General features: G+C 62.3%; 158 protein-coding genes, 1 tRNA gene and 1 pseudogene (1 of these 160 cut by a window edge). 74 read left to right on the forward strand and 86 right to left on the reverse strand.

All coding sequences use genetic code 11. The annotated features are described in order from the left end of the window. The 3 genes from rsmI to ATY78_RS22175 all read left to right on the forward strand — a co-directional run. A protein-coding gene (rsmI, locus tag ATY78_RS22165; protein WP_088684449.1) for a 16S rRNA (cytidine(1402)-2'-O)-methyltransferase crosses the window boundary here: on the forward strand, window positions 1-258 show its 3' portion. 660 nt of this gene lie to the left of the window's left edge; 258 of the gene's 918 nt are visible here — the last part of the coding sequence; its start codon lies off the left edge, out of view; it ends in the stop codon at window positions 256-258. Continuing rightward, complete coding sequence (locus tag ATY78_RS22170) at window positions 248-616, forward strand: YraN family protein (RefSeq protein ID WP_088684450.1); 369 nt, start codon at window positions 248-250, stop codon at window positions 614-616. Before rsmI ends, ATY78_RS22170 begins: the two co-directional genes overlap by 11 nt. 117 nt (window positions 617-733) lie before the next feature. Then, the gene (locus ATY78_RS22175; RefSeq protein WP_245313617.1) at window positions 734-1,237 is read left to right on the forward strand and encodes a cupin domain-containing protein; all 504 of its coding nucleotides are present in this window, start codon (window positions 734-736) and stop codon (window positions 1,235-1,237) included. A 28-nt stretch (window positions 1,238-1,265) separates the two neighbouring features. Here the strand turns inward: ATY78_RS22175 and ATY78_RS22180 are convergent, their stop codons facing one another. Next, window positions 1,266-2,276, reverse strand: coding sequence for a LacI family DNA-binding transcriptional regulator (locus ATY78_RS22180; RefSeq protein WP_088684451.1), 1,011 nt, complete (start codon window positions 2,274-2,276; stop codon window positions 1,266-1,268). 297 nt (window positions 2,277-2,573) lie between these two features. Here ATY78_RS22180 and ATY78_RS22185 point away from each other — a divergent pair, with 297 nt between their 5' ends. The 6 genes from ATY78_RS22185 to ATY78_RS28300 all read left to right on the forward strand — a co-directional run bounded on the left by ATY78_RS22185 (window position 2,574) and on the right by ATY78_RS28300 (window position 10,017). Further along, entirely contained in the window at window positions 2,574-3,560 is a 987-nt protein-coding gene (locus ATY78_RS22185) for a sugar ABC transporter substrate-binding protein (RefSeq protein ID WP_088684452.1), read from the forward strand. Between the two features lie 147 nt (window positions 3,561-3,707). Beyond that, window positions 3,708-5,243, forward strand: coding sequence for a sugar ABC transporter ATP-binding protein (locus ATY78_RS22190; protein ID WP_088684453.1), 1,536 nt, complete (start codon window positions 3,708-3,710; stop codon window positions 5,241-5,243). Further along, a complete protein-coding gene (locus ATY78_RS22195; protein ID WP_088684454.1) occupies window positions 5,227-6,249 on the forward strand; it encodes an ABC transporter permease in 1,023 nt (340 codons plus the stop codon). Before ATY78_RS22190 ends, ATY78_RS22195 begins: the two co-directional genes overlap by 17 nt. Before the next feature lie 105 nt (window positions 6,250-6,354). Further along, window positions 6,355-7,302, forward strand: a complete 948-nt coding sequence (gene gshB, locus ATY78_RS22200) for a glutathione synthase (RefSeq protein WP_088684455.1) — start codon at window positions 6,355-6,357, stop codon at window positions 7,300-7,302. 181 nt (window positions 7,303-7,483) lie between these two features. Continuing rightward, window positions 7,484-9,016: a YifB family Mg chelatase-like AAA ATPase gene (locus ATY78_RS22205; protein ID WP_088684456.1), complete on the forward strand. Its 1,533-nt coding sequence runs from the start codon at window positions 7,484-7,486 to the stop codon at window positions 9,014-9,016. A gap of 191 nt (window positions 9,017-9,207) precedes the next feature. Continuing rightward, entirely contained in the window at window positions 9,208-10,017 is an 810-nt protein-coding gene (locus ATY78_RS28300; protein WP_141105665.1) for a hypothetical protein, read from the forward strand. Window positions 10,018-10,226: 209 nt separating this feature from the next. Here the strand turns inward: ATY78_RS28300 and cysK are convergent, their stop codons facing one another. The 3 genes from cysK to ATY78_RS22225 all read right to left on the reverse strand — a co-directional run bounded on the left by cysK (window position 10,227) and on the right by ATY78_RS22225 (window position 12,985). Next, on the reverse strand, window positions 10,227-11,189 hold the full coding sequence (gene cysK, locus ATY78_RS22215) for a cysteine synthase A (protein ID WP_088684458.1): 963 nt from the start codon (window positions 11,187-11,189) through the stop codon (window positions 10,227-10,229). 142 nt (window positions 11,190-11,331) lie between these two features. Next, window positions 11,332-11,949, reverse strand: coding sequence for a LysE family translocator (locus tag ATY78_RS22220; protein ID WP_088684605.1), 618 nt, complete (start codon window positions 11,947-11,949; stop codon window positions 11,332-11,334). Between the two features lie 133 nt (window positions 11,950-12,082). After that, window positions 12,083-12,985 (reverse strand): DMT family transporter, encoded by a 903-nt coding sequence (locus tag ATY78_RS22225; protein ID WP_088684459.1) that lies wholly within the window; start codon window positions 12,983-12,985, stop codon window positions 12,083-12,085. Between the two features lie 112 nt (window positions 12,986-13,097). Between ATY78_RS22225 and ATY78_RS22230 the strand changes: the two genes are divergently transcribed. After that, window positions 13,098-13,562 carry an Lrp/AsnC family transcriptional regulator gene (locus tag ATY78_RS22230; RefSeq protein WP_088684460.1) on the forward strand — a complete coding sequence of 155 codons (465 nt, stop codon included), beginning with the start codon at window positions 13,098-13,100 and terminating at the stop codon, window positions 13,560-13,562. Between the two features lie 19 nt (window positions 13,563-13,581). On the opposite strand, the gene ATY78_RS22235 is transcribed toward ATY78_RS22230, so the two are convergent. Continuing rightward, window positions 13,582-14,481 (reverse strand): GNAT family N-acetyltransferase, encoded by a 900-nt coding sequence (locus ATY78_RS22235; RefSeq protein ID WP_088684461.1) that lies wholly within the window; start codon window positions 14,479-14,481, stop codon window positions 13,582-13,584. Then, window positions 14,481-14,951: a dUTP diphosphatase gene (gene dut, locus ATY78_RS22240; protein WP_088684462.1), complete on the reverse strand. Its 471-nt coding sequence runs from the start codon at window positions 14,949-14,951 to the stop codon at window positions 14,481-14,483. The genes ATY78_RS22235 and dut overlap by 1 nt, the downstream gene beginning before the upstream one ends. A 90-nt stretch (window positions 14,952-15,041) precedes the next feature. Between dut and ATY78_RS22245 the strand changes: the two genes are divergently transcribed. Next, window positions 15,042-16,625: a peptide chain release factor 3 gene (locus ATY78_RS22245; protein ID WP_088684463.1), complete on the forward strand. Its 1,584-nt coding sequence runs from the start codon at window positions 15,042-15,044 to the stop codon at window positions 16,623-16,625. 114 nt (window positions 16,626-16,739) lie between these two features. Here the strand turns inward: ATY78_RS22245 and ATY78_RS22250 are convergent, their stop codons facing one another. The 4 genes from ATY78_RS22250 to ATY78_RS22265 form a co-directional block, all read right to left on the reverse strand. Next, window positions 16,740-17,141 (reverse strand): GFA family protein, encoded by a 402-nt coding sequence (locus ATY78_RS22250; protein WP_088684606.1) that lies wholly within the window; start codon window positions 17,139-17,141, stop codon window positions 16,740-16,742. A gap of 10 nt (window positions 17,142-17,151) precedes the next feature. After that, on the reverse strand, window positions 17,152-18,684 hold the full coding sequence (locus ATY78_RS22255) for a carboxypeptidase (protein ID WP_088684607.1): 1,533 nt from the start codon (window positions 18,682-18,684) through the stop codon (window positions 17,152-17,154). Between the two features lie 102 nt (window positions 18,685-18,786). Further along, window positions 18,787-20,076, reverse strand: a complete 1,290-nt coding sequence (locus ATY78_RS22260; protein WP_088684464.1) for an MFS transporter — start codon at window positions 20,074-20,076, stop codon at window positions 18,787-18,789. Continuing rightward, window positions 20,073-20,750, reverse strand: a complete 678-nt coding sequence (locus ATY78_RS22265) for a FadR/GntR family transcriptional regulator (RefSeq protein ID WP_088684465.1) — start codon at window positions 20,748-20,750, stop codon at window positions 20,073-20,075. The genes ATY78_RS22260 and ATY78_RS22265 overlap by 4 nt, the downstream gene beginning before the upstream one ends. 504 nt (window positions 20,751-21,254) lie before the next feature. Here ATY78_RS22265 and ATY78_RS22270 point away from each other — a divergent pair. Further along, window positions 21,255-22,067, forward strand: coding sequence for a class II glutamine amidotransferase (locus tag ATY78_RS22270; RefSeq protein WP_088684466.1), 813 nt, complete (start codon window positions 21,255-21,257; stop codon window positions 22,065-22,067). Here the strand turns inward: ATY78_RS22270 and coaBC are convergent. Then, window positions 22,054-23,268, reverse strand: coding sequence for a bifunctional phosphopantothenoylcysteine decarboxylase/phosphopantothenate--cysteine ligase CoaBC (gene coaBC / locus ATY78_RS22275; protein ID WP_088684467.1), 1,215 nt, complete (start codon window positions 23,266-23,268; stop codon window positions 22,054-22,056). The two genes, ATY78_RS22270 and coaBC, sit on opposite strands and share 14 nt — an antisense overlap. Before the next feature lie 96 nt (window positions 23,269-23,364). Continuing rightward, the gene (locus ATY78_RS22280; RefSeq protein WP_088684468.1) at window positions 23,365-24,246 is read right to left on the reverse strand and encodes a LysR family transcriptional regulator; all 882 of its coding nucleotides are present in this window, start codon (window positions 24,244-24,246) and stop codon (window positions 23,365-23,367) included. Window positions 24,247-24,336: 90 nt separating this feature from the next. Here ATY78_RS22280 and ATY78_RS22285 point away from each other — a divergent pair, with 90 nt between their 5' ends. Beyond that, window positions 24,337-25,587: an MFS transporter gene (locus tag ATY78_RS22285; protein WP_088684469.1), complete on the forward strand. Its 1,251-nt coding sequence runs from the start codon at window positions 24,337-24,339 to the stop codon at window positions 25,585-25,587. Window positions 25,588-25,636: 49 nt separating this feature from the next. Here ATY78_RS22285 and vapB read toward each other — a convergent pair whose 3' ends face one another. The 9 genes from vapB to ubiE all read right to left on the reverse strand — a co-directional run bounded on the left by vapB (window position 25,637) and on the right by ubiE (window position 35,796). Continuing rightward, complete coding sequence (gene vapB / locus ATY78_RS22290) at window positions 25,637-25,852, reverse strand: type II toxin-antitoxin system VapB family antitoxin (protein ID WP_088684470.1); 216 nt, start codon at window positions 25,850-25,852, stop codon at window positions 25,637-25,639. 52 nt (window positions 25,853-25,904) lie between these two features. After that, window positions 25,905-27,566, reverse strand: coding sequence for a urocanate hydratase (locus tag ATY78_RS22295; protein ID WP_088684471.1), 1,662 nt, complete (start codon window positions 27,564-27,566; stop codon window positions 25,905-25,907). Between the two features lie 67 nt (window positions 27,567-27,633). Then, complete coding sequence (locus tag ATY78_RS22300) at window positions 27,634-27,963, reverse strand: TfoX/Sxy family protein (protein ID WP_088684472.1); 330 nt, start codon at window positions 27,961-27,963, stop codon at window positions 27,634-27,636. A 3-nt stretch (window positions 27,964-27,966) separates the two neighbouring features. Further along, window positions 27,967-29,064 carry a DUF917 domain-containing protein gene (locus tag ATY78_RS22305; protein ID WP_088684473.1) on the reverse strand — a complete coding sequence of 366 codons (1,098 nt, stop codon included), beginning with the start codon at window positions 29,062-29,064 and terminating at the stop codon, window positions 27,967-27,969. After that, window positions 29,045-30,325 (reverse strand): Zn-dependent hydrolase, encoded by a 1,281-nt coding sequence (locus ATY78_RS22310; protein WP_088684474.1) that lies wholly within the window; start codon window positions 30,323-30,325, stop codon window positions 29,045-29,047. The genes ATY78_RS22305 and ATY78_RS22310 overlap by 20 nt, the downstream gene beginning before the upstream one ends. Next, window positions 30,322-31,701, reverse strand: a complete 1,380-nt coding sequence (locus ATY78_RS22315; RefSeq protein ID WP_088684475.1) for an amidohydrolase family protein — start codon at window positions 31,699-31,701, stop codon at window positions 30,322-30,324. Before ATY78_RS22315 ends, ATY78_RS22310 begins: the two co-directional genes overlap by 4 nt. 19 nt (window positions 31,702-31,720) lie before the next feature. Beyond that, window positions 31,721-33,307, reverse strand: a complete 1,587-nt coding sequence (locus tag ATY78_RS22320) for an aromatic amino acid lyase (RefSeq protein ID WP_088684476.1) — start codon at window positions 33,305-33,307, stop codon at window positions 31,721-31,723. A gap of 89 nt (window positions 33,308-33,396) precedes the next feature. Further along, window positions 33,397-34,971, reverse strand: coding sequence for a 2-polyprenylphenol 6-hydroxylase (gene ubiB, locus ATY78_RS22325; RefSeq protein WP_088684477.1), 1,575 nt, complete (start codon window positions 34,969-34,971; stop codon window positions 33,397-33,399). Window positions 34,972-35,019: 48 nt separating this feature from the next. Continuing rightward, a complete protein-coding gene (gene ubiE / locus ATY78_RS22330; RefSeq protein ID WP_088684608.1) occupies window positions 35,020-35,796 on the reverse strand; it encodes a bifunctional demethylmenaquinone methyltransferase/2-methoxy-6-polyprenyl-1,4-benzoquinol methylase UbiE in 777 nt (258 codons plus the stop codon). A gap of 148 nt (window positions 35,797-35,944) precedes the next feature. Between ubiE and mutM the strand changes: the two genes are divergently transcribed. The 5 genes from mutM (at window position 35,945) to ATY78_RS22355 (ending at window position 41,760) form a co-directional block, all read left to right on the forward strand. Continuing rightward, window positions 35,945-36,835 carry a bifunctional DNA-formamidopyrimidine glycosylase/DNA-(apurinic or apyrimidinic site) lyase gene (gene mutM, locus ATY78_RS22335; RefSeq protein WP_088684478.1) on the forward strand — a complete coding sequence of 297 codons (891 nt, stop codon included), beginning with the start codon at window positions 35,945-35,947 and terminating at the stop codon, window positions 36,833-36,835. A gap of 23 nt (window positions 36,836-36,858) precedes the next feature. Beyond that, complete coding sequence (locus ATY78_RS22340; RefSeq protein WP_088684479.1) at window positions 36,859-37,632, forward strand: enoyl-CoA hydratase; 774 nt, start codon at window positions 36,859-36,861, stop codon at window positions 37,630-37,632. 191 nt (window positions 37,633-37,823) lie between these two features. After that, window positions 37,824-38,102 carry a 30S ribosomal protein S20 gene (gene rpsT / locus ATY78_RS22345; protein WP_064693542.1) on the forward strand — a complete coding sequence of 93 codons (279 nt, stop codon included), beginning with the start codon at window positions 37,824-37,826 and terminating at the stop codon, window positions 38,100-38,102. Window positions 38,103-38,953: 851 nt separating this feature from the next. Beyond that, complete coding sequence (dnaA, locus tag ATY78_RS22350) at window positions 38,954-40,504, forward strand: chromosomal replication initiator protein DnaA (RefSeq protein WP_088684480.1); 1,551 nt, start codon at window positions 38,954-38,956, stop codon at window positions 40,502-40,504. Between the two features lie 173 nt (window positions 40,505-40,677). Beyond that, window positions 40,678-41,760, forward strand: a complete 1,083-nt coding sequence (locus ATY78_RS22355; protein ID WP_088684481.1) for a saccharopine dehydrogenase C-terminal domain-containing protein — start codon at window positions 40,678-40,680, stop codon at window positions 41,758-41,760. 61 nt (window positions 41,761-41,821) lie between these two features. Here the strand turns inward: ATY78_RS22355 and hemW are convergent, their stop codons facing one another. From hemW to rph, 4 genes are read right to left on the reverse strand one after another with little or no spacing between them, the layout of a single operon-like run. Continuing rightward, a complete protein-coding gene (hemW, locus tag ATY78_RS22360; protein WP_088684482.1) occupies window positions 41,822-43,024 on the reverse strand; it encodes a radical SAM family heme chaperone HemW in 1,203 nt (400 codons plus the stop codon). 9 nt (window positions 43,025-43,033) lie between these two features. Continuing rightward, complete coding sequence (rdgB, locus tag ATY78_RS22365; RefSeq protein WP_088684483.1) at window positions 43,034-43,678, reverse strand: RdgB/HAM1 family non-canonical purine NTP pyrophosphatase; 645 nt, start codon at window positions 43,676-43,678, stop codon at window positions 43,034-43,036. Beyond that, the gene (locus ATY78_RS22370; RefSeq protein ID WP_088684484.1) at window positions 43,679-44,104 is read right to left on the reverse strand and encodes a VOC family protein; all 426 of its coding nucleotides are present in this window, start codon (window positions 44,102-44,104) and stop codon (window positions 43,679-43,681) included. Beyond that, the gene (gene rph / locus ATY78_RS22375; protein WP_088684485.1) at window positions 44,101-44,820 is read right to left on the reverse strand and encodes a ribonuclease PH; all 720 of its coding nucleotides are present in this window, start codon (window positions 44,818-44,820) and stop codon (window positions 44,101-44,103) included. Before rph ends, ATY78_RS22370 begins: the two co-directional genes overlap by 4 nt. 125 nt (window positions 44,821-44,945) lie before the next feature. Here rph and hrcA point away from each other — a divergent pair, with 125 nt between their 5' ends. Both hrcA and grpE read left to right on the forward strand, forming a co-directional pair. Continuing rightward, a complete protein-coding gene (gene hrcA / locus ATY78_RS22380; protein WP_088684486.1) occupies window positions 44,946-46,034 on the forward strand; it encodes a heat-inducible transcriptional repressor HrcA in 1,089 nt (362 codons plus the stop codon). A 110-nt stretch (window positions 46,035-46,144) separates the two neighbouring features. Next, complete coding sequence (grpE, locus tag ATY78_RS22385; RefSeq protein WP_088684487.1) at window positions 46,145-46,780, forward strand: nucleotide exchange factor GrpE; 636 nt, start codon at window positions 46,145-46,147, stop codon at window positions 46,778-46,780. Between the two features lie 42 nt (window positions 46,781-46,822). On the opposite strand, the gene ATY78_RS22390 is transcribed toward grpE, so the two are convergent. Then, entirely contained in the window at window positions 46,823-47,767 is a 945-nt protein-coding gene (locus tag ATY78_RS22390; RefSeq protein WP_088684609.1) for a nucleoside hydrolase, read from the reverse strand. Between the two features lie 278 nt (window positions 47,768-48,045). Between ATY78_RS22390 and ATY78_RS22395 the strand changes: the two genes are divergently transcribed. The 3 genes from ATY78_RS22395 to ATY78_RS22410 all read left to right on the forward strand — a co-directional run bounded on the left by ATY78_RS22395 (window position 48,046) and on the right by ATY78_RS22410 (window position 50,670). Continuing rightward, on the forward strand, window positions 48,046-48,471 hold the full coding sequence (locus ATY78_RS22395) for an Hsp20 family protein (protein ID WP_088684488.1): 426 nt from the start codon (window positions 48,046-48,048) through the stop codon (window positions 48,469-48,471). 47 nt (window positions 48,472-48,518) lie between these two features. Continuing rightward, complete coding sequence (locus ATY78_RS22400) at window positions 48,519-48,776, forward strand: DUF1150 family protein (RefSeq protein WP_088684489.1); 258 nt, start codon at window positions 48,519-48,521, stop codon at window positions 48,774-48,776. A gap of 559 nt (window positions 48,777-49,335) precedes the next feature. Beyond that, window positions 49,336-50,670, forward strand: a complete 1,335-nt coding sequence (locus ATY78_RS22410; RefSeq protein WP_088684491.1) for a DUF2254 domain-containing protein — start codon at window positions 49,336-49,338, stop codon at window positions 50,668-50,670. Between the two features lie 48 nt (window positions 50,671-50,718). Here ATY78_RS22410 and ATY78_RS22415 read toward each other — a convergent pair whose 3' ends face one another. The 16 genes from ATY78_RS22415 to ATY78_RS22490 all read right to left on the reverse strand — a co-directional run bounded on the left by ATY78_RS22415 (window position 50,719) and on the right by ATY78_RS22490 (window position 64,865). Next, complete coding sequence (locus ATY78_RS22415) at window positions 50,719-51,420, reverse strand: tRNA (guanosine(46)-N(7))-methyltransferase TrmB (RefSeq protein WP_088684492.1); 702 nt, start codon at window positions 51,418-51,420, stop codon at window positions 50,719-50,721. Beyond that, window positions 51,417-52,670, reverse strand: a complete 1,254-nt coding sequence (gene metK / locus ATY78_RS22420) for a methionine adenosyltransferase (protein WP_088684493.1) — start codon at window positions 52,668-52,670, stop codon at window positions 51,417-51,419. Before metK ends, ATY78_RS22415 begins: the two co-directional genes overlap by 4 nt. Window positions 52,671-52,848: 178 nt before the next feature. Beyond that, window positions 52,849-53,268, reverse strand: coding sequence for a helix-turn-helix domain-containing protein (locus tag ATY78_RS22425; RefSeq protein WP_088684494.1), 420 nt, complete (start codon window positions 53,266-53,268; stop codon window positions 52,849-52,851). Between the two features lie 151 nt (window positions 53,269-53,419). Then, the gene (gene lnt / locus ATY78_RS22430) at window positions 53,420-55,024 is read right to left on the reverse strand and encodes an apolipoprotein N-acyltransferase (protein WP_088684495.1); all 1,605 of its coding nucleotides are present in this window, start codon (window positions 55,022-55,024) and stop codon (window positions 53,420-53,422) included. Between the two features lie 169 nt (window positions 55,025-55,193). Further along, entirely contained in the window at window positions 55,194-56,336 is a 1,143-nt protein-coding gene (locus ATY78_RS22435; RefSeq protein ID WP_088684496.1) for a hemolysin family protein, read from the reverse strand. Further along, window positions 56,333-56,848, reverse strand: coding sequence for an rRNA maturation RNase YbeY (gene ybeY, locus ATY78_RS22440; RefSeq protein WP_088684497.1), 516 nt, complete (start codon window positions 56,846-56,848; stop codon window positions 56,333-56,335). Before ybeY ends, ATY78_RS22435 begins: the two co-directional genes overlap by 4 nt. Next, on the reverse strand, window positions 56,848-57,900 hold the full coding sequence (locus tag ATY78_RS22445) for a PhoH family protein (RefSeq protein ID WP_088684498.1): 1,053 nt from the start codon (window positions 57,898-57,900) through the stop codon (window positions 56,848-56,850). The genes ybeY and ATY78_RS22445 overlap by 1 nt, the downstream gene beginning before the upstream one ends. An 18-nt stretch (window positions 57,901-57,918) precedes the next feature. Next, window positions 57,919-59,328, reverse strand: a complete 1,410-nt coding sequence (miaB, locus tag ATY78_RS22450; RefSeq protein WP_088684499.1) for a tRNA (N6-isopentenyl adenosine(37)-C2)-methylthiotransferase MiaB — start codon at window positions 59,326-59,328, stop codon at window positions 57,919-57,921. Window positions 59,329-59,376: 48 nt separating this feature from the next. Then, entirely contained in the window at window positions 59,377-60,174 is a 798-nt protein-coding gene (locus ATY78_RS22455) for a 1-acyl-sn-glycerol-3-phosphate acyltransferase (RefSeq protein ID WP_088684500.1), read from the reverse strand. Between the two features lie 27 nt (window positions 60,175-60,201). Further along, complete coding sequence (locus ATY78_RS22460) at window positions 60,202-60,630, reverse strand: Fur family transcriptional regulator (RefSeq protein WP_088684501.1); 429 nt, start codon at window positions 60,628-60,630, stop codon at window positions 60,202-60,204. Between the two features lie 82 nt (window positions 60,631-60,712). Further along, complete coding sequence (locus tag ATY78_RS22465) at window positions 60,713-61,213, reverse strand: N-acetyltransferase (protein WP_190237507.1); 501 nt, start codon at window positions 61,211-61,213, stop codon at window positions 60,713-60,715. Next, window positions 61,210-61,872: a tRNA (adenosine(37)-N6)-threonylcarbamoyltransferase complex dimerization subunit type 1 TsaB gene (tsaB, locus tag ATY78_RS22470; RefSeq protein ID WP_088684503.1), complete on the reverse strand. Its 663-nt coding sequence runs from the start codon at window positions 61,870-61,872 to the stop codon at window positions 61,210-61,212. Before tsaB ends, ATY78_RS22465 begins: the two co-directional genes overlap by 4 nt. A gap of 89 nt (window positions 61,873-61,961) precedes the next feature. Continuing rightward, on the reverse strand, window positions 61,962-62,528 hold the full coding sequence (locus ATY78_RS22475) for a NifU family protein (protein ID WP_088684504.1): 567 nt from the start codon (window positions 62,526-62,528) through the stop codon (window positions 61,962-61,964). A 109-nt stretch (window positions 62,529-62,637) separates the two neighbouring features. Next, on the reverse strand, window positions 62,638-63,129 hold the full coding sequence (locus ATY78_RS22480) for a universal stress protein (RefSeq protein ID WP_088684505.1): 492 nt from the start codon (window positions 63,127-63,129) through the stop codon (window positions 62,638-62,640). A gap of 117 nt (window positions 63,130-63,246) precedes the next feature. After that, window positions 63,247-64,311: a tryptophan--tRNA ligase gene (trpS, locus tag ATY78_RS22485; protein WP_088684506.1), complete on the reverse strand. Its 1,065-nt coding sequence runs from the start codon at window positions 64,309-64,311 to the stop codon at window positions 63,247-63,249. A gap of 155 nt (window positions 64,312-64,466) precedes the next feature. Beyond that, window positions 64,467-64,865 carry a VOC family protein gene (locus tag ATY78_RS22490; RefSeq protein WP_088684507.1) on the reverse strand — a complete coding sequence of 133 codons (399 nt, stop codon included), beginning with the start codon at window positions 64,863-64,865 and terminating at the stop codon, window positions 64,467-64,469. Window positions 64,866-65,050: 185 nt separating this feature from the next. On the opposite strand from ATY78_RS22490, the gene ATY78_RS22495 reads away from it, so the two are divergent. Further along, window positions 65,051-65,479 carry a DUF882 domain-containing protein gene (locus ATY78_RS22495; RefSeq protein ID WP_088684508.1) on the forward strand — a complete coding sequence of 143 codons (429 nt, stop codon included), beginning with the start codon at window positions 65,051-65,053 and terminating at the stop codon, window positions 65,477-65,479. Window positions 65,480-65,482: 3 nt separating this feature from the next. On the opposite strand, the gene murJ is transcribed toward ATY78_RS22495, so the two are convergent. The 4 genes from murJ to mutS all read right to left on the reverse strand — a co-directional run bounded on the left by murJ (window position 65,483) and on the right by mutS (window position 73,143). After that, window positions 65,483-67,063 carry a murein biosynthesis integral membrane protein MurJ gene (gene murJ, locus ATY78_RS22500; RefSeq protein ID WP_088684509.1) on the reverse strand — a complete coding sequence of 527 codons (1,581 nt, stop codon included), beginning with the start codon at window positions 67,061-67,063 and terminating at the stop codon, window positions 65,483-65,485. 10 nt (window positions 67,064-67,073) lie between these two features. After that, window positions 67,074-69,980, reverse strand: coding sequence for a [protein-PII] uridylyltransferase (locus ATY78_RS22505; RefSeq protein WP_088684510.1), 2,907 nt, complete (start codon window positions 69,978-69,980; stop codon window positions 67,074-67,076). A 149-nt stretch (window positions 69,981-70,129) separates the two neighbouring features. Continuing rightward, entirely contained in the window at window positions 70,130-70,405 is a 276-nt protein-coding gene (locus tag ATY78_RS22510; protein WP_088684511.1) for a hypothetical protein, read from the reverse strand. Window positions 70,406-70,416: 11 nt separating this feature from the next. After that, window positions 70,417-73,143: a DNA mismatch repair protein MutS gene (gene mutS / locus ATY78_RS22515; RefSeq protein WP_088684512.1), complete on the reverse strand. Its 2,727-nt coding sequence runs from the start codon at window positions 73,141-73,143 to the stop codon at window positions 70,417-70,419. 113 nt (window positions 73,144-73,256) lie between these two features. On the opposite strand from mutS, the gene ATY78_RS22520 reads away from it, so the two are divergent. Beyond that, window positions 73,257-75,539: an NADP-dependent malic enzyme gene (locus ATY78_RS22520; protein WP_088684513.1), complete on the forward strand. Its 2,283-nt coding sequence runs from the start codon at window positions 73,257-73,259 to the stop codon at window positions 75,537-75,539. A gap of 258 nt (window positions 75,540-75,797) precedes the next feature. Further along, window positions 75,798-76,799 carry an AraC family transcriptional regulator gene (locus ATY78_RS22525; protein ID WP_088684514.1) on the forward strand — a complete coding sequence of 334 codons (1,002 nt, stop codon included), beginning with the start codon at window positions 75,798-75,800 and terminating at the stop codon, window positions 76,797-76,799. A 6-nt stretch (window positions 76,800-76,805) separates the two neighbouring features. Here the strand turns inward: ATY78_RS22525 and ATY78_RS22530 are convergent, their stop codons facing one another. The 6 genes from ATY78_RS22530 to ATY78_RS22555 form a co-directional block, all read right to left on the reverse strand. After that, window positions 76,806-77,684: a GNAT family N-acetyltransferase gene (locus ATY78_RS22530; protein WP_088684515.1), complete on the reverse strand. Its 879-nt coding sequence runs from the start codon at window positions 77,682-77,684 to the stop codon at window positions 76,806-76,808. A gap of 108 nt (window positions 77,685-77,792) precedes the next feature. Then, window positions 77,793-80,075 carry an ATP-binding protein gene (locus ATY78_RS22535; protein ID WP_088684516.1) on the reverse strand — a complete coding sequence of 761 codons (2,283 nt, stop codon included), beginning with the start codon at window positions 80,073-80,075 and terminating at the stop codon, window positions 77,793-77,795. Window positions 80,076-80,130: 55 nt separating this feature from the next. Beyond that, entirely contained in the window at window positions 80,131-80,634 is a 504-nt protein-coding gene (gene lspA / locus ATY78_RS22540; RefSeq protein ID WP_088684517.1) for a signal peptidase II, read from the reverse strand. Further along, entirely contained in the window at window positions 80,631-81,491 is an 861-nt protein-coding gene (locus ATY78_RS22545; RefSeq protein WP_088684518.1) for an RNA methyltransferase, read from the reverse strand. Before ATY78_RS22545 ends, lspA begins: the two co-directional genes overlap by 4 nt. After that, on the reverse strand, window positions 81,488-82,585 hold the full coding sequence (locus ATY78_RS22550) for a class I SAM-dependent methyltransferase (RefSeq protein WP_088684519.1): 1,098 nt from the start codon (window positions 82,583-82,585) through the stop codon (window positions 81,488-81,490). Before ATY78_RS22550 ends, ATY78_RS22545 begins: the two co-directional genes overlap by 4 nt. A 107-nt stretch (window positions 82,586-82,692) precedes the next feature. Next, window positions 82,693-83,283, reverse strand: coding sequence for an NUDIX hydrolase (locus ATY78_RS22555; RefSeq protein WP_088684520.1), 591 nt, complete (start codon window positions 83,281-83,283; stop codon window positions 82,693-82,695). 107 nt (window positions 83,284-83,390) lie between these two features. Here ATY78_RS22555 and ATY78_RS22560 point away from each other — a divergent pair, with 107 nt between their 5' ends. Together ATY78_RS22560 and ATY78_RS22565 are read left to right on the forward strand one after the other, a co-directional pair. Continuing rightward, entirely contained in the window at window positions 83,391-83,846 is a 456-nt protein-coding gene (locus ATY78_RS22560; protein WP_088684521.1) for a carbon monoxide dehydrogenase subunit G, read from the forward strand. A gap of 60 nt (window positions 83,847-83,906) precedes the next feature. Continuing rightward, window positions 83,907-84,341 (forward strand): GNAT family N-acetyltransferase, encoded by a 435-nt coding sequence (locus ATY78_RS22565; protein WP_088684522.1) that lies wholly within the window; start codon window positions 83,907-83,909, stop codon window positions 84,339-84,341. A 29-nt stretch (window positions 84,342-84,370) separates the two neighbouring features. Here ATY78_RS22565 and ATY78_RS22570 read toward each other — a convergent pair whose 3' ends face one another. From ATY78_RS22570 to sppA, 3 genes are all read right to left on the reverse strand, one after another. After that, entirely contained in the window at window positions 84,371-84,703 is a 333-nt protein-coding gene (locus tag ATY78_RS22570) for a LapA family protein (protein WP_088684523.1), read from the reverse strand. Window positions 84,704-84,811: 108 nt separating this feature from the next. After that, a complete protein-coding gene (locus ATY78_RS22575; protein ID WP_003544934.1) occupies window positions 84,812-85,111 on the reverse strand; it encodes an integration host factor subunit beta in 300 nt (99 codons plus the stop codon). 29 nt (window positions 85,112-85,140) lie between these two features. Continuing rightward, window positions 85,141-86,091, reverse strand: coding sequence for a signal peptide peptidase SppA (gene sppA / locus ATY78_RS22580; protein ID WP_088684524.1), 951 nt, complete (start codon window positions 86,089-86,091; stop codon window positions 85,141-85,143). Between the two features lie 226 nt (window positions 86,092-86,317). Between sppA and lptC the strand changes: the two genes are divergently transcribed. From lptC to ptsN, 6 genes are all read left to right on the forward strand, one after another. Next, a complete protein-coding gene (gene lptC, locus ATY78_RS22585) occupies window positions 86,318-86,983 on the forward strand; it encodes an LPS export ABC transporter periplasmic protein LptC (RefSeq protein ID WP_088684525.1) in 666 nt (221 codons plus the stop codon). A gap of 14 nt (window positions 86,984-86,997) precedes the next feature. Next, the gene (locus tag ATY78_RS22590) at window positions 86,998-87,633 is read left to right on the forward strand and encodes an LptA/OstA family protein (RefSeq protein WP_088684526.1); all 636 of its coding nucleotides are present in this window, start codon (window positions 86,998-87,000) and stop codon (window positions 87,631-87,633) included. 38 nt (window positions 87,634-87,671) lie between these two features. After that, the gene (lptB, locus tag ATY78_RS22595; protein ID WP_088684527.1) at window positions 87,672-88,448 is read left to right on the forward strand and encodes an LPS export ABC transporter ATP-binding protein; all 777 of its coding nucleotides are present in this window, start codon (window positions 87,672-87,674) and stop codon (window positions 88,446-88,448) included. A 152-nt stretch (window positions 88,449-88,600) separates the two neighbouring features. Beyond that, window positions 88,601-90,160, forward strand: a complete 1,560-nt coding sequence (gene rpoN / locus ATY78_RS22605) for an RNA polymerase factor sigma-54 (RefSeq protein ID WP_088684528.1) — start codon at window positions 88,601-88,603, stop codon at window positions 90,158-90,160. Between the two features lie 335 nt (window positions 90,161-90,495). Next, complete coding sequence (raiA, locus tag ATY78_RS22610; protein WP_004674094.1) at window positions 90,496-91,071, forward strand: ribosome-associated translation inhibitor RaiA; 576 nt, start codon at window positions 90,496-90,498, stop codon at window positions 91,069-91,071. A gap of 69 nt (window positions 91,072-91,140) precedes the next feature. Beyond that, a complete protein-coding gene (gene ptsN / locus ATY78_RS22615; RefSeq protein WP_065281989.1) occupies window positions 91,141-91,605 on the forward strand; it encodes a PTS IIA-like nitrogen regulatory protein PtsN in 465 nt (154 codons plus the stop codon). A gap of 74 nt (window positions 91,606-91,679) precedes the next feature. Here ptsN and ATY78_RS22620 read toward each other — a convergent pair whose 3' ends face one another. The 3 genes from ATY78_RS22620 to ATY78_RS22630 all read right to left on the reverse strand — a co-directional run bounded on the left by ATY78_RS22620 (window position 91,680) and on the right by ATY78_RS22630 (window position 96,468). Then, window positions 91,680-94,022, reverse strand: coding sequence for a methyl-accepting chemotaxis protein (locus ATY78_RS22620; protein ID WP_088684529.1), 2,343 nt, complete (start codon window positions 94,020-94,022; stop codon window positions 91,680-91,682). A gap of 242 nt (window positions 94,023-94,264) precedes the next feature. Next, window positions 94,265-95,164, reverse strand: a complete 900-nt coding sequence (locus ATY78_RS22625) for a ribokinase (protein WP_088684610.1) — start codon at window positions 95,162-95,164, stop codon at window positions 94,265-94,267. Window positions 95,165-95,244: 80 nt separating this feature from the next. Then, a complete protein-coding gene (locus ATY78_RS22630) occupies window positions 95,245-96,468 on the reverse strand; it encodes a DNA recombination protein RmuC (protein WP_088684530.1) in 1,224 nt (407 codons plus the stop codon). 298 nt (window positions 96,469-96,766) lie between these two features. On the opposite strand from ATY78_RS22630, the gene def reads away from it, so the two are divergent. The 5 genes from def to truA all read left to right on the forward strand — a co-directional run bounded on the left by def (window position 96,767) and on the right by truA (window position 99,806). Then, complete coding sequence (gene def, locus ATY78_RS22635) at window positions 96,767-97,282, forward strand: peptide deformylase (RefSeq protein ID WP_088684611.1); 516 nt, start codon at window positions 96,767-96,769, stop codon at window positions 97,280-97,282. A 64-nt stretch (window positions 97,283-97,346) separates the two neighbouring features. Next, a complete protein-coding gene (locus ATY78_RS22640) occupies window positions 97,347-97,631 on the forward strand; it encodes a plasmid stabilization protein (protein WP_088684531.1) in 285 nt (94 codons plus the stop codon). Next, the gene (locus ATY78_RS22645; protein ID WP_088684532.1) at window positions 97,628-98,050 is read left to right on the forward strand and encodes a type II toxin-antitoxin system VapC family toxin; all 423 of its coding nucleotides are present in this window, start codon (window positions 97,628-97,630) and stop codon (window positions 98,048-98,050) included. Before ATY78_RS22640 ends, ATY78_RS22645 begins: the two co-directional genes overlap by 4 nt. Window positions 98,051-98,070: 20 nt before the next feature. After that, window positions 98,071-99,006, forward strand: a complete 936-nt coding sequence (gene fmt / locus ATY78_RS22650) for a methionyl-tRNA formyltransferase (RefSeq protein WP_088684533.1) — start codon at window positions 98,071-98,073, stop codon at window positions 99,004-99,006. Beyond that, window positions 99,006-99,806: a tRNA pseudouridine(38-40) synthase TruA gene (truA, locus tag ATY78_RS22655; RefSeq protein WP_088684534.1), complete on the forward strand. Its 801-nt coding sequence runs from the start codon at window positions 99,006-99,008 to the stop codon at window positions 99,804-99,806. Before fmt ends, truA begins: the two co-directional genes overlap by 1 nt. Window positions 99,807-99,827: 21 nt before the next feature. On the opposite strand, the gene ATY78_RS22660 is transcribed toward truA, so the two are convergent. The 3 genes from ATY78_RS22660 to dapD all read right to left on the reverse strand — a co-directional run bounded on the left by ATY78_RS22660 (window position 99,828) and on the right by dapD (window position 102,566). Further along, window positions 99,828-100,424: a hypothetical protein gene (locus ATY78_RS22660; protein ID WP_088684535.1), complete on the reverse strand. Its 597-nt coding sequence runs from the start codon at window positions 100,422-100,424 to the stop codon at window positions 99,828-99,830. Beyond that, window positions 100,411-101,604 (reverse strand): succinyl-diaminopimelate desuccinylase, encoded by a 1,194-nt coding sequence (dapE, locus tag ATY78_RS22665; protein WP_088684536.1) that lies wholly within the window; start codon window positions 101,602-101,604, stop codon window positions 100,411-100,413. The genes ATY78_RS22660 and dapE overlap by 14 nt, the downstream gene beginning before the upstream one ends. Window positions 101,605-101,705: 101 nt before the next feature. Beyond that, window positions 101,706-102,566: a 2,3,4,5-tetrahydropyridine-2,6-dicarboxylate N-succinyltransferase gene (gene dapD / locus ATY78_RS22670; RefSeq protein ID WP_088684537.1), complete on the reverse strand. Its 861-nt coding sequence runs from the start codon at window positions 102,564-102,566 to the stop codon at window positions 101,706-101,708. Between the two features lie 192 nt (window positions 102,567-102,758). On the opposite strand from dapD, the gene ATY78_RS22675 reads away from it, so the two are divergent. Continuing rightward, entirely contained in the window at window positions 102,759-103,625 is an 867-nt protein-coding gene (locus ATY78_RS22675) for an LOG family protein (RefSeq protein ID WP_088684538.1), read from the forward strand. 89 nt (window positions 103,626-103,714) lie between these two features. On the opposite strand, the gene ATY78_RS22680 is transcribed toward ATY78_RS22675, so the two are convergent. Both ATY78_RS22680 and ATY78_RS22685 read right to left on the reverse strand, forming a co-directional pair. Then, on the reverse strand, window positions 103,715-104,341 hold the full coding sequence (locus ATY78_RS22680; RefSeq protein WP_088684539.1) for an EF-hand domain-containing protein: 627 nt from the start codon (window positions 104,339-104,341) through the stop codon (window positions 103,715-103,717). Window positions 104,342-104,450: 109 nt separating this feature from the next. Further along, complete coding sequence (locus ATY78_RS22685; RefSeq protein WP_088684540.1) at window positions 104,451-105,158, reverse strand: pyrimidine 5'-nucleotidase; 708 nt, start codon at window positions 105,156-105,158, stop codon at window positions 104,451-104,453. A 102-nt stretch (window positions 105,159-105,260) separates the two neighbouring features. On the opposite strand from ATY78_RS22685, the gene ATY78_RS22690 reads away from it, so the two are divergent. Together ATY78_RS22690 and ATY78_RS22695 are read left to right on the forward strand one after the other, a co-directional pair. Further along, window positions 105,261-106,334: a trifunctional transcriptional activator/DNA repair protein Ada/methylated-DNA--[protein]-cysteine S-methyltransferase gene (locus tag ATY78_RS22690; RefSeq protein WP_088684541.1), complete on the forward strand. Its 1,074-nt coding sequence runs from the start codon at window positions 105,261-105,263 to the stop codon at window positions 106,332-106,334. Continuing rightward, window positions 106,331-107,101, forward strand: a complete 771-nt coding sequence (locus tag ATY78_RS22695; protein ID WP_088684542.1) for an isocitrate lyase/phosphoenolpyruvate mutase family protein — start codon at window positions 106,331-106,333, stop codon at window positions 107,099-107,101. Before ATY78_RS22690 ends, ATY78_RS22695 begins: the two co-directional genes overlap by 4 nt. A 56-nt stretch (window positions 107,102-107,157) precedes the next feature. Here the strand turns inward: ATY78_RS22695 and argB are convergent, their stop codons facing one another. Next, window positions 107,158-108,045: an acetylglutamate kinase gene (argB, locus tag ATY78_RS22700; RefSeq protein WP_088684543.1), complete on the reverse strand. Its 888-nt coding sequence runs from the start codon at window positions 108,043-108,045 to the stop codon at window positions 107,158-107,160. A 144-nt stretch (window positions 108,046-108,189) separates the two neighbouring features. Here argB and ATY78_RS22705 point away from each other — a divergent pair, with 144 nt between their 5' ends. From ATY78_RS22705 to ATY78_RS22715, 3 genes are all read left to right on the forward strand, one after another. Further along, on the forward strand, window positions 108,190-108,729 hold the full coding sequence (locus ATY78_RS22705) for a sigma-70 family RNA polymerase sigma factor (RefSeq protein WP_088684544.1): 540 nt from the start codon (window positions 108,190-108,192) through the stop codon (window positions 108,727-108,729). Next, on the forward strand, window positions 108,726-109,445 hold the full coding sequence (locus tag ATY78_RS22710) for an anti-sigma factor (protein ID WP_088684545.1): 720 nt from the start codon (window positions 108,726-108,728) through the stop codon (window positions 109,443-109,445). The genes ATY78_RS22705 and ATY78_RS22710 overlap by 4 nt, the downstream gene beginning before the upstream one ends. A gap of 207 nt (window positions 109,446-109,652) precedes the next feature. Then, complete coding sequence (locus tag ATY78_RS22715; RefSeq protein WP_088684546.1) at window positions 109,653-110,207, forward strand: fasciclin domain-containing protein; 555 nt, start codon at window positions 109,653-109,655, stop codon at window positions 110,205-110,207. 46 nt (window positions 110,208-110,253) lie between these two features. On the opposite strand, the gene yihA is transcribed toward ATY78_RS22715, so the two are convergent. From yihA to rpmH, 4 genes are all read right to left on the reverse strand, one after another. Beyond that, the gene (yihA, locus tag ATY78_RS22720) at window positions 110,254-110,907 is read right to left on the reverse strand and encodes a ribosome biogenesis GTP-binding protein YihA/YsxC (protein ID WP_088684547.1); all 654 of its coding nucleotides are present in this window, start codon (window positions 110,905-110,907) and stop codon (window positions 110,254-110,256) included. 131 nt (window positions 110,908-111,038) lie between these two features. Beyond that, the gene (gene yidC / locus ATY78_RS22725; RefSeq protein WP_088684548.1) at window positions 111,039-112,847 is read right to left on the reverse strand and encodes a membrane protein insertase YidC; all 1,809 of its coding nucleotides are present in this window, start codon (window positions 112,845-112,847) and stop codon (window positions 111,039-111,041) included. Beyond that, a complete protein-coding gene (gene rnpA, locus ATY78_RS22730) occupies window positions 112,847-113,248 on the reverse strand; it encodes a ribonuclease P protein component (RefSeq protein WP_088684549.1) in 402 nt (133 codons plus the stop codon). The genes yidC and rnpA overlap by 1 nt, the downstream gene beginning before the upstream one ends. 21 nt (window positions 113,249-113,269) lie before the next feature. Continuing rightward, complete coding sequence (rpmH, locus tag ATY78_RS22735; RefSeq protein WP_008524438.1) at window positions 113,270-113,404, reverse strand: 50S ribosomal protein L34; 135 nt, start codon at window positions 113,402-113,404, stop codon at window positions 113,270-113,272. A gap of 431 nt (window positions 113,405-113,835) precedes the next feature. Here rpmH and ATY78_RS22740 point away from each other — a divergent pair, with 431 nt between their 5' ends. The 3 genes from ATY78_RS22740 to ATY78_RS22750 all read left to right on the forward strand — a co-directional run bounded on the left by ATY78_RS22740 (window position 113,836) and on the right by ATY78_RS22750 (window position 117,707). After that, entirely contained in the window at window positions 113,836-115,830 is a 1,995-nt protein-coding gene (locus ATY78_RS22740) for a methyl-accepting chemotaxis protein (RefSeq protein WP_088684550.1), read from the forward strand. A gap of 154 nt (window positions 115,831-115,984) precedes the next feature. After that, window positions 115,985-117,505, forward strand: coding sequence for a HAMP domain-containing sensor histidine kinase (locus tag ATY78_RS22745; protein WP_088684551.1), 1,521 nt, complete (start codon window positions 115,985-115,987; stop codon window positions 117,503-117,505). 125 nt (window positions 117,506-117,630) lie between these two features. Then, window positions 117,631-117,707: transfer RNA gene (locus ATY78_RS22750), tRNA-Arg, on the forward strand. Between the two features lie 103 nt (window positions 117,708-117,810). On the opposite strand, the pseudogene ATY78_RS28925 reads toward ATY78_RS22750, so the two are convergent. From ATY78_RS28925 to ATY78_RS22765, 3 genes and pseudogenes are all read right to left on the reverse strand, one after another. Further along, window positions 117,811-117,931 (reverse strand): annotated as a pseudogene (locus tag ATY78_RS28925) (DNA-3-methyladenine glycosylase I); the annotation flags it as partial. 6 nt (window positions 117,932-117,937) lie between these two features. Beyond that, the gene (locus ATY78_RS22760) at window positions 117,938-118,225 is read right to left on the reverse strand and encodes a hypothetical protein (RefSeq protein ID WP_088684552.1); all 288 of its coding nucleotides are present in this window, start codon (window positions 118,223-118,225) and stop codon (window positions 117,938-117,940) included. Window positions 118,226-118,344: 119 nt separating this feature from the next. Continuing rightward, window positions 118,345-118,944, reverse strand: a complete 600-nt coding sequence (locus tag ATY78_RS22765; protein ID WP_088684553.1) for a TetR/AcrR family transcriptional regulator — start codon at window positions 118,942-118,944, stop codon at window positions 118,345-118,347. Between the two features lie 220 nt (window positions 118,945-119,164). On the opposite strand from ATY78_RS22765, the gene ATY78_RS22770 reads away from it, so the two are divergent. The 4 genes from ATY78_RS22770 (at window position 119,165) to ATY78_RS22785 (ending at window position 121,056) form a co-directional block, all read left to right on the forward strand. Then, a complete protein-coding gene (locus ATY78_RS22770; protein WP_088684554.1) occupies window positions 119,165-119,635 on the forward strand; it encodes a hypothetical protein in 471 nt (156 codons plus the stop codon). Between the two features lie 67 nt (window positions 119,636-119,702). After that, window positions 119,703-120,023 carry a hypothetical protein gene (locus ATY78_RS22775; protein ID WP_088684555.1) on the forward strand — a complete coding sequence of 107 codons (321 nt, stop codon included), beginning with the start codon at window positions 119,703-119,705 and terminating at the stop codon, window positions 120,021-120,023. A 201-nt stretch (window positions 120,024-120,224) separates the two neighbouring features. After that, window positions 120,225-120,596 carry a cell surface protein gene (locus ATY78_RS22780; protein ID WP_088684556.1) on the forward strand — a complete coding sequence of 124 codons (372 nt, stop codon included), beginning with the start codon at window positions 120,225-120,227 and terminating at the stop codon, window positions 120,594-120,596. Between the two features lie 154 nt (window positions 120,597-120,750). Next, window positions 120,751-121,056, forward strand: a complete 306-nt coding sequence (locus tag ATY78_RS22785) for a hypothetical protein (protein ID WP_088684557.1) — start codon at window positions 120,751-120,753, stop codon at window positions 121,054-121,056. A gap of 30 nt (window positions 121,057-121,086) precedes the next feature. Here the strand turns inward: ATY78_RS22785 and ATY78_RS22790 are convergent, their stop codons facing one another. Then, window positions 121,087-122,058, reverse strand: coding sequence for an SDR family oxidoreductase (locus ATY78_RS22790; RefSeq protein WP_088684558.1), 972 nt, complete (start codon window positions 122,056-122,058; stop codon window positions 121,087-121,089). Between the two features lie 237 nt (window positions 122,059-122,295). Between ATY78_RS22790 and ATY78_RS22795 the strand changes: the two genes are divergently transcribed. The 6 genes from ATY78_RS22795 to ATY78_RS22820 all read left to right on the forward strand — a co-directional run bounded on the left by ATY78_RS22795 (window position 122,296) and on the right by ATY78_RS22820 (window position 129,095). Beyond that, window positions 122,296-122,967 carry a methyltransferase domain-containing protein gene (locus tag ATY78_RS22795; protein WP_088684559.1) on the forward strand — a complete coding sequence of 224 codons (672 nt, stop codon included), beginning with the start codon at window positions 122,296-122,298 and terminating at the stop codon, window positions 122,965-122,967. 20 nt (window positions 122,968-122,987) lie between these two features. Next, complete coding sequence (locus tag ATY78_RS22800) at window positions 122,988-123,623, forward strand: TetR family transcriptional regulator (protein ID WP_088684560.1); 636 nt, start codon at window positions 122,988-122,990, stop codon at window positions 123,621-123,623. A 286-nt stretch (window positions 123,624-123,909) separates the two neighbouring features. Beyond that, the gene (locus ATY78_RS22805; RefSeq protein WP_088684561.1) at window positions 123,910-124,791 is read left to right on the forward strand and encodes an aldo/keto reductase; all 882 of its coding nucleotides are present in this window, start codon (window positions 123,910-123,912) and stop codon (window positions 124,789-124,791) included. Window positions 124,792-125,399: 608 nt separating this feature from the next. Continuing rightward, a complete protein-coding gene (locus ATY78_RS22810; RefSeq protein ID WP_088684562.1) occupies window positions 125,400-126,677 on the forward strand; it encodes an alpha/beta hydrolase in 1,278 nt (425 codons plus the stop codon). 79 nt (window positions 126,678-126,756) lie between these two features. Then, window positions 126,757-128,007 carry an FAD-dependent oxidoreductase gene (locus ATY78_RS22815; RefSeq protein WP_088684563.1) on the forward strand — a complete coding sequence of 417 codons (1,251 nt, stop codon included), beginning with the start codon at window positions 126,757-126,759 and terminating at the stop codon, window positions 128,005-128,007. Window positions 128,008-128,057: 50 nt separating this feature from the next. Further along, on the forward strand, window positions 128,058-129,095 hold the full coding sequence (locus ATY78_RS22820) for a 4-hydroxyproline epimerase (RefSeq protein WP_088684564.1): 1,038 nt from the start codon (window positions 128,058-128,060) through the stop codon (window positions 129,093-129,095). A gap of 64 nt (window positions 129,096-129,159) precedes the next feature. On the opposite strand, the gene ATY78_RS22825 is transcribed toward ATY78_RS22820, so the two are convergent. Beyond that, window positions 129,160-130,707 (reverse strand): EAL domain-containing protein, encoded by a 1,548-nt coding sequence (locus ATY78_RS22825; protein ID WP_088684565.1) that lies wholly within the window; start codon window positions 130,705-130,707, stop codon window positions 129,160-129,162. 347 nt (window positions 130,708-131,054) lie between these two features. Next, the gene (locus tag ATY78_RS22830; RefSeq protein ID WP_088684566.1) at window positions 131,055-132,587 is read right to left on the reverse strand and encodes a winged helix-turn-helix domain-containing protein; all 1,533 of its coding nucleotides are present in this window, start codon (window positions 132,585-132,587) and stop codon (window positions 131,055-131,057) included. A gap of 119 nt (window positions 132,588-132,706) precedes the next feature. On the opposite strand from ATY78_RS22830, the gene ATY78_RS22835 reads away from it, so the two are divergent. Both ATY78_RS22835 and ATY78_RS22840 read left to right on the forward strand, forming a co-directional pair. Further along, complete coding sequence (locus tag ATY78_RS22835; RefSeq protein ID WP_088684567.1) at window positions 132,707-133,138, forward strand: cupin domain-containing protein; 432 nt, start codon at window positions 132,707-132,709, stop codon at window positions 133,136-133,138. Between the two features lie 91 nt (window positions 133,139-133,229). Next, window positions 133,230-133,715, forward strand: a complete 486-nt coding sequence (locus ATY78_RS22840) for a RidA family protein (protein WP_088684568.1) — start codon at window positions 133,230-133,232, stop codon at window positions 133,713-133,715. Between the two features lie 13 nt (window positions 133,716-133,728). On the opposite strand, the gene ATY78_RS22845 is transcribed toward ATY78_RS22840, so the two are convergent. Together ATY78_RS22845 and ATY78_RS22850 are read right to left on the reverse strand one after the other, a co-directional pair. Next, the gene (locus tag ATY78_RS22845; protein WP_088684569.1) at window positions 133,729-134,202 is read right to left on the reverse strand and encodes an RbsD/FucU domain-containing protein; all 474 of its coding nucleotides are present in this window, start codon (window positions 134,200-134,202) and stop codon (window positions 133,729-133,731) included. Next, window positions 134,186-135,433, reverse strand: a complete 1,248-nt coding sequence (locus ATY78_RS22850; protein WP_088684570.1) for an ROK family transcriptional regulator — start codon at window positions 135,431-135,433, stop codon at window positions 134,186-134,188. Before ATY78_RS22850 ends, ATY78_RS22845 begins: the two co-directional genes overlap by 17 nt. A 213-nt stretch (window positions 135,434-135,646) precedes the next feature. Between ATY78_RS22850 and ATY78_RS22855 the strand changes: the two genes are divergently transcribed. From ATY78_RS22855 to ATY78_RS22885, 7 genes are all read left to right on the forward strand, one after another. Further along, complete coding sequence (locus ATY78_RS22855) at window positions 135,647-136,666, forward strand: sugar ABC transporter substrate-binding protein (RefSeq protein WP_088676967.1); 1,020 nt, start codon at window positions 135,647-135,649, stop codon at window positions 136,664-136,666. Window positions 136,667-136,818: 152 nt separating this feature from the next. After that, complete coding sequence (locus ATY78_RS22860; protein ID WP_088684571.1) at window positions 136,819-137,883, forward strand: ABC transporter permease; 1,065 nt, start codon at window positions 136,819-136,821, stop codon at window positions 137,881-137,883. 2 nt (window positions 137,884-137,885) lie between these two features. Further along, window positions 137,886-138,668, forward strand: a complete 783-nt coding sequence (locus ATY78_RS22865; RefSeq protein ID WP_088684572.1) for an ATP-binding cassette domain-containing protein — start codon at window positions 137,886-137,888, stop codon at window positions 138,666-138,668. Further along, window positions 138,665-139,297: a nucleoside triphosphate hydrolase gene (locus ATY78_RS22870; protein ID WP_088684573.1), complete on the forward strand. Its 633-nt coding sequence runs from the start codon at window positions 138,665-138,667 to the stop codon at window positions 139,295-139,297. Before ATY78_RS22865 ends, ATY78_RS22870 begins: the two co-directional genes overlap by 4 nt. A gap of 72 nt (window positions 139,298-139,369) precedes the next feature. Continuing rightward, entirely contained in the window at window positions 139,370-140,410 is a 1,041-nt protein-coding gene (gene pyrC / locus ATY78_RS22875) for a dihydroorotase (protein ID WP_088684574.1), read from the forward strand. A gap of 184 nt (window positions 140,411-140,594) precedes the next feature. Further along, window positions 140,595-141,773 carry a GGDEF domain-containing protein gene (locus tag ATY78_RS22880; RefSeq protein WP_088684575.1) on the forward strand — a complete coding sequence of 393 codons (1,179 nt, stop codon included), beginning with the start codon at window positions 140,595-140,597 and terminating at the stop codon, window positions 141,771-141,773. A gap of 189 nt (window positions 141,774-141,962) precedes the next feature. Beyond that, the gene (locus ATY78_RS22885) at window positions 141,963-142,499 is read left to right on the forward strand and encodes a glyoxalase superfamily protein (protein ID WP_088684576.1); all 537 of its coding nucleotides are present in this window, start codon (window positions 141,963-141,965) and stop codon (window positions 142,497-142,499) included. 33 nt (window positions 142,500-142,532) lie between these two features. Here the strand turns inward: ATY78_RS22885 and ATY78_RS22890 are convergent, their stop codons facing one another. Next, window positions 142,533-143,015 (reverse strand): anthrone oxygenase family protein, encoded by a 483-nt coding sequence (locus tag ATY78_RS22890; RefSeq protein ID WP_088684577.1) that lies wholly within the window; start codon window positions 143,013-143,015, stop codon window positions 142,533-142,535. Window positions 143,016-143,113: 98 nt separating this feature from the next. Between ATY78_RS22890 and ATY78_RS22895 the strand changes: the two genes are divergently transcribed. From ATY78_RS22895 to ATY78_RS22910, 4 genes are all read left to right on the forward strand, one after another. After that, window positions 143,114-143,767: a TetR/AcrR family transcriptional regulator gene (locus ATY78_RS22895; RefSeq protein WP_088684578.1), complete on the forward strand. Its 654-nt coding sequence runs from the start codon at window positions 143,114-143,116 to the stop codon at window positions 143,765-143,767. Window positions 143,768-143,842: 75 nt separating this feature from the next. Beyond that, window positions 143,843-144,538, forward strand: coding sequence for an orotate phosphoribosyltransferase (locus ATY78_RS22900; protein ID WP_088684579.1), 696 nt, complete (start codon window positions 143,843-143,845; stop codon window positions 144,536-144,538). A 62-nt stretch (window positions 144,539-144,600) separates the two neighbouring features. Then, window positions 144,601-145,527 carry a carbohydrate kinase gene (locus ATY78_RS22905; RefSeq protein ID WP_088684580.1) on the forward strand — a complete coding sequence of 309 codons (927 nt, stop codon included), beginning with the start codon at window positions 144,601-144,603 and terminating at the stop codon, window positions 145,525-145,527. Between the two features lie 17 nt (window positions 145,528-145,544). Beyond that, window positions 145,545-145,898 carry a hypothetical protein gene (locus ATY78_RS22910; protein ID WP_088684581.1) on the forward strand — a complete coding sequence of 118 codons (354 nt, stop codon included), beginning with the start codon at window positions 145,545-145,547 and terminating at the stop codon, window positions 145,896-145,898. 320 nt (window positions 145,899-146,218) lie between these two features. On the opposite strand, the gene otsA is transcribed toward ATY78_RS22910, so the two are convergent. From otsA to ATY78_RS22925, 3 genes are all read right to left on the reverse strand, one after another. Further along, complete coding sequence (gene otsA, locus ATY78_RS22915) at window positions 146,219-147,610, reverse strand: alpha,alpha-trehalose-phosphate synthase (UDP-forming) (protein WP_088684582.1); 1,392 nt, start codon at window positions 147,608-147,610, stop codon at window positions 146,219-146,221. 513 nt (window positions 147,611-148,123) lie between these two features. After that, a complete protein-coding gene (gene pgi, locus ATY78_RS22920) occupies window positions 148,124-149,749 on the reverse strand; it encodes a glucose-6-phosphate isomerase (RefSeq protein WP_088684583.1) in 1,626 nt (541 codons plus the stop codon). 139 nt (window positions 149,750-149,888) lie between these two features. Then, complete coding sequence (locus ATY78_RS22925) at window positions 149,889-151,589, reverse strand: long-chain fatty acid--CoA ligase (RefSeq protein WP_088684584.1); 1,701 nt, start codon at window positions 151,587-151,589, stop codon at window positions 149,889-149,891. A gap of 249 nt (window positions 151,590-151,838) precedes the next feature. Here ATY78_RS22925 and ATY78_RS22930 point away from each other — a divergent pair, with 249 nt between their 5' ends. Then, window positions 151,839-152,231 (forward strand): PRC-barrel domain-containing protein, encoded by a 393-nt coding sequence (locus tag ATY78_RS22930; protein WP_088684585.1) that lies wholly within the window; start codon window positions 151,839-151,841, stop codon window positions 152,229-152,231. Window positions 152,232-152,508: 277 nt separating this feature from the next. On the opposite strand, the gene ATY78_RS22935 is transcribed toward ATY78_RS22930, so the two are convergent. From ATY78_RS22935 to ATY78_RS22960, 6 genes are all read right to left on the reverse strand, one after another. Next, window positions 152,509-154,962: a glycoside hydrolase family 2 protein gene (locus ATY78_RS22935; RefSeq protein ID WP_088684586.1), complete on the reverse strand. Its 2,454-nt coding sequence runs from the start codon at window positions 154,960-154,962 to the stop codon at window positions 152,509-152,511. Between the two features lie 9 nt (window positions 154,963-154,971). Further along, on the reverse strand, window positions 154,972-155,367 hold the full coding sequence (locus tag ATY78_RS22940; RefSeq protein WP_088684587.1) for a VOC family protein: 396 nt from the start codon (window positions 155,365-155,367) through the stop codon (window positions 154,972-154,974). 47 nt (window positions 155,368-155,414) lie between these two features. Continuing rightward, window positions 155,415-156,164 (reverse strand): ABC transporter permease, encoded by a 750-nt coding sequence (locus tag ATY78_RS22945; protein ID WP_088684588.1) that lies wholly within the window; start codon window positions 156,162-156,164, stop codon window positions 155,415-155,417. Further along, entirely contained in the window at window positions 156,161-157,105 is a 945-nt protein-coding gene (locus ATY78_RS22950) for an ABC transporter ATP-binding protein (protein ID WP_088684589.1), read from the reverse strand. Before ATY78_RS22950 ends, ATY78_RS22945 begins: the two co-directional genes overlap by 4 nt. After that, window positions 157,102-158,268: an ABC transporter permease gene (locus ATY78_RS22955; RefSeq protein ID WP_088684590.1), complete on the reverse strand. Its 1,167-nt coding sequence runs from the start codon at window positions 158,266-158,268 to the stop codon at window positions 157,102-157,104. The genes ATY78_RS22950 and ATY78_RS22955 overlap by 4 nt, the downstream gene beginning before the upstream one ends. Before the next feature lie 68 nt (window positions 158,269-158,336). Then, the gene (locus ATY78_RS22960; RefSeq protein ID WP_088684591.1) at window positions 158,337-159,245 is read right to left on the reverse strand and encodes an ABC transporter substrate-binding protein; all 909 of its coding nucleotides are present in this window, start codon (window positions 159,243-159,245) and stop codon (window positions 158,337-158,339) included. A 420-nt stretch (window positions 159,246-159,665) separates the two neighbouring features. Here ATY78_RS22960 and ATY78_RS22965 point away from each other — a divergent pair, with 420 nt between their 5' ends. Together ATY78_RS22965 and ATY78_RS22970 are read left to right on the forward strand one after the other, a co-directional pair. Next, the gene (locus ATY78_RS22965) at window positions 159,666-160,898 is read left to right on the forward strand and encodes a LysR family transcriptional regulator (protein ID WP_088684592.1); all 1,233 of its coding nucleotides are present in this window, start codon (window positions 159,666-159,668) and stop codon (window positions 160,896-160,898) included. Then, window positions 160,895-161,620 carry a copper homeostasis protein CutC gene (locus tag ATY78_RS22970; RefSeq protein WP_088684593.1) on the forward strand — a complete coding sequence of 242 codons (726 nt, stop codon included), beginning with the start codon at window positions 160,895-160,897 and terminating at the stop codon, window positions 161,618-161,620. The genes ATY78_RS22965 and ATY78_RS22970 overlap by 4 nt, the downstream gene beginning before the upstream one ends. Window positions 161,621-161,833: the final 213 nt, after the last annotated feature.

Here is a 161,833-nt window from a genome sequence, read left to right on the forward strand (position 1 = left end):
GAGTTTCGCCGTGGCACGCTGGCCGAGCTTGCCGCGCATTATCAGCAGGTGGAAAACGTCAAGGGCGAGATCGTCCTCGTCGTCGGCCCGCCGCAGCCGGCCGAAACGCCTGAAGCCGATGTCGAAGCCATGCTCGCCGATCTCTCGAAAACGATGCCGACGGCAAAGGCTGCGACCGAGGCGGCCCGGCTCACCGGCCTGCCGCGCAAGGCGCTCTACCAGCGCCTGCTGGAGATGAAGGGCGCCGATGGGCGATAAGGATCTCACCGCCATCAGAAGGAAGGCGCTGCGGCGCGGCCGCATGTCGGAATATGTCGCGGCTGTCTTCCTGATGCTGAAGGGCTATCGCATCCTGGCGCTTCGCCACCGCACCAGGCTCGGCGAGATCGATATCGTTGCCCGTAAGGGCGATCTCGCCGTGTTCGTCGAGGTCAAGGCCCGCCATGGCGAGGCGGCGGCCGTCGACGCCGTCTCCATCGCCTCGCAGAAGCGCATACGCGCGGCAAGCGATCTTTGGCTTGCCCGGCAGACCGATCACGCTCGTCTTTCCCAACGCTACGATATCGTGGCGATCATGCCCGGCCGGCTGCCGCGGCACTTTCCCGATGCATTCTGACCTCTTTCGACCCACCGGCTTTCCCGATCCTTAAAATTTTAATGCCGGCGTGAACGGGCTCCTTACGACTCTCTGCTATCCCCGGCCTTGGTAGGGATAATAATCGGGGGTTGTTACGTGGCCTGGAAGATGATGCTTGCAAGCGCGGCCGCCATGGCTGCGCGCTCCGTGCCTTATGTTGCGCTGAAGCCGGCCGGAAAATCTTTCATCGCGCATGCAAGCGACATGCTGCCGCTGAAGCCGACGCCGATCAATCCGGACTGGATCGTCAGCGGCAACCCTGAGGCCCGCACGGCCGAACATTCGCGCGGCCATGACGAGGCGTCTCTGACGGCGATCTGGGACTGCACGGCGGGCGAATTCCGCTGGTATTTCGGTTGGGACGAGACCGTGATGATCCTCGAAGGCGAGGTCCACATCACCGCCGAGGACGGCACGGAGCGAACCCTTGCCGTCGGCGACGTCGCCTTTTTCGCAGGCGGAACCTGGGCGAGCTGGCGGGTCGACAACTATGTCCGCAAGGTCGCCTTCCTGCGCAAGCCTTTCCCGAAGCCCTTGGCGATCGCCTATCGTCTCCGCAACATGCTGCGCAACGGCGGCAACCAGGGCATCGCCGCCTGAATTCGCTGCCGGTGTCGTTCATTCCCAGCTAATCGGGCTGCGGCGGGGCGGTCGTTTCGCCGTTTAGAAACTCGCAGTCGAACAGGATCGGTTTGTCGAGCTCGGGTGCCGTCCGCTTGTTTAAGAGGACGGCCACCGCCGCCGCGGCCACCTCCTGAATCGGCTGCTTCACCGTCGTCAGCCGCGGCGTCGTCATGCTTGCGAGCGGGATGCCGTCGAAGCCGACGACGGAAAGGGCGGCAGGGATCGGGATTCCCAAATCATGCGCCGCCCGCATGCAGCCGATCGCCTGCTGGTCCGAGCTTGCAAAGATTGCCGTCGGCCGCTCGTTGCGCGCGCGCGCCAGAAGATAATTGCCCGCCGAACGGCCGCTCTCATAGTCGAACGCCGCCTCGGCAATCAGCGGCGATGCCCCCAATTCCGTGCCGCCGCCCGTCTGTTCCATCGCATCGAGATAGCCCCTGAGGCGATCGTTGGCGGGAACGGAGTGTTTGGGCCCCGAAATGAAGCCGATACGGCGATGCCCGAGCTTCAGAAGATGTTCGACGCCGAGGCGAACGCCGTTGCGGTGATCGGCGGCAATGCCGGAATATCCCGGCATGAGACGGTCGACGACGACGATCGGCAATCCTTTCGGCAGTTTGAGCGTATGGAAATCGTTGCTGGGAACGAGAATGATGCCGTCCACCTTCCGGCTCGTCAGCTGTCTGATACGGTCGGCCTCCTTGGCCGCATGATCAAACGACGTCATGACGATGATGTTGTAGCCGTGATTTGCCGCCGCTTGTTCCGCGGATTGGACGAGTTCGGAGAAGAACGGATTGGTCAGATCCGGAATGACGATGCCGATGAGGCGGCTGACCTTGCTGCGCATGCTTCTGGCGGAGGGATCGGGCATATAGCCGAGCTCTTTGATGATGCCGTCGACGCGCGCCCGCAATTCCTTCGTGACCGAGGGATGATCGTTCAAAACCCTCGAGACCGTCCCGGTGGAAACGCCCGCAAGCTTGGCAACGTCTCTAATCCCGACTTTCGACATAACGGAAACATTTGCCCTTCAATAGCGCCTTCGGAAGACGCCCGGGGCGCCTGATCGGCTTCCAGCTAATCGTTCTCGCGGCTCCGGTCAAAGTCCGCATTCATTCGACCTCTCGATGGAACCGGTTCATTGCAATATTTGTAAAATACCTCGAACATGTCAATTCCGGGCAAAGTTTGGCCTCCTATCGGCGACTTGACAATTTTCGAGGGCGTGCTACCCAGATGGCGTTGGAAACGGTTCATTGCCGAGGGCAACTCAGATGGAGCTGAGCCCAGAGCCGTTCGGGAGGAAAAAATGTCCAAATCTATGAAGCGTGAATCCGTCTTGGCCAGTGCGCCGCGCCGTGCCGCATTGAAGCTCGGCCTCGCCGGTACCCTGGTGCTTGCGCTGTCCTGCGGCGTATCGCCCGCCTTTGCGGCCGAAAAGCCGAAGGTCGGCCTGATCATGAAGTCTCTGTCCAATGAGTTCTTCAAGCAGATGAAGGCCGGCGCCGACAAATATGCGGCCGAGAACAAGGACAAGTTCGATTTCAAGGCCGTCGGCATGAAGGACGAGCGTGATTTCGCCGCGCAGGTCGATGCCGTCGAAAACTTCGTCACCCAGAAATACGACATCATCGTCGTGGCGCCCGCCGATTCCAAGGCGATGGCGACCCCGCTGGCAAAAGCTGTGAAGGCCGGCGTCAAGGTCATCAACATCGACGTGCCGCTCGATGCCGATGCCAAGAAGAAGGCCGGGATCGATCTCGCTTTCTTCGGGCCTGACAACAAGGAAGGCGCAAAGCTCGCGGGCGATGCGCTGGCCAAGGATCTTGGCCCCGGCGCCAAGGTCGTCATCCTCGAGGGCAACCCCGAGGCCGACAATGCCAAGGAGCGCAAGGAAGGCTTCATGGATTCCGTCAAGACGGGCAAGCTAGAGCTTCTCGACAGCAAGACCGCCCATTGGGAGACGGAAGAAGCCAACACCGTCATGACGAATTTCCTGACGAAGTATAAGGATATTCAAGGTGTCATGGCCGCCAACGACTCCATGGCGCTGGGCGTCGTCAAGGCTCTCGATGCCGCCGGCCAGGCCGGCAAGATCAAGGTCGTCGGCTTCGACAACATTCCGCCGGTGCAGCCGCTGATCAAGGATGGCAAGATGCTTGCCACCGTCGAGCAGTATGGCGCGCAGATGGCCGTCATGGGCATCGACTATGGTATGCGTGAACTTGCCGGCGAGAAATTCACCGGCTGGGTCAAGACCGACGTCAAGCTCGTCACGTCAGCCGATCTCAAATAATCGGGATTGCCGACTGCAAGGTAAAGGAGGCGCCGGCCGATGGCTGGCGCCAACCGTCCCCGACGAGGCCTGCTTTCGGCCTCGGGACGTGCGCCGCGTGTCCCTTTACGCATAAACGGCGCTGCAACATTCCGAATTGAACAGACCATGCATGAGGCCGACGTGTCAGACGCACCAGATGACGACATCCTGAAGCTGGAAGGAATCGGCAAGCGCTTCCCCGGCGTCGTGGCGCTCAAGGATGTTTCCATGCGGATCGGCCGCGGCAAGGGGCACGTTCTTCTCGGTGAAAACGGCGCGGGAAAATCGACCCTGATCAATTTGCTCGGCGGCGTCTTCCGGCCGGATGACGGCCACATCCTGTTTGATGGCCAGCAATATCATCCGTCCTCGCCCCTGGAGGCGTTCAGGGCCGGCATCCGCGTCATTCACCAGGAATTGCATCCGCTTTCCAACCTGACGGTCGCGGAAAACCTGCTCTTCGAGCATCTGCCGCGCCGATATGGATTGGTGAACTACAAGGCGATGAACAAGAGGGCCTCCGAACTCCTGGAAGAGGTCGGCCTCGACGTCGCCCCGACGACGCTGGCGAGCCGCCTCAGCGTCGCGCAGCTTCAGCTCGTCGAGATCGCCAAGGCGCTTTGCTACGAAAGCAAGCTTCTCGTTCTCGACGAACCGACGGCAACCCTGACCTCCAAGGAGGTCGACCGCCTCTTCGAAATTCTCAAGCGCCTGAAGAACCGAGGCGTCACCACGCTCTACATCTCCCACCGGCTGGAGGAGATCTTCGAAGTCGGCGACGATGTGACGGTGCTGCGCGACGGCCAGCACGTGATCACCCGCCCGCTGTCCGGGCTTGCCATTCCTGACATCGTCGAGCTCATGGTCGGCCGTAAGCTTTCCGATCACGGCGTCTTCCGCAGCGACAGCGCCGTATCCGGCGAGGCGCTCGGCGTTTCCCGCCTGAAGGTGACGCGCAACAGCCCGGAACTGTCCTTCTCCGTGGCAAAGGGAGAAATCGTCGGCATTGCCGGCCTCGTCGGCAGCGGCCGGACGGAGGCGGTTCGCGCCATATTCGGCGCGGACGCCAAGGCAGCCGGCGAAATCCGCCTGAACGGCGAACCGGTCGAGATCAATTCGCCCAAGGACGCCGTTGCGGCCGGGCTGTGTCTCGCGACCGAAGACCGCAAGATGCAGGGCCTGATGCTCGACATGAGCTGCGCCGAAAACGCCACCATCACCGATCTCGCCAAGATCTCCCGCAATGGCCTGATCAGCGGCAAGGCGGAGGATGGTCACGCCGAGCGCCTGGTACGCGAGCTCAGGATCAAGACCCCGTCCATCCGCCAGGCCGTCAGGACGTTTTCCGGCGGCAACCAGCAGAAGGTCGTCATCGCCAAATGGCTGTTTCGCGGTCCCAAGGTCCTGATTTTCGATGAACCCACCCGCGGCATCGACGTCGGCGCCAAGGCCGAGATCTATGAGCTTCTGTGGAAGTTCGCGGCCGAGGGCAAGGGTGTCCTCGTCGTGTCTTCCGATCTGCCGGAGCTCATCGGCATCTGCCATCGCATCATCGTCTTCTCCGACGGCAAGATATCAGGTGAAATAGTCCGGGAAGATTTCGACGAGAGCAGGATCCTTTCGCTCGCCTACAAGGAGTACAGCCGTGTCCGCCAGCATTGAAAAACAGACCGAGGCGAAAGAGATGGGCTTCTGGGACAAGCTCATCCGGATCTCGATGAAGGAAGCGGGCGTCGCCATTGCCCTCATCCTGATCCTGGCGTTTTTCTCGGCGACGGCGCCCTATTTCGCCACACCGGAGAACTTTCTGAAGATTTTCGTGCAGATCGCCATCAACACCGTGCTTGCCGCCGGCATGACCTTCGTCATCCTCGTCGGCGGCATCGATCTTTCGGTCGGCTCGCTGCTTGCCCTTTGCACGGTGATCGGCGCGACGATCATGATCAATCCGGCGTTTTCGCCATGGCAGGCAATCGTTCTCGCCTGCCTCGCGTCGATGGGCACGGGTGCCGCCCTTGGCGCCATCAACGGCTGGATCTGCGAGAAGTGGAAGCTGCCGTCCTTCATCGTCACTCTCGGCATGCTGAACGTCGCGAGCGGCCTGGCGCGCGTGGTCAGCGATAACTCCACGATCACCGGCCTGCCGCAGCCTTTCGTCGATTTCGGCAACCTGATCTTCTGGGGCATCTTCCCCTCGATCTTCCTGATTGCCATCGTCGTCGTCCTCATCGGCTGGTTCGTGCTGCGCTATACCGTCTTCGGCCGTTTCGTCTTCGCGATCGGCACCAATGAAGAGGCCGTGCGGCTGTCAGGCCATGCGCCGAAAAAATACAAGATCGCGGTCTTCACGATCTCCGGCTTGACCGCCGGCATCGCAGCCATGGTCTATCTGCTCCGCCTCAATGTCGGCAGCCCGGTCGCCGGCATCGGCTACGAGCTGAATGCCATCGCCGCCGTCATCATCGGCGGCACCAGCCTCTCCGGCGGCAAGGGCTCGATCATCGGCACGCTGGTGGGTGCCTGCATTCTGCAGGTGCTGTCGACGGGATTGCAGCTGCTCGGTGCCGACGACAACATCAAGCCGATCGTCATAGGTGCGGTCATCGTGCTCGCCGTCATTCTCGACAGCTATCGCGGCCGGCTGATGCGCATCCTCGAAACGCGTTGATCCGCAGATGCGAGCATGGATAACGGCCGATCGGAAGCCCCGATTGGCCGTTGCGTTTGATATCTCGCCGACCTACATCTGTCCGGCATTCAGCGAGGGACGGAAATGGCCAAGATCACCAATGTAGCGGTCCAGATGGACCATGTCGCCGGCATCAATATCGCAGGCGATTCCACCTTCGCCATGAGCCTGGAAGCCCAGGCGCGCGGCTACAGGCTGTTCCACTATACGCCCGAGCGGCTGAGCTTCCGTGACGGCAAGCTCTTTGCCACCGTCGAGCCGATGGTGCTGCGCGACGTCAAGGGCGATCACTTCGAGCTTGGCGCGCCGGAGCGCGTCGATCTCTCGACCATGGACGTCGTGCTGCTGCGCCAGGATCCGCCCTTCGATATGGCCTATATCACCTCGACGCATCTGCTCGAGCGCATCCATCCGAAGACGCTCGTCGTCAACGATCCGGCCTGGGTGCGCAATTCACCGGAGAAGATCTTCGTCACCGAATTTTCCGACCTGATGCCGAAGACACTGATCACCAAGGACCCGGCCGAAATCCGCCGCTTCCGCGACGAGATGGGCGATATCATCCTGAAGCCGCTTTACGGCAATGGCGGCGCCGGCGTCTTCCATTCGACCCGCGACGACCGCAACCTTTCCTCGCTGCTCGAAATGTTCGGCCAGCTCTTCCGCGAGCCCTTCATCGCCCAGCAATATCTGCCCGACGTGCGCAAGGGCGACAAGCGCATCATCCTGGTCGACGGCGAATTCGCCGGCGCGATCAACCGCGTACCGGCCGAGCACGACAGCCGCTCCAACATGCATGTCGGCGGCCGCGCCGAGGCGACCGAGCTGACGCCGCGCGAAAAGGAGATCTGCGCCCGCATCGGCCCGGCGTTGCGCGAGCGCGGCTTCCTGCTCGTCGGCATCGATGTGATCGGCGATTACATGACCGAGATCAACGTCACTTCGCCGACGGGTATCCGCGAGGTCAGGAAGTTCGGCGGCGCCGATATCGCAGCCTTGCTTTGGGATGCGATCGAGCGCAAGCGCGGCTGAGATCGCGGCCTTTACCCGCCCGCTTCGCTGCCGTGGCCGGATACAACCGCGTCACGGCGACTGCTCCGAATATGTTCTTTTATCGTTCTTGTTTTATTCCATTTTCCATGCAAGATTGCAACCGCTGGCCTTAAGGCCGCAGGGCGGTAAGTAAAAGTTTGCAGGGGCAAGGGGTAGGCGGATGGTCGCGCGCGTCAGTACGGTCGCATTTCAGGGTATCGAAGGCGTGCCGGTCGAGGTCCAGGTCATGATCGCGCCCGGCAAGGTGGGAATGCAGATCGTTGGCCTGCCCGACAAGGCGGTGGCCGAAAGCCGCGAGCGCGTGCAGGCCGCCCTTCACGCCTCCGGCCTGGCGCTGCCGGCCAAGCGGGTGACCGTCAATCTGGCGCCCGCCGATTTGCCGAAAGAGGGCTCGCATTTCGATCTCCCGATCGCACTCGCGCTGATGGCGGCCCTCGGCGCCATACCCGCCGATGCGCTGTCGGATTTTGTCGTCGTCGGCGAGCTCAATCTCGATGGAACGATCGCCGCCATTGCTGGCGCGCTGCCGGCCGCCATCGGCGCCAATGCGCTCGGCAAGGGGCTGATCTGCCCGGCCGAAAGCGGCGCGGAAGCCGCCTGGGCGGGTGCCGATGTCGATATTCTCGCGCCCCGCAGCCTGATCGCCCTTGCCAATCATTTCCGCGGCACGCAGGTACTGTCTAGGCCGGAGCCGTCGATCCGCGCCAATGCCGCCAACCTGCCTGACCTCGCCGAGATCAAGGGCCAGGAAAGCGCCAAGCGCGCCCTCGAAGTCGCGGCCGCCGGCGGTCATAATCTGTTGATGGTCGGTCCTCCCGGTTCCGGCAAGTCGATGCTGGCGGCAAGGCTGCCGTCGATCCTGCCGCCGCTTTCGCCCGCCGAGCTGCTGGAAGTTTCGATGGTCCATTCCATTGCCGGCCAGCTCACCGGCGGCAAGCTTTCCGACCGCCGTCCCTTCCGCACCCCGCATCATTCCGCCACCATGGCCGCTCTCGTCGGCGGCGGTATCCGCGCCCGGCCGGGCGAGGCCTCGCTTGCCCATCACGGTGTACTTTTCCTCGATGAGTTTCCCGAATTCACGCCGCAGGCCCTCGATGCGTTGCGCCAGCCGCTCGAAGGCGGCGAATGCGTCATCGCGCGGGCCAATCACCGGGTCTCCTATCCCGCCAAATTCCAGCTGATCGCGGCGATGAACCCCTGCCGCTGCGGCATGGCGGGCGAGCCCGGCCATACCTGCGCCCGCGGCCCGCGCTGCATGAGCGATTACCAGGCCCGTATCTCCGGCCCGCTGATGGACCGTATCGATATCCGCATCGACGTGCCCGCCGTCTCTGCCGCCGATCTCATCCGCCCGATGGCGGCCGAAGCCAGCGCCGACGTCGCCCGCCGCGTCGCCCGCGCCCGCGAAATCCAGCAGGAGCGCTTCGAAAGCGCCGGCGCAAAGGGCATCGGCACCAACGCCCGCTGCTCCACATCGATGATCGAGAAACTCGCCGAACCCGACGCCGGCGGCCTGCAGCTTCTGCGCGACGCCGCCGAGAAAATGAAATTCTCCGCCCGCGGCTACCACCGCGTCCTCAAGGTCGCCCGCACGCTTGCCGATCTTGATGATAAGCCGACGGTTGGCCGTATGCATTTGGCTGAGGCGATCTCCTATCGTATTGCAGGAGAGAGATTGACGGCTGCGGCGTGAGAGAAAGCGGCGCTGAAGCGCCTACCCGCCAAGGCCTGAAGTTTTCAGCGCTGCCGAGAGAGTGCCCGTTGCTGGCGCCGCCAGCAATGCGAGTGATTGTCAATCTTACGCGTCGATCAGTCGGAGCAGGGTTCGCATGATTAAGCGGTGGCGGCATTGCTAGGCGCCAATAAATATTAGGTTGTCAACTTTTGGCTCAGAGACGAAATAAACCTGTCAAAGTCGTGGCTGCCTGCCACCTGTGTGGTGAAGTAAAGAAGCTTTGCGACGCTCATTTGTTTCCAAACGGCTTGCGCAAGTTCGTTACCGATGACCCGAGAAATCCTGCATTTCACTTTCTCGATGTGAACCATCGAGAAAACGATAGAGAGCGCAATACTCTCTTCTTCGATCCCGGTATATTGTGCTCGGATTGCGACAGAGCACTGGGGCCATATGACGCGGCATTAATCAAGTTTGTGGAGGCGTGGATTGGGTGCCATTACCGACAGCTGCAAGAGCCGCCCTCCGAAAAATACCGAGGAATTTGGTTGCCCTTTGATGCAGCAAAGCTGCGGCTGGCTATCCTGATCTGCATATACCGGTTCGTTATCTCTCCGCGACACCCAAAAATTGCTCTCGATCCATATCGTCATGCCCTGCTTGAAGCGAGCATTCATGCACTGGGGAGGTTCGGTCGTGATCCTACTGGTGTAATGATCCTCGGGTATTATCGGCACTGGATGACTGACGGCTCATTGAGCATTGATGTTACGGAGATAGGTAGACCTCATCCGGCGGGGCACGACGATGGCTTCGTTATCGAATTGTTTGGGCTCTCGATCTTCGTAGATATGACAGGTGCTCGTAGCTTTCCTCGCCAGTTTTACCTTGGCGAAGATCGAAGCGAGGGCGACAAGGTGCACATGCATATAACGTCCGTCGAGAACGGCACTGCGACCTTCAAGCACTTCCTTGATGTGCTGAAGTTTGGTGGCTTTCAGCGACTCCTTGGTAAATAGCCCGAGTGACCGGTAGAGGGGCTTTCAATCCACGACGCCAATGCGAAGCAGTAGCCAAGAGGAGCAGATCGCACAAGAAAACAAGTTACGATAGGTGATTTCGTATGCGATGAGCGCCTGACCGCCGCGGCCCAACAAGACGGGGCGCCGAAGCGCCCCGATATCTGGAAAGATGAATGACCGGGACCATTCCCAGCCAGCATCCCGCCTCAGTTCCCCAGCCCCTCAAACAGCGCGGTCGACAAATACCGCTCCGCAAAGGACGGGATGATGATGACGATATTCTTCCCTGCATTCTCCGGCCGGCTGCCGACCTTGATCGCAGCCGTTAGCGCCGCACCCGAGGAAATCCCCACCGGCACGCCTTCGAGCCGTGCGATGAGGCGCGCCTGCTGAAAGGCTTCGTCATTGGTCACGGTGACGACTTCGTCATAGATGCCGGTGTCGAGGATCTTCGGCGCGAAGCCGGCGCCGATACCCTGGATCTTGTGCGGGCCGGGGTTGCCGCCGGAGAGGATGGGTGAATCGGCAGGCTCGACGGCGATGATCTGGATCTCGGGTTTGCGGCTTTTCAGCACCTGGCCGACGCCGGTGATCGTGCCGCCGGTGCCGATGCCGGAGACGACGATATCGACGGTGCCGTCCGTATCGTTCCAGATTTCCTCGGCCGTCGTCTGGCGGTGGATCTCGGGGTTCGCGGGATTTTCGAACTGCTGCGGGATGATCGCGTCGGGAAGGGAGGCGGCCAGCTCTTCGGCCTTGGCGATGGCGCCCTTCATGCCCTTCGGGCCTTCGGTCAGCACCAGTTCGGCGCCGAGCAGCACCAGCATCTTACGGCGCTCGACCGACATCGTCTCCGGCATGGTGAGGATCAGTCGGTAGCCCTTGGCGGCGGCTGCGAAGGCGAGTGCGATGCCCGTATTGCCCGACGTCGGCTCGATCAGCACCGTTTTGCCAGGCGTGATCTTGCCCTGTGCTTCGAGGCTTTCTATCATCGCCACGCCGATGCGGTCTTTCACGGAAGCGATCGGGTTGAAGAATTCGAGCTTGCCGATCAGGTTTGCCACGACGCCCTTTTCCCGCGCCAGCTTGTCGAAGCGCACGAGCGGCGTGTTGCCGATGGTTTCGGTGATCGAGGAATAGATGCGGCCGCGGCCGGGCTTGTGCGACATGGTGCTCTCCCTTTGCAATACGGTTCTGAAATCGGGAGGAGAATAGGGTCAAAAGCCGAATGAGGCCAGACCGCGTTCACGTCAGGGGCGCGGGGCGCGGAGAAAAAAACCTTTGAAAACCGTTTCTTGCCGAATGTTTATTTCAGGCCGCCCGCGTGGCGATGAAGGCGGCCGTGCCGGCGAGGATGCCGGCCGCCACCCGGTTCAGCGCCTGCAAGGCGCGCGGCTTCTTGAGCATCGTGCGGGCGCGTGAGGCAAGCAGCATATAGGGCACCAGCACGACGATCAGCACCACGAAGGTCGCGGCAAGCAGCATCGCGTAATCGCTAAGCCCGATATTGCCGATATCGATCAGCGTCGGCGCCAGGGCGACGTAAAAGAGCATCGTCTTCGGATTGCCGAGTGTCACCAGCAGGCCGGAAAGGAAGGACATGCCGATATTGGTGGATTTTCCTGCCGCAATGTCATGCGGCAGCAGTCCCGCCGTCCAGAGTTTCCAGGCGATATAGCCGAGATAGAGGGCGCCGGCGATCTTGATGGCGATGAACACCTCGACGAAGGTCTGCGCCACGAAGGCAAGGCCGAGAATGACCGCCGTGAGGTAGATCATGTCGCCGAGTACCAGGCCGAGGCCCATGAAGAAGGTCTCGCGAAAATTCGAGCCAAGCGCGCGGGCGACGATCGCCGTGATCCCCGGTCCGGGAATGGCTGCGGCGATGAACAGCGCTCCGGCATAGGCAAGCAAGGCGGTCAGGCTCATCTTCATATCCACGAGGTTCGCGTGGATTTCTCTATAAGCAGGCGTCGTGGCATTCATCAATGCCGTGGCGCTGATCGGTCCATAACCATCAGGAATGGGTTGGCGGAACCAAATTCGATGCGACATGCCTGGCTCAGTTCTGAAGCGCCCGGGGCCGCAGCCAGCGTGGCGTCCAGCCGAGATTCATGCCGGCGGCGGCAAGCAGGATGGTGGCGGCGCCTAATATCTGGATCGGCTGCAGCGTGTGGCCGAAAGCCAGCCGGTCGACGAGGATCGCGGCGATCGGATAGAGGAAGGAGAGGGCGCCTGTCAGATGCGTCGGCAGCCTCTGGATCGCGCCATAGAGCAGCACATACATCAGCCCGGTATGGACGACGCCGATGGTGACCAGTATCGCCCATCCTCCCGCATCGGCAGGCGGATGGGAAAAATCGGTCATCGGCGCCAGCATCAGCATGCCGGTCGCAACCTGGATGAGCGCGATCAGATGCGGCGGCGTGCCTTTCAGCCATTTCGCCGCCAGCGCCGCGAGCGCGTAGAAGAAGGCCGCACCAAGCGCCATCAGGATGCCGAGGCCGTAGCCGTCGAATGCATCGCTGCCCGCGCCGGGCTTCGCCTGCACGATCGCCGTCATCCCGGCGAAGGCGAGCGCCAGCCAGAACAGCTTGGCGGCGGTGATCTTCTCGCCGAGAAAGAGCGCGCCGAGCACGAGCAGCATGAAGGGCTGGGTATTGTAGACGGTCGTCGCGACCGAGATCGTCGCATGCGAATAGGAGGCGAAGAGCAGCAGCCAGTTGACCACGATGGCGACGCCGCCGAAGACGGCGATGCCGAAGGTGCGCAGCGTGATGATGCCGGGCCGCAGCAGCCCGAGAACCCCGCAGATCACAAGCAGAGTGAGCGCGCCGAACAGGCAGCGCCAGAAGACCACGCCGCTGACCGGCTGGCCGGACATGACGACGAACCAGCCGATCGTCCCCGAGATCAGCATCGCCGCCGTCATTTCCGCTGAGCCTCTTTTGATGTCGTTGCCCATGATCGCCTCCGTTTTCGACGATAGGAGAATATTGCGGAGGAAGTCGTTTTTATATAATGATGAAAAGGGAGATTTGCTTTAATGCCTAATAATAATATGAAAAGTGATCAGAATGACTAATGATGCGCAATCACTCGATGAGGTCGATCAGGCCATTCTGGAGGCGCTGGCCGGCAATGCGCGGATCTCGCTGAAGGAATTGGCGCAGGAGGCAGGCCTCTCCTCGCCGAGTGCCGCCGAGCGCCTGCGGCGGCTGGAGGAGCGCGGCGTCATCAAGGCCTTCACCATCGATCTCGATCCCGCCGCCGTCGGTTATCCCCTGCAGGCGATCGTGCGGGTGCGCCCGCTGCCGGGACAGCTGCATATCGTCGAGCGCATCATCCAGGACATTCCCGAAATCGTCGAATGCGACAAGGTGACGGGCGAGGATTGCTTCATCGCCCGCTTGGTCGTCCGTTCCATGGGTGAACTGGACGGCATTCTGGACAGGGTCGCGGAAAAGGCGGAGACCAACACCTCGATGATCAAGTCGTCGCCCGTCAAACGCCGCCTGCCGCCGCTTTCACGGAAAATGTAGGAGCTGGCTGAGCCGGGCCTTAAAAATCCGCCATCGGCGAGAGCATTGCCGGAAAATCCACGCTGGTGTCGCCAAGGCCGCGCACCATCAGCACGGTCCCGCTCTCGAAGGGGTGCGGAACACCGTCCCAATCGAGCCTGTCCGGGCGGAAAAACACGTCGATGGAGGTCGGGGCGACCTCCAATCCTCCGAGGATCATCGCAAGCGGCGGTATCTCCGTTGCAACGACATCGATGAGGCCGAAGCGTCCCGACTCGTCCGTCTTCCAGGCAATTGCCGTCTGCTGATCTTGCAGAAAACTGATCCGCACATCGGGATCAAGGCGGGTATTGATCAGGAACATCGCCGCATTGTTCGACACAGCCAGCGAATTCGAAACCGGGCTCCGTCCTTTCAGCAGCGATTGCAGAAGAGCAAGATCGTCAGGATCGGTCGGTGTAAGCAGTCGCGCAGGCCGCAGCGCGGAAGAGGCCGCTGGTGCTATGCCCTCGTATCGATGCAATGGTATCGAGCGAAAACCATAAGGTTCGTAAAGCGACGGCTTGTCGGTATAGAGGATGACGGCTTCGAAACCTTGCCGGTCGCACCAGTCGAGCGCTTTTACCGTCAGGTCGCGGTAGAGCCCGCGGCCGCGCCATGGCGGACGCACCGCGCCGGATTGCAGCCCGGCGGCATGGACGTTCCGGCCGTTGATGACGAAGGGCAGCGCGAAGGCCGAGATATTGGCGGCAAGCTCGCCTTTGGCATCGAACCAGCCGAAGGGCATGCTGGTGGGATCGGGGCCGCCAAGCTGTTTCAGCGGCCCGATATCGATGCCGAAAATATCCTGAAGCAGGCGAACCAGCGCCGACCAGCCGGCGGGATCGGCGAAATAATCCTGACGAAAGCTCAGGCCCGCGCTGTCGAGGCGCTGTGCCATCACACGCCAGTGGAGCCGAAGCCGCCTGCGCCGCGCGCGGTTTCGCTGGCCTCTGTGATCTCGGCCACCCGCGCCTGGGTCACTGGCGCGATCACCATCTGGGCGATGCGCATGCCGCGCTCGATGATGAAGGCTTCCTCGCCGAGATTGGCGAGCAGCACCTTCACCTCGCCGCGATAGTCGCTGTCGATGGTGCCCGGCGAATTCAGGCAGGTGATGCCGTGCTTGAAGGCAAGGCCGGAGCGGGGCCGCACCTGTCCTTCGAACCCTTCGGGAATCTCGAAGATGAAGCCGGTCGGCACCAGCGCCCGTTTGCCGGGCAGCAGCGTCAGCGGTTCGCGGTCGGCAACGGCGGCGCGCAGGTCCATGCCGGCCGCTCCCTTGCTTTCATAGGCAGGCAGGTCGAGGCCTTCGCCGTTGGCCAGGCGGATGAGGTTCAGCGTCGGGCTGAGATCGTGATGAATGGTCATGGCCCATTACTTTGCGCGTGCGGGGGCAAGGTCAATTGCAAAGCCGGGCGTTAGTCGCTAGTTAAGCGGCAATTCCACAGGATTCACATCATGGCCGAAAGCCTCGCCGAGGCGGTCTCCCGCCGCCGCACATTCGCTATTATCGCCCACCCGGACGCGGGCAAGACGACGCTCACCGAAAAGCTGCTGCTGTTCGGCGGCGCCATTCAGCTTGCCGGCGAAGTCAAGGCGAAGAAGGATCGCATGCAGACGCGCTCCGACTGGATGAAGATCGAGCGCGAGCGTGGTATCTCCGTCGTCACCTCGGTGATGACCTTCGAATATAACGACAATGTCTTCAACATCCTCGATACTCCAGGCCACGAGGATTTCGCCGACGACACCTACCGCACGCTGACGGCCGTCGATGCCGCCGTCATGGTCATCGATGCCGCCAAGGGCATCGAGCCGCGCACGCTTAAGCTCTTCGAAGTCTGCCGCATGCGCGACATCCCGATCATCACCTTCATCAACAAGATGGATAGGGAAAGCCGCGATCCCTTCGAAATCCTCGATGAGGTGGAAGAGAAGCTGGCGCTGGATACGGCGCCGATCACCTGGCCGATCGGCCGCTCGAAGACCTTCTGCGGCTCCTATCACCTGGCGAACAGCACCGCCCGCGGTTCCGACACCGAAGTGGAGACGACCCCGGTCAACGGCCCGCGGGCGATCGCCGACAGGCTGCCGGAAAACGAGCGCCAGGCCTTCGTCGACGAGACGGAATTGGCGATCGAAGCCTGCCGTCCCTTCGACCGGCAGTCCTTCCTGGAAGGTCATATGACGCCTGTTTTCTTCGGCTCGGCGCTGCGCAATTACGGCGTTCGCGACCTCATCAACGCGCTCGGCGATTTCGCGCCGCCGCCGCGCGACCAGGTCGCCGATACCAGGACCGTACACGCGACCGACGACAAGATGACGGCCTTCGTCTTCAAGATCCAGGCGAACATGGACCCGAACCATCGCGACCGTATCGCCTTTGCCCGCATCTGCTCCGGCAAGCTCGAGCGCGGCATGAAGGCGAGGCTCGCCCGCACCGGCAAGCAGCTCGGCCTGACGGCGCCGCAATTCTTCTTCGCTTCGCAGCGCCAGCTCGCCGACACCGCCTATGCCGGCGATGTCGTCGGCATTCCCAATCACGGGACGCTCAGGATCGGCGATACGCTGACCGAAGGTGAATCGCTGGTCTTCCAGGGCGTGCCGAACTTCTCGCCGGAAATCCTGCGCCGCGTGCGCCTCGAAGATGCGATGAAGGCGAAGAAGCTCAAGGAAGCCCTGCAGCAGATGGCCGAGGAAGGCGTCGTCCAGCTGTTCTCGCCGGAAGACGGCTCGCCGGCGATCGTCGGCGTCGTCGGCGCCCTGCAGCTCGACGTGCTGAAGGAACGGCTGATGGCCGAATACGGCCTGCCTGTTTCCTTCGAAATGTCGCGCTTCTCCGTCTGCCGCTGGATCTCGTCCGATCAGCCGGCCGATCTCGACAAATTCCTCACCGTCAAACGCGGTGATATCGCCCGCGATCTCGACGGCGACCCGGTCTTCCTCGCCCAGGACGCATTCTCGCTGCGTTACGAGGCGGAGCGTTATCCGGCGATCAAGATGGTCGCGATCAAGGAATATCACGCCGCCAAGGCGGCGTGAGCCCAGGGCAATTATCCGCGCGCCCTCTCTCCAGCCTCAGCCTGAGGTGCTGATCGTTGTGCTGCCTGAAATAAGCCTAGCGGCCTGCCGCAGCGCCCAAGCGCCCTCGTCCCGCTAATCCTCTCCGTCAAACCGCGGCAGTGGCTCGATATTCTCGACCCAGGGCAGGGCCGATCGGCACCATATTTGTTTTCTGGGCGTCAGCTCCCGACGCTGATCGATGCCGCCGAGGCGGATGCCGATCGCACCGCCTTCCGCGTCCGTGCGGTAGAGCGGCGATCCGCAGTTCGGGCAGAAGAATTGCCGGCTGAGACCGCCGCTGTCGCCGTATTTCGTATAGCTTTTCGGCTCACCGGCGATGAGACCGAAACTTCCCGGCCGCGCCGGCGCGGTGACGCGATAGGTGGACCCCGTCAGCCGCTGGCAATCGGTGCAGTGGCAGATCGATATCCGCTCCGGTTCGATCTCCGCCTGATAGCGGATCGCCCCGCAATGGCATCCTCCCGTTATGTGCATCGGCAATTCCTCAGTCCGCCGGTTGCGCGGCCGGGCGCGCGGCATAGAAGGCCTTGGCGTTCGCGGTGAAGGCGGCCCGCTGATCGGCTTTCGTGTAGAACATATGCCCGCCGCGATAGAGTTCCAGACTGACGCGGCCGGCGGCAAGCGACGGCGGCAGATGGTCGATCACGTAGCGGCTGACGCTGTAAGGCGTCACCAGGTCGCTGTAGCCATGGGCGATCAGGAGATGGAATGCCGAATTCGAGGCGAGCAGCTGCCTGACGTCGTCGGTGGCGCTCGCCTGGAAGCGCGATCCGCCGCCATGGCCGCCGCCCCATTCCCAGCGCCGGCTGATATCGCTGTCGAGCAGCGTATAGGTCATTTCGGTTTTGAAGCCGAGTTCGTTGCGGGCATAGTCGGCGAAGGCGCCGCCATAGGCGCGGGTGAAGCCGTCGAGAATGGCATCGTCGCCGCGGTCGTAATCCGATTCCGGATAGGGATCGGGTGCTGCAAAGGAGGCGTCGTATGAGCTCATCACCTCGCCGCTCCCCGCATCCGAATGCTTGACGAAGGAATTGCCAAGGAAGCCGCGGTTGCGGGCGACGATATCCTGAGGAATGCCGGTCAGCCGGGAGATCCTGCCGTAGAAGGCGTCGGCATCGGCGCCCTCCGGCGGCGGACCCGCGAGCGTCGTCAGATAGTCGCCGAGCGCAAAGGTCTCGGCTTCGCGCTGCTTCCCTTCGTCAAAGGCCTTCTCCCGGTCGAGCCTGGCTGCGGCCAGCGACGGCAGTTCGAGTGCAGCCCCGAGCGCGAACTGATCGGCATTGAACATCAACTGCCCCTCGAGCAGGGGCGAAAGCATGATGGCGCCGGCGACGACGATGCCCTGGCTTTCCTGCAATACCGAGGCGACCTTGGCTGCGCGAAAGCCGCCATAACTTTCGCCGAGCAGATATTTCGGCGAGTTGGATCGGTTGTTGTGGGCGATATAAAGCGCGATTGCCTTGGCGATGCTCTGGGCATCGGCATTGACGCTGTAATAGTTGGAGGCATCGTCCGCCTTGACCGTCCGGCTCCAGCCGGTGCCGATCGGATCGATCAGCACGAGATCGGTGAAATCGAGCCAGCTTTGCGGGTTATCGACGAGTTGCGCATGGGCGCCGTCGCGCCCCTCCGCCCCGAAATCCAGCACTTTCGGCCCGACCAGCCCGAGATGCAGGAAGGCGGAAGCCGCGCCCGGCCCGCCGTTGAAGGCAAAGGTCAGCGGCCGGTCGGGTCCGCCGTCCTTTTGAACATAGGCGGTATAGAAGATCGCGCCGGTCTGCGCGCCGTCCTGGCCGAAAAGATCGAGCGTGCCGGCGGTGGCGGTATAGGCGATCTTCCGGGCGCCGACCGTCAGCTCGTGCTCAGTGACGGAATCGGCCGGCAGCAGCTTCAGCACGCCGTCGCGTGCGCTGCGCTCGACATTCGCCTGGCGTTCGCCGCCTTCCTGCGCCAGGGAAAGGGCAGGGGCGAGAGACGCCGCTAGTGCGGCCAGCAGAAAGAGGGGTCGTATGCGCAAGATATGGCCTCCGGCGTGCGAATGCAGGCGGAGATAGCGTAACATCGGCCGGAGACCACGGGCATCAAGAGATGGTGATGGGCCGGTGAGCGCGAGGGCGGCTCAGACTTTCTCGACGGCGCGCACATTCACCTCCAGCGCCCGGCCGGCTTTCCAGCCGTTGATCGCGGCCCCGAGCCCAAGTGCGATGAAGAGAACCGCGCACCAGGAAAAGCTTCCGGTCCAGCCGCGAATGAGGCCGACGACGAGCGGGCCGATGGCCGCAAGGAGATAACCGACGCATTGCGCCATGCCGGAGAGATGGGCGGCGACATCGGGATCGCGCGAGCGCAGCACGATCGTCGTCATGGCCGCCGCGATCAGTCCACCCTGGCCGATGCCTTGCAGCGCCGCCCACAGCCAGACGGTCGAAAGCGGTGCGAAAAGCAGCCCGAGCAGGGCGGTGACGGCGACGCCGCAGAGGCTGGCATTGATCAGCCGCTGGTCCCGGCCGCGCACGGCGATATGCGGCACGACGAGGCAGGAGGCCGCCTGTACCATCACCGAGAGCGAAACGATCGCCCCGGCGGTGACGCCGTCGAGCCCGCGTTCGCGCAAGATGGGAACGAGCCAGCCGAAGACGCAGTAGGCCAGCGCCGATTGCAGCCCCATGAACAGCGTGACCTGCCAGGCCAGGCGGTCCCGCCAGAGGCCTTCGATGCGAAAGCCGTTTCGCCTTGCCTGGGCGCCGCTGCGAAGGACCTGCGGCAGCCAGATGAGACCGACGATCAGAGCCGGTAACGCCCAGGCGGCGAGCGCGCCCGCGAGGGAGCCGCCGAGCATATGTTCGATCGGCAGCGTCAGCCCGGCCGCACTCGCCGCACCTGCACAGAGCGCCATCGTGTAGAAGCCGGTCATCAGCGCGGCGCGGGTGGGGAAGTCCCGTTTCACCAGCCCCGGCAGCAGCACGTTGCCGACGGCGATGCCGGCGCCCGCAAGCGCGGTGCCGAGGAAGAGCAGCGGCACGGAGGACAGCCCGCGCAAACCGGTGCCGAGCGCAAGCAGAAGAACAACGCCGAGCAACGTGCGTTCGGTCCCGATGCGCTGGGCAAGACGAGGCGCAAGCGGCGAGAAGGCGCCCAGGCAGACGACCGGAAGCGTCGTCAGCAGGCTGGCGCCTAGTGCACTCAGCCCGAGTTCGGAGCGGATCTCCGGCAAGAGCGCCGAGGCGCTGGAGAAGACCGGGCGCAGATTGAAAGCGATCAGCACGAGGCTCGCGCCGAGCAGGAACCGATCCGCGCCACTCTGCACCGGCGTTGCATGTGGCGAGGGAAGGCTGCCGGCCTCGGCGTCGATCAGCAATTCGTCGGCCGCCTCCAGCGTGATGGCGGCATCGTTGGAAGGTGTGTTCATGACAGGATCATCCGGTCGAGCGCGGCAAGAACGGGCGCCATGAAGCGGCGCACAGCCGCATCCGCCTTGTTCGGATCGCCGGTTTCGATCGCGTCGACGATATCGGCATGCGCCTGCATGTCGGGTTCGGGGATGTCCTTGCCGAGCGTCGCCGCGATGGTGTCGGCGATCGAGGCAGAGAAGAAATCGTAGATCTCGATCATCGCCCGGTTGCCGGAAGCGGCGATGACCGCCTTGTGGAAGGCGAGGTCCCGTTCGATGAAGGCGGCTTCATCGCCGCCGGCGTAACTGCCGCGTTCGTTCAGCAGCCTGCGGAGATCGGCAATCACCTCCGGCGTCTTGCGCATCGCCGTCAGCCGGGCAGCTTCGACATCGAGCGCGCAGCGCGCTTCGAACTGATCGCGCAGGCTTGCGCGCCGCGCCATCGTCAGCGGCCGGCCGGCATCGCTCGTCGAGCGCACATAGGTTCCCGAGCCTTGTCGGGTTTCGAGATAACCCTGGGAGACGAGCACCCGCACCGCCTCGCGCACCGTGCCGCGGCTGACGGAAAGCATGGCCGACAGCGAGGCCTCGTTCGGCAGCTTGTCGCCGACCGCCCAGCGTTTGCCGAGAATGTCGCTGCGGATCGCCTCGATGGCCTCGTCGGCGAGATTGGTCTTGCTGAGCGCCTGCATCTTCTACTCATAAAGTCATCTGATGACTTTATGAGTAGAAGAATTTGGATTCGCCGTCAACGCTCGAAATTCAGGCAATAAAAAAGGGCCGCCTCAGCGACCCTTTCCATGAGTTTGGCCTCGAACTGGCCTGGACTGTCGATGCAGCCCCAGGAAGGCGGGTCTTAGAGCGAGGGCTGCCTCGCTTTCATCACCTCTTCCATGCCCGTTACGAGGTCCGAAATCTCATTAGACATTGGATCACCTTCCTTTCGTTCTGTTGCCGATGGATTGAAGGTAGAGCGATTCTTCCGAGATGCAAGCAGAAATGCTTCCAACCGCTCGCCGCGGTCACGGCGTCCCGTTCACAAAAGAACACAGCGTTTTGCCGAATTTGAAGCTGTTATCGGTCACGAATCCGTCATGATCCGTTTGCAAACCGGCCAGGCGTTAAGCTCTTGTTAGCCGCAGCGTTCGACAATTTCAGTATTCCCGCCGAGCGGCGGGTTCGGGAGCAAGCAAGCCATGTGTCGCTGGGCAGCCTATCGCGGAGATCCCCTCTATCTCGAGGAGCTGGTATCCTCGCCCGCCCATTCGCTGATCGAGCAGTCCCATTGCGCCACCCGCGCCAAGACGGCGACGAACGGCGATGGCTTCGGCATTGCCTGGTATGGCGACAGGCCCGAACCCGGCCGCTACCGCGACATCCTGCCGGCATGGTCGGATTGCAACCTGAAGAGCCTGGCGCGGCAGATCCGTTCGCCGCTCTTCCTCGCCCATGTCCGCGCCGCGACCGGCGGCGGCACACGGCGCGACAACTGCCATCCCTTCACCCATGAAAACTGGTCTTTCATGCACAACGGCCAGGTCTCGGGCTTCGAACGGCTGCGCCGGCCGATGGAGGCGATGCTCGACGACGAGCTGTTCAACGCCCGCGGCGGCACGACCGATTCCGAGCTGATGTTCCTGCTGGCACTGCAGTTCGGCCTGCGCGAGACGCCGATCGCCGCGATGGCTGAGATGGTCGGCTTCGTCGAGGATCTGGCCGAAAGCACTCTCGGCTCCATCCTGCTGCGTTTCACCGCCGCTTTCTCCGACGGCAATTCGCTTTATGCGATCCGTTATGCCACGGACCGCAAGGCGCCGACGCTCTATGCCTCTCCTGTCGGCGCCGGTCATTGCCTCGTCTCCGAGCCGTTGAACGACGATGTCGATGCCTGGGCCGAAATTCCGGATGGCAGCGCCGTTACCATCGGCAGGAACGGCATCGAGGTTACCGATTTCCGGCCGGGAAAACGCAACACGGCAAAGCCGCAGCGCGTGACTATATCAGCCTGAGCTTCTCGGCGATCAGCGCCGCCAATCGTTCAGCAACCTCTTCCTTGGCGAGATCAGGCCATTGCTCGACGCCGTCGTGGCGGATGAGTTTGACGCTGTTGCGGCTGCCGCCCATGATGCCGGTCGCGGGAGAGACGTCATTGGCGACGATCATATCGGCACCCTTCCTCTCGAGCTTCGCCTTTGCATTGCTTTCGACGTCCTGGGTCTCGGCGGCAAAGCCGATGACCAGCTTCGGCCGCATCGTGTGATGGCCGACAGTCTTCAGGATGTCCGGGTTCTCGGTCAGCGCCAGCGTCGGAATGGATTCGCCCGGATGTTTTTTCAGCTTCTGGTCGGCGGCCGAGGCCACGCGCCAGTCCGCCACCGCCGCCACCATCACGGCGATGTCGGCCGGCAGCGCCGCAAGCACGGCGTCGCGCATCTCCTCCGCCCGCTCGACATGCACGACGTTGACGCCGATCGGATCGGGGATCGTTACCGGCCCGGATACGAGCGTCACATCGGCTCCGAGCTTGGCAAGGGCTGCGGCGATCGCATGTCCCTGCCGGCCGGAGGAACGATTGGCGATGTAGCGCACCGGATCGATCGGCTCATGCGTCGGTCCCGACGTGACGATCGCCTTTCGCCCGGCAAGCGGCTTGTGCCGGCCGCCCTCGAAGACAGCTTCGGTGGCAGCCACGATCTCCAGCGGTTCCGCCATCCGGCCGAGCCCGGCTTCCCCGCCTTCGGCCATTTCGCCGGCCATCGGCCCGACGAAATGGACGCCGTCCGCCCTGAGCGTCGCCGCGTTGCGTCGTGTCGCCGGATGCGCCCACATTCTAGGATTCATCGCCGGGGCGGCAAGCACCGGCTTGTCCGTCGCCAGAAGCAGGGTCGAGGCGAGGTCGTCGGCAAGCCCGTTCGCCATCTTCGCCATCAGATCGGCGGTGGCAGGAGCAATCAGCACCAGGTCGCAGTCGCGCGCCAGCCTGATATGGCCGATATCCTGTTCGTCCTGGCGCGAAAACAGATCGACAAAGACATGATCCGCCGCCAGCGCGCCGACCGCAAGCGGCGTGACGAACTCCTGCGCGCCCTTGGTCATGACGGGACGAACGCTCGCGCCGCGCTCGCGCAGCCGGCGGATGAGATCGAGGCTCTTATAAGCCGCGATGCCGCCCGAGATGATGAGGAGGATGCGTTTACCGCTGAGAGCCATGGCTTTCTACCCGTCGGTTTTTACCGGTCCCAGACCCTAAGCCTTTGGCGGAGAACATGCAATCGCGTATGGCGTTCCTATTCGAAGCCTGCGAAGTCATTCATGGATGAGCAGGCTCATCAGGTTCTCCGTGACCGGCGCGGGATGCGTCTTCAGCATCGCCAGCGCCAGCCGCGCGACCGCCGGCGGTCCTTCGATCGGCCGGTAGGTGACGCCTTCGAGCCGGATCTGCGAAATCGAGGCCGGCACGATCGACACGCCGAGATCGGCCGCCACCAGATTGACCACGGATGAAATCTGCGGCGCCTCCTGCGCCACGGTCAGTTCGAATCCCGCCCTGCGGCAGGCAAGCACGACGTCGTCGTAAAGGCTCAAGCCCACGAGGCGGGGAAAGAGGATGAAGGGTTCGTTCGCGAGCGCCGAAAGCGGCAGGGCCGAATGCCGGGCCAGCGGGTGGCTGGCGGGCAGGGCGATCACCATCGGCTCATCAGCCAGCCGCCGCAGCCTGATGCCGGCGGGGTCGTCGAGGCCGGGGCGCATGAAGGTCGCGTCCAGCTCACCGCCTTCCAGCTTCTGCATCAGCGCCAGCGTATTCATTTCGGTCAGCGCCAGCCGCACCTCCGGCCAGCGCGCCCGGAAACGGCGGATCGTCGTGCTGACGATCGGATTGAAGGCGGAGGAGGCGGTGAAACCGAGCGACAGGCGCCCGGTCTCGCCGCGATTGGCTCTTTGGGCGGCAAGCTTCGCCTTTTCCGCTGCCGCCACCGCGGCTTTCGCCTCGCCGAGGAATGCAGTCCCCGCCGCCGTCAACTCGGCGCCATGCGGTACGCGATGAAACAGTGCAGCGCCAACTTCCGTCTCCAGGTCGCGGATCTGCTGGCTGAGCGGCGGCTGCCCGATGCCGAGCTTGCCGGCGGCCCGGGTAAAATTGCCTTCTTCCGCCACTGCCAGGAAATATCTGAGGTGCCGCAACTCCATCGTCATCTCCAAAACCTATCGAGATCGCCAGTTTGATATATTGGACAAATGGGGCGGCGTTGACTAGATCGGAAGCGGAAGGATGACGATATGCCGATGTCAGCGCATGCAGTGAAGACCTCCGAGACGGCCGCAGTGCCAGGGCAGAAACTCTACCTCACGCGCGGCACCGGCGCCTATCGCCGCGCCAGCCTGGCGCTCTTCCTCTCCGGCTTTTCCACCTTTTCGCTGCTCTATTGCGTCCAGCCGCTGCTGCCGATCTTCTCACAGGAATTCTCCGTCAGCCCAGCCGAAAGCTCGCTGTCGCTGTCGCTTTCCACCGGCTTCCTGGCGCTCGCCATCGTCTGCGCCGCCGCCGTTTCGGAGGGGCTTGGCCGCCGCAGCCTGATGTCGATTTCACTGGTTGGCGCAGCCCTGCTGACGATCGCCACGGCCTTTGCGCCGGACTGGCACTTGCTGCTCGTCATCCGCGCCCTGCAGGGCCTTGTTCTCGGCGGCGTGCCCGCCGTCGCCATGGCCTACCTTGCCGAGGAGATCGATCCGCGCGGCCTCGGCGCCACCATGGGCCTTTATGTCGGCGGCACGGCCTTCGGCGGCATGTCCGGCCGTGTGCTGACAGGCATCTTTGCCGAATATCTCACCTGGCGCCCGGCGCTCTTCCTGATCGGCGCCATCGGCCTTGCCGCTGCGATCGGCTTCATCGCCCTCCTGCCGCCATCAAGGAATTTCGTCCGCCGGCCGGGCTTCGACCTGCGTTTTCATGTGAGAGCCTGGCTCGGTCATCTCAGAAATCCGGCGCTGCCCTTCATCTTCGCAATCGCCTTCCTGGCGATGGGCTCTTTCGTGACGATTTACAATTATGCCGGTTTCCGCCTCGTGGCCCCTCCTTATGGTCTCAATCAGACGGAGCTCGGCCTGATCTTCACCGTTTATCTTTTCGGCATCGGCGCCGCCTCGATCGGCGGCCTGCTAGGCGACCGGATCGGCCACTTTCCGGTACTTCTCTTCGGCCTCGCGCTGACGGCGACCGGCAGCGCATTGACGCTCTTCGCCTCGCTGCCGTCGATCATTCTCGGTATCATCGTGCTGACCACAGGCTTCTTCATGAGCCATTCCATCGCCAGCGGCCTTGTCGGCAAGCTTGCCCTTGGCAACAAGGGGCACGCTTCATCCATCTACATGCTGGCCTATTACGTCGGCTCCAGCCTCATGGGTTCGGCCGGCGGCTGGTTCTGGGCAATCGAAGGCTGGGCAGCCGTCGTCTTCTTCACTCTTGCCATGCTGGCGCTGGCCTTTATGTCAGCCTGTGTCGCGCAACACTTCGCCAGGAGAAAGGCATGAGGCGACATTCGCGTTGAGCAGGTATTTCATTGGAAGAAATCGATTCGATTCACTCCCGCTGAGGCTGTTGCTCGGCCGCTGCCGCAAAGTCGGGATCAACAGGCCCGGTCACGTCAGCAAGCCATTCCCAATCTTCAGAAATCGGCTCGAGAATGATCGCACGCCCCTGGCGCCGGATGGCGACGGTATCGCCATCGAAGCGGAATTCCTTCGGCAAGCGGACGGCCTGAAAGCGCCCGGACCAGAAGATCTTTGCCGTTTCCATGCCATGGCTCCCGATGAGATATGACAATTATTGCAGCAATTCTTGATTCAGTTCAACCGAGCCTGAGATAGGGCACGTCCTTCTTCGCCACCTCATCCAGCGCGTCCTCGTAACCCGCATCGGCGTAACGCATGACGCCAAGCGCCGTGTCGTTGGTCAGCGCATGATCGAGCCGTTCGTCGGCGGCATCGGTGCCGTCGGCGACGACGGTGACGCCGCAGCTCGTCATGTAGCCGGCATAGCCGCCGCCGCCGGAATGGACGACGACGAGATCGGCCATCGAGGAGCAGAGCATCATTGCATCGATCAGCGGCCAGTCGGCAATCGCATCGGAGCCGTCCTTCATCCGCTCGGTCATAATATTGGGATGCGCCATGGCGCCGGCATCGAGATGGTCGCGGGAAAAGGCGATGGGACCTTTGAGTTCGCCGCTCGCCACCAGCGTATTGACGCGCCGGGCGAGCGCGGTGCGTTCGCCATGGCCGAGCCAGGCGATACGCGCCGGCAATCCTTCGAAGGGGACGTGCTCGCGCGCCAGCCGGATCCAGTTGGTGATGATCTTGTTGTCGGGGAACATTTCGAGCAACAGGTCGTCGATGTGGGCGATATCGCTCTCTTCGCCTGACAGCGCCATCCAGCGGAACGGCCCGATCGCCCGGGCAAAGAGCGGCCTCAGATAGGCTTCGGTGAAGATGGGGATGTCGAAGGCGTTAGTGACGCCGCCCTCTTTCGCTTGCGTGCGGATGAGGTTGCCGTTGTCGAAGACCTCCGAGCCGCGTTTCTGGAACTCCAGCATGGCCGTCACATGCTCGACGATCGAGGCGCGGCTGGCTGCCATCAATTGCCCCTGCCCATCGTCACGCAGGCCCTTGACCTGATCGAGGCTCATGCCCTTCGGCACATAGCCGTAGACGAGGTCGTGCGCCGAGGTCTGATCGGTGACGATATCTGGCACGATGCCGCGCCGGACGATTTCGGGATAGATCTCCGCCGCATTGCCGATGAGCCCGACGGACAGCGCGCGCTTTTCCTTCACCGCCGCATCGATCATTTCAAGGGCGGTATCGAGATCCGGCGCGATTTCCTGGAGATAGCCGATCTGCTGGCGCTTGCGAGCGCGCTCCGGATCGATGTCGACGCAGAGGATTGCCGCGCCCGCCATGCGGCCGGCAAGCGGCTGCGCCCCGCCCATGCCGCCGAGACCGGCCGTCAGCACGAACCGGCCGTGGAGATCGCCGCCGAAGCGACGCTCGGCGATGCGCATGAAAATCTCGTAGGTGCCCTGGATGACGCCCTGGCTGCCGATATATTGCCAGGCGCCGGCCGTCAGCCCGCCCCAGCAGATCAGTCCCTTGCGCTGCAACTCGTAGAACACTTCGGCCTTTGCCCATTGCCCGACGAGATTGCAGTTCGCCATGATGACCAGCGGCGCCTTGGCATGCGTGCGCACCAATCCGATCGGCTTGCCGGACTGGATGAGCAGCGTCTGGTCCTCTTCCATCTCGGTAAGCGCCTTGACGATGCCCCTGTGCGCCGCCCAATTGCGGGCCGCCTTCCCCAGCGCGGCATAGACCACGAGATTGTCGGGATCTTCGCCGACCGAGAGCACGTTTTCCAGAAGCCGCAGCAGCGCCTCCTGTCGCCAGCCCTTGGCACGCAGCTCCGGTCCGCCGGGAATGGGAAATTTCGGATGGCGTGGATTGGCCTTCGGCATCGTGCTTCCTCGCTTGGTTCTCTGTTTCCCTTCTTCCCAGCGGGGAGAAGGGAAAATGGCTACTTGGTCACTTGCCCGGCAGCGATTCCACATAGCCGATCGCGGCATCGAGCAGACGCCGTCTCAGCGCATCGTCGCCGTAAACCTCGGCATTGGCCCGCACCCAGCCATGCATCACCCGCTCGCCCATCCGCATCTGGATCACGCCGGGCAGTGCGAGCGCCCAGCCGTCATTGCCCTTGCCGAGGCGGACCAGCATGCCATCGCTGCGCGCACCGCAGAGAAGGTTGCCATTCAGCAGGAAGGCCCAGCCGCCGAACATGGATTTTTCGGCAAGGCCCGACCGGTCGCCGAGTTCCTCGCGCAGCAGTTCTTCGAGGCCGGGATCGCGCGCCATGGCTCAAGCCCTCGCCGCCAGCGCATAACGCGCGATCTCTATCCCCATCGCTTTTTCGACGGCGGGATAGACGGTCGGGTCGAGCACGCTTGAAGACAGCGGAATGATATCCATCGGCACATGCAGGATGAAGACATGCATGCCTTCCCGAAGCTGGCCGACGCTGAGCGGCTCGCCTTCGTCGGAAAGCGTGGTGATCACGGCGGGGAAGGTCGCAAGCCGCGCGCCATCCGCATCGTCCACGGCCATGTATTCGTTCATCACATGCAGCGTCACCGACTTCCCGCCCGAGCCGACGGTGACGGTGCCGATGTCGAAGGCTTCCTTGGTATAGACGACGTCTTTGCGGGTAATGACGCCTTCACTGAGGATATGCCCTCCCGTCGTCTTGCAGATCGCGTCGATGATGGCTGCTCCGCCGCGTTTCTCCGCCGCGATGATCGCTTCGCCGAGGGAAAGCGCCATCGAGATGCCGCCGAGTGCGGCATGGCTGCGCACATAGGAGGCCCTGAGCGGATTGCGGCAGCTGGCGATGAAACCGCCGGACTGATCGGCAGCGGCGCGCAGCACCGGCGAGATCTTCGCGGTCGCGCCCTTGACCACCAGCTCGATATAGCGGTTCTCGGCCCTGTTGCCGCCGACCGCGGTCTGGATCATCTGCTCGGGTGAAGCAGCCATGCCGATCGAACCCATGTCGCCCGTCGGATGCGCACGGATATCGCCGACGGCGTCGACCACCTTGGTGCCGAGGATCGCGGACGGCAGCCAGCCGTTCAGCGTCGAGGACTTGCCATTCTGGCCGATGATCAGACCGGAGAGTTTTTCGCCGAGCGCCTCCTGCAGGAGCTGGACGGCCTTCACATAGTCGATGCCCTGCATTTCCCAGGGCGTCGTGGAGGCCGGCGCGCCGATTGCGGCAGCCGTGGCGATCCAATCCTCGTCCTTCAGTTCCTCGATCGAGACCAGTTCCGGCTTGCCGACATTGACGGCTGCGTAACCGAGCATGCGCCCATGATCGGCCCAGCCGCCGCCGCCGGCGGCATAGACGGAGCCGCCTTTGACGGCGGCTTCCACGTCCTTCTCAACCAGTATGCGTCCCATCGGCGGCCTCCTGTTTCGAGTTTTTGTCCATCTCGCGCACCGCTTGGAAAAGAACGGCGGCGCCGAGCGCGATGTCGTCATTGTCAACCCATTCGTCGGCGCAATGGCTGCGGCCGTCCCGGCAGGGCACGAAGATCATCGCTGCCGGCGCCACCTTGGCAATCCAGGCCGTATCGTGCCCGGCACCGGAGGCCATGCGCCGGTATTTTGTGCCGACGCGTTCACAGGCGGTCTCCAGCGTCGAAAGCAGGCCGGCATCGCCCGGTGTCGGCTGATTGTCGGAAACCCGGTTCGGTGTCCCGATGGTCACGCCGTAGGCTGTTGCCAATTTTTCGACATGGCCGTCGAGCCAGCGGCAGAAGGCATCCATGTCGGCGCGGATTTCCGCACGGCCGTCGATCAGGAGCACGGCTTTCGAGGGAACGACATTGGCCGCATTCGGTTCGATCCTGAATTCGCCGACCGTCGCGGCAAAATGTCCCGGCGTCCTGGCAAGCTCGGCGGCGGCGTTGCGGATGTCGAGCACCAGCTGCGATGCCGCCACAAGGGCATCCGCCCGCCGGTCCATCGGTGTCGTACCGGCGTGGTCGGCGCAGCCTTCGACAGTGATCTCGATCCGGGTGATGCCCGAGATCGCGGTGACGATGCCGATATCCTCCCCTTCGGCTTCGAGCACCGGTCCCTGCTCGATATGAAGCTCGAGAAAGCCCGCTATATCGGGCCTCTTCTGCTGCATCAGCACGTCGGGCTCGCCGCCTACCTGGGCGATGCCCCCGGCAAGGTCGAGGTCGCCGCTGACGCGTGAAAGCCAGGCTTCCGGCAATTGCCCGGTCATGCCGCGACTGCCGATGCAGGAGACGCCGAAGATGCTGACTTCCTCGGCGAGGAAATCGACGATCTCGAGATCGTGGTCGAGTTCGATAGCCTGATCGCCAAGCGCACGCGCCACTTCCAGGGCCGAGATGACGCCGGCAATGCCGTCGAAGCGGCCGCCGTCCGGCACCGTGTCGGAATGTGAACCGAGCATGATCGTGCCGAGCCATGGTTTGCGGCCCGTGCGCCGGCCGATCAGGTTGCCGGCGGCATCGATCCGTGTTTCCAGTCCCGCCGCCTTCATCTGCGCTTCGATATAGGCCCGGCCTTCGAGGAAGAGCGGCGAGAAGGCGCGCCGCGTCCAGGGATGCCCGGGTTCGGTAAGCCCGGCCAGTGCCTCTATGTCCTCAGCGATCCGGCCGGCATTGACGGGCAGATTGCGGCTCATGTGGCAGCTCCCGCGATCACCTGGCGCGGCAGTGGCCGCACGAACCGCCCGGCGCCGGGCTTGGCCAGCACCTTCCCGCCCTCGGCGATCTTTTCGCCGCGCAGATAGGTGGCGGACACGGTCCAGGGCAGGCGAATGCCGTTGTAAGGGCTCCAGCCGACGACATTGTTGCCGCTTTCGGACGCGTCATAGACGCTTTCGTGCGGCTCCAGCACGGTGATATCGGCGTCCTTGCCTGGTGTCAGCGCGCCCTTGATATGATCGAGCCGGAAATGCTTCGCCGGATTTTCCGCCATCAGCCGGGCCGCCCATGTCAGCGGAATGCCGCGTTCGAGGGCGCCTTTCACGAAAAGCGGGACCATCACCTCAAGGCCGGGAACGCCGGAGGCGTTGGCGAGCATGTCGGGATTGGTCTTGCGGTTTTCCGACCAGCTGACGTGGTCGGTCGAGACCAGCCAGACGTCGCCTTCGGCCACCTTCCGCCAGAGCTTCTCCACCTCGGCGCGCGGCCGCAGGGGCGGATTGATCTTCGCCTTGCCGCCGAGGCGCTTCACGTCGTTTTCCTCGTCGAGTGTGAGGTAGTGAATGCAGCATTCGACCGTCGCGGCAAAACCGTCGCGGCGATAGGAACGCGCGATATCGTAGCCGCGCCCGAGCGAGCAGTGCACCACATGCGAGGGGCAGCCTGTATTGGCGCCGGTCTCGAAGATCGTATGCATCGCCAGAAGCTCGGTAATCGCAGGCCGCGACAGGCCGTGCGCCCGCCAGTCGGTGGTGCCGCTCGCCTTCACCTGCTCCATGTAGCTACGCACCGCCTCGTCGTCCTCATTATGCACGCCCGCCGTCAGCCCCGTCGGCGCGATTGCCGCAAAGCAGGCATCGAGCAGGGCAGGGGGAATGCGCGGAAAACGCTTGGGATCGGTGCCGAAGGTCGAGAATTTGAACGCGGCAACGCCGGCTTCGACCATTTCGCGGATACGCGCCGGGCCTTCTTCCGGGTCGATGGTGCCGTAAAGGGCGAAGTCGACGCGCGCCTGCGGGCCCGCGTGATCGATCTTCTGCTTCACCGCCGCCGCAGAGCAGACGAGATTGCCCTCGTCATAGGGCATGTCGACGATCGTGGTAACGCCGCCGGCCGCCGCCGAGCGCGTCGACCAGATGAAATCCTCTTGGTCCTTCTGGGAGAGCGAATGCACCTGCGCGTCGATCGCGCCCGGAAGGATCAGAGCCTTTCCGAGCAGATGCCGTTCGTGGGCCGAGGGCGGCACGCCGAGGCCGAGTTCGGCGATTTTGCCATCGCGCACGGCGACATAGCCCTCGTCGAGAATGCGGTCCGGCAGCACCACCGTGCCCTGCAGAACGAGATCGAAGTCCATGCCGGTTCCTCCTCTGAAATCAGATCGCCACCGGTTCCTGGCGTGTCAGCCGCTCCTCGATCCGTTCCAGCGAGCTGAGCGCGAAGAAATCGTCGAAGGAAGCGATCGGAACCTGCTCCGTCAGCTTCGAGAGGAAGGCGTCCGAGCCGAGTTCCTCTTCGATGGCCTCCACCTCCGCCGAAAGCGGCCGGTCGACCGTATAGAAATCAGCATGTTTGCGCACGACCTCATAGAGCATGGCCGCGACACCCCTGGGCTCGTCGCCCAGAATGTCGATCGCCTGGGCCGAGAGCAAAGCCTCGAGCGCCGCAAGGCGCTTCAATGCTCGCATCTGCCGATCGAAGCGCTCGATGACGAGCGGCAGAAAGGCGGCTTCGTCCTCCAGCCCGGCCGCGACGACGAGCGACTGGGCGGAAACCGGATTGGACATCGACAGCACGCGCGAAAAGATCTCGCCGGCGAGCTTGATGATCGGCCCGAAACCGGTGGCGATCCGTCCCGGCGGCACCAGGTTGACCGGCAGGTCGCGCCGCTGGCCGTTGCCGAGAATGACGCAGCGGTTGAAGGCGTTGCGCGCCGCATGCGCCATGCAGAGTGCTGCCGATTCGAGCAGGATCGTCACGTCGAGCGGAAGAGAACCGCCCGATGTCATCACCCGGCCCTCGACGACGACCGGATTATCGTCCGAGCGCCCGGTGGCGGCAAGGATCTTGTGGCCTGTTGAAAGCAGGTTCTCGATCACTGCGCCGAACACCTGGGCGATCATGCGCAGGCTGAGCGGATCCTGCACATGCGTTGCGACAGGCCAGTTCCAGTCGTCGGAGGCATTGCAGAGCCAGGCGCCGATCAGCGCCTCGCGCGCCGTGCCGACATGGCGAACCGCCTTCCAGGGATCGCGCGACGCGCCGAGCGCGCCTGATGCCATCATGCCGGTCGAAAGCAGAACGCGGATCGAGGCGGCGGCGCTGCGTGTCGTCTCTGCCGCTGCGGCAAAGCTCACCGCATTGACGCTGAGCGAGGCGAGGCTGTCGCGCGGCGCCATCCGCACCGGTTCCAGCCCCGCCGCCCGGAAGGCGTCGGCTGCCTGCATCCGGTTGCCGCGATAGATCGCTTCGCCGACGCCGGTCAGCACCGCGCCGATCTGCCCCATGAGGCCGATATCGGCGCAGCCGATCGAGCCCGTGCGGCGCACGACCGGAACGAGGTCGGCTTCGAGCATTCTCATATAGGCCTGCACCAGTTCCGGCGTGCAGCCGACCTGGCCGGTCAGCGCCGTATTGACGCGGATCGCCATGGCGTTGCGCACGACATTGCAGGAAAAGGGCGTGCCGGTGCCGAAATGATGGGCGCGCACGAGGCCGAGATTGAAGGTGTCGAGTTCGTCTGCCGACCACTCCACATCCTTCATCGCGCCGACGCCCGTCGTCGAGCCGTAGACAGGCATGCCGGACGCGATCGCATCCTCGACGACTTCGCGGGCGATGGCGATGCGGGCCATGCCGGTCGGCGAAGCCGAAATGACCGCCTTGCCCGCACCGATCGTCACCATCTCGGCAAAACCGAGCGGTCGTCCGGAAAGTTCGATGCCGGGGCGTTCGTGCTGCATGTGCCTATCTCCTTGAAAATGAGACTAAGCGAGCCCTCCGTCACATGGGATATCCCAAATGCCGAACACAGCATGTTTTTGCGAACGGATCAGCTCAGCATCCAGGCAATATAGAGAAGCGTCAATGCTATGACCCAGAGCGCAAACCTGGCGGAGCGGTTGTGCCGCGCCTCGGCCTTGCCGATCGCATCCGCCGTCTGCTCGTCGAAACGTAAGCCGTGTTCGCTCATATGCAGAAGCTGATGGTGGAATTTTTCGGTCTTCGCCGCGATTTCAGGCACGGCTTCGGCAAGCTTCACCGCCGCCTTCAGCCCGTCCTTGAGATCGGTGGCGATCCGCTTCGGCCCGAGATTGTTGCGAATCCAGTCACCGACGACGGGCTCGGAGGCCTTCCACATGTTGAAGCGCGGGTTGAGCATGCGCGACACGCCCTCGACCACGACCATCGTTTTCTGCAGCATCACCAGTTCCGGCCGGGTGGCCATATCGAAGAGTTCGGTCACTTCGAAGAGCAGCGTCAGCAGCTTGCCCATCGAGATCGTCTCGGCCGGCTGTCCGTGGATCGGCTCGCCGATCGCCCGGATCGCCTGGGCGAAGCTCTCGACATTGTGGTGGCCGGGCACATAGCCCGCCTCGAAATGCACTTCTGCCACGCGGATATAATCGCGGGTGATGAAGCCGTAGAGGATTTCGGCGAGGAACCGCCGCTCCTTCTTGCCCAGCCGCCCGACGATGCCCATGTCGACGGCGACGATCATGCCGCCCGCATCGACGAAGAGATTGCCCGGATGCATGTCGGCATGGAAGAAGCCGTCGCGCAGCGTATGGCGGAGGAACGACTGGATCAGCGTATCGGCGAGCAGGTTGAGATCGTGGCCGGCCGCGCGCAGGCCCTCGACGTCGGACATTCTCGTGCCCTCGATCCACTCCATGGTGATGACGTCGCGCCCGGTGCGCTCCCAATCGACCTTCGGCACACGGAAGCCCGGGTCCTTCTCGGTATTCTCGGCGATCTCGGAAAGAGCGGCGGCTTCCAGGCGAAGATCCATCTCCACCTTCGTCGTCTGCTCCAGCGTCTTCGTCACCTCGACGGGGCGCAGCCGCCGGCTGAAAGGCAGGAAACGCTCCTGCATATGGGCGACGAGATACATCGCCTCGATGTCATGGGCGAAGCGCTGGCGCACGCCGGGCCGGACGATCTTGACGGCGACCTTCTTCCGGCCTTCGGTCGTTTCGACTTCCGCCGGATGCACCTGCGCGATCGAGGCGGCAGCGATCGGATCGCCGAAGCTCGCATAGAGTTCGCCGATCGGCCGCCCGAGCGAGCCTTCGATATTGGCCTTGGCGGCGGCCACCGGAAAGAAGGCCATCCTGTCCTGAAGCTGCGACAGGTCGTTGGCGAATTCGACGCCGACGACGTCGGGCCGCGTCGCCAGGAACTGGCCGATCTTCACATAGGAGGGACCGAGCCGTTCGACGGCCTGCGCCAATCGGTCGCTGCGCTTCTGATGCCGCGCCTTGCCCCGCTCGAAAATCGTGGCGAAGGATTTGGCGAGCGCGATCGGCGGCGGTAAGCCTTCGGAAGGAAGAGCTGACACGACGCCCTCGCGCACGAGCACCCAGCCGACGCGCCAAAGGCGGAAATAGGCTCCGAAAGTGCTCATGCTGAAGTGCCCCACTGAGGGAGGTTCGTCTTTTTTTCCTTCATTCCCTCAGAGCTTCCAGCCGGAATGGAGCGCGGCGATGCCGCCGGTATAATTGGTGTAGGTGACGCGCGAGAAGCCGGCCTGGCGGATCATCGCCGCGAAATTCTCCTGGTTCGGGAATTTGCGGATCGATTCCACCAGATACTGGTAGGGTTCGGCATCGCCGGTGATCGCCTTGCCGAATTGCGGGATAGCACTGAACGACCAGGCGTCGTAGATCTTGTCGAGAAGCGGCATTTCGACTTCGGAAAATTCCAAGACCAGTAGGCGTCCGCCGCGCTTCAGCACGCGATAGGCCTCCGACAGCGCCACATCGATCCGGGGCACGTTGCGGATGCCGAAGGCAATCGTATAGGCATCGAAACTGCCGGCTTCGAAGGGCAGTTCCTCGGCATTCGCCTCGACGAAGGTGAGATTGCTGGAAAGCTTCTTCTTTTCCGCCCGCTCGGCGCCGACGCCGAGCATCGAGCCGTTGATGTCGAGCACGGTCGCATGCGCCTGCTTACCCGAGGCCTCGACGATGCGGAAGGCGATGTCGCCGGTGCCGCCGGCAACGTCGAGCACCTTGTAGCCCGGCTCCTTGCGCGGATTGAGCGCCGAGATCATCGCATCCTTCCAGGCGCGGTGCATGCCCATGGACATGACGTCGTTCATGATGTCGTAGCGCTTGGCGACCTTGTGGAACACCTCGTTGACGAGGCCCTGTTTCTCGCCGCCCGCCACCTCGCGGAAGCCGTAGGAGGTCTCCATGCCGCCATCGGCGGAAGTGCGGCTTTCTGACATCAGGCTGCTCCGTTCCTTGCAGATCGGCACGGCGGCCATAGCGAAAGACCGCGCGCGACGTTATCACTGGACCGCACTCTCCGCGGCACACTGGCGCTATAGCGCACATCGTCCTCGGTTGAAACACGTTAGATATAGATGGGTTAAGATGCCGGAATTGCCAGAAGTCGAAACGGTCAAACGGGGCCTTACGCCGGCGATGGAGGGCGCTCGCGTCGCAAGGCTGGAGCTGCGCCGTGGGGATCTGCGCTTTCCTTTTCCTGACGCTTTGGCGGAGAAAGTTTCTGGCCGCACCATCGTCGGTCTTGGCCGCCGTGCCAAATATCTGCTGGTCGATCTCGATGACGGCAACACGCTGATTTCCCATCTCGGCATGTCCGGCTCTTTCCGTATTGAGGAGGGCGCCGGCTCCGATACACCGGGGCAATTTCACCATGCCCGCTCGAAGGATGAGAAGCACGATCACGTCGTCTTCCATCTGGAAAGCTCCGGCGGCTCAAGGCGCGTGATCTATAACGACCCGCGCCGTTTCGGCTTCATGGATATGGCAAGACGTGCCGATCTCGCCGCCCATCCCTTCTTCCGCGATCTCGGGCCGGAGCCGACGGGGAACGAACTGGGGGCGGCCTACCTCGCCGAACGTTTCCGCGACAAGGCGCAGCCGCTGAAGAGCGCGCTCCTCGACCAGAAGAACATTGCCGGCCTCGGCAATATATATGTGTGCGAAGCGCTGTGGCGCTCGCATCTTTCGCCCATCCGCGCCGCCGGCACGCTGGTCACGGCAGGCGGAAAGCCGAAGGAGACGCTGAACCTGCTCGTCGCCTCGATCCGCGAGGTCATCGCCGATGCGATCGCCGCCGGCGGGTCGTCGCTGCGCGACCATATCCAGACCGACGGGTCGCTCGGCTATTTCCAGCATTCCTTCTCCGTCTATGATCATGAAGGCCAGGCTTGCGGCACGCCGGGCTGCGGCGGTACGGTCGCCCGCATCGTGCAGGCCGGCCGCTCGACCTTCTATTGCGCCGCCTGCCAGAAGTAACAGTGAGAACCCGGGAGAACAGCATGGCCTATGAGACCCTGATCGTCGAAACCCGAGGCAATGTCGGCCTCATCACGCTGAACCGCCCGCAGGCGCTGAATGCGCTGAACTCCACCGTGCTGAGGGAACTGAAGGAGGCCTATACCGCTTTTCACGCCGATGAGGCGATCGGCGCCATCGTCCTCACCGGTTCCGAGCGCGCCTTCGCTGCCGGGGCCGACATCAAGGAGATGCAGTCGCTCGAGTTTGCCGATATGTATAAGAGTGACTTCATCAGCGGCTGGGACGACATCGCCAGGGCGCGCAAGCCGGTGATCGCAGCCGTCAGCGGTTTTGCGCTCGGCGGTGGCTGCGAGCTCGCCATGATGTGCGATTTCATCATCGCCTCGGAGACAGCGAAATTCGGCCAGCCGGAAATCACCCTCGGCGTCATTCCAGGCATGGGCGGCTCGCAGCGGCTGACGCGCGCCGTCGGCAAGGCGAAGGCGATGGATCTCGTGCTGACCGGCCGCATGATGGATGCCGCCGAGGCGGAGCGATCGGGACTCGTTTCGCGTGTGGTGGCGCCCGAGCGTCTGATCGAAGAAGCGCTGGCGGCGGCCGAAAAGATCGCGTCGCTTTCCCGGCCCTCGGTCCTGATGGCCAAGGAGGCGGTCAACCGCGCCTTCGAAGTGACCCTGGAGGAGGGGCTGCGGTTCGAACGCCGTCTGTTCCACAGTCTCTTTGCCATGGAGGATCAGAAAGAAGGCATGGCGGCCTTCGTCGAGAAGCGCAAACCCGCTTTTAAGCACCGTTGAGCGCTTTTAGGCGCTTCCGGTTGGAAAGCTTGAAAATCCGCGTTGACGTGGGCCGGCTTTAGAGTTATATGCCCGCCCACGGTTCGGAAAGCCGGTCTGGTTTTCCGCGATTGCTCCCGCATTGCTGGATTTGGTGGCCGCAGGGCCCGCGGTAATGGCGGAGTTTGTTCGAATTCTTGAGAGAGGCATCCATGGCCAATACAACTTCGGCGAAAAAAGCGACCCGCAAGATCGCCCGCCGTACCGACGTCAATAAGGCTCGTCGCTCGCGCGTTCGTACTTTCGTTCGCCAGGTCGAAGAGGCTATCGCATCCGGTGACGCCGACAAGGCGAAGGCCGCTTTCCTGGCCGCTCAGCCGGAACTGGCCCGCGCCGCCAGCAAGGGCGTTCTTCACTCCAACACGGCATCGCGTAAGGTCTCGCGCTTGGCCGCTCGTGTGAAGGCTCTGTCGGTCACGGCGACCGCGTAATATCCTCTGTAATATTTCGTTAACGACCTCCTCGTTATGATTAGCCCGGTAATTTTACCGGGCTTTTTCGATTCCGCTTGCAACCCCTTGGATGGTTAATTACGCGACTGTTTCGTGTCAGCACCATGACAGGAAAAGTTGTTTAAAAACAATAGCTTGCGCAAGGATGCTTTTGCACTGCGCGACTCTGCCCCGAGCTTCCGGGACCATCGGCGAGTCAAGAAGATTTTTATTTTTTTTCTTTCCATGCGTGTCAAAATAGCCCGAAAGGGGAATCTCCTTGATTCAAAAGCGATTCTTTTTTGACGCTGGTGTGACGCCCGAAAACGCCGGGCGGAGTCAATGCCTGCATCTTAATTTTGCGTAAAATTCATCGTTGATATTGCCTTTTGATCCTGCCTAAATGGCTTCCAACAAAGGGCGCGGACATCACCTGCAGAGGCTCGGTCTTAACTGCCACGTCGGCAGGGCGATAAGTTTGTGTCATTTGTTACGGAGCCTCAGGCTTCCGTTTTTTCAAGCACTTGACGGATTTGGGCCGTAACGTGGCTGTTACGGAACGGGGATGTTTTGTGTCTTCAGCGGCCACACGTTTAAGGCGAGGCTGCCGGAGAGGGTTAAAGTAATATTGCGTTCGGGCTGGTCGGCCGAAAACGAGGATTGACCGCCAGCCTGGCACGGAAGCCGATGAAGGTTGCCGCATGAACGCGGTACCTGCAACGGTGTTCTATGCCGTGTTTGAGTGAACCGGCAGGCGAGTGGCTTCATGAGGATGCCGCCAGCCCGCCAAAGCGGGGAATGATCGGGCGGCTGTTAGCGGATGCCGCCCGGTGGAATTGAAAGGCGGCATTATGCAGATGAATACGATGACGACGGGCGGGCTCGACAATGGGGATGCGGCACCGCAGGCGTTCGGCTCCATTCGCCTGGAAGTGGGAGAAGCGAAGGCGGAAGTGAAGCAGAGCATCTTGTTTGAGCGCGTCAGTGCGCGCTTGAAGGCACAGGTCGGTCCTGACGTTTATGCCAGCTGGTTTGCAAGGCTGAAGCTGCATTCGGTATCGAAGAGCGTGGTTCGCCTTTCGGTTCCCACGACTTTCCTGAAGTCGTGGATCAACAATCGTTATCTCGATCTCATCACCGGCCTGTTTCAGGCCGAAGACCCGGAAATTCTCAAGATCGAAATTCTGGTGCGCACGGCAACGCGCAGCGGCATGAAGGCCGCCGACGAGGTGGCCCAGCCCGAGCCCGCCGCTCCCGCTCAGATGCGCCGTCCGGTCAGCGCCCAGCCGGCCGGTCAGGCCGTGCAGCAGGCTGTCTCGGCCGTCGCTGCGGCAAGGCCCGCAAGCCTCGGTTCGCCGCTTTTCGGCTCGCCGCTCGATAGCCGCTTCACTTTCGAGACCTTCGTCGAAGGCAGTTCGAACCGGGTTGCCCTTGCGGCGGCAAAGACGATCGCGGAGGCTGGTTCCGGCGCGGTGCGCTTCAATCCGCTCTTCATCCATTCGACGGTCGGTCTCGGCAAGACCCATTTGCTGCAGGCGATCGCCAATGCGGCGGTCCAGAACCCGCGGGCTCTGCGCGTCGTCTATCTGACGGCCGAATATTTCATGTGGCGCTTCGCCACCGCGATCCGCGACAATGATGCGCTGACGCTGAAGGATTCGCTGCGCAACATCGACCTCTTGATCATCGACGACATGCAGTTCCTGCAGGGCAAGATGATCCAGCATGAATTCTGCCATCTGCTCAACATGCTGCTCGACAGCGCCAAGCAGGTCGTCGTCGCCGCTGACCGTGCGCCGTGGGAGCTGGAGTCGCTCGATCCCCGCGTCCGCTCGCGCCTGCAGGGCGGTGTGGCGATCGAACTCGACGCGCCTGACTATGAGATGCGTCTCGAAATCCTCAAGCGTCGCCTTGCCGCGGCCCGCCTCGAAGATCCGTCGCTCGAAATCCCGGCCGATCTGATGCAGCATGTCGCCCGGAACGTCACGGCCAGCGGCCGCGAGCTGGAAGGCGCTTTCAACCAGCTGATCTTCCGTCGCTCCTTCGAGCCGAATCTGTCGATCGAGCGCGTGGACGAACTGCTTGCCCATCTCGTCGGCTCCGGCGAGCCGCGCCGTGTGCGCATCGAGGATATCCAGCGCATCGTCGCAAGGCATTACAACGTCTCGCGCCAGGAACTGGTCTCGAACCGCCGCACCCGCGTCATCGTCAAGCCGCGCCAGATCGCCATGTATCTGTCGAAGACGCTGACGCCGCGCTCCTTTCCTGAGATCGGCCGCCGTTTCGGCGGGCGCGATCACACGACCGTGCTGCATGCCGTGCGCAAGATCGAGGAGCTGATTTCCGGAGACACCAAGCTTTCGCACGAAATCGAGCTTCTGAAGCGGTTGATCAACGAATAATCGGTGGACCTATCGGGAAATTCGGCGGCTGGAAGCGATTCCAGCCGTTTTCTTTTATAAGCTTTTTATTTTATACCTCCGGTGCATCAGACGCATGTCAACGCCGAGCGATCTCGGCCGGCATGCGGCCGATGAAGACGGAAGCGCCGAAGAGAGCGCGTGGGAGGTAATGAATGAGTTTTGAAAAGATCGCCGTTCTCGGCCTGGGCAAGGTCGGACGGCTGGCGGCAACGCTTTTGCATGAAGGCGGCTTCGAAGTGATCGGGGTCGATGCGCAATTGCCCCCGGGCGAGCTTCCCTTCAAATGCCGCACCGGCGATATTTCCGATCCCGTAGTGATCGGTGAGCTGCTCTCGAATGTCGAGGCGGTGCTGTCCTGCCTGCCCTATCACCTGAACATCGAACTGGCGCGGGCCGCCCATCTTGCCGGCATCCATTATTTCGACCTGACGGAAGATGTTCCCACCACCAATTTCATCATCGAACTGTCGAAGACGGCTCGGGGCCTGATGGCGCCGCAATGCGGCCTGGCGCCCGGCTTCGTCGGCATCGTCGGGGCGAGCCTGGCCGACGGCTTCGACCGCTGCCGCTCCATCCGCATGCGCGTCGGCGCCCTGCCGCAGCATCCTACGGGCCTTCTCGGCTATGCCTTCAACTGGTCGCCGGAAGGGGTCGTCAACGAATATCTGAACGATTGCGAGGTCATTGAAGGCGGGGTGCGCAAGCTCGTCTCGCCGATGGAGTGGCACGAGACCATCTATGTCGGCGGCGTCAAACTCGAAGCCTTCACGACTTCGGGCGGCCTCGGTACCATGTGCGACACCATGCTCGATAAGGTCGAAAATCTCGACTACAAGACCATGCGTTATCCCGGCCATATGGAGCTGATGAACTTCTTCTTCCATGAGCTCCTGATGCGCGACAAGCGCAAGCTGGCCGGCGAGATCCTCACCAACGCCAAGCCGCCTGTCGAAGACGATGTCGTCTACGTCCATGTCGCCGCCGAAGGCACCGAGAATGGCAGCCTGCGCCGCAAGGAGTTCGTGCGCGCCTATTACCCGATCGAGATCGCCGGCGCGCGCCGCACGGCGATTGCCTGGACGACGTCGGCCTCCGTCGTCGCCGTCATCGAGATGGTCCGCGACGGCCTGCTGCCGGCGACCGGCTTCCTGCACCAGGAGCACATTCCGCTGGAGATGTTCCTGAAGACGCCGACCGGCAGCCTGTTCAAGGCGGGTGCGACCAGCCACGGCTGAGAAATGCCTTCCGGCGCGGACGGCGATGTCGCTGCCGCGCCGGGATCAGCCTCGTTGGATGTCAGCAGGCGAGGTCGGCGACGACGGAATCGAGGATCAGCATGCCTGATGGTGTGCAGCGCAGGCGTGAATTGCCGATCCGCTCGATGAACTTGTGTTCGAGCAGGAATTCTTCGCGTTTCGGGTCGAGATCGCGGCCCGAAAGCTGCTGCCAGCGGGCGAGGTCGACGCCTTCCCTGAGCCGCAGTCCCATCAGCAGCAGCTCGTCGGACTGCTCCTCGTAGCCGAGCCGCTCCTCGTCGAGAATGCCGTGGCCGTCGCGCTCGACCATGTCGAGCCAGGCTTCCGGCCTGCGTTCGGTGGCGGTCGCGATCTTCTCCGGGCCACGCGTCAGCCGGCCATGCGCGCCCGGGCCGATGCCGGCATAATCGCCGTAACGCCAATAGGTCAGATTGTGCCGGCTTTCGGCGCCCGGCCGGGCATGGTTGGAGACCTCGTAGGCGGGCATGCCCTCGCGCGCCGTGATCTCCTGCGTCGCTTCGTAGAGCACGGCCGATTGCTCGCCATCCGGCACGATCAGCTTGCCTGCCTTGTGCAGGCCGTAGAAGGGGGTGCCTTCCTCGATAGTCAGCTGGTAGAGCGAAAGATGATCGACCGCATAGGAGATCGCCTCTTTCAGTTCCTTTTCCCATTCCTCGACCGTCTGGTCCGGGCGGGCATAGATGAGGTCGAAGGACATGCGCGGGAAGATGTCGCGCGCCAGCCGGATCGCCTTCAGCGCGTCGGCCACGTCATGCAGCCGGCCGAGGAATTTCAGATCGCGGTCGTTCAGCGCCTGCACGCCGAGCGAGACGCGGTTGACGCCGGCGGCCCGATAGCCGCGGAACCGTTCGGCTTCGACGCTCGAAGGGTTCGCTTCCATGGTAATTTCGATACCGGCGGGCACATGCCAGTGCCGGGCGATGCCGTCGAGAATGGCATCGACCGTTTCCGGCTTCATCAGCGAGGGCGTGCCGCCGCCGAGGAAGATGCTCGTCACGGTCTTCGGCCCGCTCATTGCCCGGACCGCAGCCGTCTCCTTCAGGAAGGCGGCCGTAAAGCGTTCCTGATCCACCGGCTGGTGCCGCACATGGCTGTTGAAGTCGCAATAGGGGCACTTCGCCGCGCAGAAGGGCCAATGCACGTAGACGCCGAAGCCGGGCTCGCCGGTATCGGGCAAAAGCGCCGCATCGCGCGAGAGGCTTGGCGTACCGAAATTGCCCACGAACAGACCCTATGCCTCCAGGCAGGTTTCGACGAAGAGCTTGAAGGCACGCGCCCGGTGCGACAGCGCCTGCGGCTTGCCGACGTTCCAGCCGTGTTTTTCCTCGCCGCTCATCTCGCCGAAGGTGACGCCGTAGCCCTCGGGCTGGAAGACCGGGTCATAGCCGAAGCCCTGCGTGCCGCGCGGCGGCCAGACGACATTGCCTTCCACTTCGCCGCGGAAGAGTTCGGTATGCCCGTCCGGCCAGGCAAGGCAGAGCACGCTGACGAAACGCGCCCCGCGCTGCTCCGGCGTCGTCGCGCCCGCATCCTGCAGCGCCTTTTCCACCTTGGCCATCGCCATGTCGAAATCGCGCGTGCCGTCGGCTTTCTCCGCCCAATTGGCGGTATAGACGCCGGGATCGCCGCCGAGCGCATCGACCACCAGCCCGGAATCGTCAGACAGCGCCGGCATGCCGGCGGCATTGGCGGAAGCCACCGCCTTGATCGTCGCATTCTCCTCGAAGCTCGTGCCGGTCTCGTCGGGTTCGACGAAATTCAGTTCGGCCGCCGATTTGGCGGTGAAGCCGAGCGGCCCGATCAACTCCTGGATCTCGCGGATCTTGCCGGCATTGTGGCTGGCGACGACGATGGTCTTCGTTTCGAGCTTGCGCATTCAGATATCCTGTTCGATGCCCCAGATTTTAGCCTCCGCGCATTCCAGGCTGTTGCCGGCTGGATCGCGGAAATAGATCGAGCGGCCGCCATTCGGCCAATGCACTTCGGATTCGATCGCAACGCCCGCCGATTTCAGCCGTCCGGCCATGGCATCGATATTGCGGCCCGATACCCTGAAGCAGGCATGGCCTTGCCCGCTCGTGCCGTGCGGCGGCACCTGTAGCGCGCCGGCCGCCGGCGGCTTCACCGTTTCCTCGGGGTTGAAGATCAGGAGAACGCCGGGTCCACAGCGGAAGAAGACATGCCGGTTGTCGGCACGGGTGATCTTTTCAAGCCCGAGAACATTCTCGTAGAACGCCTCGGCCTGGTCGAGATCCCGCGCATAGAGCGCCGTTTCCAACATGCCTTCCAGCATGGTGTTCATCCCGCGATGGCCTCTTTCTGCAAGGCGACGAGCTCGCCGATGCCGTTCTTGGCAAGATGCAGCAGCGACGTGAATTCCTCTTCGCTGAAAGGCGTGCCTTCGGCCGTGCCCTGGATCTCGACGATCCCGCCGGCGCCGGTCATGACGAAGTTCGCATCGGTCTCGGCCGAGGAATCCTCGAGGTAATCGAGATCGACCACCGGCTGGTTGGCGAAAATACCGCAGGAAATGGCGGCGACATGATCCTTCAGGACCCGATCGACCTTGATCATGTTGCGGCTTTCCATCCATTTCAGGCAGTCGTAAAGCGCGATCCAGCCGCCGGTGATGGAAGCCGTCCGTGTGCCGCCATCGGCCTGGATGACGTCGCAATCCAGCGTGATCTGCTTTTCGCCGAGCGCCTGCAGATCGACGACGGCGCGCAGCGAGCGGCCGATCAGCCGCTGGATTTCCTGCGTGCGGCCGCCCTGCTTGCCGGCCGCGGCCTCGCGCTTCATCCGCTCGCCGGTCGCCCGCGGCAGCATGCCGTATTCGGCCGTGACCCAGCCCTTGCCGGTATTGCGCAGCCATGGCGGCGTCTTGTCTTCGAGGCTTGCCGTGCAGAGCACATGCGTATCGCCGAATTTCACCAGGCAGGAGCCTTCCGCATGCTTGGAAAAATTGCGCTCGAACGAGACCTTGCGCATCTGGTCGGTTTTTCTGCCTGAAGGCCGCATTATTATCTCCTGGAGTTGCTGACCGCTTCTACGATTGGCCGCGCCCATTTGCAAATTCCCTTTTGCCACGGGGGCGAGTTTGACTATATTTTCGGAAGTATCATCAGCGTGGGTTCGAGAGGTTCATGGGCATCAGGTCGACTTCGGTTTCGGATGCCGTTGCTGCGCTGGACGAGCGTTCCAGGGAAATTTTCCGCCGCATCGTAGAAGGCTATCTGGAAAGCGGCGAGCCGCTCGGCTCGCGCAATCTGTCGCGTCTGCTGCCGATGTCGCTCTCGCCGGCCTCGGTGCGCAACGTCATGAGCGATCTCGAAGAGCTCGGCCTGATCTATTCACCGCATATCAGCGCCGGCCGGCTGCCGACCCAGATCGGCCTTCGCTTCTTCGTCGACGCCTTCATGCAGGTGGGCGATCTCTCCGCCGAGGATCGGGCCAGTATCGACCGCCAGGTGCGGGTCGAAAGCGGCGGCAATCCGCTTGAATCGATGATGAACGAAGCAAGCCGCATGCTGTCGGGCATTTCGCGCGGCGCGGGTCTCGTCATCACCTCGAAAAGCGACCCGGTGCTGAAACATGTCGAGTTCATCCGGCTGGAGCCTACGAAGGCGCTTGCCGTGCTCGTCGGCGATCACGATCAGGTGGAAAACCGTATCATCGAGCTGCCGGCGGGCGTCACCTCCTCACAGCTGACGGAAGCGGCGAATTTCCTCAATGCCCATATGTCCGGCCAGACCTTGCCGGAGCTGCGCAAGCAATTGAGCCGGTTGAAGGATGATGTCCGTCACGAACTCGATGCCTTGTCGCGCGATCTCGTCGAGCGCGGCATCGCCGTCTGGGCCGGCAGCCCGGACGAGGGAAAGCCCGCCCAGCTCATCCTCCGCGGCCGCGCAAACCTGCTCGAAGGCCTTGCCGGTGCCGAGGATCTCGACCGGCTGCGCCTGCTGTTCGACGATCTCGAAAAGAAGGACAGCCTGATCGAAATCCTCAATCTGGCTGAGAGCGGTTCGGGTGTGCGCATCTTCATCGGCTCGGAAAACAAGCTCTTCTCTCTGTCCGGCTCGTCGCTCATCGTTGCGCCCTATCGTGACGAGGACGATCGCATCGTCGGCGCCGTCGGTGTCATCGGCCCGACGCGGCTCAATTATTCCCGCATCGTGCCGATGGTGGATTACACCGCCCAGCTCGTCTCCCGCCTGTCGCGCAATCCGCTGTGACGCTCTCTTGTTGAAGACGCGGAATTTTCGCTTCTTTGTCACGCAGACTTGATTTTTTTCGGTCAAACCTCGATATCGGGCGCATCTGAAGACACCAACCGGAGACCGTCATGACCGATGACACGACGAAACACGGACCTGACGCAACTGCGGCCGATGCCGCAGCCGACGCCGCCGCCAACGTCGAGACTGATACCGTGCAGCAGCCGGAGGCCAGCCAGCCGGACCCGCTGGAGCTCCTGAAAGCCGAGAATACCGAGCTGCGCGACCGCTATCTGCGCCTTGCCGCCGAGATGGACAATCTTCGACGCCGCACCGAGCGCGAGGTCAAGGATGCCAAATCCTATTCCGTCGCCGGTTTTGCGCGCGACATGCTCGCCGTTTCCGACAATCTGCGCCGGGCGCTGGATGCCATCTCTCCTGAAGCCAAGGCAACGGCCGATGCCGGCCTCACCACGCTGATCGAAGGTGTGGAGATGACCGAGCGCGCCATGCTCTCGGCTCTCGAGCGCCATGGCGTTCGCAAGCTGGAGCCGGTCGGCCAGAAGTTCGATCCGAATTTCCATCAGGCGATGTTCGAAGTGCCGAATCCCGAGGTGCCGAACAACACGGTCGTCCAGGTCGTGCAGGCAGGCTTCACCATCGGCGAACGCGTGCTGCGTCCCGCCATGGTCGGCGTCGCCAAGGGCGGCCCGAAGCCGGTCGACGCCGAAGCCAATTCCGTCTTCGACGAAAAAGACGCCTGAAATTGCTTTCCTTCTGCCTGAAGGCGAAGGAAAGCAAAGAAATCAGATGCGGGCGAAGCGTTCGATCAGCAGGTCGAAGAAGCCGTCCGCATCGACGAAGCGCATCACCTTCGCATTGCGCTTGCGCTCGGTCACATGCCACCAGTCGACGACGGTCATGCCGACGGTGAGTTCGGACTGGATTTCGATCTCGACATTGCAGTCCCGGCCCTGGAACAGCTCCGGCTTCAGCAGATAGGCGATAACGGTCGGGTCGTGCAGCGGCCCGCCGTCGGAGCCGTATTTCTCGATATCGAAGCGCTCGAAGAATTCCAGCATCTCGACCATGGCCTTAGCAGGCGCCGTGCCGATCTCGGCCATGCGCTTCACCCGGTCTTTTCGGGTCAGCAGCTGGTGCGTCACGTCAAGCGGCATCATCACGATCGGAACGCCAGAGCGGAAGACGATATCGGCCGCCTCCGGATCGACATAGATGTTGAATTCGGCAGCAGGCGTGATGTTGCCGCCCTCGAAGAAGCCGCCGCCCATCATCACCAGCTCACGGATGCGGGGGATGATGTCGGGCGCTTTCTCAAAGGCCATGCCGATATTGGTGAGCGGCCCGAGCGTGCAGAGCGTCACCGCACCCTCCGGCTCGCGGCGCAGCGTCTCGATGATGAAATCGACGGAATGGCCGGGCTGCAGCGCCATCGTCGGCTCGTCGAGAACAGGACCGTCAAGGCCGGTCTTGCCGTGCACATGTTCGGCTGTCACCAGCTTGCGGGCGATCGGCTTGTCGGCGCCGGCGAAAACCTTCGTTTCCGGCCGGCCGCAGAGCTCGCAGACGATGCGCGCATTGCGGCTGGTGAACGAGAGCGGCACATTGCCAGCGACCGTCGTGATCCCCAGCACATCGAGCTCATCCGGGCTGCCGAAGGCGAGCATGATGGCGGCCGCGTCGTCCTGGCCCGGATCCGTGTCGATGATGATCTTTCTTGCGCTTGCCATTCCGCTCGTTCCATCCTCGTGGGTGCGCGTCTCTGCATGCACCAATTTCTTCATTTCCCGTCACAGATCGGCACATCTTGTTCCGGCATGTTTTGATGCGAGGCAGCCGCCGCTTTGTCAAGCAAGGAGAAGGCTGCCGACCCAGCTTAAAATCGACGAGGCGACGCCGGCGGGTCGCCTGCGCCTTGCAGGGCCGGGGTCCTGTCCCCATATTGGCACCATCCGGATGCTGCCTATGAGGTCCGGGATGGTCGCTTGCATCAAGGACTTGAAAAGAGATGAGCCGTATTACCCCTTTCGCCAGCCCGCTGCTTCTGGGCTTCGATGCCATGGAAAAGACGCTGGAGCGCATTTCCAAGGCGAGCGACGGATACCCGCCCTATAATATCGAACGCATCGCCGCCGATAGCGGCGTGCCGGAGCGCCTGCGCATCACGCTCGCCGTGGCAGGCTTCAGCGAGGAGGAGCTCGACGTTTCCACGGAGGAAAACCAGCTTGTCATCCGCGGCCGCCAGGCGGAGCAGGGCGAGCGCGACTATCTTTATCGCGGCATCGCCTCCCGCCAGTTTCAGCGGACCTTCGTTCTTGCCGACGGTATGCAGGTGCTCGGCGCCGGCCTGAAGAACGGTCTGCTCTCCGTCGATCTAATTCGTCCGGAACCCGCCCGCATGGTCAAGAAAATTAACATTTCGGTCTCACAGTAGCACAACGGTTTATCGAACCGTTGGTCCCTTCTCCCGGAGGAACAGGAATGTTGATGAAAGAAGCCACGTCTCGTCTGACCAAGTCCGAGCTTGCCCATATCGGCAACGGCGAGGTCGCCTATATCAGAAAAATGCGCACCGAAGAGGTCGCCAAGTGCTTCCCCGAGGCGCCGGATATCGATCCGAACGTCGATCTCTGGGCACTTTTCGGCGCCGACGGCACGCCGATCCTCTTGACGGACAACCGCTCCAGCACCTTCTTTAAGGCTGCCGAGGATGAACTGAAGACGGTCAGCCTGCACTGACCGTCAAATAGCGTCTGTCGCGTTCCACCGTTGTTTCGGTGTGAGATGTCTTTACTCGATTTCGCTGCGGTCGGGGCTGATGTTGCGGAATGCGGGCGCGCCTGTTTTCGACGTCTTTCTGTGCGATGAGGTCGAAATTTCAGGATTCGGCATCAGTTTGCCGAGGGCCTTTGAGAGCTATGGCAACTATTCGCCGGAAGCGATCGCCAAGATAAGCACAAATATCAAGTCAACTGATCGAACTGAGACGCAACTCGGCTCTTCGTCGGGAGGCGCAGTATGCGATCCGAAGAATTGAGGCGATTCAAGATAGGATGATCGCTTGTTTACGAGCGCGTCAGTCCCGCAAGTGCCGCGAGGCGATGTGTCATACAGTAATATACGCCCGCTCCGCTCCTGTTTGATGCATACTCCTTCGATCCTGATCGGTGTCGGTCGGGATGCAGGGAGGGGGAAATTGCCGAAACGAGATCTTTGATCGCCCTCGTAGCCGGATGCGAGACGGCGCGGCATCTTCCCGGCGGCTGGAGTGCGCCGATCGTATATCGAGGGAACCGAAATGGGGTGGAATCGGCTCTATAGCCTGAGGAGCTACGTCAAGTCGTCGCTGTGGCTCGTGCCGTTCATAGCCTTGCTCCTCTACATTCTAATAATTCGAATCGTCTATTTATTTGAACGGTGGCTGATCTGGATCGAGCCTTGGCCGTGGGGCGTGGCCGGTTCCCAAAGGCTGCTCGAGACGATCATTACCATGACGCTGACATTCGTCGTCTTTACCTTCGGCTCTCTGCTGGTTGCAATCCAGATCGCAGGCGGTCAGCTGACGCCTCGTATCATCGCGACGACGTTGCTGCGCGATAACGCCATCCGTTTCACCGTAGGGCTTTTCATATTCACCCTGTTGTTTGCGACGGGCGCTTTGGCAAGGCTCGAAACCGATGTTCACCATGCCGTCGTCGGGATCGCGGGTCTCCTGGGTTTCCTGTCCATCGCTGCTTTCCTCTACTTGATCGACTATGCCGCCCGATTGCTACGGCCTGTGAGCATCATCCTGCGTGTCAGCGAGGAGGGTCGCGCCGTCATCGAGGACGTCTACCCCGCAATGGCGACAGACGAAACCGATGCCGCCCCCTCCAACCTTCGACCGGGCAACGAGCCGGACAAAGTCATCGTCTACAAGGGGCGACCTGCCATCATCGTGGCTGTCAATAAAAACGCCCTGCTGATGCAGGCCGAGAAAACACAGTCCGTCGTCGAACTGGTTCCGCGGATCGGTGATTTCGTCGCTCCTGGCGAGCCGCTTTTTCGGTTGTATGGCACTCTGCTGCCGGAAGAAGACGTGCTGAAAAAGATGATCGCTTTCGGGCCTGAACGCACCCTCGAACAAGACGCGACCTTCGCCTTCAGGATCATTGTGGATATCGCGATCAAGGCGCTTTCCAAGGCGATAAACGATCCGACGACTGCGGTGCTTGCGATTGACCAACTGCAACGTTTGTTGTGTTTTGTCGGGAAGCGCAGCCTGCGTGGAGAGGCGATCTTCAACCCGTCCGGAGAATTGCGGGTCATTTGCAGAACGCCGAACTGGGACGATTTCGTCAAATTGACTTTCAGCGAAATCAGACTTTACGGCACTGAAAACTTTCAAATCGCCCGCCGCCTCCGAGCCGTGCTGGAATACGGGCTGCAGGTATTGCCCGAGTTCCGGCGACCTGCTCTTGAAATGGAGATGGCTCTGCTGGATCGGCGGCTCGCCGAGATCTACGACTTTCCGGAGGATCTGGAGCTCGCCAAAATGGCCGATACTCAAGGTCTGGGCGGGTCAAAATCCTCCATGCTCAATTCGCAACAGCGACCGGCAAAAGCGGAATGGGAGCCGCTGCAACGAGGTTAAAACAATCTCGCTTCAGTCGCAGCGGTGTCTGACAGCTTGCCCCGAGGCTCAGATCTTCCTGAACGTCAGATAGGCCGAAGACCGGCCCTCGCGCCGCGCCTTCGCCTCGTATCGCGTGCTCGGCCAGCCCTCATAGGGCGTCAGCCAGTCAGCCGCATTTTCGGCCAGCCAGTCGAAGCCGCCATGGCCGCGGCATTTGAGCAGCGTCCAGTTCACATAGGTGTCGATGTCGGAGGCGAAGCAGAAGAGACCGCCGGGCTTCAGCACGCGATGAAAGCGGTCGAGATTGGTCTTCGAGACGAAGCGCCGCTTCCAGTGCTTCCGCTTCGGCCAGGGATCGGGATAGAGCAGATCGATCTGGTCGAGAGAGGCGTCCGGAAGCCAGTCGAGCAGTTGCGTCGCGTCGTCATTATAGACGCGGATGTTGCGCGCGCCCGTCTCGCCGACACGCGACAGCAGTTTCTGCATGGAATTGACGAAGGGTTCGACGCCGATGAAGCCGGTCGAAGGTCTCTCGAGCGCGCGGTGGATCAGGTGTTCGCCGCCGCCGAAACCGATTTCCAGCCGCAATGTTTCGACCGGAACCGGAAAAAGCGATGTCAGCGGCTCGCAAGGAGCCGCCGAGAGATCGACGAGGAATGCCGGCAGCAGGCTGTTGAGAGTTTCGGCCTGCTGTTCACGCAGGGCCTTTCCCTTGCGGCGACCGAAAAAGGCTTCGGTCGCCCGGCCCCGGCGTTCCATATCCGTCATGCAGCAGCCTTGGTCTTGACGGCTTCCTTGAGTGCCTTGACGAGGTCCGTGCGCTCCCAGGAGAACGAGCCGTCGCGGCCGGCCTTGCGGCCGAAATGGCCGTAGGCCGAGGTCTTGGCATAGATCGGCTTGTTGAGGTCGAGGTGACGGCGGATGCCCGACGGCGACAGGTCCATGTTCTCACGGATCGCGGCTTCGATCTGGTCTTCCGAAACGCCCTTGCCGGTACCGTGCAGGTCGACATAGATCGACAGCGGCTGAGCGACGCCGATCGCGTAGGAGAGCTGGATCGTGCAACGGTCGGCGAGGCCGGCGGCGACGACGTTCTTGGCGAGGTAGCGGGCGGCATAGGCGGCCGAACGGTCGACCTTGGTCGTGTCCTTGCCGGAGAATGCACCGCCGCCATGCGGAGCCGCACCGCCGTAGGTGTCGACGATGATCTTGCGGCCGGTGAGGCCTGCGTCGCCGTCCGGTCCGCCGATGACGAACTTGCCGGTCGGGTTGATGTACCACTTGCAGTCTTCAGCGATCTTCAGTTCGCCGAGCGCTTCGCGGATATAGGGCTCGACGACCGCGCGGACCTTCTTGGAATCCCAGCTGTCGTCGAGATGCTGGGTCGAGAGCACGATCGAGGTCGCTTCCGACGGCTTGCCGTCGACGTAACGCACGGTCACCTGGCTCTTGGCGTCGGGGCCGAGCTTGGCGACTTCGCCGTCGCCCTTCTTGCGGGCGGCTGCGAGCAGCTGCAGGATCTTGTGGGAATAATAGATCGGAGCCGGCATCAGGTCCGGCGTTTCCTTGCAGGCGTAACCGAACATGATGCCCTGGTCGCCGGCGCCTTCGTCACCCTGCTGGTCGGCGGCGCTGTCGACGCCCTGCGCGATGTCGGCAGACTGCGAATGCAGGAGCACGTCGATCTTGGCCTTCTTCCAGTGGAAGCCGTCCTGCTCGTAGCCGATATCCTTGATGGCGCGGCGGGCGGCAGCCTTGAACTTCGACGGATTGATGACGTCCTTGCCGTCCTTGTCCTTCTTCATCAGGCTCGGCGGCAGGCGGACTTCGCCGGCGATGACGACGCGGTTGGTCGTTGCCAGAGTTTCGCAGGCAATGCGCACACCCCAGGGATTGACGCCGGTCTTGGCCGCTTCGCGGTAGACCAGATCGACGATCTCGTCGGAGATGCGGTCACACACCTTGTCCGGATGACCTTCGGCAACAGATTCGCTGGTAAAGAGATAATTCGCGCGCATTCCGGGATTCCCCTCAAAGAACAAAAGCTAGCTAGTAGGTACTCAGTTCAGGCGCTGATGACAAGCGCAGAAGGACATAAATATATCTTTATATCTGCGGCAAAGTGACAAATTTTGCCCCAAAACAGCAAAAAAGCGGCCTTTCGACCGCCTTTCCGAATTTGTGAATGGCGCTGGCTCAGTCGGAGTCGGCTTCGGCGGCCAGCGCCTTTACCAGCTCCACGACCTTGCGGCGAACCTTCGGATCGGAAATCTTGACGAAGGCGCGGTTGAGCTGCAGGCCCTCCGAGGAGGAGAGGAAATCGACGACGTAATTCGAACTGGAGGCTTCGGCCATGCCGCTGATGCTGCCGGAATGTTCACCCGGGGCATCTTCGAAGAAGAAGGACACCGGAACGTTCAGGATGCTCGAAATGTTCTGCAGGCGGCTGGCGCCGACGCGGTTCGTGCCTTTTTCGTATTTCTGAATCTGCTGGAAGGTGATGCCCAGGCTCTCGCCAAGCTTTTCCTGGCTCATGCCCAGCATCGTGCGGCGAAGGCGAATACGGCTGCCGACATGGATGTCGATCGGATTCGGCTTCTTCTTGTTCTCAATCATGGTCGTGCCCTAGCTACGAATTTCAACCTGTTTCTAACCGGCATGCCCCTGATCCATCCCAAAACGCCACGTTGTAAGCGGCGGGAACCCACCGATTAACATACGTTAAGAACGCCGATTGACACCACTATGCAATTTTAGGGGTTTTTGGTCAATTCAACCCCGAAATAAAACCTGCGCGTGAAATTAGCGCAATCAAAATCAACAGGGCCTCAGTCAACCAGAAGTATGTTTGGCGGGGGAATGTTGTCCCGAACCCATTACCGAGCCCATCAACAGTTGCATCAATAAAGCCTGTCTCACCGAGATCCAGGCCCGCGATAATTTCCCCATGGGCGTTCACCAGCGCTGAAATGCCGTTATTGGCATCGCGAATCAGCGGCAGGCCGGTCTCGATTGCCCGAACGCGGGCCTGCTGGAAATGCTGATAGGGGCCGGGCGTGATACCGAACCAGGCATCGTTGGTGATATTGAGCAGTGCGTTGGCGTCTTTTATGTCGCCGGTCATCTCGCCGGGGAAAATGATCTCGTAGCAGATCAGCGGGTAGAGATTGAGGCCGCCGGGCAGCGCCAGCAGATGCCGGGTGGCGGCGGCCGAAAATCCTCCGGGTATTTCGACGACGTTCTGGATGCCGAATTCGGTGAGCAGGTCCTCGAAAGGTAGATATTCGCCGAAGGGCACCAGATGCACCTTGTCGGAGGCGGCGATGATCTGGCCGCGCCCGTCGATCACGTAGATGGAATTGTAGTAGCGCACCGGCGTGCCCGGCCCCATCTCCTCGGCGCGCACCGCGCCGGCGATCAGGATCTGGTTGTCGTCGAGCGTGTCGGCAATGCGCGTCAGCGCATCCTGGTTGTCGGTCAGGATGAAGGGGATGGAGGTTTCCGGCCAGACGATGATATCAGGCTTGCGCCCGCCATTCCTGGGCGCTTCGGCCGAAAGCTTCAGATGCGTTTCGAAAATCGCATTGCGATCGGCGTCATTGTCCATCTTCGCGGCTTGGTCGATGGCCGGCTGCACCAGCCGCACCACCGGCCGCTTGTCCTCGGGCAGGGCTTCCGGCCGCGGCGCCAGATAGAGAGCATAGGCGCCGTAACCGAGATGGCTGGCAAACAGCAGGACGCCAAGTGCGAGTCCGGCCTTCGCGCCCTGCCGCGTGCCGATGAGGGCAGGCGCTGAAAAGACGAAGACGGCAAGCGCCGTTACCCCCATCGCGCCGACCACATGCGCCGACTGCATCATCAGCGGAACGGGCATCATGCCGTAGCCGATGGCATTCCAGGGAAAGCCGGTGAGAACAGTGCTGCGAAGCCATTCGACGAAGCCGAAGGCCGCCGCAAGTGCGGCGATCCGCCCCAGGCCGTCCGACCAGAAGATGCGGGCAAACGCGGTCGCCAGCCCATAGAAGATCGCAAGACAGGCAGGCAGCCCGAGGGTGGCGAGGGGCAGCGCCCAGGCGAATCCTTCCTCATCGACCAGCAGCGCATGGCCGAGCCACCAGAGGCCGGCGACGAAATAGCCGAAGCCGAACAGCCAGCCGACGGTGAATGCCGGCCAGAGCCTGCCGATCAGGCCGCTTTCAGGCGTAGCCGCCGCCCCGTCGATCAGCCAGACGAGCAGCGTGAAGGAAACGAACATCGCCGCGAAAAAGCCGAAGGGCGGCAGCGCCAGCACGGCGAAGGCCCCGGCGGCAACGGCCAGCAATGACCGTTTGAACCCCCAGACGAGGATAACCCTGTCCGCAAGCCGCTCCATGCGCACTCCCATCAAGCTGCGAATCAACCCGTTCGCAGTCTTTCAAAAAAGCGGCTCTTTGTCGTGTGAATGCATGTCACCCGGAAACGTGCAGCGGTTCCGGGATGACGACATGCACAAAATAAGAGGCTAAGGCGCATCGCATGAATCGAATTCGATGCGATGCGCTTTAGTTGGCGGTGGATTCGGCCGGGCGGTCGTCGCCGGCCTCCGAGCCGGGAGCGATATCGCCGTCCGCCTTAGCGCGGCGGCGGATGGCGTGGCGCTTGCGGGTGATGCGCAGCCGTTTGATGCGGCGCGGATCGGCATCGAGAATGTGGAATTCGAAATTCGGAAGCGCCTGGACGACTTCGCCGCGCACCGGGATGCGGCCGAGCGCGGAGAAGATCAGGCCGCCCAGCGTATCGACCTCGTCGACCTGCTCGCTGATGTCGAAATCGGGCCCGATCGCTTCGGCGATCTCTTCCAGTTCGACGCGGGCGTCGGCGACGAAGACGTCTTCGGCGACGCGCTTGAACATCACCTCTTCGTCGTCGTGTTCGTCGTCGATGTCGCCGACCACCATTTCGACGATGTCCTCATGCGAGGCGAGCCCGTCGGTGCCGCCATATTCGTCGATGACGAGCGCCATCTGCGTGCGGTTCACCTGCATGCGGCGCAACAGGTCGGACGCCAGCATCGACGGCGGCACGAACAGGATCTTGCGGATGATGCCGGCCTCGGCCAGCGTCTTCTGCAGATCGACGCGGGCGAGGTCGAAATTCGGCTTGGCTGAACGCGTCGGCTTCTGGATGTTCTCCGGCGCGACCTCGATGGCCGGCGCGGCGGCAGATTTGGCCGGTCCGCGGCGCTTGTTGCGCGCCTGCTTGGCGACGTAGGAGAGCAGGTCGCGGATATGCACCATGCCGCGCGGATCGTCGAGCGTATCGGCATAGACGGGCATGCGCGAGCGGCCGGATTCCTCGAAGAGGATCATCAGTTCGCCGATGGTGATGTTCTGGTCCACCGCCTCGATGTCGGCGCGCGGCACCATCACGTCGGCGACGCGTACCTCGCGAAAACGCAGGATGTTGTGCAGCATCGCCCGCTCGTCGGGCGAAAAGGCGTCGTCATCAGCCGCATCGATCATCAGCGCGTCGGCGAGATCCTCGCGCAGCCGCGAGCCCTGCTGGGGGCGGAGAATGCGCGCGGCGCGCGACCAGAAGGATTGGGATCGGCCGGATGGCCGACTACTACTGCCTGCCTCGTCCGAAGAAGAGGATGGCTCGGAGTCCTTGGCGTCTGCCGCCGGCTTCGTCGTAAAGTCGCTCATGGTTCCATTTTAAGGTCTTGACCCTCGTAGGGATCAGATAGGCCGAGCTGCGCCAAAATGCGAGTCTCCAGCCCCTCCATAATTTCGGCTTCGTCACTATTCATATGATCGTAGCCGAGCAGATGCAAGAAACCATGGACGAGAAGATGCGTCAGATGGTCGTCGAAACTCTTTTCGAGCTCCTTCGCTTCCCGCTCCACCGTTTCCCTGGCAATGATGATGTCGCCGAGCATCGGACCGGGCATCTTGCCGGGCTTGACGGGAAAGGCCGGAAAGGAGAGCACGTTGGTCGCCTTGTCCTTGCCGCGCCATTCGGCATTGATGTCCTGGATCGAGGCGTCGTCGGTAAAGACCAGCGAAACCTCGGGCGGCATCGTCGGAAAGGGCTGCTTCTCGCTGTCGCTGAGATAGACCGCGGCGGCGCCGAGCACGCGCTGGCAAAAGGACAGCAGCGCCTCCTCGGTGGGCCAGCCGATATCCTCGATGTTGATCTGGATGTCGAGTTCGGGCATCAGTCCTGCCGGCTGGCTTCTTCGGTTTCGACGGCATAGGTGGAATCATAAGCCCTGACGATGCGCCCGACCAGCGGATGGCGCACGACGTCGGTATCCTTGAAGCGCACGATCGAGATGCCCTCGACGCCGTTCAGAAGCTGCAGGGCCTCGACGAGGCCGGACTTGACGCCGCGCGGCAGGTCGATCTGGCTCGGGTCGCCGGTGACGATCATGCGCGCATTTTCGCCGAGGCGGGTCAGGAACATCTTCATCTGCATCGACGTCGTGTTCTGCGCTTCGTCGAGGATGATCGCGGCATTGGCGAGCGTGCGGCCGCGCATGAAGGCGAGCGGCGCGATTTCGATGACGCCGGCGGTGATCGCCCGGTCGACCTTGTCGGCGGGGATCATGTCGTAGAGCGCGTCATAGAGCGGGCGCAGATAGGGATCGACCTTTTCCTTCATATCGCCGGGCAGGAAGCCGAGACGCTCGCCGGCTTCGACGGCTGGACGCGACAGGATGATCTTTTCGACCGCGCCGCGCTCCAGGAGCTGGGCGGCATGCGCAACCGCGAGATAGGTCTTGCCGGTGCCGGCCGGGCCGACGCCGAAGACCAGCTCGGCACGCTCCAGCGCCCGCATATAGGCGTCCTGCGTCGGCGTGCGGGCGATGATGGTTTTCTTGCGCGTAGAAATCTGCGCCATGGTCAGCTTGGCCTTGCGCTCCATCGTGGGAAGGCTGAGCTGATCGTCGGCGGCGACCGCCATGCGAATTGCGCCCTCAACGTCGGATCGTTCCACGCTGCCGCCTTTCTGGAGCTTTTCATAGAGATAGTCGAGCGTGCGCCGCGCCTGGTTGGTGGTCACGACATCGCCCGATATGACGACGGAATTGCCGCGCGCCCGCGCATCGATATTGAGCCGTTCCTCGAGCAGCTTGAGGTTCTGGTCGAATTGACCGAAGAGCTCGCTGGCGAACCGGTTGTTCTCGAACGTCAGGACGAAGTGATTGGTATCGCTCGGCGTGCGGGGGTGGCGCGGTGAAGAAGAAACCAATTCTTGTCCGTTCAAGCGGTCGGGCTCCTTGGGTTAGACCGCAGCCTCTGCGCGTTCGGCAAACAGGCTGTTGGTTCCGGTTCCGGTGATTCGCACTTTGATAATGTCACCGATTTGCGATGCTTTTGCATCAACATTCACTGATTGAAGCCAGGGAGAACGTCCGATTAGCTGGCCGGGCATGCGGCCGGGCTTTTCGAGCAGCAGATCGATCTCCTTGCCGATGCAGGATTCGGCAAATTCCTGCTGCTGCTTCAGGAGAAGCGCTTGCAGGCGTTCCAGCCGTTCTGCCTTGATTTCTTCCGGCACCTGGTCCTTCAGTTCCGCGCCGGGTGTGCCCGGCCGAGTCGAGTATTTGAACGAGAAGGCCTGCGCATAGCGCACCTCCTCCACAAGCCTGAGTGTATCCTCAAAATCCGCGTCTGTCTCCCCCGGAAAGCCGGTAATGAAATCGCCTGACAGCGCGATGTCGGGCCGCACCGTGCGGATGCGCTCGATCAGGCTGAGATATTCGGCTGCCGTATGGCGCCGGTTCATCGCTTTCAGGATGCGGTCCGAACCCGATTGCACCGGCAGGTGCAGGTAGGGCATCAGCGCCCGGAGGTCGCGATGGGCCTCGATCAGCCGGTCGTCCATGTCGCGCGGATGGCTTGTGGTATAGCGCAGCCGCGCAAGCCCGGGGATCTCGGCAAGGCGGTAGAGCAGGTCGCCGAGGCTCCATGCCTCGCCGCGGGGGCCTGCGCCGTGCCAGGCATTGACGTTCTGCCCGAGCAGGGTGATTTCGCGCACGCCGCCCTCGACGAGCTTTTCGGCTTCCTCGACGATCTGGGAGACCGGACGCGACACTTCCGAGCCGCGCGTATAGGGCACGACGCAGAAGGTGCAGAACTTGTCGCAGCCCTCCTGCACCGTCAGGAAGGCGGTGACGCCGCGTGCGCGGATCTTGCGGCTCTCGGCGATCGGCAGATGCTCGAACTTGTCCTCGATCGCATATTCCGTATCGACGACGCGGCGGCCCTCTTTGGCCTGGCGCAATGCCTCCGGCAGGCGGTGATAGGTCTGCGGGCCGATGACGACGTCGACGGCCGGCGCGCGGCGCAAAATCTCCTCGCCTTCGGCCTGGGCGACGCAGCCGGCAACGCCGATCATCATCTCCCGGCCGTCCGCCGCCCGCTTCTTTTTCATCTCGCGCAGCCGCCCCAGCGCCGAATAGACCTTCTCGGCCGCCTTTTCCCTTATATGGCAGGTGTTGAGGAGAACGAGGTCCGCCTCTTCCATATCTTCCGTCGGCTCGTAACCGTCACGGGCGAGCGCATCGCTCATGCGCGTGGAATCGTAGACGTTCATCTGGCAGCCATAGGTCTTGATGAAGACCTTGCGGCTGTTGCTGCCATCGCGGAGAGAAATCTCCGGGGCCTGAAGAGTAGCGCTGTCCTGTGTCATGGCGCGCTATTTAGTGGTTTTTGCCGCTTGAGAAAAGGGACTCTCGTCTCAGCCCACATCGCGGCCGCGCAGGCTGGTGTTGAGAAGGCTGCGGATACGGGCGGCGATCGTCGCGCTGACGTCCTTGCGGTTGGTCTTGTCGCTGTATTCGATCGCCTCTCCGAAGGAGACTTCGGCATCGATCGCGCCGCATTTCACGATATCGATGAGATGCGGCAGAAGCTCGATATCGCCGGGCCAGGCGGCGAGCGGACGGTGATAGCGGCCCATGGCGATACCATGAACCCTGGTATAGGCGATCGAAACCGGCTGGACCATGACCATGCCGGTCGGCGAATAGGGCACGGCCATCGCGGCCGCGCCGAAGAGGGAGGACTTGACCTCCAGCAGACGATTGCCGTCAGAGGTCGTGCCCTCGGGAAACAGCACCACGATTTCGCCGTCGGCCATGCGGCCGGCGATCTCGCTTGCCTGGTCGCCGGTGCGGCGCTTTTCCTCGCGCACCACGAAGACGCTCTTTTGCAGCTTGGCGAGCGTGCCGAAGATCGGCCAGTCACGCACCTCTATCTTGGCGATGAAGGCAACGTCGGCAACGGCCGACATCACCATGATATCCATCCAGGAGGAATGGTTGGAGCAGAGCATCAGCGGCCGGCGGTTTTCCAGTCCGCCGGTCACGCGAATGCGGATGCCGAGACAAGAGCAGATGATGCGATGCCAGACGCGCGGAAGCCAGCGGCGCAGACGCCAGTCGAAACGCAGGGCAAGTACCTGCAGCGGCATGAGCACGATGCTGACGAAGAGAATGACGACCGCGGCGAGGGCGATGCGCAGCCAGGCGATCAAATGCGATTCTCCGGGGCTGCCATGGCTTCAGTGATCTTCGTTCTTCAGCGGAATGCCGTAGAGCTCCAGGCGGTGGTCGACGAGCCGGAAGCCGTGCTCGCGGGCAATCCGCTCCTGCAGCGCCTCGATCTCCGGCGAACGGAATTCGATGACGGTGCCGTTCTTCAGGTCGATGAGGTGGTCGTGATGCTCTTCCGGCACCGTTTCATAGCGCGAGCGTCCGTCGCGGAAGTCGTGGCGGGCGATGATGCCGGCATCTTCGAACAGCTTGACGGTGCGGTAGACGGTCGAAATCGAAATCTTCGCATCGACTTTCACCGAGCGGCGGTAAAGTTCTTCGACGTCAGGATGGTCCTGCGAGTCTTCGAGGATGCGCGCGATCACGCGGCGCTGCTCGGTCATGCGCATGCCGCGTTCGGTGCAAAGCTCCTCAAGGGTCTTGGCTACATCGGTCATGGCCCGCCTTTAGAGATATTCGTCTTTCGACAATGCCGCACGGCGTTTGCGCCGGCCTGCATATTGTCTCGCTGCAAGGGAACTACCGAAGAACGCGCTTCATGACAAGCGCCGTGGAAAGGGCGCCGTTCTCCTGCTTGTAGTAACCCTGACGCTCGCCGACCTTTTCGAAACCGAGCTTGCGATAGAGGCCGAGCGCTGCCGTATTGCCGTTGTCGACTTCGAGAAACATGTTCTCGCCGCCGCGCGCCCGCGCTTCCCGCATGGCCGCCTGCATCAGCCGCCAGCCGAGGCCGGAGCGGGCGGCCTTCGCCTGCACGGCGATCGTCAGGATCTCCGCCTCGCCGGCGACCTCACGCGCGAGGATGAAGCCCGGGAGCGGCTTCCGCAGGATGGCATTGGTCTGGCGGGCGACGAAACCGAACACGGTCTCCTGCGAAAGCAGGCTGTGGAATTCGCCGTCCCCCCAGGGGCGGGCGAAGCGTTCGCCGTGCAGGGCGGCGACATCGCGGCAATCCTCGCGCTCCATGGCGATGATTTCGAATTCGGGCTTCAGCGTCAGATAGGCTTCCAGCATCGTCATACTCGTCGCGCAATCGCATACCCGGCCTGCGGTTTGGCATCGGGTCCGCGCAGATAAAGGGGCTTCGGCTTTCCGGCATCGGGGGAGGCGGCAGCGCCGAGGCGCGCCACAAGGGAGATCGGGAATTTATTGGCGTGGTCGCCGTCGGCATCGGGCCGGAGAAGCGGCGTCGCCGAACCGGTGATTTCGCCTTCGAAGCCGGCGGCGAAAGCCTGTGCTTGCTCCACACTCAACGCCCGCGGTTCGTCGAGCGGAGAGCCGTCGGCTGCAAAGGGCTGAAGGTAGATTTCGTCCCGTTTGGCGTCCATCGCCGCAAGCACGGCGCGGTGAGGCGTCTTCTCGCGTTGGGCGGATGCCATGACTTCGAGCGTGGTGATGCCAACGGCAGGCACATCGAGGGAGAGCGCAAAACCGCGGGCTGCGGCAACGCCGACGCGGATACCGGTAAAGGAGCCGGGGCCGATGGTGACGACAAGGCGGTCGATGTCCGAAAGCGTCAATCCCGCCTGATCCAGCGCGCGGTCGACGATTCCTATCAGATGTTCAGCATGCCCCTTGCCGATCATGTCCGATGCCTCCCCCAGCATCGTATTCCTGCCGCTGTCATAGACAGCGGCAGCGCAATCCACACCTGCCGTGTCGAGCGCCAGAACGATCATGCCATCAATTTCCGAATAAACTATTGTCGCCTATTCATAAATCCGCTCGGCCGAACTCTAGATGAACGGCCGGAGCAAATTCGGGCTTTTTAAGCGGCAATCACTTCCTGCACTTCCGGAACGAAATGGCGCAGCAGGTTCTGGACGCCGTGCTTCAGCGTTGCCGTCGAAGACGGGCAGCCGGAGCAGGAACCCTTCATGTTCAGATAGACCTTGCCGTCCTTGAAGCCCCGGAAGGTGATATCGCCGCCGTCCTGGGCAACGGCCGGGCGCACGCGGGTCTCCAGAAGCTCCTTGATGGTCAGCACGATCGACTCATCGCCCTCGTCGAAGAATTCCTCACCCGCATCGGCATCTTCGGAGAGGATGGAAGCATCGCCCATCACGGGCTTGCCGGACATGAAATGCTCCATGATCGAGCCAAGGATAGCCGGCTTAAGATGCTGCCATTCGGCATTGTCCTTGGAGACGGAAATGAAGTCGTAGCCGAAATAGACGCCGGTCACACCGGGAATGTCGAACAGGCGCGCGGCAAGCGGCGAGGCCTCCGCCTCTTCGGCGCTGCGGAATTCGGCCGTGCCGTTTTCCATCACAACCTTGCCCGGCAGGAATTTCTGCGTGGCGGGATTGGGCGTGGCTTCGGTCTGAATAAACATCTGGTTCTCCATGCGGCGGGCTCGTGACCTCGGCCGTCTTTAGAATTCTTCAAAAGAAGATAAGCCCAATAGGGGCTCTAATCAAGAGACTTGTACTCAAGAAATACTCTCAGCAGAGAGCGTCGATTTCCTCGTTGGTCAGCGTATCCGGCAGCACGGTGACCGGGATCGGGAAGGCTGCCGCACGGCCGGCGACCGACGAAACCAATGGGCCGGGACCTTCCTTCGCCGAGCCGGCGGCGAGAACCAGGATCGCCACATCGCGGTCTTCCTCGATCACGGCGTTGATCTGCTCGGCCGCACTGCCTTCACGAATGACGACCTCAGGCTCGATGCCGATCGTTTCGCGCACGATCTGGGCGATCTTGGCGACAACAGCCTCGGCTTCCTCGCGCGCTTCGGCCCGCATGATCTCCTCGACGCCGAGCCATTGCTGGAAATCGCCCTCGGGGATCACGTAAAGCAGCACGAGGCCGCCATTGGAATTCTTCGCGCGCCGGCCGGCATAATGAACGGCGCGCTGGCATTCGGGTGTACCGTCGATGACCGCCATGAATTTGCGGCGATGACCTTCGAGCCGTGAGAGTCGCTTCGATACCATGGCGCGGACTCTGACACCCGAAGCGGAAAATTTGCAAGCCCCAGTTTTTGCTCCCCGCTCAGGGAGAGTTCCCCGAGCGAGAAGAGCAGGCTGCCTAGTACGAGAAGGGAAGGCTGCCTAGTAAAGGAAGCCGATGACGTCGCGCACTTGGCTCATCGTCACCTCGGCGCGTGCTCTCGCACGCTCGCCGCCCTTGCGCAGGATGGCGTCGATATGGCTGGTATCGTCCATCAGCCGGCGCATCTCGCCGGTGATCGGCGCGAGCACGTGGATCGCCAGGTCGACCAGGGCCGGCTTGAAGACGGAGAATTGCTGGCCGCCGAATTCGGCAAGCACGTCCGCCTTCGACTTGTCGGCGAGCGCGGCATAGATCGCCACCAGATTGTCGGCCTCGGGACGGCCCTGCAGCCCGTCGATTTCGCTCGGCAAACCGTCCGGATCGGTCTTGGCCTTGCGGATCTTCTTCGAGATTGCCTCCTCGTCATCCATCAGATTGATGCGCGAGAGGTCGGAGGGGTCCGATTTCGACATTTTCTTGGTGCCGTCGCGCAGCGACATGACGCGCGGCGCCGGTCCGCCGATCAGCGGTTCGACCATCGGGAAATAGGCATGCACCGGCTCGTCGCCGACGGTGATGTCGACGCCGTAGCCGCTCTTGCGGATATGTTCGGCGTAGTCGAGGTTGAACTTCATCGCGATGTCGCGGGCAAGCTCCAGATGCTGCTTCTGGTCTTCGCCGACAGGCACGTGGGTGGCGCGATAGACGAGAATGTCGGCGGCCATCAGGCTCGGATAGGCGTAGAGGCCGAGCGAGGCCTGCTCACGGTCCTTGCCGGCCTTGTCCTTGAACTGCGTCATGCGGTTCATCCAGCCGATGCGGGCGACGCAGTTGAAGATCCAGGCGAGTTCCGCATGCTGCGGCACGGCCGACTGATTGAAGACGATATGTTTTTCCGGATCGATGCCGGCGGCGATGAAGGCGGCGGCGATCGAGCGCGTCTGGCTCGGCATGTCCTCGTGCACCAGCTGGGCGGTGAGCGCATGCATGTCGACGACGCAGTAGATGCAGTCATTGCCTTCCTGCAGCGCCACGAAACGGCGGATCGCGCCGAGATAGTTGCCGAGATGCAGATTGCCGGTCGGCTGCACGCCGGAGAATACGAGTTTCTTGAATTCGCTCATGTCGTCCTCAATAGGCTGGTGGAGGGCCTACAGCGCCGCGCGTCTTTTCAGACGCGCAAAGGACGCTGTAACACTTCAATTATGCAGCGGGCTTTTTTCGCCTGTGTTGCTAACGCCGCGGCTTATGCACGGGCAACCCGTCGCAATCAAGGGGTTCAGGCTGTGGCATGCTGGATCAGATCGAAGGTGTTGCCATAGGGATCCGCAAAGACCGCGACCGTGCCATAAACCTCATGTCGCGGCTCTTCCAGAAAGCGTACGCCGGCGCCGAGCATTTCGGCATGATCGCGCGCGAAATCGTCGGTCTTTAGGAAGAAGCCCACACGGCCGCCGGTCTGATTGCCGATCGCCGCCCGCTGCGCATCGTTTGCCGCCTGCGCCAGCAGAAAGGCGGCGCCATTCCCGCCCTTGGGCTTGACGACTACCCAGCGCTTGCCCTCCGGCTGCCGCTCGTCCTGCAGGCAACTAAAACCGAGAGCGTCGCAATAGAAGGCCTTGGCGCGGTCGTAATCGTCGACGACAAGGGTGATGAGGAAGAGAGACTGAATTGCCATGTTGACCTCCTGTTTGGACGTTTATTCCATTTCAGAACAGCTTTGTGCTGGATTTTAAGCCAAATTGATCAGGTTGCTTAGTTATAATTGAGTATAAAATTTCACAGAAAAGCTTTTTTTGAACTGAGAATCCTCACTCGCGTTGCCGGCCCGACGGGTCGATGGGGCAAACGATCGGAGGGACCATGCGGAACGCCAGTTTGCTCGCCATGGCAGGCCTTTTCGCCTTACAATCAGCAACCGGTGCGGCCGGTCAAGACACCAAGCGGCCGGCCATTCATCTTGCAAAGCATGAGGCGCGCCTCGCCTATACCGTCCAGACCGTCAGCGTCCGCGCCGGTTGTTTCCCCGAACGCTTGAGAGCGGTCCTGTCGCATATCGCCGCGAAAACAGGACGCCGCCCGATGATAACGTCCGGTCACAGGCCGCGTCCCCGCCGTCACGGTTCCTTGCATGGAAAATGCCTGGCGGCTGATATCAGGATACCGGGCCTGTCGGAACGCACCATCATCGCCGCGGCGAAAAGCGCCCCCGGCATCGGCGGCATCGGCAGCTATTGCAACGGCATCGTTCATGTCGACGTCGGGCCGCAGAGGCGATGGGTTGATTGTTAGAGTTTACGCGTCCTTTGCCGGAACCGGCTTGCGGTTCAGATTGCGCCGGATCATGCCGAGATCGGCCCCGCCGATCAGGAAGGCGGCGGCGAAATAGACCAGCATGGAAATCGCAATCAGCAGCCCGAGGGTGCCGATCTTGGTCAGAAGCGGCGCGCCTGATGCAAGCCAGGGGGCAAAGTACTGCTTGAGGAAGACGATGGCCGCACCCATCACCGCGGCGGCGACGACCAGCAGCGCGGTGCGCTTTGCCAGCGCCCATTCCCATGTCAGATGGCCGCGGCGCAGGAGCGTGGTGAACAGCAGCACGGTGCTGATCCAGCCGGCGGTGGCTTCGGCAACGGCGATGCCGGGCGCGCCCATATAGGGGAAGAGGGTCAGCGCGGTGGCGCAGTTGGTGGCAACCGCGATCGCCGAAAAGCGCATCGGCGTCTTGGTGTCCTCGCGGGCATAGAAGCCGGGCTGCAACGCCTTGATGAGCACGAAGGCAGGCAGGCCGATGCCGTAAATGGCAAGGATCGAGCCGACGACGAGGGTGTTTTCCTGATGGAAGGCGCCGCGCTCATAGAGCACGCGGATGATTTCGTCGGAGAGAATCCACAGCGCGAAGGCGGCCGGGATGGTCAGAAACAGCACGAATTCGATCGAGCGGTTCTGCAGGTTTCCGGCTTCGCGCAGGTTGCCGCCCTTCAGCGCCCGGGCAAGCTCCGGCAGAAGCACCACGCCGACGGCCACACCGACGACGCCGAGCGGCAGTTGGTAGATGCGGTCGGCATATTGCAGCGCTGCGATCGCGCCGTCGCGGGAGGAGGCGATCGCCTGGCCGATCAGCTGGTTGATCTGGGTGATGCCGCCGGTCACGGCGGCCGGCACCGCAAGGATCAGCAGCCGCTTGACATTCGGCGTCATCTTCGGGAAGCGGAAGCCGATGCTCATGCCGGCCGCAAGCACGCCGACATAGACGACGGCGAGCTGCAGGATACCGGCGGCAAGAACGCCCCAGGAGAGATACCAGGCGGTCGCCAGCGGATCGGCGCCGGTATAGAGCGAATAAAACAGCGCTCCGATCATCACCACGTTGAGGAAGACGGGGGCGATGGCGGCGGCGAAGAAATGATGCAGCGAATTCAGCATGCCGCTCATCATCGCCGTCAGCGACATGCACATGAGATAGGGAAACATCACGGCCGCCATGCGGATCGTGATCGAGAATTTCTCGGGATCGTCGGCGAAACCCGGCGCAATGACGAAGCGCACCAGGAGCGGCATGGAGAGCTCCATCACGATGGTGATGAGGAGCAGCACCGAAAACAAAACGCCGAAGACTTCTTCCGAAAAGCGCTTGGCCCCATCCGTGCCGTTCGCCTCTATCTCCTTGGCGAAGAGCGGCACGAAGGCGGCGTTGAAGGCGCCTTCGGCAAACAGCCGGCGGAAGAGGTTGGGAAAACGGAAGGCGGCGTAGAACACGTCGGCCATCGGCCCGGTGCCGAGCGCCGCCGCCATCAGCGTTTCACGGGCGAAGCCGAAGATGCGGCTGCCGAGGGTTGCGCCGCCGACGGTCGCGAATTTCTTGACGAGGCTCATGCGTATAGGCTCATGCGGGAGAACCGGCTTTCTTGTCGGTGGAGGTCGATGTCCGGGCGGTGGCGGCGGGCGCGATGATGCCGGAGGGCATGCGCTCGCGCAGCTCGTCCTCCTCTTCGGCCATGACGGCCTTCATCCGGGCGGTGATGTTGGCGCGCTTGCTGTCGCCTGAAATCTTCTGTCCCACAAGATCGGTGACGTAGAAGGTGTCGATCACCTTTTCGCCGAAGGTGGTGATGCGGGCCGACTGGATGTCGAGCGACAGATCCGAGAGCACGGCTGTTATCTCCGACAAGAGGCCCGGCCGGTCGAGGCATTCCACCTCGATGACGGTGAACTTGTTCGACAGGCTGTTGGTGATGTTGACCGACGGCGGAATGACGAAGGCCTTGCTTTTCTTGCGATTGCGCGCGCGCGTGGCGATCACCTCGGGCAGGCGCTTGCGGCCGGACAGCACGTCCTCGATCATCCGTCCGATCGTGGCGGCGCGGCGCAATTCATCGGCATCGTCGGCAAATTCGCGGCTGACATGGATCGTGTCGAGCGCTCGCCCGTCCGATGTCGTGAAGATCTGCGCATCGACGATGTTGGCGCCGGCTGCCGCACAGGCCCCGGCGATGACGGCTAGCAGTCTGGGATGGTCGGGCGACAGCACGGTGATTTCGGTAATCGCGTGGAAACTGTCGGTGCGCACCGTCGTGGCGAGCGCCTGGCCCGCCTTATCGGCCTGGCGGATGAAATGGGCGTGGCGGACCTGGTCTTCGAGCGGCACGGAAAGCAGGTAGGGCTGGTAGTGCAGCTTGGTATAAGTGTTGCGGTCTTTCTGGCTCCAGTCGGCGAGGGCGGCATGCAGCGCCTCGGCGGCGGCATTGGCCCGCTCCTTGCGGGAAACCTCCGAAAAGCCGCCGGCGAGCAGCAGCTCGGTTTCGTAATAGAGCGTGCGCAGAAGCTGGCCCTTCCAGCCGTTCCAAACGCCGGGGCCGACGGCGCGGATATCGCAGATCGTCAGGATCAGGAGCATCTTCAGCCGGTCGAGCGACTGCACGCGGTCGGCGAAATCGGTGATCGTCTTGCGGTCGGTCAGGTCGCGGGTCTGCGCCACCATCGACATGGTCAGATGTTCCTCGATCAGCCAGACGACGATCTCGGTCTGCTTCTGCGACAGGCCGAAGCGGGCGCAGAGTTTGCGGGCGACGCGGGCGCCGGCGATCGAGTGATCCTCCAGCCGGCCCTTGGCGATGTCGTGGAGGAGAACGGCGACGTAAAGCGCCTCGCGATCCTCGATATTGGATATCAGTTTGTTGGCGAGCGGATGCAGATCTTCGGAGCGCGACTTGTCGATCTCGGAGAGAACGTCGACCGTGCGGATCAGATGTTCGTCGACCGTATAGTGGTGATACATGTTGAACTGCATCATCGCGACGATCTTGCCGAATTCGGGGATGAAGCGGCCGAGCACGCCGGCCTCGTTCATACGGCGCAGGATCAGCGCCGGATCGCGCTTCGAGGTCAGGATCGACATGAAGAGGCGGTTCGCCTCGTCGTTTTCCCGTAAGCTGTTGTCGATCAGCGCAAGTGAGCGGGTGACGCGCTTCAGCGCATCCGGATGGAATTCCAGCCCGTTGATGTCGGCGACGTGAAAGAGCCTGAGGATGCTGACCGGATCGCGCTTGAAGACGTCGGCGTCGGCGAGCGCAATACGGCCGCGGTCTTCGACGAATTCGACGCTGCCTGCGATCTTGCGGTTGCGGTGGGTGAAGCGGCTGATGACGCCGGTGAGACCGGGGATCGACTTCGCCTGCTGGTCTTCGAGCGCGGCGCACAGGATGCGCGTGAGATCGCCGACATCCTTGGCGACGAGGAAATAGTGCTTCATGAAACGCTCGACGGCCGAAAGGCCGGGGCGGGTATGATAGCCGAAGGCTTCGGCGATCTCACGCTGGATATCGAAGGACAGCCGCTCTTCGGCCTTACCGGTCAGGAAGTGCATATGGCAGCGCACCGCCCAGAGAAAATCGTCGGCTTTCTCGAGCAGCCGGTACTCGTGCTTCGACAGCACCCCGAGCTTGACCAGCTCCGCCTGGTCGCGCACGTGATAATAATATTTCGAGATCCAGAACAGCGTGTGCAGGTCGCGAAGCCCGCCCTTGCCTTCCTTGACGTTCGGTTCGACGAGATAACGCGTGTCGCCCGCCTTGCGGTGGCGTTCATCACGCTCGGCAAGCTTGGCGGCGATGAATTCCGGGCCGGTGCCGGTGACGATTTCCTTGTCGAAGCGCGCCTCGAGCTCGGTCTCCAGCCGTTGCAGGCCGCAGATGTAGCGCATCTCCAGGATGGCGGTGCGGATCGTCATGTCGGACTTGGAAAGCGCGATGCATTCGTCCACCGTGCGGGTGGCATGGCCGACCTTGAAGCCCATGTCCCAGAGCACGTAGAGCATGAATTCGACCGCCTTGTGCGTCTCTTCCGCCGGCTTCGGCAGAAAGAGGAAGAGCAGGTCGATATCGGAGCCCGGCGCCAGCGTGTCCCGGCCGTAGCCGCCGACGGCGGTGACCGCGAACTTGTCCTTCTGCTGCGGAAAGATATGGGTGGTGGCGAAATCGTAGAGGACGGTGATGATCTGATCCTGCAGCCAGGAAATCCGGTAGGCGCAATTGAGCCCGCCGCCGTCGGCCATCAGCGCCGCGCGCGCCTTCTGCCGGCCTTCCACACTCGCCTTCTTCAGCACCGCGAGAAGATCGGCGCGCATGACATCGGGCCGGTTGCGATTGGCTTCGGCGACGGCGTGGCACTGCTTCTGCAGCAGTTCGGCGTCGAGGATCTGGGAGAAATCGAGGTCGCGCATCGCTGCCACAGGGGCGGTTTCCTGTTCATGCCGGGCTGCCGGTTCAGGGCTTTCCGCTTGTTTCATCTGCATGCGCTATAGCCTCTTTGCCCGTGGATGACACGGGCCTGAATACTGCAAGAACCTTTAAATTTGGCGAAATGGTGTTGCCATGCTGCAATGCGGGACGCTTTGACGCAAGACGCTGGGTTGGGAAAGCCCACCGGCTTTCCCGAAAAGCCTCAAGCGGCGGTCTGCGCATGCAGCGAGTACAGCACTTGCCGGGTCTCGCCCAGGATCTCCTCCAGCGTTTGCCTGTCGCATTCGCGATAACCCGCCTTGGCGATCGAGGTCGCGAGTTCGCAGATCATAGCGCAAGAGCGTGTGATTTTCAGCAATCCGATCGGCGAGGTCCAGCCGCGCGCATTGCGGTCCTCGTCGGCGCGCCGCATCGTGTCGAGCATGGAGCAGATGAGCGAGAGGCGCTCAGTTTCACGAACGAGCTTCTCCATGAACATGGGCAGCGCTCCTATTTCAGCTTCTTCTTGAGGTCGTAAAGCGCGTCCATCGCCTCGCGCGGCGTCATGTCGTCGAGGCTCATCGCCCTCAACGCCTCCTCGACCTTGGACGGGCCGCGGGCGGTATCCTCGCGGCGCACCGCCACCTGGAAAAGCGGCAGGTCGTCGATCAGCTGGCTCGCCGGGTTCTTGCGGTCGGCATCTTCCAGGCGGGTGAGCACGTCGCGCGCGCGCGCCACGACCGAGGCCGGAAGCCCGGCAAGGCGGGCGACCTGGATGCCGTAGGAGCGGTCCGCCGCACCCGGCCCGACCTCGTGCAGGAAGATGACGTCGCCGTCCCATTCCTTGACGCGCATCGTGGCGTTCGATAGCCGGCCAAGCTTTTCCGAAAGCACGGTCAGTTCGTGGAAATGCGTGGCGAAGAGGCCGCGGCAGCGATTGGCCTCATGCAGGTGCTCGACGGCTGCCCAGGCGATCGACAGGCCGTCGAAGGTCGCGGTGCCGCGGCCGATTTCGTCGAGGATGACGAGCGAACGATCGCTCGCCTGGTTGAGGATCGCCGCCGTTTCCACCATCTCCACCATGAAGGTGGAGCGCCCGCGCGCCAGATCGTCCGATGCGCCGACGCGCGAGAAGAGCCGGTCGACGATACCGATATGAGCCGAGGTCGCCGGCACGAAGGAGCCCATCTGCGCCATGATCGATATCAGTGCGTTCTGGCGCAGGAAGGTCGACTTACCGCCCATATTAGGGCCGGTCAGCAGCCAGATCGCGCCGTCCTTGTCGCCCGTTTTCGGCGAGAGGTCGCAATTATTGGCAACGAAGGGGCCGCCCGCCTGGCGCCGCAGCGCCTGCTCCACGACGGGGTGGCGCCCGCCTTCGATCGCGAACATCTTCGAGCCGTCGACCTGTGGGCGGCAATAGGCCTGTTCCTCGGCGAGCAGCGCCAGACCCGCGGCGACGTCGATGACGGCAAGCGCCCTCGCGCCTGCCTTGATCGCCTCGGCTTCAGCCACGACGGCCGCCGTCATCCTGTCGAAGGCTTCGAGTTCGATCGCAAGCGCCCGGTCGGCGGCGTTGGCGATGCGGCTTTCGAGATCGGCAAGCTCGGTCGTGGTGAAGCGCATGGCGCTCGCCATCGTCTGGCGGTGGATGAAGCGGGCCTTCGCTTCGGTCGTGTCCGTCATCGGCCCGGCATTGCCGGCGGTCACTTCGATGAAATAGCCGAGAATGTTGTTGTGCTTGATCTTCAGCGACCGGATGCCGGTTTCCTCGGCATATTGCAGTTGCAGGCCTGCGATGACGCGGCGGGACTGGTCGCGCAGCGCTCGGACTTCGTCGAGCTCGGCATTGGCACCGTCGCGCAGGAAGCCGCCGTCGCGTTTCAGCAGCGGCAATTCCTCGGCGAGCGTCTCGGCTAGCAGGTTTTCCAGGCTTGCGGGCAGGGCTTTCAGGCCGGACAGCGCCTCGCCGAGTTCTTCCGGCAGCATCGCCTTTCCGAGCAAATCCGCAAGGCCGTTCGCGGCTTGCAGGCCCTGGCGGATTGCCGAGAGGTCGCGCGGTCCGCCGCGGTCGAGCGCAAGGCGGGAGAGTGCGCGGGGCATGTCGGGCACGTGTTTGAAGGTGTCGCGCAGATTGCCGCAGAGCAAAGGTTCGTCGATCAGGAAGCCGATCGAATCGAGCCGCGCATTGATGCGGGCGGGATCGGTGAGAGGCGACATCAGCCGCTCGGCAAGAAGACGCGCCCCGCCGCCGGTGACGGTGCGGTCGATCGCTTTGAGCAGCGAACCGTTGCGATCGCCCGACAGCGTGCGGGCAAGTTCCAGATTGGCGCGGGTAGCCGGGTCGATGAAGAGCGTCGAGGCCGCACTTTCCCGCTCCGGTTTTCCGAGCGGCGGCCGCTCGGCGATCTGCGTCTTCTCGACATAGGCGACGGCCGCTGCCGCCGCTGCGAGTTCGGCGCGCGAGAAGGTGCCGAAGCCGTCGAGTGTCGCGACGCCGAAATACCGCGCGATCCGGCCTTCGGCGCTGGCGCTGTCGAAGAGCACGGCCGGCTGCGGCACGGCGGTGCGGCCGAGCACGTCGAAGACGGGCTTGAGTTCGGGATCGTGGAAGATCGTATCGGGAAGAATGAGTTCGCGCGGATCGATGCGCAGGATATCGGCAAGCAGGCGCGAGGCTTCGGTCTCGGCCAGCCGGAAGACGCCCGTGGAAATATCGATCCAGGCGAGCGCCAGCAAGGGCTCGGCCGCACCACGAATGCGGGTCAGCGCCATCAGATAGTTGGATTCCGAGGGCGAAAGCAGCTTCTCTTCGGTGATCGTGCCGGGCGTGACCAAGCGGACGACGTCGCGCTTGACGACGGATTTGCCGCCGCGCTTCTTGGCTTCGGCCGGATCCTCGATCTGCTCGCAGACGGCGACACGGAAGCCGAGCGCAATCAGCTTCTGCAGATAGTCGTCGGCCGCATGCACGGGAACGCCGCACATCGGGATATCCTGGCCCATGTGCTGGCCGCGTTTCGTCAGCGTGATGCCGAGCGCGCGGGCGGCTTCGAGCGCATCCTCGAAGAACAGCTCGTAGAAATCGCCCATGCGATAGAACAGAAGCGAATCCGGATTGTTCGCCTTGATCTCGATATATTGCTCCATCATCGGCGTCGCCGAGGCACGGCTTTCCGCCGTGGCGAGCTCGGCAGCCGAAAAGGCTTCATTCCCGGTATCTATTCGTGCGTTCACGGAGGTGCAGTTTTTCCCAAAAAAACAGGTGCCAACCCTATCCGCGCGCCGCTATAGATGACAACTGCATTTGAGGAAGAGCGAAGCGTCGCCCACAGGACGTTGGAGGATTTATGCCCGATATCGATAAGAAAGACCGGCCGGTGACCTCTGTGACCGACCAGGAGGCGCTCGAATTTCACGCCATGGGCCGCCCCGGCAAGCTGGAGATCAACCCGACCAAACCGATGGCGACTCAGCGGGACCTCTCGCTCGCCTATTCGCCGGGTGTCGCCGTTCCGGTCAAGGCGATCGCCGCCGATCCGCAGACGGCCTATGATTATACCGCGCGCGGCAACATGGTCGCCGTCATATCGAACGGCACTGCCATTCTCGGCCTCGGCAATCTCGGCGCGCTCGCCTCCAAGCCGGTCATGGAAGGCAAGTCGGTGCTGTTCAAGCGCTTCGCCGACGTCGATTCCATCGACCTCGAGATCGATACGGAAAATGTCGACGAGTTCATCAACTGCGTGCGCTTCCTTGGCCCTTCTTTCGGCGGCATCAATCTCGAGGATATCAAGGCGCCGGATTGTTTCGTCATCGAAAGCCGGCTGCGCGAGCTGATGGACATCCCGGTCTTCCACGACGACCAGCACGGAACGGCGATCATCGCCGCTGCCGGCCTGATCAACGCGCTGGAGCTGACCGGCCGCGACCTGAAGACGACGAAGCTCGTCTGCAACGGGGCCGGCGCTGCGGCGATCGCCTGCGTCGAGCTCATCAAGGCGATGGGTTTTGCGCCTGAGAATGTCATCCTCTGCGACACCAAGGGCGTCATCTATCAGGGCCGCACCGAGGGCATGAACCAGTGGAAATCGGCGCATGCGGCCAAGACCGACACGCGCACGCTGGCAGAAGCAATGAAGGGCGCCGACGTCATTTTCGGCCTGTCGCAGAAGGGCGCCTTCTCGGCCGAGATGATCCGCTCGATGGCGGACCGGCCGATCATTTTCGCCATGGCCAATCCCGATCCCGAAATCACGCCGGAGGAGGTGGCCCGCATCCGCGATGACGCCATCATGGCGACCGGCCGTTCGGACTACCCGAACCAGGTCAACAACGTCCTCGGCTTTCCCTATATTTTCCGCGGCGCTCTCGATGTCCGCGCTTCCACCATCAACGACGCGATGAAGATCGCGGCCGTCAAGGCGCTGGCAAACCTTGCCCGCGAGGACGTGCCGGATGACGTGGTCGCCGCTTATCAGGGCAACCGGCCGCGTTTCGGCGCGCAATACATCATTCCCGTTCCTTTCGATCCGCGCCTGATCTCTGCGATCCCTGTGGCGGTCGCGGAAGCCGCGATCGAGAGCGGCGTCGCCCGCAAGGTCATCACCGACATGGCGGGTTACGCCCGCGAGCTTTCGGCGCGCCGCGATCCGATCGCCTCGACGCTCGCCAGCCTCTACGAGCGCGTTCGCCGCCGCCCGAAGCGGATCGTCTTTGCCGAAGCCGAGGAAGAACAGGTTCTGCGCGCGGCGCTCTCCTACGCCAACCAGCAGCTCGGCACCGCCATACTGCTCGGTCGCGAGGACCTGATCCGCGCGACGGCCGAACGCGCCGGCATCGATCTCAACCGGTCGGGCCTGGAAATCGTCAATGCCCGCATCTCGACCCGCGTCGAGGCCTATATCGACTATCTCTATGCCAGGCTGCAGCGCAAAGGTTATCTCCACCGCGATGCCCAGCGCCTGATCCACAACGACCGCAACCACTTCGCCGCCACCATGGTGGCGCTCGGCGATGCCGACGGCATGGTGACGGGCATCACCCGCAACTATTCCACGGCGCTCGAGGATGTGCGCCGCTGCATCGACGAGAAGCCCGGCCATCGCGTCATCGGCGTGTCGCTGGCGCTTTGCCGTGGCCGCACGGTCTTCGTTGCCGATACGGCGGTGCACGACATGCCGACGGCCGAGGAGCTTGCCGATATCGCCGAGGAGGCCGCCGGCCTCGCGCGCCGTATGGGCTACCAGCCGCGTGTCGCCCTGCTTGCCTATTCCACCTTCGGCCATCCCTCGGGCGAACGTTCCGAGCGGGTGCGCGAGGCGGTGAAGATCCTCGATCGACGCCGCGTCGATTTCGAATATGACGGCGAGATGGCGGCCGATGTCGCGCTGAACCGCAAGGTGATGGAGCAATATCCCTTCTGCCGTCTTTCCGGCCCGGCCAACGTGCTCGTCATGCCGGCCTTCCACTCGGCCTCGATCTCGACCAAGATGCTGCAGGAACTCGGCGGCTCCACCGTGATCGGCCCGATCCTCGTCGGTCTGGACAAACCGGTGCAGATCACCTCGATGGGCGCCAAGGACAGCGATATCGTCAACATGGCGGCGATCGCCGCCTATGGCGGTTCGTAGATATTATCCTCTCCACGTAGGAGTGGCATTCTGTGCCCGGCCGACAGCGCATCGGCCGGGCACAGGTTTTTTCTGGATGACTCCACAGGTTTCGGCTCGCCCGCCTCAGGAGTTCAGGGCACTATCGATAAGTCATACTTTTGATACGATAGACTTTTATGCGCGGCATGAATTGCCCGCCCGGACTTTGGAAAAGCGATGGGCAATTGACGGTTTCGCTGCTCAATTGTTTAATATTTCATCAGCGGGTTGGTTTCCATGACAGAAGACGCATCCCTCGATTTCACCGCCCGATTTCAGGGGGCAACTTTCGACGATATGGTCGAGGCCCTGACCAAGGGGTTTGGGTCGCTCGACGCATGGCGCACTGGCCGGGAGAAACCGCTCGACTGGAAGGTCGGGTTTTGGGGTGATGAACGGTTGTCGCTGGTCAGCAACCAGGATTCCGGCGACTGGGGTGCAAGAACGGGGCATGGAACGCCGGAAACTCTGGCAATCGTCGTTCCGCGCATGGGTGCCCTCAATGTAGGGTTTGGTCGCACGGTGGTCGAAGCGACGCCCGGGCGGCTGCTGTTGATGAACAATCTCGAGTCGGAATGGGTTTCCATCCAGGCAGCGCCTCACCGGTCGGACACGCTCAGCCTGAACTGGACAGTCCTAACCCAGGCCTTTGCCGCCATACTGGAGAGACCCCCAATCGGGCCAATGGAGCTGGCGCCCATCCTCGATTTTTCCACGGCAACGGGACAGTTGGTCGCCAATCTCGTACAGACGATCGTCATCGGCATGCGCAACAACGGGCCGCTCGTTCACTCGCCCATCGCCATGGCGAATCTCAGCCAGGCGCTTGCCGATCTCGTGGTGCGCCTGGTTCCTCATAAGCTCTCGCATCTGCTCGACAAGAAAATCCATCTGATAGCGCCGCAGCATGTCCGTCGAGCCATTGAATTCATGCATGCGAACATCGCCCAGCCGTTCACGATGCTGAGTGTCGCGGAGGCGGCAAACGTTTCCATCCGCGCTCTTGAAGTCGGTTTTCGCGACTTCAAGGGAACGACACCGGCAGCCTATCTCAGGACGATCCGCTTGCAGGCCGCCCGAGAGGATCTACGCGATCCTTCGAACCGACAGCCGTTGCGGGACATCTGCTTGAAGTGGGGGTTCTTTCACTTTGGCCGTTTTTCGGCAATCTATCGGGCGGCGTATGGAGAGAACCCGTCGGACACGAGAAGGCGATCTGGACGGCCCCTCCCGGGGTAGTATGTATCAGCTCGCGAAGCGGCCGGCGTCGGCGCCGTAATAATTCAGGTAGCGGTCGGAAATGCTGGAGATCGGCAGCACGATCAGCACATCGGTCGTGTTGAAGGCATGATCGACGACCGCGCTGGAGCCGACCATTGCGCCAAGGCGCAGATAACCCTTGATGAGCGGCGGCAGCGCCATCAGTGCCCGCTTGGGATTGACGGCCTCGACCGGCATCAGGTCCATGTTGCGGGCGAGATGCGGCAGGGCGCCGACGGCCCACTCGTTCTTAGCCAGCACAGTATGGTAGAGGAAGGACAGCGCCAGCGCATGGCTTTCGAGATAGACGCCGGGGAAGGAGGCGCAGCCGAACATGGCGCTCATGCCATGCTTCAGCGCATAGGCCCAGTTGCCCTGCCACAGAAGCTCGACGGTGCGCTTGGTGCGGTATTCCGGCAGCACGCAGGACCGCCCGAGTTCCATGAAGCGCTTGTCCGGATGCTTGGCGAGCAGGCTCTCGATTTCGAATTCGGAAGCCGAATAAAAACCGCCATTGGCAAGGGCGACATCCTGGCGCAGCAGCCGGTAGGTGCCGACGATCTGGTCTTCGGAATCGCCCTCGAGCGAGCGGTCGAGAACGAGAAGATGGTCGCAGAAAGCATCGTAGGCATCGAAATCACGTTCGCGGCGCATGGCTTCCGGCGGCAGCTGCGCTTTCATTTCGTCGACGAAGACGCGGTAGCGCACGGCCTGCGCCGCATCGATCTCGCGCGCCGTGCGGGCGAGACGGGTTTCGAGGTTGCCGATGCGGCCGAGGATATCGCCTTCCGTCGGCGCAGCAGCCGTCGAGGGCCGAGCAGCCTCCGCGGTGGTGTCACGATTCAGGATGTCGATGGAGGACATGGCGATTCTCCCGTTGCCGGCTTATCGACGCCATAAAACACTTCTCTACGACAGGAAAGTGACATATTGCATTTCCCGGCGCAAGAAGCGTCCCGGTCCCGCGGCGCCTTACCGCGCCTCTGCCCGACGGGCGGAAAGTGCTGCGACCGCCTGGACTTCCGTCAGCAGCCGCACCGGGTCGACCGGCTTCACCATGACGCGGTTGGCGCCGTTGAGCAGAACCTGGCGGCGTGATTCGTCGCTCTTGTCGGCGGTCAGCACGATCACCGGCACCGGGGCAAGGTCGAGCCTCCGTTCATGGCCGCGCAGGCGCCCCAGCATGTCGATGCCGTTGCCGCCAGGCATCGAGAGATCGCTGATGATGATGTCGGGCCGGTCGCTTGCGTCGCAGAGCGCGCAATCGAGCAGCGTCTCGAAATCCTCGACATGGTGCACCTTATGCCCACCCTTTTCGAGCATGACGCGGACCAGCATGGCATTGATCGGATCGTCCTCGCCGAGCAGGATGCTGAGCCCGTTGCGCGCAACCATCGTCTCCGCCAGCGAAAGGCCGAAGCCCGGCTGGTTGTCGTTCAGCGCGTCGCGCTTCTCCATCCCTCGCATGCGCCCGCGCAGCACGTCGATCAGCGACTGTTCGCGCAGCGGCCGGATCAGCCAGGCATCGAAGAGGTCGAGCGGATGGGCGCTGCGCTCCTCCGGATTGACGAGCAGGACCTTGCGCAGGCCAAGTGCGGCGATTTCGGCGCGGTCGGCCAGGTGAGCGGAAAATTCCGCCGACATGCGATGGTCGACGATGATATCGGTCGGTCCCCGGCTGCCATTGGCCATGCCGAGCAGTGTCGCACGCGCCGTCTCGCCGTCGCTGACGAGATGGCAGAGGCCGCCGAGCGCGGTAATCGTTTCGGCAATCGCAGCGCGCGCGGCCCCGGCAGGCGCCAGCAGCACGACGCTGTTGCCGGCAAGCAGTGTGTTGCGCCGGTCGGGCCGCTCGCTGCCGATGTCGACGGGGAAGCGGATGGTGAATTCGCTGCCCCTGCCTTTTTCGCTGGCGACCGTCAGCGCGCCGCCGAATTCGCGCATGATGCGGGCCGAGATGGCAAGGCCGAGCCCGGTGCCGCTGCTCTTCTCCGCAACGGTCCCGCCTTGCTCGAACTCGCCGAAGACGCGCGCCAGCTCCTCCGCCGTCATGCCCGGACCGGTATCGGCCACGGTGATCAGCAGATTGCCGGCGTCGAGCGAGACGCGGATGAAGACGCCGCCGGCCTGGGTGAACTTCACCGCATTGCCGATGACGTTGAAGAGCACCTGGCGCAGGCGCGCCGGGTCGAAGCTCATATTTTCGGGCACGTCGGACGATACCGTGGCGCCGATCTCGATGCCCTTTTCATGCGCCCGGTGGGCGAGCATTTCGACGACGCTTTCCAGGAGCTTGCGCACGGATTCCGAGCGCAGATGCAGCTCGAAGCGGCCGACCTCGATGGTGGAGAAATCGAGCAGGTCCTCGACGAGCTGCGTCAGCGCGTGACCGGACTGGCGGATGTTCGCGAGATAGTTCTGTTGCTCCTGCGTCAGCCGGGTTTCGGCGATCAGATGCGTCATGCCGAGAATGCCCGAAAGCGGCGTGCGTACCTCGTGGCTGACGGTGGCAAGCAGCCTGGATTTGGCGGCGCTGTTATATTCGGCCTTCTGCCGGGCTTCCTCGCGCGCCTGCGCGACGAGGCGCTCCTCGGTCACATCCCGGGCGACGCTTTGCAGCAGCAGCCGGCCGTTTGCCGGATCACGGGTGACGACGTCGCGCCAGAGGAAGATGCGTTGACCTTCCGGTGTCGAGATCTCGACATCGTAGCAGTGCGGAACCGGGCCGGGGCGGAAGGCAATCCCCATCTCCTCGCAGGTCCGTCCTTCCGGACGCGGCCGCCCGGTCAGGCGGCGAAACGTATCGTTGGCGGAAATGATGCGCCGGTCCATGGTGCGGCTGACCGTGATGTCGCCGAGTACATCGTGCACGTCGGCGAAGAGTTTTGCGCCATCGTTCCAGTCGGGCAGGGGTTTGATCCTACGTTGCCCGGCCCGGCGGCGCCGGACCATCAGGACGGCATAACTGGCGATGACGGCAAGACCGAGAACGACAAGGCCGCCCGAAAGGAGCAGCGGGTCGCCGGCATGGCCGAGCAGCATCAGGATCGTCGCGGCAAGAAGGCCGGCCCCGCCCAGCCAATAGAACAGCAGAACCCTTGCAGGAGTGGGCCCCTTCTCCTCGTCGCCGGCTTGCGGAGATTGCGATGCGCGCGACAGTGAAGGAAGGCCCTCCAGCCGCGTTTCATGCGGCTTGGCGGCGGCCCCGCCGAACGCGGCGGACAATCTTTCCTGCAACTGTCCCAGACTCTGCATGGTACCGGGATAACATGAGGCCTCTTCCGAATGCCTTCAGGAATTCGATAAGATTTTAGCGGCTCGCCTTTTTCGGCAGCAGCAGTTCGTCGAGAATGACGCAGCCCGCGCCGATGGTGATGAAGCTGTCGGCGAGGTTGAAGACCGCGAAAGACCAGCTTTCGGTGTGGAAAAGGATGTAATCGATCACGTGGCCATAAGCGAAACGGTCGACGAGATTGCCGATCGCGCCTGCGATGATCAGTGCATAACCGAGATGTGCGAGCCAGCGGTCTTTGTCGGTGCGGTACCAAAGCCAGATGACGAAAGCAACGATGATGAGCCGCATGCCGACGATGAACCAGCCATCCATGCCCGACAGCATCGAAAAGGCGACGCCGAGATTGTAGGTGCGGTAGAGCGCCAGCATCGGAATGATGGGAACGGCTTCCTGCAGCGGCAGGTAGTGATCGACGGCGATCTTGACGACCTGGTCGATGAGAACGGCGACGACGATGAAGAAGAGGATCGGCGCCGGCCTTGAAAAGAGCGCGGGACGTGCATGCGTCTGTTCGGTCATTTGACCTCGGCGAGTGAGAGGAGATGGCGGCGCGCCTCGAAAAGCATGACGGCGGTGGCGATGGCGAGGTTCAGGGAATCGGCGCGGCCCTGCTGCGGAATGCGCGCAAGCGCATCGGCTTCTTTGGCCAATTGGTCCGGCAGGCCGGACTGCTCATTGCCCATCAGCAGCACGACCGGCTTTTTCCTGTAATCGATCGTGCGGTAGTCGACCGCACCGGCAAGATGCGTCGCGACGATGGAAACGCCGGCCGATTTCCGCCAGGCGATGAATTCCTCCGGCGTCGCCCGCGCGACCGGAACGGCGAACACCGATCCCATGGTGGCGCGCACCGTTTCGAGCGAGAAGGGATCGGTTGCTTCTCCGACCAGGATGACGCCGGAAGCGCCGGCTGCATCGGCGGTGCGGATGATGGTGCCGAGATTGCCGGGGTCGCGCACGCGGTCGAGCGCCACCCATGTCTCGCCGTCTTTCGGCCGGATATCCTTCAGCGGCTTCCAGCGTTGATCGAAGATGCCGACGACCATTTGCGGATTGTCGCGGCGGGTGATCGAGGCGATCACCTTCTCGCTGACTTCGAGCACGAGCCCGCCGGCGGCGACCGTCCTTGCCGCCATCTGCTCGACCAGCGGCTTGCCCTTGGCGGCCTTGGCATAGACGAGCGTGCGGATCGTCCAGCCGAGTTCGATCGCGTCGATGACGAGCTTCAGTCCTTCGGCCAGGAAAGTGCCGCTCTCCTCCCGCGACTTCTTGTTCGTCAGCGCCTTGATGTCCTTGATGATCGGATTGGCGAGCGAGGTGACTTCCTTCACCTGGCCGACCCTGCGCGGTCCCTGATCGTGGAAGTCTTTGCTCATTTCGGCACCCAGCGGGAAAAGAGGGAGGTGGAAAGCGCGCGGCCCTGCGTTCTGCCGTCGGTACCCGCCTCGCGGATGACAAGCTCGCCGGATTCGACCACGCCGCCGGCGCCGCGCATCGTCTCGCGCATCAGCTCGTGGATCGAATAGAAGCTGGCGCGGATCGAATAGGCCGTCAGCACCAGGCCGGCCGCCTTCGGCGACAGGATCTCGCGGCAGATGTCGAGCATCAGCGGCAGATGCTCGAAGAGATGCCAGACTTCGCCGTTCGGGCCGCGGCCGAATTTCGGCGGATCGGTGAGGATGATGTCGTACTGGCTGCCGCGGCGCTCCTCGCGCAGGATGAATTTCATCGCATCCTCGCAGATCCAGCGGATCGGTAGCTTTTCCATGCGCCCGAGCGCCTGGTTCTCGCGCGCCCAGCCGATCGCCTTCTTCGAGGCGTCGACATGGGTGACTTCGGCGCCGGCTGCCGCGGCAACCAGCGAGGCGACGCCCGTATAGCCGAAGAGGTTCAGCACCTTCAGCGGCCTGCCTGCCTTTTCGACCTGCTCTTTCATCCAGTTCCAGTGCACGATCTGCTCGGGAAAGACACCGACGTGACGGAAGGAGGTGAAGCGGCCGAGGAAATCGACGCCGAGCAGGTTGAGCGGCCAGGTCTCGCCGAGCGCCTCCTTCGGGAAGCGCCAGCGGCCGGTGCCTTCCTCGTCGGTATCGCCGGTGAAGACGGCATCGACCTTTTCCCAGATGTGGGAGGGCAGCGAGGGCTGCCACAGCGCCTGACCCTCCGGGCGGATGATGCGATAGGGGCCGTATTGCTCCAGCTTCTGGCCGTTGCCGCTGTCGATCAGGTGGAAGTCGCCGGCCCCGAGCGATTCGAGGATGACGGGCACGCGTTCGGCCGGACGCTCGCCGCTGCGCGTCATCAGAGGGCGCGAGACCGCGGCCGGCGCTGCGGTCTCGCGAACCGTTTCGCGGGCGGCCACGGGCCGCTGGACGGGCTTCGGCGACCGGCCGGCCCGATCGTCCCTGCGGCTTTCACCAGCGGGACCCGATGTCTTCTTCTGGCCCGGCCGGCGTTCTCTTTGTTTCAACGTGCTCTTCCGCATCTCTGTCGGGGTTTTTCGTCCTCTAGCCTAGAAGACCGCGCCGGATCAACTGCGCGCCGACCAAGCCCGAACAGGTTCTCCCGGAGCGGCGTTCATTTCAAGCCCTCGGATGCGTGCATGCGAAGCCAGCTTTCCGCCGCATAAAGGGCCGCGACATGCATCGACTGCATGATGACGGCGCCGGACCGCAGGTCGGCAAGGATATCGCCAAGATCGGCAAACAGCATGTCGACTTTCTCACCGGGGTCGAACCGGGGTTCGCCTGTTCTGTTCACGCCAAGCGCCAGCCAGCTCGTGACGATGTTGCTGTGGTTGGCGGCATTCGGATAAGAGGTGAGCAGCTTGAGGAAGCTAGAGGCTTCATGGCCGGTCTCTTCCCGCAGTTCACGCCGCGCTGCCGCCATCGCCGCATCGCCGGCCTCGATGTCAGCGGGTTCGACGCCACCGGCGACGAGACCGAGTATGATCTCACCGCAGCCATGCCGGTATTCCCGCGTCAGCAGAATGCGTCCATCGGGCATCAATGGGATGACGTTGATCCAGTCGGGATAATCGAGCACATGAAATGGGGCGACGACGGTCCCTTCGGCGGTAACGCAATCATCGCTGCGAAGCCGGATCCAGCGATCCTCATAGGTGATGCGGCTTGCCGTCACGCTCCATGGCTTCAATTCATGACTCATCGTAGTCCCTTGCTCCGGATGGAGGCTGCCAGATAACATTCCTCTTCGCCGTGGCAAAGCGTCTTGCCGCTGGGATAAGATAGGCGAATCGGAGATGGGGCTATCGAATGGATTTCACCGGCGAAGAACGCATCGCTGCGCCCCGGGACGCCGTCTGGGCTGCGCTCAACGACCCTGAGATCATGCGCGGCTGCATTCCCGGTTGCCAAAACATCGAGCGGCTGTCGCCCGATACCTTCGAAGCGACGATCAAGGTCAAGTTCAGCCTGCTCTCCGCCACCTTCCACGGCCTGCTGATGCTCTCTAACGTCGATGCGCCGAGACGTTATACGCTGTCGGCCGAAGGCAAGGGCGGTCTTGCCGGCTTCGCCAGGGGCAGCGCCGACGTCATGCTTGAGGACGCAGGCGCAGAGACGGTCCTGCATTACCGCGCCAGGGCCGAACTCGGCGGCAAGCTCGCTCAGCTCGGAGGGCGCCTGCTCGATTCGACCTCGCAGAGGCTGGCCGAGGGTTTCTTTTCGGATTTCAATGCCGCCGTCGTCGCGAAAATGGCGGCTGATTGAACCGCCGAACGCGCATGCCATGGGCTTGGCGTGGGCAGGGGCTTGGTTTAAGCCGGAATCATGACATGGACCATCAGGCCGCCGCAGGCGGAAGACCAGGAAGCGCTCGCGGAGATCTATCTGTCCGTGCGCCGGGAAACATTCGTCTGGGTCGATCCCGGCAAGTTCCACCGCGAGGATTTCGCCGCCCATACCAATGGCGAGACGATCTTCGTCTGCGAGCATGAGGGTGGCAGCGTAGCAGGCTTCCTCTCGCTCTGGCCGGCGGATGATTTCATTCACATGCTGTATATCCGCCCGGAATATCAGGGCGGCGGTGCCGGCACGGCGCTGCTGCGGGCGCTGCCGGAATGGCCGCGCCATAAATACCGGCTGAAATGCCTGGTGAAGAACCGGCGGGCGAAGGCCTTCTACCTCTCCCATGGTTTCCAGGTTACCGGCAATGGTGCCTCGCCGGAAGGCGATTATGAGGAACTGAGCTTCTTGCCGGCCTGACAGACCGTCAAATCTGGCGGCCGAAATGCTTACCGCGACGGCAGCTGCCCGGCAATTTCTTCAGCGCGGCTCTTGTGGCGGTCGGCTTCGCTCTGCCAGCGGATCGCTTCCTTCGCCTCGGTGCGGGCGCGCTTGCGATGTTTGCCCTGGCCGAACCAGGTGGCGGCCGAGCCGATCAGCATGCCTGCTATCAGCGCGATGAACAGGAAGACGAAGAAGGGCGCGGAAACTGCAAGCACCGGATCTTCGGGCCTGAACGGATTGAAGGCGAGCGTGACGCTCTGCCGGTTGGCGACGCAGAAGACGATGAGGATGACGCCGAGCGGCAGCAGAATCAAAAGGTTGACGATTTTCTTGGCCATTTGAAATCTCCACATGCCGGATTGCACCGGTCTTTTCGGGCCGGTGCTAGCAGAATAGGAAAACGGCCTTCAAGTTCAAGTGCGGTTTCGCCGCAGGCGGCTCGCCGCTCAATCCTCTTCGTCGGCCTGGCCCGGGTTGAGCCGCTCGCGCAGCTCCTTGCCTGTTTTAAAGAAGGGAACCCACTTCTCCTCGACGAAGACCGTATCGCCCGTCCGCGGATTGCGGCCGGAGCGGGAAGGGCGGTTCTTGACGGAAAACGCGCCGAAGCCGCGCAATTCGACGCGGTTGCCCGCAGCCAGTGCATCGGTGATCTCGTCGAGAACCGCGTTGACGATATTCTCGACGTCGCGATGATAGAGATGCGGGTTGCGTGCCGCAACAATCTGCACCAATTCGGACTTGATCACAGTCGCCCCCTTAAATTATTGATTTCTTATCAATCGCGGCCAACCTGCCAAACTGAAAGCAGCCCGTCAAGAAGCAACTTTGGGGGCAGGATTCCATTCAGATCCTGGGATTTCGCGAGATCATCATAACCGAAGATCGCAATCAACCGTGAAACAGCCCCAGCGAGCAGAAAGGGCGTATTGCTCTTCTTGTCCCAGTCCACCATCGGCAGATCGGCGTCGATGCCGCGCGACGTCAGGTAGGCCCGGATTTCCGCTTCGCCGCCGATCGTATCGACGAGTTTCACCTTCAGCGCCTGCCGGCCGGTATAGATCGTGCCGTCGGCCAGTTTCAGCACCTCGTCCCGCGGCAGCTTGCGCCGGTCGGCGACCAGATCGACGAACCAGTTGTAGCTGTCGACCACCATGTTGCGGATCATCGCCTTTGCCTCCTCGCTCGCCTCGTGGAAGGGAGAGGGCTCGGCCTTCAGCGGCGAGGATTTGATCTCCTGCAGCGATACGCCGATCTTGTCGAGCAGCGGCTGGATCTGCGGATATTGGAAGATGACGCCGATCGAGCCGGTGATCGAGCTGTCGCCGGCAATGATCGTATCGCCGGCGGTGGCGATCATGTAGCCGGCGGAGGCAGCAAGCGTGCGCACGTCGGAGACAACAGGCTTCTTGGCCGCAATCGCCCGGATCGCCTTGAAGATTTTTTCGCCGCCATAGGTCGTGCCGCCCGGCGAGGAAATGGAAATCACCACCGCCTTCACCTGATTGTCGGTCTCGATCTTCTTCAAACGCTCCAGAAGCTCGTCGTCGTCGACGATCAGTCCCGATATCGTCACATGGGCGACATGCGGACGCACCGTCCCGGCATCGCCGAGAGCGAAACGGTAGAAAGCGAAGCCAAGCGCCACGATCAGGGCCACCGCAATGAGGCGCCAGAAGCCGAGCTTGCGGCGCAGCCGCCGGCGATCGGCAATGATCGAACTGTCCATGAAAACCTCCAGCGCTGGGCTCCGGCCTTCGGCATGCCGCCGATGGACCGGTGAAATAGGGTGGCAGCGGCACGTACGAATGCCACTTTTTGATGTTTTTCCGTTTTGTTGCTTGTTGCAGAAAAAATTCCATATTGGCAAGCCAATGTAATAATGCGAAACGAACTGTGATTGGCGGCCGGCTTTGTTACGAAGGCGCGGCGATCACCGCACATGGACGAGGCATATGCTCGATACCCTGAAGAACAACGGAAGCGCCGCTTTTGCGGGGTCCGGCAAGACCCCCTATGGCGATGCGTTGTTCCATTCCGCCCGCGTGCGGCGGCTGAAGGTCCTGCTGCCGGCGGCAGCCCTCATCGTGTCTTTGGCTTTCATCGCGGTGTCGGTGATCCGCACCTATCTGCCCGAGAACATCAAGATCGAAGGCGCCAAGATCGAAAACGGCAAGGTCGTGATGGAAAAGCCGGCGATATCCGGGCGCAATTCCGACGGCATCAATTATTCCATGCTTGCCGAGAGGGCGCTGCAGGATATCCGCGATCCCGATCTCATCACGCTCGAAACCATCAAGGCCGCCGTGCCGATGAATGACGGCCTGATCGCCCGTGTCGTCGCCTCGACCGCCGACTACAATCGCGCCACGGACAACCTGCACATGACCGCTCCCTTCACCCTGGTGCTGAGCAGCGGCCTCAACGCGAAATTCCAGTCCGCCCATCTCGACATCAAGGGCGGAAACATGCGGAGTGACGACCCCGTCACCATCACCAAGGACAATGCCTCCATTGTTGCGAAGACGCTTCAGATAACCGATAAGGGGCGCGTGATCACATTCGAGGGGAATGTTCGCATGAATGTCGATCCAACCACCATCCATAAACAGGGCACTTAACCAGCCGGGTCACCATGACAAAAGATTGTCGCATCTCCACTTGCAAGACTGGCATTGCACTCATTGCCGGCGCATTTGCCCTTATTCTGACGGCTTCGGGCGCGGGTGCGCAGTCGACGACGATGTCGGGCATGAAGCTTTCCAACGACCAGCCGATCCAGATCGAAAGCGACAAGCTCGAGATCCACGATCAGGAGCACACGGCTCTGTTCACCGGCAACGTCAAGGTCGTGCAGGGGACGACGACGATGCAGTCGGGCAAGATGACCGTCTACTACAAGGACAAGGCGGCAAAGCCGGGCGCCGCTCCGGCTCAGCCCGAGACAAAGGCGCAGCAGTCTGGCTCGCTTGCATCGGGAAGTGCCGACATCGACAAGATCCTGGTGACGGACAAGGTCTACCTGGTTTCGGGTACGCAGACGGCGACTGCCGATGACGGCAATTTCGACATGGCCTCGCAGACATTCATCCTGACGGCGGATGAGGGAAACAAGGTCATCCTGTCGGATGGGCCGAACGTCTTTACCGGCTGCAAGCTGACCGTTCACATGCAAACCGGTCAGGCGGAGCTTGAAAGCTGCGGCGGGCGTGTCCAAATTCAGCTCGATCCGAAATCGCAGCAGAATCCGCAGCAGCAGAAGCAGAACTGAAACCGGCCTCCCACGTGAAATTATCATCGCTATCCACCATGTTCGGCAAGCCCGAGCCGCAAGCTGCGGGCGCCGCCGACAAGAGTCGCTATCAGGGAACGCTGATCGCACGTGGTCTGACGAAGACCTATGCGACGCGCCGCGTCGTCAACGGCGTCTCGCTGGTGGTGCGCCGTGGCGAGGCCGTCGGCCTGCTCGGTCCGAACGGCGCCGGCAAGACCACCTGTTTTTACATGATCACCGGCCTCGTGCCGGTGGATGAAGGCACGATCGAGATCGACGGAAACGAAGTCACGACCATGCCGATGTACCGCCGCTCGCGCCTCGGCGTCGGTTATCTGCCGCAGGAAGCCTCGATCTTCCGCGGCCTGACGGTGGAGGAAAACATCCGCGCCGTCCTCGAAGTGCATGTGAAGGACAAGGCCGAGCGCGAGCATAAGCTGAACGAGCTTCTGGAGGAGTTCCATATCCAGAAGCTGCGCAAGAGTGCCGCCGTCGCCCTGTCGGGCGGCGAGCGCCGCCGCCTCGAAATCGCTCGCGCCCTTGCCACCGATCCGACCTTCATGCTGCTCGACGAGCCCTTCGCCGGCGTCGACCCGATCTCCGTCGCCGACATCCAGAACCTCGTCCACCATCTGACGGCCCGCGGCATCGGCGTTCTCATCACCGACCATAATGTGCGCGAAACGCTCGGCCTCATCGACCGCGCCTATATCATCCATGCCGGCGAGGTGCTGACCCATGGCCGGGCGAACGACATCGTCAACAATCCGGAAGTGCGCCGGCTCTATCTCGGCGACAATTTCAGCCTCTGACGGCGGAACGCGCAGAAATTCACCATGCCGGCACAGTTCCGCTTGACCAAATCCAATAAAAAAGCAATTTTTGGGCCAAGTTGGATTTCCGTGGCCTGAAGCGTTGACCGGACGCGGTTTCCCAAGGAATCGTGGGGAGTTTCGCGTCCGTCATGGCACTGTCCGCCAATCTTTTCCTGCGCCAGAACCAGTCATTGGTGATGACACCGCAATTGATGCAATCCATCCAGTTGCTGCAGATGACGCATTTTGAACTCACTCAGTTCATCGCCCAGGAAGTGGAAAAGAACCCCCTGCTCGAATTCCCGTCAAATGACGGCGAGGCGGGCAGCGAACGCGGCGAAGCCGAGGATGGGGACTATGGCCATCAGCCGGAAGACGCCGCGTCGGACGACGGTTACGACAATCGTGCCGAGGCGCTTTCCAGCGACTGGTACGACAATGGCGGCAGCGCCAGCACGAGCCGGCTGACCGAAGAGCTCGACGCCAACTATACCAATGTCTTTCCCGATGACGGTGCGCCGCAGCGCCTCGATGCGCCGGAACTCGTCAGCCAGTGGAAATCGATGCCGGGCAGCGGAGAGGCCGCCGATTACGACCTCGATGATTTCGTCGCCGGCCAGGTATCGCTGCGCGATCACCTCGCCCAGCAGATCCCCTTCGTCCTGCCCGACATGGCCGATCGGCTGATCGCGCAGAACTTCATCGATCAGCTCGATGAGGCCGGTTATCTGCAGGCCGACATGGCCGAGGCGGGCGAGAGGTTGGGCACGAGCCTCGCGCAGGCCGAGCGCGTGCTCACCGCCCTGCAGACGCTCGATCCGCCGGGTGTTTTCGCCCGCAGCCTCTCGGAATGCCTGGCGATCCAGCTCAGGCAGAAGGACCGGTACGACCCCGCCATGCAGGCGCTGGTCGAAAACCTCGAACTTCTGGCCCGGCGTGATTTCGCCACGCTGAAGCGGCTCTGCGGCGTCGACGAGGAAGACCTTCTCGACATGCTTGCCGAGATCCGCCAACTCAATCCGAAGCCCGGCAGCGGTTTCGAGGCGGGTGTTTCCGAAGCGATCATGCCCGACGTCGTCGTCAGGCCCTCTTCGGACGCCGGCTGGCTGGTCGAGCTCAATCCGGATACGCTGCCGCGCGTGCTGGTCAACCAGTCCTATTTTTCCCGCGTGACCAAAAATGGAGAGGATCACGCCTTCCTCTCCGAATGCCTGCAGAGCGCCAACTGGCTGACACGCAGCCTCGATCAGCGGGCAAAGACCATCATGAAGGTGGCAAGCGAGATCGTGCGCCAGCAGGACGCCTTTCTGCTGCACGGCGTCGACCATCTGCGCCCGCTGAACCTGAAGACGGTCGCCGAGGCGATCAAGATGCATGAATCCACCGTCAGCCGCGTCACGTCGAACAAATACATGCTGACGCCGCGCGGCCTCTTCGAGCTCAAATATTTCTTCACGGTTTCGATCAGCGCCGTCGAGGGCGGCGACGGCCATTCGGCCGAAGCCGTGCGTCACAAGATCCGCGCGTTGATCATGCAGGAGAGCCCGGACGCGGTGCTCTCCGACGACGACATCGTCGACATGCTGAAGAAGGGCGGCATCGATCTTGCCCGCCGAACGGTTGCCAAATACAGGGAGGCGATGAACATTGCCTCCTCGGTGCAGCGGCGCCGCGAAAAGCGGGCGCTCGCCAAGGTCTCAGGCTTCTGAGGCGATCATGCTTCGGCCTTGATCGAGGTATCCTGCGGCAGGCCCCGCTATCTCCCCCAAATCCCAACCGACATCATATCGGGTGCCGCCGCTCTGTGTTTGCCTTGAGTCGCTGAGGCGGGCTTTTGGTCCTATTGACTTTTCCACGGCCTCCGTCTAGAAGCCCGCCGCAATCGATGCCCGTGAACGGCATTTGGAGTTATCCCCATCATCCAAAGGGTACCAAGGACACGCAGGCTTGCGCCGATCTTGCTTGAGATTGCGCGAAGTGCTTGGATGAACCTGAGGCTTGGCGTAAACTGATACCCGCAAACGACCATAAGAAGGGAAACTCCATGAGTGTGCGTGTATCCGGGAAACATATGGAAATTGGTGAATCGTTCCGTCAAAAGATCGAGGACCAAATTGGTATGGCCATCACGAAATACTTCGACGGGGGGTATTCCGGCCAAGTGACCGTGGTGAAGGCAAGTTCCCGTTTCTCCGCAGACTGCAAGCTCCATCTCGACAGTGGCGTGGTGTTGCATGCGGCCGGCGAAGCGACCGATCCCCAGCTTGCTTTCGACGCCGCTTCCGAGCGCATCGAAAAGCGTTTGCGCCGCTACAAACGCAAGCTGAAGGACCATCATGCCGGAAACCATCTGAATGGTTTTGCAGAAGTCTCCTACACGGTCATGGATTCCGTTCCTGATCACGAAGATGAAATTCCCGACGATTTCGCCCCGGCGATCGTCGCTGAAAGCACGAAGCAGCTGAAGACCATGTCGGTCGCCACCGCCGTGATGGCGCTCGACATGACCGACGAGCCGCTTCTCCTGTTCCGCAGCCCCGGCAAGGAACATCTGAACATCGTTTACCGTCGGCACGACGGAAATATTGGCTGGATCGATTCGGCCAATATCAAAGGCTGAGATCAGGGCGGTGAGCGGCGGTACTGCCGCCGCTCCTTCATCTGATCCCGGCGACAGAAGGAAAAAGAAATGGCATTGGCAGATTTGCTCCATCAGGATGCGATCATTCCCGCCCTCAGAGTAAATTCCAAGAAACAATTGCTTCAGGAGTTGGCAGCAAGAGCCTCCAGGATCACCGGGCTTTCCGAGCGGGAGATCTTCGACGTCATCCTGCAGCGCGAGCGCCTGGGTTCGACGGGCGTCGGCAACGGCATCGCCATTCCCCACGGCAAGCTGGTGAACATCCATTCGATCGTCGGCATCTTCGCCCGTCTGGAGCAGCCGGTCGATTTCGAGGCGCTGGATGACCAGCCGGTCGATCTCGTATTCCTGCTGCTTGCCCCGGAGGGCGCCGGCGCCGATCATCTCAAAGCGCTGTCGCGCATCGCCCGCGTCCTGCGTGACCACGATCTGGTCGCAAAACTGCGCGCAACCGATTCCGCCTCGGCGATTTACGCTTTCCTCAACGAAGAGCAGACGTCGAACGCCGCCTGAGCGGCATCGATCCCTGAATGAAAAAAAGGCGCCTGATTTCTCGGGCGCCTTTTTCGTTCATGAAGGACTGACGGTCAGAATTCTTCCCAATTGTCCTGCGCCACGGCAGCCGAGCCATGCGATACGGTCGCGGGGCGGCGGGTCGCCGGGGTGGCAGCGTGACGGATCTGCGGGGAGGGCGCAGCCGGCGCACGCATCTGCCGCGCCACGGAGGCGAGGGCCGCGGTGTTGCCGGAACCCGAGACCCTGAAGCGGGTGGCGAGCGCCTTCAGCGTCTGCGCCTCGTCGTTGAGCGCCACGCTTGCCGCGGTCGCTTCTTCCACCATCGCCGCATTCTGCTGCGTCACCTGGTCCATCTGGTTCATGGCCTGGTTGATTTCCTTCAGGCCGACCGCCTGTTCGCTGGCTGACGCCGAAATCTGCCGGATGAGGCTGTTGATGCCCATGACCTGCTCGGCGATCTTATGAAGCGTGCCGCCGGCGCGGCCGACGAGATCGACGCCCTCCTTGACCTGGACGGCCGAGGTGTTGATCAGCGTCTTGATCTCCTTGGCGGCATTGGCCGAACGTTGCGCGAGCTCGCGCACCTCCTGGGCGACGACGGCAAAGCCTTTACCGGCTTCGCCGGCGCGGGCAGCCTCGACGCCGGCATTGAGTGCCAGCAGGTTCGTCTGGAAGGCGATCTCGTCGATGACGCCGATGATCCGCGAAACCTCCGTTGACGATTGTTCGATCCCGTGCATCGAGGCGATCGCCTTCTGCACCACTTCGCCCGATTTCTCGGCATCCTCACAGGCGAGATTGACGTTCTCGGCGGCCGTGCGCGCATTCTCGGCGCTGGAATCGACCTGTGCGGTGAGCTCGTTCAGCGCTGCCGCCGTCTCTTCCAGGCTTGCCGCCTGCTGTTCGGTGCGCTTGGCGAGGTCGGAAGCGCTGTTGCTGATCTCGCCGGTGCCGGAGCCAATATTGGCGACGCTGAAGGTCAGCGTGTTGATGGTCTCTTCGAGGCTCGCAAGAGCGGCGTTGAAATCCTGTTTCAGCTTGCCGTATTCGCCGGGAAATTCTTCGGTGATGCGGTAACCCAGATTGCCGTGAGACAATTCGGAGAGGCCGGCGCCGACGATCGAGACGATATGACGCTGCAGCGATACCGATTGCTGACGTTCCGATTCCGAACGGCTGCGTTCCGTCTCGGCGGCCTGCCTCTGGTCGGCGGCCTCGTTTTCGAGGCGCTTGGAGTCGGCGAGCTTGAAGCGGAAGCCTTCGAGCGCCTTGGCGACCGAACCGACCTCGTCGCTGCGGTCCTGGGCGGCGACGGGCTTGGCATATTCGCCGTCGCTGAGCACCTTGACGCTGGCGACAAGGCTGCCGAGAGGCCGCTGCACGAACGAGCGGACGGCAAAATAGAGCGCGAGCATCACCGCGCCGAGCACGATCAGGCCGGTGGCGACCATCATGTAGGTCTGGTCCTGTACCGGCGCGTTGATCACCGTATGCGGGACGTCGACGAGCACGACCCAGGTGGCGTTGACGCCGGGAACCTCGAACGGATAGACGACGCGGTCGAAGGGATCGAGGCCGTCATAGGTGAGGTTCCTGACAAGGCCGGCTTGTTTGTTCGACAGCGCCGCCTTGACGACGTCGGCGCCCTCACCGTCATATTGCCTGGTCATCAGGTCGGGGATCGGCGCGACGATCCAGTTGCCGGCCTGCGACAGCAGCGTGACGCGGCCGGAGCCGAAAGGATGCAGCGCCTGCAGCTTGTCGGTCAGCGATTTCAGCGAAATGTCGACGCCGCCGACGCCGATCATCTTGCCGCCTGACATGACGGGATAAGCAATTGATGTCAGCAGCGTGGGTACGTCGGTCCCTTCGGCGAGGTAGGGCGTCGTGATCGCGCCCTTGCCGCTGTCGGCGGCAAGTTTCCACCATTCGGCGGTATAATCATTGTCGAAAGTCGAATACTGGACGCCGCCATCCTTGGTCTTCGACCAGTAGGGCGTGAAGGCGCCGTTCTTATTGGTGCCTTCGTCGTTATTGTTGGCGATTTCGGTGGTCTTGCCGTCGAGCGCGCCGAGCTGCTCGCAGAACCAGCTGCCGAAGGCGAAGGCGTTCTGTTCGAGATTGGCTTTCAGCACGTTGATCATGCCCTTGCGATCCAGCGACTTGCCTTCATGGGCACGGCCGATGACGCCTGACATGCTGCGTGCGGCGCTGGCGAGTTCGCCGACATTGGCGGCGATTTCGTTGGCGATCGATTTTGCCTCGAGGTTGGCCTGGTCCATCGTCAGCGTCTGGACGCGATCCCGGGTCTGGCCGATGAGGAAAAAGTTCGAAACGGCGAGAACAAGCGCGATGGCGATGCCGGTGATGACGATGAGCTTCGCCGCAAGCGATTTCATGCGAAAAATGAACATGGGGTTCCTCGGGCAAGGATGCGCCGAACGGGCATTCTTCGGCACAGGAGCGAAGGCTTGCTCCGTCATGGAGCAGCCATGTGGGCGGTCAAACCAAAGGCAACAGATACCGGCGACCGCCAGCAACATCGCCAGAGATCTCTTAAATTTGAATGAAACTTTAGTGGCTTACTTAAGCAAAACCGCAAGAATCCCCCCTGAATTTAAAGGGCATTGCTGGCGGTTTCGCAAAGAGGCGCGGTTTATATCCTGTCTGCGACTTCTTCGCTGAACGGGATCGAAGGCTGCGCCCCTGATTTGAGGCATGCCAGCGAACCGGCGACCGCCGCGCGGCGCAAAGCCGAGGCAAAATCGAGGCCTTCGTCGAGGCTCGCAGCGAAATAGCCGCAGAAGGTATCTCCCGCGCCGACCGTATCGACGGGTTCGATCACCAGCCCCTGCGCCCTTGAGATCGCGCCGTCGCGGATGGCGATGACCCCGTCGCCGCCGAGCGTCACGATCAGGGTCTGGCCGGTCTCCTGATGCAGGCGGGTGAGCGCCGCCTCACGCGCGCCGGCATCCAGGCCGTTCTGCCCGGCGAGCCGCTCGAACTCGGTCTCGTTGGCAATGACGATATCGGCCAGGCGGCCGAGACGCGGCGCATCGGGGATCAGCGGCGCGAGGTTGAGAATGCTGGTGATGCCTTTGGCGCGGGCTGCCGACAAGGCGCGCTCCACGGCCGGGACCGGCACTTCGAGCTGCAGCATCAGGATATCGCCTTCGCTCATGCGGGCGACCGCCGCTTCGGCATCGGCTGGTGTGACGAGCCCGTTGGCGCCCGGAACGACGGCGATCATGTTTTCACCGTCGCCGCCGACGAGGATCAGCGCCGTGCCGGTGGGACCATCGACATGCCTGATGAGAGAAAGATCGGTTCCCGCATCATCGAGCAGGGCAAGCGCGTCCGCGGCGAAGGCATCCTTGCCGACGGCGCCGGCCATATGCACGTAGCGGCCGGCGCGGCGTGCTGCCAGCGCCTGGTTTGCGCCCTTGCCGCCGGCGGCCGTGGCAAAGCCGTTGCCGGCCACCGTCTCGCCGGGCTTCGGCAGGCGCTCGGTCGTGGCGATGAGGTCCATGTTGATGGACCCGAAAACTGTGATCATCAGGCTGTCCCGTCTTTTGGAGCATGCGGACGACATCATGCTCCTGCTATTTCATGAGGGGCAGACACTGCCTGAAGCGGTCACTCCTCGTCAACCACCCGGAGCTTCAGAAGACCGGTGCGGCTTTCCACCGATTTGGTCGCGGGTTCGCTGTCGCGGGCGGGCTTGCCGTCGCCGCCCGCCTCGAATTCCAGCGCTTCGATCTTGGCGCCGCGCTTGGTCAGCTTGTCGGCTGACGTGACCACCATGTCGATATCCTTCTGCGCCATGGCGAAATGGCCCTGCAGCTTGCGCACCCGCTCGTCGAGGCGGCCGAGATCGTCCATCAGGATCGCCACTTCGCCCTGGATCAGATGCGCTTGCGCCCGCATGCGCTGATCCTTGAGCACGGCCTGGATGACCTGGATCGACAGCATCAGCAGCGACGGCGAGACGATGACGATGCGTGAGCGATGCGCCTTCTGCACCACCGGCTCGAAGTTTTCGTGGATCTCGGCGAAGATCGATTCGGACGGCACGAAGAGAAAGGCCGTCTCCTGGGTCTCCCCCTGGATCAGATATTTCTCGGAAATGTCCCGGATATGGACGTCCATATCGCGGCGAAACTGCTGGCTTGCGATCTTGCCGGCCTCGGGGCTGGCCGCGTCGCGGATCGCGTTCCAGGCTTCGAGCGGAAATTTCGCGTCGATGACCAATGCCGGCGCGTCGTTCGGCATGCGGATCGTGCAGTCCGGCCGCGAGCCGTTGGAGAGCGTGGGCTGGAAGGTATAGGCGCCCATCGGCAGGCCGTCGGCGATGATCGTTTCCATGCGCGACTGGCCGAAGGCGCCGCGTGTCTGCTTGTTGGAAAGAATGGCCTGCAGCCCGACGACATCCTTGGCGAGCGTCTGGATATTGTTCTGCGCGGCATCGATGACCGCCAGCCGCTCCTGCAGGCGCTGCAGGTTCTCATGCGTCGATTTCGTCTGCTCGGTAATCGTCGAGCTGACGCGCTGCGACATGCCGTCGAGACGCTGGTTGATCGCCTGGTTGAGCTCGCTCTGCCGCGCGCCGAAAACTTCGGCCATTGCCGTGATGCGGCCCTGCATCTCCGCCTGGATCTTCAGAAGTTCGGCCATGCGCGCCTCGCCTTCCGCCGCACGGAAGTTCGCCTCCTCCGCCTGCTCGCGGCGAAGACCGGCGCTGCGCAGAAGAAGGACGACCACCAGCAGGGCAAGGACTGCGAAAACCCCGCCGGCAAGCGCCAGCATGGCCGGGCTGATCGAGGCAAGGGAAAGGGCGAGCGATTCGGAATGACTGATCATGCCGCAACCATAACAGAAGAAACGGCTAGATATAGATCAAAGCGTGAACGGAATGGGCGGTCCCCAATATCTTCGCAAGCCGCTGTTCTTCCTCGTTCGTAAAAAGAAATCGCGGGCTAATTTAACGAATGCTCTATTCGCCAAGATTGTCGCGCGCGGCCCGAGGGCCATTCCGTCGTCGCTACCCGCCGGGCGGCGTGACGCGAATATGGCGAAATTCCGGGCGGGGAAGCAAAAAAGCGCGCTCCCCGCTTGCCGGATAATTCCATAGTCGGAAAAGATGGGTTATGGGAACGTCATGACCATTAAGCCACTCATCATTCTTCCCGACCCCGTCCTCCGCCAGATATCCAAGCCGATCGAGCGGGTGGATACCGACCTGCAGCGCCTTGCCGACGATATGCTGGAAACCATGTACGACGCGCCGGGCATCGGCCTTGCCGCAATCCAGATCGGCGTACCGCGCCGCATGCTCGTCATCGACGTATCGCGTGAGGGCGAAGAAAAGCAGCCGCAGGTCTTCATCAATCCCGAGATCATCAAATCCTCCGACGAGCGTTCCGTCTACGAGGAGGGGTGCCTGTCGATTCCGGATTATTATGCCGAGGTCGAGCGTCCGGCCGTCGTTTCAGTGAAATATCTCGACCGGAACGGAAAGGAGCAGACGGTGGAAGCCGACGGCTTGCTCGCCACCTGCCTGCAGCACGAAATCGACCACTTGAACGGCGTGCTCTTCATCGATTATATCTCGCGGCTGAAGCGGGAGATGGTGATCAAGAAATTCACCAAGGCGGCGAAGTCCAAGGCGCTCTGACGGCGCATTGAAAATACGCTGGCAAGGTATTATGATATCACTGATATCATAATGGAGGCGTCGCATGGGCGATCTGCTGATCAGAAATATTTCCGACGCAATGAAGCGAGATATTGCGGAAGCGGCGCAGCGCAGCGGAAACAGCCTTTCCGATGAGGCCAAGGAGCTTTTACGGGAAGCGCTTCAACGAAAAACTGAAGCGAAACCCGAGACTGTGTCGGCGTATGAAGCGATACGCGCCGCATTCGTAAGCGAAGGCGCAGTGGATGACGAATTTGCTGCAATCATGGAAGAAATAGAGGCGGCGCGGAAAAAAGACTTCGGGCGACCATTCGAGGATTTCGAATGATCGTTCTCGATACGAATGTGGTGTCGGAGTTCGCCAGGCCATTGCCGAATGAAAATGTGAAAGCCTGGATATTGCGGCAGGATGGCTCGCGAATCTGGCTTTGCACGGTCGGGTTGATGGAGCAGATTTACGGAGCCGAGAGGGTTCTCTTGAAGACAGGATCGGACCGCTTCTTTCGTGCTGTCGAGAATTTGGTGAAAGGCCAATTCCGTGATCGTGTTGTTGGCTGGGATTTGGAAACGGCTATGGCGACCGGTCGCTTGCGAGCGAAACGCGAAAGCATAGGGCGGCCGATTTCGGTCCAGGACGCCATGATTGCCGCCATCTGCCTTTCGAACGGCGCGACGCTCGCCACCCGCAACACCAGAGATTTCGAGGGGCTTGATCTCAAGCTCGTAAACCCGTTTGAAGACGGTTGATCCTCAATTGGCGAGATAGAATGTCTCTTCGCATCATCTTCATGGGAACGCCCGAGTTCTCGGTTCCGACCCTGCGCCTGCTTGTCGAGGCGGGCCACAGGATTGTTGCCGTCTATACGCAGCCGCCGCGGCCGGGCGGCCGGCGCGGGCTCGATCTGCAGAAATCGCCCGTGCATCAGGCGGCCGAATTGCTCGGTCTCCCGGTCTTCACGCCGGCCAATTTCAAAGACCCGGAGGAGCGCGAGAGGTTTGACGCCTTCAATGCCGACGTCGGCGTCGTCGTCGCTTACGGGTTGCTGTTGCCGGAGGCGATTTTGAACGGCACCCGGGATGGCTGCTACAACGGCCATGCCTCGCTGCTGCCGCGCTGGCGAGGTGCCGCGCCCATTCAGCGGGCGATCATGGCCGGTGACGAGAAGACCGGCATGATGGTGATGAAGATGGACAAGGGGCTGGATACCGGCGCCGTCGCGCTGACCCGCGAAGTCGAAATCGGCTCGAACATGACGGCGGGCGAATTGCACGACCGGCTGATGCTCGTGGGTGCCAAGGCGATGGCGGAAGCCATGGTGAAGCTGGAGATGAACGACCTGCCGCTGACGCCGCAACGGCAAGAGGGCGTGCTTTACGCCGCCAAGATCGACAAGGCCGAGACGCGCATCGATTTTGCCGGAAATGCGCGGGACGTGCACAATCATATCCGTGGCCTCGCGCCGTTTCCCGGCGCATGGTTCGAGCTTGAGATCGGCGGCAAGCCGGAACGGGTGAAGGTGCTGGGCTCGGAACTGGCGCAAGGGCACGGCGCGGCCGGAGAGCTGCTGACGGATGATCTCGTGGTCGCCTGCGGCTCGGGCGCGGTGAGGCTGACGCGGCTGCAGAAGGCGGGCGGCAAGCCGCTCGCGGCGGCCGATTTTCTCAGGGGCACGCCGCTTGCGGCGGGCACGAGGCTCTCCTGATGCCGCGTTACCGCATGACCGTCGAATATGACGGCGGCCCCTATGTCGGCTGGCAGCGGCAGGAGAACGGCCCCTCCGTACAGGGGGCGATCGAAGCCGCTGTGCTGTCGCTGAGCGGCGAGACCGTGTCGGTCCGCGGCGCCGGACGCACCGATTCCGGCGTCCACGCCATGGGGCAGGTCATTCACGTCGATCTTTCTAAGGACTGGTCGCCCTATAAGCTGCAGAATGCCTTGAACGCGCATCTGAGGCTCGCTGGCGAGCGCGTCTCCATTCTCGATGTCGAGACGGTTCTCGAATTCTTCGATGCGCGTTTTTCCGCGCTCAGGCGCCATTACCTCTACCGCATCGTCAGCCGGCGGGCGCCGCTGGCGCTCGAAGCCGGCAAGGCGTGGTGGGTGCCGAAGACGCTCGACCATGAGGTCATGCATGCCGCCGCCCAGAGGCTTGTCGGCAGGCACGATTTCTCCACCTTCCGTTCCGCCCATTGCCAGGCGAACAGCCCGGTGCGCACGCTCGACCGGCTGGATGTGACGCGCAACGGCGAACTGATCGAGATCCGCGCCACGGCCCAGAGTTTCCTCCATAATCAGATCCGCTCCTTCGCCGGCACGCTGAAGCTCGCCGGCGAAGGCAAATGGACACCCGACGATGTCCAGGCCGCGCTCGAGGCGCAGGACCGCAAGGCGTGTGGCCCGGTGGCCCCGCCCGAAGGGCTCTATTTCATGCAGGTGGATTATCCCGAGGTGATCACCGACCGGCGAAGGCCGATCGACGAAAACGACGACGATCTGTCGTAATGCCTCCGCCGCGGAGGCGGATCAGGCGGGATAGATGCCGAGGAAGTGCTGGAGATATTCCGAGAGGATCATCGGTGGCACGAGCAGCACCAGTGTCAGTGCGCCGACCATCAGCGCGTGGCCGTAACAGATCATCCGCAGAATGCGCGCCAGCACGAAGACCTGCGCCAGCATGCAGGCGAGCAGCAGCAGCGACACCAGGCCGACGGTTCCAGGCAGGAAGAAGACCAGCGCCAGCAGCAGCCCGTTGATATAGGAAAGCGGCACGCCGAGCCAGTTGACGCTGACGACGAGGGGCGCGAAGCGCTCGCCCATGCGGAAGGCAAGCAGAAGCAGCCCGGCAAAGACCAGCGGCACGAACCAGTTGGCGATTTCGACGAGGCTGAGCCTGATATAGAAGGCGAAGTCGACATCGGTTTCCGGCGGCATCGTCCGCAGGAAGACCTGCCGCCACCAGAGCCAGGAAATGCCCATCGGCGGCAGGCACCAGGCCATTGCCCAGAACGAGCGGTTGACGCCGCGATCCGACAGGTCGAGGAAGCGGAAGCCGCGCGGATCCAGCCGGATCAGCAGCCAGAGGCCCGCCAGATAATATTGGACTTCCCTAAGACCCGGCATTGGCGAACCAGCGTGCGATGAAGGTCTCGTAGATCGCCGTCAGCGTTTCCAGATCCGCGACGGCGACACGCTCGTCGACCATGTGCATCGTCTGGCCGACGAGGCCGAATTCGACGACCGGGCAGTAATCCTTGATGAAGCGCGCATCCGACGTGCCGCCGGTGGTCGAAAGCTTGGGCGACCGGCCGGTCACGTTCTCGACGGCAGAAGACAGCGAGGCAATCAGCGCATTGTTGCGCGTGAGGAAGACATGGCTCGGCCGGTCGGCCCAGGCGATGTCGTACTTCACGGGCTCCCGGCCCGCCCGCAATGCGCCGTCGCGCGCGGCGGCGTCGAGGCGGCGCAGGATCTCGGCGCGCAGCGTTTCAACGGTCCAGCTGTCGTTGAAGCGGATGTTGAAGCTTGCCGATGCCTTCGCCGGAATGACGTTGGTCGCGGGATTGCCGACATCGATGGTGGTCACCTCGAGGTTCGACGGCTGGAAATCGTCGGTGCCGCCGTCAAAGGGCGGGTCCATCAGCGCTTGCGTCAGCTGCAGGATGCCGCGCACCGGATTGTCGGCGAGATGCGGATAGGCCGCGTGGCCCTGCACGCCATGCACGGTAATCTTGCCCGACAGCGAGCCGCGCCGGCCGATCTTGATCATGTCGCCGAGACTGTCCGGATTGGTCGGCTCGCCGACGAGGCAGGCATCCCAGCGCTCACCGCGCTCGGCCGCCCATTGCAGGAGCTTGATCGTGCCGTTGATCGCCGGGCCTTCCTCGTCGCCGGTGATGAGGAAGGAAACCGAGCCTGCGGGCGGCCCGTTCTTTTCGATATGGCGGGCGACGGCGGCGACGAAACAGGCGATGCCGCCCTTCATGTCGACGGCGCCGCGGCCGAAGAGCTCGCCCTTTGCAATCTCGGCGGCGAAAGGCGGATGCGTCCAGGCGGCCTCGTCGCCGACGGGCACGACATCGGTATGGCCGGCAAACATCAGGTGGGGGCCGTCGCCGCCGAGGCGGGCATAGAGGTTCTCGATATCGGGCGTTCCCGCTTCGCTCGCTTTCACTTTGTCGGTTTTGAAGCCGAGCGGCGCAAGCATCGCCTCCAGCGCCGTCAGCGCGCCGCCTTCGGCGGGCGTCACGGAGGGGCAGCGAATCAGTGTCTGGAGATTGGCGACGGGATCGGTAGCGGTCATGGCGGTCGAACTATCCGGCGGGAATGGCAAAGACATGGCAAGGCGGGGCCGCCTCACGTAAAAAGACGCCGCCTGTTTACCGGATCAATGTCCAGCTGTCATCAATCCCGGAGCAGCTCGTTGATACCGGTCTTGGAACGGGTCTGCTCATCGACGCGCTTGACGATGACGGCGCAATAGAGATGCGGGGCCGGCTTGCCGTTGCCCATGGTCGCATTGCCCGACGGGATCGAGCCCGCGACGACGACGGAGTAGGGCGGCACTTCGCCATAGGTCACTTCGCCCGTGGCGCGGTCGACGATCTTGGTCGACTTGCCGATATAGACGCCCATGCCGAGCACGGAGCCCTCACGGATGATGCAGCCCTCGACCACTTCGGAGCGGGCGCCGATGAAGCAATTGTCCTCGATGATCGTCGGGCCGGCCTGCATCGGTTCCAGCACGCCGCCGATGCCGACGCCGCCGGACAGATGCACATGCTTGCCGATCTGCGCGCAGGAGCCGACCGTTGCCCAGGTGTCGACCATCGTGCCCTCGCCGACATAGGCGCCGAGGTTGACGAAGGACGGCATAAGGATCGCATTCGGCGCGATATAGGCCGAGCGGCGCACGACGCAGTTCGGCACGGCGCGGAAGCCCGCGGCGCGGAACTGGTTCTCGCCCCAATTCTCGAATTTCGAAGGCACCTTGTCCCACCAGGTTGAATTGCCCGAGCCGCCCTTGACCACCTCCATGTCGTTGAGGCGGAAGGACAGCAGCACGGCCTTCTTCAGCCACTGGTTGACCGTCCAGGCGCCATCGGCGCCGCGCGTCGCCACACGGACCTTGCCGGCGTCGAGCAGGTCGAGCGCCGCCTCGACCGCATCGCGGACCTCGCCCTTCGTCGACGTGTTCACATTGTCGCGATTGTCGAAGGCGGCTTCGATGGTCTTTTCGAGGGATGCGAGGTCGGTGGCGCTCATGAGAATTCCTTAAACTTCGATCTTTATCGTGGAGACGGCAAGGTCTCCGGAATTGCGATTGGCGGGATTGGGTCCTGCTCTACAGCATGCGTCCGTAGAATGGAATGATTTTTCGGGCAAGTTCACCTGGATTCAAGGCGTTATAGCGACATATCCGGTCTCACGGCCGGCAATACTGAAAGGCATTTCGATATGGCGAAGGGACGAAACGGCGGTTCTAGGCGCAAGGATGGCGTATGGGATCCGCTGAAGAGCAGCTCGACCGACAGACAGCGCGCCGAAGCCGTGCCGAAGACGCCGCAGACGATGTCTCCGGCTTATCGCCTTGCCTATGTCGACGAGGATTTCCTCTGCCGCGAGGAGCTGCGGCCGATCCGCCTGCAGCTGGAACTGCTGAAGACGGAGATGATGCTGACCGAACGCGGCATCAGGTCGACCGTCGTCATGTTCGGCGGCGCCCGCATTCCCGCCCCTGGCCAGAGCGCCTGGGCGGCGCGCAACGATATCCAGCGCGCCAATCTGGAGGCTGCGTCCGTCTATTATGACGAGGCGCGCAAATTCGCCCGGCTCTGCTCGAAATATGCGGCGACTTTCGGTTTCCAGGAATATGTCATCGTCACCGGCGGCGGCCCCGGCGTGATGGAGGCCGGCAATCGCGGTGCGACCGACGAGGGGGCTCCGTCCATCGGCCTCAACATCGTGCTGCCGCACGAGCAGGCGCCGAACGCCTACGTGACGCCGGAACTCAGCTTCAACTTTCACTATTTCGCCATCCGCAAGATGCATTTCATGGTGCGCGCCAAGGCGATCGCGGTCTTTCCCGGCGGCTTCGGAACGCTCGACGAATTCTTCGAATGCCTGACGCTGATCCAGACCGGGCGTATGGAGCGCTTGCCGCTGATCCTCTTCGGCGAAGCGTTCTGGAAGAGCATCATCAATTTCGATGCATTGGCCGAATTCGGCACGATCGCGCCCGACGACGTCAAGCTGATCAGTTTCGTGGAGACGGCCGAAGCGGCGTGGAAGATCGTGCAGGATTTCTACGAACGCCGCGAGTAAGGCCTGGGTGCAGCATTTCGGCGTGTGAGGCTTGAGGATCTCGTTCCCCGCCGGAGCGGGGAAGAGCGGAGGCAATGGTTCGTCCGGCCTTACAGGAACGGCCGGTCCGGCATGTCGTCGATCGAGATGACGCCGTCCTTGTTGCGGTCCATCCGTGCAAACAGCTTGTCCATGGCGGTTTCGGCTTCCTGTTTGGAAATCTGGCCGTTCTCATCGGTGTCGATCCGGTGCAACATGATCGAGGCATTCATGATGTTGCCGCCATGGCGCATCCAGTGATGCCCGCCGCGACCATCATGATCATCGCGGGGCGACCGCCCCTGATCGCTGTTGTCAGATGTCTCGGGCGCTGCATTCAGATCGCTGTTTTCGCCGGCATTCTGCTTGCGCTGGTCGCGCATCGCCTTCATCTCAGCCTGCCGATACTGACGGATTTCGCCTGGCGTGAGCGACCCGTCATTGTTGGTGTCGATCGCGGCGAAGATCTTGTCGACTCCCTCCGTCGCCTCGTCCTTGGAAACCTTGCCGTCCTTGTTCGTGTCGAACTGCTTCAGCATGCGGACATAGGTGATGTCGAGGAAGGCGTCGCGGCCCGGACCGCCCTTGCCGGCATGGTGGCGCGGCCCGTCTCCGGGGGCGGCGAAGCTTGCTCCGGCCGCAGCGCCGAAAACGAGGGCGGAGGAAAGTGCTGCCAGTATCAGCTTATTGCGGTACATCGTATTTCCCTTTCGTAAGGTGTCCCCTCACGAAAGAAGATATGAAAGCGGTGCCGGAAGACCCAGTTAAACATCTGTAAGCTGGGTGAAACTTTCGTAAGGTGAGCCGTCAGCGGCCAACCTTGCCGAGGAAGGCGGCGAGATCGTCTGTGACGAAGTCGATGTGATCTTCCTCACCGCTGGTTTTTTCCCACCATTCGACGACCGTTTCTTCCAGATTGCGCGGCACGAGCAGTACGGTCTGCATGCCGAGCGCTTTCGGCACGGTCAGATTGCGCGGCAGATCCTCGAACATCGCCGCCTTGCTCGTTTCGACGCGTTTCAGCGCCGTAAACTTGTCATAGGTCGCCTGCGCCGGTTTCGGCACGTAGTCGGCGGCGACGATATCGAAGATGTCGTCGAAATGCTCGAGGATGCCGAGCGCGCCTGCCGTCATCTCGGCATGCTTGACGCTGCCGTTGGTAAAGATGAACTTGCGCCCCGGCAGCGCCTTGATCGCCTCGCCGAGTTCCGGCTGCGGCGTCAGCGCCGAATAGTCGATCGCATGCGCCTTTTCGAGGAAGTCGTTCGGATCGATGCCATGATGGATCATCAGGCCCTGCAGCGTCGTGCCGTGGTCGAGATAATACTGCTTCTGCAGCTTGCGCGCTTCCTCCCGCTCCATCTGCAAGAGCGCCGCGACATAGGCGGTCATGTTCTTGTCGATCTGCGCGAAGAGATTGACGTGATGGGGATAGAGCGTGTTGTCGAGGTCGAACACCCAATCGGTGACGTGTTCGAAATCGGCTCTTTCAGGCGTACGGTCGATCTTTGTCATGGCGCCCTTATGGCACAGGCACGACCGTAGGGAAATCGACAAGAAAAAATAGACGCCCGATTTTCGGCGGACGCGGCAGGCGCGCGGTGCTAGAAAGTCGGCATGCTTTTCGAACGCCCCGATGATGATACGCTCTATGATGCCCTGATCGCGCGCAGCGCCGATTACGAGGGCCAGGCCTATGTCTGCGTGAAGACGACAGGCATCTTCTGCCGTCTGACCTGCCCGGCGCGCAAGCCGAAGCGGGAAAACACGATCTTTTTTGATACGGTCGCCGCCTGCATGCATTCCGGCTTTCGCCCGTGCCGGCGCTGCAGGCCGCTTGAGCAGCCGGGCAGGGAACCCGTCGTAGACGAGTTGCTGGCGCGGCTCGACAGCGAGCCTGATATCCGCTGGACCGAGGAGGAACTCGTCCGCAGAGGTCATGATCCCTCGACCGTGCGGCGAGCCTTCAAGCGGGCACTCGGCATGACCTTCCATGACATCGTCCGTTACCGGCGTCTCGGTGAGGCTGCCCGGCAGCTGGCGGATGGCGCGCGCGTCATCGATGCGCAGATCGAGGCCGGCTACGAATCTCCGAGCGGTTTTCGGGCTGCTTTTCAGCGGCTCGTCGGCAAGGCGCCGGCGCTGTCGCAGAACCGCGAACTGCTCTTTGCCGACTGGTTCGACACGCCGCTCGGCCCGATGGTCGCGGTCGCCGACCGGGCACATCTGCATCTTCTCGAATTTCATGACCGTAAGGCGCTGCCGACCGAGCTCGAAGCGCTGCAGAAGCGTGTCCGTTCCTCGGTCGCGATCGGCCGCACGCCTGTCATCGACCAGATCGAGACGGAGATCCGGGATTATTTCGAAGGCCGGCTCACCGTCTTCAAAACGCCGCTGGCGCTTGGCGGCACGCCTTTCGAGAAGCATGTCTGGGCAAAGCTCATGGATATTCCCGCCGGTCAGACGCGCGCCTATGGCGATCTGGCAAGGGAGATGGAGAGGCCGGAGGTCGTGCGTGCCGTCGGCCGCGCCAACGGCGCAAACCAGCTCGCCATCATCGTGCCTTGCCATCGCATCCTTGGAGCCGATGGCTCTTTGACCGGCTATGGCGGCGGGCTCTGGCGCAAGCAATGGCTGCTGCGGCATGAAGAGAAGATCAACGCGCAGGCAAAGATGGAGGAGAGTGCATGAACCAGAATGAAAAAGCCAAGGCATTCCACGCATTGCACCGGAAGGGCGATCCGATCGTCCTCTATAATATCTGGGATGCGGGCACGGCGAAGGCCGTTGCCGATGCCGGGGCCAAGGCGCTTGCGACGGGGAGCTGGTCGGTTGCGGCAGCCCAGGGTTATGCCGATGGCGAGAAGCTGCCGATGCCGGCGCTGGTCGAGACGGTGAAATCCATCACCAATGTCATCGATCTCCCGCTTTCGGTCGATTTCGAAGGGGCTTATTCGGCGGAGCCCGCAGGTGCCGCGGCCAATGTTGCCAAGCTGGTGGAGGTCGGCGCGATCGGCATCAATTTCGAGGATCGGGTCGTCGACGGCAGCGGGCTCCATCCGGTCGAACGGCAGGCGGCCCGCATCCGCGCCATTCGCGAGATGGCGGAAGGAAAGGACATTCCATTCTTCATCAACGCCCGCACCGACCTCTTCCTTGCCGAGAGCGATCTCTCCAAACATGCCGGCCTGGTGGACGAAGCGATCGAGCGGGGCCGGGCCTATGCGGAGGCCGGCGGCAGCGGCTTCTTCGTTCCGGGCTTGATCGATCCCGCATTGATCGAAAAGATCTGCGCGGCATCGCCGCTGCCCGTCAATATCATGATGAGGTCGGGCGCCCCCGATGTGAAAACGCTGGAAAAGCTTGGCGTCGGCCGCGTCAGCTATGGTCCGGGGCCGTACCGGTCGATGATGGAAAAGCTGAAGCAGGAGGCTGCGGCGGTCTATAGCCAGCTTTGAGGCCGCGCCCGCAAAGTAGATGCGCCCTTCCTATCGGTGAAGGGCGCAGCCTTTGATCAGGGAACGATCAGTGTGCCGATGCCGTGCTCGGTGAAGATTTCGAGCAGGACGGAATGGGCGGTCTTGCCGTTCAGGATGACGACGCCCTGGACGCCGGCCCTGATCGCATCGATGCAGGTTTCGACCTTGGGAATCATGCCGCCCGAGATGGTGCCGTCGGCGATCAGCGCATGCGCTTCGGCGACCGAGAGTTCCTTGATGAGCTGGCCGTTCTTATCGAGAACGCCGGGCACATCCGTCAGGAACAGCAGACGCGTGGCGTTCAGCGCACCGGCAATGGCGCCGGCAAAGGTATCGGCGTTGATATTGTAGGTCGCGCCGTCGCGGCCCGGCGCCACCGGCGCGATGACCGGAATCATCTCCGATCGGGCGAGAAGGTCGAGCAGCGTGCGGTCGACTTCGACCACTTCGCCGACGAAGCCGAGATCGAGCACGCGCTCGATGTTCGAATCCGGATCCTTCACGGTCTTGCGCGCCTTTTCGGCGAAGACCATGTTGCCGTCCTTGCCGCAAAGGCCGATCGCCCATTCGCCGGTCTGGTTGATGAGCGCGACGATCTCCTTGTTGATCGAGCCCGCGAGCACCATCTCGACGATCTCGACCGTCTTCTGATCGGTGACGCGAAGCCCGCCCTCGAATTTCGATTCGATGCCCATCTTGTTCAGCATGGCGCCGATCTGCGGCCCGCCGCCATGAACGACGATCGGGTTGACGCCCGACTGCTTCAGCAGCGCGATGTCGCTGGCAAAAGCCTTGCCGAGCTCGGGATTGCCCATGGCGTGGCCGCCATATTTCACGACGATCGTCTTGTTTTCATAGCGCTGCATGAAGGGCAGCGCCTGTGCGAGAAGACGTGCCTGGATTTCGCTTTCGGACTCGTTCATGGGGACCCCGCAGAATTGATCGCGGCCTTTTATCCCAAGTTTCTGACAGAGGGAATAATCCAGCACGCAATAGTTTTTCGTATGTGGCGCTGAACCGGAGCACTTCGCTCTCCGGCTCGCTGTGAGCACGATATGAGGAACGGCATGCAAGGCAATGAGATCGCAGACCTGATCGGCCGCGTCGCGCTCGGCGACCGCAGGGCCTTCGTTGCCCTCTATAACCAGACCGGACCGAAACTTTTCGCGATCTGCCTGCGTATCTTGAATGATCGCCCGGAGGCCGAGGAAGCCCTGCAGGAAGTCTATATCAGCATCTGGCAGCGGGCGGCGAGCTTCTCGGCGGCTTCGGGTTCGCCCTCCGTCTGGCTCGCGGCGATTGCACGCAATCGCGCGATCGACGTGCTGCGGGCGCGCAAGCCGATCGCCGACGAACTGGACAGCGCCTACGATCTTGCCGATGCCGCACCCGACCCGGAAAGACAGACAGCCATAAAGGATGAAGGAAGGCGGATTGACACCTGCATGGAAGAGTTGGAAGCTGATCGGGCGGTCGCGGTGAAACGGGCTTATGTCGAAGGGCTGAGCTATCAGGAACTGGCCGATCAGTTTGGTGTTCCGCTGAACACGATGCGGACCTGGCTCAGGCGCAGCCTCTTGAAACTGAGAGAGTGCATGGAACGATGACATCGCCCGACAAAAGCAAGGGAAACCGCTCCCGTGACGAGGTTCTCGCCGGCGAATATGTGCTCGGCGTCCTGTCGCTCCCGGATCGCCGGGTGGTGGAAGAGCGGATGCGTCACGATCGGACCTTCGCTGCGATCGTCAGCCGCTGGGAAACCAACCTCTCCGCCTTCAACGACGAATATGAGGGCGTCGCCCCGAGCCGCGAGACCTTCAAGCAGATCGAGGCGCGCCTTTTCGGCGAGGGCGAAAAGAACCCTTCCTTTTCGCAAGGGCTCTGGAATTCCGCCGTCTTCTGGCGCTCGCTGGCCTTCGCCTGCATCGTCGTCGCTGTCAGCGCCGTCATCTTCGCCTCCGGCGTTGTGCCGCAGCCGGAGGGACCGACGCCTCTGGTGGCGGAGCTTTCGGGCGAAAACAACGCGATCAATCTGCGCGCCGCCTACGAAACCCAGAGCGGCCGGCTGAAGATCGTGCCGGTCGCTGCCGGCAAGCCGGAGGAGAAATCGCTGGAGCTCTGGCTGTTGCAGGGCAGCGGCATGCCGAAATCGCTCGGCATCTTCCAGCCGGGCGCAGGTGGAGAGCTCGTCATTCCGGCCGAACTGCGCGGTCGGATAGCCGACGGCGCCACTCTTGCCGTCAGCCTCGAACCCTTCGGCGGCTCTCCGACGGGACAGGCGACCGGCCCTGTCATCGCAAGCGGTAAAGTGCGCCGCCCATAAATCATTTCTCCCTCTGAAACTCTTCTGCGCGGACCTCCGTAGTTCGTAATGTCCGGACGACGCTGAGGCATGAAGCCGGCGGATGGTCCCGGCCTGCATAATTCCTTAAATCGGAAATCGATTTAAGGACAAATTATGCAGCAACTCAAAGTGTTGCAGCGTCCTTTGCGCGTCTGAAAGACGCGCGGCGCTGCACGGGAGAAAATCATGATCAAGTCCGTATTGCGCGGCTTCGCGCTCGCCACCGCTCTGTCGGCTGTTGCCTTTGCTGCCGCGAAAAACCCGATGGTCGGCGGCGCGGCGATGTTCGACAGCAAGAACATCATCGAAAACGCCATGAATTCCAAGGATCACACGACGCTGGTCGCAGCCGTCAAGGCCGCCGGCCTGGTCGGCACGCTCGAGGGCAAAGGCCCCTTCACCGTGTTTGCGCCGACGAATGAAGCCTTCGCCGCCCTGCCGAAAGGCACGGTCGACACGCTGCTGAAACCGGAAAACAAGGCCACGCTCACCAAGGTGCTGACCTGCCATGTCGTTGCGGCCGATGCGATGGCCAAGACCGTGGCCAAGATGATCAAGGATGACGGCGGCGAGCACGACATCAAGACCGTCGGGGGCTGCGTGCTGAAAGCCAGGGAAAACATGGGCAAGATCACGCTGACCGATGAAAACGGCGATGTTGCCCATGTGACGATCGCCGACGTCAAGCAGTCGAACGGCGTCATCCACGTCGTCGACAAGGTGCTGCTGCCGAAGATGTAAACCTTCGCGTATCGGCAGGTGCAGGGGCGCTCTTCGGGCGCCCCTTTTATTTCCAGTGGGCGATACCGACGGTTTCGGCGATCGCCTGGCGCAGATCATCCAACCCGTCGCCCTTTTCGGACGAGGTGGACAGCACCGCGGGATAGGCGGCGGGGCGCTTGCGGATCTTGTCCGCCGTTTCGGCAAGCAGCTTCGGCACGGCCGGCGCCTTGATCTTGTCCGTCTTGGTCAGCACAACCTGATAGGAGACGGCGGCCTTGTCGAGCAGGGTCAGCACGTCCTCGTCGTTCTTCTTGATACCGTGGCGGCTGTCGATCAGCACATAGACGCGCTTCAGCGTCGCGCGGCCGCGCAGATAATCGAAGACGAGCTTGGTCCACTTATCGACCTGCTCCTTCGGCGCCTGCGCATAACCATAGCCCGGCATGTCGACGATCGCCATCGGCGGCAGGTCGCTGCCCTCGCCGGAATAGCCGTCCGGAACGAAATAATTGAGTTCCTGCGTGCGCCCCGGCGTGTTCGAGGTGCGCGCAAGGCCCTTCTGCCCGACCAGTGCGTTGATCAGCGACGATTTGCCGACATTCGAGCGCCCGGCAAAGGCCACTTCCAACGGCCCTTCCGGCGGGAGGAAGTTGAGCGACGGTACGCCGCGGATGAAGATCCAGGGGTGGCCGAAGAGCGGCTTTTCGGTTTCGGGCATGCGGGGCTCAGCAATCCTCGGGTTCGATTTCCTACCGGGCTTCGTGGTTTTGCAGGCAGATGTCAAGCTTCGGGAGCCGTTTGCGGACTGGCTGAAAACGAAAAGCCCCGCCGGAGCGGGGCTTAGGAGCGTCATTTCGATGGCGCCGCCTTTCGTCGGAAGAGGCCCTTCAGATTGTCGAAGAGTTCAACCTTGACGCCGTGGCGCTTCATGATCACCGACTGCTGCAGCACCGAGAGCGTGTTGTTCCAGGCCCAGTAGATGACGAGGCCGGCCGGGAAGCTTGCCAGCATGAAGGTGAACACCAGCGGCATCCAGTTGAAGATCATCGCCTGCGTCGGATCGGGCGGCGTCGGGTTCATGCGCATTTGCACGAACATGGTAATGCCCATGACCAGCGGCCAGACACCGAGATGCAGGATGGTCGGCGCCTCGAAGGGCAGCAGGCCGAACAGATTGACGATCGTCGTCGGATCGGGCGCCGAAAGGTCCTGGATCCAGCCGAAGAACGGCGCATGCCGCATCTCGATGGTGATGTAGATCACCTTGTAGAGCGAGAAGAAGATCGGGATCTGCAGCGCCACCGGCCAGCAGCCGGCGATCGGGTTGATCTTCTCTTCCTTGTAAAGCTGCATCATCGCCTGCTGCAGCCCCATGCGGTCGTCGCCGAATTTCGCCTTCAGCTCCTCCATCTTCGGCTGCATGCGCTTCATGTTCGCCATAGAGGCATACTGCTTGCTGGCGAGCGGGAAGAACAACAGCTTGACGACGATGGTGGTGCACAGGATCGCCACGCCGAAATTACCGAAGTAGCGGAAGAAGAAGTCCATCAGCTTGAACATCGGCTTGGTGATGAAATAGAACCAGCCCCAGTCGATCAGCCGGTCGAACTTCGGGATCGAATAGGAAGCCTCGTAGCCGTCGATGACGGGCACTTCCTTGGCGCCGGCGAAGACGAGGTTCTTCAGTTCGATCGATTGGCCGGGCGCAACGGTGAAGGCGTCGTCCTTGTAGTCGGCCTGATAGCGCGGCTGACCGTCGGCGAAATGCGAGAAGTGCGCTTCATAAGCGGAACTCTGCGGCGGAACGATCGTCGCGGCCCAGTATTTGTCGGTGATGCCGAGCCAGCCGCCGGTGGACTTTGCAGGGGCCACGGCTTCCTTTTCGACGGCGCTGTATTTGGTTTCGATGAGGCCGTCGTCGCCGATGACGCCGATGAAGCCTTCATGCAGAACGTAGACCGACGGCGTCGTCGGCTTGTTGTAGCGCGTCACGCGGCCGTAGGAGGAGAGCGAGGCGGCGGCCTGTCCGGTGTTCTCGATCTTGTCGGCGACGCTGAACATGTAGCGGTCGTCGACGGAGATGGTCCGGGTAAACGTCAGGCCCTTGTCGTTGGTGTAGGACAGCGTCACCGGCGTCTTTTCGGTGAGCTTGGCGCCCTCGGGCGCCGTCCAGAGCGTCGTGGGGCCGGGAACGGCGCCTGTCGCCTCGCTGCCGATATAGCCGAGTTCGGTGAAATAGCCGTCCTTGGTTTCCGCCGGGCTGAACAGTGTGATGATCGGGCTCGAGTCGTCGACGGTCTCGTGATAGCCCTTGAGCTTCAGGTCGTCGAGGCGGGCGCCGGCAAGGTTGATCGAGCCGGAAAGCGCGGGCGTATCGATGGCAATGCGCGGCGTTTTTGCGAGCGCCTGCTCGAGCGTCGCCGTCGCGACCGCCTGGCCGGAAGGTGCCTGGCCGGAAGGTGCTGCACCGCTCGTCTGGGCCGGCGCCTGGCCGCCTGCGGCGGGCTGCTGAGCCTGCTCGGTCTGCTGCTGCGCCTTCTGGGCTTCCTGTGCCTTCCGCTGGGCCTCGATGCGCGGATTCATGTAAAGAAACTGCCAGCCGAGGACGATCAGCACCGAGAGAGCGATCGCAATGAAGTAATTGCGGTTGTTTTCCATCATACGTTCCTGGGGCGTCCGTCTCCGGAGCGCCGGTGTTTCGGCCTGGTTTCCACGCGGGATTTCAGTTCCGCGGCCAATTCTTTGAAGGACGCCTCAAGCACGTCCCTGCGCGCGACAACCACATAGTCGTGTCCGGGCTGCATTGCAAACCCTGCATGAAGCCGCACCGCCTCTTTCAGGCGCCGCCGCATGCGGTTCCGTTCGACCGCGTTGCCGTGTTTTTTGGTGACTGTAAAACCGACGCGCGCCTGGCTGTCGGGTTCCCTCCGGTCGAGGACTTCGAGGAGGAAGAGGCCGCCGCGGCGTTTTTCGCCTTCGCGCACGGCAAGAAACTGCGGGCGGCTCTTCAGCCGCCCGACAGTGTTTTTCTGTTCTTTGGTCGTCAATTCGCCCGCCATCTCTTCTCGGGCAACCCGGCCTTAGGCCGAGAGACGCTTGCGGCCCTGCGCGCGGCGGGCAGCGATGACCTTGCGGCCACCCTTCGTAGACATGCGCGCACGGAAGCCGTGGCGACGCTTGCGGACAAGCTTGGATGGTTGGTAGGTACGCTTCATTTATTTAAACACCGCGGAGTGCGGCCCTTCTTGAATTTGCATATGCAAGGAGCGTTGTTTTTCGAACGGGCGAGGTCATGAAAGACCTTGAATGACCGGACGTGCGGCGGCTTATACGGATGAAGCCTGGGAAAGTCAATTATACCAGCCGATTTCCCGCGGGCCGCCGGTCATGCCGCAATTTTTCGCACGCCGGTGTTAAGAAATGGCGGCGGCCCGAGATGGTTGCAGCCCTTGTTGCTCTTCCAGGTTTACCTCCTGCCGCCGCGCCATTTTGCCGGGTGAATGAGCGTCGGCAGGTGTCTGGATGGACGGAATTTCGTCGTCGCAATCGTAAACATTGAAGACAACTTTAATAAATTTAGCCGATGTTGGGCGCGTCGGCCGGAGATTTGCTTTCCGGGCCCGTGTCGGAGCTAGGGGGCATTGCATTGAAGATCCGCGCCAAAATCAATCTGCTGGTTTCCGTGATGGGCGCGGTGGCGCTTCTGATCGGCGCAACGGCATTGTCCGCCATGCACGAATACAGTCGCAATCTTACGGCCTACGAAGAGGCCGCCGCCCGGGCCTATGCCGGCGAGCGCCTCAACCGTTTCGTCACGGCCGTGGTCATGGAATCGCGCGGCATCTATGCGGCCAAGACGATCAAGGATACGCCGAACTTCGCCAAGGGCCTGATGGCCGGCCTCGACGAGATCGATAAGGTCATCGCGGGCTGGACGCCGCTCGTTCCCGACAGCGAGAAGGAGACTTTCGCCAAGCTCGTCGCCCGTGCGGCCGAATTCCGCACCTTCCGCACCGAAACGGCCCGCCTCGGCACCGAGGTCGGCCCCGAGGCAGCCAGCCAACAGGGCAATAACGACGCCAACCGCGCCAATCGCAAGGCATTTCAGGCCGAGATCGATGCGGTCGTTACCACCGACAAGGCAGCGCTCGAAGCCGTCAACGCCGAGATCGAGAGCTTCCGGTCTTGGATCCTGATGCTGGTCCTCAGCATCACCGGCATCGGCATCGCGGTCGGCATCGGCATGGGCTTTTATATCGGCACCAGCCATCTGAGCCGCCCGATCAAGCGCGTCACGCATGCGATCAAGGAGGTTGCGGACGGCAATTTCGAAGCTGACGTTCCTTTCGCCGGCCGCCAGGACGAAATCGGCGAGATGGCCGCGGCGGTTGCGGTCTTCAAGCAGAATGGCCTTGCCGTCAAGCGCTTGAACGCTCAGGAAGCCGCGATGCGCGCCAAGAGCGACGATCTGCAGTCCAGCATGTCCGTCGTCGTCGCTGCCGCTGCCGCAGGCGATTTCGGCCACCGCATCAGCAAGGATTACGAGGACGAGAACCTCAACCGGTTCGCCGGCAACATCAACACGCTGCTGTCGAGCGTCGATGCCGGCATCGGCGAGACCCGCCGTGTCATCGCAAGCCTTGCCGAAGGCGACCTCACCCAGACGATGAACGGCAGCTTCCAGGGCGCCTTCGCCGAGTTGCAGCAGAACGTCAACAATACCTTCGTGACGCTGCAGGCGACGATGCGTGAAGTGCGCGACACGACGGAAGCGATGAACGGCAATACGGCAGAGCTGCGCAATGCGAGCGACGACCTGTCGAAGCGTACCGAGCAGCAGGCTGCCGCCCTCGAAGAGACCTCGGCGGCCCTCGATGAGATCACCGCCGTCGTCCAGAATTCCACCGAGCGGGCGCATGAGGCGACAATCATGGTGTCCGAAGCCAAGGAGAATGCCGGCCGCTCCGGCGTCGTCGTGCGCAATGCCGTCGAGGCCATGGGCCGCATCGAGCAGGCCTCGCGCGAAATCAGCCAGATCATCAACGTCATCGACGAGATCGCCTTCCAGACCAACCTGCTGGCGCTCAACGCCGGCGTCGAGGCGGCGCGCGCCGGCGAGGCCGGCAAGGGCTTCGCGGTCGTGGCGCAGGAAGTGCGCGAGCTTGCCCAGCGTTCGGCGACTGCCGCCAAGGACATCAAGGCGCTGATCACCAAGTCGGGCGACGAAGTGCAGATCGGCGTCAAGCTCGTCCAGGCGACCGGCGAGGCGCTTTCGGAGATCGGTACCCGCGTCATCGCCATCAACGATCATATCCATTCGATCGCGACGGCCGCCCGCGAACAGTCGACCGGCCTCAAGGAAGTCAACACCGCCGTCAACCAGATGGACCAGGTCACGCAGCAAAACGCCGCGATGGTGGAGGAAACATCCGCCGCCACCCATAGGCTTTCGGCCGAAGCCAACGGGCTGGTGCACCTCATTGCGCGCTTCAAGCTGTCGAATGCGGCCGCACCCGTTACGCTTGCCCGCACCGAGGCGCACAAGCCCGTCGCTTCGCCCGCCCGCCGGGCGATCGGCAAGGTCGCCCGCGCCTTCGGCGGCAATGCCGCTGCGGCCGAACAGAGCTGGGAAGAATTCTGATCTCTTCGGAATATGTGTCGTTGAACGCCGCCTCCGGGCGGCGTTTTTTGTGACGACTTGCCGCTGCTCGCAAAGATTTGAAAGCGGAGCATCTTGGTCTAATATAGAGCTCCAACGGTAAGGGCGGCCGCGCCGCCGATCGGGCGAGACGAAAATGCCGGTTCAAGATCAGGGCGATAATCCTTCGGCGGAAATCCCGGCGGCCGGCGAGGCTGCCAAGGGGCGCTGCCCTTCCGCCGGTCTGTTCGGCGGATTGTCCGGCAAGCTGCTCTGGCTCACCGTCTTCTTCATCATGCTCGCCGAAATCCTGATCTTCTTTCCCTCGGTGGCCAGCATGCGTCTGCGCTGGCTGCAGGACAGGCTGAACACGGCCGCCGCAGCCGCCATCGTCATCGACGGGCTGCAGCCGATCGAGCTGCCGCGCGCCCTGCAGAAGGAGACGCTGGAAGCAACCGGCACGAAGGCGATCGTGCTGCGCAAGGACGGCACCTCGCGGCTGCTGGCGACGACGGATATGCCGACCTCGGTCGACGAAGCCTACGATCTGACCGACGTGCCGCCGCTGACGGCGATAGGCGATGCGCTCGATACGCTGATCTTCGGCGGCAACCGGTTGATCCGCGTCTACGGCCCCGTCGGCGAAACCAGCACCGGCGTCGAGGTGGTGATGAAGGAAAAGCCGCTGCGCAGGGCGATGTTCTACTATTCGCGCAACGTGCTGCTGCTGTCGGTGCTGATCTCGCTCTTCACGGCGACGCTGATCTTCTTTGCGATCAACCGCATCCTCATCGGCCCGATCCGCCGGCTGACCGGCAGCATGCAGCAATTCTCCTCCGATCCGGAAAATCCGGCCCATATCTATATCGGCGACGGCGGCCGCGACGAGCTGGCGGTCGCCGGCCGCAACCTCACCTCGATGCAGATGGAGCTGCAGAAGACGCTGAAGCAGCAGAAGAACCTCGCCGCTCTCGGGCTTGCTGTTTCCAAGATCAATCACGACATGCGCAATATCCTGGCGTCGGCGCAGCTGATGTCGGACCGGCTGGTCGATGTCGACGATCCGATGGTCAAGAGCTTCGCTCCGAAGCTGCTGCGCACCATCGACCGCGCCGTCGGTTACACGACCGAGGTGCTGTCCTACGGCAAGGCGAGCGAATCGGCGCCGCGCCGCCGCCACGTTCGTCTTCTGGAGCTGACCCAGGACGTCAAGGACATGCTCGCGATCGATCCGCAGAGCGGCATCGAATTCACGGAGCAGATCGGCGTCGACCTCGAGGTCGATGCCGACGGCGAGCAGCTTTTCCGCGTCATTCACAATCTCTGCCGCAACGCGCTGCAGGCGCTGACGTCGCCGGGCGAGGGCGGCCCGGGTTCCATCAGGCGCATCACCGTCGCCGCTCAGCGCGTCGGCAGCGTCGTCAGCATCACGGTTGATGATACCGGCCCCGGCATGCCGCTGAAGGCGCGCCAGAACCTCTTTGCCGCCTTCCGCGGCTCCGCCCGCTCCGGCGGCACCGGCCTCGGCCTCACCATCGCCCGCGAACTGGTGCTCGCCCATGGCGGCACGATCGCCCTTGTGGAAAAACCGACGGTCGGCACGCAGTTCCGCATCGAGATCCCCGATCGCCCGGTTTCGCTGGAGGATTACCGCAGCCGCGCCCACCTGGAAAAGTGAGACGGATTCGCAAGCCGCCGGCCGCTGGCAGACAAACACGCGATTTTTTCAGAAATGCTCTTGCAATGTCCGAAAGGACCCTTTAGAGAACCGCCCACGCAAGCGGCACGGCCGCTTCTGCAAGCGCACCCGTAGCTCAGCTGGATAGAGCACCAGACTACGAATCTGGGGGTCAGGAGTTCGAATCTCTTCGGGTGCGCCATTCTCTTTTATCAGTGTCGATTGCCATGCAATTTGCCGTTAGGGCAACATTGTTGACCGATCTCCGGTGATCACTCCTCTTCCCACATTCGAGCCACGCCTTGGCGGCGGTCATCATCGACGGGAAATCCCCACTCATTATCGTGATGGTGCATGAATTCTGGAGTAGCGGCACACCAGCGGCAAACACGGTTGCCCGTCTGGACCTGAGATCGTCTCGGTCACCTGCTCTCACGGCTTGAGAAAGGCCAGGCGGTCATCCGTGCGGCCGGGCGCAATCTCGAGAATGTCAGCGGTGACGACATCTTCTGCAACGAAAGGGTCTTCTTGAATACGCGTTTCAAGATCGGCGCGGGATGTGTTGTGAGCGAGAACCACTCCGCCCGCGCTTGGCTGAACGCTTCCTGTCAGCAGGAAAATGCCCTCATCGAAGCCTTGCTTGATCCAGCTATTGTGTCCTTCCATCAAGGCAGGCGCTTTGGCTTTGTTGGCAGAGAATTTGAGTGTGACGACGAACATGGTGCTCCTCAGGAATTCTAGAGTAATTCCGCTTTTCTTCGAATCACGGAATTGCTCTATCTATTTGTTTTCACGCAATTCCGGACGCAAAACCGCTGCACACTTTTGCTGGAATTACTCTAGACGGAAACGGTGTTTGGACGAGAGATTGGATCGGGTTGCTGCGCTGCCAGCCACTGGTCCATGTCTTCCACCTCACGGCGGACGAACGCCTCGTCGCGGAAAGCGGTCGCGAGCGCCGCGACGCCCTGGCTCCGCATCAAGATGTGCATGCCGAGCCCATCGGCGTCGGTTTCACGGCCAAGTGCCGCAAACTGACACGACAGCCAATCCCGAAACAAAGTGAAAAGCTTGGCCGCATCGTTCTTGGCAATGTGATCGAGCTTGGCGAGTTCGTTGCAAAGCGTGCCGACCGGGCAGCCATACGCCATGATCTTCGCCTGGTTCACGATGAGGATATGGATGAAGCTACGGATACGTTCGGCGGCGGTTCCAGCCCCGGCCTCCCATGCGTCGAGCATCTCCTTGGTCTTTGAAAGGCGATGTTCGATCACGGCACCGAGAATCTCGTCCTTCGTCCTGAAATGATAATAAAAGTTGCCCCGCGAAAGGCCGACGACTGCCGCGATGTCGGCGAAGGACGTAGCCTCGAAGCCTTTCTCATAAAAGAGCCGGTCGGCAGCCTCGATAATTTGCAGTCGTGTGGTCGCTGCCCCCAAGTGTTGGTTCCTTCATTTTCGTCAACGCGCTTCTCGGCGCCGTAGGACGACTGCCCTAATGAAGTTTCTAGGACAATCGACCTAGGGAAGTCAAGGGCAGGGCTCTCCAGGCAGTGGCAACCCTCATTCCCTGGCCGATCGAGCAGGGGGTATGTGGCCGGTTGCAATCTCCAGAGGCAGCCTATACCGTCGCAGCACGTTGCCATTTCGACATTGAACGATGATCATTTTTCTCCGTATCTTCTGCGCCGTATTGTGGCGTTCGATTTTGGTGTTGGTGCTCAACACTCTAGTCACTTACTGGCTGTCTCATCTGGCCGGCTCGCTGCTCGTACAGACCGATTTTTTGGTCAAGGCGCGGCTCTCGCTCTGGTTCTTGCCTGCCGGGATCATCTTTGCGGTGCTTGCTGCGCGGGTCGGAAATGCCGATAGCGTGCTGCTGGAAAAAAGATCGCCGATGTCGTTTGCTCAATGGGGGCAAACTTACGGCTCCCTGGCGGGGTGCGCGTTTCTGATCGTGATGATCACCTGCGTTGCGGCGCTCGTCGCGGAAACCGATGTTTGGCTTGGTCTGCGCACCCTGCTGCCGCTCCCCATGTTTCTGCTTTTCTGGATCGCGGTGTCTGTTTGGCAGGCGAAATCGCTCAGCGTCCACGCCAGGAACAATGAGCGGCTTTCTCCACCAGCCTAGCTTCGCGCAACCTTCCTCATGTATTGGCGGGTCGATGATCTCAGAGGCGCTTCAGCCGGAGGAATGCATGGCGGTGGGAATTTTTCGGGCCTTGGGTGTCGTGGCCATGATGACGGCTCTTGCCGGCTGCATCGACCATGCCAACGAGCCCGTGCTCTTGGCCATTGGTGTGCCGGTCAATCCGCCCGCGGTCGCGAACAGCATCTGCGTGACCGACGGCAACGCCATGTATAACGAGGCGAAGAGGCAATATGAGCTGCGCGCCCAACTGACGGGATATGCTCAAGCCGACGCGCTGGAAGCGGAAACGATCGCGCGCGCCGCGGCCCACAGGCAATATGCGGCCTGCATCTCCGGCCAGGGCTACCGGACATTATACGCGAATTGAGAACGCAGAATTCACGTTTTGGGGCAAGCCTGCCTGAAGGCTCTTCGAACGCTTCTTCCAATCGCGACTTTTCACGTTTTTGAGCGATTCAATCACGCCGGATCGCTTGCAATCACGAGTTTTGGAAGTTGCGCCGAATGGCGGAACCCGGCAGGCCGGGAAGGCATTTTCCTGACATAAATCCACGAAGGAGGGTTTATCATGAAAATGTCCAGTCTTGTTTTCTCCACTGCCTCGATCTGTGCCGTTCTTGCTCTCGCGCCGGCCCTTCCGGCCCAGGCAGCGCCCGCCCAATTGGCTTCGGCGCCTGCCGTCGTCGACGTAAAAATGGTGCAGAATGAAGCGCATGCCGGCATTTGGCACGGCTATCGAGGCTTCCGTACCGAACATCCCGGAACCCGCCGCCATTCCGACGGCTATTGGTATCCGCTTGCCGCATTCAGCGTCGAGGCCGGCACCACGGGCTCCATCGTCCGCCTGCCGGTGAACAGGCCGGCACCTCCGACAATGTGCAACCCTACGTTTTCGGGATCGATCGGTCCCGGCAGCATGCCCTGCGATAACGGCTATTGAGCCGGCAAATGAAAGAGGCGGCGAGGAGCCGCCTTTTTCATTGTCGAGGCGCCGCTCACATGTTTGTGACCTCCCTGGAGACGCCGTGGAATGTGACAAATCCGCTTCCTAACTCGTCGGCGTAAATTCCGTAAATCCTCCCAAGGAGACGACAATGACCACTATCTTCAAGAGCGGCCTGACGGCCGTTGCCTTCGGCGCAATCCTCGGCCTCTCGGCTTTCTCGGCCGGGGCGGCTCCCCTTCAGTCGAGCGCGGTCGAACAGCCTGCTGCCGAGCGTCCGCTTGCCCAGGAGGGCGCCAGGATTCAGCACGACAGGAGCACGACCGGTTCGATCGGTCAGCGCGGCTCGGACAATGCGGGATCGCCCACGCCTTACATGATGAACCCGAAGAAGCCGCTGAACATGGATTGCAAACTCGGCTTCAACCCGACCAGCAGTTCCAGCTGCAACTACTGAGGACGTTGCGGCGTTTCTCTGAAGGCGGTCTCAGGACCGCCTTTTTCGCTCCTCGAAGGTGGGGAGTTCTGCGTCCAGGCAAACACCCGTCAGCCGTTCCGAAACATCCCACAGCCTGCGCCAGACCGCCCTCTCACGCCCGGCCGGAGCGATCTTTGCGCGTGACGGCGAACCTTTCATTTCATAAAAACCGTCCGGACCGTACATGACGCCGCCCTCCGCCTGGGTTGCCGTCGCTGCAAACAAGGTGGGAAGCGCACCCGCCGCCGCCGATTGCGAGGCGACCGGGCCCAGCTGCTCGCTGAGCCGCTGGATGAGGACGGGGCCTTCCTTGCCCATTCGAGGCCCGGCGCTCTGCAGGCCGGTCATGGCAAAACCCGGATGCGCGGCGTTGCTCTTCAGGTGCCAGCCGCGGCGGCGCGCGAGATCGTCGAGCTCCAGCGCCAGCATCAGCGTCGCAAGTTTCGATTGGCAATAGGCGACCCACGGCCGGTAGTGCCGCTCGGATTGCAGGTCGTCGAAATTGATCCTGCCGGAGCGATGCGCCAGGCTGCTGACGGTGACGACGCGCGGCGCGGGCGCGGCGAGCACGATCGGCAGCAACCGCAAGGTCAGCGCGAAATGGCCGAAATAATTGGCGCCGAGCTGCATCTCGAACCCGTCCTCCGTCATATATCGCGTCGGGATCGCCATGACGCCGGCGTTGTTGATCAGAAGATCGATCTGCGGCGCAGTAGCGGCAATGCGCTCGGCGCAATTGGCGACCGAGGCAAGGCTTGCGAGGTCGAGGGGTTCGAAGCGGATTTCCGCCCGCGGATGGGCGGCACGGATCTCGGCAACCACCGCCGCGCCCTTCTCCACATTGCGCGACGCGATGATGACGCGGGCGCCGGCTCCGGCCACGGCCTTGGCCGTCTCGTAGCCGAGGCCGCTGGTGGCGCCGGTGATGATGGCGGTACGGCCGGATTGATCCGGTATCTGATCGGTGGTCCAACTGCTCATCTCAGTGTTCCTCATTCGAAGCCGCAGATGCCGTCGCGCCATTTTTCGTCGTGTGCACCAACATAAATATTGCACTAAATGCAAAAATACAATAGATACAAAAATGCGCTGATTGCCTTTTGCGGGAGCGCATGGGAGATATCTATGCAGAGCGATTGTCGGTTTGCCTTGGAATTGCCATGCTCGGCGCGATGGTCGCATTCATAATCAATCGAATTTCAGACGGGTGGGATAATCATGATCGCAAAGACCGCATGCTCGGATTTCCTGCATTTTTTTCGCTCCTGGGTGAGTAACCCGCTTCGGGTCGCCGCCATCGCGCCGTCGGGCGATTCACTTGCCAGGATCATGACCAGCGAAATCGCGGCGCTGGACGGGCCGATCATCGAGCTTGGTCCGGGGACGGGCGTTTTCACCCGGGCGCTTCTGGCGCGCGGCGTCAGCGAATCCGATCTGACGCTGATCGAATACGGCCCGGAATTCATCGGCGCCCTGCAGGCCCGTTTTCCGGCCGCGCGCGTCCTGCAGATGGATGCCGCCCATCTCGCCCAGGCCGACCTCTACGAGGGCGAGCCGGTTGGCGCCGTCGTCAGCGGCCTGCCGCTGCTGTCCATGTCGCCGCTCAAGATCGCTTCGATCCTTGCCGCCGCCTTCACCTATATGCGGCCGGGCGGGGCCGTCTATCAGTTTACCTATGGCCCGCGCTGCCCGGTGCCGCGGCCGATCCTCGATCGCCTGGGCCTGAAGGCCGTGCGCATCGGCGGCACGGTGCGTAACCTGCCGCCGGCCTCCGTCTACAGAATTTCCCGCCGCAAGCCGCTGGAGCTCTCGCGCGAGCGCCTGAGGTATCGTAGCAGCGAAACCGAGATAGAGGATATCGCCGCCTTTTCCGACGAAGCGGGCGGCTGAACACATGATGCCGGGCAGGAATGGCTGAGAGCAAGCGGACGCAATCGACGGAAGGCAGGCGGGAGCGCAAACGGCGGCAGACGCGCGAGCGCATTGAGCAGGCCGCCATGACCCTCTTCCTGGAGCGTGGCTTCGACGCCACGACGATCGAGGATATCACCGAGGCAGCCGACGTCTCCAAGCGCAGCTTCTTCGATTATTTCCCGTCCAAGGAAGAGGTCGTTTTCGCCTGGCAGGATTCCTTTGCCGATCGCCTGATGGCGGCGGTCGCGGCAAGGCCCGCGGAAGAATCTTCCATCGAGGCGGTGGAGGCGGCAATGATCGCAACCTTCATCGCGTCCATAGACGAGAGCAGCCTGGCGATTCATGAACTCATTCTCTCCACTCCCGCGCTGAAGGCCCGTGATCAGCTGAAATATGCCAGGCTCGAACAGAAGCTCGCCGAGGCGCTGCTTCTGCGCAAGAAAAACGTTCCCGGCGAGGCCCCCCGCATGCGCGTCCTTGCGGCGATCGTGATCGGCGCGATGCGCGTCGGTAGTGAACGCTGGCAGCAGCGCCCGCCGGGCGCCTCGCTGCAGGATTTCGCCCGTGAGACCGTTGCCGGGCTTTGGAAGATACTGGCGGAATTCGGCGACGAGGCGAAGACCAGGCTTTGACGCAGGTCATCCGACGATCGGCATGATCGCCCAGTCGTTCACCCAGATGAGACGAAGGCGCTCCCGAGCCGAGTTCAATTTTCCGCGCCATCACTGTTATCCGGTCGGCTCCATCCTATATCTGCAAGCGTCGCAGCCGCCACATTCCCAACATCACCTCGATGGGCGGTCATCACCATGCCGGCATCGCTTTTCACTACGGCAGCAAACTCGAAACTTGCGTTTCTCAAAAGCGTGCCTTCGCCGACGATTTTGAATGATTTCATTGATCAAGAGAGGAAAGATCATGTCCAGTCATAACGCAGCCAAGTCGGGCACCTTCAGGATCGGCGGCGATATCGAGATTAATCGTCTCGGTTTCGGCGCCATGCGCGTCACCGGAGAAGGCATCTGGGGCGAGCCGGCCGACCATGCCGAGTCCATCCGAACGCTGAAGCGCCTGCCGGAACTCGGCGTCAACTTCATCGATACGGCCGATTCCTACGGTCCGGATGTCTCCGAATGGCTGATCAAGGAGGCCCTGCATCCCTATGGCGCCAAGTCCGTCGTCGCCACCAAGGGCGGGCTGACCCGCCACGGCCCCAATATCTGGCTGCCGGTCGGCCGGCCCGAATATCTCATCCAGCAGGCGCATAAGAGCCTGCGCAATCTCGGGGTTGAGCAGATCGATCTCTGGCAGCTTCACCGCATCGACCCGAAGGTGCCGGCCAAGGAGCAATTCGACGCGATCAAATCGCTGCTCGATGCCGGCCTCATCCGCCACGCGGGTCTGAGCGAAGTGTCGGTTGCCGACATCGAGGCGGCCTCGAAGCATTTCAAGGTCGCAACGGTCCAGAACCGCTACAATCTCGTCGATCGCACCAGCGAGGACGTGCTTGATTACTGCGCCAAGCACAATATCGGCTTCATCCCGTGGTATCCGCTCGCCGCCGGCGATCTCGCCAAGCCGGGCTCGCTGCTCGATACGATCGCCAGGAAGCACAATGCCGCGCCGAGCCAGATCGCGCTCGCCTGGGTGCTGAAGCGCAGCCCGGTCATGCTGCCGATCCCCGGTACCTCGAAGGTCAAACACCTCGAGGAAAATGTCGCGGCGGTTGAGATCACGCTGTCGGAAGAGGAATTCTCGGCACTGGACGCTGAGGGTCGGAAGGTCTTCAAGGCGGCTTGAGGGGCAATGCAAGCTTGCGGCTGCTGTTGCGTTTGTGCGTGTCAATTGCCCCTCACCCTAACCCTCTCCCCGCTTGCGGGGCGAGGGGACGTGCCCTGCGAGAGGTCGGTGGGGAACGGAAAGGGTGCGGCATGGTCCCTTCGCCCCGTTTACGGGGGTCCGAAGGACGGGTCGAGACCCGTGGCTCGCCCCGGTCGGTGCCGGCAGGCGGATGAGGGGCTACCCCGCTGCCGCATCTTTCGACAAACTTTGACCATCCGGTCAAAGATGCTGCAAAATGAGGCGTCGACTTGGCGTTTTGAGGGCAAGCATTGCGCGCAGCGCATTGCTGCATTGCGGTAATTTCGCTATTCCCGATCAAATGAATGGGGTATCACTATCTTCGTAAGCAGCGCACTCCTCCTCCCAAGCGCTCTTACATCGGACTGACAACACTCCTCCTCCCAGTTGTCAGTCAGGATCAAGAGCCTGGCGCACCTCCTCCCGCGCCAGGCTCTTTTCTTTTTCCGCTCAAGCTTTCCATCTCATCCGGTTTGACTCGGCAAGCGTCGTCGGACTATTTGAACGGGCGCCTCCTGTCCGGTGCGCGCACCGGTTGGAGTTTGGCCATGATCGGCAAATGGTGCGCCTCGCATGCGGCCCTGACAGGTCTTCTCGTTGCAGCAATGGCGCTCGCCGGCTGCGGCGGCAGGCCGGTTGGTGTCATGCAGGCTGCCGGCAGCGTGCCGCCGGGCACCTCGAAGGTCGACCTTCTCGTCGCGACGACGCGTGCCGCCGACGACAATCCCGCCGTGCTCTTCTCCGGCGAACGCGGCACCGGCTTGGCCGTTAACGCCGTCGATGTCTCCATTCCGCCGGATGCCAATCGCAAGGTTGGCCAGGTGCAATGGCCGAAGCGCCTGCCGGCCGATCCGCTCAAGGACTTCGTCACCGTTTCCGTCGATCCGCTGGAAGGCGAGCGGGCGGGCGAGACCTGGCTGAAGACGCATATGCCGAAGAGCCGCCGCGTGCTCGTTTTCGTGCACGGCTTCAACAATCGCTACGAAGACGCCGTCTACCGCTTTGCGCAGATCGTCCATGATTCGCATGCCGACGTTGCGCCTGTCGTCTTCACCTGGCCCTCGCGCGCCAGCATCTTCGATTACAATTACGACAAGGAAAGCACCAATTATTCCCGCGACGCGCTGGAGGAATTGTTGACCCGCACCGCCGCCAATCCCGCCGTCAGCGACGTGACCATCATGGCCCATTCGATGGGCACGTGGCTGACCGTCGAAGCGCTCCGGCAGATGGCGATCCGCAACGGTCACGTCGCTTCCAAGATCAACAATGTCATCCTCGCCTCGCCCGATCTCGATGTCGACGTCTTCGGTCGCCAGTTCGCAAGCCTCGGCAAGGACCGGCCGCATTTCACCATCTTCGTCTCCCAGGATGACCGCGCTCTGGCCCTGTCGCGGCGCATCTCCGGCAATGTCGATCGCCTCGGCCAGATCGATCCCTCCGCCGAGCCCTACCGCAGCAAGCTCGAGGCGGCCGGCATCACCGTGCTCGATCTCACCAAGCTCAAGGGCGGCGATCGGCTGAACCACGGCAAATTCGCCGAAAGCCCTGAAGTGGTGAAGCTGATCGGCGACCGGCTGATTGCCGGCCAGACCATTACCGATTCGAATGTCGGTCTGGGCGAAGCCGTCGGCGCGGTGGCGATGGGGGCTGCCCAGACCGCCGGAAGCGCCGTCAGCGTCGCGGTCAGCACGCCGATCGCGATCTTCGATCCGCGCACCCGGCGCAACTACGACGCTCAGCTGAAACGTCTCGGCCAATCGATGAACAATACCGTCGGCTCGGTCGGCGACAGCGTCGGTGCGGGCTTGCCCGAAAGCCAGTAAAAATCCGTAGGCATCGCCACCGATGTGATATATCAGTCTCGCTGCGGCAATTCTGTCTGCCGTGCGATGGGTTGATGACATGGCGGATGAGACGAAGAAGACGGTGGCCGTCGTCGGCGCGGGCGTGATCGGCGCGTCGATCGCTTTCGAGTTGCAGCGGCGCGGCCTGCAGGTGACGCTGATCGATAAGGGTGAGCCGGGGCGCGGCACCTCCTTCGGCAATATGGCGAGCATTGCGCTCGATTTTGCGGCCAGTTCCGGCCCTTCGACATGGAGGAAGATTCCCGGCTGGCTGCTTGATCCCGAAGGGCCTGTCTGGCTCAGGCCCTCCTATGCGGCGAAGATGCTGCCCTGGTTCCTGCGCTTCCTCGCCGCCGGCCGGCCTTCGCGCCTGAGGGAAATCGAGGATGCCGGCATGAGCCTGTCTCACCGGGCGCTCGGCGATTTCAGGGAAATGCTGCAGGCGATCGGCGCGCCCGAATTCATGACGGAGGAGGGGTGCCTGGCGATCTACGAGACGGAGGCGGAATTCGCCGCCGATCGCGCCCGTCTCGCCATGATGCAGCGCTATGGTCTCGAATTCGAGGTGTTGAGCAACGGCGCCATCCAATATTACGAGCCGGCGCTGTCGCCGGCGATCGCCAAAGCCGTGCTGCTTCCGGACAACAAGTCGATCCGCGACCCCTATCAGCTCGTCGTGAAGCTCGCCGACGCCGCCAAGGCCGCCGGCGCGACTTTCGTCTCCGGCGCCGTCCGGAATATCGAGCGCAGGGGCGACGGCACCGCCGTCGTGCTTTTGGAGGATAGTTGCCGCCTCGAAGTCGGTTCCGTCGTGTTCGCCGCCGGCGTCCACACCCGTTTCCTTGCCGCAAAGCTCGGGGAGCCGATCCCGCTCGAAACCGAGCGCGGTTATCACACGCAGATCATGAAGCCCGGCATCTCCATGCGCCATTCTGTGATCTGGCCGCATCGCGCCTTCATGGTGACGCCGACGGCGGGCGGCATCCGCGTCGGCGGCAATGTCGAACTTGCCGGCCTCGACGCCGCGCCCGATTTCCGCCGTCCGCGGGTGCTGGTGCGCCATGCCCAGCGTGCGCTTCCCGGCCTGAAAGCGGAAGAGATGACGGAATGGATGGGGCATCGTCCGGCGCTGCCCGATACGATCCCGGTCATTTCTCCCTCGTCGAAAATGCCAGGCGTTTTCTATGCGACCGGCCATGGCCATCTCGGCTTGACCTATGCGGCAACGACAGCGCGGCTGATTGCCGATATGGTGAGCGGAGCGAAGCCCGCGGTCGATATCACCCCGTTCCGCATAGACCGGTACTAAACAACCCGCGTTGATGGCCCCACCCGTCACCCTGAACTGGAGTTTTCGATATGAGATGGAAGCGCACGATCCAGTTGCTGGATGTTCATGCCGAAGGTGAAATCGGCCGCGTCGCAATCGGTGGCGTTCCGAAAATCCCTGGCGACAGCATCGCCGCGCAGCTGCATTGGCTGAACACCGATCCGAAGGGCGACGAGCTTCGCCGCTTCCTTTGCCTCGAGCCGCGCGGCGCGCCCATCGGCTCCGTCAACCTGCTGCTGCCGGCGCGCCACCCGGAAGCCGACGCCGCCTTCATCATCCTGCAGCCGGATCAGGCGCATGCAAGCTCCGGCTCGAACTCGATCTGCGTGACCACGGCGCTGCTCGAATCCGGCATCGTCGAGATGAAGGAGCCCGAGACGGTCGTGACCCTGGAAACTGCAGCCGGCCTCGTCAAGGCGGTGGCGACCTGCCGCGATGGGCGCTGCGAGAAGGTCAGGCTCACCATGGTGCCTTCCTTCGTGCATGAGCTCGATGTCGGGATCGACACGCCGCATTGGGGAAGGATCAAGGCCGATATCTGCTACGGCGGCATCTTCTATGCGCTCGTCGATGTCGGCCAGATCAACCTGACGATCGAAAAGGCCAATGCTGCCGGTCTCGTCCAGGCCGGCATGATCCTGAAAGAGCTGATCAACCGCGACATCAAGGTCGTCCACCCCGAAATCCCGGCCATCTCGGGCGTCGCCTACGTCATGTTCCGCGATACTGAAGCGGACGGCACGGTGCGCACCTGTACTACCATGTGGCCGGGCCGCGCCGACCGCTCGCCCTGCGGCACCGGCAATTCCGCCAATCTCGCCACCCTCTATGCCCGCGGCAAGGCCAAGGTCGGCGATAGCTTCACTTCGAAATCGATCATCGGCTCGGAATTCGAGGTCGGCCTGCAGGCAGTCACCGAGGTCGCCGGCCGCCCGGCGGTCATCCCCACCATCACCGGCCGCGGCTTCACCTTCGGCCTGACCCAGGTCGCGCTCGACCCCTTCGACCCGCATCCCGGCGGCTTTGCGCTGACCGATGTCTGGGGCCCGTCGGCCGGGGAGATCTGACCGCTTGCCAGCGAAGAGTTTTGCCTGAGATTGCCGCTCCCGGCGAACCTTCTCCGCCGTGCCGTCAGCGGAGTTGCGATATTCTGGCGCTGACTTGGTCTGCGGCAAGCCTCTCGGCTGGCGCCGGCCTGCCGAGCAGATAACCTTGGCCGATGTCGCAGCCCAGATCCTGAAGCCGCTGACGCTGGCTCTCCTCTTCGATGCCTTCGGCTGTTATCGTCACGCCAAGTCCGGCACCGAGAGCGATGATGGCTTTGATCACCTTGTCCTGCTTTTCATCGGTTTCGAACGAAGCGACGAAGCTCCTGTCGATCTTGATCTTGTCGAACCGATAGCTGGAGAGCTGGGAGAGGCTGGAATAGCCTGTTCCGAAGTCGTCGAGCGCGATCCTGACCCCCGCGTTCACCAGGTCGTCGAGGACGATTCGAGCGGTGACAGCGTCTTGGATGATGGCGCTCTCCGTCACTTCCAGCTCGATCCTGTGCGCGGGCAGACCGACGTCACCCAAAATCTTGAGAATTCTGAGCCCCAGCAACCGGTCGCTCAGCTGGATCGGAGACAGGTTGAACGACAGAACCAGATCGCTCGGCCAGGAAAGCGCATCGGTACAGGCATGACGAAGCAACTGGTCCGTCAGGTCGACGATCAGGCCGGCCTCCTCCGCCACTGGAATGAATTCGCTCGGCGGGATGAATTCGCCGGAAGCCGTCCTCCAGCGGGCGAGCGCCTCGAAGCCGATAATCTTATTCGTCTTCAGGTCCACGAGAGGCTGATAGTAGGGAACGATTTCAGCGTTCTTGATGGCGGCTCTTAAATCCGCTTCCACGCGAATCCGTTTTGCCAGCTCGTCCTGCATCGAGGAGACGAAGGGCTTCACCAGGTTGCGCCCCTGCTTTTTCGCCACATACATCGCGCAGTCCGAATGTCGAATGGCCTGGCTTAGGTCATCGCCGTTTTCCGGACAAAGTGCGAAGCCGACACTGGCGCCGAGATCGACGGCGACGCCGTTGAATGTGACGGGCTTGCTGATCACGCTAACGATGCGCTCTCCCAAAGCGGCGAAATCAACATTGCCGGTACGACGCGCCAAAACGACGAATTCGTCACCGCCAAGGCGGAAAACGCGATCTCGGGGAAAGAGGGAAGAGAGCCGCTGAGCAACGGCCTTCAGCACCGCATCACCGTGATCGTGCCCGAGGAGATCGTTGATCTTCTTGAAGCCGTCGAGATCGATACTGAATGCAGCATAGGCTTCCTGTGTCCTCTGGTCGCTCATCGCCTGCGCGCAGACGGAGTCCAGGAACCTGCGGTTAGGCAGCTCGGTAAGCGTATCGTGACATGCAATCCAGTCCACGTTCTTTTCGGCCTGCAGCCTGCGATTGACCTCTCTCGAAAGATCGCTGATCCTCAGCGCGGAATAAATGAGTCCCAGGAATCCGGAGATGTTCAGCGCCAGGAGCGCGTGGTCCAGCGGATAGTCGTCATGGTTGTCGATGAACTCATCCAGCCGCTCATGCCAATGAAGCCCCCATGACAGGCAGAAGAGAAGCAGGAAGATCGCGAGCCAGGCAATGACCTCGATCTGGGGTCTTGTAGGTTGGATGCGAGACATAAACAGCTCCTGTTGTGTGAAGAGCCATCATGGCCAGTTCGGAGGACCGCATCGTCCCGACATATTTCAATCGACAACCTTCGTCGCCGAACGCCGGCATCGGCGTCCTCCTGGACCATGGCCGAAGACCGCCGCAATTCATTCGGGCGGAGTTAAGTGCATCGGGCTGTCCGGCATCGGCAATCCCAATATCTTTGTGATCGCCGAAGGTTAATGGCGAGTTGCGGTGGCGGCGATATAGCGCGCTTCGCTGCGTGCAACGGATATGTTTCCCGTAAATCGGATGGTGGCTGCGGACGAAAGTCGACGAACTGATAAGCGCGCTGAGGTCTGCCGGCCAACCGGTTTCAAAGTTCCGCCTCTCGCAACAGCGCGTTCAGACGGGTTGCCCATTCCTTGTTGCCATCTCTGAATGGACCGAGCGCATCGCCGGCAGTCTCGGGAAGATCGCTTGCAGCGGCACCAAAGCGGTGCGCCTGCTCACGGTGTCCCGCGGCCGCGTGGCAGCATGCCTGGATGCGCAGCAGTGCCGGCCAGTCGGGTCGCGCCTTCAGCGCTGTGCGCACAGTCTCGAGCGCGCCCTCGATGTCACCGGAAAAGAGCAGCGCGAGCATCAGTAGGCTGAACCAGACCCTGTTCTGCGGATCGTTCGGATTGAGTTCGAGACCGCGCGCCAGGGGCTTGCGCGCGCCGGCAGCATCGCCCGAGAAAAGACGAGCCATGCCGAGGACGAGATGCCCCAGGGCGAAGCTCGAGCCGAGTTCGATGGAGCGTTCCGCTGCCAGGATCGCCTGCTCGGCCCTGCCCGTATAGGCCGACACGATCGCCAGCGCATAGTGCGAGTAGGGGTTGCGCGCGTCGAGGTAGATCGCCCGCAGCGCCGCATCCAGGCCTTCCTTCCCGTCCGCGGTGGAATTTTCCGTCCATCCGTAGGCGATGAGGCCTGCATTGACCCGCGCCCGCCAGATCTGCGCCTCTGGAAGCATGGGGTCGAGTTCCGCCGCCTGGCGGAAAAATTGCCTGGCGAGAAGGTGGGTCGGCTGCGATACCTTGTGGAAATGGAATGTGCCTTGCCGCACGAGATCCCAGGCCGTGATGTTGCCCGTGTGCGGAGCGACCGGAAGCCCATGGCGCAACAGCAGCTCGGGTTCGACCGCTGCGGCGATCCGCTCGGCGATGGCGTCCTGCACCGCAAAGACCTCGTCCAGCTGAAGATCGTAATGTTCGGACCAGACGGTGGCGCCTTTCATTGCGTCGGCGAGGTGCACCGATATCCGGATTCGTTCGCCCGTATGCCGTATGGCTCCGTCGACCAGGAAATCGACGCCAAGTTCGCTCGCGACGGCCTGCGGGTCTCTCGAACCATTTCTCCTGGTGAAACTCGCCCCGCGCGACGCGACTCGGAACCATCTGAATTGGGCGAGCGCCATGATCAGGTCATCGGCGATACCCTCGGCCAGATACTGTCTCTCGGTATCGCCGCCGAGGTTTTCGAACGGGAGGACGGCAATTCCCGGATTGGATCTGGCCCGCGCGTGCCATCCGCCATCGGCTCTGTCGGTCAGGCTCTCCACTGGGCCCAAAAATCTGTATCCGACCCGTGGGACCGTGACGATCCAGCCGCTGCCGTCCTGCGCGGGGCCGAGCAGCTTGCGAAGGGCAGCAATCTGAACGGAAAGATTGCTTTCCTCGACGGTCAGTCCCGGCCACACGGCATCCATCAGGGCTGACTTTGAAACCACACCTCCCTCTGCCGCAAGCAGAGCGGCAAGCAGCGAAGCGCCGCGGGCGCCGATGGCGACAGGCCTGCTGTCGCGGAGCAGACATCCGTTCTCGGCAGTGAACTCGAAGTGGCCGAATGCGAGGTGTTGGGCGTTCATGATGCGAGAATGATACGCCGATTTCGTAGCTTTTTGGAATTTTTCGGCCTCGCTTCAGGACTCGCGCCGGCCGAGCGCGCAGAGTCCGCTCTATTGCAGCAGTCGAAGGAGTGTAAGCGATGACGAACCAAGCAATGCAGCCGAAGCCCGATGCATTTATCGCTAAGGTCGTTCGCGGCAGCGGCAGCCATGTCGCCAAGCAGGGATCGGTCTATCGCTCGGGCGTCTCGGCAGAAAGTGCCGGATCAACCATACTGTGGCTTGGCATGATTTCCCTTCCCGCAGGCAGACGAACCAGCGCCCATCGTCATGAGGGGCACGAGACGGCCCTTTTAATGACGGCAGGCCAGGAAATCGAGATCTGGTCCGGCGCAGCGCTCGAACGGCGCGAAACCGTCCGGCCGGGCGACTACCTGTTGATTCCGGCCGGCGTTCCGCACGTGGCCGTCAACCGCAGTAGCGAAGACGCCGAGTTCCTCGGTGCGCGTAACGATCCCGCGGCCAATGAGAGCGTCGTTCTGATGCCGGAGCTCGACGCGACCGTCCCCTGAGGCATGTCGCTCGGAACTGTGCAGTGGTTCCAGGTTGCAGGCCGGCGCCCCGTTTGGCCCGCCATACTCTGATCACACTGGGAGGTGCATGATGACTATCATCGAGCAACGTCTGGCCGAAATGGGCCTGGAATTGCCCGAGCCTTTGAAGGTTCGCGACGGGCTGCGCATGCCGTTCGCTTGGGTTCGCCTGCGCGGCACCCGCGCTTACATTTCGGGTCACGTCGCGTGTAACCGCGATGGAACACTGGCAAATCCCCTTGGCAAGGTGGGTGCCGAGGTTTCGCCGGAGGAGGGTTACGCCTCGGCGCGGCTCGTCGCGCTGGCCCATCTTGCCAGTCTCAAGCGGGCCATCGGAGACCTCGATCGGGTGACCGCTTGGCTGCGCGTCTTCGCCATGGTGAATGTCGCTCCGGGCTTCAACGAGACGCCGCTCGTTACCAACGGCTATTCCGATCTGATTCTGGAACTGTATGGTCCCGACGTTGGCGCCCATGCACGCTCCTCAATCGGCATGGTCATCCCATTGAATGCGCCCCTGAACTGCGAAGCGGAAGTCGAAATCGATGGTGACTGAAACGCCCGACCCTTCAGTAGACAAACGGATCGACGTCGGCCGCCTGCGCGCCTGCCTCCTTCGGGTAGATCACCCCCTTGCGCAGGATGATGTTGGCATAGAGTCTGGGCTCGCTGGTCTGGATCACCGCATGGGCGGCCCGCACCCGGCCGTAAAAGTCTTGGCCGAGGAGCGGTACGACCTGCCGGTGCGGCTCGTGGCGGGCGCAGCAGTCGATCATCTCCTCATGCACGGGGTCGAGCCTGTCGCGCTCGGCCTTGACGGTGGAGCGAAAGATCGCTTCGGGCACGAAATCGTCGATCGGCAATACGCTGAGCACGGCGTTGACAACCGGGATGAGGCGGTGGCCGTCGAGCCGGATCAGCCGGCGGGCGTGTTCGACGCCCGGATAATTGCCGTCGACGATGGCGATCTCGTCGCCATGGCCCATGGCGCGAAGCGTGAAAAGCAGTTCCGGGCTCAGAAGCGGATCAAGTCCCTTCAGCATGGTCAACCTCCTTGAAGAGTACGTTTTGGTCTGTGAGGTAACGCGCGAAGATCGGCAGGCTTGCGCCGCCGATGGCGCGTGCCTGGGCGCCGACCATGCCTTCGATGATATCGGGCATGACGACGCCCTGCAGGTCGAGCTTGGCGGCTTCCGTTATCGTCGCCTGCACGACGCGGCTGCGCACCCAGTTGGGAAAGCCGCCGTCGATCACCGCTGCGCTGAAATCGACGATCGAGGCGGCGGCCACGATCGCCTGCGCCAGTGCCTTGGCGCTGTCCTGTATCCAGGTCTCCATCGGCTCGCCGAAATCCACCCAGTCGTCGGCGGAATACCAGAGCGGCTGCGGATCGACACCACGCTCGCGCAGCATGTTTTCGAGCACGAAGATCGAGGCGATTTCGAGCAGCTGCATCGTCTCGCCGTTCTTGCCGCGCACCGGCAGCGGGCCGATCGCGCCCGCCGTGCCGGTGCGGCCGGAAAAGATCGCCGAATTCAACACGATGCCGCCGCCGATGAAGGAGCCGATGAAGAAATAGACGAAATCGGGATAGGACGGCCCGACGCCGAAGACGAGTTCGGCGCCGCAGGCGCTGGTCGCGTCGTTCTGCAGGAAGACGGGATGGGAAACGCGCGCGGCGATTTCCGCCTGCAGGTCGACTTCTCGCCACACCTCCATGGCGCCCGGCGGCGCGCCCACCTCCTCGGCCCAGTTCCAGAGCTCGAAAGGCGCGGCGATGCCGAGGCCGGCAATGCGGCTGCGCTGCTTCTCGTCGAGCCGGCCTTCCAGTTCCTGAATGCCCGACGTGACGAAAGCGAGGATTTCCTGGGGCAGCGGATAGGCATAGGTCTGGTGCAGCTGCATGCGGATGCGGCCGACGAAATCCATCAGCACCAGGTCGGCGCTGCGGCGGCCCATCTTCAGGCCGAAGGAATAGACGGCGTCGGGATTGAGGTGCATCGGGATCGACGGCTGGCCGACGCGGCCGCGGATCGGCGCCCCGCGCAGAAGCAGCCCTTCCTTTTCCAGGACCCGCATGATGACGGAGACGGTCTGCGCCGAAAGCCCGGTCCGGCGCGCGATATCGGCTTTCGAAAGCCCGCCATAGAGACGCACCAGCGACAGCACGAGCCGCTCGTTATAGGCCCGCACCCTGACCTGGTTCGCACCCCCGGCCGGACTGAGAATTGGTGGCGGGACCGGTATGTTTTCCGGTCCATCCAAGGACGACATGGCCGCTCCTCCCGATCGTTGGCCTATGCCTGATTTTCGCCGAGCATGCCACATCGAATTAATAATTCAATTGGATTTATTTATTGACAAGCGGATTTCTTTTCGCTCTTAATTGCCATCGTCAAGGGCACGGGACGGCTTTGAAGCCTCCGAGTGCCGTCTGTAAATTCCGGTCCCGCAGGGGCGGCGCCGGCAAACTCTGGGAGGAGTTCCATGAAGAAATCAGTTCTCGCTTTCGGCGCGCTCGCGCTCGGTGTCGCTTTCTCCGCTCCGGCGATGGCGGCAGACGTTTCCGCCTGCCTCATCACCAAGACCGACACCAACCCCTTCTTCGTCAAGATGAAGGAAGGTGCGACGGCCAAGGCCAAGGAACTCGGCGTCTCGCTGAAGTCCTACGCCGGCAAGATCGACGGTGACAGCGAAAGCCAGGTTGCGGCGATCGAAAGCTGCATTGCCGACGGCGCAAAGGGCATCCTGCTGACGGCTTCGGACACCAAGGGCATCGTGCCTGCGGTCAAGAAGGCCCGCGACGCCGGCCTGCTGGTCATCGCGCTCGACACGCCGCTCGAGCCGGCCGATGCCGCCGACGCCACCTTCGCCACCGACAACCTGCTCGCCGGCAAGCTGATCGGCCAGTGGGCCAAGGAAACCCTCGGCGACAAGGCCGCGGATGCCAAGGTCGGCTTCCTCGACCTGACGCCGTCGCAGCCGACGGTCGACGTTCTGCGCGACCAGGGCTTCATGATCGGCTTCGGCATCGACCCGAAGAACCCGGACAAGATCGGCGACGAAGACGACAAGCGCATCGTCGGCCATGACGTGACCAACGGCAATGAAGAAGGCGGCCGCAAGGCCATGGAAAACCTTCTGCAGAAAGATCCCGGCATCAACGTCATCCACACGATCAACGAACCGGCCGCTGTCGGCGCCTATCAGGCGCTGAAGGCCGTCGGCATGGAAAAGAACGTGCTGATCGTCTCGGTCGACGGCGGTTGCCCGGGCGTCAAGTCGGTCAAGGAAGGCGTCATCGGCGCCACCTCGCAGCAGTATCCGCTGCTGATGGCGTCGCTCGGCATCGAGGCGATCAAGAAGTTCGCCGACTCGGGTGAAAAGCCGAAGCCGACCGAAGGCAAGTCCTTCTTCGACACCGGCGTCTCGCTCGTCACCGACAAGCCGGTTTCCGGCGTAAAGTCGATCGACACCAAGGAAGGCACGGATAAGTGCTGGGGCTGAGCCCTGTCTGATTGAAAGAGAAACGGCCGGGGCTTGATCCCCGGCCGTTTTGGACGGACGATGTGCCGTCGCCCCACCGGCTAAAGCAATGAACGGATGAACAGGGTGACGGCCTCCGCGCGGGTTCGGCGCGCGGATGCGGAGGAGGAACCATGACCGGAGCACAGGAATTCGAACGCGTCCTCGACGGCAGCGACAAGAACGTCGCCTCCTTCGAGCACCAGGATGTCTCGCTGATCAAGCGGGCACAGCATTTTCTGCACTCGACGCCGGCCGCCGTGCCGCTGATCGTTTTGGTACTATCGATCATCATCTTCGGGATCGCGATCGGCGGACGGTTCTTCTCGTCATACACATTGACGCTGATCCTGCAGCAGATCGCCATCGTCGGCATTCTCGGCGCCGCCCAGACGCTCGTCATCCTGACCGCCGGCATCGATCTTTCGATCGGCGTCATCATGGTGATCTCGGCCGTCATCATGGGCAATGTCGCGATTACATACGGCATTCCGACACCGGTCGCGGTTCTCGTAGGCCTTGTCGTCGGCGGTCTGTGCGGCTTGCTGAACGGCGCCCTCGTCGCCTTCATGAAACTGCCGCCCTTCATCGTCACGCTCGGCACCTGGAACATCGTCATGGCGACGAATTTCATCTATTCCGCCAATGAGACGATCCGCGACACCGACGTCGACGAACAGGCGCCGCTGCTGCATCTTTTCGCCGCGAGCTTCAGGCTCGGCAGCGCCGTGCTGACGCTCGGCGTCATCGCCATGGTGCTGCTCGTCCTCCTGCTCTGGTACGTGCTCAATCACACCGCCTGGGGCCGGCATGTCTATGCGGTCGGCGACGATCCGGAAGCGGCCAAGCTCTCCGGCATCCAGACCAAGAAGGTGCTGTTGACCGTCTATACGATTTCGGGCGTCATCGCCGCCTTCGCCGCCTGGGTCTCGATCGGCCGCAACGGCTCGATCTCGCCCTCCTCGGCGGTGACCGATTATAACCTCCAGGCGATCACCGCGACTGTCATCGGCGGCATCTCGCTCTTCGGCGGCCGCGGCTCCATTCTCGGCACGCTCTTCGGCGCAATGATCGTCGGCGTCGTGTCGATGGGCCTCAACATGCTCGGCGCCGATCCGCAATGGAAAGTCCTTTTGACGGGCGTGCTGATCATCGCCGCCGTCGCCATCGACCAGTGGATCAGAAAGGTTTCGGTGTAATCATGGCTCGCGAACCCCTTCTCACCGCCCGCGGTCTGGTCAAGCGTTATGGCCGCGTCACTGCGCTCGACAATGCCGATTTCGACCTCTACCCGGGTGAAATCCTTGCCGTCATCGGCGATAACGGCGCCGGCAAGTCCTCGCTGATCAAGGCGATCTCGGGCGCCGTCACCCCGGACGAGGGCGTGATCACGCTCGAAGGCAAGCAGGTGCAGTTCCGCTCGCCGATGGAAGCGCGCGAGGCCGGCATCGAAACCGTCTATCAGAACCTCGCTCTGTCGCCGGCGCTGTCGATCGCCGACAACATGTTCCTCGGCCGCGAGATCCGCAAACCCGGTCCGCTCGGTTCGCTGTTCCGCATGCTCGACCGGCCGGCCATGGAAAAGCTGGCGCGCAACAAGCTGACCGAACTCGGCCTGATGACCATCCAGAACATCAACCAGGCGGTGGAGACGCTCTCGGGCGGCCAGCGCCAGGGTGTGGCCGTCGCCCGCGCCGCCGCCTTCGGCTCGAAGGTCATCATCATGGACGAACCGACGGCGGCCCTCGGCGTCAAGGAAAGCCGGCGCGTGCTGGAACTGATCCTCGACGTGCGCGCTCGCGGCCTGCCGATCGTGCTGATTTCCCACAACATGCCGCATGTTTTCGAAGTGGCCGACCGCATCCATATCCACCGTCTCGGCCGGCGCCTCACGGTGATCGATCCGAAGGAATACACCATGTCGGACGCCGTCGCCTTCATGACCGGCGCCAAGGCGGTGCCGACGGAGCCCGTCGCGGCATGACGGCGAGCGTCGACGAAATTGCCGGCGAGGTTCTAAACCGCGCCGGTGATGCCAAACGTTTCCTGATCGCCATCGCCGGGCCGCCCGGCGCCGGCAAATCGACCATGGCCGACAATCTCGCCGACGCCCTGAAGGCGAAGGGCGAGAGCGTCGCGGTGCTGCCCATGGATGGTTTCCACATGGACAACGCCATTCTCATCGAACGCGGCCTGCTTGCCCGCAAGGGCATTCCGGAAACCTTTGATGTCCGCGGCTTCCTGGATATCGTCCGCGCCGTTCGCCCCGCAGATCAGGAAGTTCTCGTGCCCGTCTTCGACCGTTCGCGCGAGCTTGCGATCGCCTCTGCCCGCCCGATCGATCCGAAGGACCGCTTCATTATCGTCGAGGGCAACTACCTGCTCTTCACCCAGGGCAAATGGGCCGAACTCGACGGCATCTTCGATTATACCATCATGCTCGCCCCGCCGATCGAGGTACTGGAAGAGCGCCTTTGGGATCGCTGGCGCGGTTATAGGCTGACCGAGGAGGAGGCGAGCGCCAAGGTCTACGGCAACGACCTGCCGAATGGCCGGCTGATCCTCGAAAACCGCCGCCCCGCCGATGTCACGCTGGAGATCGCGCTGGCGTGATGCCGCGGCGATTGTCTTAATATGATGGATGGTGCTATCGAGGCCGCAGACGCATCGCTTCGGAGGTCTGCCATGCAATCGATCACCATCCGCCGCCCCGACGACTGGCACCTGCATCTGCGCGACGGCGCCATGCTGGAAGGCGTGATCGCCGATACGAGCCGCACCTTCGCCCGCGCCATCATCATGCCCAATCTCGTGCCGCCCGTCGTCACGACCGCGGATGCGAAGGCCTATCGCGAGCGCATCCTCAAGGCGCTGCCGGAGGGCCATAGCTTCCAGCCGCTGATGACGCTTTATCTCACCGAGCATACCAGCCCCGACGATGTGGAAGAGGGCGCCAGAAGCGGCCTCATCACCGCCGTCAAGCTTTATCCCGCCGGCGCCACCACCAATTCGCATGGCGGCGTGCGCGACATGGAAAAGGCGATGCCGGTGCTGGAGCGCATGGCTGAGATCGGCCTGCCGCTCTGCGTCCATGGCGAGGTGACGACGCCCGATGTCGATATCTTCGACCGCGAGGCCGTCTTCATCGAGACCGTGCTCGATCCGCTGCGCAAGCGCCTGCCCGAGCTGAAGGTGACGATGGAGCATGTGACGACATCGGATGGTATCGATTACATCAAGGCCGCCAAATCAAATCTCGCCGGCTCGATCACCACCCATCATCTGATCATCAACCGTAACGCCATCCTCGTCGGCGGCATCCGCCCGCATTATTACTGCCTGCCGGTCGCCAAGCGCGAAAATCACCGGCTGGCTCTGCGCGCGGCGGCCACCAGCGGAGACGCCCGCTTCTTCCTCGGCACCGATTCCGCCCCGCATGTCGATCCGCTGAAGGAATGCGCCTGCGGCTGCGCCGGCATCTACACCTCGATCAATACGATGAGCTGCCTTGCTCATGTTTTCGAGGAGGAGGGCGCTCTGGGCAGGCTCGAAGCCTTCACATCGCTGAACGGGCCGGCTTGGTATGGGCTTGCGCCGAACGACGAACGCATGACGTTGTCAAGGCAGGCCGAGCCGGTTGTTTTTCCCGCGAAGATAGAAACCGGCGCCGGTCCGGTGACGGTTTTCGATCCCATGTTTCCGCTGCATTGGCGGGCTCAGCTCTGAATTTTGCCTCGGCGCATTCAATTTTAAATAGATTTTTGCCCAAAACCCCAGCTTCGGTGTTAAATCCGTAACATTTGCTTTGTGCAGTGCATGATTTTTTAACGGAATGCGTAAGACATTCCTGATCACCGACAGATGAGCTGTGAACGTTATCCGGCGCGGCGGTAGCCGCGGAGATTGAAGCATGATGCTTGATTACAACTCCCTCCTGCTGGCGCTGGGTGTTTCGGCGGCATGTCTGGCCGTGACGCTGATGGGCAGCTGGCTCGCCCGCCGAGCCGAAACGGTGTTGCTGACCGCGACCATCGGTCTCGTCCTCGTCGTCAGCGGCATTTTCGTCTACAGCGCCTATGTGAATACGCCGGACAAATGGCTTGGCGTGGCCAATTTCGTGCTGTTCCAAGCCGGTTTCGCCGCCATCTGGGGTGCCGGTCATCAGTTCTGCACCGGTCGCCTGTCCTTCGTTTCCATTTTCCTGCGCGCGCTCGCGGCGATGGCCTTCTCGGTTCCGCCGATGATATCGGGTTACGACGGCCTTGCCTTCATGGCTGAGAACCTCGCCATCGCCTTCCTGCTCTTTGCCACCGCGCGCCAATATTGGCTCGCCCGCGCCGAGGCGCCGGCGCCGATCCTCGGCATCACGGGGCTTTATACGCTGACGGCGATTTCCTTCGTGCTTTGCTCCGCCGTGTTGATCTCCGACGGAAAGCTGGTGCTTGGCAAAGCTCCCAACAACTGGGCGGAGGATCTGAGCCTTGCCGTCTGCATCGCCGGCATGACCGGGATCGGCGCGCTGTCTCTGGCGCTGCATCAGTGGCGGCTCGCCGCCCGCCATCGTCTAGAGGCGATCACCGATCCGCTGACCGGCCTGCTCAACCGTCGTGCCCTCTTCGACGAATACGGCACGCGCCCGATGGGCACGACCACCGCCGTCATCGTCTTCGATATCGATCATTTCAAATCCGTCAACGACCGCTTCGGCCATGCCGCCGGCGACCATGTTCTCAAGGTTTTTGCCGCCGAACTGTTAGCCCATTGCCGCGCCGGCGATACCGCAGCCCGGCTCGGCGGCGAAGAGTTCGCGCTGGTGATGAAGGAAATCATGCCCGGCCGGGCGGAGCTCGCGGCCGAGCGTATTCGCCGCGCCTTCGAGGCCCGTGAAATCCCGGTCGACGGCGAGACGCTGAAATGCACGGTCAGCGTCGGTGTCGCCCCCGGCCGCTCGAATGCGTTGGATTTCGACGCCATGTTGAGTGCCGCCGACAAGGCGCTCTACGCCGCCAAGCGCGGCGGCCGCAATCGGGTGGAGCTTGCCGGCTACCTGCAGGCGGTTCCGGTCGAGGCATCGCGCACGGCGTCTTGATTCCGGACCGGCGCCCTCATAATATTGTCCTCGGCCGGATGCGGCCAGCCGCCCCGCGACGTTTCGGCGTTATGGTGAATGCATCCAGAAACATCCTTCACATCCCTTGCCGTTTGGCGATCGATGGCGAACGGGTCAGTAGACGCGGGCACTGATCGTCCTGTTTGCCGCCAACGGAAGGATGACATCATGCGCGATTTTCGCGATGCCAAGCTCATGGCAAAGACTTTGCGGCAGGCCCTTGCAGACCGCGATATTTCGCTGACCCACAGCGAGGCGCTCGAAATCGTCGCCCGGCAGTTCGGGTTCGATCAATGGAACATCCTCTCGGCGAAGATCGATACGGCCGGTGCTGCCCGCTCCACAGTGGGCATCGAGCCGCCGATGCCGATCTTCCGCATCTTCTCGGTCGAAAAGGCCATGGAATTCTATTGCGGCTTCCTTGGCTTCAATCTCGATTGGGAACACCGCTTCGGCGACAATTCCCCCCTCTATTGCCAGGTCTCGCGGGACGGCATGGCGCTGCACTTGAGCGAACATTCCGGGGATGCGAGCCCCGGCGCCAAGGCTTTCGTCCGCGTCGCGAACGTGCGCGCCTACCACGCCGAGCTTTCAGGCAAGGACTACCGCTATATGAAGCCCGGCGTGGAGGACGCGCCCTGGGGGCTCGAGATGACCGTCATAGATCCTTTCAGCAATCGCATTGTCTTTTGCGAGCAGAAGTGACCGCGCGGCGCAGGGCGTTGCTCCTCCGCCTTTTCACAGGATCATCAGCGCCCGCACGAAGGCCACCGAGGCGAGCAGCGAGGCGATCGTCCTCACATGGTTCCACCACGTCCAGTCCCTGAGATAGGTGGTCCAGAGCGCGGTCGCTTCCGTCCCGCCGCCGCTGACTTTTGCCAGCGCATCGTTCATCGGCACGTTGAAGACGATGGTGGATATGAACGAGGCAAGGACATAAAGCGCGGCGCCCGCCAGCATCAGCAAGGATGCTCCGCTCCGCCAGTCGATCACCGCCAGCACGGCGATGACGAGGCAGAGGATCGCCGTCGGCACGAAGAGGCCCATGAAGGGCGAGCGGACGATCGTCACGTTGATCGAGTTCATGGCAGCGATGGCCTGTTCCACCGGGATGCGCGAAAAGGCAGTCATGATGAAGGTCGAGAAGGCGAAGAAGATGCCGGCGACGAGGCCGCTGCCGATCGCGGCGGCCACGAGGGAAAGGATGAGGACGATCTGTATGTCGAAGCTCCTTCCAGGGACAAAATAAGAGAAAGTCTCTTATTTGCAAAATGAGATAATCTCTCTTATTTTGTTTGTCAACCGCCAAGGAGCAGACGATGTCGGAACAATCAGCCGCAACGCGCCGGCGATCGCCCCAGCCTATCGGCCAGCCGCGCCGCATTCCGAGCCAGCAGCGTGGACGCGAGCGCTTCGAAAAGATCCTCGCCGTCGCGGCGGAACTGATCGAAAGCAATGGCAGCGATGGCTTGAAGATGAGCGAGATCGTCGAAAAGGCCGGCCTTTCCTTCGGCGCCCTCTATCAGTATTTCCCCGACAAGACTTCGATCATCCGGACATTGGCCGAGCGCTTCAACGAGCAGGGCAGGCGATGCGTCGAGGTCGAGCTGGAGAAGGTGACGGACACCGAAAGTCTGCGCATCGCGCTCTGCGTCATCGCGGATGAATATTATGCTTTCTTCCGCCGCGAACCCGTGATGCGCGATATCTGGCATGCGACCCACACGGACAAGCTTCTTCAGGAGGTCGATGCCGAGGACATGGAATTCCATGCGCAGGCCCTGCTTTCGGTGCTACAACGACTATGGCCGGCGCGGACCGAGACCGAGCTTCTGGCCATTGCCCGGCTGACGATGCAGTTGCTGGCAGCCGCGGTTCGCTACGCGGTTTCGCTCGACGAGGAAGAAGGTGCGCGGGCGATCGCGCTCTTCAAGATGATGCAGGTTGCCGATATCGACCGGTTGCTCGGCTGACGGCTGTCTTCCGTCTGGAAACCGGCCGCTCTTGCTGCTATTGCCGCTTTAACGTCAGCCGAAGGAGAGAGCCGCATGATCCAGACCACATTCCCCGACCGCGCTATCATGGCGGAACTGCTGGCAAAGATGCTCTGGGAGATCAAGGCGGTGCACTTCAACGCCGAGACGCCCTATAAATATGCCTCCGGCATCATGAGCCCCGTCTATATCGACTGCCGCAAGCTCCTGTCCTTCCCGCGCGTCCGCTCGACGGTGATGGATTTTGCCGCCAGCACGCTCCTGCGCGATGCCGGCTTCGAGCAGTTCGATTGCATCGCCGGCGGCGAAACCGCGGGCATTCCCTTCGCCGCACTGCTTGCCGATCGTCTCGGCCTGCCGATGATCTATGTCCGCAAGAAGCCGAAGGGCCATGGCCGCAACGCGCAGATCGAGGGCGAGATGAAAGAAGGTTCGCGCGTCCTTGTCATCGAGGATCTGACGACGGCCGGCGGCAGCATGTTCACCTTCATCGATGCCGTTCGCGCTGCCGGCGGCATCGTCGATCATGGCATCGCGCTTTTCTTCTACGGCATTTTCCCGGAAGCCCACCATCGCTTCGCCAATGGCAAGGTCCGGCTCCATTATATCGCCACCTGGCGCGAAGTTCTCGCGATCGCCAAGCAGCAGAAGCTCTTCGACGAGAAGACGCTGTCGGAAGTCGAGGCCTTCCTCGATGCGCCGCTCGCCTGGTCGGCGAGGAATGGTGGTGTCAGTGAGCTTTCGCTCTAGCCTTTTGACAAAAGCTCGCTTAATCGATTGAAGAACGCGTAGATCCTGTTGGGAGGAATTCGATGATTTTGTGCTGCGGCGAAGCCTTGATCGACATGCTGCCGAGGGACACGACCCTTGGTGAAAAGGGCTTTGCGCCCTATGCCGGCGGTGCGATCTTCAACACCGCCATCGCGCTCGGCCGCCTCGGCATCCCCACCGCCTTCTTCACCGGTATCGCCGACGACATGATGGGCGAAATCCTGCTTGCGACGCTGAAGGCGAGCAACGTCGATTACAGCCCATGCGCCATCACCCCGCGCCCTTCGACGATCGCCTTCGTCAAGCTGGTCAACGGCCAGGCGACCTATGCCTTCTACGATGAAGGCACGGCAGGCCGGATGATCACCGAAGCCGACCTGCCGGCGCTTGGTGACGATTGCGAAGCGCTGCATTTCGGCGCCATCAGCCTGATCCCAAGCCCCTGCGGCGAAACCTACGAAGCACTGCTCGACCGCGAAGCCGCCCGGCGCGTCATCTCGCTCGATCCGAACATCCGCCCCGGCTTCATCAAGGACAAGCAGGCGCATATGGCGCGCATCAGGCGTATGGCCGCAAAATCCGACATCATCAAATTCTCCGACGAGGATCTCGAATGGTTCGGCCTTTCAGGCGACCATGACACACTCGCGGCCCACTGGCTCGCCCATGGCGCCAAGCTCGTCGTCATCACCAAGGGCGCCGAAGGCGCCTCCGGCTATACCAGGGATCGCAAGGTAACGGTGCCGAGCGAGCGCGTTGCCGTCGTCGATACGGTCGGCGCCGGCGATACCTTCGACGCCGGCGTGCTGGCCTCGCTGAAGATGGATAATCTGCTGACCAAGCAACAGGTCGCCTCACTCGACGAAAAGGCGGTGCGCAACGCCCTGACGCTCGGCGCCAAAGCCGCGGCCGTCACCGTGTCCCGCGCCGGCGCCAACCCGCCCTGGGCGCGGGAGATCGGGCTTTAGAGCCAGCGGCACCAGACATGATTGCCCACATCCGGCGTCTTTTACAGTTTTTTGCTCCGCATTGTCGCGAAGTGGAGACTAATGAAAGACTGTTGAAAATGATTGACGACAGGGGCTCGTGGCAGGGGGCTCACAACCTCTTCCAGCATATCCGCCATAAGACATTACGGGCAGAGCGAGCATCCGATGATGTCGGGCAGGCTCAGTATCTCTTCGAAGAAGCCTGCGCGAAATCTCTGTACAACCTCTCTGGAGCGACCGCTCCGTTTGATACAGATTCGCCGTTTTGGATAGCTTCAAACGCCTTGTCTCTTGCAAGGCGGCTAAACCTTGATCCGATCGAGGTCGTGGATATTCTGGTTGAGGCTTAAGCGCGACGTCTCGATTCCCTCTTCTCCCCAGTGGGGAGAAGGTGCCCGTAGGGCGGATGAGGGGGCCGTTGAACTCAGGTCTTTCCACGCCTCTACTGGGTTCGGCCACAGTTGTGTCGTCGTAATTGTGGCCAGAGCGCTACTGTTGGTGGAATAGGATTTACGCAAGGGCCGTGTGGCCCCCTCATCCGCCTGCCGGCACCTTCTCCCCGAGGGGAGAAGAGATATGCGGCAACGTTTCGATCCTCTCTTCTCCGATCGGTGCCTACCCGAAAGACCGGTCGGCACCGATCGATCAGGAGGCTGTCCGGGGAGCCACGCTACGGCCGAAGCTCGGCAGCGACCACCAGGTCGTGCAAGAAGTCTTTGCACCAAAGCGAGACATCGTGAGAGAGCAGATGTTCCATCATCATGCTCCAGCGGTCGCGGCGCTCTTCGAGGGACATCGCAAGGCCCCTGGCAAGCGCATTGGCAGTGCCTTCGACGTCGTAGGGGTTGACCAGCAATGCGCCCTTCAACTCTCGTGCTGCGCCGGCGAAGCGCGATAGCACCAAGACGCCCGGACGATCAGGGTTCTGGGCGGCGACATATTCCTTGGCGACGAGGTTCATGCCGTCGCGTAGCGGCGTCACCAGCCCGATCGTCGCCAGGCGGTAGAGGCCGGCGAGCACGCTGCGGCTGACCGATCGGTTGACATAGCGGATCGGCACCCAGTCGACCGTCCCGACGGCGCCGTTCACGCGGCCTGCCTGTTCGGCGACCATCTTCTGCATATGCTCGTATTCGGGGACTTCCGATCGCGATTTCGGCGTTACCTGTAGATAGGTGACCTTGTTCTGGTAGGCAGGATTGCCAGTGAGAAAGCGTTCGAACGCTTCCAGCCGCTGAATGATGCCTTTCGAATAATCGAGGCGATCGACCCCGATGATCATGTCCCGCCCTTCAATGCTGCGCCGGGTCTTCTGCACCATGACATTGTCTGCGGCTCTCTCGGCGAATTCGGCGAAGGCCGAGGTTTCGATCCCGATCGGATAGGCGCCGGCCTTGAAGATCCGCCCGTGGGAATCGAACAATCCATTTCCAAGGTCGTCGCCAATGCCCTCCCGTCTGAGATAGCCGGCGAAGTTCTGGAGATCGTAATCGGTCTGGAAGCCGACGAGATCGTAATGGGAGAGGCCGCGCATGATTTCTTCATGAACGGGCATCGTGACGAGAATGTCGGCCGGCGGCCAGGGAATGTGCAGGAAGAAGCCGATGCGGTTCTTCAGTCCCATTTGCCGCAGTTCCGCCGCCAGCGGAATGAGGTGGTAGTCATGAACCCAGATGATGTCGTCCGGCTCGATCATCGGCGCCAGCCGATGCGCGAAGAAGCGGTTGACCCGGAAATAGCCGGCCATTTCCTTTCGGCCATATTCGGCGAGATCAAGACGGTAGTGACAGATGGGCCAAAGAACACGGTTTGCAAATCCGCGATAATATTCCTCGACATCGGTGTCGGTGAGATCGGTCAGCGCATAGGTGATGTTGCCCTTCTGCAATTGCGACAGCGGGCCGGGCTCCCTGTCTCCGCTCGACTCTCCCGACCATCCCATCCAAATGCCGCCGCGCTCCTGCAGGGCTGCCTGCAACGCGACGGCCAGCCCGCCGGCAGGAGCGCTCCCATCCTTGGCCGGCATGGGAACACGATTGGAAACGACGATTAGACGGCTCATGAGCTTCCTTTGGTGAAGATGGGAGCATATCCGGACGCCGGCGGCCCGGTGCATACGCCGGCGGAAACAATGAAACAGAGCGTCATCCCCTCGGCTTGATAGGCCAGTTCGTGGGAAGTGCCCTGCGCACAGATTTTGCTTGAATCTAGGGCGATTCCGGCGAATTGAAAGAATTCTTTCTACAATTTTCTATTAGAAGAACGTTCAATCCGGTTTTCGTGCCAAGAGGCGCAACTTCGCGACTCCCCTTCGCCCCAGCGGGGAGAAGGTGCCCGTAGGGCGGATGAGGGGGCCGCCGACGCCGGTCTTTCCGATAAGGTCACCGGCGCCAACCGTGACGGCATCGCTCGATCGTGTGCCCCCGGCGTGGCGGGACAGGTTGAATGTGAGAGGTGTGCCGTGTGGCCCCCTCATCCGCCTGCCGGCACCTTCTCCCCGATGGGGCGAAGGGACAAGCCGTGACCTCTCCGTTCCCTGCTCCCTCTCGCTAGGGTGAGGGGCAATCTCGATCGCCTATTTCGCAAGCTTTGCCAGCGCCGTAACCAGGCCCTGGGTGGAGGAATCATGGCTCGCAGCGCTCTCCTTGCCCTCGACGACAGGCAGCAGGCCCGTCGCCAGTTCCTTGCCGAGCTCGACGCCCCACTGGTCGAAGGAGTTGATGCGGAAGAGCACGCCTTCGACGAAGACACGATGTTCGTAAAGCGCGATCAGGCGGCCGAGCGCATAAGGCGTCAGCTTGTCGTAGACGAAGGTGATAGACGGACGGTTGCCCTGGAAGACGCGGTGCGGCGCGATGAAATCGGCCTTCTTGTCGTCCATGCCCTTGTCGGTCAGCTGCTTCTTGGCTTCCGCGAAGGTGCGGCCCTTCATCAGCGCTTCCGACTGGGCAAGCACGTTGGAAATCAGCAGCTGGTGCTGGTGGCGCAGTTCCGGCTCGAAGGCATTGGCGGCGATCATGAATTCGGCCGGGATGATGCTCGTGCCCTGGTGGATCAGCTGATAGAAGGCGTGCTGGCCGTTGGTGCCGGGCTCGCCCCAGACGACCGGGCCGGAATTGCCCTCGACCGGCGTGCCGTCGATGGTGACGCCCTTGCCGTTCGATTCCATGTCGAGCTGCTGCAGATAGGCCGGGAAGCGCGACAGGCGCTGGTCGTAAGGCAGGATGGCGCGGGTGGGATAGCCCAGCACATTGCGATGGTAGAAGCCGATCAGGCCGAGCAGCATCGGCAGGTTTTCGGTAATTGGCGCCTTACGGAAGTGATTATCGACGGCATGGGCGCCGTCGAGGAATTTACCGAAATTCTCCGGCCCGATTGCGATCATCAGCGGCAGGCCGATCGCCGACCAGATCGAATAGCGGCCGCCGACCCAATCCCAGAAACCGAAGACGCGGGCGCTGTCGATGCCGAAAGCGGCAACCTTGTCGAGCGCCGTCGAGACGGCGGCGAAGTGATGCTGCACGGCCGCTTCGCCGAGCGCCTTGGCGATGAAGTTACGCGCCGTTTGCGCATTGGTCATCGTCTCCACGGTCGTGAAGGTCTTGGAAGCCACGATGAACAGCGTCGTCTCGGGCTGAACGAGCTTCAGGATATCGGCGATATGCGCGCCGTCGATGTTGGAGACGAAATGGGCGCGCGGACCGTCATGGAAGGGCGCCAGCGCCAGCGTCGCCATAACAGGGCCGAGATCAGAGCCGCCGATGCCGATATTGATGACATCGGTGATCGCCTTGCCGGTCGCGCCCTTCAGCGTGCCCGAGCGGATATCGTCGGCAAACCTACCCATGGCGGCGAGCACCGCGTTGACATCGGGCATGACATCCTTGCCGTCGACCAGGACAGGCGTGTTGGAGCGGTTGCGCAGCGCCGTGTGCAGGACGGCACGGTCCTCGGTGAAATTGATCGCCTTGCCGGAGAACATTTCCTCGCGCTTCTTCTCGACGCCGCCTTCTTCGGCAAGCTTCACCAGGAGTTTGAGGATGTCTTCGTTCACCGCCGTCTTGGAGTAATCCATCAACAGGTCGTCAAGCGAGACGGAGAAACGCGAAAAACGCTGCGGATCGGCGGCGAAGGCGGCGCGGAGATCGGTCGCCTTGGTGGCATCAGCGGTGCTTTTCAGCTGTTCGACGATGGCGTTCATGGGAGGCTCCTTTGGAAGCGGAAAGGGTTGCGGAAACTATTCGCTTTATCGGGCGCAAATCAAGTTCAGCTGCCGCTCCAATATGAAAAAAGCCACCCGCGGCAAGCGGATGGCCCTTATTTTCATAAAGCTGTCAAATTCAGCCGCGCAGGTCCTTGCGCAGGATCTTGCCGACTGGCGACTTCGGCAGTTCGGTGCGGAATTCGATGAAGCGCGGACGTTTGTAGTTGGTGAGATTGGCCGTGCAATGGGCCTTCACATCGGCTTCCGTCAGGTTCGGGTCCTTCTTGACCACGAAGAGCTTCACCGCTTCGCCCGAATGCCCGTCCGGCACGCCGATGGCGGCGGCTTCGAGGATGCCTGCATGCATGGCGGCGACTTCCTCGATCTCGTTTGGATAGACATTGAAGCCCGAAACCAGGATCATGTCCTTCTTGCGGTCGACGATCTTGGTGTAGCCGCGTTCGTCCATGAAACCCATGTCGCCCGAGCGGAAATAGCCGTCATCGGTCATCACCCGCGCCGTTTCCTCCGGCTTCTGCCAATAGCCGGCCATCACCTGCGGTCCGCGGATGCAGATCTCGCCGATTTCACCGAGCGGCAGCGATTGGCCGTTCTCGTCCCGAATGTCGAGCTCGGTGGAAGGGATGGGCAGGCCGATCGAGCCGGTGAACTCAGGCGAATCGAAGCGGTTGGCCGTCGCGACGGGTGACGTCTCGGAAAGGCCGTAGCCCTCCGTTATCGCCGTGCCGGTGATACTAAGCCAGCGTTCGGCGACCGGGCGCTGCACGGCCATGCCGCCGCCGATCGACATGATGAGCGGGGAAAAATCCAGCTTGGCGAAATCGGCATTGTTCATCAGCGCATTGAACAGCGTGTTGAGGCCGGGAAAGATATGCACGTTCGATTTGCCGAATTCCTTGACGAGACCCGGAATATCGCGCGGATTGGCGATCAGGATGTTGTGGGCGCCGAGCGACATGCCCATCAGCGAATTCACGGTCAGCGCGAAGATGTGGTAGAGCGGCAGCGCGCAGAGGAAGTTCAGCACCTCGGGCTGCTTTTTGCGCTCGAAGGCCGATCTGAGCCAGAGCGACAGCTGCAGCTTGTTGGCAAGCAGGTTCTGATGCGTCAGCACCGCGCCCTTGGCAATGCCCGTCGTGCCGCCGGTATATTGCAGGAAGGCGATGTCGCTGCCTGCAAGCGCAACCGGCTGGAGCTTTTTTGCGGCACCTTCACGCAGAACCTGGCCGAAGCTCTTGTGCTGAGGGATTGACCAGGAGGGAACGAGCTTCTTCACCTTGCGCACAACGAAATTGACGATCAGTCCCTTCGGTCCCAGCATCTCTCCGAGCGAGGTGACGACGACATGGCGCAGGTCGGTCTTGTTGAGAACCTGTTCGACGGTGCGGGCGAAGTTCTCCAGCACGAAGATCGCCTTGGCGCCGGAATCTTTCAGCTGGTGTTCGAGTTCGCGCGGCGTGTAGAGCGGATTGACGTTCACGACGGTAAGGCCGGCGCGCAGGATGCCATAGGTCGCGACCGGGTTCTGCAGCACGTTCGGCATCATCACTGCCACCCGGTCGCCCTTCTCGAGGCCGAGGCTTTGCAGCCAGGCGGCGACCTTGCGCGTCTGGCTTTCCAGTTCGCGGTAGCTCATCGCCTTGCCCATGCTGGAAAAGGCGGTGCGGTCGGCGTAACGCGCACAGGATTTTTCGAGCAGCTCCGCAAGCGAGGAATGTTCCAGCGGCGGAAGCTCGGCTGGAACATTATCCGGATAGGTGGCAAGCCAGGGCTTTTCCGGCTTGGCTCCGTTCGGATGGGCGGAAATGCTGTTCATCGTGTTCTCTCTCCCTTGCGGCCGCCGCGCCGGCTTCAGCCGAGAATCGACTGGAAGGATCCTCCGTCTTCCAGTCCGGCAGCTTATGCCATTGCCTGAATGGTTCAAGCCGAGATTGAGGCTATACTAACCTTGACGTAAACGTCAACATTCGTGGCTCGCATGACGGTGATAAAGACGGGAACTTTGAGTCCGCCATGACGTTGATCTTCCATACCCAATCCGAGGAACACCAAAAGGAGATCGACAATGTTGAATCAGGATACTGACGCCAGCCGCCGCGACCCGAATGTAAAGGATACGCATTCGCTGATCGCCAGCGACCGCGTCGAAGGCACGCGTGTTTATGGCGCCGACGGCAGGCATATCGGCTCGATCGAGCGCCTGATCATCGGCAAGCGCGATGGCCGCGTCGCCTATGCCGTTCTGAGCTTCGGCGGCTTCCTCGGCATCGGTCATGATCACTATCCGCTGCCCTGGGAAAAGCTGAACTACGACACCCAGCTGGACGGCTACCGCATCGATCTGACGAAGGAGCAGATCGAAGGCGCACCGAGCTATTCGGACGATGACGACACCTGGTACAACGATAATGGCCGCCGGGTCTATGACTACTACGGCGTGCCGCCCTACTGGATGTAATCTCGTCCGATGGACCGAACTGGAAGGGCCCCGTGGGTGCGGGGCCTTTTTGGTGTTTGTGCGGTGGCTGCGTATTATCCCCTGTGCCCCATAATTGCCCTCTCACCCTAACCCTCTCCTCGTTCTGACGGGGCGAGGGGACGTGCCTTGCGAGAGGTTCAGTGAGGGACGGAAAGATCACGGCATATCCCCTTCTCCCCGCGAGCGGGGGTCCGAAGCACGGGTCGAGACCCGTGGCTCGACCCCGGTCGGTGCCGGCAGGCGGATGAGGGGCTTTTCAGCGGCCTGCCACAAGATCATTGGCCGATCGCAGCACCGTGCCGACCACAATGCCATTTGCCAGAATTATCTCCGCCGTCCGCACGACAAACACATGGCTCTCGCCCGGCAACAGCGTCACCAGCATCGAATCGACGACAGCATCCGGAGCCAGCCGATCCGCCATCAGGCAGAGATCCTTGAGGAAATTCTGCGCCATCACCTTGACCGCGTAACCGCCGTCGATCGCAGTCACATCGATGCTGATCCGCGGCGCTTGCAGGGCGAGGTCGATATCCTCGACGAAATAGTGGAAGGCGCGCCTGTCCAACATCTCGACGACAACAAACTCATCCCTAGGTAAGCCTATGCTGACGATATCCCTAGGCAACGGAAATTCCTTCGCCTCGAAGCGGTCGCAGAGCAGTCGCCAGAATTCGAATTCTGCGAGCACGGTGCCGTCGAGTTTCATGCGTCTGCCGCGGATCTTCGCCCGCCAGAACAGCGTCCTTTCGTTGACCGCCACTGCCGCAAGCCCATCGCTGCGCGGCTGGATCGTCAAGAGGCGCGGATCATAGGCCGCCTTCAGCGCATACCAGAGCGGCTTGCGGCGCCCGGCCGAATCGAGCGCTGCCCAGGAGGTCACCGGCCAGCAATCGTTGAACTGCCAGACCACGGCGCCCTTGCAGATAGCCCGGTGCGAGCGCATGTGCTCGATGCCGAACCGGATGGCGCGGGCCTGGTTGAGCTGGGTGGCGAAGTGCCAGTCGTCCATCGTCTTCGGTTCCGGCAGATGGCCGGCGAGACCGCGGATCAGCTTGTCATTGCCCTGCGTCGCCTTCTGATGGTGGAAGACGCCGTTCGATTGCGGCGTCAGCGGCTCGTCGTGCACGCTTTCTTCGATGGTCGCCCAATTGGCCGGTGCCTGCCAGCCGAATTCGGAGCAGAAGCGCGGGATGTAATTGCGGTAGACCTCGTAGCCGACGTCGTTCCACACGTCCCAAATATGTTTGCAGCCATGTGCATCGGCATTCGGCGCGATCTCCATCGAGCCGGAATAGGGGCTGCCGGGATAATACGGCCGATCCGGATCGAGTTCCGCGCAAAGTTTCGGCAGCAGGTCGAGATAATAGCCAAGCCCCCAGCTTTCACCCGCCTTGATGATCGGCCGCCAGCCCCATTCGTCGAAGCCCCAGATATTCTCGTTGTTGCCGTTCCAGAGGACCAGCGAAGCATGCGGCATCAGCCGCACGACATTGTCGCGCACCTCCGCCTCGATTTCACTACGGAGCGGCTCCTCTTCCGGATAGGCGGCGCAGGCAAAGAGGAAATCCTGCCAGACCAGCATGCCCATGCGGTCACAGGCCTCGTAGAATTCGTCGCGCTCGAAGATGCCGCCGCCCCAGACGCGCAGCATATGGATATTGGCGGCCTTGGCCTCTTCGATCCGGGCGGCATAGCGCTCGGCCGTCACCCGCGACGGGAAACAATCGTCCGGAATCCAGTTCGCTCCGCAGATGAAGAGCGGCACGTCGTTGATGATAAAGGTAAAGGCCGAACCTTGCGCGTCGGGCGAGGTGTCGAGCCGCAACGAGCGGAAACCGAGATTTCGCTCATAAGTATCGAGCAGATCCCCGCTGGCATCGTCGGCCAGCTCCAGCGTCAGGGGATAGAGCGGCTGCGCCCCAAGATGATGCGGCCACCAGAGCTGCGGGGAGGGCAGGCGGAGTTCGAAGGCGACCTCATCCTGGTCGGCGGCAATGACAAGCGTCGTGGTCACTCCGCCGATTGCGGCGACAAGTCTGCAAGGCGCGTCATCGCCATGCCGCGCCAGTTTCGCATGCACCTTCACCAGCCCGTCGCCGCCGGCAAGACCGGCGGATACCCGTGTTTCGGCGAGCCGCGCCCGATCCCAGCTTTCCAGCGCGACATGCTTCCAGAGGCCCGCCGTCACCAGCGTCGGACCCCAGTCCCAGCCGAAATTGCAGGCCATCTTGCGCATCAGATTGCCCGGTCCCGGATAATTGTTGGGGCGGTAGCCGTAATGTTTCTCCATCTCCGCGCCATAGGCATAGGCGGAGCGAAAGGTGACGGTGAGTTCGTTCGCGCCTGTTTTCAGCAGCCCCGACACATCAAAACGGTAGGTGCGGTGCATGTTGAAGGTGCGGCCGATCTCCTGGCCGTTGAGGACAATGGTCGCGATCGTATCGAGCCCGTTAAAAACAAGCTCCTGCACCATGCCGTCGTCCGGTGCAGCCTCGAAACAGCAGCGATAGGTCCAGTCCGTCCTGCCGATCCAGTCATTGGTGATCTCGTTGATGTCGATATAGGGATCGGGGATCAGCCTGACGGCGAGGAGGTCGAGATGCACGCATCCCGGCACTGCCGCGGGGATCGTATCAGGCAGGCCGGGCGTTCCTGTATCGTTACAGGTGAGCGTCCAGCCGGAATTGAGCTCGGTCTTTTCGATCATGAAGAGTCCTTAGAGAAACCGGCCGTGGCGCTGCAGCACTTCGATCTTGTAGCCGTCGGGGTCGCTGATGAAGAAGAACAGCCCGAAGAGCTTGCCGTCGCGGTTGAGCTCCACGAGTTGGCCGGGCTTCAGCCCCAGTTTCGACAGGCGCTCGCGCTCGACGGCGACTTCTTCGACGGAGACGGCGAGATGCCCATAGGCGTTGCCGGGCTCGTAGGGCTCGGTCCGGCCTTTATTGACCGTCAGCTCCAGTTCGAAGCCGGTCTCGGCATTGCTCATATAGATCAGCGTGAAGGTGTCGAAATCGACGCGGTCGGCGACCGAAAGACCGAATGCCTTGCTGTAGAATTCGACGGAGCGCGCCTCGTCGAGAACACGGATCATGGAGTGGATCATCTTCGCCAAGGCGGCCTCCCATTGCTTCGATCACCGCAGCCTTGGTAGCGGTCATCTTACGCCGCGCGCAAGCCGATTCTGCGCGTGATCGCCGCTTCGACAAGGCCCATGGCGTCATAGATCAGCACGGCCATCAGGCCGACGATCAGCCCGCCCTGCAGGATGAAGGCGGTATTGTCCGATATCAGCCCGGCGATGATGACTTCGCCGAGGCCCTTTGCCGCAACCGTCGAGCCGATCGTCGCCGTGCCGATGTTGATGACGGTCGCGACCTTCAGCCCTTCGAGGATCAGCGGCAAGGCAAGCGGCAGCTCGACGCGGAAGAGCCGCTGCGCGCCGTTCATGCCCATGCCGTCGGCGGCGTCGAGCACTTGCGGCGAAACCTGCTTCAGGCCGGCGACGGTGTTTTCGAAGATCGGCAGCAGGCCGTAGAGGAAGAGCGCAATCAGCGTCGGCATGGCGCCGAAGCCGGTGGCGGGAACGGCGAGCGCCAGCACCGCGACAGGTGGAAAGGTCTGCCCGGCATTGGCGATGGCGCGCGACAGCGGCAGGAAATCGGCGCCGCTTTCCCGCGTCACGAAGATGCCGCCGAGAACGGCGAGCACGGCGCTGCAGGCGATCGATCCGATGACGAGCTCGAGATGGCCGATGGCGAGCGAGACAAGGCTGTTCTGCGTATAGACGGCGGGCGCATTGTTGCTCGTCAGTGGCACGAGCAGGAAAGAAAGCCACTCCGTCCTGAACAGCAGGATGAGCAGCAGGGCAAGTGCGGCCAGCCGGAAAAGATTGGCGACGACGAGTTTCATGCCTTGCGGCCCAGTTCGAGAAGCCGCGTCATCGAGATCGATCCCACGGGCGCCTTCTCGGCATCCTGTACGGTCGCCTCGTCGACCCCCTGCCAGATCATTTCAGCCAGCGCATCGCGCAGGCTGAGCGACTGCGGCAGCGCATAGGAAAGACCGCTCTTTGCCGGCTCCATGCTCTCCTTCAGCGGCAGCAGCGACATCAGCTTCAGCGCCCGGTCGGAGGTGCCGGTCAATTGCTGGACGAAGGGATCGGCGGGTTCGGTCAGGATCTTTTCCGGCGTCGAGCATTGCAGCAATCGGCCCTGGCTCATCACCGCGATCTGATTGCCGAGATGGAAGGCCTCGTCCATGTCGTGGGTGACGAGGATGATGGTGGTGCCGAACTGCTTCTGGATCGCCAGCAGGTCGTCCTGCGCCTTGCCGCGGATGACGGGGTCGAGCGCGCCGAAGGGCTCGTCCATCAACAGCAATTCCGGCTCGGCCGCCAACGCCCGGGCGACGCCGACGCGCTGCTGCTGGCCGCCGGAAAGCTGATGCGGATATTTGTCGGCGAAATCAGCCGGATCGAGGTTGAAGAGCCCGAGCAGTTCCTCCACCCGCCGGGTGATGCGGGCGGAATCCCAGTCGAGCAACTGCGGCACGGTGGCGATATTCTGCGCCACCGTCCGGTGCGGGAAGAGGCCGTGTCCCTGGATGGCATAGCCGATCCGGCGGCGAAGCTCGGTCACCTCGACGTCCATCACATTCTGGCCGCCGACGAAGATCTCGCCTTCGGTGATCGGCACCAGCCGGTTGATCATCCGCATCAGCGTCGATTTGCCCGAACCCGATGTGCCGACGATGACGGTGATCTCGCCCTTCTCGACGCTCATCGAGACCTTGTCGACGACGGTTGCCGTACCATAGCGCTTGGTGACGTTCCTGATCTCGATCATGCTCATGCGGCAGGTCCCCGGATGCTGTCGATGACCGCATCGAGGATGACGGCCGATGAGAAGGCGAAGAAGACGGTCGGCACGGCGCCGAGCAGGACGAGGTCCATCGCCGTCTGGCCGAGCCCCTGGAAGATGAAGATGCCGAAGCCGCCGCCGCCGATCAGCGCGGCGATCGTCACCATGCCGATCGCCTGCACCAGCACAATGCGGATGCCGGTGAGGATGACGGGAAAGGCGAGCGGCATGTCGATGCCGGCGAGGATCTGCCGGCGCGTCAGCCCCATGCCGGCCGCGGCATCGCGCACCGAGGGGTCGACGCCCTGCAGGCCGACGACGGTGTTGGCGACGATCGGCAGCAGCGAATAAAGCACCAGCGCGATCAGCGCCGGGGCCGTGCCGATGCCGCGAACGCCGATGGCGGCCGCGAGCGGCATATGGGTGGCGAGATAACCGAGCGGCAGCATCAGCAGGCCGAAGAGCGCCAGGCTCGGGATCGTCTGGATCAGGCTGAGGCCCTGCAGCACGACCGCGCGCAGCTTCGGCACCCAGAAGCAGAGGATGCCGAGCGGCAGGCCGAGAACGATAGCGATCGCAAGCGATCCGAGTGCCAGCAGCAGATGCGAGAATGCCTCCGTGCGGAACTGCGCCGCCCGCGTCGAGAATTCCTTCATGATCGAAAGGCTGTCGACCAGGCCGGAGGAAAGGAAAGCAAAGAGCAGCGCCGTGTAACCCGCCAGCGCCGCGACCCGCATCCAGGGCGCCAGCCGGATCTTGACCAGCGCGTCGGATATGATGAGGCCGATCACCGCGAAGAGCATCCAGAAACCGCCGCCGGGCGTCATGCGCGCCACGGTGCTGCCGGGCGGCGTCGCCGCGGTCGAGACCAGGCCGATTGCGGCGACCAGCGCGGCAAGGCAGAGAGTGGCGGTCGCAAGCCGGGCGAACGCATTGCGCAGAAACAGCGTTGCGAAAGCGGTGAAGAGGAGAAGGACGGTGAGAACGATGACGGAAGGTTGGGGAAGAAGCTGCGTCAGCAGCATCGGCTTGCCGGCGGCGATGCGGTTCGCCTTGACATAGATGAAGGGCATCAGTGCCGTCGCCGCGATGCCGCCGGCCACCAGAACCACGCCGAGCCGGTCCAGTCTGCGGACCGCTGAGGTTTCTTCCATCGATCCAACCCTGTCTGGCCTATCGGCAAAGGCAGGCTCCGCCCGCGATCGGGCGGAGCGATAAGCGACTACTTCAGGAAGCCTTTTTCCTTGAGATAGGCTTCAGCGACGGATTTTGCCGGCTCGCCGTCGACCTGGATCTTGGCATTGAGCTTGCGCAGCTCGTCGGCGCTCAGGCTCTTGAAGATCGGCGAGAGGATTTCCTCGATCTTCGGATTGGCCTTCAGGACTTCCTCGCGGATGATCGGCGTCGGCGCATAGACCTGCTGCACGTTCTTGTCGTCTTCGAGAACGGTGAGCTCGGCCGCTTGGATCGCGCCGTCGGTGCCGTAGACCATGGCGGTGTTGACGCCGTTGGTCTGGTCGGCCGCCGCCTTGATCGTCGCAGCCGTATCGCCGCCGGAGAGAACGACCATCTGGTCGGGCTTCAGCTGGAAGCCGTAGGTCGTCTGGAAGGCGGGAAGCGCGCCGGCCGAATTGACGAATTCGGCCGAAGCGGCAAGCTTGGCTTCACCACCGCCGGCAACCCATTTGCCGAAGTCCGTCAGGCTCTTCAGCTTGTTCGGCTCGGCGACGTCGTTGCGTACGGCGAGCGCCCAGGTGTTGTTGGCGGGCGACGGTGTCAGCCAGACGATCTTGTTGGCGTCGTAATCGAGCTTCTTCGCCAGTTCGTATCCCTGGTCGATGTTCTTCCAGGCCGCGTCGTCGGCCTTGTTGAAGAAGAAGCCGGCATTGCCGGTATATTCCGGATAGATGTCGATTTCGCCTGCGGTGATCGCCTTGCGCACCACGGGCGTCGCGCCGAGCGCGATACGATCCTGCGTCTTGATGCCGTTGGCTTCGAGCGCGAGCGCGATGACGTTGCCGAGCAGCGTGCCTTCCGTATCGATCTTCGACGAGACGACGACGTCTGCGGCCTGAACCGCGCCCGCCGCGAAGGCGGAGAGCGAAACGGCAAGTGCGAGTTTCTTCAGCATGGAATATCCCCTTTTGAACACCGTTGATGAGGCCCAAGCCCTTGGCGGGAGGCTTGCGCGCAGGAAATCCGCCCGACATAGCGGCCAAACCGCCATCATGCCGGAATTGCGTGCGTCATGGAAATAGCGTGCCTGTCCGAAAAATCGATGCAAGCGCCCTCCAGTATTTGCGGTCGCGTCGGTGATTATGGCGGCGAACACATCTCCGCGCGCGGAAATGCATTCCCTTTTCCAAAGTCGGCGCGATTTGTTTTTGTCCCCTTGCGTGTTTCCACGATGGTCCGGTGCTCTCTCGCGGGAATTCCGCCGCCCGGATTTTTTATGCTTCAAACGATAGAACGCCGATCCCGGGGCGGGGATATCTTTTTTGGCGAACACATCATATCGTCCGGTTTTTCCAGCGCTTTCGGAGCGGGTTCTTTGCATCTCGGTGCCCTTTTCATTGCCAGCCATGTGCTGGTCTCCGGTTCGGTCCGCGAGACCGCGCGCCGCTTCCAGCTGTCGCCCTCCACCGTCTCGACGGCGATCCGTCACCTCGAGACTGAACTGGCGATGAAGCTGACGGAGCGCTCCTCGGGTGAGCTCGCAACGCTGCTTGCCAGCGACAGGGTGCTGGAAGGGCTGGGGCCGATCACGACCGCGACCGGTGAACTCGCTCAACTGGCGGGGCATGATGCCGCGGCCGCCGAGACCTACGAAATCTGGGCATCGCGCATTCCCGTCAAGATCGTCACGATGGAGCGCTTTCTCGAAGTCGCCGACCAGGGCAGCATCAATCGCGCTGCTCGTCGCCTTCGCCTTGGTCAGCCGCAGCTTTCGCTCCAGCTCGCCAATCTTGAGAAATTTCTCGGCCATCGCCTCTTCCAGCGGCAGGCACAGGGCTCGGCGCTGACGGAGGAGGGCAGGCGCGCCTATCAGTTCTTCATCACGATCAGCCAGGCATGGAACGATCTGAAATCTTCGGCCGACGAACGCTATCGGCGCACCGCCCGGTCGCTGCGCATCGGCTCGATCATTCCGACAGGCTCGGAAAGCTGGGTGGCGCGCTGCCTGGGATCGCTGGTTTCGGAATGGAATGCGCGCCGCAGCAACAATGCCATCTCATTGGTTTCGATGACCGCTGACGACTTGCGCGAGGCGCTGAAGAGCGGCCGCATCGATGTCGCGATCCTGGATTCGGTCTTCGGGCTGGAAAATTTCCGCCATCGCGAATTGCTGCGGACCGATATGGTGGTGATCGCGCCGCCCGACAGCACCGAGACAACAGTCGCCGATCTCGTCGCCGGTTATGCGATCTGCATGCCGAGCCCACGCACCGGCCTCGGCCACGCGGCCATGGCCTTCAGCGACGAGCGCGCGCCGAACCGGCGCTTCCGCAATCGGGATATCACTGCGGCGGATTCGCTGCCCGTGATCGTCGACCTCGTCGCCAATCACGGCTACGTCTCTTTCCTCGGCCGGGTCAGCGCCATGCCGATCGCCGGCAAGGTGCGCATCGTCGATCTCGACGAATACCTGCCGATGTCCTATCACGTGGCCTTCAACCACCGCAAAGCCGCCGCCGATGCCAGCGCCGTCATCATCGAGGCGGCGGCGAGAATTACGTCGGAACCTGCCATGCAAACCGACAGAGTCAGGGAGAGCGCAGCATGACGATCCTGCTGGAAGTGTGCGTCGACAGCGCCGAGGGCCTTGCCGCCGCGATTACCGGCGGCGCCGGCCGCATCGAACTCTGCTCGGCGCTGGAGCTCGGCGGCCTGACGCCGCTGCCGAGCCTGATGCGGATCGCCGCCAGAGCGCCCATTCCAATCTATGCGATGATCCGCCCGCACGCCGGCCCCTTCATCTTCGGCAGGGCGGACGAAGAAGCGATGATGCTCGATATCGATGCCACGCGCGCCGCCGGCCTCGCCGGCGTCGTCATCGGCGCCAACCGCCCGGACGGCACGCTCGACATGCCGTTGATCCACCGCCTGAAGACGCATGCCGCGGGCATGGGCTCGACGCTGCATCGCGCTTTCGACCTGGTGCCGGATGCCGATCAGGCGCTCGAACAGGCCGTCGAACTCGGTTGCGAACGCATCCTCACCTCCGGCTGCGCGCTGAAGGCGCAGGATGGGATTGAAACGCTGAAACGCCTTTCGGCAAAGGCAGCAGGCCGCATTTCGATCATGCCCGGCAGCGGCATCCGCCCCGCCAATGTCGGTGCGATCTTGCAGGCGACCGGCGCCCGCGAGGTGCATGGCTCCTGCAGCTCGCCCGTCGAAAGCGCCGACCCGCGCGCAGTGGCGTTTGGTTTCGAGGCGAAGAGTACGAACAAGACGGATGTCGAGGTGGTCAGGGAGATGTGCAGGGCGATTGCGGCGTTTGCTTAGCGACCGCGGCTCGCCCCTCATCCGGCTGCCGCCACCTTCTCCCCGTAAACGGGGCGAAGGGACATGACGCAGCCTCTCGGTTCCCTCTTCTCCCCGCTGGGGCTATGGCATTCACACATTTAGAATTGCTTATGGAAAGCAGTTCTGATTCTCATGCTGGAGAGCAGGAGAATTGATGATGGATGATTTGCGCCTGGGACGGTTTGGCGACCG

This window comes from Rhizobium sp. R635 (assembly GCF_002211285.1).
GTDB lineage: Bacteria > Pseudomonadota > Alphaproteobacteria > Rhizobiales > Rhizobiaceae > Rhizobium.

What these genes read in the sequence shown, in the direction of transcription:
- ATY78_RS22170 (WP_088684450.1), top strand. Translation starts at nt 248, where the DNA reads ATGGGCGATAAGGATCTCACCGCCATCAGAAGGAAGGCGCTGCGGCGC.
- ATY78_RS22180 (WP_088684451.1), bottom strand. Translation starts at nt 2,276, where the DNA reads ATGTCGAAAGTCGGGATTAGAGACGTTGCCAAGCTTGCGGGCGTTTCC.
- ATY78_RS22185 (WP_088684452.1), top strand. Translation starts at nt 2,574, where the DNA reads ATGTCCAAATCTATGAAGCGTGAATCCGTCTTGGCCAGTGCGCCGCGC.
- ATY78_RS22190 (WP_088684453.1), top strand. Translation starts at nt 3,708, where the DNA reads ATGCATGAGGCCGACGTGTCAGACGCACCAGATGACGACATCCTGAAG.
- gshB (WP_088684455.1), top strand. Translation starts at nt 6,355, where the DNA reads ATGGCCAAGATCACCAATGTAGCGGTCCAGATGGACCATGTCGCCGGC.
- ATY78_RS22205 (WP_088684456.1), top strand. Translation starts at nt 7,484, where the DNA reads ATGGTCGCGCGCGTCAGTACGGTCGCATTTCAGGGTATCGAAGGCGTG.
- cysK (WP_088684458.1), bottom strand. Translation starts at nt 11,189, where the DNA reads ATGTCGCACAAGCCCGGCCGCGGCCGCATCTATTCCTCGATCACCGAA.
- ATY78_RS22220 (WP_088684605.1), bottom strand. Translation starts at nt 11,949, where the DNA reads ATGAGCCTGACCGCCTTGCTTGCCTATGCCGGAGCGCTGTTCATCGCC.
- ATY78_RS22225 (WP_088684459.1), bottom strand. Translation starts at nt 12,985, where the DNA reads ATGGGCAACGACATCAAAAGAGGCTCAGCGGAAATGACGGCGGCGATG.
- ATY78_RS22230 (WP_088684460.1), top strand. Translation starts at nt 13,098, where the DNA reads ATGACTAATGATGCGCAATCACTCGATGAGGTCGATCAGGCCATTCTG.
- ATY78_RS22235 (WP_088684461.1), bottom strand. Translation starts at nt 14,481, where the DNA reads ATGGCACAGCGCCTCGACAGCGCGGGCCTGAGCTTTCGTCAGGATTAT.
- dut (WP_088684462.1), bottom strand. Translation starts at nt 14,951, where the DNA reads ATGACCATTCATCACGATCTCAGCCCGACGCTGAACCTCATCCGCCTG.
- ATY78_RS22245 (WP_088684463.1), top strand. Translation starts at nt 15,042, where the DNA reads ATGGCCGAAAGCCTCGCCGAGGCGGTCTCCCGCCGCCGCACATTCGCT.
- ATY78_RS22250 (WP_088684606.1), bottom strand. Translation starts at nt 17,141, where the DNA reads ATGCACATAACGGGAGGATGCCATTGCGGGGCGATCCGCTATCAGGCG.
- ATY78_RS22260 (WP_088684464.1), bottom strand. Translation starts at nt 20,076, where the DNA reads ATGAACACACCTTCCAACGATGCCGCCATCACGCTGGAGGCGGCCGAC.
- ATY78_RS22265 (WP_088684465.1), bottom strand. Translation starts at nt 20,750, where the DNA reads ATGCAGGCGCTCAGCAAGACCAATCTCGCCGACGAGGCCATCGAGGCG.
- ATY78_RS22270 (WP_088684466.1), top strand. Translation starts at nt 21,255, where the DNA reads ATGTGTCGCTGGGCAGCCTATCGCGGAGATCCCCTCTATCTCGAGGAG.
- coaBC (WP_088684467.1), bottom strand. Translation starts at nt 23,268, where the DNA reads ATGGCTCTCAGCGGTAAACGCATCCTCCTCATCATCTCGGGCGGCATC.
- ATY78_RS22280 (WP_088684468.1), bottom strand. Translation starts at nt 24,246, where the DNA reads ATGGAGTTGCGGCACCTCAGATATTTCCTGGCAGTGGCGGAAGAAGGC.
- ATY78_RS22285 (WP_088684469.1), top strand. Translation starts at nt 24,337, where the DNA reads ATGCCGATGTCAGCGCATGCAGTGAAGACCTCCGAGACGGCCGCAGTG.
- vapB (WP_088684470.1), bottom strand. Translation starts at nt 25,852, where the DNA reads ATGGAAACGGCAAAGATCTTCTGGTCCGGGCGCTTTCAGGCCGTCCGC.
- ATY78_RS22295 (WP_088684471.1), bottom strand. Translation starts at nt 27,566, where the DNA reads ATGCCGAAGGCCAATCCACGCCATCCGAAATTTCCCATTCCCGGCGGA.
- ATY78_RS22300 (WP_088684472.1), bottom strand. Translation starts at nt 27,963, where the DNA reads ATGGCGCGCGATCCCGGCCTCGAAGAACTGCTGCGCGAGGAACTCGGC.
- ATY78_RS22305 (WP_088684473.1), bottom strand. Translation starts at nt 29,064, where the DNA reads ATGGGACGCATACTGGTTGAGAAGGACGTGGAAGCCGCCGTCAAAGGC.
- ATY78_RS22310 (WP_088684474.1), bottom strand. Translation starts at nt 30,325, where the DNA reads ATGAGCCGCAATCTGCCCGTCAATGCCGGCCGGATCGCTGAGGACATA.
- ATY78_RS22315 (WP_088684475.1), bottom strand. Translation starts at nt 31,701, where the DNA reads ATGGACTTCGATCTCGTTCTGCAGGGCACGGTGGTGCTGCCGGACCGC.
- ATY78_RS22320 (WP_088684476.1), bottom strand. Translation starts at nt 33,307, where the DNA reads ATGCAGCACGAACGCCCCGGCATCGAACTTTCCGGACGACCGCTCGGT.
- ubiB (WP_088684477.1), bottom strand. Translation starts at nt 34,971, where the DNA reads ATGAGCACTTTCGGAGCCTATTTCCGCCTTTGGCGCGTCGGCTGGGTG.
- ubiE (WP_088684608.1), bottom strand. Translation starts at nt 35,796, where the DNA reads ATGTCAGAAAGCCGCACTTCCGCCGATGGCGGCATGGAGACCTCCTAC.
- mutM (WP_088684478.1), top strand. Translation starts at nt 35,945, where the DNA reads ATGCCGGAATTGCCAGAAGTCGAAACGGTCAAACGGGGCCTTACGCCG.
- ATY78_RS22340 (WP_088684479.1), top strand. Translation starts at nt 36,859, where the DNA reads ATGGCCTATGAGACCCTGATCGTCGAAACCCGAGGCAATGTCGGCCTC.
- rpsT (WP_064693542.1), top strand. Translation starts at nt 37,824, where the DNA reads ATGGCCAATACAACTTCGGCGAAAAAAGCGACCCGCAAGATCGCCCGC.
- dnaA (WP_088684480.1), top strand. Translation starts at nt 38,954, where the DNA reads ATGCAGATGAATACGATGACGACGGGCGGGCTCGACAATGGGGATGCG.
- ATY78_RS22355 (WP_088684481.1), top strand. Translation starts at nt 40,678, where the DNA reads ATGAGTTTTGAAAAGATCGCCGTTCTCGGCCTGGGCAAGGTCGGACGG.
- rdgB (WP_088684483.1), bottom strand. Translation starts at nt 43,678, where the DNA reads ATGCGCAAGCTCGAAACGAAGACCATCGTCGTCGCCAGCCACAATGCC.
- ATY78_RS22370 (WP_088684484.1), bottom strand. Translation starts at nt 44,104, where the DNA reads ATGAACACCATGCTGGAAGGCATGTTGGAAACGGCGCTCTATGCGCGG.
- rph (WP_088684485.1), bottom strand. Translation starts at nt 44,820, where the DNA reads ATGCGGCCTTCAGGCAGAAAAACCGACCAGATGCGCAAGGTCTCGTTC.
- hrcA (WP_088684486.1), top strand. Translation starts at nt 44,946, where the DNA reads ATGGGCATCAGGTCGACTTCGGTTTCGGATGCCGTTGCTGCGCTGGAC.
- grpE (WP_088684487.1), top strand. Translation starts at nt 46,145, where the DNA reads ATGACCGATGACACGACGAAACACGGACCTGACGCAACTGCGGCCGAT.
- ATY78_RS22390 (WP_088684609.1), bottom strand. Translation starts at nt 47,767, where the DNA reads ATGGCAAGCGCAAGAAAGATCATCATCGACACGGATCCGGGCCAGGAC.
- ATY78_RS22395 (WP_088684488.1), top strand. Translation starts at nt 48,046, where the DNA reads ATGAGCCGTATTACCCCTTTCGCCAGCCCGCTGCTTCTGGGCTTCGAT.
- ATY78_RS22400 (WP_088684489.1), top strand. Translation starts at nt 48,519, where the DNA reads ATGTTGATGAAAGAAGCCACGTCTCGTCTGACCAAGTCCGAGCTTGCC.
- ATY78_RS22410 (WP_088684491.1), top strand. Translation starts at nt 49,336, where the DNA reads ATGGGGTGGAATCGGCTCTATAGCCTGAGGAGCTACGTCAAGTCGTCG.
- ATY78_RS22415 (WP_088684492.1), bottom strand. Translation starts at nt 51,420, where the DNA reads ATGACGGATATGGAACGCCGGGGCCGGGCGACCGAAGCCTTTTTCGGT.
- metK (WP_088684493.1), bottom strand. Translation starts at nt 52,670, where the DNA reads ATGCGCGCGAATTATCTCTTTACCAGCGAATCTGTTGCCGAAGGTCAT.
- ATY78_RS22425 (WP_088684494.1), bottom strand. Translation starts at nt 53,268, where the DNA reads ATGATTGAGAACAAGAAGAAGCCGAATCCGATCGACATCCATGTCGGC.
- lnt (WP_088684495.1), bottom strand. Translation starts at nt 55,024, where the DNA reads ATGGAGCGGCTTGCGGACAGGGTTATCCTCGTCTGGGGGTTCAAACGG.
- ATY78_RS22435 (WP_088684496.1), bottom strand. Translation starts at nt 56,336, where the DNA reads ATGAGCGACTTTACGACGAAGCCGGCGGCAGACGCCAAGGACTCCGAG.
- ybeY (WP_088684497.1), bottom strand. Translation starts at nt 56,848, where the DNA reads ATGCCCGAACTCGACATCCAGATCAACATCGAGGATATCGGCTGGCCC.
- miaB (WP_088684499.1), bottom strand. Translation starts at nt 59,328, where the DNA reads ATGACACAGGACAGCGCTACTCTTCAGGCCCCGGAGATTTCTCTCCGC.
- ATY78_RS22460 (WP_088684501.1), bottom strand. Translation starts at nt 60,630, where the DNA reads ATGACCGATGTAGCCAAGACCCTTGAGGAGCTTTGCACCGAACGCGGC.
- ATY78_RS22465 (WP_190237507.1), bottom strand. Translation starts at nt 61,213, where the DNA reads ATGACGATGCTGGAAGCCTATCTGACGCTGAAGCCCGAATTCGAAATC.
- tsaB (WP_088684503.1), bottom strand. Translation starts at nt 61,872, where the DNA reads ATGATCGTTCTGGCGCTCGACACGGCAGGTGTGGATTGCGCTGCCGCT.
- ATY78_RS22475 (WP_088684504.1), bottom strand. Translation starts at nt 62,528, where the DNA reads ATGTTTATTCAGACCGAAGCCACGCCCAATCCCGCCACGCAGAAATTC.
- ATY78_RS22480 (WP_088684505.1), bottom strand. Translation starts at nt 63,129, where the DNA reads ATGGTATCGAAGCGACTCTCACGGCTCGAAGGTCATCGCCGCAAATTC.
- trpS (WP_088684506.1), bottom strand. Translation starts at nt 64,311, where the DNA reads ATGAGCGAATTCAAGAAACTCGTATTCTCCGGCGTGCAGCCGACCGGC.
- ATY78_RS22490 (WP_088684507.1), bottom strand. Translation starts at nt 64,865, where the DNA reads ATGGCAATTCAGTCTCTCTTCCTCATCACCCTTGTCGTCGACGATTAC.
- ATY78_RS22495 (WP_088684508.1), top strand. Translation starts at nt 65,051, where the DNA reads ATGCGGAACGCCAGTTTGCTCGCCATGGCAGGCCTTTTCGCCTTACAA.
- murJ (WP_088684509.1), bottom strand. Translation starts at nt 67,063, where the DNA reads ATGAGCCTCGTCAAGAAATTCGCGACCGTCGGCGGCGCAACCCTCGGC.
- ATY78_RS22505 (WP_088684510.1), bottom strand. Translation starts at nt 69,980, where the DNA reads ATGCAGATGAAACAAGCGGAAAGCCCTGAACCGGCAGCCCGGCATGAA.
- ATY78_RS22510 (WP_088684511.1), bottom strand. Translation starts at nt 70,405, where the DNA reads ATGTTCATGGAGAAGCTCGTTCGTGAAACTGAGCGCCTCTCGCTCATC.
- ATY78_RS22520 (WP_088684513.1), top strand. Translation starts at nt 73,257, where the DNA reads ATGCCCGATATCGATAAGAAAGACCGGCCGGTGACCTCTGTGACCGAC.
- ATY78_RS22525 (WP_088684514.1), top strand. Translation starts at nt 75,798, where the DNA reads ATGACAGAAGACGCATCCCTCGATTTCACCGCCCGATTTCAGGGGGCA.
- ATY78_RS22530 (WP_088684515.1), bottom strand. Translation starts at nt 77,684, where the DNA reads ATGTCCTCCATCGACATCCTGAATCGTGACACCACCGCGGAGGCTGCT.
- ATY78_RS22535 (WP_088684516.1), bottom strand. Translation starts at nt 80,075, where the DNA reads ATGCAGAGTCTGGGACAGTTGCAGGAAAGATTGTCCGCCGCGTTCGGC.
- lspA (WP_088684517.1), bottom strand. Translation starts at nt 80,634, where the DNA reads ATGACCGAACAGACGCATGCACGTCCCGCGCTCTTTTCAAGGCCGGCG.
- ATY78_RS22545 (WP_088684518.1), bottom strand. Translation starts at nt 81,491, where the DNA reads ATGAGCAAAGACTTCCACGATCAGGGACCGCGCAGGGTCGGCCAGGTG.
- ATY78_RS22555 (WP_088684520.1), bottom strand. Translation starts at nt 83,283, where the DNA reads ATGAGTCATGAATTGAAGCCATGGAGCGTGACGGCAAGCCGCATCACC.
- ATY78_RS22560 (WP_088684521.1), top strand. Translation starts at nt 83,391, where the DNA reads ATGGATTTCACCGGCGAAGAACGCATCGCTGCGCCCCGGGACGCCGTC.
- ATY78_RS22565 (WP_088684522.1), top strand. Translation starts at nt 83,907, where the DNA reads ATGACATGGACCATCAGGCCGCCGCAGGCGGAAGACCAGGAAGCGCTC.
- ATY78_RS22570 (WP_088684523.1), bottom strand. Translation starts at nt 84,703, where the DNA reads ATGGCCAAGAAAATCGTCAACCTTTTGATTCTGCTGCCGCTCGGCGTC.
- sppA (WP_088684524.1), bottom strand. Translation starts at nt 86,091, where the DNA reads ATGGACAGTTCGATCATTGCCGATCGCCGGCGGCTGCGCCGCAAGCTC.
- lptC (WP_088684525.1), top strand. Translation starts at nt 86,318, where the DNA reads ATGCTCGATACCCTGAAGAACAACGGAAGCGCCGCTTTTGCGGGGTCC.
- ATY78_RS22590 (WP_088684526.1), top strand. Translation starts at nt 86,998, where the DNA reads ATGACAAAAGATTGTCGCATCTCCACTTGCAAGACTGGCATTGCACTC.
- lptB (WP_088684527.1), top strand. Translation starts at nt 87,672, where the DNA reads ATGTTCGGCAAGCCCGAGCCGCAAGCTGCGGGCGCCGCCGACAAGAGT.
- rpoN (WP_088684528.1), top strand. Translation starts at nt 88,601, where the DNA reads ATGGCACTGTCCGCCAATCTTTTCCTGCGCCAGAACCAGTCATTGGTG.
- raiA (WP_004674094.1), top strand. Translation starts at nt 90,496, where the DNA reads ATGAGTGTGCGTGTATCCGGGAAACATATGGAAATTGGTGAATCGTTC.
- ptsN (WP_065281989.1), top strand. Translation starts at nt 91,141, where the DNA reads ATGGCATTGGCAGATTTGCTCCATCAGGATGCGATCATTCCCGCCCTC.
- ATY78_RS22620 (WP_088684529.1), bottom strand. Translation starts at nt 94,022, where the DNA reads ATGTTCATTTTTCGCATGAAATCGCTTGCGGCGAAGCTCATCGTCATC.
- ATY78_RS22625 (WP_088684610.1), bottom strand. Translation starts at nt 95,164, where the DNA reads ATGATCACAGTTTTCGGGTCCATCAACATGGACCTCATCGCCACGACC.
- ATY78_RS22630 (WP_088684530.1), bottom strand. Translation starts at nt 96,468, where the DNA reads ATGATCAGTCATTCCGAATCGCTCGCCCTTTCCCTTGCCTCGATCAGC.
- def (WP_088684611.1), top strand. Translation starts at nt 96,767, where the DNA reads ATGACCATTAAGCCACTCATCATTCTTCCCGACCCCGTCCTCCGCCAG.
- ATY78_RS22640 (WP_088684531.1), top strand. Translation starts at nt 97,347, where the DNA reads ATGGGCGATCTGCTGATCAGAAATATTTCCGACGCAATGAAGCGAGAT.
- ATY78_RS22645 (WP_088684532.1), top strand. Translation starts at nt 97,628, where the DNA reads ATGATCGTTCTCGATACGAATGTGGTGTCGGAGTTCGCCAGGCCATTG.
- fmt (WP_088684533.1), top strand. Translation starts at nt 98,071, where the DNA reads ATGTCTCTTCGCATCATCTTCATGGGAACGCCCGAGTTCTCGGTTCCG.
- truA (WP_088684534.1), top strand. Translation starts at nt 99,006, where the DNA reads ATGCCGCGTTACCGCATGACCGTCGAATATGACGGCGGCCCCTATGTC.
- ATY78_RS22660 (WP_088684535.1), bottom strand. Translation starts at nt 100,424, where the DNA reads ATGCCGGGTCTTAGGGAAGTCCAATATTATCTGGCGGGCCTCTGGCTG.
- dapE (WP_088684536.1), bottom strand. Translation starts at nt 101,604, where the DNA reads ATGACCGCTACCGATCCCGTCGCCAATCTCCAGACACTGATTCGCTGC.
- dapD (WP_088684537.1), bottom strand. Translation starts at nt 102,566, where the DNA reads ATGAGCGCCACCGACCTCGCATCCCTCGAAAAGACCATCGAAGCCGCC.
- ATY78_RS22675 (WP_088684538.1), top strand. Translation starts at nt 102,759, where the DNA reads ATGGCGAAGGGACGAAACGGCGGTTCTAGGCGCAAGGATGGCGTATGG.
- ATY78_RS22680 (WP_088684539.1), bottom strand. Translation starts at nt 104,341, where the DNA reads ATGTACCGCAATAAGCTGATACTGGCAGCACTTTCCTCCGCCCTCGTT.
- ATY78_RS22685 (WP_088684540.1), bottom strand. Translation starts at nt 105,158, where the DNA reads ATGACAAAGATCGACCGTACGCCTGAAAGAGCCGATTTCGAACACGTC.
- ATY78_RS22690 (WP_088684541.1), top strand. Translation starts at nt 105,261, where the DNA reads ATGCTTTTCGAACGCCCCGATGATGATACGCTCTATGATGCCCTGATC.
- ATY78_RS22695 (WP_088684542.1), top strand. Translation starts at nt 106,331, where the DNA reads ATGAACCAGAATGAAAAAGCCAAGGCATTCCACGCATTGCACCGGAAG.
- argB (WP_088684543.1), bottom strand. Translation starts at nt 108,045, where the DNA reads ATGAACGAGTCCGAAAGCGAAATCCAGGCACGTCTTCTCGCACAGGCG.
- ATY78_RS22705 (WP_088684544.1), top strand. Translation starts at nt 108,190, where the DNA reads ATGCAAGGCAATGAGATCGCAGACCTGATCGGCCGCGTCGCGCTCGGC.
- ATY78_RS22710 (WP_088684545.1), top strand. Translation starts at nt 108,726, where the DNA reads ATGACATCGCCCGACAAAAGCAAGGGAAACCGCTCCCGTGACGAGGTT.
- ATY78_RS22715 (WP_088684546.1), top strand. Translation starts at nt 109,653, where the DNA reads ATGATCAAGTCCGTATTGCGCGGCTTCGCGCTCGCCACCGCTCTGTCG.
- yihA (WP_088684547.1), bottom strand. Translation starts at nt 110,907, where the DNA reads ATGCCCGAAACCGAAAAGCCGCTCTTCGGCCACCCCTGGATCTTCATC.
- yidC (WP_088684548.1), bottom strand. Translation starts at nt 112,847, where the DNA reads ATGGAAAACAACCGCAATTACTTCATTGCGATCGCTCTCTCGGTGCTG.
- rnpA (WP_088684549.1), bottom strand. Translation starts at nt 113,248, where the DNA reads ATGGCGGGCGAATTGACGACCAAAGAACAGAAAAACACTGTCGGGCGG.
- rpmH (WP_008524438.1), bottom strand. Translation starts at nt 113,404, where the DNA reads ATGAAGCGTACCTACCAACCATCCAAGCTTGTCCGCAAGCGTCGCCAC.
- ATY78_RS22745 (WP_088684551.1), top strand. Translation starts at nt 115,985, where the DNA reads ATGCCGGTTCAAGATCAGGGCGATAATCCTTCGGCGGAAATCCCGGCG.
- ATY78_RS22760 (WP_088684552.1), bottom strand. Translation starts at nt 118,225, where the DNA reads ATGTTCGTCGTCACACTCAAATTCTCTGCCAACAAAGCCAAAGCGCCT.
- ATY78_RS22770 (WP_088684554.1), top strand. Translation starts at nt 119,165, where the DNA reads ATGATCATTTTTCTCCGTATCTTCTGCGCCGTATTGTGGCGTTCGATT.
- ATY78_RS22775 (WP_088684555.1), top strand. Translation starts at nt 119,703, where the DNA reads ATGGCGGTGGGAATTTTTCGGGCCTTGGGTGTCGTGGCCATGATGACG.
- ATY78_RS22780 (WP_088684556.1), top strand. Translation starts at nt 120,225, where the DNA reads ATGAAAATGTCCAGTCTTGTTTTCTCCACTGCCTCGATCTGTGCCGTT.
- ATY78_RS22785 (WP_088684557.1), top strand. Translation starts at nt 120,751, where the DNA reads ATGACCACTATCTTCAAGAGCGGCCTGACGGCCGTTGCCTTCGGCGCA.
- ATY78_RS22790 (WP_088684558.1), bottom strand. Translation starts at nt 122,058, where the DNA reads ATGAGCAGTTGGACCACCGATCAGATACCGGATCAATCCGGCCGTACC.
- ATY78_RS22795 (WP_088684559.1), top strand. Translation starts at nt 122,296, where the DNA reads ATGATCGCAAAGACCGCATGCTCGGATTTCCTGCATTTTTTTCGCTCC.
- ATY78_RS22800 (WP_088684560.1), top strand. Translation starts at nt 122,988, where the DNA reads ATGGCTGAGAGCAAGCGGACGCAATCGACGGAAGGCAGGCGGGAGCGC.
- ATY78_RS22805 (WP_088684561.1), top strand. Translation starts at nt 123,910, where the DNA reads ATGTCCAGTCATAACGCAGCCAAGTCGGGCACCTTCAGGATCGGCGGC.
- ATY78_RS22810 (WP_088684562.1), top strand. Translation starts at nt 125,400, where the DNA reads ATGATCGGCAAATGGTGCGCCTCGCATGCGGCCCTGACAGGTCTTCTC.
- ATY78_RS22815 (WP_088684563.1), top strand. Translation starts at nt 126,757, where the DNA reads ATGGCGGATGAGACGAAGAAGACGGTGGCCGTCGTCGGCGCGGGCGTG.
- ATY78_RS22820 (WP_088684564.1), top strand. Translation starts at nt 128,058, where the DNA reads ATGAGATGGAAGCGCACGATCCAGTTGCTGGATGTTCATGCCGAAGGT.
- ATY78_RS22825 (WP_088684565.1), bottom strand. Translation starts at nt 130,707, where the DNA reads ATGTCTCGCATCCAACCTACAAGACCCCAGATCGAGGTCATTGCCTGG.
- ATY78_RS22830 (WP_088684566.1), bottom strand. Translation starts at nt 132,587, where the DNA reads ATGAACGCCCAACACCTCGCATTCGGCCACTTCGAGTTCACTGCCGAG.
- ATY78_RS22835 (WP_088684567.1), top strand. Translation starts at nt 132,707, where the DNA reads ATGACGAACCAAGCAATGCAGCCGAAGCCCGATGCATTTATCGCTAAG.
- ATY78_RS22840 (WP_088684568.1), top strand. Translation starts at nt 133,230, where the DNA reads ATGACTATCATCGAGCAACGTCTGGCCGAAATGGGCCTGGAATTGCCC.
- ATY78_RS22845 (WP_088684569.1), bottom strand. Translation starts at nt 134,202, where the DNA reads ATGCTGAAGGGACTTGATCCGCTTCTGAGCCCGGAACTGCTTTTCACG.
- ATY78_RS22850 (WP_088684570.1), bottom strand. Translation starts at nt 135,433, where the DNA reads ATGTCGTCCTTGGATGGACCGGAAAACATACCGGTCCCGCCACCAATT.
- ATY78_RS22855 (WP_088676967.1), top strand. Translation starts at nt 135,647, where the DNA reads ATGAAGAAATCAGTTCTCGCTTTCGGCGCGCTCGCGCTCGGTGTCGCT.
- ATY78_RS22860 (WP_088684571.1), top strand. Translation starts at nt 136,819, where the DNA reads ATGACCGGAGCACAGGAATTCGAACGCGTCCTCGACGGCAGCGACAAG.
- ATY78_RS22865 (WP_088684572.1), top strand. Translation starts at nt 137,886, where the DNA reads ATGGCTCGCGAACCCCTTCTCACCGCCCGCGGTCTGGTCAAGCGTTAT.
- ATY78_RS22870 (WP_088684573.1), top strand. Translation starts at nt 138,665, where the DNA reads ATGACGGCGAGCGTCGACGAAATTGCCGGCGAGGTTCTAAACCGCGCC.
- pyrC (WP_088684574.1), top strand. Translation starts at nt 139,370, where the DNA reads ATGCAATCGATCACCATCCGCCGCCCCGACGACTGGCACCTGCATCTG.
- ATY78_RS22880 (WP_088684575.1), top strand. Translation starts at nt 140,595, where the DNA reads ATGATGCTTGATTACAACTCCCTCCTGCTGGCGCTGGGTGTTTCGGCG.
- ATY78_RS22885 (WP_088684576.1), top strand. Translation starts at nt 141,963, where the DNA reads ATGCGCGATTTTCGCGATGCCAAGCTCATGGCAAAGACTTTGCGGCAG.
- ATY78_RS22895 (WP_088684578.1), top strand. Translation starts at nt 143,114, where the DNA reads ATGTCGGAACAATCAGCCGCAACGCGCCGGCGATCGCCCCAGCCTATC.
- ATY78_RS22900 (WP_088684579.1), top strand. Translation starts at nt 143,843, where the DNA reads ATGATCCAGACCACATTCCCCGACCGCGCTATCATGGCGGAACTGCTG.
- ATY78_RS22905 (WP_088684580.1), top strand. Translation starts at nt 144,601, where the DNA reads ATGATTTTGTGCTGCGGCGAAGCCTTGATCGACATGCTGCCGAGGGAC.
- ATY78_RS22910 (WP_088684581.1), top strand. Translation starts at nt 145,545, where the DNA reads ATGATTGCCCACATCCGGCGTCTTTTACAGTTTTTTGCTCCGCATTGT.
- otsA (WP_088684582.1), bottom strand. Translation starts at nt 147,610, where the DNA reads ATGAGCCGTCTAATCGTCGTTTCCAATCGTGTTCCCATGCCGGCCAAG.
- pgi (WP_088684583.1), bottom strand. Translation starts at nt 149,749, where the DNA reads ATGAACGCCATCGTCGAACAGCTGAAAAGCACCGCTGATGCCACCAAG.
- ATY78_RS22925 (WP_088684584.1), bottom strand. Translation starts at nt 151,589, where the DNA reads ATGAACAGCATTTCCGCCCATCCGAACGGAGCCAAGCCGGAAAAGCCC.
- ATY78_RS22930 (WP_088684585.1), top strand. Translation starts at nt 151,839, where the DNA reads ATGTTGAATCAGGATACTGACGCCAGCCGCCGCGACCCGAATGTAAAG.
- ATY78_RS22935 (WP_088684586.1), bottom strand. Translation starts at nt 154,962, where the DNA reads ATGATCGAAAAGACCGAGCTCAATTCCGGCTGGACGCTCACCTGTAAC.
- ATY78_RS22945 (WP_088684588.1), bottom strand. Translation starts at nt 156,164, where the DNA reads ATGAAACTCGTCGTCGCCAATCTTTTCCGGCTGGCCGCACTTGCCCTG.
- ATY78_RS22950 (WP_088684589.1), bottom strand. Translation starts at nt 157,105, where the DNA reads ATGAGCATGATCGAGATCAGGAACGTCACCAAGCGCTATGGTACGGCA.
- ATY78_RS22955 (WP_088684590.1), bottom strand. Translation starts at nt 158,268, where the DNA reads ATGGAAGAAACCTCAGCGGTCCGCAGACTGGACCGGCTCGGCGTGGTT.
- ATY78_RS22960 (WP_088684591.1), bottom strand. Translation starts at nt 159,245, where the DNA reads ATGCTGAAGAAACTCGCACTTGCCGTTTCGCTCTCCGCCTTCGCGGCG.
- ATY78_RS22970 (WP_088684593.1), top strand. Translation starts at nt 160,895, where the DNA reads ATGACGATCCTGCTGGAAGTGTGCGTCGACAGCGCCGAGGGCCTTGCC.